Genomic DNA, 230,686 nt, shown 5'->3' on the forward strand with positions numbered 1-230,686 from the left:
GCAACGGTAGACTTTAGACCTTAAACCTTGAACTAGAATCCCCCAAAACCCGTTATTCTTCTACATTACCCGGGGGCGACTGGAATTGACAGCTTGCTGAAGGCGCGTGTAAGCATGCCGGGAGTTGACGGTATTTCCCGACCCGAACAAATCGTCAAAACAATAACTGGCGAATATAACTACGCCATGGCTGCCTAACCCGGAGGGTTAAGCAAATGCCATCGTCTCCCCACTCTCTGCGCCGCTGAGTGGATCAGGAGGCGTCGACCCGCTGCGCTGGCTTCGATAATCATTGTGACAAGAGGCGAGACAAAACAATGTACGGTGTCGGATAGGCCAGTGGTGAGCCAGTCTTCCACCCGACAATCCAAATCACCACTAAGCATGTAGAAAGCGCGACGTTTTCCTTGACTGGACCAGGGTTCAAATCCCTGCGTCTCCACCGAAAATGCGAAAAGCCGACCCCTCTCAAGGTCGGCTTTTTTAGTCGCCATAAGGGAGTGACTAGGCTTCTACAGCTTGGGCAAGTAATTCGCGAATTGTTTCTAATGAAATATGACCCTTGTCAATCTGCTTTCCCAAAAACGTGTTGAACGCCAATTTCCGTGTTGGTGCGTCTTCTACAGACTCATTTAGGTACGTGTGTAGCTGCTGCTCAAGCGTTACCAACTCCTCCCCATTAGCATGCTCAAGGCGGCGGAAGTGTGCTTCGAAATCAAACGTATTTTCCATATCTGGCTGTCGTTCTATTGGTTGTCTAATTTGTCGAGTTCTTTTTGCCACTCACTGATCAACTGTTCAAGTTGAGCGATCTTGTTGGCATCTCCGTGTTCATAAGCCTCTTTTAAAAAAACGCGGTAGGCCTGTAGCTTACCTTTAATCATGGCCCTCACAGCCTCTTTAATATGCTTCAAGGTGAATAGTAAATTAAGTGGTCGGTGGAGTACGTTGGTCTAGCTTACTATAATGAGAGGCCAATTTAGCATAACCCGCTCATGAATACACTACGCCTGCGCCAGCACTGCTCACTGCCACTGCCTACTGCCACTAAAAAAACGTACCTTCGCATATACTCTATAAACCTCCCCAATGGCTACGATCAAACTCACGATCAATAACCAGCCGCGCACCCTCGATGTGGAACCGGATATGCCCCTGTTGTGGGCCATCCGCGACGTGGTGGGCCTTACCGGCACTAAATTCGGCTGTGGCATTGCCCAGTGCGGCGCGTGTACCGTCCACCTCGACGGCTCTCCTGTTCGGTCGTGCAGTGTACCGGTGTCGGCGGTGAGCGGGCAGAAGATCACCACCATCGAAGGTCTTTCCAAAAACGCCGACCACCCCGTGCAGAAGGCTTGGATTGCGCATCAGGTGCCGCAGTGCGGCTACTGCCAGTCAGGCCAGATCATGAGCGCGGTGGCCCTGTTGAAGACCACGCCTAAGCCTACGGATAGCGATATCGACAACGCCATGCAGGGCAACATCTGCCGTTGCGGTACGTATACGCGGGTTCGGGAGGCCATTCATACGGCTTCGGCAGAGATGAACACGGCGAACAAATTACCCAAAAACGGTGCTAAAGTTGGCAAGCGATGAACACGAACGAAACCCTGTCGGCCAACCGCCGCGACTTTCTGAAACTGCTGGGCCTCACGGGCGCGGCACTCGTAGTGGGCATTTCGTCGGCCAATGCCGAGGTATTCGGCGGGCCAGTCAGCGGCCTGCTCAACATCAACGCGGACCCTGTCGGCATGGCGTTGACACCGTATATCATCATTGACAAGACGGGCAAGGTTACGCTCATGAACTCCCAACCCGACATGGGGCAGGGCACCCACCAGTCTATCCCCGCGCTCATGGCCGAGGAACTGGGGCTATCGCTCGACAAGGTGACGATCCTGCAAACCGGGGGCGAAAAAGCCTTTGGTGGCCAGGTGTCTGGGGGTAGCTCGTCGGTACGGGGCAATTACATGACCTTGCGCAAGGTGGGTGCGTCGGCGCGGGAGATGCTCGTGACCGCCGCCAGCCAGCAGTGGAACGTGCCCGCCAACGAATGCACCGTGGCCGATGCCCGTGTCCACCACAAAGCATCGAACCGCAGTATCGGCTACGGCGACCTGGTCGAAACAGCGTCGAAGTTGACCGCGCCCACAAGCCCGAAGCTGAAAGAGTCGAAAGACTTTACGATCCTGGGCAAAGCTACCATGCGGCCCGAAGTACCCGCCAAATCGTCGGGGAAGGCCGTGTTTGGTATCGACGTAAAGGTGCCGGGTATGCTGTATGCTTCAGTGGAACGTAGCCCCGTCATTGGCAGCAAGCTGGTCAGTTTCGACGACACCAAAACAAAGCAGGTGAAGGGTGTGCGGCAGGTGCTGAAAGCCAGCCGTGTGCTCGAAAAAAACCGGTACGACGGTGTGGCCGTCGTAGCCGATACGTACTGGGCCGCCCTGAAAGGTCGCCGGGCGTTGGCCGTGACGTGGGATCATCAGGGGCTGGACAAATTCAATACCCCCGCCTATGAACAACACCTGCACGAACTGGCAAAGCAGGACGGCCTAGTAGACCATAGCGCGGGTGATTTCGCCAAAGCCCTCGCCGACGCCCCCACGAAGCTGGAAGCGTTTTACGAAACGCCCATGGTGAGCCACTCACCCATGGAGCCAATGAACTGCGTAGTGCACTGGCCTACAGATACTTCCGTCGAAATATGGGCATCGTCGCAGGGAGCCACCATCATCAAAGAAAATATGGTGGCGGAGTTCAAGCTCAAAGCCGACGATGTGAAAGTGAACATCACCTTCAACGGCGGCGGCTTCGGGCGGCGGTTGTTTCAGGATTTTGTACTCGAAGCCGCCCACATCGCCAAAGCCGTAGGCAAGCCCGTAAAGGTGATCTGGACCCGCGAAGACGACACGCAGCTTGGCCCCTTCCGGCCCATGACGTTCTCGGCGTTTCGTGCAGGCCTCGGTGCCGATGGTATGCCGCTGGCGTTTCAGCACAAGGTCATTTCGCCTTCCATTGAGGCCACACTGGGTAGCCCCCATAAAACCGGCACGGTAGACAAAACCATGACCGAAGGCATCAGCGAACAGAAATACGAGATACCCAACGTCGATAACCGCTATGTGTTTGCCGAGCTACCCGTGCCCACTGGCTATTGGCGGGCCGTGACGAGCACGACGCTGGCATTTGCCCATGAGTGTTTCATCGACGAAATGGCCCACAAAGCCGGGAAAGATCCACTCGATTACCGGCTGGCTATGATGACCAAGGCATCGGATGCCAAACGGGTACTGACGAAACTCCGCGAGGTGTCGAAGTGGGACAAGCCTCTGCCCGCGGGTTGGGGTCGTGGGGTGGCGCAGTACGAGTTTTTCGCTGGCCTGGCCGGGCACGTGGTCGAGGTATCGAAGCAAAAAGACGGCTCAGTGAAAGTAGAAAAGGTGATTTGCGTTATCGACCTCGGCACGGTGGTCAACCCCGACATGGTGCGGGCACAGACCGAAGGCGCTATTGCCATGGCCATCACCGCGGCCACCAAGCCGGGTATCACCTTCGAGAACGGTGCTGCTCAGCAAGCCAATTTCGACACGAACCCGATGTTGCGGATCAACGAGATGCCCGTTGTGGAGGTGCATATTCTGGCCGAAGGCGGACCCGTCATCAAGGGCGTCGGCGAACCCGGTCTGCCCCCCGTTGCGCCCGCCCTCGCCAACGCCATTTTCATGGCCACCGGCAAGCGTGTTCGGCGACTGCCCATGGATTTGAGCAAACTGGCGTAGGGGGTTGACGGAAGTATAGCTTGGTGTGTGAGGCGTGGCGCATTAGGCCGGAACGCCCCACTTCAGTAGCAGCCTGTTGTCGCTTGGCTCCTGCCGAGTGACGAATATCGAAGGGCCTCCGGCCCGTAGTGCGACATTGAGTCATGTTGGCCTAGCCGTTTCAAAGTCTAAGTACGGGCCAGAGGCCCTTCGATAGTCGTCACTCGGCAGGAGCCAAGCGACAACGTCCCTGTTACCCTGAGCCTGTTGAAGGCGGTCCGGCCTGATGCGCGAAGCTACACCGATGCCCCAAAGCGCGTAACCCTACGCCAAACAGGGAGCTGTGTCGTTTGTAAGCTGGTGAGCGCAGAACCTTTCAACATGGCGAAGGTTAGGTTCGTAAATCTGCCAACGCTATGTCCCGTTTTCGACCTGTTTTGTATGCCCTCGGTGCTGTCCTTTTCGGGCACGCCGGAAAGGCCCAGTCAGCCTCTCCCCCACCCGTCGACCGGCTCCAGTTCAGTCAGCAACGGTACAACCATACCCGAACGCTGGGGCTTTCCTTAGGCAGCTATGCGCTTGCCAATATGGCCGTGAGCGGCATTGCGGCGGGCCAGACCACGGGTGAGGCGCACTATTTTCACCAGATGAACCTGTACTGGAATGCCGTCAATCTGGGCATAGCCGGGTTTGGTTTGCTGGGCCTCCGGAAGCAAAATCCCGAGACAGAGTCACTCGCCGACGCCGTACAAAAGCACCAGGCCATCAAGAAAACATTGCTGGTCAACGCGGGCCTCGACGTGGTCTATGTGGCGGGTGGTCTTATCCTGGCCGGACAGGCCAATGCACACCCCGACCAGGCCGACAAACTGCGCGGCTATGGAAAAGCGGTAGCGGTTCAGGGCGCATTTTTGCTGGCGTTTGATCTGGTCAACTACCTGATCTTTAAGCATCGAGGCGATCCGCAACAGATTCAACTCACCGCCCAGGCACCGCTCGGCTTGGGTGTACGCATTCCCATTCGTTAACTTCGCCAGAAAGAAAAAGGGGGTTTTTGGACAGGATTTCAGGATTTATGCAGGATTTACTGGATTTCTTTCTTTGTTTCAGAACAGCTGCTAAAGCGAAGAAAAATCCAGTAAATCCTGCATAAATCCTGAAATCCTGTCTAAAACCCGTTTCACAACAGCCAATGCCGCAACCCAAACGTGCCAGTGAATCGCACACCATCATGACCGAGATGGTGCTGCCCAACGATACCAATACGCTCAACAACCTGATGGGGGGGCGCCTGCTCCACTTCATGGATATTGCCGCCGCCATTGCCGCCCAGAAACACTCCAACCGCGTTGTCGTCACAGCCTCGGTCGATAACGTGTCGTTTGCCGAACCTATTAAGCTCGGCAACATCGTCACCATGAAAGCGCAGGTGACGCGGGCGTTCAGCTCGTCGATGGAGGTGTTTATCGAAGTGTGGGCCGAAGACATTCCGGCGGGGGTACGGGTAAGCACCAACAGCGCGTTCTACACGTTCGTGGCCGTCGACCAGAGTGGCCGCCCCATTGAGGTGCCACCCGTGATTGCCGAGACCGACGACGAGAAATCCCGGTACGAGTCAGCTCTGCGCCGCCGTCAACTCCGTCTCGTCCTGGCCGGACGCATGAAACCGCAGGAAGCTACCGAGCTACGGGCGTTGCTGGAAATGTAAGAGTACAGAGCCAAGAGGTGAGAGCCAAGAAACAAGATGGTCGTGGATAGCCTTCTTGTTTCTTGGCTCTCACCTCTTGGCTCTACACTTCTCAAAATGGTGTTTCCTGGCTGGGGTCAGCGTTGCCGAAGTTGGAGAGGTCGTTGGCGCGGCTACGGAGCGTACCACCCGTAGGCATAGTTGGGGGCAACGGTGGCATGGTGCCCGGCGCAGGGATACCGCCCGGCGAGGTGAAGCTGCCCACGCCCGATACACCTTCGGGGAAGGGTGACCCACCCGGAACGGGCGTGAAATACCCGTCGAGGTCGCAGAATTTGGTGAAGCGGTTGATAAACCGGAGTTGGATGGTATCCAGCGAGCCAGACCGGTTTTTGGCCACGATCACTTCACCCACACCCACCGTTGAATTACCGTTTTCGTCCTGCGTAATGTTGTAATACTCAGGCCGATATAGGAACATAACCACGTCGGCATCCTGCTCGATAGATCCCGATTCACGAAGATCGGAGAGCTGTGGTTTCTTGTCGCCACCCCGCGTTTCCACGGCCCGGCTTAGCTGCGACAGGGCAATAACGGGCACGTTTAGCTCTTTGGCGAGGTTTTTCAGCGCCCGCGAAATCGAGGCAATTTCCTGTTCGCGGTTGCTGCCCTTACTGTTGTCGCCGGTCATCAGCTGGAGGTAGTCAATCACCACCATCTGAATATCGTGCTGCGCTTTCAGGCGGCGGCATTTGGCCCGCAGTTCCAGAATAGACAGGGCGGGGGTGTCGTCAATGAAGATTGGCGCTTCGGTGAGGCGCTGAATTTTGTGGTGCAATTGCTGCCACTCATGCGGAGCCAGTTGCCCCTTCCTGATCTTCTCGGAATCAATCTCGGCCTCGGCAGAAATAAGCCGGTTTACCAGCTGCACCGACGACATCTCCAGGGAGAAAATCGCCACCGGTTTGCCGTGGTCCACCGCCGCGTTGCGCAACGCAGACACCACAAAAGCGGTTTTGCCCATAGCCGGCCTAGCCGCCAGGATAACTAGTTCAGTGGGTTGCCAGCCGGAAGTGAGGCGGTCTAAGGCGGTGAATCCGGAGGGTACGCCGGTGAGGCCCTCCTGATTCTTTTTGGTCTCCATCTCCTTCAACGCCTCCGACACAATAGACCGCATATCGGCCACGGTTTTGCGGATGTTCGATTCGGTCAGTTGGAAGAGGTCGCGCTCGGTGCGGTCGAGGAGGGTAAAGACGTCGGTGGTGTCTTCGTAGGCGTCTTTCAGGATCTCCGACGACATCGTGATCAGCCCGCGTTTCAGGGCCTGCTCGGTAATGATCCGGGCGTGGTATTCGATGTTGGCGGCGGAGTTAACGCGTAGGGTAAGCTCAGAGATATAGCCGCCTCCACCCACCAGTTCAATCTCGGCGGTTTTGCGCAATTGCTGCGTAACCGTCAGCAAATCAATGGGTTCTGAGTTGGAGAACAGCGTCAGGATCGCTTTATAAATCCGCTGGTGGGCCTCTTTATAAAACGTTTCGGGCTTCAGCAGATCCACTACCGCCGACAGGGCATCTTTTTCAATCATCAACGCACCCAATACCGCTTCTTCCAGATCGGTGGCTTGTGGGGGCAGTTTGCCCAAACCGGTATCAAGCCAACGATTCGCCGACGGCTGCTGCCGATTACCGGGAACAGCTCCGGCGTTTTTCCGAAAATTGTTGTTGGGGCGGGGCGCTCCGCTGTCGCGGTTATTCTCCATAGTCAGACAAAAATAGGCGTTGGCCGACGGTTAACCCAAGCTCAGCGCATAGTCTGAACGGGGGTTCCGGTAACAAGATACGGTTAACCCATTGATGCTAAATGACCTGACGTTTTGCAAAAAAATGACCAAAGGACAAAAGAATGACAAACCGGCAACGACAAGACTGACCAGAACAGAATTGGCTTTGCAGCCACCGTGCGACAATTGGGTTGGGGTTCAGCAAGATAGACAGTTCATGCCATTTTTTGCATTTTATTTTGGATTCTTTAGGGAGCGTATAGCTGCGATACACGTGAGTCAATTTTGGCCGAAATTTGTTACGTCAATAGGCTAAAACCGTATATTCAACCAGTCAACACAACATCTGGATATTGGACGCCGGACGTTGGATCACTGACGACAACTCGGCTGAGTTGGCCGTCCATTTATCCAGAATCCCGTGTCCAGCGTCTTTAATCCCTTTTTACAACTTGGTCGAAAAAATCATCACGCTCGACAATGACGTTTCCCTGATTGATTTCCTGGGCGTCGAAAACAACAACATCAAGGAAGTGGCGGCGGCCTTTCCGATGAGTAAGATCATCTCGCGCGGCAACGAAATTCGCATCAAGGGCACTACGCCTGAGATTTCGCGCATCACCGACATCCTCGAATCGCTGATGGGGCATTACCAGCGGTACGGCAAATTGACGCACGAAAACGTGCAGACGTACCTCAGCGGCGGCAACGAAGAAGACCAGAACAACGTACCGGTGTCTGACGATGAGGTGCTGGTCTATGGCAACAAAGGCATTGTGGTGCGGGCCAAAACGGCCAACATGAAAAAGCTGGTGGAGGCCGCCGAAAAGAGTGACCTCGTTTTTGCCATCGGCCCCGCCGGTACGGGTAAAACATACACTGCCGTGGCCCTAGCGGTGAGGGCATTGCGCAACAAGGAAGTCCGCAAAATCATCATTACCCGACCTGCTGTGGAAGCTGGTGAAAACCTCGGTTTTCTGCCCGGCGACCTGAAAGAGAAAATCGACCCCTACCTGCGCCCCATCTACGATGCCCTTGACGATATGATTCCAGCCGAAAAACTGAAATTCTACCTCGAAAACCGCGTCATCGAGATTGCACCACTGGCCTATATGCGGGGCCGGACGCTGAACAACGCTTTCATTCTGCTCGACGAAGCCCAGAATACCACGGCTATGCAGATGAAGATGTTTCTGACCCGGATGGGGCCAACCTCCAAAGCCATCATCACCGGCGACCGGTCGCAGATTGACTTACCCAAGCACCAGAAATCGGGACTTTCGGAGTCGATTGGTATTTTGCGCGATGTGCCGGGCATTGCCTTTGTGGAACTGGACGGTCGCGATGTGGTGCGCCACAAACTAGTGAAAGCTATTATCAGTGCTTATGAAAAAGCGGGACAGTAATTACAGTATGCACTACTACCGTATGCAGTATGCAGTATGGCGTGACAATGCCAGGAAGCATTCAATCTTTTCAGCGTCGTTACGACATACTATATACTGCATAATGTTCTTCACCGCATACTGTAGCACTGTACTGGCGCAGGTGCCGGTTGATGATACAGGAGTGCACCGGTGCGCCAACCCGGAAATTGAGGCGCAGTTGCAGCGCCGGTTCGGGGGGCGGGCGGGTGAAATGGCCCGACTAAACCAACTGGTCAGTACAGCGCAGGCCGAGCGGGCAGCCAACCCCAGTGCCCGGCTTGCCCCCGACGTGATCTATCGCATTCCGGTGGTGGTGCACGTGATCCATAATACGGCCAACGGAACCATAGGTGGGGCGGGTAACAGCAATATCTCCGACGCGCAGATACTCTCGCAGATACGGGTGCTGAACGAAGATTACCGGAAGGTGGCTGGTACGCCCGGCGGCGCGTCGACCAACCCGCTGGCAGTCGATACAGGCATTGAGTTTTTTCTGGCTACCCAGGACCCCGACGGCAAACCTACCACGGGCATCACCCGGCACTATTATCCAACCAAGAGTTCGTTTGACCTGTTCAACGACCTGTTCCAACTATCGAGTATTGTATACTGGCCTAGTAATCAGTACCTTAACATTTGGGTATGTAACATCTCGAACCGGGGGTATCTGGGTTACGGGCAGTTTCCCAGCGCGGCTGATACGCTGAAAGGCCTTGGCGAAACCGACGAGAAGATTGACGGTTTCGTGGTTGATCATCGCTACTTTGGCAGTCAGACGGGCACCGTCGTAAGCCAGTTATACTGCTGCGGGCGCACCGCTACCCACGAGATCGGCCATTGGCTGGGTTTGTTTCACCCCAACGGCGACGTGCGCTGCGGCGACGACTATGTGGCCGATACGCCTGTAATCGAAGCCCTGAACCAGACCGACCGCTGCGATCCTCTCTACTCTACCTGTGCAGGCACTACCCGAACCCGCAACCTGATCGAAGATTATATGGACTATTCGCCCGACCAGTGCATGAACGTGTTCACGGGCGGGCAACGCGACCGGATGCGGACGGTACTGCAACTCAGCCCCCGCCGCCGGCAACTTATCCAATCGACTACCGCGCTGGCTTCTACAGAAAAACTGACCATTACGACCTACCCAAACCCTGTGTTAACCAGCGCTACGGTTGATGTTCAATTCACCGGTAATCAGTCGTTTAACGTAGAACTGTACGACGCATCGGGTCGGCTGAGACAGACACAGAACTATATCAGTTCGGCCAGCCGCCGCATCACGGTCGACGCCTCAGCGTTGAGCGCGGGTGTGTATGTGCTGCGCGTTACTACGGCAGGTGAACGCGCTTCACAGCGACTCCTGGTGAAATAAAAATGGTTTAACGTTTAAGGTTTAAAGTCTAAGGTTGTCGTTGGCGTAGCTTCGCGTTCTGGGTTGCTCTCGCGCGACGCTACGCTAACGACAACCTTAGACTTTAAACCTTAAACGTTGAACTTCCCTCTATGATCGACGTATCTACTATTCACAATCCGGAAGACCTTGACCATGCCTTTGCTATCAGACGGGCCGTTTTCGTAGATGAACAATGTGTGTCGCCCGAAGACGAATATGACGAGTTTGAAGGCAGCAGCACTCATTTCCTGGCCCGCCTCAACGGGCAACCCGTTGGCACGGCCCGATGGCGGCGCACCAGCAAAGGCATCAAGTTAGAGCGGTTTGCGGTGCTGGCTCAGGCCCGCCACAACGGTGTGGGGAAAGCGCTGGTGCAGGCTGTCCTGACCGATGTGTTCAACCAGCAGCCCGAACCCATCGAGAGCATTTATCTCCACGCCCAACTAACGGCCATGCCGCTCTATACTCAGTTCGGCTTTTTGCCCGTTGGTCCGCAGTTCGATGAGTGCGGCATTCAACACACCAAGATGGTGCTGCCCAGCAAACGGATGCTGAGTGAGTCAGAAGTTCCGAAGAGATAGCGGGCCATGCGGGGCTATCCGTTTTTCCGCCACACCATTGCCCTGCTGGTTGGTATCTTTTTCGCCGAAAACTTTCCCCACTTAATCTGGTGGTCTGTAGGGCTAGGTCTGCTGAGTGCAGCGCTGTATGGGTATTTTATCTGGAAAAACGAGCGCCGCACCATCAGGCCGCTGAGCCTGTCGCAGGGGTTGCTGTTGCTGCTGATCTTTGCCGCCACGGGTAGTGTGTTGCGCTATGTCAAGGATCCGCTCCGCCACGCCGAACATATCAGTCACGCCCCCGAACCGCCCGAAGCCTACGAGGCTGTGGTGACCAACCTGCCCGAAAGCCGTGCCAAAACGTATAAGGTAGAGCTAAACATCAGGCGAGGGCGGGTTGGCGGTGCGTACCGACCCTTGAGTGGCCGCGTGATAGCCTATTTGGCTAAAGGCGATTCGGTAGACCCACCCCCCTGCCTCGCTATGGTGATGTCTGGCTGGTGCTGCGTCCGCCCCTACCCGCCGACTCCACGCTGAACCCCGCCGAGTTTGACTACCGCCGGCATCTGGCTCACCGGGGCATTACCCACCAGCAGTACATCCTGCCCTGGCAGCGGCGCGTGCTGGGGAATGAGCCGCCCAACCCCCTCACAGCCCTGGCCTACCGGGTAAATCACTGGGCCGACAGCCTGTTCACCAGCCGTATTGGCACCCGCGCTGAGTACGGCATTGTAAACGCCATGCTGCTGGGCGTGCGCGACGACCTCGACCAAAGTCAGTACGATACCTATGCCGCTGCCGGGGCCGTGCATATCCTGTCGGTGTCGGGGCTACACGTGGGTATTCTGTTTGTGTTGCTGAGTGCGCTGCTACGCTGGCTGGCACCAGACAAAACCAGAAGTTGGTGGGTGGTGTTGCTGAAGATCAGCGTGCTGTGGTTTTTCGCGCTCATGACGGGCTTCTCGGCGCCTATTCTGCGGTCGGCGCTGATGTTCTCTTTTTTGCTGGTGGCGGGCCTGATCAACCGAACGCTCAGCCTGATGAATACGCTGGCAGCCTCGGCGTTTATCATTCTATGCTATGACCCCTATGCGGCGTTCTCGCCCGGATTTCAGTTGTCGTATCTGGCCGTGTTCGGCATTGGCGCGTGGGTGCCCGACGTCATGCAGCGGTTTCGCAACAAGAGCAAGCTAACCACTATGCTGTGGGAACTGACGGTGGTGGCCCTGATGGCCCAACTGCTCACCTTTCCGCTGGGCGTCTATTATTTCCACACGTTTCCCACCTACTTTTTATTCGCCAACCCCATTGTCATGGGCCTCTCGACGGTGCTGGTACCGCTGGCCCTGGCCACGTTTATGCTGGGCTGGATTCCCTACCTCGGCGACGGGCTTGGCTGGCTTCTGCGGGGGGTGGCGTGGGCACTAAACCGGTCTGTCGAGTGGATTGCCGACTGGCCGGGTGCTGTTTGGGACGGACTTTGGCTGTCTGACACCGAGCTTGTGCTGCTGTACCTTATTCTGGCCGCGGGCAGTATGGTGGTGATGACCCGGCAACGCTTTTTCCTGCACGCTATGGCGGTACTGGCTCTTTTTCTGACTGCGCTTAACCTAGCTGAAGTAGCGCAACAGGATAAACAGCGGCGGCTGACGGTACATTTTATGCCCCGAAAAACAGCCGTCAGCCTCACGGTAGGCCACCAGACTACGGTCCTGACCGACGCAGACTGGCAGGCTGCTCCCCGGCAATATAGTTTCAACCTCAAAAACACCTTCGTCCAATGGGGCATCCGGCAGGTCAACGTGGGTGATCTCCAGGCCGACACCGTGGCCTCGCTCCCCGCCTATAAGCACAGCCCCGACATGTCGCTGGTGGTATGGCAGGGACGTAGCCTGCTGCTGGTCAATCGGTTGTCTGACTACCGCCGCTGGCAGTTGCCCGCCCTGATCGATTATGTGGTGGTGCGCCGCAATGCCCTGCGCTCGTGGGACCAGCTAGACAACCGGCTCGTGGCCCGGCAGTATATTTTCGACGATTCGAATACGCTCATCCGTACCGATAGTCTGCTGGCACAGGCAAAACGGCGGGGCATCGTATGCCATTCGGTGCGGCGGATGGGGCAGTTTCGGGCCGAGTGGTAAGGAAATAGGTTTAGGCGTATTTTTGTTATTCACTTACTCATCAACCCATGCGGATACCCGTCTACCTACTTGGGATGGCTGCACTCACGACCGGCGTTTCAACGGCTGGCCTCGCGCAACTGCCTGTTACCAAACCAAGTACTTCTAAAATCATGACCAACAATCCATTACTTCAGCCGTTTCAGACACCCCACGAAACGGCTCCGTTTCCACTGATTAAAAACGAGCACTATCTGCCTGCTATTCAGGCGGGTATCGCTGCTGGCCGGAAAGAAATTGACGCCATCGTGGCTAATCCCGACAAGCCCACCTTTGCCAACACGGTGGTTGCTCTGGAACGTACCGGCGACCTTTTGAGCCGGGCCACGTCGGTGCTGTTTAACCTGAATGCGGCCGAAACCAGCCCGGAGATGCAGAAAATTGTGAAAGAAGCGTCTCCCCTGCTTACTGAATACGGCAACGATATCACGCTGAACGACAACCTGTTTGCCCGGATCAAAACCGTGTATGAGCAGCGCAACAGCCTGAAACTGGATGCCGAAAGCGCCATGCTGCTGGAGAAAACGTACAAGCGTTTTGCCCGCAATGGTGCCAATCTGAACGCCACCGACAAAGACAAGCTCCGGGCCATCGATAAAGAACTGGCCCAGCTGTCGCTGCAATTTGGTGAGAACGTGCTTAACGAAACCAACGAGTATGTGATGTCTGTCACAAATGAGGCGGAGCTAAAAGGCCTGCCCGATTTTGTGCTGGAAGCCGCCCAAAAAACGGCCAAAGAAAAAGGGCTTACCGGCTGGGCCTTTACGTTGCAGACGCCTAGCTACAGCCCGTTTATGCAGTATGCCGAGAACCGGGGGCTGCGCGAGAAACTCTACCGGGCGTATAACGGACGGGGCTTTGGTGGCAACAAAAATGACAATCAGGCCAATATTAAGCGCATGGTGCAGTTGCGCTATGACCGGGCCAACCTGCTGGGTTACAAGACCCACGCCGATTTTGTGCTGGAAGAAAGCATGGCTGGTTCGAGCCAGAAGGTAAGCTCGTTTCTGGACGAGTTGGTGCAATATGCCCGCCCCGCTGCCGAACGGCAACTGGCCGAACTGACCACCTTTGCCAAAGCCAACGGTTTCGCCGGCGACCGGATTGAGCAGTGGGATTACAGTTACTACGCCGAAAAGCTGAAAAAGAAGCAGCTCGACCTCGACGATGAGATGCTGAAGCCCTATTTCAAGCTCGACAACGTGGTGGAGGGCGTGTTTGCCGTGGCCAACAAGCTGTATGGCATCACCATCAAAGAAAATAAGGCTATTCCGGTCTACAACCCGGAGGTGAAAGCCTACGAGGTGTTTGATCAGAACGGGCAGTTTCTGGCGGTATTCTACGGCGACTATTTCCCCCGTCCCGGCAAGCGTAGTGGTGCCTGGATGAACGACGTGCAGGGCCAGAAAATCGTAAACGGCGTGAACCTCCGTCCGCATATTGTGAACGTTTGCAACTTCACCCGCCCTACCGACACCAAGCCTTCATTACTGACGTTTTATGAAGTCACCACGCTCTTCCACGAGTTTGGCCACGCGCTGCACGGCATGCTCGCCAACGGGCAGTATGAGAGCCTGAGCGGCACCAACGTCCCCCGCGACTTTGTGGAACTGCCCTCACAGGTGATGGAAAACTGGTGCTACACGCCCGAAGCACTGAACCTGTTTGCCAAACACTACCTGACCGGCGACGTAATTCCGCAGGCATTAGTCGAGAAGATCCGGGCGAGTCAGAATTTTATGGCGGGCATTGCCAACCTGCGCCAACTGCGTTTCGGCATCACGGACATGTATTTCCACGACCGCAAGCCTACCAACGAGAGTGTAACGGAAGTAGAAAACCACGCCGACTCGCTGGTGAACCTGTTCCCACGGGTGAAGGGTACCTCGTTCAGCACGGCTTTCTCGCACATCTTCGCGGGGGGGTATTCGGCAGGGTATTATAGCTACAAATGGAGTGAGGTGCTGGATGCCGATGCGTTCGAGTTTTTTCAGGAAAACGGCGGGCTGAATGCCAAAGAAGCTGCGCAGAAATTCCGGCAGAACGTGCTCGAAAAGGGTGGCAGTGAAAAGCCCATGGAACTCTACAAGAAATTCCGGGGTCGCGAACCATCCCCCCAGGCCATGCTCCGCCGCAGTGGGCTGTCGTTATAAAGGAACTTTTCAGCTTTCATAAATCCCTATCGGCGTGTGTGACTTTGCACCACGCGCCGATAGGGATTTGCTCTTTGATGGCTCCATTTTTCAAAAGTGGCACAGGCCCCCAAAACTGGCACTATCGGTATAGGTGGAATGCGCTTACTTTTGTTTTTATGAAGAAGCTATTCCCCCTCCTATTCCTCTGCCTGCTTACCCAACTAACGGTAGCCCAGACACCGGGTATCAGCCGTGTTGACCCGACCAACTGGTGGGTAGGCATGAAAACACCTACGCTCCAGTTGATGGTCTACGGCCCCAATGCCGGCACGCTCACCTACACGATCAGTTACCCGGGTGTGAAACTGGTAAAAACGCATACCGTTGAGAACAAAAACTACGCGTTTCTGGACTTGACCCTCGCACCCGGCACCAAAGCGGGTTCGTTTGAGCTTGTGGGGCGTAACGGCAATACCGTTGTTAAACGGAGTTATGAACTGAAAGCCCGCGACAATCAGCCCAAAGGACAGGGCCTTACCACCGCCGACTTCGTGTACCTGCTCATGCCCGACCGGTTCAGCAACGCGGACCCCGGCAACGACAAATTCGCCGATATGGCCGACAAAGAATCGGACCGGAACAGCCCGTACCTGCGGCATGGTGGCGATCTGAAAGGTGTAGAAAATCATCTGGATTATCTTAAGGAGTTAGGCGTGACGGCCCTCTGGATGACACCCGTGCTGGAGAACAATCAACCTCAGACCAACGAAGGCGGAGCCATGCGGTCGGCGTATCATGGCTACGGATTTACGGACCAATATGCCGTTGACAAGCGGTTTGGAGGCAATGAGGCGTACAAGGCGCTGTCGAAAGCGGTACATGCTCAGGGTATGCGGCTGGTGCAGGATGCGGTCTACAACCACGTGGGCATCAACCACTGGATATTAAAGGATATACCCTTCAAAGACTGGCTCCACCAGTGGCCAACCTATACCAACACCTCCTACAAATACCAGCCCATCACCGATCCCCATTCAGCCGCCATTGACCGGAAAGTGACCCTCGACGGCTGGTTTGTCCCCTTCCTGCCCGACCTGAATCAGCAGAACCCCTTCGTGGCTAACTACTTGATTCAGAATGCGATCTGGAACACCGAAACCTTCGCCGTTGACGCATGGCGGATTGACACGTATATGTATAACGACCAGCCGTTTATGAATCGCTGCAACGCCGCCCTGCAAGCCGAGTACCCCAGGATGCTGACCTTCGGCGAATCGTGGGTAAACAACACCGTAGATCAGGCCTACTATACCCGCAACAAAATCAACTTCCCGTTTAAGTCGAACCAAACCGGTGGGCTGGACTTCGTGCTATATTCGGCTCTGCTCGACGGGGTGAAAGAAAGCGGCGGCTGGGACAACGGTGCCAACCGACCTTACAGTATTCTGGCCCAGGATGCCGTCTACGAAAACCCCAACACACTCGTTACTTTTTTAGAGAACCACGACACCGACCGGTTTTTTTCGGTGGTCGGCGAAGACACTGATAAGTACAAAATGGCGACCACTTGGCTGCTCACTATGCGTGGTATTCCGCACTGGTACTATGGCACCGAAATTCTGATGAAGAATTTCAAAAATCCATCGGATGCCGAAGTGCGCCGCGACTTCCCCGGTGGCTTTGCCGGTGATAAGGAAAACAAGTTCACTGCCGAAGGCCGCAGCAAAGCCGAAAACGACGCTTTTACTTTTGTGAAGACGCTGGCCAACTACCGCAAAAACACGCCGGCGCTGCATTCGGGCAAGATGATGCAGTACCTGCCTCAAAACAACACCTACGTGTACTTCCGCTATAATGACAAGGGTACGGTGATGGTGGCGACCAACCAGAACTCCACCCCCATTGCCCTCGACATGGCCCGTTTTTCGGAACGTGCGCAAGGCTTCACCAAAGCGAAAAACGCCCTGACCGGCGAGGTGATTACTGATCTGAAAACGGTTCAACTACCAGCCAAAACGGCATTGGTGCTGGAGTTGATGCGGTAAACCTATCAGGCCTCGGCGGCCCCGCCTGAAGACCTGATAGGTTAAACAGGCCATCTGACTTACGTCGGGTGGCCTGTTTTTTTGTGCCAATGACAAAAATTCGCTATTGATTCACGCTTACTCAATACGCGACCTTTGGTATAAGCTATGAACTGATAATGAGTAGCTTGCTTATATCATTGGTCCTTTTTTCATCTGTTCACACCTCCTTATGTCATGCAAACTACGTACCTCATATCGTACCTGTGCCTACTGGCTGGGTTGTTTTCAGCAAGCCAATCGCTGGCTCAACATAATCACACCAATTCATACACGAGTATCGGTTGGTGGAGAAGTAGCCGAACCGTTCAGGTGCCCGTGAAAGCGATGGACGACAACCAACTGCGGCCTCCCCTGAGTGCGTTGGCAATGGTGGGCGATGATACGGTAGCGACAGCGGCCGTTCGGAAATTTGCAGCGGTATATCCTGGTCGGGAGTCCGTCGTGTTCACCAATGAACTGCTTACCATTTTCGACGAGACGAAAGAGCAGACGGAAGGGTTCCATCTGTTTTTTGGCGTTGAAAATGGTCAGTTTATACCAATGATCGTGCACACGGACATTGACCGCAAGGCTGTAGAAAACCATAACACAGATAAGCCGGAATATTACCGGGCGGATTTTACTAAAGCCTATTTCTGGGATAACGCCGCCCGCCGCTGGCAAGTAGTTGTCGATTCTACAATAAATCTGGAAGGAACAAGTAAGACCCTTCTGAAGGTAGTAAAAATGCGTATTCTGGCAAATAGGCACCAATTTCATTATGACACAAAGGGGTATTATTTGTCGAAACATATGCTCGTAAATGCCTGGAAATCGACTGGGCGACGACCGATAACCCTGCTTTTTCAGCTTGATCGTAACCAGGTTCATTTAATTTGTCCATTCTACGGTTTGTACAAAGCAGCCGAGCCTGCAAGGAAGATGACAGGTACAGGCAATAAAGGGCATAGCTTTCCTTTGGGTGTTTATCTGCTTCACACAGGCGGACCCGGCCTTCGACGAACGGGATCTCATCATACACCCATCCGACCTTGTCCATCGTATTGCGGTGATGAAGCACTTACAACCACGAAATGACTCAGGCAATGAAGCCCTCCTACCTGCTTATAGACCTTTCCAACTACGCCGGGCTGCTACCGTGCCTAATGGCAATCTATAGCCGACGTTTTCTGAACCGCGCTCAGGTAATTTTTGGGATTGATATATGGGTAGGTACGTCTTTTGGTATTCTGTCAGTTATACTGGCCCAACAGCGCATCAATAATCTTTTCATCTACCCGATTTTGGCGGTGGTAAACAGCATAACCGTGGGCTTATTTTTCGCTGAATTAGCCAAAAGCACTTGGCTTAAATGCACTATCCGGGTGGCCTTTGTTGGGTATACTGGCATTGTGCTGCTTATGGGCTTTGGGCAGCTTGCGCTGTTTGCCAACCTGGAGTTGTTCACGTTTATTGATTTTGCCGTGACTGGTCTAGCACTATTTTTCTTGGCTAAACTCATCCGTCGAAGTCAAAAATTGGCCCAAAAGCCTCTTTTCTGGCTGTTGCTGGCACTTTTCCTCGGTTCGCTCTACGACATCGCCAGTACACAGTTGGGTACGCTGTTAGATCACTATGGAGGTGCTCGCTGGAAAGACATGCTCTGGCTACAGATCAACCCGGTGGTCACGATGATCAAGCTAGCTGTAATTACGTATGGTTTCTACCTCACTCGTTTTCAGTTGGTTAAAGCCGAAAAGTTGCCACAGTTTAGGATATGAAAATCCGCCTCGCTCTGCTGCTTGTCTTGTTGCTTCGGGGCGGCATAGCGACGGGGCGGCAACCGGCGTTCACCCGGTTTTGGACCAGCAACGGGCAGCACGATTCTACCTTCGCGCTCAACAAACCTATTCGCCTCAACTACCGGCAAACGCACATCTCCATCGCTTTCCGCGACCGGGCCGATCCCGCCACCGCCCGCTATGCCTACCGCCTCGTGGGCGACGACCCGCGCTGGTACACGACCGGGCGCGGCGAATCGGTCAGCTATGCGAACCTGTTTGGGGGTACGTACCGGTTTGAGGTGAAGAATTTAAATAAGCCTTTGCAGATCAGCTCATTGTCGTTTGAATTGGAAGAGGCATTCTGGCAACGTACCTGGTTTGTGCCCATGCTTGTGGCCTACGGATTACTCGTGTTAGGGGCCATTCTCTACGTGGTGATGCTCTACAAACTGCGTGGCAAACTCCGGCTTCAGCAACTCCGCAACGACATCGCCGCCGACCTTCACGACGACGTGGGCAGCACCCTCAGCACCATTAATTTTCTGGGCGAACTGGCCAAACGCAAGTTTCCAAATCACCCCGAAGCCAGTCTTCCACTGCTCGACAAAATGCTCGACGAAGCGGGCCAAATGGTGCAGACTATGCGGGGTATGGTCTGGACCATTAGCCCCGGCAACGACAACGCCATTGACTTCTTCGACAAAGTAAATGCATTCATGAACACGCTCCTGACCAGCCGCGACATAGGCCTCACCTTCCGGCAGGACGTACTTGGGCAGGAGACCCTGACCGTAGAACAACAGCGACATTTGTTTCTGATTGTCAAGGAAATAACTAACAATATTGCCAGACACGCCAGGGCTAAGCACGTCACATTCTACGCCCGCAAGCACCAGTATTTCCTCTGGATCGGCATCACCGACGACGGCGTTGGCTTCGATACCGATACGTTGGCCGACGGTAATGGCCTCCGCAACCTGCACAAACGAACAACTGAACTAGAAGGTAAAATCGAAATCGACTCCACCATTGGGAAAGGCACCACCATCCGGCTGATGATCCCGCTATAACCAACAGATACTATGATTCGAGTCGCTATTTTCGATGATGACAAGGTCTATGCCGACAACCTCCGGCTGCTACTGACCGACAACGACGACTACCACCTCGTGGGTACGTTCCCCAACGCGCTCCGGGCCATCGAGCGCGTGACCCAATGCCAGCCCGACGTGGTGATTATGGACATCAAAATGCCCGACATATCAGGTATTGAGGCGGCAGGGGCCATCAAAGCGGCGTTTCCGGCGGTGCAGATTCTGATGCAGACCGTTTTCGAGGATGACGACAAGGTGTTTGCCGCCATCTGCGCGGGGGCATCGGGCTACATGCTCAAGGGTACATCACCCGATAAACTGCTGGAAGCCATTGCCGACGTGTACATGGGTGGCACGCCTCTCAGCCCTGGCGTGGGCCGCAAAGTGTTCCGGTTTTTTCAGGAACAGCAAACCAGCCGCCCCGAATTTTACGACCTCTCCAAACGCGAAAAAGAAGTGCTGGCCCATCTCGTTGACGGCAACAGCTACAAAATGATTGCCGACGCCTGCGGCATCAGTTTCAACACGGTGAACGCGCACCTCCGCAAAATATATGAGAAACTGCACGTCAATTCGTCGCAGGAAGCCATCTCGAAAGCCCTCCGCCAAAAGCTAGTATAATAACGCACTTGTAAAAAGTTTGGGTGTGTTGTTATCCACTACTCGAATAGCAAGAATTCGCTATTTCGCTTCCTATCTATTTCACTGAAATTTGACTTGATCAACAAATAGTTGGTGCATTCTAAATCACAACTTAACTGATTAGTCATGATAACTCCATGGATTGGTTCGAAAAAAATTCTTGTTATTCCAGTCATCGTTACTGGAAGCGCCCAGTATCTTCCACCTCCAGCTGATTGGTTAGCACTCATCAAGCGTCGAATTTATTATGATCCTCATCCAACTTCGGGTGTTGATCGTTCTTTGAGAGGATATATTCACGCCATTTCTTGCGGCAAAGCACAATTAGTAGCCGATGTTTCTGAGCCGATACGTATTCCTGTGGCCGCTGATGGAAGTTGCCGGACTGGTGCTGCTATTCAAGCGCATCCACATGCTCATTTATATGAGTTTGCCTGCGTAATATTTACTGATGGTCCTCATAATTGTGGTGGCATGGCCGCATGGGGTGGCTTATTTACTTTTTCGCCACCACGACCTGGAAATATATTACACGGCAGAACGCGTGTAAAACTAAGCGAACAGATGGGCGTCTGGGCTATGGAGTTGTTGCATGCAGTAACTGGTTTTGGCGATTTGTATTTTACTAATCCGCATCCTGGCAGGTTCGATGAAATGGCATGTGCCTGTGGAACACATCCATCGGCGTATACGAAGATGTATATGGGCTGGATAAATGCCTCTACTATTCCTTTCGTAGAAACTGTACTACATAAAGAATATCTCTTGTATGCTGTAGGGCTGCTGCAACCGCCTCCACCTCAGTATGTTTCAGCACTAAAAATCCCTATCGGTACGCTAGGTCATTATTATATAGTGGAGTGTCGGTTGCGTGTCGATCAGTTTGAAAAACAAACAGAAGGTTGTTCCGCTGGTATACCAAGTGAAGGAGTTATCGTTAATGAAGTTGACCCCAGTGGCCCATCTCCGTTGACATTAAAAACGACTGTAGCGCTCACAACAGGACAGAATCTCACGTTGCCGGATATAGGTGCATCAATTGAGGTGAAAGAAGCTGTAAATGGTGGGTATAGAATAGCTGTCCAGCTTTCTGCAACCGTTGTGTGTGGCACGCTGAAAAATCAAATTGCCGTGTTAGAAGCCATAATTGTCCGTTCACAACAGCAGTTAGAAACTGCTGCACCTGCCCAGAAAAAGGCAATACTAAATAGGATAAATCGTGATCAGGAGAAGATCAGAATGCTAAACATTGAAATGACAGAATTAGGGTGCTCTACTGATTAGTATTTTTACTAGTTTACGTTGCCAATAAAAGGCTAATCAATTAACGCTTTATTTACTTTTTATTACAAAGAAAGTGTTAATTGATTAGCTTGCATTTAGGAGTATTATTAATAATAAGTGAAGGCAACATGGTTATTTATTTAGTATGAAGATTGTGTATGAAGAAGCTCGATTATAAAAACGTGTTGGTTACAGATGCGAACGCCAGTATTGATTTTTGGTTACGAAATACTTCTGAAACATACCGTTTAGTAGTTTCGCGGGATTATATGCTACTGAGTACTGTAATTGATATAGCTGTCCAGTGCGAAAATAGATAGTTTCGCAATTTGTGCTGTAAAGCCCAGTTTTGTACCAAGTTATTTTCCTTAACCAATCCACAACATGAAACGCTCTATAATGGCATTCCTGATAATCTGGCTGAGTGTTGGCTGTGAAGATTCGTCAGCACCGCGCAATACCGATGAGCTATACTACGCCTGGCTCTTTGGGCTTATTCCCACTCAGGATGGTGGCTACCTAACCGCCGTCACCCGCTACCACGTGGTGCATGTTTCTACAACACATCCTACTGCGCAGCATATAGATCCCTCGTCTACTTACGGGGACATGACACTGATTAAAACGGATGCTGCCGGCAACCGTCAGTGGGAAAAAGTGCTCGAAAAACCAGATGCTCAGGATGGCATAAAACTAGTACAGTTACCCAACGGCAATTACCTGTTGGCGGGTAACACCACCACACGGAATTCGCAGCCACAAACTCGCGTTGACGTTGATCTGAACGAAGTTGGGCCTAATGGACAGGAGCGAAGCAGTGCTAGGTTACCGAATCCCGGAACCGACATGCGATTGACTGATTTGCAAGTTGGGCCTTCAGGAAGTCTGTTTGCGGCTGGTGGTCAGATAAACCCAGTTATACCACAAGGTTGGCTAAGGCGAGTTGGCCAGGATGGTCATTCAACCCAATGGGAGATTTTAACGACTGGTCCACCACAAGACAGGGCGTCAGTTGAGGCGCTGGCTGTTGGCCCAGATGGCGAACTGTTTGTGGCCGGTTATGAAAGTGGGTACACATATGTCAAAAAAATAAGCGCTGATGGGGCAGTGCGCTGGACCCAATATGCCAGTGACAGCCTGAGGCTTAGTCCACGTCAGCTTTACGCCACTGCCGACGGGGGCTTTCTGCTCCAGGGCTACGCCTTTTCAACACCAGCGGCTACTAACCCGCAGGTGGTCCTGTTAAAAGCCGATGCCAGTGGTAAGACCCAGTCGATTCAGTGGTCTAATCTTGGTTCAATACAGACTTATGATGAGCACGCAGTGCTTGCTAAACGCCTGGATAGAAACTTTTTGCTGGCAACCTGGGATACGAATCGCAAGATTGATCTGACAGTGCTTGATGCCAATGGTGGATCACCTAAAACGATAACCACGGCTATTACGCTGTCTGGGTTTAAAAAACCTCTTTTTCTGCCACTTACCACGGGAGAAACGATACTGGTTGAACTCACGGGCAGCAGATCCTATGAACGGGAAATAACCATGCGCCAGATCGGCGCGGATGGCAACGAACGCTGGCAACGGGTGATTGCTACACTGTAGACTACTATGACTCAACGACTCCTTACACTCTGTCTGCTGCTCCCGCTTTGTGGGCAGGCGCAGCTCACCCAAACGCTTCGTGGCCGGGTGGTTGACAAAGAATCGAAATACCCCCTGGTGGGGGCCACGGTTCAGGTGGTCGACGCGTCGTTGGGTAATCTGACCGATACGACGGGGGCTTACCGGATCGGGAACGTACCTGTGGGGCGGCGAACGGTTCGGGTAACGCTGGTGGGTTATAAAGAGGTGCTGCTCAACAATATTATCGTGGATGCAGGCCGCGAAACGATCCTCGACGTTGACCTGGAAGAAGGTGTTCAGCAACTATCTACCCTGACGGTCAGGGCGCAGCGCACCGGCGAAGCCCGCAATGATATGGCGGTGGTATCGGCGCGGCAATTTTCGGTAGAGGAAGCTGATCGCTACGCCGGTAGCCGGGGCGAACCCGCTCGCATGGCGGCCAACTTTGCCGGGGTGCAGGGGGCCGACGATTCTCGAAACGACATCGTTATTCGGGGTAACTCGCCGCAGGGGGTGTTGTGGCGGCTGGAAGGTGTCAGTATTCCGAACCCCAACCACTTCGCCATTGCCGGTACGTCGGGTGGGCCGGTGAGTATTATCAACAACCGCTATCTGGCCAACTCTGATTTCTTTACGGGCGCTTTTCCTGCCGAATTTGGCAACACCGTTGCCGGGGTGTTTGATCTGAAACTGCGCAACGGCAACAATGAACGCCATGAAAAAACGATTCAGTTTGGCTTCCTAGGCACGGAAGCCATGGTGGAAGGGCCGCTGTCGCGCAAGACTGGGGCCTCCTACATGGTTTCGTATCGGTATGCCAACCTGGGCCTGTTCAGCAAATTAGGTCTTGACATTGGCACGCAGGCAATTCCCGCTTATCAGGACGGTTTCTTTCGGCTCAATTTTCCCCTAAAAGATCGCGCTGGTGTCTCGGTCGGCAGCATCAGCCTCTGGGCATTGGGCGGTACCAGCACGGTGGATATTCTGATTAGCCAGCAGAAAGCTGATGATCGCAATATTTTTGGCCAGAACGACCGCGACCAATACTTCACCTCGCGGATGGGCGTGGCAGGTCTGACATACATACGCCCTGTTAGCAGGCAAACGTTTTGGAAAACAACCCTCGCCGTATCGGGTAATGCACAGGCGGCGAAAGACAACTACCTCTTTTTGCGTAAAGACAAGAATGGAAATCCACTCGTACAAGACAGCCGGTTTGTCATCGACTCGCTTCGACCAACGCTGGATTATCAGTTCACAGAAATACGGTACACGCTTTCAACGCTCGTTAACCACAAGCTAAGTGCACGCAGTACGCTTAAACTGGGTATCAACGCCGACCTGTTCCAGTTTACAGCATATGATAGTGTCCGTACGCTGGAGACGGCCACCTCTACCCTGTTCACACCGTGGCGGAGTCGCTGGGCAGCCAACGAAACGTTTGCGCTTGTTCAGCCTTACGTCAGTTACCGCAACCGCCTGACGGATAACCTGACGCTCACCGCAGGCCTGAACGCACTCATCCTGACGCTAAACGCAAACAGCGTGTCGCCGCTAGAACCCCGGCTGGGGATGAGTTATGACTTACCCAACCGCCAGAAGATCAGCGTAGCCATTGGCCTGCACAGTCAGATGCAGCCAACCTATACGTATTTCTATAAAACGCCTGATTTTGCTTCTTCCCAGTACCCCAGTCCATTAGTAGAGGAAAACCGGACGGTGGGTTTAACCAAAAGCTGGCACTATGTGGCAAGCTATAACCGACTGCTTGGCCGGAACATGCGTTTGTTGGTTGAAACGTATTATCAACAATTGTTCAACGTACCTGTAGAACGCGCGCGGTCCTCGTTTTCGATGGTGAATACGGGGGCGGCTTTCTCCCGAATTTTTCCCGGTCCGCTGGTCAACACCGGTACGGGCCGTAACTACGGGGTTGAACTGACGCTGGAGAAATTTTTCAGCAACACCTATTATTTCCTTGTCACCGGTTCGCTGTTTGATGCCCGCTACCAGGGATCTGACGACGTATGGCGAAACACGGATTTCAACGGAACCTATGCGCTTAACCTGCTCGTTGCCAAAGAGATACCGTTCAGGCGGTCGAGCCTGAATATTGGGGCGAAATTCACCACAACGGGCGGACGGTGGTATGGCCCGGTGAACGAGGCGGCTTCGCGCCAGAATCAGGAAATCGTTTTTGCGAGTGCCACCCGCAACTCCCTACAGTTTGCGCCCTACCGACGCTTCGACGTCAAGATTGACTATAAAATCAACCGGAAGCGCTTAACCCACACCATCGCTTTTGATCTGGTGAATGTGCTGGGCATTCAGAACCTGCTGTCGCTCAGCTACGCCCCTCAGCCCGACGGTACGTTCGTGAAGCAGGAATACCAACTGGGCTTTCTGCCCATATTCTACTACCGGGTGAATTTCTAGCGTGCCACTTTTTATAAACACACCATACCATCATGAAACCAGTCACTTTTTTAGCCCTTACACTATGGTTTCCGTCTAACTGCCTGGCACAGGTTCAAGTGCAGGATGGGGTTGTGGACTTTACAACGCTGAAGCAATACGTGACGAACTTACGCTTGATTGGCCAGACAAAATCAGCATCGGGCATCCTGTTCAACACAACGGATTCTACCGTTGTGTTGGCCCCTATTCGTGGATTGAAATTAAAGTTGAAAGCACTTATCAGTCAGCATGGTGGAACGCTGCCACCGGTTGATTCACTGACGGAGGTGCTGTCACTACAAACAGTTCGGTACAATACTGTTCGAAGTCTGTCGCTGCATCGTCGGGGTGCCGGCGTGAAAGGTCTGTTAATGGGAACGGGTGTGGGGGCACTTGTGGGGGTTGTTCAGGGAAGTGACCCACCCGGCTGGTTCTCCTTTTCGGCAGGGGATAAAGCTGTTCTGTTCGGTATTATCGGAGGCTTGGCGGGGTTGATAAGCGGGGCACTAAGTGTTGACACTGTCAATGCCAAAAGGCAATCTGTATCGAAAGAAATGCAGGGGCGTCTACGAAAGTATGCGATCGTTGACCAGTTGAGAAAAGCCAACGTCTACACGCCATGAAAACAGGTTGTCTTACCCGGCGTGTGTACCTTTGCGGCTCACTAATTGGGGTGTAATGCAGTTTATTCGTCTTTTTCTGTTGCTCCTTGCGCTGGGCACGCCGGTCTGTACGTTTGCGCAACCGCTTAAAACACTGATCGTTACGGCCCACCCCGACGATGAGACGATGTTTCCCGTCACGGTGTTCAAGCTCGTGCGCGAACTGGGTGGGTCTGCCGATCTAGCCCTGGTGACAGACGCCTCTGGTGGTTATAACGGCATGGTGGCGTCGAAATATTACGGCATGAACCTGCTCGATTCAACTATTGGGCGGCGGGCTCTACCAGCTATCCGGAAGAAGGAATTGATGAAAGCAGGTGAGGTTATGGGCATCACCAACTTCTACTTTTTCGATCAGGTCGACGATTTCTATTCTACCGACCCCGCCGCCTACCTGGGTGGCCGTCGGTGGAATACGGAGTTGGTTGACAGACAGTTGGATGAGGTATTGGCCAAGGGCCGTTATGAACTGGTTATCTGTCTGGTACCTTCTGCTGAGCAACATGCTCACCACAAAGCCGCGACCGTACTGGCCCTGCGGGCGGTGGCACGACTTCAGGGCCGCAAACCCATCATTATCGGTGGACGTACCCTTAGCCGCACTACCACGTTCTCCTTCTCCGAATTGCCCGGTTATCCCGAAACCAAAGTATTACCCAACGCCCCCGTTTATGAAGTCGACGTGTCGCACACATTTGGTGAAGGGGGCAAGCACAGCTACCAGATCGTAGCCGACTGGGTGAAGGCCGAGCACAAATCGCAGAGCGGCGACATGAATGTGGCCATGCACCGTGGTGATGTAGAAGCCTTTTACTATTTCGCCCAAAACGGCCCCGGCGGCCTGGAAACCATTAAAAAACTGTTCACCGCGTTGAAAGCGAGTGGGTATTAAAATTAATGAGTGAATGAGCGAATGAGTGATTGAGTGAATAGGATAATGCCGAGGCACACTTGCGTCAGCCTATTCACTCAATCACTCATTCGCTCATTCACTCATTCAAATTATGATCAAAGCCTTTCTATTTGACCTTGACGGCGTGCTGGTTGATACCGCCGTATTTCATTACCAGGCCTGGCGGCGAATGGCCAATTCGCTGGGGTTTGATTTTACGCACGAGTTCAACGAAACACTCAAAGGTGTGAGCCGGATGGATTCGCTCGACCGGATTCTGGCCCTGGGCGGTGTAGCCCTGCCTGATGAGCGCAAGCTGGAACTGGCTGCGCAGAAAAACGACTGGTACCTCGAACTCGTCAACCAAATGACACCCGACGATATACTGCCTGGTGCGGAAGCGTTTGTGGAACAGGCCAAACGGGCGGGGATGAAAATTGCCCTCGGTTCGGTTTCAAAAAACGCGCCGCTGATCCTGGCACGCGTGGGCCTCACGCACGTGTTTGATGCCATCATCGACGGCTCGAAAATTACGCACAGCAAACCCGACCCGGAGGTGTTTCTGAACGGTGCCGCCGAACTAAACGTGCAGCCTGCCGAGTGTGTCGTGTTTGAAGACGCCGTGGCAGGCATCGAAGCCGCCAAACGGGGTAATATGTTTGCCCTGGGCATTGGCTCACCCGATGTGCTGACCGAAGCCGATTTAGTTGTCCCCTCCCTGGAGCACATCACTGTTGCCGAACTGCTGGCCGCCGTTGACAAAGCGCAGGGGCTGGGTTATTAAGTCTGATGTTTAAAGTCTAAAGTTTAAGGTTCAATGTCCAAAGTTGCTCCGCATTCCGGTTAACGCGGAGCAACCTTGGACATTGAACTTTAGACATTGAACTTATTTTATGAAACAGTACCTTACCAACGACCCCTGGTGTGTGGTCGAAGACGGGTTTCACCCGCAGTATAATGAAGTGACCGAGAGCCTCATGAGCCTCGGCAATGGCCGGCTGGGCGGGCGCGGTAATTTCGAAGAGAAATTCACCGGTAAAACGCTGCCCGGCAACTACGTGGCAGGCGTTTATTACCCCGACAAAACCCGCGTTGGCTGGTGGAAAAACGGCTACCCCGACTATTTCGCCAAGGTGCTCAACGCCGCCAACTGGATAGGCATCGACGTAGACGTAGAATACGAAACGCTCGACCTGAACACCTGCGAGGTGCGTGATTTCCGGCGGGTGCTCAACATGCAGGAGGGCTATCTGGAGCGCTCCTTTATCGCGGTGCTAAAAAGCGGCAAAGAAGTAAAGGTCAACGCGAAACGATTTTGCTCGATCGTCGACGATGAAGCCGGGGCGATCCGCTACAGCATCACGCCGCTGAATTTCGACGCCAAGATTACCATTACGCCCTACATCGACGGGGCGATCCGCAACAAGGACGCCAACTACGACGAGACGTTCTGGGACGAGGTGCGCAAAGAAACCGGCTATGGCGAAGCCTACATTGAATTACGGACCCGCAAAACCGGCTTCCACGTCGTGACCGGTATGTGCGTGGAAGTGGAGCAAAACGGGGTTAAACTCGACTACCAGTCGCAGCCGATCAAGTACGAAAAGTATGTAGCCAACCGCATGACTCTCGACTGTCGGCAGGGGCAGGAAACGGTCATTTTCAAGTACGCCGTGAACCTGTCGTCGCTGAACTATGACTCAGACGAACTGCTAAAATCGGCGCATCAGTATATTCAGCGCATCTCACGGAAGGGCTACGACAAAATGCTGTTTGAGCAGCAGCAAGCCTGGGCCGACAAGTGGAAGATGAACGACATCACCATCGACGGGGATTCGGACGGTCGCACCGTTGCTGCGCAGCAGGGAATTCGGTTCAACATTTTTCAGTTAAATCAAACGTATACCGGTGAAGATGAACGGCTTAACATCGGCCCCAAAGGGTTTACCGGCGAAAAATATGGCGGATCGACCTACTGGGATACGGAAGCCTACTGCCTGCCGTTTTACCTCGCCACTGCCGATCAGAAAGTAGCGCGTAACCTGCTGGTGTACCGCTACAAACAGCTGGGAAAAGCCATCGAGAACGCGCAGAAACTGGGCTTCCGGGCCGGGGCCGCGCTGTACCCGATGGTGACGATGAACGGCGAGGAATGCCATAACGAATGGGAGATCACCTTCGAAGAGATCCACCGCAACGGGGCCATTGCCTACGCCATTTACGATTATGTGCGCTACACCGGCGACGAGACGTACCTGGCCGAATATGGCCTGGAAGTACTCGTAGCCATCAGCCGCTTCTGGAGTCAGCGGGTAAACTGGTCGGAGGCTAAGCAGCAGTACGTAATGCTGGGCGTAACGGGACCGAACGAGTACGAAAACAACGTCAACAACAACTGGTACACGAACTACATCGCCGCCTGGACACTTCGCTATACCATGCAGGCCGTAGACATTGTGAAGCGCATTGACCCCGCTGCCTTCGCCGAACTAACCGACCGGATTCACTTCCGCGAGGAAAAAGAGATCGCCAAGGCAAAGGATATCGTCGAGAAAATGCATTATCCGTTTGACGAAACGCGGCAGGTGTTTTTGCAGCAAAGCGACTTTCTCGACAAAGACATTATGCCCGTCTCGGAGATTCCGAAAGGACAGCGGCCACTAAACCAAAACTGGTCGTGGGACCGAATTTTACGTTCCTGCTTCATCAAACAGGCCGACGTATTGCAGGGCCTTTATTTCTTCGAAGATGAGTTCGACACGGCAACGCTGCAACGCAACTTTGACTTCTACGAGCCCATGACCGTGCATGAGTCGTCGCTGTCGCCCTGCGTGCACAGCATACAGGCGTCGAAACTGGGCATGAAGGAGAAAGCTTATGAGATGTACCTCCGCACCGCTCGCCTCGATCTGGACGATTATAATAACGACACCGAAGACGGCTGCCACATCACGAGTATGGCCGGCACGTGGCTGGCCGTAGTGCAGGGTTTCGGGGGTATGCGTGTCACCGCCGACGGTCTTTCGCTAGCTCCCTACTGCCCTGATGGCTGGACATCCTTTTCTTTCAAAATCCGCTTCCGTGGCGCTCTTTTGCAAGTGACGACTACGCAGCAGACTGTTTCGGTTGAGAACTTCTCTCCGCAACCCATTACGCTGCACATGCACGGGCAGACCGTAACGGTAGGCGCTAATGCGAAGCAGGAAGTGCCGGTTGTGCTGGCGTAAATCGCCCGTGTTGACTTGCCCCATCGTCTGGATAACCAACTGGTTGTTCAGACGATTTTTTTTGCTGGTGAATCTGCCAAAACCTGTCCCACTAGAAAAAAATAACGCACATCCTTATATTAAACTACTTAATCTATTACATTTGTACACAATTTATAAATAATTCATCATCAACGCTTTATGAAAACTATTTTCTTTTTTGCCTGTGTGTTAGGAGGGTTACCCGCGTTAGCGCAGGTAAGCAAACCGTTTAAAGTCAACGTAGCTGCCGGCTACGGCATACAGCCCACGAGTGGCGCACGCGGCGGGGTTTTGGTGGGCATTGAACCACGCTATAGCTTGAGCAATCAGCTTGAATTGGGTATTCGGCTGGGCGGCGTTTTTCCCTCACAATCAGTACCTGCCACCGTATATCAGGCAGATCGGTACACGGCAACCCCGGTTGTGTCGACGTTGGCAACGGCTAATTTCTGGCTTTCACCGGGCCGATTCCGTCCCTATATTGGTATTGGGTTGGGTAATTACTGGGCTACCACATCTACCTATACAACCGAGGTTCGCCCCAATGGCGGTATATCAGTCAGCAGCATTGGGCGAAGTGTGAGTAAACCGGGGGGCATGGTGCGAATAGGCGCAAAAGCGGGACACGTGCACCTGGCCGCCGAGTACAACCTGGTAGGCAGCACCACGCAGCAGGATCCAGATTACCGTGATGCGGCTATTTTGGGCTACATGAATGGACAACCCCTTTATGACAACACCACAAAAGTCATTAACTGGACTACGCCCAACGCTTACTTTGGCATCCAGTTGGGCGTCGATATCGGTGGTGGCGTACGCTAACTAAGTAGCTTCAGTTGGCACCACCAGACTATATTCATTAATTTTGGCCTATGAATATTGCCGTTTGGCACAACCTTCCCAGCGGTGGAGCCAGCCGCGCCCTCAATCAGCACATTAAAGGATTGGCCGAACGGGGCCACCAGCTTACGGTCTACACTACTTCGATGGCCGACAGTGCCTACCTCGACGTAGACAAGTATGTGGTAGCTACCCACGTGGTGCCACTGGATATGACGCTCCGGTTCCGGCACATCTACCGCGACCAACTGCGTTCTATCGCCTACCTGCCCGATACGCAGATTGAACGGATGCTGGCCGCCTGCCAGCAGTTGGCCGAAAAAATCAATGCCGGGGGGCACGACCTGCTGTTTGCCAACTCCTGCCAGCAGTTTATGATGCCCTACATTGGGCGATTTGTCAACGGACCAAAGCTACTTTACCTCCAGGAGCCAAACCGAACCCTCTACGAAGCTTTCCCAAAACAGCGCTGGGCGGCGTTGCCCGCCGCCAGCGGCCGTTGGCGAGATAAAGCTTACCGAAAAGCGTTTTGGCATGACCTCTTCGAGCAACGTCAGGCCCGGGTACGGGTGCGCGAAGAACTGGCCAACTACCATACCTATGATCAGGTACTGGTCAACTCGCATTTCAGCAACGAAAGCGTGGTGAAAGCGTACGGTCATGGCGCCAGCGTATGTTACCTTGGCATCGACGCCGCGCTTTTTCCCGACCTGAATCTCCCCCGAAAGCCCTTCGTGATGGGACTGGGAGCCTTTTTCCCGCACAAACGCCCCGACACGGCCATCCATACAGTGGCGCAACTACCCGATGCCAGTCGGCCACCGTTGGTATGGGTAGGCAATATGGGCAATCAGGAATACGTGGCCGAAATGCGTCAACTGGCAACCAACCTTGGGGTTGATTTTCAGACCCGCGAACGGGTTACGCAACAGGAACTGGTCCAGTTGCTCAACACAGCATCCTGCCTGCTCTATACCTCCGAACTGGAACCGTTTGGCTATGCTCCCCTGGAGGCCAATGCGTGTGGACTACCCACTGTAGCGATTGCTGAAGGGGGCATCCGTGAAACCGTGATCGACGAGAAAAATGGCTTGTTATGCCCCCGCGATCCCGTTCAACTGGCAGCGGCTGTGGAACGTCTGCTGACCGACGAATCGCTGTTTCAACGCTTGTCGGAGCAAGGCAAAGCATGGGTAGCCGATAAGTGGATCATTGACCAGGCCGTTGATCGGGTGGAAAAAGCATTGGAAAACGTCCTTCGTCAGGCGTGACATTTAGAAGTCGTTCACGTCATATTCGTCCGAAACAACACGCTGCCAATCGGGGTGACGTTTGAGGTAAGTGGCCACGAAAGGACAGAGCGGCACAATCTTGAGTTGGTGCGCTTCCACGTAGTCGAGCACCTGTTTTACGAGATTTGAGCCGATACCCTTTCCTTCCAGGTCGGGATGTACTTCGGTATGGGTTAATGCCAGCGTGTGGTTATCAACCTGCTCAAAAACCACCATCGACAGCTTGCCATCGGTGTGTAGTTCAAAGCGGTGTTTGTCTTGGTTTAGCGTAACCGTTTGTTCAGAAATAGCCATAAAAACCTGTAGTCTGTGTGCGCCTGTTGGTAGAAATGACTAACTTCCGTACCTAAATGTTCACCGTAGACCCTAAAAACCATGACTAGTTCGCTTCGCCACTGGGCCGTTTTCGGTCTGCTGATGCTCTCCTGGGCCTGTGTGCAACACCGTCCTGCCGACGGCACGCAGCAAGCCAGCCTGTTGCCTACTATTGATACCACCGGGCATGACCTCAATCCGGCTCAGGCAAAGGAATTTATTGCTACTCACCCGGGCGTGGTTGTTCTTGATGTGCGCACCCCCGACGAATTCCAGGCCGGTCATATTAAAGAAGCCACAAACATCAACCTCTACGACTCGCACTTTGCCAAGCAGCTAGCCACGCTCGACCGGTCTAAAACGTATGTGGTGCACTGCGCCGCAGGCCTGCCCAACGGACGAAGCCGCAAAGCTATTGCCCTGATGGATAGCCTCGGTTTTAAGGAGACGCATCACATGAACGGCGGTTTCAGTGCCTGGCAGCAGGCAGGACAGCCGGTGGTGAAAAAACCGTAAGGTTTAGAGGTAGGTACCCGCCTGCAGGTAGTGCTTCACGTAGTCTTCGATACCAGCTTCGAGCGTGTAGAACGGCCGTTCGTAGCCAATAGAGCGCAGCTTGGCCATGTTGGCCTGCGTATAGTACTGGTACTTGTCGCGGATGTCGGCGGGGGTATCAATGAAGTCGATCTGGGGGGGAAGGCCCATTGCCGCAAAGGTGTTGATGGCCAGATCGAGGAAAGGGCGGGCAATGCCACTGCCCAGGTTGTAGATGCCGGAGTTGCGGCGGTGGTGCATAAGGAACAGACACACTTCGACCACATCTTTCACATACACAAAATCGCGCATTTGGCCGCCGTCGGTAAAGTTGGGATTGTGCGACCGGAACAGCTTCATGCTACCCGTTTGGCTAATCTGTCGGTGCGCGTGAAAAATGACCGATGCCATACGCCCTTTGTGGTATTCGTTGGGGCCGTAGACGTTGAAGAACTTCAATCCAGCCCAGAAAAATGGTTTCCGCTCCTGCTCCAGCGCCCAGATATCGAAATTATTTTTCGACTCGCCGTAAGGGTTCAGCGGTTTCAGTTGCGGAATCAGCGACTCGTTATCATCATAGCCTAGTTCGCCAAGACCATACGTAGCGGCCGATGAAGCGTAGACCAGAGGAATTTGGTATTCAATGCATTTCGCCCATATTTTCTGCGAATAAGCAACGTTAAGGTGCTCGAAGATAGCGTAGTCAAATTCGGTGGTATCGGTACGGGCACCGATGTGGAAGAGAAATTCAACTTCCTGATAGTTAGCGTCGAGCCAATCGAAAAACTGCTCCCGGTCTACGTATTCCTGAATGTGTTTTCCGTCGAGGTTAGGCTTTTTGTCGGGGTTCGAAAAATCGTCGACTGCGATGATATAATTGAAATTTTCCTGATTGAGCTTTTGTATTAAACAACTGCCAATGAAGCCGGCAGCCCCCGTCACAATGATCATGAGATACTTCTGTTAGACCTAAATTCGATAGATACTCGACAACGACCTACTAATCAATTAAAAAAGTGGGCATAAAGGTATCTGTTTTCATAAGACTAAACCATACCCTCGTTGTAGATTTTGTAGTACTATTCCGCTATTAGGCAGTAATTAACTCTTTCTGGTAACATCGAGCCGCTAAAATCAATAGTCTTTGCCAGCAGACCGCTGTGCTGACTACAGTTGGCGGGCTACACTTTTCCACGCCGGAAGGCAGGCTCCGGTGGGTCAGGAAGTAATTTGTACTTTCCCGATATGGGTCAATATCCGTACTTTTGTCATTTCAACCCTACGGCGTTATCTGGCAACCGCCGCTAACAAACCAGATCCATGGTATACATTAGTCGAAAAGAACATTTCAACGCCGCCCACCGGCTATTCAATCCCAACTGGTCCGACGAGCGCAATAAAGAGGTATTTGGTCCCTGCGCCAACCATAACTGGCACGGCCACAATTTCGAGCTGATCGTGACGGTAAAGGGCGAACCCGACCCGGACACTGGTTTCGTGATTGACCTGAAAGTGCTGGGCGACGTGATCAAGCGCGACATTATTGAGGCGCTCGATCACAAAAACATCAATCTTGACGTGCCGTTTATGCAGGGAAAGATGGCCAGTTGCGAAGTGCTGGTCATGGAAATCTGGAAAATCCTGAACGCCGCCCTGGAACCCCTCACCGAAGCCCGCCTGTATCAGATTCGCCTCTACGAGACCGAGCGAAATTTTGTTGATTATTACGGAGAATAAGGGAATGCACCGCAGCAGCGGACCGTAATGTATAATGAACAATGTACAATGGTTTGCTATATGGCAAATAATTGCGCAGACAAAGGCATTGTACATTGTTCATTACACATTGTACATTGAAATGAAATATTACCTCATTGCCGGTGAACGTTCGGGCGATTTGCACGGGGCCAACCTCATTGGTGGCATTCAGGCCAATGATCCTGCGGCACGTTTTCGGGCGTGGGGCGGTGAACAGATGGCCGGTGCCGGCGCCGACGTAGTGCGACACTACCGCGACCTGGCCTTTATGGGGTTCTGGGAAGTGCTGAAAAACCTGGGCACGATCCGGCGTTATCTGCACGAGTGCCAAGCCGACGTGGCTGCCTATGCACCCGACGTGCTTATTCTGATTGATTATGCCGGCTTTAACCTGCGGATGGCCAAATGGGCCAAAAAACGCGGTATTCGGGTGTTTTACTACATTTCGCCTAAAGTGTGGGCCTGGAATCAGCGGCGGGCGCTGGCCATCAAAGCCAACGTAGATCGACTGTTCGTTATTCTGCCGTTTGAAAAACCCTTCTTTGCCAAGTTCAATTACGCCGTTGATTACGTAGGCAATCCCCTCCTCGACGCCCTGGCGCAGCACCTGCCCGATGAGCGCGTTCGGTTTCGACTGGCTCAGTTTCGCGGCGCAAAGCCACTGGTGGCGCTCCTGCCCGGCAGCCGCCGACAGGAGATTCTGGCCATGTTGCCCGTGATGCTGCAAACTACCCGTCACTTCCCCGATTACCGCTTTGTGGTGGGTACCGTAGACAACCTTCCCACTGACCTTTATAACAATATCATGGCTGATTATCCGGATGTAGGCCGGGTAGCCAATGCAGCTTATGATCTGCTGGCTATGAGTACGGCAGCCCTGGTCACATCGGGTACGGCCACGCTCGAAACAGCTTTATTGCAGGTGCCGCAGGTGGTTTGTTACCGCACGTCGGCGGTGAATTATGCCATCGCTAAACGGCTCATTGCGGTGCCTTATCTGTCGTTGGTGAACTTGATTATGGATCAGCCGCTGGTAACCGAGTTGATTCAAAATACCCTGAATGTCAATCAGCTAACTGAAGAGCTGCGCGCCATTTTGCCCGGTGGCTCTCGCCGCGAAGCGGTATTGACCGGCTACAACGAACTACAACGCCGCATGGGCGAGCCGGGTGCTTCGGCTCGCGCCGGTGCCGCCATGGTTGCTGCGCTTCAGTAGGCAGGTAGCGGCGTTACCAGACAGCTGCACAAACGAAAACCAGGCACGTTTTTTACCGATGAACCCATGAAAGCCGCTGTTATCTACCATCCCGGTTTACCCGAAGCTCTTGTTCTTCAGGAACGACCTATACCTGTTCCAACGGATGGCCAGGTGTTGATTAGGGTGAAAGCTTTTGGCCTGAACCGGTCCGAACTGATGACCCGCAAGGGCCTGTCGCCCAACGTTCAGTTTCCCCGAATACTGGGCATCGAATGTGTCGGAGAAGTAGCCAGTGACCCCTCTGGGCAGTACGCCAAGGGGCAACAGGTGGCCGCGCTCATGGGCGGCATGGGACGTGACTTCGACGGCAGTTATGCCGAGTATACGGTGTTACCCAAACGTCTGCTGCATCCGTTTGAGAGCACCTTGCCCTGGGAAACGCTCGGGGCTGTTCCGGAAATGTTTCAGACTGTATATGGCTCGTTGTACCTAGCGCTGGACAGTCAGCCGGGCGAAACGCTGTTGGTCCGCGGGGGTACGTCCTCGGTGGGGATGCTGGCCGTACAACTGGCGAGCCGGGCTGGTCTGACAGTGCTGGCAACGACCCGCAATGCGCGCAAAGAGCAGGTATTGCGTGATAACGGGGCAGTGCATGTCCTGATAGACGATGGTCAGGTAAAAGAAAAAGTGCGGGCTATTTTTCCGCAGGGGATTGATAAGGTGCTGGAGTTGGTGGGTGCCAACACCCTCCACGACTCGCTGAGCTGCCTCAGGCCCGGTGGTACAGGCTGCATGAGTGGCATGTTGTCTGAAAGCTGGACAATACCTGATTTTGCGCCGATGGAGTTTATTCCGGCCACGGTTCGGCTAACCATCTATGACTCCGGCCAGATCGGCAGCCCAACAGGCGCTTTTCAGAATTTCGTCCGCCAGGTTGAAGCAGGCCAGGTAAAACTGGCTGTTAGTGGGGTATTTAACCTGGACAAGATTGTAGAGGCTCACCAGTTCATGGAACGCAATGAGGGGGCTGGTAAACTGGTCGTATTGCCCTAACTGAATACAGTCAACTCATTTATCACACGCATAGCTTGCAACATGAACCCTATCCTGCCCGGACTTATAATCAGTTTGCTGCTCGGCTCAACAAAGCTGACGGCGCAGGCGATCAGGCTGACGAAAGACAGGCTGTTGCCCAATCAGGTGTCCATGTCGTTTGGGCGAATCATGGGTAAAGAGGCCCTTCGGGTTGTTAAGGATACGACGATACAGAAGGTGGACGAGCCAACATTCGTGCGCTTAAAAGGCGTTGACTTCACCAACGGCACCATTGAAGTCAGGGTACTAAGTCGACTGCTAAAAAACGCGCCGGAGACCGCCCGTGGGTTTATTGGGATAGCTTTTCGAATCGACGAAGCCAATTCCAGCTACGAGAGTATCTATATCCGTCCCACCAACGGCCGGGCCGACGATCAGGTGCGGCGTAACCACTCCATCCAGTACTACTCGTACCCTGACTACAAATTTGATCGGCTAAGAAAGGAAGCTCCGGAACGTTACGAATCCTACGCCGACATGGCTCTAAACGAGTGGATCACTCTGAAGATCGTGGTGCGGGGGCCGGAAGCCAGGCTTTACCTGAACAATACGAAACAACCCGCCCTGCTCGTGAAGGATCTGAAACATGGCGCGGGTAAGGCTGGCGGCATTGGCCTGTGGGTCGACGTTGGCACCGAAGGCTTTTTCGCAGATTTGACCGTTACCAAACAGCCGTAAACCTCAGCGGATTAGTTGCTCCGCAACGCAGCCACTTTTAACAACAGCTACTTTCTCGGCAGACAGTTTTCGTCGGAAAGTGGGTGTGGACGGACTTCCCAGCTAATCCGGTCTTTGAGCAAATTCTTCATCTCCTGCCGTTTCAGGACGTTTACGTTGCCCAGGTCAGTGGCAAAAATCAGCTTGTGCTGCGCCAGAACGGCACCAGCCCGCCGCACTACCGACTGCGAGAGGCTGTCTTCATAAGCGGGGTTACAATGAATAAACGCCCACATATACGCGTTTAGCTGTCCCGTTTTTTCGTATGTGCGGCTGTATTGCCGGAACCGTTTCAGCGATGTTTCGTACGACTCTTTTGGATCGAGTTGCACCACATTCGATTCGGCGGGCTTGTTGGGTGCAATGGAGAAAAGGATCAATAGCCCCAGTATCAACCCGCCGCCAATCAGCAAAGGCCGGTTTTTTGACTGCCGTGCCCGGTTGACAACCTTATCAACCCGCACTCGCATCCGGTCGAGCGCGGGTGATTTAAGTGTTGTGACCCCAATCGGTGTTGAACCGGCAACTTTACTTACCAACTCGTTGTCAGCAGGTTGATCCATCGATGGTCTACCTGTTTCATTGTCGCTAACCAACGGAGCGGGCTCTTCTGCAACCGTATCAGCTACGGTTGATTCGGCAGCGATGGGTTCATTAACCGTTGTTTCCTGAACCGCTTCGTCTTCCTCGATTCCGTCGGCTGGGCGGTCGGTGGGGGGAATAACGTCTGGCTCCTGACTCAGCGGCTCGTCGAAAACGCCCGTTACCGCAGTGGGTGATGGCTCGAACAGGTCAAGCTGATTCTCGATAGGGGCTTCTTTTTCTACCGCTACGTCGCCGGTGTCGGTCGTCTGTTTCGCCGTCACCGGAGCCACTTTCGGCTTACCAAACCACGACGCAAACAAACCCGTTTTGGCTTTCTTGTCTACTACGGGCGCGGGTGCGTTGGCGGGCGTAACCTCGGTCACAAAAGGCTCTATCACGCCGACAACGGGCTTTTTTACAAACCAGTCGGCCTCATTATCAAACAGTTCCGTTTGCTGACTATCATAATCGTCAGGCACATCATCAGCATCGCCGGCGGCTGGTTCGGGCTGGCTAGCCTGGCCGTTGTGCCATGTAGTGGTTGCGGTGGGCTGGTCATCGTTGGCCGCCTGTACTGGTCCGGCAAGATCATCTTTTGGCTCCACCTGCGGCACCTGCTGCTCGGTATGGGTGAGGGCCAGTTGCAGCCGTGCCTGTTGCAGCCAGTGGGCCACGTCGGGAATGGGAATTCGGTCTATGACAGGTTCGAGCACATTGACCACGCCCGCCCAGTTCTGCTGCCGGAACGCCTGTTCGGCTTCCAACAGATCGGGTTGCCAAACCAGCAGACTCAACAACTCTTTGGCCGACTGCACCCGTTCGTCGCGGCTGATGACCAGGCATTGCCGAATGATCTGCTGGTAAGGTTGGGCAATGCGGCGCATGTCGTCGGGGAAACGGTCTTCACCGGCATTCCGCCAGAATTCATAGGCTTCTTCGCGTTGCGTTTCGGGAAACGACCGCCGGGCAATCATGTGTTTACCCGTAATCAACTCGTACAAAATGATCCCGAATGACCACAGATCGGCATTATAGTCAATGTTTTCGGTGCGCAGCTGTTCGGGGGCCATGTAGGTGACCGTGCCGATACGCATGCTGTTCTGCACAAAGGCCCGCGCCGCTTCGGGGTGATCGGTCATCATTTTGCTGATGCCAAAATCGGCAATAACAGGCCGGAAGGCGGTGCCCTCGGCATCGGTGTAGCGCACCAGCAACACGTTTTCGGGCTTGATGTCGCGGTGAACGATGTTGTGGGTGTGGAGGTGGTTTAACCCCTGCAAAAACTCGTTTACAAACCGCTGTTGCTGGGTGGTGGTCAGGCTCTGCCACGTCAGGGCCGGGCTGGTGAGGTTACCATCGCGGTAGAACCGCATGACCAGAAATTCGTAGGTGCCAAAGGGCGTAGCATAGCGGCCATAATAGAGGTAACGCACCACAAACCGGTTGGGCGGCACAGCCTGCGTATGGGCATATTCCTTTTCCAGCGTCAGCGCGTTGTCGTCGATGCTGTATAACCGGCGTTTAATGGCGACTTCCTCGTTGGTTTCCAGATCAACGCCCCGATAGATTTCGCCGTGTCCACCCCGGGCCAACGGCATACTGTAGTCACAGGCAAACTGCCGGGTGAAGTCGTCGTAGGTCAGAAATTGTTGCTTGCTGTATTCCACGGTTCAGTTACAGGTTTTGGCCGGTGTGTTTACGAGAATAAACGCCGAAACCAGTTCCGGTTTTCAGCCTGCCGCCAGCGTTCATCGGCTTCAGAATCGCCTTCGGCCAGCAGTTGAAACGAACCACCGCTGTCGTCGGTAGTGGCGTTCTCCGGGCCGTTTGTTTCTCCATTCGCAGCGGCATATTCCACTACAGGTTCGCTGGCATGGTCTACCAGTTCATGAATGTCTGACTGCACCGGCCAGGAGGTAGCAACCGGAGCCGGCGCGGCCACATCAACTGGTTCTGGCTCAACGGCCATAGTCATCGGTACTGCCACCGGCTCGGCCATGGGTTGCACCGTGGGGGCCACTACCGGGGCCACCATCGGTGCTTCATCGTCGGGGATGAGCGGCGTGGTCAGCGGTGCCACATCGGCTACGCGAATCAGGTAGCCCGAATAGTTATCGCGTGAGCCATCAGCGCAACAGGCCAGAATCGACTTTACTTTATCCTGATCCGAATGCACGGTATCAGCCAGCAGGTCAGTTAGCTGCGTCGTGTCTATGCACTCCAGCACCCCATCGGTGCAGAGAAAAAAGTAATCATCCGGAGCCACGTCCTGCGTCACGTAGACGGTGGCGGTAGTGGGGTTGGCGCTGCCCTGAATAGCCCGCGTAATCACGTTGCGGCGGGGGTGATTGGCGGCTTCTTCGAGCGTAATCTGCTTGGTACGAACCAGTTCATTCACCAGTGAGTGGTCGTCGGTTTGGTGCAACACCTGGTTGTCGCGCACGTGATACACCCGGCTGTCTCCCACGTGGGCGATAGTCACCCCCCGGTCGTGCAAACTCAGCATAGTCATCGTGGTCGACATGCCCGCCAGGTTGGCTTCGGGTTCATCGGCGATGGCGCGATCAAAGGCGGCTTCTATATACAGCAGGGCCTCGCGCACAAACGATGAGTCGACGGGAGCGTTGGGCCGTTGTTTGGCAAACCGCTGCAGCGACTCACCCGCAATGAGGCTGGCTACTTCGCCGCGCTGCGCCCCTCCTACTCCGTCGCACACGACGAAAAAACGGTCGTGGTGCGTGGCACGGCCCACTGGCGGCACAATGTAGTCTTCATTGTTGTCGCGCCGCCCCTGTTGGGTGAATCCCACCGGCGGATAGATCGATACGACTCGGTTCATCTATTTCCCGTTCAAAGCCATCAACGTACGGTCAATCTCACCAATCTTTTCGGTAGCCATCAGCTTAAATGACCGCGTGAACTTCCGGTCGGTCGACAGCTTTTCCAGTTCAGCTTTTGAGGCGGCGTAGAGCTGACGACGTTTGGTCATTTCATTGCCAAAGGCCAGCATATCGGCCTGCATTTTCTTGGAAACGGCCTCTTTGTAGTCCAGTTCGTCTTCCAGTGCTTTTACGTCGGCCTCCAGCTTCTTGCAGTCGCCACCGCCCCCACCCCCCGCGGCTATGGCCGGGGCGCGGCTGTCTTTGATGGCGTTGATAGTGGCAATCTGCGTATTCAGGTTGTCGACTTTCTCTTTCAGACCCGCGTTTTCGGCCTTCACCTTTGAAACGTCGTCGGCGTTGTTTTTAATGTCAACCAGTGCCGAGCGTTTAGCCAGGTAGTTTCGCCGTTCGATATTGATCCGATAGAGGTAGGAACAGGCATTGTCGCGCATGGTGAGCCGGGCACCGGTGAATAGGTTGTTGCGCTGAAACAGGTCCACCCGACCTTTGAAATCGCTGTTTTGCTTTTCGGCGGCCTGCAACCACATGCTCCACGTTTCGCTGGATGCCGTTTCGGCGGGACGTTGAGCGTCAATTTCTTCCATCCGCTTTACATAGGCTTGCAACGCACTCATCTCTTTAGCCAGCGTCTGCTGCTCGCTGACGGCCTTCTGGTTCAGGCTGCTCCCCCCCGATTTTTTGGCAATCTGGTAGGTAATCCCCACCGGTATGGCCGTAATAAGGGCATACACTAAGATGAAATTGAACAACGATGCACTGCGCTCGGCTCGATTAATGGGCTCCATGAAGGGTAGAAAAAGGTTAAACGTTCAATGTTCAACGTCTAAAGTTGCTCTGCGTCCGGGCTACGCCAATTAGCGAAGCAACATTAGACATTGAACTTTAGACGTTGAACTAACATCTATTGAAAACTATACCCCCCACTAAACGGGTCGTTGACGCGTTCGGTGGGGCGGTCGGCACGGTGCGTAGACCGGCGTTGCGTATCGAAATCGTAATCGGTGTTTTCCTGGCCAATGTATTCCAGTTCGGTCATACGGCGGAAGATGCTGCGGAAATACTCCCAGCAGCGGTCCAGCAGGGGCAGGTGCTCCTGCAAATGTGCATGCCGGTATCCTTTGCTAACTACTTCATTAATAGCTACTTCTACGGCGGCGGGTTCGATGTTGGTCCAGCTCTGAAAGTAAGGCAACACCAGTTCGCGGGCCAGTGAGGGCGAGTTTTTATCTTCCTCACAAAGACAGTCGAGCGTGGTTTTCAGCAGCCGGGTCATGCGCGTGATGCGCTTGATGTACTCCATCGGCGACTGTTCGCGCCCGCCAAATTGCAGGTGGTTCAAGACGTCATCGGCACCTTCGGCCACGGCCTGCGCCAGTACCCGAATCTGCTCGGCCAGTGGACCAGCCCGGTAGGCCTGCTCGGTGCGGCGTTTGCGCACTACTTTGGCCACGATCAGGTAGGCATCACGCTGCACTTCGGCAATAAGCTTGTCGAACTTATTGGCCCAGCCCAGCAACCCAACATAGCCACTGATAGCCGAGCAGGCTGGAATGAATGCCTCATCCTGAGCTACTTGCCCGTATTTTACCAACAGCTGCCCCACTACCAGATGGTACGATTCAAACGAGGCCGACGGATAGTCAGGCACGGCAGCAACGCGGGCCATACCCTCGGCTTCATACTGATAGCCCGGCACCACGTTGAGACGGTAAGTAGGCACCGAAAACGGCGGACGTGGAAACGGTTCGTTGTTGGCCGGAATACCCTCCGGCTGCCGCACAAACAAATCGACCGACAGCACCACCAGAAACTGGAGTTCGTCGGCCATTGGGATGTTGTAGTTTTCGAGCAGGGCGGTCAGGTTTGTCGACAGTTCCAGCGGCTGGTTGATCAGTTCAATCCGACAGCCGGCCCCGGTTATGGCCCGGCAGTTGTTTAGTTGAATGCGGATGTTCTGATTACGGTCGGTAATAACCTGAAGCCCGAAAGCAGGTGCATCAGAGGCCAGCAGGCCGTAGTTGTAGTTGGTCAGGCCAAGGGCCGCCGTGTCGCGCAGGTGGTCGCTGACGAAGTGTTCAAAGTCGGTGAAGTGCTTGCGGGCAATCTTCATCCCGTCTACCCAGTTTACCGGGTAATGTTCCAGTTTTGGCAGCATGAACCGTTGTGTGTGGCGAAAAACCAGGCTGATACACCGCCAAATTAAGCTGTTGGGGTCACTAGCCGCAGTTTATTTCTACTAAACGAATTACATCCATCATATAGCTATACAATATAGACAAAAAAATCACTGTTCGGCAACAGTAACAGTGGGGGCGGGAATGTCGCCTGTAGCGAGCCAGTTGAGGAGCCAGGTTTTGTGCGGACCTGAATGCTGGGCAAAAAACTGGTAGAACGGCAGCATGTCGCGCTGGAAATCGCCGGTTAGGTATATCGGATCGCTCAGCACGATCTCTTTGCGTGGGAAGCTGAAACCAGTCAGGATAAGGGGCACATTGGCCTTCAGGGCTATGTAATAAAAGCCCGTTTTCAGCTTGCTCACGTCCGACCGGGTTCCCTCAGGTGTAATACACACATGCAATCGCTCGTGCTGCGCAAACGTGTCGGCCATGGCATCGACCATATTGTTGGCCTTTTGCCGATACACGGGCGTGCCACCCAAGCCTCGAAACAACCAGCCGGAGTACCATTTGAACAGGGAGCTTTTCGCCAAAAAACCCACGTATACTTTTACCTCGTGCCGCACCCAAAGGCCAATGGGAAAGTCCCAATTGGTGGTATGCGGCGCTACAATCCAGAGTGCTTTGGGCACGGTTGGGTGCGGCCCGGTTATTCGCCAGCCCAGCGCGTGGTAAATGGATTGTAAGATGGCGCCGATCATGAGATGGGTAAGTTGCAGGTCTAAACCTTAGACTTTAGACCTGCAACTCATTAGTAGTTCCGCTCTTTGCTGACCAGCCAGCGGCCAGCGATGAAGGCAGAGATGAGCAGAACGGCATAGAAAATTAGTGTGCCGATAGTTGAATACGTGTCGTGTGTCATATGTGTTGAACCAGATTCAGGGGGCAAAGATAGAAAAAGAAGGCCCCCGTTTGAGAGCCTTCTCGCGTACCACGGGCTTTAGTCCGTAAGAAAATACATATGGACTGGGCGTCCCCGACTAAAGTCCGTGGTACGTTAGTTGATGCCTAGGTTGCTAACGTGCGCCTGGAGCAAATCGTTATATTTCTTAGCCATTGCCGGCTGGTTAGCCTCTTTGTAAGCTTCGGCAATAACCTGCAGGGCGTATAGCTCGTTGCGTGGTGAGGCCGATTCGTCATGCGTTTTTTCGTAGTAACTCAGCACCTGCTCCGCCCGCGTGCTCATCGTATCGGCAATCTGGGCCGCTTTTTTTGCGTCATTCAATTCCAAATACAGCCGCACGTAACTGGCCGACACCTGATCATACGGAATGCTGGCATCGGGCAACACCGACATGCTGTAGTCAAGGGCTTTTTTGGCCATATCGGGCTTGTTTTCGCGGATAAGCTGGTCGGCAAGGCGGAAGAAGGCGATCCGCGCCGAAATCACCGGCGACCCTTTGTAGGTGTCGTCGTAATAGGCGTTCGGATTGTTCATTTCGCGCCAGAACGTTTTGGTCATCATGTTTTTGTACATGACGTCTGAGTTCACGTAGCCGTCAGTAACCCCCGGCACGGCCACCGGCATCAGGCGGTAGGCGTAGCCTTCCAGCTGCATGTGGTCACGCAGGTTCAGGTAGCTTTCGTTGCCCAGCGTGGCCGAGAAATAAATGGGCCGTTGCCAGTTGTTCGTCGCAATCATGTCGAGCATGATCAGGTCGGGCTTGTACAGGTTGCGTTCACCGATGTTCCACGTCAGCGTATCTTTCAGGTACGGACGCAGGTTGGCCGGCACGAAGTTGGCCTTGTCAACAGCCGCTTTGTCGATGGGCAGAAACAAGGTAGCCGAGGGCAAAATGCTGGCTGTTCCACCCGATTCGAGCGGGGCACGCACGGCGGGGTTGTTTTGCTTAATCAGGCTGATATACTGCCGCAGGTCAATACCGTTCTTAACAGCGGGGTTGGCATAGAACAGCACCACGTCGTTGATGCCCTTGTTGAACTGCTCCATGTCGAGCGAAATGGGCAACGCCTGCGATTCGTAGGTCTTGCGCTTCATTTGCTGAATGTACCATTCGGTGCCCAGCAGACTGAGGTTACACACCCGCACGTCGCGGCGGAAGCCTTCTACTTCCTGCACGTACCAGAGCGGGAAGGTATCGTTATCACCGCCGGTAAACAGGATGGCGTTTTGCGCGCAGGAGTTGAGCAGGTTTTTAGCAAAATCGACCGAATGATACCGGTGCGACCGGTCGTGGTTATCCCAGCTTTTGAAGCCCATCATCACCGGCACCAGCAAGGCCAAACCAGCCACCAGACCGTTGCGGGCCACACCATTTTTGATGATCGTGTTAAGCCCTTCTGCCAGCGACATCACACCCAGGCCAATCCAGATGGCGAAGAAATAAAACGACCCCACGTAGATGTAGTCCCGTTCGCGGGGTTCGGTGGGCGGCGAGTTAAGGAATATTTGCAGGGCTATGCCGGTGAAGAAAAACAAGAGCAATACCACCAGAAAATCGCCCCGGCGCCGAAACGCCTGAAACACAATACCGAGCAGGCCCAGAATGAGGGGCAGCATGTAGAAATTGTCGCGGCCTTTGTTGTTCTTCAGTGTGTCGGGCAGGCCTTTGTCGGTCGAAAAGGGTAGCAGATAACCCGCGCCTTCAAAGTCGCTTTCCCGGCCGGCGTAGTTCCACATCAGGTAGCGCGCCCACATGTGACCAAGCTGATAGGTGAAGAAAAAGCGAAGGTTATCGCCAAACGTCGGCACCTGCCCTTCCTGTAAGCCCAGCCAGTTACGATACCGCTCTGGGTGGTCCGTCTGCGTACTCCAGATGCGCGGAAACAGCATCTCGTCGCCCTTATTGTAGATGTATTCGGGCTTATAATCGAACACCGTATAGCCCCCCGCCGATTTGGTATAGACGGGTTCGCCGTCTTCCTTGCCAACCGGGTTGCCCGCCGTATAGATCGGTCCGAACAGCAATGACCGGCTGCCGTATTGTTCGCGTTTCAGGTACGAAATGAAATTCAGCGCGTCGGCAGGGTCATTTTCGTTGATCGGCGGGTTGTAGCTCGACCGCACCAGCACCTGAATGAAGGAGGCGTAGCCGATGAGCACAAAAGCAAACGCGAGCAACCCTGTATGCAGGGCCACCATGTGTTTCCGCCGCGACCAGAGCAGGCCATATATAAGCAGGCCGAAGAACAGGATCACGAAAGCGATCATGCCTGTGTTGTAGGGCAGGCCAATGACGTTAACGGCAAAGCGTTCCAGCGCAAACGCTGAACTGGGCAGGCCTGGAATAACGCCGGCGTTGATGACCGCCAGAAACACCATGCCGATACAAAACGCCAGCGCCGTGCCCCAGAAGGTGCTTTTTTCATAGCGCACGTTCGAGACCATGTTGGTGCGAAGCAATAAATACAGCGCCCCAAACACCAGCGCCAGAAACACCGTCCGCACCAGCACATCTTCAAGCCAGACCAGCCCAAAGTAGAGCGCGATGGCCGATACCAGCATCACGGCCATGTCACGCGGTGACACGCGGTTGTAGTGTTTGTAGTAGAAAATCATGACCAGCGCAGGCAGCGTGACCAGGTTCAGCAAGTGAACGCCAATAGACAGGCCCGTGAGGTAGGCAATCAGCAGCAACCAGCGGTTGGCCGTAGCCTCGTCCTGAATGCGCTCCCACCGGAACGCCGCCCACACCACCACCGCCGTGAAAAACGACGACAGGCCATATACCTCAGCTTCGACCGCCGAAAACCAGAACGTGTCGGAAAACGTGTAGATCAGAGCACCCACCGCGCCGGAGCCAACCACCAGCAGGGTATCGGCCAGATCATAATCGGCTTCGGCTTTGTCCAGAGCCTTCTGCGCCAGCATCGTGATGGTCCAGAACAGGAACAGGATCGTGGCCGCGCTCCCCAGCACCGACACCATGTTGACCCAGTAGGCCACCTTGGTCACGTCACCACCCGACAGGAATGAAAACAACCGGCCCAGCAGCAGAAAGAACGGCGCGCCGGGCGGGTGGGGTACCTGCAGTTTATAGGCACAGGCAATGAATTCGCCGCAGTCCCAGAAGCTGGCCGTGCGCTCGACCGTAAGGGCGTAGGTAACGAACGCTACAACGAAAATGGCCCAACCTGTTACGGTATTCAGGCGTTTATAAGCAAGCATGTGTGTGTAGGATTGAACTGAACTATTGCCCAAAAATAGCGAGAAGTGCCCTTTTAAGGCTGTTAATTATTCCTAAAGCCGAGCGTGCCGGAAAAGTATAGTGTGGTGCACGGGTGTAAAATTGGCATTGGCGGGCTGGTAAATGTGCGGGCTGTTTAGTAGCTTAGTTCAAGGCTAACGGATGAAACGAATGACAATACGACAGCATGAGTAACCGGTCTCTCAACAACCTGATTGAACAGGGCGAGGGCACCCAACTCGAATTTAAACGGACTCTATCGAGTGCTACCCGCATTGCCCGTACCCTGGCGGCGTTTGCCAACACCAGCGGCGGCACCCTGCTCGTTGGTGTGGCCGATGACAAAAAGATAGTAGGCATCGCGTCTGAACTGGCCGAAGTGCAAACGCTGGAACAGGCCACCGATGAACTCATTGAACCGGCCCTTACGGTGAGTTACGAGACCCGGCGACAGGATGGCAAGACTGTGCTGCTGGTGCGCGTAGCCGAGAGTGACGACAAGCCCCACAAAGTGTTTACCGAGCAGCGGGAATGGCAGATTTACGTCCGGCAGCGTGACAAATCGGTGCCCACCACGCGGTTTATGACTGATAGCCTGGCCATCGACAAGAAATTACTACAGACACCAATGGTTAAAAGTCTGCTGCTGTACCTCCAGAAGCACGATACCATCTCGGTTGAACGCCTCGCTAAACTGGTCAACATATCCGACCACCGCGCCAAAAAACTCCTTCACGACCTCACCGCGCAGGGCCTGCTTCTTTTCGTTGACCAACCCCGACCAGGGCGGTTTTCGTTGAAAACGTGATTAGGTGTTTAGCGAATGAACTTGTATAGTTACCTTAGTGGAAAAGTGCACTGCTATGGCCCTTGCTAATCCCGTTTCGTCCTACTATGCTCAGCCGCCTAGACCCTTTAGCGAGCAGGAAATCATCGCTCGCAGTCGGCAGGGGGTTCTTCGGGCCGAAGCGGATCGGGTAGCCAGTTTGGTTGGTTTAACCGATAAAGAAATGGCCACAGCCCTGGGTTTGTCGGCTTCCTATCTTCACCGGCTCAAAACCGACCAGCGCATCAGCCAGGATGCCTCCGAGCGGTTGCTGTTGTTAGAAAATCTGCTTCAACATGCCTTGGATACTTTTGAAGGAAAAGCATCTACGGTACTAGACTGGCTACGGGGCCCCCTGCGCGAACTGGATTATCAAACCCCCTGGCAAATCCTAGACACCGTCACGGGCTACCAACTAGTCGACCGGGTACTGGGGCGCATTGATCACGGTATTTTCGGGTAAGCCATGACCCTTGTTTACCGGGCGGTACGCCAGAAATACGCCACCCATCCACTAGATACGAAAGGCACCTGGCTCAACGGAGGGCGCTGGAACCCACCAGGGGTAGGCTTGCTCTACACGGCTGAGCATGCCGCCCTGGCGCTGGTGGAGATCCTTGTACACATGCCCCAGGTGCCCTATGCCGATTTGCCTTCGTTTCGGTTGTTCACCCTGGAAATACCCGATGCGGACGTACGTGTGTTACGAGCAGACCAGTTGCCCCTTTACTGGCAGGATGACAACTACAGCCGTAGCCAAACGATTTTGACAGACTGGCTGGCACAACCAGACGTGTTGGCTTTGGGAGTTCCCTCCTCGGTGATGCCCGACGGCATCAACTACCTGCTGCATGCTGATCATCCGGCTTACGAATTAATCCGGGTCGTAGAAGAGAAAGCCTTACTCATTGATCCTCGACTGTGGTCAAAATAAAGCAGACGGAATCCCTACGCTTTTGCCATTAACTGCCGGTCTACCTGTTCAATAACAGCTTGAAGGTCAGTCGGATTAGCAGCGTAATCGAGGCTATTGACATCAATCGTAAGCAGGTCGCCGCTGGTATAATTTTGGGCGAAATCTTCGTAGAGATCGTTGAGGCTCTGGAGATAATCAGGGCTGATAGACTGCTCGAAATCACGACCGCGTTTTTTGATTTGGCTTGTTAGCTTGGGCAGGTCGGCGCGGAGGTAAATCATCAGGTCGGGCGGGCGAACCAGGCTAAGCATGCTGTCGAACAGGCTGCGGTAGGTCTGGTAATCGCGCGGGCTCATGTTGCCCGTGTCGTAGAGATTTTTGGCAAAGATGTAGGCGTCTTCGTAGATGGTCCGGTCCTGAATCACGCTCCGCCCCGACTCGCGGATTTTGCGTACCTGCTCAAACCGGCTGTTGAGGAAATAAATCTGAAGATTGAACGACCACCGGGCCATGTCGCCGTAGAAATCGGCGAGGTACGGATTGCCCTCCACGGCTTCGTAGAGAACGTCCCAATGGTAATGGTTGGCTAAAAGTTGCGCCAGCGTGGTTTTGCCCGCGCCGATGTTTCCGGTAATCGCAATGTGCATGAAATAGGGAGTTTTGATTTACGATGGACGAATGACGATGTACGATTTATGGCTTACGCCAGAGTAGGTTGAGGCGTAAGCCATAAATCGTACATCGTCATTCGTCCATCGTAAATCAAAACTCCCTATTTCGGCCCGCTTTCACAAACGGCCGGGACATATTAGGGAAAAAATAGCCTCAGCTGGCTTTCTTCACCAAACTCCGTTCCTATGCCTACGTCACGCCGCCACTTTCTCACGTCCATTGCCGCCACCTCAGCAGTAGCCACCCTGACGCAGGCCGACCTTATTGCTAGTGATTCTGCAACACAACCCACTGCCAGTCAACCCATTTCGTGCAATTCATACACCTGGAATACGTTCTATGGCCGGGCGAAAAAGCAGTGGATGGCTGACCCCGACGCGTCGCTGAAAGAGTACGTGGCTTCGGGATTTACAGCCTACGAACCGGGTGTATCCAATCTGAAAGAAGTACAGGATCTGGGGCCATTGCTAAAGAAATATAACCTCGCTATGCCTTCGCTGTACGTGAACAGCACCCTGCATAACCGCGATAAAGCCGATGCTTCGGTGGCCCTTGCGCTGGCCATTGCCGATGCGGCCAAACCCCTGGGTACACGCATCATCGTGACCAACCCCGACCCCATCAAGTGGGGGTCGCCCGACAACAAATCGGATGCCGAGTTGGAAGAACAGGTGCGCAATCTGGACCGGCTGGGGGCCGAACTACGCAAGCGCGGCATGACCCTGGCCTACCATACCCACGCCCCCGAACACCGCGCCGCCGCCCGCGAATTTCACCACATGATGGTAGCCAGCAACCCCGACCACGTCAAGCTCTGCCTCGATGCGCACTGGGTGTACCGCGGTTCCGACAACTCGCAGGTGGCCCTCTTCGACGTGGTGAAACTCTACGGCTCACGCATCGCAGAAATGCACATCCGGCAGTCGCAAAACGGTATCTGGTCGGAGACGTTTACCCCTACCGGCGACATTGACTACCCGCGACTTTTTGCGCTCGTAAAAACCAAAGCGCAACCGCTGGTCGTGATGGAACAATGCCTGGAAACCGGTTCGCCCAATACCATGGACGTTGTGGCCGCTCACAAGCAGGATTTGGCCGTAGCGAAAACAGTGTTCTAAGAGGTGAGTAAATTGCGTGATGAGGTGGTTCCTTGCTTCGCGCTGTAAGCCCTTCGACAGGCTCAGGGTGACAGGAAAGTTAAGTAAGCTTCCTAAGTTGATTCAAGGTCGTTGTCACCCTGAGCTTGTCGAAGGGCCCGACTCGCGAAGCAGGGAATAACCTCATCCCGCAATTCACTTAGCGCTGACCACAACCGTCCGTACGCAGGAAATAGGCTGGCCGGTGTCGGTGATGCCCTGGATCGTGACGCGCAACACGCGCAACGTGGGCGGAACGGCGATTGGAATCGACAGTTTTCCCTGCTGGCTGGTAGTAGCCGATGGTACCCAGGCCAGCACATCGGGTTGACTACCCGGTACGTTATCGAGTTTTGGATACGAGACAACTGCCGGATAACCCAGTACCGCCTGACGGCTGATGCCCTTCGCCTTCACGGCGTCGCGGGTAGTTTTGGTGTAGAACGCGATGACACCCCGGCTGGCCTGCGTGCCGTACATGGCCGAAATAGCTCCCGTTTTCAATACCTCTACCCGCTCGATGTTGCCCGGCGAGAACATGAGCAACTGCGTACCGTCGGCGTCGTTGACCGGAAAACCGTCGATCAAAAACAGGGGATTCTGCATGGTCGAGTTCGCGCTGGGGATGGGCGGCGGAGGCGGGGCACCCCGGCTGGTAAGCGGGGCGATAGCGGCGTTCATCACCGACGTCACGTTGCCCGAAAACTTGACCGAATACGCCACGCGCCCCTTGTCTAAGACCGTCTCCACCCGCACATTGGGCACTTTAGCCTGGATCAGCGTATACAGGTTGTCGTAGACAGGTGTCTTATCATCCAGCACAATGGTCTGGTCTACCTGGTTGTGCAGGCTACGGAGTTTAATATCGTCGGGACGTTGGTCGAGGGGTTTGGGCGCACGTATCACCACCTCGCGCAGTTGCCGACCACCGTTGTTTCGGTACAAAGCCGGTTCGGCATCCTGCCGCTGCTTCGCCGCATCGATCAGGGACTTCCAGCGGTTTAACAGTTGGCTGGCACCTGCCCAACCCGGTACGGGTCCAAAACGCGTGGCGGCTGGGTTGAAACTCACACGTGCATCAATGGGTTTACCCCGGCTGTTCGTTACCCGAACCAGCACCTGCGCCGTGTCGGCCAGGGTAAGGTTGTCAATCTGAAACCGTCCTGCAAGGTCTGTTAACGCCGCCCGGACTACCATCTCCTGACCGTCGGCAGCCATCACCACAACGTTTACCGGCAGTTTTTCGGGGGTAGTAACCTGCCCGTGCAAGGTGATATTGGGCGTATTTTTTGCCGAAGACAGCGGGTCAGATGAACCACCCAACATACTCATGTACGTGGAAAAACTGGCTACCAGCGAATCTGCAGGCACTTTATCTGCGTCTGTCACAGATGCCGATACATGCGCGTTAACGGGCCTACCCGACCCATCGAGCAGCGTTAACGACAGGGGGCGTACAGCGGCAATGGCCGTTTCAGGCTTATCCAGATGCGCGCTGACAGACAGCGGTAATGCCCGGTCCGGCACCCGAATAGCGCGTGTGGCCCATACCCGACCGGTACTGTCCAGCAGAGACAACCTGGCTATACCCGACGGCCACGTCAGCGTAGACATACGCACCGTTGTGGCCGCCCCAGCAACGCCCACCCGGGCTGATTGAATCAACCTGCCCCGGCTGTCGACAAGCGCAAATACAGCCCTGTTTCGAGAGGATACCGGTGTGTCGAGGGTCAGTAGTGCCTGACTGCTATCGGCGGTGACCGTTGCCCGAAAAGGTGCATCTGGCGCATCATCAGAGAATCGCCCCACTGCTTTTGCCTGCCCATCTCTTGAATCAATCGATTCTCTATCAGGCGTTTGTATACTGTAATTTAATAGATTATTCACCAGCCAAACAGGACGTTCGAAGGCGGGATTTTTGCGTTGACGATCGGCTTCGGTATAGGCGCGCAGCCAATAGGTGCTTGTAGCGAGGGTATCTGACAATTGGAACACCCCTTCCGCCCGTCCGTCTGTCACCGGCAAAAACTGATGCTGCACCAGCACATTAGCCGATGACCACAGTTCGACGTTCAGTGCCGGACCCACCAGGGCTGTGTCGATCTGCTGCGTCTGCGGATTCAACAGGTAGGCACTTAGCCAAAGGCGGTCGCCGGTGAGGTACAGCGGTTTGTCGATGTGCAGGTATACGGCGGGAGCCTGACCAACAGGCTGCCGTTTCCATCGTTGCACCAGTGTATCGAGCGCGGAGTCTTTACCAAATAAATAACCGGTAAGGGTTTGAGCATCAATCGCTTTACGCTGAACAGAATCACGACGCATGGCTGGGGGCGGGGCGTCATGCTGCCAGTCGTCGGGGAGGGCGTTGCCCAACCGGTCGTTGCTGAGGTAACCCACGGCGTCGAAACCGAGGGGGGCCGTGATCTCGCCCGTCACGGTAAAGCCAAGCATGTTGCGGGGCAATACCAGTTGCGAATAGGCATAGGGAGCATCGCGGTAGGGAGAATCACGCGATGGATATTTAGTATAGAAAACGGTGAACGGGCTGGCACTCCGCAGCCACCGTTCATGGGGCAACGTGCCGGCCATCAGCATCTCGGCGGGATTAAATGGCTTCAGGTGCCGCCCAACTTCACTACCCAGCAGTGGCGGAGGCACCGTCATCAACGGCTTCGTAGGGTCGGTTTGGTACACCAGAAATCCTTCCTGCTCATAGGTGCCCATTGCCAGACTAGCCAGCAGATGCCGCAACGAGCCTTTATAGGCCTCCTGCCGGTTGCGCTGCCACTGTCTGGCCTGTTTGGGTGTGGCAGGCTCAAGCTCTTCAAACAACGTAGTACCCCCAAACGTAACGCGCTCCGGCTGACTGCGAAACCCTTGCAACGTATACCGCATTCTGTACCCAAGGGCCTGATTGTCAATAACAAGCGGAGCGCGCGCATCGGCCATCAGCACCCGACCGGATTCTGTAAAGCTGAGCACGTCGGGGTTAACCAGCACGCAGGAGCCGGCAAAGTTACCCGTACCGAACAACTCCCGCTCAAACTGCCGCACCTGCCGCAGCCAGGTTTTATCTTTCTGCGCCCGCACCACCACGTCGGTCAGCTGATTGGCCAGCGGCGAGAGGGCAATGGCAACCGGGCGGGGCCTGGCATCGGTGAGGCGCATGGGTTGCCGAACCGTAGTAAAACCCGTGTACGACACCACCAGTTCAATAGAGCCAAGGGGCACGTCGGGCAGCGAAAAATGCCCTTTTTCGTCCGTGGTAGTGCCGCGTGTGCTGCCATTGAGGTACACGCTGGCAAAGGGCAGCGGCTGCCCGTCGGCGGCGTTGGTAATCGCACCGGTAAGCGTAGCCCGTGGCGCAGTCTGAGCCAGGGCGAACAGGGGCAGCAGGCAGAGCAGGTATAGGTGTTTCATTATGAGGGATCATGGAAAGAACTTATACACTTCCCTACGATGTACCACGCGGACAAATTCAACAGCATTCCCAACAATGAACACGCCAATCCGATAGTCGCCAATTCGTATTCTATAGGCGGTCTTGAAGCCTTTTAGCTTTTTCAAATTAGGTATATCCGTCAATTTATCAGCTTGCTCAACCTGCTCAATAGCCTCAGCAATACTGTCCTTGACCAACTGCATTCTTATTTTCTCTATATCCTTCTCAAACTGGCTTAGAAACGTTGCTTTCATTGCCGCCCTAGTGCCTTGAAAATAGATTCACGGCTCACCTGTTGACTCCGGTCGGCTTCCCGAATCAGTATGCCCATACCAATGTCTTCCTTGTCATCATCGGCAATAACCGTAGCAGTAACATGCATACGTTCCAGCAAAGCCGACAATAGGCTGAATTCGGCCTCGTCTTTTGGTGTAATCAATAATGATTGCATACGTGATGTTGATTGGCAATATGAATTTACACGTTTCAGCTAAAACTTGCGACTTCAGTTTACACCTCAAACGTCACCTTCGGATTTTTCAACGATTTCATGGCCTGCGTCAGTCCGCCGAGGGTGAGGGGGAACATGCGGTGACCCGACCATTCGCGGAGCAGGTTGGTGCTGTGGGTATATTGCCAATACCCTGACGGCGACGGGTTTAGCCACACCATGTGCGGGTACTGCGTTTTGAACCGATCAAGCCAGACCTGCCCGGCTTCTTCGTTATAATGCTCCACACTGCCGCGTGGTTCGGTGATCTCGTAGGGCGACATGGCCGCGTCGCCCACAAAGATGACCTTATACTCTTTGTTGTATTTATGCAGCACTTCCCAGGTCGGCAGGCGGTCTTTCCGGCGGGTGTTGTCTTTCCAGAGCGTCTCGTAGACGCAGTTGTGGAAATACAAAAACTCCATATGCTTGAACTGGTACTTGGCTGCCGAAAACAGTTGGTTGCACAAATCAATGTGTTCATCCATCGACCCGCCCACGTCGAACAGCAGCAGGACCTTTACCCGGTTTTTGCGCGTAGCCTGCAATTTTACATCCAGAATACCGCCGTTGCGGCTTGTTTCGGCAATTGTCTCGTCAATGTCGAGTTCATCTTCTGCCCCCTCACGCGTGAGCAACCTTAACCGACGCAGGGCCATTTTCATGTTGCGGGTATTCAGTTCAACGCTGTCGTCGAGGTTTTTGTAGGCCCGCTGCTCCCACACTTTCGCTGCCTTCCGCTGCCCGGCCCCATTCTCCGACTGCCCCATCTTGAATCCTTCCGGTGCGTAGCCCCCCGTACCGAAGGGCGATGTACCACCCGTACCGATCCATTTATTGCCGCCTTCATGCCGTTCCTTTTGCTCGTCCATAAGCGAACGAAGTCGGTCATAGAGTTCGTCGAGCCCCCCAGCAGCTTCTAAAGCGGCTTTTTCGTCGTCAGACAGGTTTTGCTCCAGGGCGTTTCGCAGCCAGTCGGGCAGAATGGCGGGCAGGCTATCGGCTCCGGCGGGTACCTGACCGGCGACCCATTCACCAAACAGCTTGTCGAACACATCGAGGTGCTGTTCGTGCTTGATGAGAGCCGTTTTGCTCAGGAAATAAAAGTCGTCGATCGTCACGCCCCCTACCTCGCTCCGCGCCGCGTCGAGCAGGGTCAAATACTCCGGCAACGTAACCGGCAGCGCATTCCGACGAAGAAGGAGGAAGAAGGAGAGGAACATAAATGGTTCAAGGTTTAAAGTTCAAGGTCTAAAGTTGCTCCGCCTTAGTTGAACAACTTGCCTGAGCGGAGCAACTTTAGACCTTGAACTTTAAACCTTGGACGATCTTTTCACCTCCCCTTCGCCCTTAGAGCAGCCAGGAGTTCGGAGTCTTGTTCATTTTTGAGGAGGGCACCGAGGTAGGGCGGTACTTCACGCAGGACTTCGAGGTCGGTGAGGTCGTCGTGCGTGACGCCCGCGTGCATAAGCAGTTGAATCCAGTCGATGAGTTCGCTCGTAGATGGGCGCTTCTTGAGGGCCTTCACGTCGCGGATGCCGTAGAAGACAGACAGGGCCTTGGTCATCAGTTCGCCGGGCAAATTCGGAAAGTGCACATCGACGATGCGCTGCATGGTTTCGCGCTCCGGGAACCGGATATAGTGGAAAAAGCAGCGGCGCAAAAACGCGTCGGGCAGTTCTTTTTCGTTGTTCGACGTGATAATGACGATGGGCCGGTGTTTGGCCGAAATCGTGCGCCGCAGTTCATAGCAGTAAAACTCCATCCGGTCGATTTCCTGCAGTAAATCGTTCGGAAATTCGATGTCGGCCTTGTCGATTTCGTCAATCAACAGCACTGCCGATTCGTCCGTCTCGAAGGCTTCCCAGAGCTTACCTTTTTTAATGTACCGCTCCATATCGCCCACGCCCTCATTACCCAATTGCGAGTCGCGCAACCGCGACACGGCATCATATTCATACAGCCCCTGCTGCGCCGACGTGGTCGATTTAACATGCCAGGTGTAGAGCGGTTTGTTCAGCGCTTTGGCGACCTCAAACGCCAGCAGGGTCTTGCCCGTGCCCGGCTCACCCTTGATGAGCAATGGTTTTTGCAACTGAATGGCTGCATTGACGGCCACGCTCAGTTCGCGCGTAGCCACATAGGCATCGGTACCTTGAAAATGCATAAATGCGTTTGCTTTGAGAGAATTAATGTACAATGAATAAGGCACAATGTACAATGGGCTTACGCGTCTTACTCTCGCGTGAACCCATTGTACATTGTGCCTTATTCATTGTACATTTTAGTCCTCCTCCTCATCCTCGCTGATGAACGAGTACATGGTGGGGTCGAGCTTTAGGGTACCACTGTTAAACTGTTCGATGAACGTACTGATAACCTGATCGTTAATCTCGTCTACGTTCAGATACGCGTCGAGTTCGAGGCCAATTTCGTCGGGGTCAACGTCGTCGGAAACCGTTACCTCTTCGCGCACTTTCACCGATTCAGATTCCTCCGCTTCGGCGATGATGTCGGCCAGCGTTTCTTCTACTTCCTGCTCTTTGCTGGCGTCGAACTTGTAACCGGGCTGGCGTTCTTCGGGCAGTTTATAGCCGGGGAACATCTTTTTTACTTCCTCAACGGCCTGTTCGAATACCATGCTGCCGTGGTGCAGGCGCAGGGTGCAGATCATGGCGTCGTAGATCACCTCCTTTCCGGCGGCGTCTTTGCCCACAAACATCACCTGCGCAAACTGCCGTGGCTCGTTGTCGTCCAGATCATCGTTGACAAAATCGGGGTCTTCTTCGTCTGTGTACACAAACGTCTTGCCCTGTTCGTTGCACTCAGCACGCAGTTCGGCTATAACATCGGGGTCGTACCCCTGATTTGGAAATTCTTGCATAGTCCCAAAGTTACGCATTATAGCGGCGTGGCGCACCACTGCCGCACTACCGCCTCGGCCAGATCAACGGCATCGTACATGGGTATTTCGTCAACGGCGGGTAGCGTGTCGTCGGGGCGGTGAATGCGCGGCATGGTACCGTCGGGGGCTAAGGCGCAGAGCGCCAGCGTGGGTACGCCCGCCCGCACAAACCACACGCTATCAAAGTCGGCGGTGTGCCAGCGACCAATCTGCGCCCGGTCCCGGAAGGTTGGTTTCGCCACCAGATCGCGCGCAATTTGAGTAAGCGGATTGTCGTACCGGATCATTTCCACGGTGCCGGTGCGCTCGATCACGGTTAGTTTTCCGGCTCCCAGCGTATCGAAATTGATGACGGCAGTGGTGGCCACTTCTTTAGCCAAACGGCCTTTGTTGGCCTGCCAGTAGGCATAGGCACCCAGCATACCCACCTCTTCGGCAGAGGGCAACACCACTTCCACCAGCAGGCCGGGCGGAGCATTCTGGCGCAGTCGTTTGGCCGTTTCGATGGCTGCTACCACGCCCGTGGCATTGTCGCTGGCTCCGTTGGTGTATCCCTGCTGCCAGAAACCGACCGTGCCCAAAACCGCCTGGGCTATAAGGTACAGGGCCACCAGTCCCAGCAGCCAGAAACCCCAGGTAGGCAATCCTACAGCCGTGTGCACCAGCAGTAACATGACTGTGAGTGTCATGACCCCCAGCGACAGTTGCAGCGACTTCTGAAAGTCGCGTTGCTGCTTCGGATTGTACAACGCCGAAACCGGGGCCGTGTCATAGTGCGCCATCAGAATCAGCCGCCGCGTGGGGGCTATTCTGTCGGGCGTGGGCCACTGCCCCAGCACGTTGAGGGCCGTATGCTGCACCGGCCACGTCACCACCGACGCGTGCCGCCAGTTGAAATACAGCCACGCCTGGGTGAGGGCAATGCCGCAGATGGCAAGACCCACCTGTTGCAACAAAAAGCCATTCGAGATCACCAGCACAATACTCGCCAGCAACCCACCGATGATCCAGTAGACCACCGTAGCGTAAGTTTTGGGCGTCCTGAACGGCATCAGTTTGGTAGCCGCCCCCGCCTCGGCCAGCGCGTCGACCAGTAGCTGGGCCGCTTCGCGTTCATTGGGGGTGGCCGCCCCCCGGTGCGGCAGGCGAGTTAGGAGCTGGAGAAGTGGATTGGGCATGGGGATTGTCTGATGGCTAAGTGCAACCGGCGAACCGTTTGACCGTTAAACCATAGACATTAAACTTAACATTACTTGACAAACAACATCTCGCGGTATTTCACCAGCGGCCAGTCTTCATCGTCAATGAGCAGTTCGAGCTTATCTACTTCGTACCGGATCACATCGAAATAGTCTTTCACCTCCGTAGCGTAGAGGCGGGCCATTTCGGCTGAATTGCCAATGTTGTTGGCGCGTTTGCGGGCTTCCACCATCGCCTCCACGTTTTTCTTGATCGTCATAACCCGCCCCGACAGTTCGCGGATGATGCCTTTCACGGGCTGCGCTTCGTTCACCATATCCAGGTCTACCAACGACTTGGCCGTCTGCGACAGCTGATTCATGTACTTCAACGCCGTCGACACCACGTGGTTCGTGGCCAGGTCGCCCATCACGCGCGATTCGATCTGCACATTTTTGATGTACTTCTCCAGTTCAATTTCGTAGCGCGCCTCTACCTCGGCGTGATTCATGACGCCCATTTTCTCGAACAGGGCCAGCGATTCCGGTTTCAGGTACACAGCCAGCGCGTCGGGTGTAGATTTGATGTTCGACAGGCCCCGCCGTTCGGCTTCAGCTACCCACTCGTCGGCGTAGCCGTTGCCTTCAAACAAGATTCGTTTCGAGTCGCGATAGTACTGTTTCAGCACTTCCACCACGGCCAGTTCTTTCTTCTCGCCTGCGTCGAGCCGGGCGTCCATGTCCCGCCGGAACTGGATGAGTTGATTGGCCACGATGGTGTTGAGCACAATCATGGTAGAAGCCGAATTGGCCCCACCACCCACCGCCCGGAACTCGAACTTGTTGCCGGTAAACGCAAATGGCGAGGTGCGGTTGCGGTCGGTGTTGTCGCGCATAAGGGCCGGAATCCGGTTCAGGCCCAGCTTATAATACACGTTGTCGCCTTTGTTGAGCGAAATCTCGGATTTGTTTTCCAGGTCTTCCAGCGCCTTTGTGAGCGTCTCGCCCAGGAAGATCGACATGATGGCGGGGGGAGCCTCATTGGCACCCAGCCGGTACTCGTTCCCCGCCGAGGCGATGCTGGCCCGGAGCAGGTCGGCGTGGTCATGCACGGCCTTTACTACGTTGACTACAAAGGCAATAAACCGCAACGTTTCCTTAGGTTTACTACTGGGAGCCAGCAGGTTAACACCCGTGTCGGTGCCCAGTGCCCAGTTGTTGTGCTTGCCTGAGCCGTTGATACCCGCAAACGGTTTTTCGTGGAAAAGCACCTTCAGGCTGTGGCGTTCGGCTACTTTTTCCATCAAATCCATCAGCAGCGCATTATGGTCGATAGCCAGGTTGACCTCCTCAAACGTGGGGGCTACCTCAAACTGTCCGGGGGCTACTTCGTTGTGCCGTGTCCGCACCGGAATACCCAGTTTCAGGGCCTCAAATTCGAAATCGACCATAAAGGCGTTGACCCGTGGCGGAATGGTGCCGAAGTAGTGATCTTCCAGTTGCTGCCCACGGGCGGGGGCATGACCAAACACGGTCCGGCCCGCCATAACCAGGTCGGGACGAGCCACATACAGCGCTTTGTCGACCAGAAAATATTCCTGCTCGATACCCAGCGTGGGCACCACCTTGTCGATGTTACGGTCGAAGTACTGGCAGGCGGCGGTGGCCGCTTTATCGAGCGCGGCCAGGGCTTTCAGCAGGGGCGTTTTGTAGTCCAGTGCCTCGCCGGTATAGGAAATAAAGACCGAGGGAATACAAAGGGTTTTGCCACCCGCGCCGTTGTCCATCAAAAACGCGGGTGAGCTGGGGTCCCAGCCGGTATAGCCCCGCGCCTCGAACGTATTGCGCAACCCCCCGCTCGGAAACGACGACGCGTCGGGCTCCTGCTGCACCAGGGCCGACCCCTTGAATTTTTCAATGGCCTTGCCGTCGCCCGCAATGTCGAAAAACGAGTCGTGTTTTTCGGCGGTCGAACCGGTCAGGGGCTGAAACCAGTGTGTGTAGTGGGTGGCCCCCTTGCTCACCGCCCACGACCGCAACGCGTTGGCTACCTCATCGGCAATGTCGCGGTCGATGCGCCCGCCGGTGTCGATGGCATCTGAGATACGCCCGAATGCCTCTGGCGAGAGCAGTGTGCGCATGATGTCTTTGGTGAACGTGTAGACGCCAAAATAATCGGCGATGCGCTCGGCGGGTGACGGCACAGGCAGAGCCTGACGGCTCTGTGCAATCTGGAGGGCGTTGAAACGAAGGTGGGCCATAAGGGTGGTTCAGTATCCCCAAACATACAAAAACCAGCCTTAATCTAGTTTGTACACGGCCAGTTCGTCTTTGAACTTGTCCATGTCGATTTCCAGATCCTTGACCGTACCGGTGGCGATGTCGTAGACCCAGCCGTAGATGTGGGGGTAAAAACTATTGACGCGACGGTGCTGAATAAAACTGAATTTCATAATGTTGATGCACTGCTCCTGCACGTTCAGCTCAACCAGCCGCCGAAATTGAGCTTCCTTATCCGTAATGGCGTCGAGTTCAGTCCGGTACGTCCGGTACACATCGTCGATGTTGCGAATCCAGGTGTTGAGTGCCCCTAAGTCTTTGTTGTCCAGTGCCGCTTTCACGCCCCCGCAGCCGTAGTGCCCGCACACCACAATGTGCTTGACATTCAGGTGCTCAACGGCATACTGAACCACCGACAGCGCACTCAGGTCGTTGTTGGGAACCAGATTGGCAATGTTCCGGTGCACAAACACCTCTCCCGGCGACACGCCCATAAAATCTTCGGGCTGCACCCGGCTATCGGAACAGCCGATATATAGAAATTCAGGATGCTGCCCGTCGGCCATCCGCTTAAAATAGTCAGGGTCTTGCTGCAACTGTTTGGCAACCCACTGCTGATTGTGTTCAAACACGCGTTCGTATAGCGACATAACAACGATTGGTTTCAGGCACTAACCCACAACGTAGGCAAAGTGTTGAGGTAATCAACGTGTGCGTAGCCACAAAAAAATGGCCTGCCACTACTGGCAGGCCATTTTTTTGTGGCTACGCGTTCTGCGACGCTCATCCCCCAATCTCGATTTGGCGTGGGGGCTTCACTTTGGCTTCTTCGCGCTTCGGAATTTCTATTTTTAGCACCCCATCCTCATAACTGGCCTTAATCTGGTCGGCATCTACCGATGAAGGTAGCATGAACGTACGCTGGAATGAGGTGTAGCTAAACTCACGCCGCGCGTATTTCTCCTGATTTTGGCGGTTCTGCTGGCCCTGCTGACTTTCGCCATTGGTGCCGTTCGTTGGCTGCTGTTCCTGACGCTCTTCTTTATAGGCCGAGATGGTCAGGTTGTTGTGGTTGAGGTTGAGCTTGAAGTCTTCTTTCTTCAGGCCCGGTGCTGCCACTTCGATACGGAAGCCATCATTGTGTTCGACCACGTTCACGGCGGGCACATTTTGCATGGCCGTTTGGCTGAAGAAGTCGTTCATGTCACGACTAAAGATGTTTTCGATCAACGAAGGCAGCCCCCCGTTTGAGCGCATGAGCGTATTCATAGCGTTTTTACAGGTTTACGTTAGTTGAAAAAAGAAAAGTTGCTTAGTTAAGCCGTTGTGTTGGTTGTTGCGGCGGGCGCATCGGTGTGTACCGTTGCGTTTGGTGCACTCAGGATGCGGGCCAGCCGTTCCTCGGCGTCTTTTGAGAGCGACGTCTTAATAATTTGTCCCTGAACGCCCTTTAGTTCGTCGAGCACTTTGTCTTCTACCAGTTGGCGAAGAAGGATAAACAGGGCCGACGAGCCGGGCTTAAGCTCGTTGCCTACGCGCTCAATAAACGCATCGTCAATGCCATAGTCATTCAGCGACCCGGCTATGGCACCAAAGGCGGCGGTAGTGCCACCCGCCAGCAGCATACCCAATGGACCGCCCAGGATCAGGCCAATCAAAGACCCCCACAGTCCACCCCGAACGGCCCCTTCGGCCGTGAGGTTGACAGACTGCCGAATGTTCACTTTCCCGTCGTCGTTGCGCACAACGACCACGGCGTCTTCCAGATCGATCAGGTAGTCTTCCTGAAGACTTACCAGTTTGTTAAGCACGTTAGATGCTTCGGCTTTGTTGTTGAAGCTAACGGCGATTAGCTTGTTCATAACCCTCTACAGTATATGTGCGTTGTTTTTCGTACCCCATAACACCTGTATACTAAAATGGTTTTAAAAATTAATGAACGTAAAATACCGTTGGCTACTGGCTAATCTGGTGTTTGGCTGACTCGCTGTCAGCCGGAACAGGACGAAACAAAAACCGCCGGATTACTTCAATCCATAGGGTGGTAATGAGCATAGTCAGGGCCACTACCGAGAGCGTAAGCTGGTAGATGAACTCATTGATAAGGCCAAGTTGCCGGGCCGTCAGCCCCAGCACAATGCTGAATTCGCCCAACTGCGAAAGCAGCGCCCCTGCGTAAACGCTGTCGCGCCACGAGGAACCTGCCGCCCGGAACGCCAGTGTTCCCAGCAAACTGTTGATGATCAACACCAGCAAGACTAAAATACTGACCAACAACCAGTTGGCAAGAAAGAAGTCGATTTTGATCTGAAGGCCGACAGCAACAAAAAATAGGGCCAGAAAAAACACCCGAAATGGCAGCAGGCTATGTTCCAGCCACCGGGTTGCGCTGCTACGGTTCACCAGCACACCCGCCAAAAATGCCCCCAGCGCTGCTGACAGATGAAACGCCTGCGTGAGCCAGGCCATACCGAAGCAGATCACCAAGCCCACAAACACCTGCAAATCGTGGTCGTGCAGCAACGCATCGGCAAATGGTAGTTGGATAAGCCGGGAGCGCATGGCCATCTGTAGAAACAGCAGACTGAGCACCCCACCCACCACCATAAGGGTAAGCTCAACAGCATTAAATTGCCCCTTACCGAGAAAGTTGAGCGTCAGCAGCATCGGAATGGTAGCCATATCCTGAAGCAACAGCACACCGGTCGTCAGGGTACCTAAGGGCGTATTGGTTTCGTTATGTTGCGCCAGATAAGGATGGATAATGGCCGACGAGCTGAGGCTTAGCACAAACGCAACCAGCAACATAACGGGTACGCTCCAATCCATATAAGCCCCGACCATCCAGGCTGCTAGGCCGCTTAGCGCCACTTGAAACAGCATGCCCAGCAGCGGCTTTCGTACCTGCTTGGTCAAATCGGGCAACCGAATTTCGAGACCAATAAAAAACAGGAGCAGAATAATGCCCAGCTCGCCCAGTTGAATAATCAGCTCCGGGTTTGTCAGAACCCGTAACCCGTCGGGACCGAGCACCACGCCGCTCAAGATATAGGCGATGAAATAAGGCTGATTGAGCCTGCGCAGCAACAGTACCCAAATCAATATAACCAGGGACAGAATAACCAGCCCACTCAATACAGACGGTTCGGCCTGAATGGTGAGCGGGTGTGCTTGTGCCAACAGATACCGCATCATAGAGGCAAAGGGTTTCTTTTTCGGGCCTAACCTTACCCACTAGCCAAGTGTTGAGCCATCCTGAGCTAATGACCATTATAGTAAAGTGACAAGCATAAAAAACGGCCCGCCATTGCTGACGGGCCGTTTTTCAACAAGTATGTATCGATTGCTCAGGCAGGCACCTCAGCCATTTTCACTGTTTTGATGATCTCAGCAGCCACTTTATACGGATCAGCCGCCGAGTTGGGGCGACGGTCTTCCAGCCAGCCTTTCCAGCCGCGCTGCACCGTAGCGATGGGGATACGGATCGACGCGCCCCGGTCTGAAATACCGTATGAGAACTGATCAATCGACTGCGTCTCGTGCTTACCCGTGAGGCGGAGGTGGTTGTCGGCACCGTACACGTCGATATGCGCCTTGATGCGGTCGGCGGGGGCAAACGACTGACAAATGGCGTCGTACGTTTCTTTGTTACCTGCCGTGCGGAGCACCGAGTTCGAGAAGTTGGCGTGCATGCCGGAACCGTTCCAGTCGGCGTCAACACCCAGGGGCTTGCAGTGCCAGTTGATAGCCACGTCGTAGCTCTCGCCGATGCGCTCCAGCAGGTAGCGGGCCACCCAGATCTGATCACCAGCTTCGCGGGCACCTTTAGCAAAAATCTGGAATTCCCACTGACCGGGGGCTACTTCGGCGTTGATACCTTCCACGTTCAAACCAGCGTCGAGGCACACGTCGAGGTGTTCTTCGATGATGTTCCGGCCAAAGGCGTTGTTGGCACCCACTGAGCAATAGTAGGGTCCCTGTGGAGCAGGTTCGCCCTCTTCGGGGAAGCCCAGGGGCTTGTTGGTCTGAATGTCGTAGAGGAAATACTCCTGCTCGAAGCCAAACCAGAAATCGTTATCGTCGTCTTCAATGGTGGCCCGGCCATTGGTGGCGTGGGGCGTACCATCGGCGTTGAGCACTTCGCACATCACCAGATACGCGTTTTTCCGCTGTGGATCAGGGCAAATGTATACAGGCTTCAGCAGGCAGTCTGACGAACCGCCAGCAGCCTGCTCTGTCGACGAGCCATCGAATGACCACATCGGGCAGTCGTCGAGATTACCCGAGAAATCACCTTCAATTTTTGTTTTTGACCGGAGGCTTTGGGTGGGCTTGTAACCATCGAGCCAGATGTACTCCAATTTGGACTTTGCCATGATCTGTAGCGGGCGTTTAACGGACTATATACGTGGTTTGTGTATGTCGGCATCAAATATAGACCCCCTCCAGCAAAATAAAAATAGGCTATTCGGTACGTTGGCAGGATTTTATACAGGCTTTATGCTTGTATTACAATTATTATTTGTTAAATCCTATTTTGACGAACAATTCGCTCGTTTGTGCTCCTTTTTGTATTAAACCACTCATTCAACAAAACACCCTTTTGTTTAGAAAACAAGGCAAATTCTACACACCGGTTTTGTCATGTGACCTTATTTTAACTTCGTAATAGTGAAAAAGTGAAGTTGTCCATCTTCTGTTTGGCAACGCAGAGAAAGGGTAGCCCATCGTGGCTACCCCTACTGGATTACTTACCTATTGCGGCTTCACATTCACGTACAGCGTATCGGTATTCACGCCCGTGAAAATGCCCAAGCCGTTGACAACGGTAGTGGGCGGCGTAGCAATGTTTTGTGTGCTGGTACTATTCTGCTTGTATAACGCGGCATAGTCGGGGTTGAGGTGAAAGAGCACCATCCGGTGGCGGCCATAATACTGAAAACTCTGCCCGCGCACGTCGTCGAAATCACTTTGGGTAGGCTGGTTACGGAAACGGCGATTCTGTTGCAGGGGCCGGTTGGGGTTCACGTTCTGGTTGATCAAAACCGGCGTTGCTTCAATGTTATCAATCACTACGAAATAGTAGTCGGCGGTGGGGTTTTGCCAGCTCAGGCGCACGGCCCCCTGCTGCTGTGGGCCACCACCGCCCGGTCCGCCACCGGGGCCACCCTGCACGGGAGCAGTACGGATCAGTTCGGTCACATCCTGCTGATAGCCAGCGGGTTTGGTGGGCATCTGCGTGGTGGCTGTCACGCGCTGACCAAGGTAATCGAACGCCAGGGTGTAGGTCTGCCCCAGACGCGGCATCACCTCGGCGGCGCTCTGGTAGAGGCCATCGCCAATGTACCGGAGCGCATAGGTAGCGGTGTTGCTGCTGATTTTCAGGGCCAGTCCGGCAATGGGCTGCCCCTGCCCGGTGGTGTCGGCGTTGAAGGGAATTTGTTTGGTTATGTGTACCGTCATAGGCTGCCCCGGCGCGAGGTAGGCTTCTATTACGGGCTTATCGTCGGGGGCCAGCGTGGTTACGGTCTCCTGACAACTGAGCAAGGTTATTGACCCCAAAAAGAGCGAGGCGAGAGTGCGGTATAGGTTCATCTAACGAAGGCGGTAGGAAAAGGTGAGGTTAGGCGTAAGGCCCAAATACGTGACGTCGGTGACCACAAGCTGACTGTCGCCGCCATCCTGCACGGAGGTGAATTTTTTGTACCAGACGTTCTGCCGGTTCAGCACGTTGAATACCGACACGCCGAGGCTGCCATGCCCGAAATTATACGTTGCCGAGAGATCAAGCCGCTGGTAATCAGGAAACCGGTTCGCGTTTTTGGCCGACGGGTTGGTGAACGTCTTACTTGTGCCATCCAGCAGTTTCACGCTGTATTCACCCACAATGGAGGTGTAAGGTTTACCCGTGGCGTAGATGAACGTGGCCGCCAGGTCGAGGCGTTTGTAGCGGAACGTATTGATGGATTTAAGCTCGTGGCGCACGTCCTGATTGGCATAGTACGGCTGATCGCCAAACTGCGCGATGTTGCTTTTGGCCTGCGCATAGGTGTAGCCGATCCAGCCGGTGTAGGCCCCAAATTTCTTTTGCAACAGCACGTCGACGCCCCGCACGGTGCCGGTGCCGTTGAAAAACGTCTCCTGCGGCACCAGCCCCCGGCCAATTTGCGGGGCAAACCGGAGAGTATATTCCGTTACGCCGCTCAGGTCTTTGGCGTAGGCTTCCACGTCGAAAAGGTAGCCCGCCGTTTCGTAGCTGCCCCCCGCAATGTAGTGCCATGCACTCGCCACGGGCAATGACGGCGTACCTGACAGTAGCCAGAACGTGCGGTTGCCCTGCGAAATATCTTCGCGCGTAACCTGCTTGATAAACTGGTAGTACTGCCCCACCGCTGCCTTCAACCGGACCTGGTTGTTTACTTTATACGCTGCCGACAGCCGGGGTTCGGCATAAAGTTTCCCGGTAACGCCATATTGCGTGGCGCGAAGGCCGGGCGTCACCGTTAGCCGGTTGTCGAGCAGCGAAAGCCGGTCCGACACGTAGGCGGTGAGCAGGTTGCCCCGGTCATTTTTGCCCAGCACCGTCAGCGTGTCGTTTTGTTTGTAGGCATAGTCGATGGCGAGTTTAGAGAACTGAATACCCGCCTCGATCTGCTGCGTCGCCGAGGGCTGCCAGGTTAAATCTGTTTTCACAGACTGATCGACGAGGTTGTTGTCTTCCAGCGTACCGAAATTGGCGTTGTTGCGGTTGCCATTTGGTCCGCCGCGCTGTATGGACACCTGATTCGAGATGTTGCGCTGACTATAATAGTTGGAAAAGCTCACCAGCGTGTTGGTATAGAGCCGGTCCGACCACCGCCGCGACCATTTCAGACTGGCCCCGGTGTTGCCCCAGTTCGAGAGATCGGTGTTGGTGAGCGACCCACCCGTTACGGCCGGTTGCCCACCGCCACCCCGCCCGAAGGCCGGGAGGTTAATGCTTTGCCCATTGTCGAGGTAATCCTGCCCATTATAGACGCTCAACGTGACCTGATCCAGATCGGTGGGGCGGTAGGTGACGCGCCCATTGAAATCGTAGAAATAAGACGCTACGGTTTGGGTAGTCGAGAGTAGCCCGCCCCGTCCGCGCCGCTGGGGTTGCACGGCCTGTGTGGTCTGGAACTGGTCGAACAGCTTGGTATACAGCGGCCCCTGAAACGACCGCCGCCCCGCCACCAGCACCGACACTTTATTACCAACGGGGGCTTCGGCGAAGAGATTCACACTCAGTGCACTGACGTCGCCACCCGCGTTGATGGCCTTCCGGCTGCCTTCCTTCCCTGTCATTTCGGCCACGCCCGACAGCCGCCCACCGTACTTAGCCCCGAAACCACCTTTCTGCAACTGTATGTCTTTCAGGGCGTTGTAATTAAATGCCGAGAAAAATCCGTAGAGGTGATCGACCTGATAGACCGTGAATCCGTCGAGCAGCACGAGCGTCTGGTCGGGGGTGCCGCCGCGCACGTAGAGACCCGCCGACGATTCGTTGGCCGCGCTGACGCCGGGCATCAGTTGCAGCGCGCGGAAGGGATCGCGCTCACCTACATTGGGCAGTTTGGTGAGGTTGCGGGGCGTGAGTTGAATCAGGCCGATGGTTTCGGCAGCCCGCATCACTTCGGTTTTCTGGCCGCGCACCTGCACCTCCTGTAAGTCGGTCCGGTTGGGGTCCAGCTCAATGCTCAGCCGCTTCGCCGACTCGCCCGGCACCAGCGGATAGGCCACATCTTTAAAACCGATGTAGCTGACTTCCAGCGTACAGGTGTCGCTCGGCACATTGAGCAGCGTAAAAAACCCGTCTACGTTGGTTTGGGCAATTTGCCGCGTGTTGCGCACCCGCACGTAGGCGAAAGGCAGGTTTTCGGCGGTAGCGGCATCGGTCACGCGGCCGGTTACGGTCAGGTTGCGCTGCTGCGGCACCCGTTTCGTGCGCATGGGCGGCAGGTCCTGCGCCTCGGCAAGAATGGTAGTCAACAGCAACGGTAAGACAGGTAGCAGTTTGGTCATAGAGAATACGTTTTGGGGCAAATAACGTACTTTCTGTTACGGGAAATGCCAGTTTTCTGTTGCAGGATCTACTAGTATAATAGACTTTTAATAGCAACAAAGAGTTTGACGTTTGGTGGTGGCTTGGCGCTGATTGGCTTCGCGCTACGTGCCCTTCGACAGGCTCAGGGTGACAACAAACTAGAATCATGTTCACTGAACTGCTTTAGATGGCGTGTCACCCTGAGCCGCTGTTGTCGCTTGGCTCCTGCCGAGTGACAAATATCGAAGGGCCTCCGGCCCGTAGTGCGACATTGAGTCATGTTGGCCTAACTGTTTCAAAGTCTAAGTACGGGCCGGAGGCCCTTCGATATTCGTCACTCGGCAGGAGCCAAGCGACAACAGCGATCTCCTTGAGTTGATTCTAGTTCCCTGTCACCCTAAGCCTGTTGGGGACCGCACCGGCGGACCGGCCTAGTCAAAGGCGGTCTGGCTCTTAGCGCCAAGCCACCGTCCACCTACCTAAGATGCCGTTTCTTGAACTGCAATGGGTTCTCGCCCGTGACGCGGCGGAAGATTTTGTTGAAATAAGACAGGCTCTCGAACCCGCTGGACTCGGCAGCTTCGGTGACGGTATGGTTGGACAACAATAATTTCTGCGCCTGATTGATGCGGAACTGGTTGAGCAACTGCGTAAACGTCAGGCCCGTCATGCGTTTGATATACCGGCAAAAGGCAGCTTCGGTGAGGTTGGCTACGGCAGCAATTTCAGTGAGCGCGATGGGCCGTTGGTACTGATCTTCCACAAACTGATACGTCTGCCGAAGGCGTTGTTGCTCGGCCAGATTATAGTTGCCCACCACGGGTTTTCCGTGTAGTGACGTAACCTCCGGGCTGGTGGCCAGTTGCTGAAAAATGGTCAGCAGGGCCATGACCCGCTCGAAAGGGGGCAGGTTGGGCAGCTGTTCGAGTTGCGCCCCGACGCGCTGCTTGGTTTCGCCCGAAAAGGATAACCCCGCCCGTGCCGCCTGAAATAGCCGACCAATGGCGGCAAACTCAGGTGCCCCTAAAAATTGCTGCCCCAAAAACGATTCGTCAAGTTGCACGACCACTTTCCGGTAGTCGGTTTTCACGCCATAATCGAAATTGAGGTGCGGGATGTTAGGCCCGATGAAAACCAGATCGCTGCCTTCGTAACGCGAAATATGGTCGCCCACGTGCCGGGTACCGCTGGCCCCGTCGATGAACACCAGTTCATATTCCGGGTGGTAATGCCAGAGAAAGACGTTTTCCAGATGCGGCGTCAGCAGGATGTGGAATGAGCTGTCGGCGTCGGGGCGAATTTGTTCGAGGGCTAGTTTCATGGTGTGTAGTACTGCTTGCGGGTTGCATAGGTATTCGGGGGTTTCGCGCTTCATGCCGGACCGCCTTCGACTAGGCCGGTCCGCCGGTGCGGTCCCCAACAGGCTCAGGGTGACAGGGAAGCCTTCTTTGTCATCCCGACGACAGGAGGGATCTAGTCTCTTAACACACAGGTATGAATTAGGAGACTAGATCCCTCCTGTCGTCGGGATGACAAAGAAGGCGCTGCCAAAAGGCAACAGAGCGCAAATCCACACCAAGCAACAATCTCCACATTTTTGCTCATTATACAACCAACCTGCTCCACCAACAGCAATATCGTGCAAAAACGGGCTATTTCAGTGCAACCAGCAGCACAATCCATCAGCGTAGATTTGTACTATTCAAACACGACATAATCAAATACGACTATGCAACCTACCATGACCCCTGGCCCAGTTGCCATGATTCCCGATAACGCCCACACCGACATTCCGGGCAACCCCTCTACTGCCACCAGCAGCAAACAGGCCCTGAACGACCGCAGTAATGGAGTGCCATTGCGGGTGCTTTCAGAAGAAGACTGGACGTTCTGGAAAGAGAATGGCTACGTCATCATCAAGCAGGCCGTACCACGCGAACAGGCCGACCGACTGGCCCAACTGTTGTGGGAATTTGAAGAGAAAGACCCCAACGACAAAGCCACCTGGTATGCCCCGCCCCGCGCTGAGATGCAGATGAAAGAGCTGATTGGCAGCGGTATGGTAGAGCTATATAACCATCAATACGAGTGGGACAACCGGCAGACACAACGGGTATATGATGCCTTCGTCGACATCTGGGGCACCGAAAAACTCTGGGTCACCATCGACCGTGCCAATCTGAACTTCCCTGTCTCGCCCGACCAGCCGTTCAAAGGCTTCATTCACTGGGACTATGACCCCGAAACCCGCCCCCAGAACGTGCAGGGCGTGTTGGCCCTCGCCGACCAGACCGACGAAAACATGGGCGGTTTCCAGTGCATCCCCGAACTCTACCGCAACTACGACACCTGGAAACTGACCCAGCCCGAAGACCGCAACCGCTTTCGCCCCGACACTACGGGTTTTGAGATGGTGAAGGTGAAACTGGAAGCCGGCGACCTGCTGATTTTCAACAGCACGCTGGCCCACGGTATCCGGCCCAACCTGACCGACAACAAGGTGCGCATCGCCCAATACATCTCCATGATGCCCGCCCAGCCTGAAAACGAAGCCCTGCGGCAGTGGCGCGTTAACTCGTGGCGCAACCGGCAGGCCCCCGAAGGCTACGCATTCCCCGGCGACCCCCGCAACTGGGAAAAAACCCGTTACCAAACGGCTGAACTTAGCGAACTGGGCGAAAAATTACTGGGGCTGAGAGCGTATTAGATGGTCTGTGATGAATGCAGAATGTAAAATGTAAAATGGCTTCGCGCTTTAGGCTTCGCACTCTAGGCCCTTCGACAAGCTCAGGGTGACACCAACGTTGAGTCAACTCAGTGAAATTATTCTAGTGTCCTGTCACCCTGAGCTTGTCGAAGGGCCTAGAGTGCGAAGCCTAAAGCGCGAAGCCATTTTACATTTTACATTCTGCATTTTACATTCATCACCGATAACTGTTCAGCACTCATGCGCCCTCTCCTATTCACCTTCCTCCTCCTGGCTGCTTGCCAAAGTAAGCCTAAAACCGAGGCCACCACGGCCGCCGACACCACCGCCACTGCCACGGTTGACCTGACCAAAAAAGCTGGCCCTGATGCCCCCCGAACCGCCGCCGACCGACTGGTGCGGGCGTTGTATTTTGAACATCGGGTGAAGGAAAACCCGTTTTACGAGGCCGCAGACCCCAGGTTGGCCGAGCAGTTTTTTACGAAACCCCTCGCGGCGAAAGTGCTGGCAATGGCAAAAAGGACGGGCAAAAAAGCCACGGTAAACCCGCTGTTTAACATTCCCGACAAACAGGCTGAGAAAATGTGGGTGCTGCCCGCCACCATCTCCGGCGACAAGGCCTCTGTGTTCGTGACCTATAATGACAAAGGCAAACCGCAGGAAATGCGCTGCGAGATGACCAAACACGATGGCCGGTTCCGTATCGCTGATATTGTCTACGCGGATGGAAGCCGGTTATCGGGGAAATAATTTTTGACAGGATTATCAGGATGGCAGGATTTACAATATTTCCTTTTGGTCGAAGTAAATTGACTGATTAAAAGGAAATCTTGTAAATCCTGCCATCCTGATAATCCTGTCAAAAAACCCTTTTTATCAGCAACATCACACCTGAACCCATCCGGCGCGTGTTTTGTATTTTTGCAGGACAAACACACCAAATCATGTCGGTGTGTGGTGCGCATTATGAAAAAAGTAGCTTTCTATACGCTTGGCTGTAAACTGAATTTCTCCGAAACCTCGACCCTCGCCCGCATGATGGAGCAACAGGGCTATGAGCGCGTGGAATTCAATCAGCAGCCCGATATATTCATTATCAATACCTGCTCGGTGACGGACAACGCCGACAAAAAATGCCGCAAAATCGTCCGCGAGGCGCAAAAGATTAACCCCAACGGTTTTGTGGCCATCCTGGGTTGCTACGCCCAGCTCAAACCCGTCGAGATTTCTGAAATTCCGGGCGTCGACGCCGTGCTGGGGGCCGCCGAGAAATTCCGGCTGGCCGAACTGATGCCCACGTTTACGAAAGTAGCCGCCGGACAGCCGGGCCGGGTGCTGAACTCACCCATCGAGGCCGCTATTGATTACCACGCCTCCTATTCGCTCAACGACCGGACCCGCACGTTTTTAAAAGTGCAGGACGGCTGCGACTATCCCTGTGCGTACTGCACCATCCCGTTGGCGCGGGGCAAAAGCCGGTCCGACACGGTGGCCAGTGTGGTTCGGGCCGCTCATGAAATTGCCCAGCGCGGCGTAAAGGAAATCGTGCTGACGGGCGTGAACATCGGTGATTTTGGGCTGGTGAACGGGCATAGGAACGAGACGTTTCTCCAACTGATTCAGGCGCTGGACGAGGTCACAGGCATTGACCGGTTCCGCATTTCGAGCATCGAACCGAATCTGCTCACGGACGAGATAATCCAGTTTGTGGCGCAATCGAAGCGGTTTGTACCTCATTTTCACGTGCCGCTGCAATCGGGGTCAAACACCATTTTGGGCCTGATGCGTCGCCGGTACAAGCGCGAGTTATACGCCGAGCGGGTGGCGAAAATCAAGGCCCTCATGCCCCACGCCTGCATCGGCGTCGACGTGATTGTGGGGCACCCCGGCGAGACTAACGACCTGTTTTTGGAGACCTATCAGTTTCTATCCGAGCTACCCGTTTCATACCTGCACGTCTTTACCTATTCCGAACGGCCAAACACGCTGGCGGTTGGGATTAAGCCTGTTGTGCCGGGCCACGTCCGGGCCGAGCGAAGCAAGATGCTGCATATTCTGTCGGACAAAAAGCGGCGGGCGTTTTATGAATCGCAGGTAGGGCGTGAGGCTACCGTATTGTTTGAAGACGACGTAGACGAGGCTACAGCTGGCCCCGGACGGGGGCGGATGCAGGGCTTTACTGAAAATTACGTCCGCGTGGTGGCCAACTATGACCCGCTGCGTATCAACGAACTGGTGCCGGTTCAGTTGTCAGCTATTAATTCGGAAGGGCTAATGGAGGCCAACGAAGTAGAAATGGCGTTTGAACGGCATTGATTGGTTTGTATATCCTTTGTATTTTATTGTGGCTTCGCGCTACGTGCCCTTCGACAAGCTCAGGGTGACAACGACCTTGTCTCAAGTCAAGATGATTGCTTATTAGCCTGTCACCCTGAGCTTGTCGAAGGGCACGTAGTGCGTAGCCACAATAAAATACAGAATTACGTTCGTTTTTTTACCCTCATTATGCGCTCAACGTTTCTCTTTCTTTTCTGTTGCCTGTTCTACACCATTGCGCAGGGGCAGACCGTTGACAGCACAGGCAAATCAGTTGCCTTTGCGCTTGCTCGCTACGAGGCACTTAACAACAATCCCGAACGACTCTACAACGGCGTTGAATACATCAGCTACGACCGGCGGCTGACGGGACATTCCTTTTTCGCGTCCGACAGCATGCAAAACGGCTCTATTCAGGCCAATGGGCAGGTTTTTGCGCTTCCCCTACTCTACGACATCGTACGCGATGAGGTGGTGCTGGCCCACCCAACGGGCTACCGGATGGCCCTGCTTAGTGACCGGATTCAGGGGTTTTCCGTGCAGGGGCATACGTTTATTCGTGTCGACAGCACACAACAGGGCCTGCCCACGGGCTTTTATGACCTGCTCTACAACGGCCCAACGCAACTGGTAGCCCACCACACCAAAGCAATCGTCATTAATCCGTCGGCCAACGGCACCTATGGCGTGTTCGACCCGAAAACGACTTATTATATCAAAAAATCAGGGCGTTTTTACCCGATAAAAAATAAGAAAACACTATTTGTAGTACTGGAAAATAATAAAAAACAATTGACGGCTTTTACCCGGAAGGAAAAACTAAAATTCAAGCAGGATATTGGAACAACATTCATCAAACTGGCAAAAGCAAATGATGAACTAACTCAATCGTTATGACGAAATTTTTCCGTTTAGTTGCCTTCATCAACCTTATTTTCAGTCATCTGGCGGTTGGGCAATCGACCAAACCAACCACCGTTAGTGGGCAGTTTGTCAATGCGCCATTCAGCCAGTTTGTGCAGACCATCGAAGCCCGGACGAACTACCATTTTTACTACAGCCCAGCCGATGTAGACAGCCTGCGCATAAACGCCGAAGCCACCAACGTACCCCTTGCCACGCTGCTCAACACAGCCCTGGCGGGCACCCCACTGCGCTACGCCATCGACACCCAAAACCGGGTGTTCATCACCACTGACCAGGCCATTCGGACTGAACTACCCATCGGTTTTTTCGACCGCGACGGGGCCGCCGACACGACCACCATCGACTACGGAGCCGCCCGCACCACTGCCCGCCTGACGCTGGAAACGAAGCTCTTCGAGATAGGCTCGCGCTCATTGGCGGGCCGACCGGGCAATGCCACGCTGGCCGGACGCATCAAAAGCACGACCACCGGCGAACCGGCCGTGGGGGTGACGGTGCTGATCGAAAAGCCGCGTATCGGGGCTGTCACCGACCAATACGGCTTTTACTCCATTACCCTGCCACGCGGTCGGCACGAATTGAAAATCAGAAGCCTCGGGCTGCGCGACACCAAACGCCAGATCCTGCTTTTCGGCGACGGCAAGCTCGATATGGAGATGGACGAAGAGGTCGTGCCGCTGAAAGAAGTGATTGTGGGGGCGCAGAAAGACGCCAACGTGTCGAGCACGCAGATGGGGGCCGAACGGCTCGACACCAAGACCATTAAACAGGTGCCCACGGTGCTGGGCGAAGCCGACTTGATCCGGGTAGTGTTGACTCTGCCCGGCGTGAAATCGGTGGGCGAAGGCACGGTGGGGTTCAACGTGCGGGGCGGTTCGGCGGGGCAAAACCTGATCCTCTTCAACGACGCCGTGATCTACAATCCTTCCCACCTGTTCGGCTTCTTTTCGGCGTTCAACCCCGACATTATCAAGTCGGTTGAACTCTATAAAAGTGGCATTCCGTCACGCTACGGAGGTCGGCTGTCGTCGGTGCTGGACGTGAGTACCCGCGATGGCAACAAGAAAAAGCTCACCGGCGCGGGCGGCATTGGCCTGCTCACGGGTCGGCTCACGCTCGAAGGACCACTCATCACCGACAAAACGTCTATTCTGGTGGGGGTGCGCTCTACCTACTCCGACTGGCTGCTGAAACAGTTGCCGGGCAGCTACGCCAACAGCCGTGCCTCGTTCTATGACGTGAACCTGAACCTGACCCACGAGGCCAACGACCGCAACAGTTTTTACCTGTCGGCCTACCTCAGCCACGACCAGTTTAAGCTCAACAGCGACAGCCTCTACGGCTACAGCAACCAGGTGGCCGCGCTGAAATGGAAGCACGTATTCAGCAACAAACTCTACGGCGTGTTCACGGGAACGTATAGCCGCTACCAGTATGCCGTGTCGAGTGATAAACGGCCTGCGGAGGCGTTCCGCTTTGGTTTCAACATCCAGCAGAGCGGTCTCAAAGCCGATTTCAACTACTTCCCCAACACCCGCCACACCGTCGACTTCGGTATTGGCAGTACGCGCTACGACCTCAATCCGGGCAGTTTGCAGCCGACAGGCTCCACGTCGCGCATCCGGTCTGATGTGGTGCCGACTGAACAGGGACTGGAAAGCGCGGTCTACGTTGGCGACAAGTTCGACGTCTCGCCCCGGCTGTCGGTCAACGTGGGGCTGCGGTATTCGCTGTTTATGAACTTCGGCCCTGGTCAGGTGTATACCTACACGCCCGGCCTACCCCGCGCCGAAAGTACGATTCTCGACACGCTCAATTACAGCTCGGGCAGCCTGGTCAAAACCGATCACGGCCCCGAATACCGGCTGGCCCTGCGCTACGCCATCACCGATGCTTTTTCGGTGAAGGCCAGCTACAACCGGATGCGGCAGTATCTGCACCTGATCTCGAATGCGGTGGCCGTGTCGCCGCTGGATATTTACAAGCTGAGCGATACGTATATGCGGCCACAGGTGGGCGACCAGTTTTCGCTGGGGCTGTACCAAAACCTGCGCGCCAACACCATCGAGCTATCCGCCGAAGGCTACTACCGGACGTTGCAAAACCAGCTTGACTACCGTGGCGGGGCTACGTTGCTACTCAACCATCACCTCGAAACCGACGTGGTCCGGGCCGAGGGCGTGGCCTACGGCGTGGAGCTGATGATTCGGAAAATGACCGGCAAGCTCAACGGCTGGCTCAGCTATACCTACGCCCGGTCATTGCTGCGCACCACCGGCGAGACCGGGTCGGACGTGGTAAACGGCGGCAATTTCTACCCCAGCAGCTACGACAAGCCCCACGACGTAACGCTGGTGGGCAACTACAAAATCAACCGACGGCTGAGTATCTCGTTTAATGTAACCTACAGCACAGGCCGCCCCATCACGCTGCCGCTGGCCAAATACACGCTGGCCGGTGCCGAACGGGTGTACTATTCGGAGCGCAACCAGTACCGCATTCCCGACTATTTCCGCACCGATCTGTCCATGAACATCGAGGGCAACCACAAGGTCAGGAAGCTGGCGCACAGTTCCTGGACGCTGGGCATTTACAACATTACGGGCCGCCGAAACGCGTATTCGGTTTATTTCAACTCGGTTGGGCAGGCCATCAAAGGCTACCAGCTATCCATCTTCGGCCAGCCCATTCCCACGCTGACCTACAACTTTAAATTCTGAACGTTATGCACAAACAGGCAGGGTGGCTACGGTGGTTGCAGGGCGCATTGCTGCTGACGGTGGGCAGTTGTGTCGACCCCTACCGTCCGCCCGAAATAGCCGCGCCCAATACATTCCTGGTGGTAGAAGGCAACCTGAACGCGGGCACCGGCAGCAGCACCATCAGGCTGTCGCGAACCCAAAATCTGACCAGTGCCAATAAGCCCACGCCTGAACAGAAAGCTACGATCAAAGTAGAAGGAACCACGTATTCGTTTGTTGAAACGGCTAAAGGCACCTACACCCTGGCAGCGGCCACGCTGCCCGTTGGCAGCAAGTTCCAGGTGCGGATAAAAACGGGCGACGGTAAGGAATACCTCTCCGACCCGATCACGATGAAGCAAACACCAAAGCTCGACAGCCTGACGTGGGAGGTGGTGGGCAATGGGCTTCAGGTATATGTAAACACCCACGATGCGGCGGCCAAAACGCGCTACTACCGCTGGGAGTATGAAGACACCTACGAGTTTTATACCCCTTTTGAATCGCAGTTGGAATTTGTGAATGGTCAGGTGGTACAGCGCACCGGGCCACCCATTAACCACTGCTGGCGCACCGAGTTGTCGAACAACATTTTGCTGGGGTCAACGGCCCGCCTCACCGACGATGTGCTGCAAAAAGCACCTCTGCTGTTTCTGTCGGCCAGTTCGCCCAAGCTCAACGTCAACTACAGCATTCTGGTAAGGCAGTATGCCCAATCGGCGGAGGGGTATGCGTATTGGCAGAACCTGCTCAAAACCACCGAGCAGCTAGGCGGTCTGTTCGACCCGCTGCCGTCGCAGGTGGGGGGAAATCTGCACTGCGTCACCAACCCCGCCGAGCCGGTGCTGGGCTTTCTGGATGGCTGTACCACCGAACAACTCCGGGTGTTTATCAAGCGCCCCGCCGCCCTGTCGCGCAGCCTGATCCGGACGGGCTACGAAGGTTGTTTCACCGACACGATTCCGAAGCCAAAACAGCCCCTGTCCGTTTTTCTTGGCCCCGGCGGTGGTTATAACGCCATTAGCCAAATTGAGGGCACCAGCAATTATGTGGCTGCGGGAATTGCCTGCACCGACTGCCGCAACATTGGCACTAATGTGAAACCAAGCTACTGGCCATGAACCGACATCTGCCGATTCTCTTTTTTCTGGTCAGCTTGCCTACGCTCGTGCTGGCTCAACAACCGCTGACCGCCCTTCAGCAGCGGTTTGCCAACTACCAACAGCAGCACCTGGTCGAAAAGCTGTTCGTTCATACAGATCGGTCGGTGTACACGTCGGGGGAGTCGATATGGTTCCGGCTGTTTTACATCGACGGCTCCAGCCACCGCCCACTTAACGTGAGCAAAGTGGCCTATCTGGAACTGATCGACAAGGACCAGAAGGCGGTGTTGCAGACCAAAATAGCCCTTGATTCAGGCCGGGGGGCGGGGTCACTGATAGTACCAACGGCGTTGCCGTCAGGCCATTACGTGTTGCGGACGTACACGCACTGGATGAAATCGGTTAGCCCCGATTTTCTGTCCGAAAAGCCCGTCACCATCATCAATCCCTTCCGAAAGATGGGCCTGACTACCGTGCCGGATACCGCGGGGTATGACGTTCAGTTCTTTCCCGAAGGCGGCAATCTCGTGAGCGGCCTTCCGGCCAGGGTAGCGGTGAAACTGGTGGACAAGCGCACCGGGCGGGGCGCAAACCTGGGCGGCGTGGTGCTTACCCAAAGTAACGATACCGTTTCCCGGTTTAGCTCGTTGCGGTTCGGAATGGGCATGTTCTCATTGACGCCTTCGGTCAAGAATACGTATCGGGTGGTGCTAACTGGCGCGCGTGCGAAGACACCATCGTATTCATTACCAGCTATTTATGAAACCGGCTACACCATGCATATGGTGGCGGAGGCGGGGCAATTGCGCGTAACAGTGCGTACCAACGTGCCCACGGCGGATGCCGAAACGGTGTATCTGCTGGGCCATACGCGGCAGGTACCAAATGTGTCGGAAGGTAAGTCGATGCAGGGTGGTGAAGCCGTTTTTACGTTTCCGCAACGCACGCTTGGCGAGGGCATCTCACAGCTAACGGTATTCAACAGCGCAGGACAACCCGTCTGCGAACGGCTGTGGTGTAACCGACCCCAACCGGGCCTGTTGCTGGAGGCTAAAGCGAGCCGCGATACCTACGCCCCCCGTGCCCCGGTTTCGCTCGAATTTTTGGCCAAAAACAGCACAGGAGGCCCCGCAATGGCCGATATGTCTGTATCGGTGTACCGCCTCGATTCGCTGCAAACCGAAGAAACCACGACCCTGCCCGCTTATCTCTGGCTCACCTCCGACCTGCGCGGCACCGTTGAGTCGCCGGACTACTACCTCACCCACACCGGCCCCGACGCCGATGCGGCTCTCGATAACCTGATGCTGACCCACGGCTGGCGGCGGTTTCGGTGGGAGGCCGTTCTGCAACCCAAACCCGCGCCCATCACCGCCGCACCCGAACACCGCGGGCTGGTGGTGCGGGGCCGCGTGACCCAGGCCCGCACCGGGGCACCCGCGCCCGACGTACCCGTGTACCTGAGCATTCCGGGAAAGGCCGTCCGGCTCTACAGCATCCGCTCCGACTCAGCCGGGCTGGTGCGCGTTGACCTGGCCGACCTGTACGGCACCCATGACCTTGTGCTCCAGACGGCCACCCCCGATACGACCTACCGCATCGAACTACTCAACCCCTATACCGAAACGGCCACCGCCACGCCCCTACCCCTGTTTGACCTCACATCGGCGGCAGCCACGTCGGTGCGGGAACGGAGCCTGGCCATGCAGGTACAGACCAGTTACTACAGCCGGTTCAGCAACCCGCCCACGCCCCCCAGCCGCGACAGTACCGCGTTCTACAGCACCCCCGACGAGCGCTACAACCTGGATGCCTATACCCGCTTCACGGTGATGGACGAGGTGCTGAGCGAGTACGTCCCCGGCGTGATTGTGCGAAAACAGCAGGGCCACGCCGTGCTGCGGGTGAACAACATTCCCTACCGGAAGGTCTTCGATGATGCCCCGCTGATGCTGCTCGACGGTGTACCCGTTTTCGACACGGATAAGGTAATGGCCCTTAGTCCGCTGAAAATCAAATCACTGGATGTGGTAACGCGGCGGTATTTTCTGGGCTACACCACCCTTCCGGGCATTATCAGCTTCCGCACCTACCGCGGTGACCTGGCCGGTTTCCAGCCCGACGCCCGCGCGGTGGTGCTCGAATATGACGGGCTGCAAACCCCGCGCGAGTTCTACGCTCCGCGCTACGAAACACCCGCACAGCAGACCAGCCGCCGCCCCGATTTCCGCACGTTGCTACACTGGCAACCCTACGTGCAAACCAATGCCCAGGGCAGGGCTAATCTCTCGTTCTACACGTCGGACCAGGAGGGTACTTACCGTGTTGTGGTACAGGGCGTTACCCCTGCCGGTCAGCCCGCCTTCACACAGCAAACCATTGTGGTGCAGGGTGGGTTAAAGTGAGGTAGAGACTTAGGTTATTCCAACCAAACTGGCAACGCTGGGGTCTATTCGGCAGCAAACCAATTGACCATGAACCGGATGATTTATTTCCTGCTGTTACTCGCTTTCGCCACGTCGTCCTGCACTAAAGACAGCATTCCGGCGGGTACACCCACCTGTATTCTGGACAGGATCGAGCAGATGAAAAAGAACCCCGTTGGCAACCCGCCGCAGCGTGTTTGGCAGTACACGTATAAGGGACAAGTGGTTTATTACATCCCGCCACAGTGCTGCGATATGCCCAGTGTCTTGCTCAACGCTAACTGTGAAACCATTTGCAGCCCCGACGGTGGTTTCGCAGGCAGCGGCGACGGCAAATGCGCCGATTTTTTCCAGACAAGAACCAACGAAAAGCTAATCTGGCAGGACGACCGAAAACAGTAGGCTTGCCTTTGCGGGAAGAGCTTCGCGCTGGTGGCCCTTCGACAAGCTCAGGGTGACAATGACGTTGAATCCAATCAAGATGATTACTCTAGTGGCCTGTCACCCTGAGCTTGTCGAAGGGCCACCAGCGCGAAGCTTTTCACCCAAAAGCAACACCCCAGTAAAAACAAAGCGGCCCGGTCTAACAAGACCGGGCCGCTTTGTACAAAAAACACCCTTACTGTTTATCCCACCACACGCGGGTGTCGAGGTTGTCGGGGCCCTGGCGGTCAATGGCGGCCTGCCGGCTGGCACCATTGACCGAATTCTCGAAATCAGGGTACGACAGGCGGTTGATGAAACTGCCTTTAATCTCCTTGCCGGGATACGGGTTGGGGGTCAGCTTGGGGAATCCGCTCCGCCGGAAATTAGCGAACACTTCGGGGCCATTCAGGAAGGAGGCCACCCAATACTGCGTATTAATTTGCTCTAACCCCTTTGCTGCTACATACGGATTCGCGGCCAAATAAGCCGTGATGGCCGCTGGAGCCACCGCCGCGTCGGCATTGGTGGTGCCCAGTTGCAGCATATGGGCTGTAACCCCCGCGTTGTAGTAGTCGGCGGCGTTGCCAGTGGTCCAGCCCCGTTGGGCAGCCTCGGCCAGCAGCAGTTGTGTTTGGGCGTAGGTGACCAGATACGTAGGCACGTCAAAACGGCCCAGGCGGTTACGGTCAAGCTGCGAATAGTCGTAGAAGCTGGCGAGCTTGTCGGCGAGGGCGCGGGCGGGAATCGTGCCATTATCGTAGCCAAGAGGCATGCCAATTTGCACAGCCGGGTCGCGGTTAGCTTTGGCGGCGGTCTGTTCCGGCCCGCTTTTGGCCCCTACGTAGCGTACGGCAATAGACGCCAGCCGGGGGTCGGCGGTGCTTTTGAGGTAGTCCACGAAATAGCCCGTCAGGTAGTAGTTAGCCGCCTCGGTCGAGTTGACGATGTTGCCAACCGGGTTTTTGTAGTTGGCGTCGTTGCGTACCGTCAGGTTGTCGGTGTTGGCCTGCATCACGCCCCCCGCCACGGCCTTTTGCACCGTCGATTGCGCCAGCGTGGGGTTCACCTTCGAGAGGCGCATACCCACCCGCAGCAAAATCGAGTTGCCTGCGCGTTTCCATTTGGCAATGTCGCCGCCGTACGTCACCTCCCCGGCTTCGGTTGGTTTGGTGGCATCCAGGGCGGCGGTGGCCTCGGTTAGCTCTTTGATCAGGTCGTCATAGATGCTCTGCTGCGTATCGTACTTGGGTGTTACGTTGCCTTTCAGATAACCCAGTCCCGCTTCTGAGTAAGGTATATCGCCGTAGGTGTCGGTCAGCACCATAAACGTGTAGGCTTTCCAGATGCGGGCCATGTTATAGAGGTTACTGCGCTTGGCATCGCCGCTCGTCTGGGCAATCACATCCACCAGATAGCGCACCACGTTGGGGTAATATTGCTGCCAGATCGCTGCATTCGGACCAGCGGGACCCCGGTTGTCGACGTTGAAATTTCCCCCGGCTAGTACTCCTGAGTTGGGGGAGAACATCTGCTGCACGATGGGTTCTTCAAACACCAGTGTCGAAGCCGGAAACGCCGTGTTGATCATGGCGTTGTTGAAGATAAACACGGGATTTAGGCTCGTAGCGGCCGTAGGATTCACGTTCAGGTCGTCGAACCCTTTATCACAACTGCTGATCCCCGTCAGCAGGGCAATCAGTACGGTCGAGAGAATAATCTTTTTCATGGGGCGAGTGGTGGTTAAAGCCGGACGTTTAAGTTAAAGCCAATGCTACGCGTGGTGGGTAGACCCGTCGATTCCAGCCCGACGAGGTTATCCGAGCTAAAGCCAAACTGTTCGGGGTCAATGTTGGGCACCCATTTTTTCAGAATCGCCACATTATTGGCCACCGCACTCAGGCGCACACCTTTGATAAACAGGCTCTTGGGAAGCAGTTTGGTGAAGTCGTAGCCCAGCGAAATCTGCCGCAGTTTCCACAGGCCGGCGTCGTATACTACCTGCTCACCGAGGCTCTTGGACCGGCCCACCGAATAGTAGTCCTGCACGAAGGCCCGTACACTGTTGGCTTCGCCTTTTTCGTTGACCCCTACACCCACCATTTTGTTGTCGGGATCACCACGCCCCACCAGCGTTTCCATCTGCAACCCGTGGCGGAACAGGTTCAGGTTGGTGCCCGAAATCATTTTGCCGCCCAGTTTGAAATCGATCAAAAACGACAGATTCAGACCCTTGTAGGTGAACGAGTTGGTGATACCACCCACGTATTTGGGTAGGGCCGAACCAAATGAAATCGGCGAGGCCGTCCGTACCGGCAGGCCGTCACCGCCGTGAACAATACGCCCCTGCGCGTCGCGCTGATAACCGAAGCTATACAGCTGACCCAGTTCCTGACCAACCACCTGCCGCAGGTCGCCCACGAACACGCCGTTGCCCACCACAATCTGTTCGGCTTTACCGTCTTTGTTGTAATCCTTTTCAGGCGACCCATCGTCGTCGGTTAGCAGACGGAGCAGCTTTGTTTTGTTATACGAGCCGTTAAGAGTAATGTCCCACGAAAAAGCACTGCTCCGCACCGGCGACAGGTTCAGCAACACTTCAATGCCCTGGTTGCGGCTTTGTCCGTTGTTGATCAGCGTACTCGTATAGCCCGACGCATCAGACGACTGCGCCGACACGATCTGATCGCTGGTGATTTTGTTATACACCGCCACGTCGAGGCCAACGCGGTTATTGAATAGCTTCAGTTCCAGGCCAATCTCGGCTTCGGCGGTGCGGCTGGGTTTGAGCGTAGCACTCGGCACTGTGTTTGAGGTGATGAAACCTACCGGTTGCCCCTGCCCCGACGGGTTCGGAAACAGGTTAGCCGACACCGCATAAAACAAGTTATTAGAGTACGGTGCCACGTCGCCGTCGCTGCCCACCTCGGCATAAGCCGCCCGGATTTTACCGAAATTCAGCCACGAAGGCAGTTTGTCGAACGCTTGTGAGAATACAAAGCTGCCCGTCACCGAGGGATACAAAATGCTGCGGTTGGCGGGGGCCAGGGTCGAAAACCAGTCGTTACGAACGGTACCGTTGATAAACAGGAAGTCCTTGTAGCCAAACTCCGCCGCACCATAGAGCGAGTTCACCTTTCGCTCCGAGAGGCCATAGAGCGGGTCTTTCACACGGCCGTTCTGGGGGACATACAGCCCCCGCACGATGAAGTCCGTGGCCAATACACTGTTGAGGTCACTACGGCGGTAGAGCTGGTTGCCGCCCGCCGTGAGGTCAACGCTGAAGGCACCAAATTTGCGGTTGGCGCCAATCAGGAAGTCGGCGTTGATTTCGCGGAACCGGCGCGCCTCCTGCACGTAGGAACCGTTTACGAACCCAGCCGGAGCCGCTGCCAGTGAAGCCTGCCCCGTGGGGAAGTTATAGTCCTGATCGCGCGACCAGTAGTCCTGCCCCACCCGGCCCTGCACGTAGAGCCAGTCGGTGACGTTGTACCGCGCCGAGATGTTACCAAACAGCCGGTCGCGGCGGATGTTCTCGAACTTATTGTTCAGGACGAAGTAGGGGTTAGTCCGGTTCATGAACCGCGAATACACAAACTCGTTGCCCGTGGCGGGGTTAATCTGGTTGGCCTCCAGCACGTCGAGCGGCATCGAGTTGGCCAGCGTGTAGATCACCGTAGGCGTGCTGTTGTCCTGCTGGGCAATCTGCGGCGGATTTTTGTTGTACTCGTTCGAATAGTTGAGCGTACCCGTTACGGTCAGTTGCGGCGAGAGGTTGTAGCTGAAGCCGAGGTTGATCGTTTTGCGGTTGAAGGTATTATTACGCGTGATGCCCTTATTGTCCAGGTTCGCCAGCGACAAACTGAATCCCCCCTTATCACTCCCCGACGACACCGCCACCGAGTTGGTCCAGGTAGACCCGTCGCGGTAGAAGGTGTTGATGCGGTTGCGGACGGGCTGGTACGGCACCGTCAGGCCGCCAAACAATACTTGCGTAATAGCTGGCTGCGAGCCTGTTGGGAATTTCTCCCCAAAACTCCAGACGCCTGATGTTGGGTTGGGTGCCGTAGGTCGAACGCCGTATTCGCCCTGCCCGTATTCATACTGGTAGTCGGTGTAGTCGAGTGGATGATCGGAGGTAAAGTTGGTGTTGTAGGTCACGCCGATACCCTGCCCGGTGCCTTTGGTTTTGGTGGTGATCAGGATGGCCCCGTCTTTGGCCCGCGAGCCATAAAGTGCCGCTGCCGTACCACCCTTCAGCACGGTCATACCCTCGATATCGTCCGGATTGATGGATGATAGCCCGTCGCCACCATCAGAGTAGTTCCGGTCGCGGTTACCCACCGAATTATCGCCGCCGGTGTTACCCGTGTTTTGCCCGAAATTGGTATTGTCGATGGGTACGCCGTTGATGACAATAAGTGGCGTGTTCTGCCCCGAAAACGACGACTGCCCCCGGATCCGAATCTTGCTCGTGCCCGCTGCCCCCGTGCCCAGGCTGCTGATGTTGACACCCGCAATCTTGCCTTGTAGGGCGTTGATGAAATTAACCGTCCGGTTGGTGGTGATGGCCTCTGGACTCACAATGGCCGTGGCATAGCCCAGCCGCTTGGCTTCTTTCTTAATACCCAAAGCCGTCACAACCACTTCGGTCAGTGCCTGTTCGGCCTCCTGGAGGGTGATAGTCAGTTGCGATTGATTGCCAACGGCCACTTCCTGCGCCTGGTAGCCAATGGCACTGACCACGAGCGTTGCCGTAGGGCCGGCGTTCAGCGTAAAATTGCCATCGGCGTTGGTGGTGGTGCCCTGCTGCGTGCCCTTCACCACCAGATTCACCCCCGGAATGGGTTGCTGATCTTTGCCAGAAATAATACGCCCCGTTATGCGGCGGTCCTGCGCCTGCGCCGAGAGCGTAAGCAGTATAGCCCAGAGCAACAGCCAGACCGGTTGTATTCGTGTTTGTAACGTGTGTAGCATAGCAGTCTGTAGGGTTGATTAAGGTTTTTTTTGTTCAAATAAATCAACATGATCTTAGAACATTACAATAATCGCCAAAGCTGTATGTTACCCGCTTTCTACTAGCAGCCGACTGGTTTTTGTAGGTAAATAGACGGAGGTTTTTTAGGTGAGCTAACTACCGTTGCCATACCTGCCGGTTGTCTTCGGCAAACCGGCGGAATGTACGGGGGGCATGGCCCGTGAGTGCTTGAAAAGTCGGCGTAGTTCCTGCCGCTTTACCCATTTTTGCCACCGTATACAAGGCCACCATAACCAGGACGAACGATAACGGCATTTTTTCGCGGTGCCATTTGCGCCATATGAACGCCAGCACCGACGGATCTTTGTAGGTAATCTTCCGGCCCAGTACGTCGGTCAGTATCTGAGCAATCTCGGCATAGGTGAGTGCCTCGGTGCCGGTAAGTTCGTAACCCTTGTTCAGGTACCGCCCCGAACTGTCGGCGAGCACAAGCGCGGCTACTTCACCAATATCTACCACGTCGATCAGGCTGGTGCGGCCATTACCCGCCGGGATGTAAATTTCGTTGTGGTGGGCGATTTCGGCGCGATGGGTAGTACTCAGATTCTGCATGAAAAAGCTGGGCCGCAGAAATGTGTACGGAATGCCCGCCTCCACAATCAGTTTCTCTATTTTGTGATGCGGCGTGACAGGATTGTTCTCCACACCCTGCAACGACAAAAACACCACCTGCTGCACCTCAGATCGTTTTATAGCCTCAACAAAGGGCCTGAAATACAAATTCACGTCGGCGAGTTGGGGGGGGCGTACCAGCAAAACGCGCTCTACGCCAGTCAAAGCCGAATCAAACATTTCGGGGTTGGCAAAATCGAACCGGACACACTCATCAGCGAGGGTAGTCAAGGCAGTCCGGTCTTTTTCAGATTCCCGTAAGGCAGCGATCAATCGTAGCTGAAGCCGTTCGGGACGTTTGGCTAACGCCCGGAGTGTTTCCAGCCCAACGTTGCCCAATGGGGTGGTAACGAGAATTGTGGTTTGTGGCATGGTAAATTGGCGGTATCAGCCCTTTTGTACAGTGACTTACCCGTTGGCAGTAACCCTCATTATTCTCAAACGCCCCCTTTATGGTTCGTTTTACCCGCTTTTTCTTGCTGGCCCTTTTGCTCCTGATCGCCCAACGTATCACGGCTCAAGCTACTACATCGAGGTTTAAACTACCCGATCTGTTTGCCTCGCACATGGTGCTGCAGCAACAAAAGCCCATTCCGGTCTGGGGATGGACAAAGCCCGGCGAAAAAGTGACCGTGACCATGGCCGGGCAAACCCAAACCACCAAAGCCGACAAGTTGGGCCGGTGGCAGGTGAACCTCAACCCCGTAACGGCGGGTGGCCCCTACACGTTGACCGCGTCAGGCAAATCAGGCTCGGCCACCCTCGACGACGTGCTGGTGGGCGAGGTATGGCTCTGTTCGGGGCAGTCGAATATGGAGTGGCCGCTATCAGCGGCAAAAGACGGCAAGGCCGAAGCGGCAACGGCCAATTACCCCACCATCAGGCAATTTTATGTACCCCACGTTACGGCAACGGAACCCCAAAGCGCAGTGGCGGGCCAATGGTCGGTCTGCTCACCCCAAACGGCGGGCAAGTTCACAGCGGTGGGCTACTTCTTTGCCCGCGACCTGCAAAAGACCCTCAACGTACCCATTGGGCTGGTACATAGTTCGTGGGGCGGCACCCATTCCGAAACCTGGACCAGCCGCGAAGCCATTGCGTCTGATGCTGCCCTACGCCCCAGTCTGGACGGCATTGGCAAAGACGGCGAAACAGCCGTTGAGAAAGCAAAGGCATTAACAAACCTGATTGAAAAGCTACAGGGTACCATCCCCGCTCCCGCCGAAGCCACTACTTACCGCCAAACAGTCATTGCCGACGGTGCCTGGCCAACGATGCAACTACCCGTGCTGTTCGACCCAAAACTAGGGGATATGGACGGCGTAGTCTGGTTCAGAAAAACAATTACAATCCCGGGAAACGCTGATTTAAAAGACGTTACCATCAACCTCGGTGCTATCGACGATTATGACTCTACGTTTGTAAACGGCCAGTTTGTGGGGGCGGTGCAGGCCTACAACGAACCCCGGAAGTACACCATTCCGGCGGGGGTTTTGAAGCCAGGCAGCAACGTCATTGCCATTCGGCTGGTTGATACCGGCGGTGGCGGTGGCTTTATGGCCAAAGCGGAAGAGATGATCCTAACCGGCTCGAACTGGTCGGTGCCCCTGGCGGGCGACTGGCATTATAAGGTGGCGCAGATTTTTCCTTCGTCGACCGAAAAAGGCCCTAATGCGCACCCCACGCTGCTGTTTAATGCCATGCTAAAACCGCTGGTGCCGTATGCCCTGCGCGGGGTGATCTGGTATCAGGGTGAATCGAACGCGGGGCGGGCCAAGCAGTACCGGACCTCGTTTCCGCTCATGATCACCGACTGGCGGAAGCAGTGGGGCGAAGACTTCCCGTTCCTGTTTGTCCAGTTGGCCAACTTCAACAGCGGCGGGGGCAACAGCCAGAAGGGCAGCAGTTGGGCCGAACTCCGCGAAGCCCAGACGATGGCTCTCAGCCTGCCCAACACCGGCATGGCCGTGACGTCTGACATTGGCAACCCTACCGACATTCACCCCACCAACAAGCTGGATGTGGGTAAGCGCCTCGCCGCCGAAGCCCGCCGCGTGGCCTATAAACAGGCTATTACGTCTGCAGGGCCGCAGTATAAGTCGCTAGCTGTCAATGGAAACGAAGCTATTTTAACGTTTAACAGTGTTGGTGCGGGCCTGACTACGCCAAATAAATACGGCTACCTGATGGGCTTTGAAGTGGCCGGCAACGATGGGCAATTTCACTACGCCCGCGCCGAAATCCGGGGAGACAGCGTGATCGTGAAAGCCGATTCAGTAGCCAAACCCGTGGCCGTCCGCTACGGCTGGGCCGACGACAACGGCGAGGTAAACCTTTACAACAAAGATGGTTTCCCCGCCGTACCCTTCCGCACCGATACCTGGGAAATGGTGACGGAGGGGAAAGGTTTTTTGATTCATGAATGACAAGTGGTCTGCCGGAGACGCCTAGCCTTGCAATACGGAACCCAATTATTGCTCACGCCAGCCTATTGACGCGTCAGCAATAAGCTGAAGGCATACACAGAGGAGCGTTGCCCCGGTGGACCGACAGGTCAACGACGTAACTGGGTTATTTACGTCGTTGACCTGTCGGTCCACCGGGGCAACGCTCCTCTGTATATGCCTTCGCCAAGGCTTAATAATCTTAAGAAATCAAATTTCTTCGTCCGGTCACCTATCCGGACTACAGCCAGTATAGTCTTACTAAGGCCATAGGTAAGGAAATACAGTTGCCGTTTAATAACTTACTAATTAGCCGAAAATCAGTTAGATGGCAAGTAGTATACATTCGTTGATTAACTGACTTTTCTCTGACGTTCATGAGACACCTTTCGCTCCTTGGCTGGCTATCGCTGGTCTTTGTTCTCAGCACGGCCCTGACCTGCACCGACCACCGCGATCAACCCGCACCCCGCTTCCGGCTGAAAACCGTTACATACAATCAATCCGGCCTGTCGAGTAATCCATATACATTAGTCTATAGCGAAAACAATCAGCTAATGGCATATGCATCTAGCAGTGGCCCTATTGACTTCAACAATACTAGACTAGCTAAGCAGCTCAGTTACTCGGACAATGGAGTTCGACAATTGGTTGGATTTATAGACAAAATCAATTACTATTATGTAACTTATTCTTATGACTTAATGAAGAGAGTTATCAGAATGAGTGTGTACTTAGCGGGCAGTAGGCCCACTAGACTTCTTTCGACCGAGGATTTCACCTACGATGGTAGTAGTACCATGCCCTCCTCACGACTGGCGACGACGTACTCCGCAGATGGTAACATGGCTGTTGCCAAAAGAACGGAGACATATACCTTCAGTGGCGGCAATGCCACGTCGATTGATGGCAACTCATACACCTATGATACAAGTCCTAACCCGTATAAGGGCTTGTTTGGTTTTAGTTATTTCACATACTCCTCCTATGACTCGTATACTTATTACGATAACTCAGGTGCTGGCAACGTAATAGGTTATGGAATCAATAGGCCATTTAGCGTTAGTGAGGAGTTCAGCGACTCATCAGTAAAAGTCTTTAACCAGAACAACCGTACAACGGATGCCCAACTGACCTATAACAGCGATGGGTTGGTGACTAAAATCGTTTACAAGGACGGCAAGTCGGAAGTATTCACCTACGAATCATACTAGTACTAATCACAAATGAATAATGGCTCCCCAGTATTAATGCTAGGGAGCCATTATTCATTTTACTATGTCGGCGGACCATCCATTTTTCATTCATGCTTCTTCTCTGCCTTCCGCATTGACGCGTCAGCAATAAGCTGAAGGCATGTACAGAGGAGCGTTGCTCGGTGGGCCGACAGGTCAACGACGTAAATAACCCAGTTACCATTGGCCTGCTGGCCCACCGGGGCAACGCTCCTCTGTGTATGCCTTCGCCAAGGCTTAATAATCTTAAGAAATCAAATTAATTCGTCCAGTCACCTATCTGGAGTACAGCCAGTATAGTCTTACTAATGCCATAGGTAAGGAAATACAGTTGCCGTTTAATAACTTACTAATTAGCCGAAAATCAGTTAGATGGCAAGTAGTATACATTCGTTGATTAACTGACTTTTCTCTGACGTTCATGAAACACCTTTCGCTCCTTGGCTGGCTATCGCTGGTCTTTGTTCTCAGCACGGCCCTGACCTGCACCGACCACCGGGATCAACCTGCGCCCCGCTTCCGATTGAAAACCATAACATACAATCGACCGGGTGAGTCTAATGTTCCATACGTACTCACTTATGACGATAACAATCGTCTGATATCGTTCTTTGCTGATGGAAATGTGGGATTTATGAACTCATATAGGCCTAGTCAGCACCGTTTTAAAGATAATCGGATAGACCAAGTCGTCATGTTCGACAACAGACTCCGCTACTATTATGTGCTCTATTCGTACGATTCGCAAGGGAGAACAACTAAGCTGAGTGTCTATCAAACAGACAATGGTAATGGTTACGCTAATTTACTGGTCTTAACCGAAGAGTTCACATACCAAGGCAGCAGCATATTCCCTACCTCACGACTGGCCACAAAGAATCGTTACGGTACTATTGTAGTAGAAGCTAGCAAGACTGAAACGTATGTCTTCAATGGAGGCAACGCAACCTCGATTGATGGAGTACCGTATACGTATGATTCAAATCCAAACCCCTACAGAGGCTTGTTTGGTTTTACGTCTTACTTTTATTCCTCACTTGATGCAACTGGAGTCGTCGGACTTAACAGGCCCTTCAACATCAGCGAACCGTTTAGCGATTCATCAGTAAAAGTCTTTAACCAGAACAACTGCACGACGGATGCCCAGCTGACCTATAACAGCGATGGGTTGGTGACTAAAATCGTTTACAAGGACGGCAAGTCGGAAGTATTCACCTACGAATCATACTAGTACTAATTACAAATGAATAATGGCTCCCCAGTATTAATGCTAGGGAGCCATTATTCATTTTACTATATCGGCGGACCATCCATTTTTCATTCATGCTTCTTCTCTGCCTTCCGCATTGACGCGTCAGCAATAAGCTGAAGGCATGTACGGCGGAGCGTTGCTCCGGTGGGCCGACAGGCCAATGGTAACTGGTTCTAGTTACGTCGTTGACCTGTCGGTCCACCGGGGTAACGCTCCGCCGTACATGCCTTCGCCAAGGCCTAATAATCTTAAGAAATCAAATTCCTTCGTCCAGTCACCTATCTGGAGTGCAGCCAGTATAGTCTTACTAAGGCCATAGGTAAGGAAATACAATTGCCGTTTAATAACTTACTAATTAGCCGAAAATCAGTTAGATGGCAAGTAGTATATATTCGTTGATCAACTGACTTTTCTCTGACGTTCATGAAACACCTTTCGCTCCTTGGCTGGCTATCGCTGGTCTTCGTTCTCAGCACGGCCCTGACCTGCACCGACCACCGCGATCAACCCGCACCCCGCTTCCGGCTGAAAACCGTTACGTTTAATAAACCGGGTGAATCAAATCTTCCATATGTACTCACTTATGATAGTGGCAATCGGCTGACATCATTCTTTAATAAAAATGGAGATGGAAATACGGGGTTGGGTAATTCATTTCGGCCTAGTCTGCACGCCTTTACAGGGAATCTTATACAACAAGTCGTTATGTTTGAATCAAAACTTACTTATTATTATGTACTCTATTCGTATGATTCGCAGGGTAGAACAACCAAGCTGAGAGTCTATTATACAGGCACTGGTTCTAATTTTAATTTACTGAGCCTGACCCAAGATTTCACGTACGAGGGCAACAGCACATTACCTGCCTCAAGACTGTCCACACAGTATTACATTTATGGTGATGGTAAACCAGTAGCCAGCAAAACTGAAACGTATGTCTTCAGCGGAGGTAATGCAACGTCAATTAACGGAGTGCCTTACACGTACGATTCAAATCCAAACCCTTACAAAGGCCTGTTTGGTTTTACGCCTTATTACTCTTACTCACCTGACACATACGTTTCAATCGAATACGATCCAGTTACAGGGGTCGGTAAGCCTACCAGTTACGGACTCAATAGACCCGTCAGCATCAGTGATCCATTTACCGACTCATCAGTAAAAGTCTTTAACCAGAACAACCGTACAACGGATGCCCAGCTTACCTACAACAGCGATGGGTTGGTGACTAAAATCGTTTACAAGGACGGCAAGTCGGAAGTATTCACCTACGAACCGTATTAACAAGCCAAGAGGCTACAAAGAATAATGGCTCCGCATGATGTTCGTGCGGAGCCATTATTCTTTGTACGGTATTCATTGTTTATTCGCCTTTCTTCTTCTCCGCCTTCCGCATAGGCATAGCATCAACGAGGGCAAATAACTCGTTGGTCGAAATGGGTTTGGTGAATTTGTGCTTCATCGTGCCATCTTTCCCGATCAGGTACCCTGCAAAATCATCAGAGGGGACAAAATTGAAGTGGTTGTGCATCAGGTACCACCGGTCGGGTTCAGTCATTTCGTAGTCGAGGGTCACGATCACGTCGATATCGCGCTCATCCATGCCAGACTGCGCGGCTCGGAAGATCTGTTGCTGATCAATCAGGTGCCCCTGTGCGGCTTGTCGGCCATAGAGCAATACCACACGGCGGTGGTCTTTTTTTTCGTCGAGAAGTGCTTTCAGCGACTTCTGCTGGTTGCCTACGCTTTCCATACTATTGAGTGAGATTAAGGCCAATAAGGCTACTAACCATAACCCGGCGGGGCGCATCCTGTTCATTGGTAGGGAAGAAAGAAGGAAGATAGAAGAGGTAAGAAACAAGAAGCGAGAGATGAGAAACGAGAGTTGAGAGGCACAAGAGACAAGACTGAGGCTCGTAATCTCCCGGAGGGTAGTCTTACCTCCTGCTTCTTACCTCTTGTTTCTTATCTCTTGCTTCTTTGCTAATCAATCAAACAAATTCTCGGACCGTTCAAGTAGCAAAATAGATGCCTGTGGTACAATCACGTACTGCTCATTTTCGTACTCAATCTCAATGGCATTGCGTTGCAGGTACAGCGCCATATCGCCTTCCACGGCCTGTAGAGGCATGTATTTCACTTTCTCTTCAGTTTGTTTCCAGGGCTCATCCTCTGTTGCCACCGGAATCGGATACCCCGGCCCCACCTTGATAACGGTGCCCCGCTGTACCTGTTCTTTTTCCTGCACCGTGGGCGGCAAATACAACCCCGACGAGGTACGGTCGGTGGGTGATGTAGGTTTAATCAGCACGCGGTCGCCCACCACCAGCAAGCGCGTCAGTTTGTTGTCGGGAGTGATGTTTAGCATAAAGGAAGAAGATTCAAGGTTAAACCTTGGCCATTAAACCTTGAACCCATTTTAAGGTACGGGATCATGACCGTGACCGCCCCAGGGATGGCAGCGGCTGATCCGTTTCAGACCCAGCCAGCCGCCGCGGATAGCACCGTATCTGGTCACAGCTTCGATCATATATTGCGAACAGGTGGGTGTGTATCGGCAGGCGTTGGGCAAAAACGGCGAAACAGCTCCCTGGTAAAAACGAACGAACCCGATTAGTAAATACCGCATACGATCCAGTCCATGTCTGGGAGTGAAATCTGTCTATCTTTGCCCGTGAAGCTGCCAACCAATTGGCGGTCACGTTCTTCGTACTAACAACGAATTAGTCCCAAAATTCCTCTCATCGCGCGAATGCTTGCTTACATCGTCTGGGACGCTAACCCGGTCCTTTTTTCCATCGACGCCTTCACCCTGTTTGGCTTCCAGTTTCCCCAATTTGAAATCCGCTGGTATGGGCTGCTCTTCGCCGCCGGTTTCCTGATCGGCATGCAGATCATGACCCGGATTTTCCGGAAAGAAGGCAAACCGCAGGAAGACCTCGACGCTCTACTTATCTATATGGTTATTTCGACGGTGCTGGGTGCCCGCATTGGTCATTATCTATTCTACGAACCCGAAGTGCTGTTTCGCAACCCGCTCGAAGTGATCCTCCCCCCCTACCGTGGCCTGGCCAGCCACGGAGCTACCATTGGCATTCTGACGGCCCTGTGGCTCTATTCGCGCCGCAAATCGAGTCGCCTCACAGGGCAAACCTTCCTCTGGACCACCGACCGTATCGTGATTGTGGTGGCCCTGGCGGGTGCCTGTATCCGGCTGGGTAATCTGATGAACCACGAGATAGTAGGCCTGCCTACTACGCTGCCCTGGGGTTTCATTTTTAAGTATAATAACGAATACCCAGTGGGCGTACCCCGCCATCCGGCGCAACTCTATGAATCGCTCTCCATGCTAGCCTTATTCTTTGTTCTGCTGGCTATCTGGAACCGTAGGAGAGAGCATACGCCACGTGGTCTACTCCTCGGCATCTTTCTAATCTGGTGTTTTGGACTGCGTTTCCTGTACGAATACCTCAAAGAAAACCAGGTAGCGTTTGAAAACACCCTGCCGCTGAACATGGGGCAGATTCTGAGCATTCCGGCGGTGCTGGTGGGTGTTTACTTCGTGTGGCGCAGTCGCCGTACACCAATACCAACGTCTGAACAGACAACGGCTTAGAGAATCGATACAGCAAACGGTAAACCCCGTTACTGCCTGATCTGGCGGTAACGGGGTTTACTGTTTTAGGGCTATCAGTACGTTTACTCAATTTGTGGAGGCAGCAAGTAGTCAGCCACTTACCTTCGACCATGTAAGCTGTTCGCGGCTATGCATCACTCACCCAACCAAACCCACTACTATGTCAACCTACCTTCGCATTTCCGCCCATTTACTAACGTGCTGTGTGCTTGCCTTCGTCATGCTGTCGTGTGGTGGTGGCGACAAACCCGAAAAAACAGATACCGATGAGGCGTCGATCTCGACCACCGGTACCCTTGCTGCCGTACAGGAAATGGCCAAGCAAGTGGAAGAAAACCAGAAAAACGGTCCCGTCGAAACAGTCGACTTCCGGAAGCTGAAAGATATGCTCCCCACCGAAGTAGCTAGTTTACCCCGCAAGAGCGCGTCGGGTGAGAAAAACGGCGCAGCAGGGATGACTTTCTCAACGGCTACCGCCCGCTACGAAAACGCCGACGATAGTCAGAACATCGAGCTTAGCGTGGTTGATGCAGGTGGCACCGCCATGCTCATGGGCATGGCTGCCTGGAGCATGATCGAGGTAGATAAAGAAGACGACAACGGCTATGAGCGCACCACTAAGATGGGCGACCACAAAGCCTACGAAAAATACAACAAATCCGACAAAAGCGGTGAGACAGCAGTGCTGGTTAAAAACCGGTTTATCGTTACTGCCAAAGGCCACGGTGTTGAACCCGAAGCGCTAAAAAGCGCACTCGAAGCCCTCGACCTGGATAAACTGGCTGATTTGAAATAGAGTAGCGCTGAAAGGATAGAGCTAAGAGAATAGAGCTGAGAGAATAGAATCAAGAAACAAGAGGTAATCGGTTAATACGCCGCTCTCTTGTTTCTTGATTCTATTCTCTCAGCTCTATTCTCTTAGCTCTATCCTTTTAGCGCTTACCTGTTAGCCCCTTATCGGCCACCAAGCAGGCCACCCAGCATACCACCCAAGCCACCGCCGCCGCCAGCAAGACCCATAAGGCTATTATTGTCTACGCTGCTATCATTGGGATCAGCCGCCTTATGCATTAGCCTGCTTAACACCATTGGTACTACTGCACCTGCTACCGACATGGCCACCTGAGGTGAGATACCCAATTTCTCCATCAAATTTTGTTCTACATGCTGTTGCACACCCTGCGTAACGGGGCTGCTCTGCACATTGCCACCCCCACCGGTAACCATACCGAGCAGACTACCTAAGCCGCCTCCCTGCGCCTGTTGGCCAAGACCGCTTAAAATGCTACTGGCTACCGTTTGCATGGTATTGTCGTTTTGCTCGTTCGGAATAGCCGGATTGTTTACAATTGCGCCGCCAGACTGCTCACGCACAAGGTTCATTAAGGTTTCAAACATGATTTTTGGTTGGTTAAGCGAACGCACTACCTCGTGTGTTCGGATGGGGTTTACTCGCTAAAATTAGTAACTTTTATGTCGATCAGCACATACAGCCAGCGGTTTCTACCTTACTTTGCCCTAACCTGATCAACGCCAACTATGACGCCTCAACACCCAGAACGTAACGCCGATTCCGAACAACAATCTGCCCAAAGGCCCTTTTCCGAGGCAGTGGCTCCACTGCTGAGTGACCTGCTCTATCCCAGCGAATCCGACGAGCCAATTGAGCCAGTAGAGACATACCTGAAAATGGCCGAACCGCTTACCGCCAGCCATATCAAAGACTGGCTTATGCTGCCCCCATCTACCTACGTAGAAGAGCAACCCGAAGCCGACTTCTGGGCACCTGTCACCACCATCGAAGACTGGTTTGGCGACGACGAAAAAGCCACCGCCGCTAAATTCCATATCCTGAAAACCACCCTCGAAACCACCCTCACCAACCGCCAGGTGTTCCGCGTAGGCAACACCGAAATCGACGTGTATTTACTGGGCAAACCCGCCGAAGGTGAACCACGCGTCGGGATAAAGACAAAGGTGGTGGAGACGTAAACTGTTTAGCGGAGCGGAACGCCGCCCGGCACCACTCCGCTAAACACAAAAAACCCCGGCCTTCGCAGGTCGGGGTTTTTATGTAGGCGGTTCTGTTTATTTAACCTGATCCACAACGGCTTTGAATGCCTCCGGGTGGTTCATGGCCAAATCGGCCAGTACTTTCCGGTTTAGTTCAATACCTGATTTGTTCAGCGCGCCCATCAGGACGCTGTAGGACATACCTTGCTGACGGGCACCAGCGTTGATCCGCTGAATCCACAAGCTGCGGAAATCGCGTTTCTTGGCCTTGCGGTCGCGGTAGGCATAGCCCATGGCTTTCTCAACAGCGTTTTTGGCTACTGTCCAGACATTTTTACGACGGCCATAGAAACCTTTGGCCATCTTGAGAATTTTCTTCCGGCGTGCCCTTGAGGCGACGTGATTGACGGAACGCATATTTTTTTTGCTTTTTGACTAAGGCGGGTAAAGTAATGTACAATGTGTAATGTACAATGTATAATGGCCTCTCAGCCGCACATTGTTCATTGTTCATTGTCCATTGTTCATTCCTCTTGGAAGCCCTTCGTCGGGTGAAACAATAGACCAGCTTGACTACGTTAAACGCAGCAGAGCTTTAATACGAACTTCATTCGTGGGGTGAACGGTCGAGCTATGCACAAGGTTACGCTTGCGCTTGGTCGACTTCTTCGTCAGAATGTGGGAGTGGAAGGCGTGCTTCCGTTTGATTTTCCCGGTGCCCGTCAGCGTGAAACGCTTCTTGGCTGCCGAGTTTGTTTTTTGCTTTGGCATGATTCAAAAAAGACCGTATCGCCGGACTGCGTTAAATAAACAGGCCGCAAAGGTAAGAAAAGATTTCGGATTGGGGATTTGGGATTGCGGATTGGCTGACGCAAGCACTACTAATGCGTCAGCCAATCCGCAATCCCAAATCCCCAATCCGAAATCCTTCTTATTTCTTCACTGCCACGGCTTTCGGGGCGAGGAACATGATCATGCGCTTGCCTTCTAGTTTAGGCTCCTGCTCGATCTTGCCTACATCTTCAAGACCTTTCGAGAAACGGTCCAGCAGTTGTAGGCCGCGGTCTTTAAACACGATGGAACGGCCCACGAAGTGAACATACGCTTTCACCTTTGCGCCTTCTTTGAGGAACGTGGTAGCGTGTTTCAGCTTGAACTCAAAATCGTGGTCATCCGTGTTCGGACCAAACCGAATCTCTTTGATCACCACCTTCTGGGCGTTGGCCTTTATTTCTTTCTGCTTTTTCTTTTGTTCGTACTTGAACTTCGAGTAGTCGATCACGCGGCACACGGGTGGTACGGCGTTAGGCGAAATTTCAACCAGGTCAAGGCTCTGCGCCTTGGCGATGGCTAATGCCTGTGCAATCGGAAAAATACCTTGCTCGACGTTCTCGCCGACAACCCGTACTTCGCGGGCCTGGATCCGCTCATTGATCTTGTAGGGTTCTTCAACCACGCGACGGGGTGGTCTGCGTTGGGGTAATGCCATATGGTTTGGTTAACGTGGTAACTTATTGAACTTGTAAACGTGGGGGAAATGTAAAAAGTTAAGTTTAAAGATTGAGGTTTAAAGCCTAAAGTTTAAGGTTTAAAGTTGGCTGACGCTGTTGTACGCTCGCGTCAGCCAACTTTAAACCCGCAGCGGCGGACCGCTTAAACTTTAGACTTTAAACTCACCTTACACTTTCACTTGCTCCTGAAACAACGCGGTGAACTCGGCGATGGTCATGCTGCCGAGATCGCCTTCGCCCTTGCGACGGACGGAAACGGTGCCTTCGGCGGCTTCTTTTTCACCTACAATGAGCATAAACGGTACTTTAGCCACTTCCGCATCCCGAATCTTACGCCCAATCTTCTCATCGCGCAGATCAACAAACCCACGGATGTCGGCTTCCTGAAGGGTGAAAAACAAGTCGTTGGCGTAGGTTTCGTATTTCTCCGAAATAGGCAGAATCGCAATCTGATCGGGCGAGAGCCAAAGCGGAAAATTGCCTGCTGTGTTCTCGATCAGGATGGCAATGAACCGCTCCAACGACCCAAACGGTGCCCGGTGAATCATGACGGGGCGGTGCTTTTGGTTATCAGCACCCGTGTATTCGAGTTCAAAACGTTCGGGCAGGTTGTAATCTACCTGAATCGTGCCCAACTGCCATTTTCGGCCCAGCGCATCGCGGACCATAAAATCGAGCTTAGGGCCATAGAAAGCAGCTTCGCCCTTTTCCATAACCGTCTTTAGCCCTTTTTCATTCGCCGCCTCAATAATGGCGGTTTCGGCCTTGTCCCAGTTCTCATCGGTACCAATGTACTTGGTGCCATTGTCGGGGTCACGTAGCGACACCTGCGCACTGTAATCACTGAAACCCAATGACTTAAACACGTAGAGCACTAAGTCGATTACCTTCTTGAACTCGTCGTTCACCTGATCAGGACGGCAGAAGATGTGGGCATCGTCCTGCGTGAAGCCGCGCACCCGTGTCAGCCCGTGCAACTCGCCCGACTGCTCATAGCGGTACACCGTGCCGAACTCGGCTAGCCGCAAGGGCAGGTCGCGGTAGGAACGGGGCTTTGTTTTGTAGATTTCGCAGTGGTGTGGGCAGTTCATGGGTTTCAGCATGAACTCTTCTCCTTCTTCGGGGGTGCGAATGGGCTGAAACGAATCGGCCCCGTATTTTTCCCAGTGCCCCGACGTCACATACAACTGCTTGGAGCCAATGTGTGGTGTCACTACCGGCGAATACCCCGCCCGCACCTGTGCCCGGCGCAGGAAGTTTTCGAGGCGTTCGCGCAGAAGTGCGCCCTTGGGCAACCACAGCGGCAGCCCCTGCCCTACTTTCTCCGAAAACGCGAACAGTTCCAGTTCTTTACCCAGCTTGCGGTGGTCGCGCTTTTTGGCTTCCTCCAGCAGCACCAGGTACTCGTCGAGTTCTTTTTGCTTCGGAAACGTGATGGCATAGATACGGGTGAGCATCTTGTTCTTCTCGTCGCCGCGCCAGTACGCGCCCGCCACGTTCATGAGCTTGGCCGCTTTGATGAAGCCCGTGTTGGGGATGTGCGGCCCCCGACAAAGGTCCGTAAACCCACCCTGCGTGTAGAACGTGATGCTCCCGTCGGCGAGGTTTTCCAGCAGGTCAATTTTATAGGGATCGCCTTTTTCCTCAAAGTAGGCAATGGCATCGGCCTTGCTCACGGCCTTGCGGACATACTCGTTTTTCTGCCGGGCCAGTTCCAGCATCTTATCCTCGACCTTCTTGAAATCCTCCTGCGAGAAGTGCTTTCCCTCAAAGTCGACATCATAATAAAAGCCATTCTCGATGGGCGGACCAATGGCGAACTTAATACCGGGATACAACGACTCCAGCGCTTCGGCCAGCAAGTGAGCCGATGAGTGCCAGAACGTCGATTTGCCCTCCAGGTCGTTCCAGGTCAGCAACTGCACCGTCACCGCCGAACCGTCGGCAGGCACCTCGATGGGGCGGGTGGCGTCCTGCACCTGCCCGTTTATTTTAGCGGCCAGCACATTGCGGGCCAGGCCCTCACTGATGCCCAGAGCCACGTCAAGCCCCGTCGACCCGGCGGGGTAGTCACGTATACTGCCGTCGGGCAAGGCCACGTGTAATTGTATATCCTGCGTTGTCATATCTTTTGATGAGTTCAAGGTCTAAAGTCTACTGTTGGCTGACGCCAGAGTACGCCCGCGTCAGCCAACACTAGACTTTAGACCTTGAACCTTAAACTTCTTTAATCAATTGGTCTTACCTGAAACGTTGAATCGTTCATAGAACGGACTCTGGTTCGGGGTTGAATGGGTTGTATGCGTATGCGGCTGGTGTCGAGTGTTCGTCCCCCGCCGGGGGTTCGGGTAAGCGGGGCATTGAGCAGGCCTGTTTCAGGCGACACCGGCAAGAGGTAATTATTGTAGGCGGCGCTGATCTGCTGCTGTCTTCGCTGCACCCGCCAGAGGCCGGCCTGCGCGGCAGGGTCACCGGGGTCTTTTTGGAGCGACGCGGTATACTGTGCCAGCGCCCGGTCCCACTGCGCGGTCATTTCCAATCCATGCCCCACAAAATAATCAATATGCGGGAAGGTTGGTTTCCGTTTCTGCACCTGCTCAAAATTAGCCAGCGCGGCGGTATAATTCCGGAAGCGGTCAAAGATCAGACCGGCCTGAAAATAAGCCTGCACATAGTCGGGTTGCAGGGTCACGGTCTTCTGATAGGCCATGAGTGCACTATCGGCGCGGCCCGCGTTCTGGTAAATCATACCCCGCTGAAACAACAGTTCGGCATTGATGGGAAAGTAGCGCGTGGCCCGGTCGTTATACACCAGCGCCGTGTTCAAATCACCCAGCGACCGATACACCGCCGTCAGTTGATTATAAGTAGGCAGGAAGCGCGGTTTCAGTTGTAGCGCCTCCTGAAAATGGGTCAGTGCCCCGGTAGTATCGCCGGTTTTAGCGGCGATCAATCCGTCGAAATAGTGCGCCTCACCGTCGTAGGGAGCCATTTGCAGGGCTTTGGCCAGGTAGAGCCGTGCTTTGGGGTACTGCGCCTGCTGCTGAAGGGCGTCGCTCATGAGCGTGAACAACTCCGGCGAACTGACACCCAGGATTTCAGCCCGTTGCGCGTCGGCGAAGGCTTTGTCGGCCTTGTTCTGTGCCTGCATCACCCGCGCCCGGATCAGGTAAAACGAGCCGGTGTTGTTATCCATTGAAATGGCCTCGTCAATGTCGGCCTGTGCTTCAGACAGGTGGCCCATCTGAAGGTGCAGTAGCGCCCGTTTGGCGTAGGCAGAGGCCGACGATGACTGGCTTATAGCCCGATTGAGCGCGCGAAGCGTATTTCCGGCCTGAGCACTGTCGGCCGCCTGGGGCATAGGTGGGATGCGCGAAAGCCGCCGACCGTCGTTGCCACACGAGGCCAGACCGGCTACCACCAACAGGATCAATATGTACCGCAAAATGTCCCCAAAGCGAAATGTGTTTGATTTTTAAAAGTTCAACCAAAGTCTAATGTTGCATTAGCGTAGCTTCGCGCTCGTGGCCCTTCGACAGGCTCAGGGTGACAGGAAACTAGAATCAGGTTTACTGAACTGCATCAAGATGGGCTGTCACCCTGAGCCTGTCGAAGGGCCACGAGCGCGAAGCTACGCTAATGCAACATTAGACTTTGGACTTTAAACCTTGAACTTCCCTTCACAAATTTACGGAAGAAAAACGAGAGAAAACGCCCAAAGGAAGGCGTTTCTGGCCCGAATCGGTTAGGTACAACTCGCCCGACTGGCTGTTTGGCAACGTGCCGAAGCACTGGGTGAGCAGGTTGTCGAGGATGATGTACGAAAAGCCCAGCGAGTAGGAGTTGATGACGAAAAAGAAGTCTTGCCGGTCCAGGAGCGCGGCGCAGGTTTTTAGCAAATCATTCAACTGATCTTCCAGCACCCACTTTTCGCCGTCGGGACCGCGCCCATAGGCGGGTGGGTCGAGGATGATGCCGTGGTAAGTATTACCCCGCCGTTCTTCCCGCTTCACAAATTTCATGGCATCTTCCACCAGCCACCGAACGTTGTCGAGGCTGCTCATGCTCATGTTCTCTTTCGACCACGAAATCACCTGCTTTACGGCATCCACGTGGGTTACGTCGGCACCGGCCTGTCGGGCGGCGAGGGTGGCCCCGCCGGTGTAGGCAAACAGGTTCAGCACGCGGGGGCGTTCTACGGGCAGGGCCTTCACCGCATCGTGGATGTAGGTCCAGTTCACAGCCTGTTCGGGAAAAATGCCGACGTGTTTAAACGACGTCAGAGCCAGTTTAAACGTCAAATTCAAGCCCTGTTGCCTGAAATCGACGGTCCATGGGTCTTGTATAGGCTTTAATTTTTGCCATTCACCCCGTTCCGGCGACTGCTTGTCGCGGCGGAAAGTAGCGTGGGCCAGCCGTTCCCACTCGGCTTCAGAGAGGGAGCAATCCCAGATCGCCTGCGGTTCGGGGCGGGCCAGCACATAGGGGCCAAATCGCTCCAGCTTCATAAAATCGCCGGAGTCAATCAACTCATAGTCGGGCCAGGGAGATGGGGTGAGGAGGGTCAAGGAAAAGTTTAAAGTTAAAAGTCTGATGTTTAAAACGGTCCGCCGCTGCGGTTGCTTCGCACGGCGGCAGTCCCGCATCCAGGTTACGCCGCCACGGGAAGCAACCGCAGCGCGGACCGTTTTAGACATTGAACGTTGAACATTGGACTACTTTTTCACCAGCAACACCACATTCTCCACGTGGTGTGTGTGGGGAAACATATCAACGGGCTGAACGGCGGCAACGGTATACTTTTCGTCGAGCCAGGCGATGTCGCGGGCCTGGGTGGCGGTGTTGCAGCTTACGTAGACAATCTTTTGCGGGGCGGCCAGCAGCAACTGGCGCACTACGGCCTCGTCCATACCAGCGCGGGGGGGGTCGGTGATGACCACGTCGGGGGCACCGTGCTGGGCGAAGAAGGCTTCGGTAAGCAGATTTTTCATGTCGCCGGCGTAGAATGTGGCGTTGCTGATGCCGTTTACTTCGGCGTTTACACCTGCATCGGCCACGGCAGCTTCCACATATTCTACCCCCACCACTTTTTTGGCCTGGTGCGCCACAAACAAGGCAATAGTGCCCGTACCGGTGTAGAGATCATACACGATCTCCTGCCCCGTTAGCCCGGCCATGTCGCGGGCTATTTTGTAGAGTTCAAACGCCTGTTGCGCGTTGGTCTGGTAGAACGACTTGGCGTTGACCCGGAACGTCAGCAGTTTCGGATGATCGGGCGTGCCGGCCTCCATCGTCTCTTCGATGTACGGCTTTCCGGCGTAGTTGATTACCTCCTGATCACCGTAATTGTCGTTCATCTTCCGGTTGATGATGTAGTTGAGCGACGTAATCTGCGGGAACCGTTCCTGCAAATGGTTAAGTAACGCTGCCAGCGTATCAGGATGATCCTGAGCTACCTGCATCGTCACCATTAGCTGCCCCGGCGTGGATTCGCCAGTGCTGGCAGCCGTGCGGATGATGAGCGTGCGGAGGTAGCCCTGATGCGTCTTCAGGTTATAGGCCGACAGGTTGTTGGCAAACATATAGTCGGCTACGGCCAGGCGGATGTCGTTGGAGGGGTTGGGCTGGAGGTAGCAGTGCCTGATGGGCAGCACTTTGTCGAACCGGCCGGGCACGTGAAAACCCACCGCCCGCCAGTCCATCTGCTCGCCCGACTGCACTTCGGCCTGGGTGAGCCACCGGCCATCGGCGACGGTGAATTCCAGCTTGTTGCGGTAGTACTGGGTCTGTTCGGCACGTAAAATGGGGGCAATTTCCGGCAACGAAACCTTGGCGATGCGCGTAAGATGGTCAACCACCTGCTGGTATTTAAACCGCAGTTGTTCGCCATACTGAATATGTTGCCATTTGCAGCCACCGCAGATACCGAAGTGCTCGCAAAACGGTTCCGTCCGCACGGCCGACGGCTCAATGATGCGTTCAACGGTGGCTTCGCGGTACTGTTTTTTCTGGTTGACAATCTTAATGTCGACCAGGTCACCGGCGGCGGGCATGGGGTAGCCGGGGCGACCTTCCACGAAGATCACGCCTTCGGTGGTTTTAATGATGCATTTGCCCTCGGCCGCCACGTCGTTGATACGGATGTTCGTGAGGATTTCGGGAGCTTTATTTTTGTTGCGACGCATTAATAGACTGTCCAATGTTTGATGTCTAAAGTCTATTGTCACTCGCCCTTGATTATCAAGGGTTTGCTAAAAAACCTTGGACTTTAGACCTTGGACTTTACACTCATTTTCCTGTAAAAACTGCTAAATTAAGCATCCGTTTTCGGACGGGCCGTACCCTACTCATAATTGTATGTCTCAACTATACCGTAATTCATTCATTCGATTTTTTCTTTTCGCCCTTTTTGGGCTGTTGCCGGGTCTTGCCACAGCCACGCATATCGTGGGTGGAGAGATTGAGCTTCAATACCTCGGTGCGGGCAAAGCGTATACCCACCGAATTAATCTTAACCTGTATTTCGACGACATTCTGGGCAATCCCGGTGCCAATGACCAGACAGTAGTGCTGGGCATTTTCCGTAAGCGGGACGGGGCTTTTTTGTCGGGTATCGAGTTACCCCGCGTGAGTTCAGACATCATCGACTATAGTGTACCCAGTTGTTCCGTGCCCGATCTGCGTACCCGCCTGATCCGTTATGGGCTCGACGTAACCCTGAACCCCACGGCTTTCAATGATCCGGGTGGGTACTATATCTCCTGGGAACGGTGCTGCCGCAACAGCAGCATCAGTAACATCACTGACCCTGGCGGGGCAGGATCAACGTTTTACCTCGAATTTCCAGCGATTAGCAATGGTAGTCAGACGGTTTATAACTCGTCACCAGTATTCAACCGGGCCACTGGTGATTACATCTGCCTGAATACGCCATTTGCGTTTAATTTCAGCGCCACCGACCCCGACGGCGATAGTCTGGTATACCGGTTGGTGACGCCGCTGAACGGATACAGCACCCGCGCCACGCCCAACCCCGCCCGGCCAGCCAGTGCGTTCGAAAATCCGCAGTTTTTCCCCGGCCCTTACCCGGCTATCAGCTGGGAAACGGGTTATTCTGTCAGCAACGAAATTCCCGGAGTCGCACCACTGCGCGTTAATCCGCGTACGGGTATCCTGACCGTAACAGCCAATAAGTTAGGGCTATACGTGTTTTCTGTTGAGGTAACCGAGTACCGGAAGGGGGTAGCTATTGGCCTGGTCCGGCGCGATTTCCAGCTTAAAGTAGTCGACTGCCAGAAGAATGACCCGCCCGCCATGCGGATGCGGGTAGACGGGGCCAAAGACTTCTACCGGCGTGGCTCCCTGATCACGCTGTCTGACACCACCGCCACCTGCCTGAATCTGTTTATCACCGACATCAATGCGGGACAGACAATCTCGGTCATCAATGGCAGCGGCTCCATTGCGGGGCTCACCATCACGCCCGCTACAATTACGTCTAAAACAGGTCTCGATACCCTCAAAGCAAAGGTCTGTTTCGACGCCTGCTCGTTTTCCAACAACGGCAAGCCTTTTACGCTGTTCCTGCGAGCTACCGACAACGGCTGTCCCCAGGGCCTGAGCGATACCCTCGCCGTGCAGCTACAGATTGTGGGCACGAAGGCCCTGAAGCCCGCCGCCAGCACCAACCTGTCTGGTGCACAAAGCACCCTTACGGTAGGTAGTTCGCTGACGTTCAATGGCTTTGGCCGTGACCTGCAAAATGGAGCAGTAAGCATTCAGGCCGTGGGGCGGGGGTTTTCCCTGACCAACGCGGGCATGAGCTTTGCACCTGTGTCGGGCACGGGGGTGGCGCAGGGAACGTTTGCCTGGAAAGCAGCCTGCGCCCAGGCGTCGCAGGCCGAATATCTGGTCGATTTCATAGCCATCAATAAGCGCTGCAACGTAGAACGCCGCGATACCACTACCGTGAAACTGGTGGCCAAAGGATTGCCCAGTCAGCCGCCCACGATCCGAACGTCGCTGGAAAAACGGGTGATCGAACTGGTTATCACGCCCAGCGATACCAGCAAAGGCACCGTCCGGTTTGATGTCTTCGGCAATGACCCCGACAAAACCGATTCACTCCGGCTGACGGGAACCGGACAGGGTTTTAGTTTCGCCGAAACGGGGATGCGCTGGGCCAATAAAAACGGCCGACCCGAATTACAGTCGCCGTTTTCGTGGCAAGCTACCTGCGCTACGCTGGCGGGTAAAAAAGAAGCTTTTTACACCCTCAATTTTGCCAACACCGACGGGAGTTGCCAACCCAAAAACACCGACACCACCAGCGTGGTCATCCACCTGAAAACGCCCGTTGTCAATTACAACGACGTGCGTATTCCAAACACGATCACCCCCAACGGCGACGGCAAAAACGATTTTTTCTCCGTCATCAGCCTGCCGCTAGCCAACTGCACCGAGAAATTTGAGCGCGTGGATATCTACAATCGCTGGGGAAAACTGGTTTTTGAGTCAATCAAGGCCGACTTCAAGTGGGATGCCCCTAACCTGCCCGCTGGCGTTTACTACTACACGATAGTGTTTGGCGAACAAACGTTCAAGGGTTCACTGCTGGTATTGCGGTGAAGGGGGTTTTCAGTTTGTAGTTGCTTCGCGCGCGGTGCCCGAACGCAGGAACGCCTTCGACAAGCTCAGGACCTTTTTTGTCATCGCGGCGTTTTTGTCTTTCTTCTTTTGTCATCCCGACGAAGGAGGGATCTGCTTTCCTTCAATAAGATTGAGCATTAGGAAAGCAGATCCCTCCTTCGTCGGGATGACAAAAGAAGAAAGACAAAAACGCCGCGATGACAAAGAAACCTGTTAACGGGAGACTGGTGCCAGGCAGCCACAAATAGTAAACGCTAAACTGAGCCTACGCCCCAACCGTTACGTAGGCGGTACGTACCTTTGCCCCTCACAAAATGCGTATAGAGCATGGCACAAGCACAATCGGGTGATACGGTACAGGTCCATTACAAAGGCACCCTGACCGACGGTACGGAGTTCGACTCGTCGAAAGGACGTACCCCTTTGGAATTTACGCTCGGCAGCGGCCAGGTGATCAAAGGATTCGACGATGGCATCACCGGCATGGAAGTCGGTGACAGCAAAACAATTCATATTCCGGTGGAACAGGCCTACGGACCCGCCAATGAACAGATGGTATTCAAGCTGGACCGGTCCGATATTCCCGACGAAATTCCGCTGGAAGTGGGCATGACGCTTAACATGCACGAAGACGGCAACCCCCAACCCGTGCCCGTGATCGTTCGCGCGCTCAGCGACGACTCCGTTACCCTCGACGCCAACCACCCCCTGGCCGGGCAAGACCTGGTGTTCGATATTGAACTGGTTGGGATTAAGCAAACAGGTATACCCGTTACCCCGGTGCCACCGATCTGATCAGCGGCATTGGGGCAAGCCTCAGGTTACGAAGCGCCACTTACGTTCTATCGTCTACTATGCATCCTGTTGGTCCCATTGATACACGGGCACTCTTCAGGCCTTTGCATGCGCATCTGATCAGCCTGCTGCGGAATTTGTCGGAGACAGACTGGCAACTGCCAACGGTTTGTGCGGGCTGGACGGTCAAAGACATTGGCTCGCACGTATTAGACGGTTGCCTGCGCCGGATTGCCTATTACCGCGATGGCTACAGCCCACAAGACAGTCCGGTCATTGACTCCTATCAGGCACTGGTGCGTTATTTAAACCAGTTGAATCAGGATTGGGTAGTGGCCACGCGGCGTCTGAGTCCGGCTATACTGACGGATTGGCTGGAACTGGCCGGAGCCGAGGCGGATGACCTACTGATACAATTGCCATTCGACGAACCTGCTCTGCATGCAGTGGCCTGGGCTGGCGAAGACACATCGCCCAACTGGTTTCACATTGCCCGCGAGTACACCGAATTATGGCATCATCAGCAGCAGATCAGGCTGGCTGTAGGTCAGACAGCCGCGCTCATGACCAGTGAATTGTATCATCCGCTGCTCGACACCTTTATGCGGGCACTGCCTTACAACTATCGGCAACTGGCGGCCCCAGTCAACACTCTCGTTCAGGTGAGTGTGTCGGGCGTTGGGGGTGGCGACTGGTTTCTGCACCGGCAAACAACTGACTGGCAACTGGTTATACTCGATAGAAAACAAGCTGTAGATGCGCTTATTACCATCGACGGCACAATCGCGTGGCGTTTGTTTACCAAAGGAATTACCACCGAAAATGCTCTGCCCTACATCACCATCAGCGGCGACTCGCAACTGGTAAAACCAGTACTGACAATGCTGGCCGTTATGGCTTAACGGCCTTTTGCCTATGCTTACAACAACACCTAACGCTGGCTATGCCTGCATCAACCTGACGTTGCAGGTTGATGAGAAAATTACGACCACGCGGGGGATGATCAAGAAGACGTTCACCGAAAAGGGCGTGCAATATGCGTCACAGCTGGCCCTGCAAAACGTGCAGGACCTGCTGAAGGTAGTCGACTGGAACCTGGCGCACGGCTTTCGCCTGTTTCGCATCACCTCCGACCTGTTTCCCTGGGCGTCGGAATACCGGATGGCCGAACTACCCGACTTTTTCGAGATCAGGGCCATTTTGGAAGACATTGGCGCACGGCCCATTCGGCTCACCTGCCACCCCGGCCCCTTCAACCACCTGGCCGGGCAGGGTAAAACGCTGGAAAACACCGTGAAAGATCTGGAGTACCAGTCGGAAGTGTTTGATATGATGGGCCTGTTGCCCTCGCACTGGAACAAGATCAATATTCATGCAGGCGGCACTTACGGCGACAAAACGGCCACGCTGGCCCGGTTTGCCCATAATTTTCAGACCAGGCTGTCGGAAAGCCTCCGCGCCCGCCTGACCGTAGAGAACGACGACCGGCCTAATCTCTACACCGTGCAGGACCTGCTTTACCTGCACGAGCAGATCGGTACGCCCATTGTGTTCGACTATTTTCACCACTCACTCAACCCCGGCGAACAAACTGAAGAGGAAGCGTTTATGACCGCATACGCCACCTGGGACGTGCGGCCCGTGTTTCACTTCTCCAATTCGCGGCGTGAGTACGAAGACCCCAAAGCCCGCAAAGAAGCCCACGCCGACTGGCTTTATACCCCCGCCAATACCTATGGCAAAGACGTAGATATTGTGTTTGAATCCAAAATGAAGGAGTTGTCCATCCTGCGCCTGCGGGGCGAAGAACCGGACTACTCCCCCAAAATGATTAAGCTGATTGAAGCGGCTGCCCTGGCCGCCGACGTGGCCGGCACTACTGATTGATGGCTATACGCTCTGTAAATTGCTTTTGCTCAGGCCCGTACACAAACGTGTATTGCCCGCCGGGCAGGCTCGACAGGTCGAAGCGGTGCCGGTTGCCCGACCCAAACGACTGCGTGAATACCAGATCATTGGTGCGGTTGTAGATCGACACCGTCAATTTTTCCACGCCGGGCATGGCTACTTCCACTTTGTTTTTGGCGTACACCGTCAGCGCAGGTCGAACCAGTTCGGTTACGTTGCGGGCATCGACAATGGCTTGCTGATTGCGCACGGTTACGCTCTGCGACACCCAGAAATCGTTGTTGGTAGCGGTGAGGTAGTAGCGTCCGTCGGGCAGGTTTTGCAGGTTCAGCAGTACGCCGCGTTTGTCATTGGCCTGAATCGTGCTTTGGTGTAGTATAGTACCCTGTTCATCAATCACGGCTACGTCTACGGCTGCGTTGGCAGGCGTAACAAGGCGGATGCGTTTACCACCCGATTTCAGCGCGGCAACAGTAACGGGTGAATCGGGATTTGTGTGTTGAGCTACGGCCACCGGGGCGGTGTTCAACAGCCAAGCTGCGGTGAGCATGGCAACGGTTAGTTGAATCGTTTTCATTTCGTTTGCTGGTTGTATTTCCGGGTCAAAGGTGCCCCCCAGACCATGAAATAAGCAAGCGAAACGCAGCCAGTTCACACAAGCTTAACCAACCTTCTTGATTCTGTACACCCTTGTAAATGAATAGTTTAACGAATTCAGGTTAGAGACAACAGATTCATTAAATAAGGCAATGAGCCTTAATAGGCACATACGTTTATGCAATTGCACTATTCGCTCTGTTCAGTCTAACTCACCTGGCTATCGGTATAATTTTTGCCTGACCTGCCTATATGAAATTTACTAAATACGTCGTCGTTCTCCTGCTTCCTCTTCTCTTTTCCGATTGCCAAACGTTCCGTCCCCGCGCTCGTCGCGTTACGGCTGAGGTTGTTCTCGAAGGGTGGATAGACTGCTTTGCACCAACCCTCGCCGAAGGCAAAACATGGTGCGAAGCGTCGGCTATTTTGGCCCAAAACGGCCAACTCTACCTGGCCAATGACAAAGACATGCCTGCTCCCCAGTCGGCGGTGTTTCGTTTCAACGGCTTACCTACCGATCAGGATGCCTGGCGCCGTGCGCAGCCGGTCTATAGCGAACAGTCATTGCTGCGGTCGGCCCATAAATTTGAGGAGTTTGCTGCCAGTCCCGACCAGAAATGGGTGTTTTTAACCACCGCTTTCGACCGAATAAAACCCGGCTCTGCGGAGTTTAATGGCTACAATATGCTCTTTGCCTGGCCAACGGGTCAGGAAAACAGCCCGCAGTTGCTGGGCACCAACGGCAACTCGGGGGTGTCGCTTACGCTGCGCAGTCAGTTGCAGAAAGCACTGGGTAACCCAGCCTATTTTAAAGTAGAGGGCCTGGCCGCTACCAACGACCGCCTTTGGTTTGGCGTACGTGAGCAGGGCGATACGTATGAGAAGTTCAATTACCGGATCACGATACTGTCGGCCCCCTATCATGCCGAGTCTGTTTCTGGAACTGGCCCGATTCCAAACCAAAAGCAACTCATGCTGGGCCCGGTAACGTTCATGCGCGACTTTAACGTAGCTGATGTAGATACCACGCTGTCGAAGCCACTGGCTATATCAAGCATTGAATTTGACCCCAAACGGCACTGTTTCTGGATTCTGACATCCTACGAGCAGGGCGATAAATTGGGGGCTTATCTCTGGGTGATCACCGAAAAAGCCATGCTCGATAAAGGCGACCTGCAGCTAGTTCGTAACGCCAACGGCAAGCCAATACAGTTTACGCATAAAGCCGAAGACATGACCTTCACCGACACCAATACGCTGCTGGTTATTCATGACGACGACCGCGTTCGTACCCGCATCGGTACCCAGGAACGCCAACCCAATCAGGCAGCGTACAGCGTGGTTCATATCAATGAGTGAACGAGCGAAAGGGTAAACGAGTAAGCGATGCTGACGCAGGAATACCCCTGCGTCAGCATCGCTTACTCGTTTACTAACCCCGTTCTATGCTTGAAAAAAGCAGATGGCGTAGAAAAGCCAGTAGCGCATCATCGGTGGGGTGACCACCGAAATCGGTAAGAGAAGGCAAATTTTCCATAAAAAAGGACTGGTAATGTGCCGTCTCAATCAGCGAACTGGCCCGTGACCGGGCAAACTTATACGTGGGATTGAACTCCAGAATGAGACCCGCAATACGGCCGCAGAGATCTTTGTAAGGCTTAAAGAGTTGCTCGCGGTTATCGTCGGTAACGTGGCGGGTGAGGTAAGCTTTGCTAGCCTCGCGAATCACCACACTATGCAACGCCCGCAGGTCAATATCGTCGGGGGTGGCGGGGGTGTCGGTAGTGCGCTGAAGCAGAATGGGCAATAGCCGTTCCAGTTTTTCGCGCGGACTGGCAATGTTATTTGTCTCATAGACCACCTGGTAATCAAGCCATTGCCAATACCAGGCTACCATATATACCAACAGCCGATGCTTGTTTTCGAAGTACCGGTAGATGCTGGCTTCTTTGGTGCCCAGCCGGTCGGCCAGCTTGCGAAACGTGGTTTCTTCAAACCCGATTTCGTTCATTACTAAGATTCCCTGCCGCACAATCCGGCGACCCAAATCAGATTGTTCCGGATCACGCAGGAACAACTTTTCATTCATTTGAAGGTGTACCGAATATTTCATAGGCTGGCGTTTGTTCGCGCAAGTTATGTACCATTCAACAAAACTAACTTCCGTTTATATAAGTTTTATGGTCAACATTGATAGTAATACTATCTTTGCGAATAGTACGTCAGATTAAATTTCGCTTAAATTCCAACCTGTCGTAACTTGCACCACTTATGGTACAAACGTCAAACTCAACAACCAACCCTACCCCATTTCAACGCCTGCTGCGGCTATTAAACACTGAGCGGCGCGACATTGGGTACGTCTATCTCTATGCTGTAGTAGCGGGGCTGATTGGCTTGTCGCTGCCTCTCGGAATTCAGGCGGTATTTAATCTGGTGTCGGGAGGCATGGTGTTTAGCTCGGTATATGTGCTCATCGGGCTGGTCATTGTGGGGGTCATTATTAGCGGGTTTATTCTGATCGGGCAGCAGGTACTGGTGGAAGTGCTACAGCAACGGCTGTTTGTGAAGGCTGCCTTCGAGTTCACCTATCGCCTGCCGCGTATTGAACCTGATTCCCTGAACGGTCAATATCCACCCGAGTTAATGAATCGCTTTTTCGATGTGCTCACCATTCAGAAGGGACTGCCCAAATTGCTTATCGACCTCACGGCGGCGGTCGTGCAGATTGGCTTCGGCATTATTCTGCTCTCGTTCTACCATCCCGTATTCATCGTGTTCGGCATTCTGACGGTGACAGCAGTCGTTTTAATTGTCTGGGTAAACGGACCTAAAGCACTGACAACCAGCCTCAACGAATCGAAATACAAATACAAATTAGTGGCCTGGCTGGAGGCAATGGCCGGTAATCTGCCATCGTTGCGGCAGGCAGACGATGCAACAGGCTACATGAACCAGACCGACGAGTTGGTAGCGCAGTATATCAACTACCGCAATCAGCATTTTTCGGTACTAAAACGCTTCTATTTCAGTGCGGTAGCGTTCAAAACGCTTGTGACGGGGGGCTTACTCGTCCTGGGTACCACCCTGGTTGTAGGTCGCGAAATGACGCTGGGTCAGTTCGTGGCTGCCGAACTAGTCATTGTACTCATTACCAGTTCCGTCGACAAGCTCATTATGGGCATCGATGTGGTCTACGACCTGATGACCGCCGTTGAAAAACTAGCCAACGTAACGGACTTGGACTTAGTGGAAAGTGATAAACGGTGAGTGATGAATGCCTCAACAGCTTTTTGCACTCACCGTTCATCACTTACCACTCATCACTAAATTCCCATGCTCAACATATCAAACACGCGCGTTGACGATGCCATTTTACGGCACTTTCCGCTAAAGACACTCCGGGCGTTGCCTGATTTGCAGGCGGGGCGGACAATGGGACGGTGGATGCTGCTGATCCTGTTTATTGGGCTGGCCACGCTCTTTTTACCCTGGCAACAGAACATCAATGGTGAAGGAGAAGTAACAGCCCTGACGCCACAGGATCGCCCACAGACAGTGCAGAATGCCATTGCCGGGCGTATTGAGCGCTGGGCCGTGCGCGACGGGCAGTTCGTGCGGCGGGGCGACACGCTGGTGGTGATTTCGGAAGTGAAAGACGACTATTTCGATCCTAACCTAACCACCCGGTTGGGTGAACAGCTCGACGCCAAAAAAGGCAGTCAGGATGCCACTGTAACCAAGATTTCGGCCCTCGACAATCAGATTGCGGCGCTGCAGGCGGGGCTGGTGGTGAAACTGGAATCAGCACGGAACAAGGTGAAACAAAGCCGATTTAAAGTCGTCAGCGACAGTACCGATCTGATTGCCCAACGCACCAACTACCGCATTGCCAGCGACCGCCTGGCGCGGTCGGAGAAGATGCACGCCGACGGGCTTATTTCGCTGACTGATCTGGAAAGCAGGCGATTGAAGCTACAGGAAGACTACGCCAAGCTGGTGGGTCAGGAAGCTAAACTGAACGTATCGCGGCAGGAATTGGCCAATGCCCAACTCGATCTGGCCAATATTGGGGCTGATTACCGCGAAAAAATTGCCAAAGCACAGTCCGACCGGAGTTCGGCGGTATCGTACCGGGCTGAGGCCGACGGCGAGATTTCGAAGATCAACAACAAGATCAGCAGCGTGGTGGTGCGGCAGGGACTGTACGTCATTCGCGCCCCGCAGGACGGCTACATCGTGCGGTCGTTCAAGGCGGGCATCGGCGAAAACATCAAGGAAGGCGAATCCATTGTAACGCTGCAACCGGCTAACCCGCTCATTGGGGTTGAGTTGTTTGTGCGCCCCAACGACGTGCCCCTGATTCAGCGCGGGCGCACCGTGCGGCTGGAGTTCGACGGCTGGCCCGCCATGCAGTTTTCGGGCTGGCCGAGCGTGGCCGTGGGTACGTTTGCGGGCGAGGTGGCCGTGATTGATGCCGTGAGCAGTGCCAATGGCAAATACCGGTTGCTGGTACGGCCAAAAACGGGTAAGCACGACCCAAACTGGCCCGCCCAGCTCCGCGTAGGGTCGGGTGTGTATGGCTGGGTTATGCTCGACGATGTGCCAATCTGGTACGAAATCTGGCGGCAATTAAACGGCTTTCCGCCTAGCCTGAAGGCTGAGCCAAACAGTGAAAAAGGAGTGAAAAAATGAGCGCATTTTTTTCAGCGGGCCGATGGATCGGGGGAATTGGCATTGGGCAGTCGTCCGGCGTCGTGGCGCGAGTGGCATGGCGCTGGCGGGCTTCGCGAAGCCACAAGCCAAAGCAGTACATCGCCCTGGTCGCCTTCATCTTATTATCAATCAGTTCACTAGCTCAGGACACTACCACGTTCACGGCGGCTGACTTTTTCGATGCGGTGCTTAAGTTTCACCCCATAGTGCGGCAGGCCAATCTATTTCCCGAACAGGCCCGTGCCGAAATTATGGAAGCGCGGGGGGCGTTCGACCCGAAACTTGGCTCCTATTATGACCGGAAGGAATTTGGCTCGAAGCTCTATTACGACCGCTGGCAAACGGGGCTTTCGGTACCCATTCGGGCGGCGGGGGTGGATCTGAAAGTAGAATACGACCGGGCCGTTGGGCAGGCTATCAACCCCGAAATCAGTACGCCACCAACGGGTCTGATGCTGGTGGGATTGAGCGTACCCGTCGGGCAAACGTTGCTCATCGACGGGCGGCGAACAGCCCTCCGGCAGGCACAGGCAGGTGTGGGGTTAGCCGAAGCTGACCAGCGAAAACAGATCAACAAAGCCCTTTATGATGCTGCCAAGGCCTATTGGGAGTGGTACCTGGCTTACCGCGCCTACGCCCTGGTCGACGAAGGGTTGAACCTTGCCAACGTGCGGTTTACGGGTACGCGCCAACGCGCACTCATTGGTGAAGCCGCTACGATTGACACCACCGAGGCCCTGATTACGGTGCAGGATCGGCTGGTGCAACGGCAACAGGCCGAGGTCGATCTGCAAAACGCCCGGCTGCGGCTATCTGTGTTTTTGTGGGGGCCCAACAACCAGCCCATCGACTTGCCCGCCAACGTGATACCACAACAGCCCGAGACGACCGATGTGGGCGAAACAACGGTACAGCGGCTGCTGAGCCAGGCACTCAAAGATCACCCTGAACTTGCCAAGATCGACGCCAAAACGACCCAGAATGAGTTGGAAGTGCGGTTTCGGCGGGCGCTGGTACAACCACAGATTGCCCTGAATGCCAGCCTGCTCAGCCAAACGCCCGACCTGGGACGGGGCTACGACTGGTCCAGCTATTATGCCTTTAGCCCCGGCAACCACAAGATTGGCTTAGACCTTGTCTTCCCTCTTTTCCTGCGAAAAGAGCGGGGTAAACTTCGGCAGGTACAGTTAAAAGGGCAGCAACTAACCCTGGACCGGCAACAAACCACGCGCGACATTCAGAACGACATCCTGACTGCGCGCAATGAACTGCTCACCCTGCAACAGCAAATTCGGGTGCAGGAACAGACTGTAGCCAACCAGCGTCGACTGGTTCAGGCTGAGCAACAGCGGTTTACCCTGGGCGAAAGCTCGCTGTTTCTGGTTAACGCCCGCGAAAGCAAGCTCATCGACCTGGGCGTGAAGCTGGAGGAACTGCGCACCAAATACCAAAAAGCCATTGCCGGACTGTGGTATGCCGCGGGGACGTTACCAGTGAATAATAGGTAGCTACGTATCTGTACGTTAACTCAATAGTTGCGTACAAAAAGAGGAAGTTTACTACTTTTAATCTAAAGACCATCTTGACTATCAGATGGCTCCGGTAGACATAACCCTCTTTTCGGATGTATTCTGGCATGATACGCATCCAAGACTCCCGCCTGCGTTGGTTTGGCCCTATTTGTTTGTTTCTGTTCGGGAATATCTTTTTTCGGCTCTCGTTCTGGCTAACCTCACCCCCACGGGCACTGGCTCACTCCGCGCTGGTTGGCCTTGGAGCAGGCATGCTGTTCTGGCAGTTGAACCGCTGGGTAGCCCGGCGAATTCAGCACCGCTTTCCGGGCCTGGAGCGTACTCAGCAACGGCTGCTCATGGTCCTTTTATTGGCTCCGTTGCTGGTGAACCTAGCCATCTTTTCTCGCTACACGCTGCATATACTGCTTGGGTCGCGCCCTACACTCTGGATGGGTCTGGTCGATTACGTTACCTCGTTTGGTATTCAACTCTTCTATTTCGTTGTCTATTTCAGTATCTATGAGGGCATCTATGTGCTTCAGCAATGGCGGCAGACGTACCTGGAAAAAGAAGTGCTCATTAAGCAACAATGGCAAACTCGCTTCAACTCATTGAAAAGTCAGGTAAACCCTCATTTTCTATTCAACTCGCTGAATTCTCTCTCCGCGTTGATCGACGAGTCGCCGGTTCAAGCCAGTCAGTTTGTGGATGAATTATCGACTATGTACCGGTATTTGATCCAGGCCAACGATCAGGAACTGACCCAGTTGAGTACCGAGTTGACGTTTATCGAATCGTATGCGCATCTGCTACAAACACGCCATGGCGCGGGTGTAAGGGTGAGCATTACCGTACCCGACACCTATTTAAGCTATTCGCTGCCTCCGCTGACATTGCAACTGCTGGTTGAAAACGCGGTAAAGCATAACATTGTCCTAGCCGATCAGCCCCTTGTTATTGACATCAGTACCACCGACGAAGGTCACTTACAAGTGCGTAACAATCTTCAACGCAAAACAGGGCAGGTTGCCAGCAATGGCGTGGGGCTAACCAATATTGTGGCAAAATACCAGATGCTTACCGGTACCAGTATTATTGTTCGGGAGGAAGATAACCACTTCACGGTGCTGTTGCCCCTGTTGAGTAATCCAGTGACGCAGTCTGTGTAAAGGTCTTTTTCACCGCTTATTGTCTGAGGTAGTGTGGGATCCCGCTTTTTTGGCTAGAAAGACTTGACAAGCAAAAAACAAATTTCTACTATTGTAGTGTATTAGAAATCTAATACACTACAACAATGATAAACCTAGACAATGTCACGTTCCGGTACGGGCGAAAGCAGCCGGTTTTGCAGGAGCTGAGCATTCAGCTTAAACCAGGTCATATCTACGGACTTCTTGGCTCGAACGGGGCGGGGAAGTCGAGTCTGATGCGCCTGATGGCGGGCCTCCTCTACCCCACCGATGGGCACATCCGGGTAAATGGACGCGAACCCCGTCGTCGCGAACCGGCTTTTCTGGAAGACCTGTTCTTCCTGCCCGAAGACATCGACCTACCCGCCATTACCTTTGCGCGGTACGTGGCCACGATGCGTGCATTTTACCCCCGCTTCAACGACGAGCAGTTCCGCGCTTACCTGCGGGCGTTTCAGTTACCCAGCACGATTGGCTGGCTGGACGAGCTATCATTAGGGCAACGCAAGAAGTTCATCATCAGCTTTGGGCTAGCCACCAACACAAGTGTGCTGCTTATGGACGAACCCACCAACGGCCTCGACATTCCATCAAAAGCGCAGTTTCGGAAGGTAGTGTCGGCGGCCCTTTTGCCCGACCGGCTCGTGGTCATCTCCACCCATCAGGTACGCGACCTCGACGCGCTGATCGACGCTGTGGTACTGCTCAACGACCACGAGTTGCTGCTCAACGCGCCACTGGAACAGGTAAGCCAACGCCTCCGCTTCGAGATCTCAGGCCGCGACCTCCCCGCCGACGTGCTCTATGCCGAGCCCAGCCTGCGCGGCCACGCCATCGTACGCGAAAACGTCGATGCCGCCGACGACACACCCATTGATCTAGAGCGGCTATTTAACGCCGCCATCAGCAGTCCGCAACGCATGAAAACCCTTTTTCCGGCCCAAAAACGATGAACCAGACTTTTTCTCTGACCCGCCTTGCCCGCCTCAACAGCTGGTTTTGGGCTATAAAAGGCCGCACGTATCTGGTGGCCGCCGGGGGCATTCTGATCCTGATCTGCTGTATGCTTTCCGGAGTTTTGTTCTACGGAAAAGACGTTAACCTGGACATTCAACGCAACAACGTGGTCTGGTTTAATTTTCTGGCGGTAGCCGTCGTTGCCATCATTAGCAGCGACGTGTTCAGCCCGGTGTTCCGGCAGGAGTCGGCCATTTCGTACCTGATGATACCGGCTTCGCGCACTGAGAAATATACACTCGGCGTTGGCTATTGTCTGCTGGCATTGCTGCTCCTTACGGTTGGCTACTTCAGCTACGAGGCTATTGTATTCAGCATCGCCAATAAACGATTACCCGCCAACACAACCAACCGCTATATATCCTCAATTCGCTACGCAGCTACCCGAACAGATTTTAGCCTGCTTTTGGCGATGGCCTACGCATTTCTGCTGGCAATGGCCATTGGCTTGTTAGGAAGCTTCTATTTCCGGCGGGGAGTGCTGGCCCGAAACATCGGCGTGGCGCTGGGTGTCCTGCTAGGCATCAGCTTCCTGAACTACGGTATTATCAAGCTGTTTTTCATGGATGTAGACCTGAGCGCTCCCGTACTATTTCTGCCCGCTAGTGTGTCGTGGAGTAGCGGATCGGTACAATTAACCACACCTCAATGGCTGTTCTACGGTGCTTATGGCCTGATCCTGATTGCACTTTGGCTTATCGGCCGCATCCGGTTTAATGAACTCGAACGGTAAACAACAGTATGGAATTTAACGATAAACAACCTATCTACCTGCAAATCGCCGACTATGTCTGCGAGCAGATTCTTCAGCAGGCCTGGCCCCCCGGCGAACGTATTCCGTCGGTGCGTGACCTTGGCTCGTCGCTGGAGGTAAACCCCAACACGGCCATGCGGGCCTTTGATTACCTGCAACAGCAGGGCATTTTATTTAACAAACGAGGTATGGGCTACTACGCCGCCGACGATGCCCCCGACCAGGTACGTGCCATGCGCCGCGCCCGCTTTCTGGATGTGGAACTGCCCGACGTGTTCCGCACCATGACCCTGCTGGGCATCACTATCGCTGACATCGAAACCCGCTTTACTGCTTTCACCCAAGCCACTTCCGCCGCATGAAACTCAGCCTGAAACTCCTCATCGCGCTAACCCTAACGCTCATCGTGGGCATGTTTGGCGCGGCCATCTCCATGCGCCGCCAATATGATTTGCTTGATAAATCAGACCCGTATGCCCGCTGGCAAAAAAAGTCATTGCCTGCTTTTTCGGTGGTAGAGATCACCGGACCGTCCTCGGCTATGGTACAAATTGAACCGGGCAAAACGAGCCGCCTACTGATCGATTCATCCCTGAATCATTCAGGTAAAGATGGGTACACGTACCGAGTGCAACATGACACATTATTCATGCATATGACACCCGTAACAGACTGGAATTTCCGGCCCGAGGACGATGATGATAACTGGCATGGGGTGCAGTATGTGGTGCAAGTACCTTCGCTAAAAGCTCTTTTGACGGTTAACGCATATTGTCAACTGTGTGATGTCATCACCCCTACACTTACGCTGCAACAAAGAGGCATAGGCGGGCGGTTAACCCTAAATCATGTGCAGACAAAATATCTAACTGCTTCGCTATCAGGCCGCAATCAGCTTACCTTTCAGGAATTTAACAACCAAATTGCTCAAGCCAATATCACCGTTCGCGACAGCGCTCGTCTGCATCAATACAGCAATTTTAGCAACGGTCTTACCTTGCAAGCTGACTCAACAGCCCAACTTCGGTTGACGGGCAAGGCGTTACGGCAGGCGAAGGGAGGGGTTAAGTGAAGAATGGCTTCGCGTAGTAGTGTGGCTTCGCGCTCGGTGCCCTTCGACAGGCTCAGGGTGACAGGGAAGTTGAGTGATTCCAAAGAGTTGAGTCAAGGTTGTTGTCACCCTGAGCGGAACGGTCCGCCGCTGCGGTCGAAGGGCACCACGCGCGAAGCCATTCTTTTACTTCCCTAGTCCCAACTTCCCCAACAAATCGGCTTGAGGAAGCAATTGGAGCCAGGAGCAAAGCAGCAAGATCGTCCACCAAAAGCCCAGTTGGCGACGGCTGATGACATTGGTCCAGCGGCTGAAGTATTGGGCCAGAAGCCAGAGAAACGGTAGCGTGACGGGGGCCATCAGCCGGGCGTTGGGACCGTTGAACGGACTGAACAACCGCATAGTAAACAGAATAGTGAGGTACACCCCCGCCGAGAGAAGCAGCCAGTTTAGCATGGCTTTTTCGGCGGGAAGTTCATCGGGAAGTGTGGCTCTTTTTTCCCAAACAATCCGCCAACCCCAGCTACCCAGACCGAGTTGAATGACCAGTCCCAGCCAAACCAGGCTGGTGGGTTCGCCAATGACATAATCGCGAAGCAGGAGTAATTCGTTGGGCAGAGCAATGGCAATCAGCAACAGTTTGTCCCAGATGGTTTCGGCAGTCTCGTAAAAGCGTTCGCCGCCATAGGCCGAGGGCGTAATCCGGGCGTTGAGGTAGAAGTAACCCAGCATTAACCCCACCGAAAAAGCCACATACAGTACATCAGGGCCAATTCGCTGCCTGAACACGTCGCGGCTGGCCTGCCCGTAGGCTCCACGTGTATAGGTCCACAACGCCTGTAATCCATACACGATGACCACATACCCACCCACATAGCGGAGTAAAAAAAGGCCCATTGTTACTAGCAGCAGCCGGGCGGCAGTGGCATAGGTGGGCAATGCGGTCTGGTGGCCCATAAACCACGCCCATTCAAGCAGCAGCACCAGAAAAGTCCACTCCGACCAGGTATAGGTGAGGATACGGACAAACCCACCGAGCAGCAGCACCGACCCTACCCAAACGGCCCGCCTTGCACCCAACCGTCGCCGCCAGATGAGCAAAAAAACGGCCACCAGCCCCACGTTAAGCACTTTTGAGGCCACCAGCAACGACAGCCCCGTCGCTTTGGCCAGCAGCCCAATCAACAGCGGATACCCCAGCGGAAAGGTACCGTCCCAACCCGTGCTGACGTGCCCATACCGATTACCATCCAGCCCTACAAGCCAGCCCGCAAAGGCGAGATAGTAGGTTGAATCGGGGCTGGTGAACTGGTTGGGATTAACGTAGCTCAACCCACCAATCAGCCCGGCCACTAGCAGCCAGATAGCGAGAAGCAGCAGGTCGTCTTTAGTAGGTTTGGGCATTTTTTTAGCTGGATGTAGTGGGGGTGTGGCTGTGGTGGGGTGTGGCTTCGCGTAGTAGTGTGGCTACGCGCTCTAAGCCCTTCGACAGGCTCAGGGTGACGGCGACGTTGAATTAACTCGAGAAGATTGTTCTATTGGCCTGTCACCCTGAGCCTGTCGAAGGGCCTAGAGCGCGTAGCCTAGAGCGCGAAGCCACACCCCACCACAGCCACACCCTACCACAGCCACCTCTAAGCCCCCCTACCGCGTCACCATAATGCGCCCTGTCAGGTTCGATTTGGTGCCATCAGCAAATGGCACCTGTCCGGGAATGTCGAGGCGGTAGAGGTAGATGCCGTTCGGCAGGCGACCGTCGCCGCTGGTACCATCCCAGTAAAATTCATTGGTGCCAACGACAACAGGCTGGCTAAGCGTGCGGAGTTCGCGGCCCGTGATGTCGAAGATCCGTAGCGTGGCGGGGGCTGTAGGTGCCTGGGCACCCGTCAGCGTATAGCGCAGTACCGTGCTGGTAACGAGCGGGTTAGGCGACACAGCCAAACCAGACAACGTCGACTCACCTTTCACCTGAAACCGGATGGCGTAGGGCTGGGCGCGGTTCCCGCTGAGATCGCTGCCATACACCTCCAGCGTGTACGCCCCGTCGGGCAGGGGCTGCGCGGGGCGGTAAGTAAGCGCGAATTTTCCACCCACAGCCGACCATGACGCCGTGGCCGACGAGAGGGGCAGTTTGTCGAACGGGCAGGGCTGACCCGCGCAGGGGCGTTGCAGGTACAGTTCCAGACCGCTGGGGTCGGTGCGCAGAAGCTTGGTATTTTCGTCGGCCACCAGCACCTGAATCTGGGGTTGTGGGGCCACGTAGGCTTCGTTCTGAATCCGCCGCCCGTCGAATGATACTTCTACCACCGGGGGCGTATTGTCCACGTCGAACGGCAGGTTTGCCACTTGCCCATCACTCTTGATTTGCAGCGTATTGTTGTCCACGCGCTCTTCATCCAGCTGACTGTCGGCGTTGGCGAACAAGTCGAAATAGGTGTCGGTCAGGCGGGCTACCTTCAGTTTCACGCGCAATGTATCGGCATAAGCTGAGGCATTCATGCGCTGCCTGGTTTCGAGCAAAAGCTGCCCGTTGGCGGCGTATTGGCGTATTCTGACGTCGGGGCGGATACCCGTGCCCCGGCCCAAGTTAATCGAAACAGCCTGGATCATAACCGAGTCTTTCACGGTTTTTACAGCTACGCCTTTGTCGGAAAAAGTAAGGTCGGGTTTGGCAAACGGAAACAACCGCACAGCCGGGTCGCCCTGAAGGGTGATCTCTTCGGCAGCAGCCTTATCGAACACCGACGTGTTGGCAGCCATGTACCGACCAATGGCTTCGACCTGAATTTCGCCGAAGGTTTTGGCCTGATACAGGCTGTCGGCCATCACGGCGTAGAGGTTGTCGGAGTAGGTTTTCAGGGCACTGGCAAAACCGTTGTGGGTGTGGGCCAGGCCTAAAATCGCGCCCCGGTCGGGTGTGAGCACCCAGTCGGTTACGAAGGTTTTTGGGCCAAAATAGAAGTTGCCCGACGCGCAGCCATTGGCTAACAGCAGGGGATACAGGCCTTTGTTGCGGTAGCCCAGCCGGTCGTTGCTGACGTAGCCAATGTCAATATCGGAGATGTCGAGGCTGGAGTGGCCGAACATGGAAATGATGCCCAGCCCCCGGTTCACCTGGGTCGTCACCGAAATAGCCTCGGTGGGGTCATCGGTTTGCTTCGAGACCGTTTCCACGTTGGCACAGACGTATTTAGCTGTAATGCTCCGCCCAAACTCGTCCACAAATGCCCGGAACAGGCTTAGTTCATAAGCCGATTTGCCCCCGCTGAGGTGCAACATCTGCTTCCGCCAGGCAGCGGTGGCGGGCGCGGCTTCGTGCTCTTTTACTTTGTTTAAATAGTCAAGCACTTGTCGGGGTCGCGTCACGTTGAGCCGCCCAACCGACAGGGCCGGTACGTAGGGTGCCTTGCCATTCAGTCCCGTCACCAGGGCCAGGTCAGACCCCGGCCAGCCGCCGCTGGGAATCATATCGAGGGTGTCGGCATTAGCCAGTCGGCGTACCCCCTGCGGATCGCGCGACCGGCCAACCAGCAGCAGGTGTTTAGCGTTGCCATTGCTGGTCAGATAATCGACCATGCGCCGGATGGCCAGTGGTGAGCGTTCGCCATAACCAAACTGATTGTATACCTGGTGAATGTTCAGGGTCAGGGTATCATGACTTCCGCCGGCCTTCGAAGCGCGGTAGGCGGCGTATGCCTGCACAGCATCGGGCGAGTCGGCTATGGGCGTGCGGGCCATGGGGTGGGCTACGATGATGAAGCTGGCTTTGGCGGGATTAATAGGCCGAAAAGCAACCAATCTCACGGAAGGCACGGGCAATATCACGCTGGTTAGCAGCAATTTACGCCCTATAGTAGCCTCGCGCACCACGCTCGAAAAGGTGCCGTTCACCAGCGTTCCCGACAGCAACGATGTCTGGCCGGGTGTGGTAACGTCATACACGCGGGTGTTGGCCGCCACGTTGGTCAGTCGTAGCAACGCCCGTCCACCCGGTGCCGGATTCAACCGAAACTCGCGGTACGTTTCGCCAGCCATGCTAAGGGTGTGGGGGTAAACGGCCCGCAGATACGCCATCGACACTTCGTCGTTTTCATTCTGCGGACTCAGCGCACAGACCACCCGCCCCCCATCAGCCACGTCGCTCGCCAATAGCGGCACGGTCAGGGTGTAGGGATCGTAATTCTGGCTTTGAATGGGTTCCAGAATGCGCGGACTACCGCCGGGGCCAACCTGCACGTTGACGGTATGCGCCGCGGGCGTCCGACCAATTAATTGTGTGATCAACGTGGGCTGGGCCAGTGTGGTACTCAGCACGTTGGTGAGCGTAATAGCCTGTGCGTAGCTCGTTTTAGGTCTGATGCTATTGCCCATCCAACCCTCCCCTACGTCGTAGGGCGACAGGATAGCGCCATTGCCGTACCAGGCTCCCAGCGGGTAGATATTGCCCGCCGGGTAGGAGTCGTTGAAATAGCGTAGTTCTTCCGCCCACACATACGGTTCGGGGGATAGTGCCGACGTACCCGTTCCCGCGTCCAGATCAGTATAGCGGACCATACGTTTCCCCCCCTGCGCATCGAGGCGGGTGGTTAGGAAAAAGGCGGTGCTGTCGGAATAGAGGCTGTAATAGGGGTTGGGCTGCGCCGAGGCCGGGCGGTAGAGCGTGGAGTCCTGCACACCATCATTACCCCGGCCCAGAAACTCGACATAGTCTGTGGCATCGAACTTACCGTCGGACTCACCTTCCACCCAAATAGCCTGTTCGGTGCCCCGGTGAAAGAGTTGCAGCTTTTGGGGATCGAGGTTTGTTACGGGCAGGCCGGCCTTTTGCAAATCGCTGTAAGTGAGGCGATAGAGGCCTTTTTGGGCAATGGGTATTCTGTAGTATGTCTGCTGTGGGTTGATCCATTCGTTGCCAAAGACCACCTTTTGGGCCTGGGCAACGGAACCGGATAGTAGCAGAAAGAACAGGTAAACATATAGTCTCATACGGTGGCTTTAAAAACAGCAACAAGTTACGAGTACTGATTGACGAAGCATGAATGACGACATACGATTTATTGCGGTACACCATACGTATCTCAATTCGCTCCACCAAAACGCCTACTGCAATTATGCCATTTGTATAGTGTATATTTACCATCATTAACATCAACCGACTTGCGCCATGCACGTTGTCTTACCCGTTACCAACCTAATACGGCAGGCCCGGCAGGGGGTTCTCCGCCGTCGGGTTGATGAGGTGGCCCGATTAGTTGGGCTAACCGATAAAGAAATGGCCCATATACTGAATATGTCGGTCAGGGGACTGCATGGTAAAGCAGCAACCGACTTTCTCAGCCTGGCTGCCAGCGAACGTCTGTTATTGTTGGAGCGGCTGGTGCAACATGGTTTAGCTGTCTTCGACAACCGAGCCGATCTGCTCGGTCGCTGGCTCCGCACGCCGCTGGCCGAATTGGCGTACCGCGAAGGACTTGACGAGTCAACCGATACACCCGCGCCACTATCCATTCGAGAAATGGGCAGCTTTGCCGAACCCGCTGCCCGCTATATGGTTGCCGGCGAACAAGTAAACTCCCCCTCGAAACTAGTACCGCAATCGCCTCTTGCCGTGCTGGATACCGTGTCGGGGTTTTCGCTGGCCGACGACGTGCTGGGCCGCATTGAATGGGGTATAGTCGGATAAGCCGGGATGGACGTTTATCGAATTAATAAAGAACCTTGGCACACTGACCCGTTATCTGTTGTTGGGAGTCACAAGTTTGGCGGACGCTGGAATCCTAAGGGCACAGGTATTTTATATACGAGTCGCACACCCGAACTGGCTCTGCTGGAAACCCTGGTCCACTTGCCGCCAATCACATTAGCCGAACTGCCCCAACTCTGGTTGAGTACCATTCGCCTACCTGACGATGTACCCGACGCAGTTTTCTGGCTCGACCCTACCTTGATGCCCGCACACTGGAAGTCCTCCAGTACACTAGCCGATACGCCATTCATACTGAATGAGTGGATACAGCAGCCGTTCTGCCTGGCATTGGGGGTCCCTTCCGTTATTCTAAACATGTCTTATAACCTGTTGCTGAATCCGCTTCACCCGGCTTTTGCGCATGTCAAGGTGATGAGTCAGGTGGCTATCCAGATTGATGCCCGATTATGGTGAACGGATTTATCCCCCACTCCACCCGTCATTTTTACCATTTATCCAACAAATGGACATCTTTATGTGTAGGTACCTTGCATCACAAAGTACCTTATGCTACATTTGACACATCGGTTTTGACCTATGACCCCATACGGATTATGAACATCGAAAACGCGCAGGTCCAGATGCGCAAAGGCATACTGGAATTCTGTATTTTACACATCATCTCGCGGGGTGAAATTTATGCCTCCGATATGCTCGACGAGCTAACCTCGGCCCGAATCATGGTGGTTGAAGGTACGCTCTACCCCCTGCTCACGCGGCTTAAAAACGCCGGCCTGCTCGACTACAAATGGGTAGAGTCAACGTCGGGACCGCCGCGCAAATACTACGTGCTCACCGAGTTGGGCCGCAACTCGCTCGACGCCCTCGACGAAACGTGGCAGGAACTATCTGAATCGGTCGACCAGATTGTGAGCCACACCCGCCAGAACGGCCATGCCACCAGTACCCCCGCGCAAGTGTCGGTGGTGGTGCAGCCCGCGCCCAAAGCCGAACCCGCCGCCGGGCCAACTCCCGACAAACCAGCCGATTCTTCATCCGTCGATATTGTAGTGCCTCAACCTAAGCAAGACCAATAACCTCCCCAACGATCATGAAAAAGACCATCAGCATCAACATCAGTGGGGTAATATTCCACATTGAAGAAGATGGCTACGAGAAGCTTAAGGGCTATCTGTCGTCTATTCAGCAGTATTTTTCAACCTACGAGGACAGCCAGGAAATTGTAACGGATATTGAGAACCGCATTGCCGAAAAGCTACTCAAAACCCTCAAAGGCGACGATAAAATTCCTGCCCGACAGGCCGTTACCATTGAAGATATCAACGGCCTGATTGCCCAGATGGGTACCGTAGCCGACTTTGAAGCCGTTGATAACGAAGACATTCTGGTAGCCAGCGGCAGCCGGGCTAAAACAACGACGGCCTCCTCAACCAGTCAACCCCGCATTGGCACCACCCGGGCGGGCGCGTATGGCAGCGGGCCGGGCGCGGGCCAAACCACCGATGGCAGTAGTGCCGGAAGTAGCAACGCTGATTACGACCCCAGCACGGGCAAAGCGCAGACTGCCTACGACTACAATGGCCGCAAACTAGCCCGCGATCTGCGCCACAAAACGCTGGGTGGCGTGGCAGCAGGACTGGCCCATTATTTCCGCATCGACCCCGTCTGGATGCGCGTGCTCCTGATCGGTCTGGTCATTGGTTTTCCAGCCCTGGGCGGTGCGCTGCACGGTAGCGAAGATTTCTTCGGGTCGCTCTCCGGCATCACGGTGCTTGTCTATATAATGCTCTGGATTTCCCTGCCCGGCGTGACCACGCTGGAAGAAGAAAAAGGCATTAAGAAATTCTACCGCAACCCCGACAACAAAGTACTTGGCGGGGTGGCATCCGGTCTGGCCGTTTATTTTGGTCTGGACACCGGCGTGGTGCGGTTTGCCATGGTAGCCAGTGTCTTTTTATTCGGCTTTGGTGTGCTGGCCTACATCATTGTCTGGATGGTGGCCCCGGAAGCCCGTACACTCACTCAGAAGATGGAAATGGCGGGACAACCCATCACGCTCAGCAACATCGAACATAGCGTAAAAAGTAACCTCAACATTTCGGAAACGGCCCCAGAGGGTGGTTTTACGCAGTTGCTGCTGTTTCCCTTCCGGGCCATTGCCGCCATTTTTCAGGCCATCGGCCGGCTGCTGGGCGGCACACTCAGCGGGTTGGGCAACGTGCTACGCATCCTGTTTGGGCTTACCATGCTGTGCATGGGCGTTGGTTTCATGATCACCTGTCTTGTGTTTCTGGGCTTTGGGGTAGGCATCATCAACGGGGTACATGTCGGCCCCGGCGATGATCCGGTCTGGACGTCGCTGCTACGCGAAGATGGCAATTTCATAACGTTGCTGGCGGCATTTGGGGTCGGTTTTCTGCCCAGCCTGGGCCTGGCGCTAACCGGTCTGCTGGTGATGACGCGTAAGGCATTGATCAGCAGCAGCGCAGGTCTGAGTCTGTTGGGGGCCTGGGTATTGTGCGGTGTGATCTTGGCCGTAACGGTGCCACAGGTGGTCAGTGAGTTTAGCAAGAACGGCACCGCCGAAGTAACGCAGGTGATTAACCCGACAGGTACGCCCACGTTTGTGATGGACAATGCCGATGATGACAATAATTTCCGGCCCAACATCGAGCTTCAGGGTTACACTGGCAACGAAATCAAGGTTGTCACGCTCGCTTCGGCCCGCGGAAGCAGTCGCCGGGAGGCGCAATCGCAGGCGCAACTAATTCAATATAAGCCTGTTGTTACCGACTCACTGGTGAAATTCAGCCGTGAATTTCTGCTACCCGACAACGCTAAATTCCGGGGGCAGCACGTGAACGTAACGGTCTATATTCCCTACGGACGGCCCTTCCGCCTATCAAACGATGCAGCGCATTTCATCCAGAACCGCTTCGATAACAAGGAGTTCGACAACATCGAAAACAAACGGTGGCAGTTTACGTCAACGGGTCTGGTAGGCATCGGCTTCGAGCGGACGCTGGATAAAGAAGATACTAACAACAACGAGAGCGATGAGTTGGGCGACACGGACGACGTAGACGTGAACACCGACGGCTCGGAAACGAAGACGCTGGATCTTGGACCAAACCCCAGCGACGGCATACCGCGCTCGGTGGCTATTGCAGGCAACTTCGCCGTACGTTTTCAGAGAGGCAACCAGCTCAAAGCCGTAGTCGACGGTAACAGTCAGGAAGCACTGGCCAACGTAAGCCATACCAACGAAGACGGTACACTGCGCATTGAACAACGGGGCAACGACCAGGGTCAGCGTATGGGCATCACCATTACCCTCCCCTCACTCGAAATCCTGCGGCTGTCGGGTGGTTCAGAGGCCCGAATGACCGAGTTCGACGCGCTCGATAAACTGACCATCGACCTGTCGGGCGATAGCAAGGCGCTGGTGAAGACGAACGTGAAAACGCTGGTGGCCGATCAGACCGGGGCATCACAACTTATTCTGCGCGGACAGGCCGATAAGGTAACGGCTGCTCTGTCGGGAGCCAGCAAGCTCAACGCCAGACAGATGCGCGTACAAACCGCCGACGTGTCGGCTACAGGGGCCAGCCGGGCCAGCTTCGACGACGTAAAAAACCTGACCAAAAACACCTCCGGCGCCAGCCGCGTGGACCAACGTAACCGGGAGGATTGAGTATCTTTACAGTGATCAGCGAACAGCCATCAGTGATCAATTATCTGTGTTGGCTGTTCGCTGATAATTGATCACTGATAACTGTAAAAGACCCATGCCAACTTGGTTTATCGGCAAAATACGCTACCAACAAACCGACGATTCTGTCGCCGTTGACACCCAAAAAGACGGTTCGCCGGAAGCACCCAAACAGAAAACCGTCAACGAAACGTACCTCATCGACGCTGTTTCCTATACCGACGCTGAAGCTCGCCTCTACCGCATCGTTGCCGACAACACGCCCGATTTTGAGGTTACCGCCATCCGCCCTATGCGCCTGAGCGACGTATTTCACATCGAAGGCGGCGACAACTGGTACAAGTGCAAAACATTTTACATGACCGAAGACGACAAGGGAAGGCAGAAGAAGATTGTGAGCAATATGCTTATCAACGGAGCCAACCTCCGCGAAGCCCATCAGCGCCTGACCGACAACCTGAGTCAGATGCTGGTACCCGTTGAAATCACCGATATCAACCTGACGCCCATTTTGGAAGTGGTGCCTTACGAGGCCTTGGAGCCCGAAATTCCTGCCAACCTGAAACCATTGGCACAAGTACGCGCCGAAGCCGCTGAGGCTGCTGTGTAACGGAGCTTACTGTTTTGTGTTTCTTCCTAATCCCGCAACGGCGGACCGCTCCTCTCGTCGGGATGAGGAAGAAAAATCAAAAAGGGCCACTCCTGCGCAGGAGTGGCCCTTTTTGATTTTTATAATGAATGATTAGGGTAGGAGTAGCTTCGCGCTTGTGGCCCTTCGACAGGCTCAGGGTGACAGAAAACTTGAATCAACTCAAGAATCTGTCTTATTGGCCTGTCACCCTGAGCCTGTCGAAGGGCCACAAGCGCGAAGCTACTCCTACCAAAACCCCTCACTGTTGTAGCCATGACCATTGTTCCTTCAACTCGGCAACACGGCCCGGTGGGTCCACCACGTTGTGAATTACGGTCCGGCGGCGGTAGAACAACAGCGTCGTGCCAACGGCGGGATTGATGTTGTAGAGAAATGCAGTGCTTTTGTGCGCTGGCGAAGGCACATACAGCACGGCCACGTGGCGCAGGTGATTTGCCTGGGCAAACTGCTCAAGCTGGCGCTGTACCTGGTTAGCAGGCAACTTGTCTGGATTGGTATAAATCATAAATACCCTCATTGGCTTTGCTGCAGGCCGCTCCAGCGCGGTTTCCCAGAACCGAACCAGGCGCTGCACTGTATCGGAGTGGATGGAGCGCGTCCAGATTAGTACGCCCTGCCCTTGCCCGTAGGCGCACATGGGACAGGTACGTTTGCCCCGGTCGGCACCCCAAACGTGATGAGGATCGAACGCAGGACAAGCATCCCCCACCAATAATCCTGACTGCCTGCCCGCCCGGTCATACTGCGGCAACAGCCTGATTATCCGTCCACCAACCAGTGTGTTGCCCCGTTTGGCCAGTTTAACGCCATCGTAGCGCAGAAACCCCTCCTGCTCTTCGACGTTGCTCCAATAGGATTCCGTGAGCAGCGGGTCGTCGGCAAAGACAAAATCGTTGAGGTAATAACAGGTCCGCTGGGAAGGAGCTTTCACCCAAAAATGAATATGCGCGGGGATGCGCTTGTCAGGATAGGCACCGGGCCGGATGGTATTGATCTGGTAACGTCCCTGCTGATCGGTTTTGAGCCACCCCCGGCAGTAACCATGCCACCAGGCGTGCGATGTTCGCGGTTCGGTGCCCAGTTTGGCGTACCGCCCCGACGCGTTGGTGTGGTAAAAATACATCAGCACATTACGGGCCGGGGTACGTCCGTCTGATTCGTAGACAACACCAGACAGTTGCAGCCGCTGACCGGTAGCGGTATCCGGAGCAACTCGCGTTTGCCAATGGGTAGGTCGTTGTTCGTCAAACACGCAACAGTCGCATGTAGGCGGCTCGGCAACGGTGCTGGCGGCGGCTTGCTGCGCCATTAAGGGGGCTGGAATAACCAGCCAACACCACATAGTAGTCAGGAGAAGACGCATAGCCGCATTGTTTTTTTGGCAAAGCAATGCGGCTATATCGCTGCACCCAAAAACAGTAGACCAACGCCCAATAAAGTAGATAAGGCCCATACGTGTAGTTGGTCTATCTTATTGGCCGTTGGTCTAAAATAGCAGGGGGCCACCTCAGCAATGGTTAGTTTTATACTGATTTTCTATATCCGCCATGCCTTTTTTCAGTAGCCACTCCACTCGCGTTAACCAGTTCACGGGCCTGTTCTGGACGGCCATTACGCTTATCTTTCTCTATGAACGCACATACCTGATTCAGAAAGCCGGGCTACCTCACTTCATCGAATGCGCGATTATTCGGGTTGGGTTATTGTTGCTTCTCTGCCAGTTTCATCTCAAAGTACTGCGTCCCCGATTTTATCAGAAAAAAAGATACTGGCTCTACGTCGGGCTGCTCGGCGTGTCGGTAATAGGCTACCTGATAGCGCAGGGGCTATATGATCACTACCTGTTTGGCTACGTCATTGGCGATCAATACCGACGCGGCTTGTTGCAGAACCTGCCCTACAACCTGCTGACTACTGCCTGGTACCTGTTGCTTACAACGCTGATTGCCCGTGCTTCTGCTGTCGGGCAACCGGCAGTGGCACCTGACAGCCAAACGGCAACCTCACCGACCCAGACTGTACTCATTAAATCGGGAACGCAGTGGATTCACCTGCCCATCAACGGTATCTACTACGCGCAGGGGCTTAAAGACTACACCGTCCTGTACACCGACACCGGCAGGCATATCGTGAAGGGTTCGGTGGGGAAATTGACCGGGCAGTTCCCACCCGATCAATTCGTCCGTATTCATAAATCGTATTGGGTAGCGTGGCAGCACGTTTGTTCGGTGTCAGCATCGGGCATTACCCTGCCGACGCAAACGTTGCCTCTGGGCCGTACCTACGCGAGCACCATACTGAGCCGGTGGCGGCAGCAGGCTACTTCAGTTCGTGAAAAACCAGTACTGGTACCTGCGCCGATGACAGCAGTTTTTCCGTAGGATCGGTGCCCATGAGGCCACCCAGAAAGCCCGTTTCTTTGCGTTGGACCACAAACAGATCAGGATGCGTTTCGTCGATCTGTTCGGGCGTAATCACAGTCAGGTGCGCATCAAACGCGTCGATGATGGGTTTGGTCTGGTCCGTCACGATTTGCTGGGTGATACCTTGCTGCAACACATAGGCCACGGTTCCGATATGCGCCGACCCTCGCTCTTCTTTCTGTCCAATAAACAATACCGGGCATGATGCCTGACGGGCCACGTCGGTGGCCGCACTACCTACCAACCGGTCGAAAAAGCCGGTAGCGGGGGTGCGATGCGTGATCAGCAAATCAGGGTTATATAGTTTGGCGGCGTCTACAATCTCGTCTTCGATAGACCCCACGCGCCATTCACCCACGGCGTCGAGGCCCTGCGCCCGGAGTTGTTCAACCATATCGGTGAGGTGCTGCTGGCTGATGGTTTCGAGGTCCATAGCCGCTACCGTGCCAACGCCGGGGTCGTTGAACGTGGGCAGCGTGGCGTCGGCCACCACGGGCTGATACACGTGCAGGACAATAATTTTAGCGTCATAGGCCTTGGCCATCATCCGCAGGTAGTCGGCGGTGAGGGGCGATTGGGCCAGAAAATCGGTCGGAAAGAGAATCGTTTTCATGTAGTGCTACGGCCCGGAAAAGGGCGGTTTATGACCAAGTTAAGCCATTAGGGCTCTACTACCAAACTCCCTAAACGCCCCGATGGTTACGAAGGCCCCTCACCTATATACGCGCTGCTGGCTGGCACGTAAGTTGATGTAACTCGCCCAATAACCCATCACTCCATGCATTCTCGCTTCATCACCTTTGGCTTGGCGGCCTTGGCCGTGCTCATCACGGGTCTGGTGTTCATCAACGCCGTCCACAACGGTATCACCAACTGGGACGACCCCGATTACCTGACGAATAACCCCCTGCTCGACTGGCGCAAAACGCCGTTGCGCGCCTATTTCACTACCGTCATTTCGGGCAACCGCCACCCGCTCACCATGCTCTCGCTCAGCCTCGACCATGCGCTGGGCGACACCTCGCTGGGGCAGTATCACCAAACGAATCTGCTGTTGCACCTGCTTAATGTGGGGCTGGTGTTTGGCCTGTGCTGGCAATGGTCGGGCGGGAGCCGGCTGGTGGCTTTTTTGGTGGCCTTGTGGTTCGGCATTCACCCCATGCATGTGGAATCGGTGGCGTGGATTTCGGCGCGGAAAGACGTGCTCTATACCGCTTTTTTCCTGCTGTCGCTCATCAGCTACTGGCGGTTTCTGGACCATAAAGCGTGGAGTTATCTGGTGCTGAGCCTGCTGGCGGGTGTGCTGGCTAATCTGGCTAAACCCGCCGCCGTTATCCTGCCCGTGGTGCTTGTTCTGATCACTTTTTGGCACGATAACAAGCTCACCGTCAAGGCTATGCTGCCTACCATTCCGTTTTTTATGGTGTCGGTCATCGTGGGCTGGCTTACGCTAGCGTCGCAGGCATCGGCGGCGGCTATCAACGAGCATTACAGCGGTTGGGAACGCATTCAACTGGGTGGCTACGCGCTGGTTAACTACGTAGCCAAGGCAGTTTGGCCGGTTGGTTTGTCGGCGCTCTACGGCCGTCCGGGGGCGGGCGCGGCGTTCCCGTGGTTCTTTCTGGCAGCAACGGTTGTTAGTGTGGTGGGGCTGACTCTGCTAGGCTGGCTGTATGGTCGGCAGGTACGGCTAGCACCAAAAAGTGATGCCGCATGCTGGTTTTTTGGCGGGGCCTTTTTCGTCGTAAACCTGGCCCTGACGTTGCAGCTCATCAAGGCGGTGGGCAGTGCCGCCTATGCTGACCGCTACACTTACGTGGCCTACATCGGGCTGTTTTTTGCCGTGGCCATGACCATTCAACGGCTGCGACGCCCGTCTCTCCGCCTGGCCGCAGTGAGCATGGCAGCAGTGTTTTCAGTAACCTTTGCCGGCCTGAGTTTCACCCGCGTGGGCATCTGGAAAAATGCCGAAACGCTCTGGACCGACGTGCTAAAAACGGGGCCGTTTTCAGCCACGGCCTACAGCAATCGCGGCCTGTTTTACGAACAAAATGACCGTCTGGAAGACGCCCTGGCCGATTACAGCATGGCCGTTGCCAACGACCCACGCATAGTGTTCCGCGCCAACCGGGCCTATTTGCTCTCGAAACTGAACCGCCCCGACGAAGCCGTCGCCGACGCTGATTTTCTCCTCCGCGAAAACCCCGACAATGCGTTGGCACTCACCATCAAAGGCACCGCGCTAGTGGGTAAAAACCAGCCTGCCGCCGCTATCCCGCTACTAACCCGTTCGCTCAAAATCGACTCGACCTACCTCAACACGTGGGTCAATCTGGGCTCGGCTTATTTCACCAACAAACAGTATCCCGAAGCCATCCGGCACTACCAGAAAGCGGGCCTGCTCGACGGTCAGAACCCGGTTTTGTGGACGAATTTGGGCGCGGCGTTTCTGCAAAACAAACAATATACCGATGCCATTGCCGCCTGCCAGCGGGCTATTTCGCTGAATCCCGCCAACGGTCAGGCGCAGTTGTATGCCTGCTATGCCTATCAGAAAACGGGCAACATAGCAGAGGCCAAAGCCAGTGCTCAACAGGCGCAGAAGCTGGGGCAGGTGGTGGATGCGGGCATGCTGCAGGCTATGGGTCTGTAAAAGAAGGTGTGAAGGGTCGGCTTGTCGTGCTGGTTGGCGCCAGGTTGGCTACGCGCGGGTTGGCTTCGCGCGGGTTGCCCTTCGACAAGCTCAGGGTGACAGCCCATCTAATGCAGTTCAGGTAAATTGATTCTAGTTTCCTGTCACCCTGAGCTTGTCGAAGGGCCTAGAGCGCGAAGCCAACCCGCGCGAAGCCTATCAGCGCGTAGCCTATCAGCGCGTAGCCAATCCCTTGACACCTTACCGCTGCCTGCTGGCCTCAGACAGGGCTTTTCTCAGCGTCTCCTTATTCAAAAAAATCTGGCTTAGGCCTGTCGGTAAGCGGGTGTTGCCAACCAGGTTAACCGATTGCAGGTTGGGGGCAGCTAGAAGGGCATCTGGCACCGTGCGGAGGTTATTTTCCTCCAGATACAAGCTACTGAACAGCACCGTTTCCCAGTCAATATCGGCCAGTTGATCGATGCCGCAACGGACCATGCTCAGCCGATTGAGCTTGGGTAGCCGGGCGGTTTTACGGATGGCATCGGTACCATCGAACGCCTGCTGATTCTCGATGCGTATGTCCGTCAGCCCGGTGCAGAAGCCGATGCTGTCGGGAAGCAGTTCCATAGCGCCAAACGGCTGACTAGCCTCCGGGGCCATTTCGCCGTCAATATGCAGTTTGGTCAGTCGGTTAAGTCGACCGAGGCTGTTGGGTAAGCCAAGCAATTTCCGGCTGCGGACCGTCAGTTCGCGGAGGTTGGTCAGCTTACCCAGCTCGTTGGGCAACACCAGCAATTGAGGCATCTGAATCGTTAGCTCGCTCAGGTTGGCAAGGTGCGTAATATCATCGGGCAGCACCCGCAGCTGGGGCAATGTCAGGCTAAGTACCGTGAGCTTTTTCAACGAAGCCAGGCTAGCTGGCAACACCGTCAGCGAACTATCCTTGAGCACCAGCCGGTCTAGCTTTTGGCAGTTACCCAGTTCATTGGGCAACGATGTCAGCCGCCCGCCGGAAACGGTCAGTGTACGCAGGTTGGTCAACTGCCCAACAGAAGCGGGCAAGGCCCGCAGCCGGGTGTCGGTGAGGGTAAGGGTCTGGAGCGAATCCAGCTTGCCAATGGTTTCGGGCAGGGTTGACAGCGGATTGTTGTCTACCACCAGCGACAGTAGTTTTCGGCACTGACCAAGTTCATCGGGCAGAATCGACAGCTGGTTGTTCGACAAAAACAGGTGCCGTAACCGAAGCAGTTGGCCAATGCCAGCGGGCAGGCTATTCAGTTGGTTGTCATACAGCGCCAGACTTTCCAGCGACGGCAGATGCAGCAACGCGTCGGGTAAGGCAGCAAGCTGATTGTTACCCAAATTCAGCCGTTTCAGCGCCTTGAGCCTCCCCAGTTCAGCCGGTAACGTGCGCAATTTGTTGTGGTACAGATTCAATGCCGTGAGCGACGTCATGGCTCCGATGCTGGCCGGCAACGTAGTCAGTTGCGCATCGGGGATGCTCAATTCACGCAGGTTGGGCAGCGTGGTAAATTGTTCGGGAAACACCCCCAGCGAATCAGACTGGTCGACCGAAATGGTTTCGAGTTGGGTGAGCGCCGCCAACGACCGGCGCGAGGGCGGAAACCGACAGCCCGTTAGCTCCAGCGCCCGAAGACTGGGGTTATCGGCCATCCAGTCGAGGGTGGAGAGCAGGCCGTTTTCCAGAATTACCGCCTTTAACGACGATACCCCCGCCAGCACCGAGTCGATGGGAAAACGCGTACCAATAATGAAATGCAGGTCCAGCGTATCGAGCTGGCGAAGGTTGCCCAGCGCCAGCCCACCCAGCGCTGCATCGGTGATGCCGAAGCGCAGTTCGAGCTTGCGCAGGTTGGGCAACCGGTTCAGTGCTTTCGTCAGTATAGGACCGTCGCCGGTGTTGGTCATGTAGAGCGACGTAAGCTGCGAAAGGCCCGCAAACGCGCTGTCGAGGTTCGATACGCCACTGCCGTTGCTCAGGTGCAAGGTCTGTAGCTGGGTGAGTTGAGCCAGTTGGGCAGGCAACGGCAGCGGCTTTTGCGCGTTAACCATCCCATTGATCGTCAATTGCCTCAGCGAAGGGCAATGCACCAAAAGGTTGATACATTCCGCCAGTTCGTCGCCCGTGCCGAAGAAGGTTGCCGACCGCACTGTACTCAACTTAACCTCACTGCGCGTTGCGGTTCTGCCGGGCGTAGGCCGATTTTTAGCTTGACTATTCCGATCCGATCCAATGTTAATGTGGACCAGTTCGGGCCAGTTAGCCAGGGCGTGAAGCAGCGAGTCGAGGGCAGCAGGCGAGAAGCGGTTAGGCAATGACAAATTCAGTGAATGCACATGTTGTACGCGCCGTAGCACGGCCCAGTCGGTAGGTAGCTGACCAGCGGTGTCGAGTACTAGTTGCAGGAAAATGGGGTGTTTCGTTGTGTAGCTCCGTTCGGCCAGATCGGCCCAGGAGGTGTACTGCTTGAAAAACTCGTCATCACCAGCCCGAAAATAGTTGATGGAGCCGGCGGGCCCCAACTGCGGAAAAAAGTGCACTAGCTGCGGCTGATTATCGCGTACCACAGCCCGGCGTTGGCTAACCCCATAAAGCGACAGCAGGCAAAACAGGAGTATGAACAGACGAGGCATAGCGCACCGATGATGTTGTATTTTTGACCGAAAATTTCCGTGGCCCATGCCGCAATATATCTCCGATTACGCACAATGAGTAACCTTCTGGACGAAACCCCCACCCCCGCCCAACAGGGGTTTTTCTTTCCTGCCGAATGGCATCCCCACGCCGCCACCTGGCTCACCTGGCCCCATACCGAAGCGTCGTGGAGCCGGGAGCGCCTTGAACTAATGATGCCCGCTTATCTGGATTTCATAAAAGCCATCGCCGATAGTGAACCCGTCTGCATCAACGCCCATAACGAACTGGTTATGCAACAGGCCCGGATGCGGCTGCTCATGGCCGGGGCCAACATGGACCGCATTAAGCTCCTCCCCTTCCCTTCCAACGACTCATGGTGTCGCGACCACGGCCCGGCGTTCTTGATTAATCCCGCCAAAAAGGAGCGTATGATTGTCAACTGGGGCTATAACGCCTGGGGGGGCAAATACCCGCCCTACGACAAAGACAACCTGATTCCGACCGCCATTGCGCACTACCGGCACCTGGACTACGTGACGCCGGGTATCATTATGGAAGGCGGGTCGGTGGAGTTCAACGGGGCTGGAACGTTGCTCACCAGCCGCGCTTGTTTGCTCAACAAAAACCGCAACCCCAACCTCACCCAGGCGCAGATCGAGCAGTACCTCCGCGACTACTACGGTGTGCAGCAAATTCTGTGGGTAGAAGACGGCATCGTAGGCGACGACACCGACGGCCATATCGACGATACGGTCCGTTTTGTGAATGAAGACACGGTCCTGGCCGCGATTGAACACAACCCCGCCGACGCTAATTACGCGCCCTTGCAGGAGATCCACCACGAGCTTCGGCAAATGACCCTGCTCAACGGCAAGCCGCTCAACATCATCGAGCTACCCATGCCCGACCCCGTAGTGAGCGACGGGCAGCGGCTACCCGCTTCTTACGCTAACTTTTTGATTACCAACAAATCGGTGATTGTACCTACGTTCCGTTGCGCTAAAGACCAACCAGCCCTCGACATCATCGAGGGCTGCTTCCCCGGCCGCCAGATCATCGGCATCGACTCCACCGAAATCGTCTGGGGACTGGGCAGTTTCCATTGCCTGAGCCAGCAGGAACCGGGGGTTTAGTTGTCAGTTTTTTGTTGCTTTGTCGGCGTACCCCCCTTTAGGGCGGGGGGTACGCCGACAAAGCAACAAAAAACTCCAAATTAAAAACTCAAAGCGGTCCCGTTACCAGTTCGCCTTCGCTGGGGACGGGCTTTTTGTTGTCAGTGAAAAAGAACACGAACAGCAGCAGCACCACCCCGGCAATAACGGCGGGCACGGTCCAGAATTTGAGGTAGTCGATGCCGGTAGCCGTTTTGGCCCAGTCCTTCACCGCACCCGACAGATACGAGCCAATGCTCATGCCGATACCGTAGGTAGCCAACGTGATCAGCCCCTGGGCCGACGACCGGATATCGTCTCCCGCCTTATTATCGGTGTAGATCTGGCCCGTGACAAAGAAGAAATCGTAACACACGCCGTGCAGGATGATAGCCAGGTAAAACATCCAGACGCCCGCCTCGGCATTACCAAAGCCAAAAAAGAGGAAGCGCGCGATCCAGGCAATCAGCCCTACAATCAGCATTTTCTTTACGCCCAGCCGCATGAACGCCAGCGGAATCAGCAGCATGAAGCCCACCTCCGACACCTGCCCCAGCGACATTACGTTTTCTACATTTTTCAGGCCCGAATCTGTCAGCGCGGGGTTAGCCATCGCATAGTAGAATGACAGCGGAATACAGATCAGCACCGACGAGATAAAGAAAATCGTAAACGACCGGTCTTTGAACAGCTTAAAGGCATTGAGACCCAGAATTTGCCCCAGCGACGTGCTTTGGGTGGCCTTGGGTGGGGTGTTGGGCAGGAAAAATGAGAAAATGCCGAACGCCAGCGACGTATACATCGACAGCTTAAAAATCTCGACCTTATCGCCAAGACCGTAGTAACCGATGATGTTGGTCACGGCAATCCAGGCCAGCGTGCCCAGCACCCGAATGCCCGGAAACTGCTTTTCGGGGCTGCTCATCTGCTGCATGGCAATAGACGACGTCAGGGCCAGCGTGGGGGCGAAAGTGAGGCAGTAGACCAATAAAATCCAGAAAAACTGGTCGGCATCGTGCACGTCGATGAGGAAATAGAGTACGGCAGCTCCCAGCAAATTCAGTATGCCAAGTACGCGCTGAGCCGCAAAATACCGGTCGGCAATCATGCCCACGAAGAAGGGCGCGGCCAGCATGGCGAGCGAAAACGTGGCGAAGGCGGCACCCTGCTGTACGCCGGTGGCGCCCATCGTTTTCTCCATGTATTTGGTAACTTGTCCGTACCAGGCTCCCCACATAAAAAACTGGAGAAACATCATGGCCGACAATTGAAGGCGGGTCGTGATCGACATGCGTAGGAAGGTTGCGTTGAACGTTTGAGAGATTTGGCAATCGCGAATGTAGCATGACGAACGCAACAATGCTCACCAGCCGACACTACAAGTAGGATAGAATAATAACCTCCAGCCTTAAAACGGACTAACCCGGCCCCGGAAGTATGCTTCCTGAGCCGGGTTAGAAAAACGTACCGGAAACTGAAAACTACTAAGATGCCCGGCTGGTGCTTCCCTTTATAAGTGCGGCAATACCCAAAATAGCTATGGCACCCACGAATGAGGTCAGAATAGCGTCCAAAAGGCTGGTCGATTTGCCGAACACGAAACCACCGACAATACCACCGGCAATGCCAAGCAGGATTTCGACCAGGAGTGAGAATGAGAACCGCTTGAAAACCAGGTCAGCTAACCAGCCTGCAACGGCGCCTACGAGGATTGATGTTAAGATACCCATGACAGTTTTTCGTTTATGTTGAGTTGTTATTAAAAACAAGTTAACAACTGCCAATAAACGGGTTTGTTTATGACTCGAACGTTGAGCTTGGGCGTTACGTTAGTACTACCAACGGTAAATAAGTAATCTACCAGTCGTGTAGTTGATTGGTCTAAAATTGGACTATTACGCGCCGACGGCAGTTAATTTTAACGTTGATTAAAGCCTGATTCACTCGATTTTGTATCACATTTGTACTGCTGGAACGATCTCGTCTAATCAAATTCGCATTCAATCCCGGAATGAGTCTATTCGTAAAAAAGAGTTTGGCCGAACCAAATTCTTGTACTTAATTTAGACCTTGAACCGAGAGCTAAAAGCCACTTCGTACAACTTTTGCTGACTTGTCATCAATATGAAAAAATTGCAATGCCCCCGTTTTGAGTTGGGCGAAACCCTCACCCACGAGCAGAAAGCATTCTTTGATAAGCATGGTATTATCGTTTTCCCCAATTTCATAAAGCGCGACACCGTTACGCTTTTTCTTAGTGAACTAGCCCGGATTGAGCAGGAATGGATTGCTGAAGGGCGCGATAAGGTAAACGGCGTTCCCCTCAAATTCGGACGCGACGAAAATAATAACAAGGTTATTCAGCGTTCATGCTTCCTGTCGCACTACAGCGACGTGTTGCACGAATTCTTACAAGACCCTCGCCTACAGGTTATTACCGATCTGTTGCAGCCCTACGAAGGCCGCATGGGCGAAAACGAAAAAGACGGGCTGGTGTTGAACAATTACGTGCGCACCCCGTCGAGCCAGTACTCGCAAATGGGCTGGCATACGGATAGCCCCCGCGACATTTTCCTGGGTCAGCGGATCATGCCGATGCTCAACGTGGGTATCCACCTCGACGATTGCCCCATGGAAAACGGTGGCCTGCGCGTATTGCCCGGCACCCACAAGCAGAGTACGTTCCGCATGCTGTTTGGCAAGAAATACTTTGTTGACAATAACCCCGATCCGCGCGAAGTAGGCCTCGACATTCAGGCCGGTGATCTGACCGTGCACGATGGCCGCATTTGGCACCGCGTACAGCAGTCACCACACCTGGGCGAAGCCAGCCGCCGCCGCGTGATGTACGTGCCGGTGGTAACGGGTAAATACAAGCCTAAGAACGAGTTCAGCAAAACCCCGTTCTACCACCGCTTCATTCAGAAAGTAAATATCTAATTCCGTTTCAAGTTCAAGCGTCTAAGGTCTAAAGTTCCGTCGTCGAAGAAGCCTGTCTATTGGCAGTGCAACGTTAGACTGCCAAACTTTAGACCTTAGACTTTTTTTATGACCTACGCACTCATCACTGGTGCCAGCCGCGGTATTGGCCAGGCTATCGCCACCGAACTCGCCAGCCGGAAATACAACCTGTTACTGGTAGCCCGCTCGGGTTCGGCACTTGAAACGATTGCCGCTGATCTTAGCCGGAAACAGGGCGTTTCGGTGCAGACGCTGGCCATAGATCTGGCCACTCCCGATGCCCCGCAGCAGGTGTTCGACTGGTGCCAAACCAATGGGTATGCCGTGTCTATCCTGGTCAATAATGCCGGCTATGGCCTTAGCGGCCAGTTCGAGCAGTATTTGCTGGCCGAAAATCTGGCGATGATGCAGGTGAACATGACTACGCTGGTAGCCCTGACCCAGTTGTTTTTACCCCAACTTCGGCAGCAGTCGAAAGCGTATATTTTGAATATTGCCTCGTCTACAGCCTACCAGGCTTTGCCGGGCATGAGCCTCTACGCGGCTACTAAAGTGTTTGTGCTCAATTTCAGTCGGGGCCTCCACCACGAACTGGCCGGTTCGGGGGTGAGCGTGACCTGCGTGAGTCCTGGTGCCACCGATACGGGTTTCAACGACCGGGCGCAGATCAACCAGAAAGCCCGCGACGCCGCCAAAAAAATCACGATGACACCCGAATCCGTTGCGAAACAGTCGGTAGCTGGTATGTTTGCCGGTAAAGCTGAAATCATCACCGGGGCAATCAACAAAGTGGGTGCCTTTGCCGCGTGGTTGTTGCCCAAGGGTATCGTTGAAAAAACGGCCTACAAAATTTATAAAGAGTAGCCTCACCTGCCTTACCACAACTTCCTGAATCCATGAAAAGAGCAGTACTACTTTTTCTCCTGCTGCCTGCCCTGTGCCGGGCACAGCCCTTCACGCTGAGTGAAGCAACGCCTGCTTCGGTGAACGTCAGTGCCGACCGCCTCACCCGCATCGACCGGGTGTTGCAGGAGTACGTCGACCAGGGCAAACAGGCGGGTATCATTGCGCTGGTGGCCCGCAACGGCAAAATCGTGTACCACAAAGCGTTCGGCATGGATAACCCGGCTACCAAAATGCCACTGAAACGCGACGCTATCTTCCGGATTGCCTCGCAGACAAAAGCCATTACCACCGTGGCCGCCATGATGCTGTTTGAAGAAGGCCGCATCCTGCTCGACGAGCCCGTTTCCAAATACATTCCGGCGTTTAAAAACCCCACGGTGATCGACAAATTCAACGAGACCGATTCGAGCTACACCACCAAACCCGCCACCCGTGAGATCACGATTCGGCAGTTGATGACCCATACGTCGGGCATTAGCTACACGAGCATCGGTACCAAAGAGGCCAACGCGATTTATGCTAAAGCGGGTATTCCCAGTGGTATTGGCACACCCATGAACAGCCTGTCGGTGAGTATTCCGGCCTTGGCGAAACTGCCCCTGATGCATAACCCCGGCGAAAAGTGGACATACAGCCTGAGTACCGACGTGCTGGGCTACCTGGTGGAAGTGGTGTCGGGCCAACCACTCGACCAGTTTTTCCGCACCCGTATTTTCGAGCCGCTGGGTATGAACGACACCTATTTCTATCTGCCCGCCGCCAAGCAAAACCGGCTGGCCACGCTCTTCACCGAAAACAAAACCAAAGAAGTAATCCCCATGCCTATGCAGGGCGGCATCTCGCCCGACTACCCCAAGCAGGCGGGTACCTATTACTCAGGTGGGGCGGGACTGTCATCAACCGCCGTTGATTACGCCGTTTTCCTGCAAATGATGCTCAACAACGGCAGCTACAACGGCAGGCAAATTCTGGGACCAGCCACCGTGCGGCTGATGCTGCAAAATCAGATTGGCGCGCTCAACGTGGGTGACAACAAGTTCGGGCTGGGCTTTGCCATTGCATCGCCCGCCGGAGCAGCCAAGCTGCCCGTTTCGGTAGGGTCATTCAGTTGGGGCGGGTTCTTTGGCACCGACTACTGGGCCGACCCACAGCAGGGCGTTATTGGTCTGATCATCACCCAGAAAGTGCCCAACTCCTACGGCGACCTCAACGACCGGTTTAAAGTGCTGGTTTATCAGGCCCTGACAGCGTTGAAGTAACCGATGTCTAACGGAGCAAATCGCTCCGTTAGACATCGGCGTTAATTTTTCCTAATTCACCAGACGGTTGCCCGGTGAAAACCGTTTGGTTTACAGAGAAGGTTTATTTTTGTTCAATGGCGCGTAAAAAGAAGAATGTAGGAGCCTACCCCACCGGGCGGATCTTGTTTAGCCTGACCCTGGCGTTGTTGCTGATCGGGGCATGTGGACTGCTGGCCGTGCAGTCGAAACGGCTGGTGACACAGGTACGTGAAAGCAATGAGGTGCGGGCGTTTCTAGACAATGACCTTGACTCAACAAGTCGACTGGCTCTGGCCGACAAGATTGCCCAGGAGCCATTTGTCCTGGCCGACAAGGCCACTTCAGTACGGTACGTGTCGAAGGAAGCCGCCGCAAAAGAGTTCATTGCCGAAACGAAAGAAGATTTCACCCGTTTCCTGAACGATAATCCGCTGCACGCCAGCTACCGTATTCGTCTGCGCGAAACGTATTTCGCCGAAGACAAATTGAAAGAAGTAAAAGCCGCCCTGGAGAAGATGGATGGCGTTTTTGAGGTGGTCTACCCCGAAAACATGGTGGATAACATCAACCGTAATATCACAAAAATATACGCCGTGATGGCCGGTTTTGCGCTGGTATTGTTAATTATCATTATCGTGTTGATGAACAACACCATCCGGCTCGCGCTGTATTCGCAGCGGCTGCTCATTCGGAGTATGCAGTTGGTGGGGGCCACCAACGGGTTCATCACCAAACCCTTTTTGGTGCGGGGCCTCACCCAGGGCCTTGTGGCGGGGTTGATTGCCGCGACGGTACTGTGCATAGGCTGGTATGCAGCCCTGTTTAGCCTGCCTGAGCTGACGGTCCTGACCGATCCGTTACAGTTGCTGATGTTGGCAGGAGGGTTAATAGTGCTGGGTATGCTGATTGGATTATTGAGTACGTTTCAGGCCGTAAACCGCTACTTGGGCCTGACCCTGAACGAATTATACTGACACAAAAGACAACCATTATGGAAACGATGCGCGTAAGCCCGCCCAAGCGTGGAGCGGCAAAACCCGAGTTTCAAACAACGTTCGCCAAGCCCGCTACACCTGCTGTACCCACGGCGATGATGCCCTTCGGCAAAGTAAACTACCAGCTTATGGTGGCTGGCATTGTGGTACTGCTGCTTGGCTTTTTCATTATGAGCCTCGACAAAGAAGAGTTCGGTTTTGGCTTCCTTGGCCTCACGCTGGGGCCTATTGTGGTCATGACCGGCTTCATCATTGAGTTGTTTGCCATTCTGAAAAAACCAGCCCGTACCGAAGCCTAGCGGGACGGGTTAACCTATTGATCGCCACACGGTCTGAACGAAGCGTTGACGCTGGTTCGGGCCGTGTGGCGATTTTTTATAGGTAGCCGTGTCGCTGCATTGTAGCTTTGCGGCCTGTTTCAACGCTTCACTGCCGCTGCTCCTATGAGTTTGTTTCATGCCATTATGCTGGCCATCATCGAAGGCCTGACTGAGTTTCTGCCCGTTTCGTCTACCGGCCACATGATTATCTACTCGTCGCTGGCGGGCATCAGTGGCAACGAATTTACCAAGCTCTACACCGTCGACATTCAATTTGGCTGTATCCTTTCCGTGCTGGTGCTCTACTACCGCCGCTTTCTGCGCGACACCCGCACCCGCGAAGACATGGCCTGGTATAACGCCCTGCCACAGGGGCTACAAAATATGATTGGTCCTGTGTCGGGACAGCTCGACTTTTACCTGAAACTACTCGTGGCCTTTCTGCCCGCTGCTATTATTGGCTTCCTGCTCAACGACTTCATCGACAGTTTACTGGAAAGCGTAACAACGGTAGCCGTTTCGCTCGTGCTGGGTGGTATCGTGCTCGTCTTCATTGATCGCCTGCTCGATCAGAACGTGAAACGCGACTATGATATCACGTTCCCCGAAGCCCTGAAAGTAGGCTTCTTCCAGTGTATCGCCATGATTCCCGGCGTGTCGCGGTCAGCAGCTACCATCATTGGTGGTATGACCCAGGGACTCACGCGTCAGCAGGCGGCCGAGTTTTCGTTTTTCCTGGCCGTACCCACCATGGCTGCCGCGTCGGGCTACAAACTTCTGAAGACCTACAAGCTGCTGCAACCAACCGATTATCAGACCCTGATTATTGGCAATGCCATTGCCTTCGTGGTGGGACTGCTGGCTATCCGGGCCTTTGTCGGCTTTCTAAATCAGTACGGCTTTAAAGTATTTGGCTATTACCGCATTGTGGTCGGGTTAGCCATTCTGGGGCTTCTGGCGGCGGGAGTGAAGATTGACATTTTGTAGAAGAACGCATGGACCCCAACCAGCCCGCCCCTGAGCCTGGCCAATTAATTCTGATTGACAAGCCCCGCGAATGGACCTCCTTTGATGTGGTCAATAAAATTCGCCGGGCCTGCAAAATCAAAAAAATTGGCCATGCCGGTACGCTCGACCCCCTGGCTACGGGACTGCTGATCCTGTGTACGGGTAAAATGACCAAGCAGATAGACAGCTACCAGGCACAGGAAAAAGAGTATACCGGCACGCTTGTTTTGGGCAAAACAACTCCCTCCGTTGATCTCGAAACTGACTTCGACGGGGAGTTTGACGTGACGGGCATCACGCCCGAGATGATCCGCGATGCCGCTGCGCAACTTACCGGCGAAATCCAGCAGATTCCGCCCATCTATTCGGCCATCAGGGTCAACGGCGAACGGCTCTACGAACGGGCACGGCGCGGCGAAACCGCCGATCAGGTTGATGGGGGTATTAAAAGCCGCACCGTCACGGTCTCCGAATTCAACGTGATGACCAACGATTTCCCGACTATCGACTTTCGCATTGTCTGTTCCAAAGGCACATACATTCGCAGTTTGGTGCGTGATTTGGGCCTTTTACTCAACAATGGCGCCTACATGTCGGCCCTGCGTCGCACCCGCATTGGTGAGTTTGAGGTAAAAGACGCTCAGACAGTAGACGGGTTTATTGACCAGTATTTAAATCGGTCTGGACAGTCGTAGGGAGGAGTCCTGTTAGTCTGGAAAGTCATTTCTTTTAACTGACTTTCCAGACTAACAGGACTCCTCCCTACGACTGTCCAGACTATTCTTTCTATGATCGTCCATCGTGGTATCGATAGCCTGACACCCCTCCCCTACGCCGTTGTGACCAGCGGCACGTTCGATGGTGTGCATTTGGGCCATCAGAAAATTTTGCAACGTCTCAATGAAGTAGCCCGCAACCAGGCTGGTGGGCAATCGGTGGTGATGACCTATTGGCCCCACCCCCGAACGGTGGTGTCTAACGACAGTCAGGATTTACGCTTGCTATCTACGCTAGACGAGAAGATCGCGTTGCTCGAAGAGGCCGGTGTTGACCACCTCGTCGTCATTCCGTTCACGCGGTCATTTTCGCAGCTCACGTCGGAAGAGTTTATCCGCCAAATCCTGATCGACGCCCTGGGTACCAAAAAGCTGGTCATTGGCTACGATCACCGTTTTGGCCGTGACCGCGAGGGGGGGTTCGACTATATTCAGGCGCATCAGGCCGAATACGGATTCGAAGTAGAAGAAATCCCCCGGCAGGATCTGGAGGCGGTGGCTATCAGTTCATCGAAGATCCGCACGGCACTGTCGGAGGGAAATATTGAGGCTGCCACTCGCTTTCTGGGCCGTGAATATTCCTTAACGGGCACCATTGTGAAAGGTCGCCAACTGGGCCGCACCATTGGTTTCCCTACGGCGAATATGCAGGTAGATGATGCCGTGAAGCTGATTCCGGCCAATGGCGTCTATGCCGTAGACGTAGAGCAGGGCGGGCAGACCTATGGCGGCATGCTCAACATCGGGTTTCGGCCTACCGTGGCGGGTGAACACCAGACCATCGAAACATACGTGTTCGACTTCGACAAAGACATCTACGGCGAACACATGACATTACGTTTTCGGGCATTTTTACGTCCCGAACAAAAATTCAACGGACTGCCCGCGCTGATGGAACAACTGCATCAGGACGAACAACAGGCAAGGGCGGTACTGAGCCTTTAATACAGAGTATGGCCATAGCAAAAAAGCCTCTTCCTGCGCAGGAAGAGGCTTTTTTTTGCTCGGCTATGGTCATGCTTAGCTAATACGATTAGACATCCGGCTTCAGTTTGCCGGCCATCGCCTTACGCATCTTGGCTACTTTGGGTAGCGATACATGCTGAATATAATCCTGATTAGGATGCAGTTTGCAGTAGTTCTGGTGGTAGCCTTCGGCGGGATAAAAGACCGAGAACGGCACCACTTCTGTCACTACCGGGCCTGCATAATGCTTCGACGCGTTCACCGTTTTAATGGCCTGCTCAATAGCTGCTTTCTCGGCAGGCGTCCGGTAAAATACCATAGAACGGTAATCCCGACCTACATCTGGCCCTTGCCGGTTAGGCGTGGTGGGGTCATGTGCGGCGAAAAAGCCAACCAGCAGGTCGTTGTAGGAAATCACTTTGGGGTCGTAATACACCTGAACCGCTTCAGCGTGACCGGTTTCGTCGGTGCCCACTTCGCGGTAGGTCGGGTTTTTCGTATGTCCACCCGAATAGCCGGAGACGACTTCCCGAACGCCCTTGAGTTGGTCAAAAGCTTCTTCCTGTGCCCAGAAACAGCCGCCGGCAAACGTGGCGACGGCCTCGCCGGGCTTTGGCGTGGGTAATTTGGCCGGTGCCATGTCCTGCGCCATCGCATAGCCGGTTAGCAGCGATAAACTCAGCGTAATAAACTGACTGATTTTCATGTGATGGATGATCCGTGGTTATACTGGTTTATTAACAAATTTTGGTACTACTCCATTCCCTTGAAAGTGGGGGTCACACAATCAGCCTAAAGGCCCAGGTAATAGTCATAACCCCGTTCGGCCCAATAATCGCGTGGGCGGTCGTCGGCGAAGGTGATCATGCTGATGCGTTTCATGTTTTTCACACCATATTTCACCGGAACGATCAATCGCAACGGCGCACCATGGGGAGCGGTGAGTGCTTCGCCGTTCATTTCGTAGGCCAGTAGCGTTTGCGGATGCAGGGCGCTGGCTATATCGAGGCCCACGTAGTAGCCTTTGTCGGGGGTTTCCATGCCCACGTGTTTAAAGAAATCAGCCTCACCGGTCGGTTGTTGCCCGGTACGGGTGCCTACCTGGTACTTCGCCACCAGATCGGCCAGGCGGGCACCAGCCCAGTGCTGCACCTGACTCCAGCCTTCAACACACTTGAAGTCGAACACCAGGTCATATTTCGGCAGGGCTTTAATCTCGTCCAGACTGAGCGTCAGCGCCTTACCCGGCTGGCTGATGGCCAGCTGCCAGGTGGCAGGGTCGAATTTGCCACCCAACCCGGCGGCGCCGTTGACGCGTACCTGCTTGGCTGCTTCTGAAACGGCAAACGTGGGTGCGAGGTGCTGATTGCTGAAATAGGTGCTGGCTATAGTCTCATTGACATCCAGAATAGACCGCAGGGCCGTTGGCACACCGCCTTCCAGGGGTTTGGCCGTCAGGGCTTTCCAGATGCCAACGGGCAACAGACTGGCCAGACCAAACCAGGCAAAAGCGTTCAGTGTACGGCGACGAATCTGCTGTTCAGTAGTGAGCTTTTCGCGCTCCGGCATGTGGGGTATTTGTTCCTTTTCCATATGTATCAAGCCTGTTCATCAACCACGTCGAAACCGGCAATCATGCTTCTGAAATTAGTCCAGCCCGCTTTTACGACTTGTGCTACGTGGATCACGAAAAACAAAACGTAGCCAATGGTGAGCGCAAAATGAATGAGCCGGGCTGTTTCGTAGCCGCCCATCAGTGTAGTGAGCCACCAGAACTGAGTAGGCTTGTATATAGCCAGCCCGGTAAGCAGTGATCCCAGTCCCATCACGATGATGCTGGTGTAGGCGATGCGTTGCGCCGCATTGTATTTCTCAACGGGCAGTGGCTCTTTGCGGATACCGAGGTCATGCAACACCACCTGCCAGGCTTCGCGGACTGAGTTGCGCTTAGGCAGCAGGTATCGCCACTCGCCCGATATAAACGTGTAGACCACATACAGGATACCGTTGAGCGTGAAAAGCCACATCAGCGCAAAGTGCCACGACATGCCCTCGGCCAGCCGGAAGGGCACATTCAACGCTTTGAAAAAACCGCTGGGAAAGAACGTGACCAGCGTGTAGCCTGCCACCTGAATCTTGTAGGGATGGTAGGCCCAGTAAATCAGCAGGCCACTCCAGATCATGAGCGCCAGAACGGGGAAGTTCACCCAATGAAACCAGCGAATGGCCAGCGGATGCTTATTTTCGACAATCCGTTTCATGTGTTCTGCTATGGTCTAAACTAGTGTATGATATCATATACGTAAAATAGCGGGGTGGCAGGTTTGAGAAGATGAAAACCTGCCACTGCAAGCTATGAATCAGGCGGTTATAAAGAAAGGCTGAGCCTGAGTACCGGTCTGTTGGCACTCAAACTCAGCCTTTATTACGCACTACCGTTACTAGTAAGTTGAGTCCAGCCTTCAGCCAGGGTTGATTCGCGCACAACTCATGAGAACGCGCAGCAACGTTAGGTCTGCGGCGGAGCACCGCTTAAACGTTGACCGTTGAACTCAGATTGACAATAAAACTGCCGGAGGAATATTGAGGTGTTTGCTTATATCACGAACCATTTTCAGCGTTAGTCCCCGCTTACCATTCAGCACTTCAGACACCCGATTCTTTCCCCCAAAATACGGGGCCACGTCCTGCTGGCTCAATCCCCTTTCTTCCATCTGGTATTTAATCGCTTCCACCGGCGATAGAGGCAAGATGGGGTGATGCTTGTTCTCGTAATCGTCTATGAGTAAGACAAGGACCTCTTTCAGATCACCTTCGGGGGTATGCATTTTAGCCTCCCACACTTTATCTAACTCAACTAATGCCTCGTCATATTCGGCTTCTGTCCTGATTGGTTTCTGAATAGTTATCATAAGTTGACTGTTTTAACGTCTACCTTATCATAGCTTTATGAGTGCCGACAAATTTTACCCAACAAACCTGGAATTCATAGTCAATAGCAGCCACCAACCGATACTTGTTGCCCGCAATGTTGAACACAATTCGACCATTGCCCACCGTGTCAGCACCATTGAATGCACTAATGACCTCGTTTGGCGTATGCCAGTTTTGCTTACTAATCTGTTCGAACCAATGCCGCAGACCTGCTTCTGCATCTGGATGATTCTCCCAAAACTCACGCAAGGTACGTTTCGCAATAATTCTCATCTATAAACCATTTTAGCCTCGCAAAGTTCCCATCATGGGAACTTTGCGAGGCTAAAACAAGCAATTTTACTCAAGCATACACGCGCTCGTAATACTCCCGTGCCATACGGTCGGCGGTGAAGAAGGCCAGCACGTCGGTCATGCTGTTAATAACGGTGCCCTGCCATTCGGTAGGCTGGTCGTAGTACATGGGCAGAATGTGCTGCTCCAGCAGGTCGAACAGGTGGTTGCAGTCGGCGGCGTCGCGCACGTCGGCGGTGGCTTGCGGGTCGGCTTCGGGCACGATGAAGCTGTTCACGTTCGGCTTGGCAAACTCGCAAATCCAGCCGTCGTTGGTCGACAGGTTGATAGCCCCGTTCATGGCGGCCGTCATGCCGCTTGTGCCCGATGCTTCGCGCGGCACAATGGGCGTGTTGAGCCAGACGTCGGCCCCATCTTTCAGCACCTTCGACAACCCCAGTTCGTAACCCGTCAGCACGGCCATGTTCGGGTGTAGGTGGCTCCGGTAGAACAGCCTGTTGAACAACTGCTTTGCCCCTTCATCAAACGGATACGGCTTTCCGGCCCAGACAAGCTGCACGGGATATTTGGCATTGGTCAGCAGTTGCGTGAACCGCGCCTCGTTATACAGCAGTAAATCGGGACGTTTGTAGGCGGCAAAACGGCGTGCCCACACCAGCGTTAACACATTGGGATCGAACAGTTTACCCGCCTGATCGGCCACTACGCTGAGCAACGGCTGTTTCATTGCCCGTTTCCGCGCTGATAACGCCGTACCCTCTTTCTGCCTGTAGGCATCGGCCAGTTGTTCATCGGCCCAGTAGCGGTAGTTCTGCGCATTGGTCACGTGCGTAATCTCGCAGATGCCAGGGTAGTGCCCCCACATCTTCCGGGCCACTTCGCCATGCAGTTTCGAAACCCCATTGGCTCGCCGCGCCATCCGCAACGCCGCCAGCGAATGATTGAACACATCTTCCTGGATGCCCGTCAACTGCTGCACATCGGCCAGCGACAATCCGCCAAAAAAGCCCAGGTTATCCAGAAAATGAATGTTGTGTTTTTCATTACCGGCCTCTTCAGGTGTATGCGTGGTAAAGATCAACCGCTCACGCAGCGCCTCTTTTGATCCCAGTTTTTGGTACAGATGAAACGCTGCCGACACGCCATGAGCCTCGTTGAGGTGGTATACTTGCGGCTGGTAATCGATTTCATCGAGGAACTTGGCCCCACCCAGGCCCAGCACCATACACTGGGCCACCTTCAGCGTGGGATCGTTGTCGTAGAGCCGGTATGAAATGGTACGGGCCTGTTCGTCATTACCATCCACGTCGGTGGTTAGAAAGAACATGGGCACCGTGTTAAAGTGCCTGGGATCAAGATAATACGCTTTCACCCAGATGGGCCGGTTAAACACGTTGATCGTAAACCGGGCGCCGGTATCCTGCAAAAACGAGTACATCTTTTCGCGGAAAAGCACACCCATCGAGTTGTCGGGCAGGCGCACCTGATCGTAGTATCCCTGCTTCCAGAGCATGCCGATACCAATCAGGTTCTGCTTCAGGTCAAACGCGCTTTTCATGTGCGAGCCGGCCAAAAAGCCAAGTCCACCAGAATAGGTTTTCAGGGCCTGGTCAACGGCAAATTCCATGGAGAAGTAAGCCACAGACTTACTAAAAGCAGGATCAAAAGCGTAGGGATGCCGGAACGCGGCGGGTAATTGTGATGACATAAGGCTAGTACATGAACGGTAGTTAAGCTCAAATATAGAAAAAGCCCCAACGCATCACTGCGTTGGGGCTTTGGGCGATACTACTCAGCCAGTGCCGCCTGTCGGTGTCTCGTTGCCAGGAAAATTCCTGAAACAGCCACGGCGGCCAGCCCAAGCCCAACGGCCCAGATGGTTGGGCGTTGCTCCCTTACTTTTTGGGCAATTTCATGTTTTGGCGTCAGCGTATACCGCATCATACCAGCCATTGTTTCCTGCGGAGCTACGTAAGCCATAACCTCGTAGGCCTTGTTAACCAGCCCACCCGGCACCACCTTAGGTTTACCACTCATCAGGGCTTCATAACCATCTTTAGCTACCATCACGGGGTCGTCTACCATATCGGTGGCCACCACGTCGGCCGCACCGGCTTTATTAAAAAAGTCGGTGTCGGTAGCATTAGGCATGAGCGCCGTAACGGTCACGTTGGTGCCTTTCAATTCGTTAACCAGCGACTGCGTCAGGCTGTTGACGTAGGCTTTGGTGGCCGCATAAACAGCCATCAACGGAAACGGCGTGATGGATACCAACGAGGCCAGGTTCAGCACTCTTCCCTCATTTCGGGCCACCATGTCGCGCAGATAAAGCTTTGTCAATAAGGTAGTTGTGAGGACGTTAAGGTTCACCATCGACTTTTCGGCCTCCCAATCGGTTTCGGTGGCGAACTTACCATGCAGCCCCACACCGGCATCGTTTACGAGCACATCCACGGTGATGCCTTTCGCCTGTACCTGCTCATATACGTCCCGGGCGGCATCTTCTTCCGACAGGTCTTTTTCAATGACCGTTACCTGCTCCGTGCCATAGTTGAGTTCAAACACCTCGGCCAGCCGGTGCAAGGTCTCTACGCTCCGCGCCACCAACACCAGGTTGTAGCCATCCTGCGCAAACAGTTTAGCTAATTCCTGCCCAATACCACTCGACGCCCCCGTAATGAGGGCCGTTTTTCCTGTACCTTTTCTGTTTTCCATAAGCGAGATGTTTGACATCAGACGTTGGATTTTAGACGTGGGTCATTGTGTTTGGTCCAATATCCAGCGTCTAAAATCTCCTGTCTTTTACCGATTTGGCCGACCGAAGAAATAGTTGACACCAAAGCGGAATCGTCCACCCTTGTTGCGACCGGCCAGCGGGTCAGACTGGTCATAATAGTTATTTTCCAGGGCCAACTCAGCACCGAAGTTGGGCCGTACCCAAAACATGGTGCCGATTTCGAGATTCACGCTGTTGTAACGGGCTTTTTGGTCGGCTCCGATATTGCTTGAGTATTCACGCCCGATGTTGTAGCCAAATCCGCCAAAGCCACTGATGCGAGTACGGAAGGGATAGTAGCGCAGAAAAACACCCGTCTGATTTGCGTGGTAGCTGGTGCTGAGCCGCCGGTCGAAGCCAAGGCGGATACCACCCATCAGGCCCGGCTGAAAGAAATAGCCAACCTGTGGACGAAGAGACAGGTAGGTACCGCTTCCTGCGCCCGTGCCAACGCCAAGGTTAATACTAGCCATGTAGCTACCCTTGTCGAACCAGGCCAGCGCGTTGCGCTGCTGATAGGAGCGGCTCACTTCATATTCTTCCTGTACTTTCTCTTTGGCTTTGTCGGCCGCCTGATTTACGTCCTGCTTCACCTCGCCCGCTTTCTCTTTCACATCCTGCTTAATCTCGCGGGATTTCTCTTTTACCTCCTGCTTCACTTCGTTCGCCTTTTCCCGCACGTTTTCTTTTGTTCGCTCATTAATCAGCGGACGGGTGGTGTCGGCGGGTGACGTGGAGGAGGGTGTGGTGTTTTGGGCAACAGCCGTTGCCGAACAGGCTGCTACGAAAGCAGCAGTGTAGATTATCTTTTTCATCGTTGAGTTGGACTATACTAAACTTCCCTATTAACCGTATAGAGTACGTTTAGTTTGGCGTGAAGGAAGGATGAGAAATGCACACTGGATAATGTACAATGAACAATGCATAATGTACAATGGCTCCGCACACTACTGATCAGAGTGCAGAGCCATTGTACATTATGCATTGTTCATTGTACATTATCCAGTGTACAGTGCTTTCACCCTCCTACTCGTTCAGCTTACTCAGCAATGCCCCTACCTGATCGGCGGTGGTGGCGGGGAAGTTGGCAATACGAATCTGGCTGTCTTTGAAAGTACCGTAGCCGCTGCCCACGATCATACCGGCTGTCTTAACGGCGGCAATCACTTCGGCGGCGGGGCGGGCATTTGTCTGCGCCACAATCACCGTCTGTGATCGGTGCCGCTCTTCTGCCACGAAAGGCGTGTAGGCGCTGTTCGTTTCCAGAAAACGATAGATCTGCCGGGCTTTGTCTTCCGTCTGCCGCCGAATAGTACCCACGCCAATCTTGTTAAAATCGGCAGCGATCTTTCCTAACAGGTAGATATAGAGTACGTTAGGCGTGGCGGGGGTTTCCCACGTTTTGTAATGCTTATGCAACACGGGCAGCGTATGGTGCGCCCCAATGGTCATAGACTCGTATTGCTGTAATCGTTCGGCTTGCTCCAGACACCGGTCATTGGCAATCCAGACGCCCAGTCCGGCGGGCATACCAAAGGCTTTCTGAACCGAAAAGAAGGCCGAATCTACCAACGAGAAATCCAGATCAGGGTAGGGTGCCGACGATACCATGTCTACGCAAAACAACTTCCTGCTGTACTTCCGCTTCAGCTTATGAATTTCTGTTGGTCGCAATTGTACACCCGATGATGTTTCGTTATGCGTCAGCGCCACAAGCTCAGCATATTCCGGCACCTCCAGGTCGGCCGCGTCGAATCCCTCGCCAAAGGGCTTTTCGGCCATATGGGCAAACTTGTGCAGGCTTTGGGCGTAATCGAAAAACTTGCGCGAGAAAGACCCGTTCACTGCATGAAAGCTCTCATGCTCCACGCAATTGAGCAGGATCCGCTCCCACACCTCCGAAGCCGACCCCGTGAAATAGATACCGTGCGAAGCCGGAATGCTCAACAGCTCCCGCAGTTGCTCATCGGTATACCGGTATATATCGCGAAAGCGCTGGCTTCGGTGCGAAATAGACCCAATCTGCTCATCCATTGCCGTTTGCAGATGCTTCGTAAACGTTGGATACAGTTCGGCGGGGCCAGGCGTGAAGTAGGTGTTTTTCATAAGGAGAGGCGATCAATGAGGTTTTTTACATCATCAAAACTATTGCATAAAGCTACCAGGTCCAGTTTAGGTAGAAGTTCAACTGCATGCTTCACCTTATGGTATGTTTTCTTTTTGGTGTTTTTAGTAAGGCGTTGCAATTCACTGCAAGGGTCAGCAATGGTATGCGCTGGCCGTCTGATTTTGCTAGTGAACTCGATACCATAATACTGTTCAAGAACAGTAGGCTGCGACAGAAACCAAGCCTCCATCTCCTGTATCATGAAAAATACAGTCTTGTCATAGCTTATTAAATCATACTCTTCAAGAATACGCTCTCGTTCCGTATCGTCTGCGTCCAAATCTATAAGTAGCGTTTTCTCTCTATCCTTTGGCTGATGTAAAAATTTATCCACTGACTGATTTTTGCCATCCCCCATAATGATTCGGGGCATCTTTCGTTTGAGCTTCTGTTCAAGGAGTCGTCCGATAGCTCCTTTCAAATCTCCGTTTGTATCATCAGACGTACCTTCGATAATTAGAACTTTGTCCATTATGTTTTGCTACTTATATTCAAGTTTAATAACGATTACCACCAATATCCCCCGCTCGCCACATTTTACCAACCAATTGGTAGTTCTCATACCAACCAGCAAAATCATCCGCAGAATACTGCTTTACAACAGTACCATTATTCTCATCCTTCTCAACTACTCGAATCTGCTCAATATCAAACCGATTCAGCAAATGCTCCGAATGCGTTGCAACGAATAGTTGTGATTGTGTACTAGCTTTCTGGATAGCTTCAGCTATGTGCTGAACCATATCAGGATGTAAACCCAGCTCTGGTTCATCAATACATACCAAGCGGCCTCTTTTGGGGTTCAACAGCACCGCCAATAAGCACATGAACCGGAGAGTGCCGTCCGAAATATGAGATACATGTATTGACTTACCTAAATTCTGCTCTTGTAGCATTAATTCGATATTACCACCAATGAAATTAAAGTTATAATCTTCGAACTGAGAATTAATTTGGCTCAAAAGCTCTCTAATAGCGATATCTGTCTTCCTATCTTGAATTTTGAATGTATTGAGCACTTGGGCTAAATTACTCCCGTCACCTAACAATCTGGGAGTAGACGTAGGTAGAACTGGGCGACGAATCCTACTTGCAGATGTTGTATCGAAATGATTATAAATGGCAATATCACTTAACATCCTCCGAATTGAACTGACAGCCAAATACCTATCTGTATCAAATACCTTATTCAAGGCTAGCTCTTGCGGATCGTAGTCTTCATAACGAATAAGGCGCATCTTAGCTTTAGAATTTTCATCTTCGGGGTCAACTCGCTCATTAATTTGTCCCTTTCCATCAGTAAAGTTCAAAAATATAAAATCAGATCTGTTAACTTTTGGCTGGTATAGTTTTTCCTTAATAAAATAGTTGTTCGTGGATGCGGATTTCTGAATTATTATATCATAGTAAGTTTCATCTGTAAAATGAAATCCATAATGATTAGCTACATTATTATTTATTCTAAAAGATAGTACAATTTTATTTTTATCATTTATAATTTCTTCATTACCACAATAAACCATATTATCAAACCCACCCCATTCATCTAAAATCAGCTTGGCTAATCCAGTTCCTCCTATACCTTCTTTTAGAAGGCGAATTGCTTTTATTAAGTTTGACTTTCCCGATCCGTTGATGCCAACAAGTATATTGACGCCCGATTCTAACATAATCGTCGTATCAGAGAAACTAAAGAAATTGACTAGCCGTATGCTGTTAAACATAACTGTGATTTTTTTGGGCAAGCATACATGGGAAGAATAAGTAATTACCTATTCTTCCTTTTCTCATTTCAATAAAGAAGTCTAAACCGAATCGTGTTGTCGATGTCTTTCAACTCCTGCACCACCTCGTCGGCATATTCTTTGGCGATGTCGGTGATCACGTAGCCAATGGTCTCATTTGTCTTCAGGTATTGGCCCTGAATGTTGATATGGTACTTGGCGAAAATGTTATTGATTTTGGCCAGAATGCCCGGTACATTGGCGTGGATGTGCAACAGCCGGTGCGAATCGTGTAGCAGGGGCAGTTGCAACTCAGGGAAGTTGACGCTGCCGTAGGTGCTGCCGTTGTTCATGTAGCCCAGTAGCTTACCCGGCACAAACTGCCCAATATTGGCCTGTGCTTCTTCGGTGCTGCCGCCCACGTGCGGGGTCAGGATCACGTTGGGCAGACCGCGCAGCTCGTTCATAAATTCCTCGTTGTTGGTCTTCGGTTCGTAGGGAAACACGTCGATCCCCGCCCCGGCCACCTTACCCGATTTGATCGCTTCGACCAGGGCCGGAATATCCACAATGTGCCCCCGCGAGAGGTTCATGAAAATGACGCCCTGTTTCATCAGGCCAAATTCGCGGGCACCAATCAGGTTTTTGTTGTCTTTCCGCCCGTCGGTATGCAGGCTGATCACGTCCGAAACGGCCAGTAGCTCATCCAGCGACTGGCATTTGCGGGCGTTACCCAGCGACAGTTTGTCGACCACATCGTAGAAGTAGACATCCATACCCAGCGCCTCGGCCACGACGGATAATTGCGTACCAATATTGCCGTAGCCTACCAGACCCAGCTTTTTGCCACGCACCTCGAAACTGTTTGTCGCCGATTTGTCCCAGACGCCTTCGTGCATCTTGTTACTCTTCGGCACAATATTTCGAATGAGCATAATCATCTCGCCCACAGCCAGTTCGACTACCGAGCGCGTATTACTATAGGGGGCGTTGAACACGGCGATACCTTTTTCGGTGGCAGCAGTTAAGTCAATTTGGTTGGTGCCAATACAAAACGCACCGATGGTCATCAGCTTAGGCGCATTGTCGAGCACGCGGCGAGTTACGTTTGTTTTCGAGCGTATACCCAGGATGTGCACCCCCTGCAACGCCTCGATCAGTTCATCCTCGTCCAGGGCACCCTTGCGCACGTCGAGGCTAAAGCCTTCTTTTTCAAGCAACGCCACCGCAATGGGATGGACATTTTCGAGCAGCAGCACCTTGATACGGCTCTTGGGATACGACTGGCTGCGGCTCAATTTATTATCGAATAAAAACTCATCCAGCGAAGCCGCTACATGGTCGGCTTTGGCAATGACCGTGGGACGTACCACGTTTTCGGTGAAGGCATAAAATTTGTTGGCCAGTCCCGACTCGCGGATCTCGTAGTCGGTGTAGCCGTCGCCGATGACAAATACGTCGCCATCAAAGTTCAGCTCGCGCATCAGCTTCACCTTACCCCTATCTTTCGACAGCGGGTTTTCTTCGTCGCAGCCCACAATATTGCCTGACTCGTCATACTCGAATGTGTTGGCGTAGACGTTTTCGGCCTTAATACCCAGCGCCGTCACGATGGGCACGATAAATTCCCGGAACCCGCTTGAGACAATGAAAATCTGGTCGGCATGTTCGGTCAGAAACCCCCTATTCCGTTGAAACGAGTCCGAGACCATGGTCGACAGCCGCTCGACCAGGGCGGGTAACTGATCGCGGTGGGCGTTGAGCAGTTTCAGCCGCAGTTGAATCGACTGCGCCAGCGAGAGTTCGCCCGCCATACCCCGGTCAGTGATGGTTTTAATCTGGTTCAGCACATCGTCGCGGTCATTACGGCCCGACAGCGATATTTCGCCCAGAATATCAAGCGCCTCTACTTTGGTAAACGTGCTGTCGAAATCAATAATGTAGTAGGTCTGGTCGGTCGGTACAAGGGGCGTCATAGAGGAGATGGTTGTATAGCTGTCAGGAAGGCCAGTGCGCGTTCTTCGGCATAATTAGGGGCTTGTAGCCCCTTTTTTGTTGTGAACCCGCAATGACCGCCCTGTTTAGGGAACTCCATCCAGACAAGGCTGAGTTCCTTGGCGAGGGCATCGGGTAGGCATTGCCGCGACAAAAATGGGTCATTCCGGGCATTCAGAACCAGCGTCGGCACGGTTATTTTCGACAAAAACGGCAGCGAACTGTTTACACGGTAATAATTTTCGACATTGCCAAAACCGTGCAGTGGGGCCGTAATGAGGTCATCGAACTCCCGCAGCGACCGAATCCTGCTCATGTCGACTGTCCGGATCGCTTCAGGCAGCAGCGGAGATTTAACCCTGATTTTTTCTTTGAGTGTATTTTGGAAGCGAATGTTGTAGAGCATGCTGTCCCAGGCCTCCAGCCGGTCGGCGGTGGTCATCAGATCAAGCGGTACCGAAACGGCTACGGCTTTTTTTATGGCTGGGTGGAGGCCCTGCTCACCGCGCTCGCCAAGGTACTTAAGCGAAATATTCCCTCCCGCGCTGAAGCCAACGAGGCTTATTTCTGCGTAGCCTTTACCCAGCGCATACTGCACAACGGCCTCTAGATCGTCGGTTTCGCCGATGTGGTAAAACCGCGCCAGCTTATTCATCTCACCCGAACAAGACCGGTAATTCCAGGCCAGGCAATCGAACCCATGGGCAGTCAGTTGCCGCACCATCCCCGCCAGGTATTGCCGTGTGGAGTCTCCTTCCAGCCCGTGCGACAGAATTACCAGTGGTCGCTGACCCAAACCGCCCGCAGGGGTTGCGGCTGACGACAAACACCAGTCAACGTCCAGAAAATCATCGTCAGGAGTAGTGATGCGCTCACGGCGGTAGGCGACCGGGATTTTGCGAAATACCGACGGAATTATGGTCTGCAAATGACCATTCCAGAGGTAAGCAGGCGGGCTATACGATGCGTTGGTGATCAGCGGCATGAGGCAAAAATAAGTTCAATGTGTAAAGTCCACTGTGTAAAGTTGCTTCGCGCTCGAACTCAGTGGTGCGCGAAGCAATTTTACACAGTGGACTTTAGACGTTAAACCTATTTCGCCGCCAGCATTTTCCCTACGCGGCGGATACCCATGAACCGGTTGCGGTAATAATCGGCGTGGAGGTAGTCGAAACGAATGCCACCGCCCCAGGCCGAATGGATGAATTTAATCTGGTTGCCAACCACTTCCGTGATCATGCCCACGTGGCCGATGCTTGATCCGCTGGATGAATGACCTTTGAAGAAAATAAGGTCGCCCGGCATGGCCGATTCCTTTTCTACTTTAAGACCCACGTTACCCTGTGCGGCGCTGGAATGAGGCAGATTGATGCCAAAGTGGCTATAGCAAAAACGGGTGAAGCCTGAACAGTCGAACCCGCTGGGCGTGGTACCGCCAGAGCGATACCGGATGGCAAGGTGCTTTTTGGCAAAGCTGATCAGGTTGCTTACACCGGGAATCCGGTCGTAGAATGCAGCGTTGGACTGACTTGAAACAGAGGCTTCATGATCTGTGTCGACGGGTTTCATGTCTACCGCGATGACCGCCAGATTGTCGTGAGACTGGGCTTGGGTGATGCCAAACGAGACGGCGAAAACAGCCGTCAGGAGCACTTTCTTCAGCATGCAGAAGTATGGTTAAGTATAGGTTACAGCAGCTAAACTATGCCCATATGCCTGTGATGCCAAATTAAAATTGGTATTTATCGTCTATTTTAATCCACAACTTTGTGGAATTATCGCCACAACCCTACTTAACCTACTGACTGCTAGCTGATAGCAATTTTCTTACTCCTGCCCCGACAAAAGCTCGCGTTCATGCTTCGAAAGGCTATCGTAACCCCGCTCATTGATCTTATCCAGGATACGGTCTATCTCTTGCTGCCGCCTGAACTTGTGCCCATTATATCGCTCGTCGACGGTTTCTTTTTCACGTGTGTCCAGTGAAAAGCTGCGAACATAAAGCCAGTCGGGGCGGCGGGCAATAACCAGCAGAAACACCAGCGTGGGCAGCGTTAGCAATAGCACAATGGGCCAGTTGTAGGTGAACACGTCGGGTTCGAGAAGACAGATCGTGAGCACACCAATTACCCCACCGCCTAGGTGCGCATCGTGACCAATATTATCTCGTGCCGACTTGATGCCGTAGATGGAATAAAGACTGTAGGCCAAGCCGAACAGCCAGGCGGGCAGGCTAAACGGCATAAACAAGGGGCGGATGTTGCTGCCGGGATAGAGTGCAATCATCGCGAAAATAAGCCCGCTCACCGCACCAGAGGCACCCAGCGCCCGGTAGCCGTCGTCGTTTCGGTGAATGAACAGAGCCAGTAAATTACCACCCACCAAACTAGCCATATACAGCAGCAGCAGTTGCAAAGGCCCCGTTACCCGCTCTACCGACCCGGCAAACGAGTACAGGGCATACATGTTGAAAAGCAAATGCCGCCAGTCGGCATGAATAAATCCCGATGACACCAGCCGGTAGTACTCGCCGTATTTACGGATGCCATCAACGGCAAACAGGTAGCGGCTCATCAGGCTTTCGCGGGAAAAAGCCCGGTAAGAAATAACAATTGTCAAGATGACCAGCAGCAGGCCAACGCCTCCAGAGTAGCCCATTTGTTAAGCAGATTTTATACGCCTAGATAACAAAAAAGCGGTGCATTTCAATCAACAATCGTTGGTCAGACGGTGATTGGGCCGTATCATTGCACCGCAAGTCAAGCAGGTGCCGCCCGTTTTGGGCCCAACAACACCCATTGATTTATACAGATGAGGGGAGAGACCAGGCTCTTTGAACCTCAGGCAACCTACCACCCGGCAAGGTGCTAATTCCTGCCCACAGCATGGTGCTCGTGGGAGATATAAACGATCTGACTGTATGCCAATACATCCCGACCGACGCTGTATGCCCCCACGGGCAGCAAACTAACCGTCATCCTATCCGGCTGGCTGTTCGTCTATGAACAGCCGCCTACATGTCTATGCCCCGGCCAGGATCAGCGGTTGGCTCATGCGACATTCGTTACTTCACAGTGTTTATTCTACATCCCTTATGGCTCACCAACCCCATTTCGAAACGCTCCAGCTACACGCGGGGCAGGAAATAGACCCCACGACCAAATCGCGGGCAGTACCACTCTACCAGACAACGGCCTACCAGTTCGACGACTCAGCGCAGGGGGCACGCCTGTTTGCGCTACAGGAGTTTGGCAACATCTACACCCGCATCATGAACCCCACCACCGACGTGTTCGAGAAGCGGATGGCGGCTTTGGAAGGTGGCGTGGCAGCACTGGCAACGGCGTCGGGCCACTCGGCGCAGTTTCTGGCCATTAACAACATCACTACCGTCGGCGACAATTTCGTGACGACATCCTTTCTCTACGGTGGTTCGTATAACCAGTTTAAGAATTCATTTAAGGGCATCGGCGTAGAAGCCCGCTTTGCCGACGGTGATGACCCGGCCAGTTTTGAAGCCCTGATCGACGATAAGACGAAAGCGATTTACCTCGAAACCATTGGCAACCCCAGCTTCAGCATTCCCGATTTTGAGGCGTTTGCCGCCCTGGCCAAAAAGCACGATTTGCCCATCATCGTCGATAACACGTTTGGCGCAGGCGGGGCTATTTGTGCTCCCCTAAAACACGGCGCACACATTTTGGTCGAATCGGCCACGAAATGGATCGGTGGGCACGGCACCACCATGGGCGGCGTCATTGTCGATGCGGGTACGTATAACTGGGGCAACGGCAAATACCCACAGTTCACCCAGCCGTCACCCAGTTATCACGGCCTGGTCATGAATGATGTATTTGGCATGGGGGGGGCGTTTGGCAACATCCAGTTCATTATTCGTGCCCGCGTTGAGGGGTTGCGCGACTGGGGCCCGTCGCAGAGTCCGTTCAACAGCTGGATGCTGATTCAGGGGCTGGAAACGCTATCCCTACGCGCCGAACGTACTTGCGAAAATGCGCAGGCCCTGGCCGAATGGCTGCAACAGCACCCCGCCGTGGAGTATGTGCGCTACCCCGGTCTGGCCGACAGCCCTTACCATGCCCTTGCCAAAAAATACCTGACGCGCGGAGCGGGTGGTGTGCTGTCATTTAAACTTAAAAACGGCCGCGAATCGGGCGACGACGTAGTGAACTCGCTGAAACTGGTGAGCCACCTCGCCAACGTGGGTGATGCCAAAACGCTGATCATTCATCCTGCCAGTACCACCCACTCACAGTTGTCTGACATTGAACAGCAAGCCGCCGGTGTTGAGCCGGGTCTGTTGCGCGTATCGCTGGGCATTGAACACATCGACGATATCAAAGCCGACTTCGAGCAGGCGTTTGCGGCGATTAAAGAGGCTGTATCTGTGTAGGTTAAGGTCTAAAGTCCAAGGTCTAATGTCCAAAGTTGAGTTGGCGTAGCTTCGCGCATCGTGCTCTTCGCCTATACTGAAGCTACGCCAACTCAACTTTGGACATTAGACCTGACACATTAAACATAATTTTCCCCTTGCCCTACTTCGACCATAAATTCTCTTTCCCGCTTGAATTAGGGGATGAATTGTCCGGTTTCCGGCTGGCCTATACCACACAGGGAACCCTCAATGAGACTGGCAGTAATGTGATCTGGATTTGCCACGCCCTCACCGGCAACGCCGACCCCAGCGACTGGTGGAGCGGGCTGGTTGGCCCCGGTAAACTTTACGACCCAGCCCACTATTTTATCGTTTGTGCCAACGTGCTGGGTGGTTGCTACGGCTCTACCGGACCGCTTTCCAACGACCCAGCTACGGGAAAACCCTACTTTCACTCGTTTCCCACGCTCACCATCCGCGACATGGTTGGGGCGTTAGACCTGCTGCGCCAGGAGTTGGGTATTGAACAGATTCACACCTGCGTGGGTGGCTCGGTAGGCGGACAGCAAGCTGTAGAATGGGCCATTTCACAGCCGAAACTCATCAAACGACTTATCCTGATTGCTACCAATGCCGTCTTTTCGCCCTGGGGCATTGCTTTCAACGAAGCACAGCGCATGGCCTTGCAGGCCGACCCTACCTGGGTTGAAAACCGCCCCGATGCGGGACAGAACGGGCTAAAAGCAGCGCGGTCTATCGCGCTTCTCTCCTACCGTAACTACGAAACCTACGCCTTCACCCAGGCCCTCGACAACAACGAACAGACCGATAATTATAAGGCCGCTGGTTACCAGAACTATCAGGGCGAAAAGCTGGTGGGCCGGTTTAATGCGTTTACCTACTGGCTGTTAACCAAAGCCATGGACTCGCACAACGTGGGTCGCAACCGGGGCAGTATCCTCAACGCGCTGAGTTTGATTGAAGCTAAAACGCTGGTTGTTGGCATCCACTCCGACGTACTGTTTCCCCCTTCTGAACAGCAATTTCTGGCCCGCCACATCCCGGATGCCGTCTACGAAGAACTCGAATCGCTCTACGGCCACGACGGCTTTCTGATCGAGTTTAAACCCCTTACGCAAATTATCCGGAAGTGGGTGGGGGAAAAAGGGTTTAAGGTTTAAGGTTGCTTCGCGCTCGCAAGGGTTGAGCGCGAAGCAACCTTAAACCTTAAACTTAAAAAAACTACCTCGTCTTCTCGGCGTTATCACCAATGGTGCGCTCGCGGCGGAGCACTTCGTCGATGAGGCCGTATTCTTTGGCTTCTTCGGCGCGGAGCCACTTATCACGGTCCGAATCTTTCTCGATTTCTTCGATGCTCTTGCCTGAATGGTCGGCCAGAATCTGGTACAGCTCTTCGCGAAGCTTCACGATCTCACGGGCAGTAATTTCGATGTCAACCGATTGCCCCTGTGCACCACCCGATGGCTGGTGGATCATAACCCGCGCGTGGGGCAGTGCCGAACGCTTACCAGCTGCGCCACCCGCCAGCAACACCGCGCCCATTGAGGCGGCCAGGCTGGTGCAGACCGTAGCCACATCGGGGCGTACATACTGCATGGTGTCGTAGATACCCAAACCGGCGTATACCGAGCCGCCAGGACTGTTGATATACATCAGAATATCTTTCCGGGGGTCGGCTGATTCCAAAAACAGCATCTGTGCCACTACAATGTTGGCAATGTTGTCATCAACGGGCAGGCCCATAAAGATGATGCGGTCGGCCATCAGGCGCGAGAAAACGTCTACCTCCCGGAAGTTCATAGGCCGCTCTTCGATCACCGAGCGGGTCATGTTCTCAACCTGGTGGTTGTTAACGGTGTGCTTAACATATCCGTCGACCGTGAGGCCATTGAGGCCCATGTGGTGGACGGCAAACTTGCGAAATTCGTCTCCGTAATGCATTGTGGTTGATTAAAGGAAATGAGGTTCAATGTTTAAGGTTTAAAGTTGCTTCGCGCTTTGACACTTAGAACGCGAAGCAACCGCGACGGCGGACCGTTTAGACTTTAAACCTTAAACATTGAACTCGTTTAAAAATTAACGAACGTGTCAGGTGGTAAGTTTCAAAACTTATCAGTCACAAAATTGCGTTGTTGCGGCAAGAATCCCTGCCAGAATCACTTGAGATTTCCTCGTTATTGCTTGATATGAAGCTGCTCAACACCCCCAACCATGCCGGTGAACGCATCCGTATAGCCCGCCTGCAACGCGGTCTGTCACAGGAAAACATGGCCGATTTACTAGGCCTGTCAACAACAGCTTATGGTGACATTGAGCGGGGAAAAACAGAACTGACCGTCAGTCGGTTAACGCAAATTGCAGGTCTGCTCGACACCACCGTTATCCGGCTCCTAAGCGACGAAACAGCCCCGGTTGAGCCTACCATTCGTCAACCCGACGAGGTAGAACGGCTGCGCGAAACGATAGATACACAGCAACTCCAGATCGATAAGCTTCGCCTGGAGGTAGATTATTATAAACGCCGCTACGACGAGCGCATCGCCATGGAAATGGCCCGCGCCATGGGCCAGAAACAGGAGCGGTCGCCGATTGGGTTTTAGGGGAATCGAACCCTAGCGGCGGTGGCCGCTGAGCCTGGGCCTACTCAACTTCTGATGCACAAAAAAAGGCCCTGTGAACGTTCACAGGGCCTTTTTCACTATGTTGCAATCGCTTACCGCGTTGCAGCGGCCCGTTCGCGGAATTGCTCCATTGAAATCGGTTGCGTCTCAATCGTCACCTTCGACTTCACGTAGTTCATCACTTTGTCGTCATACACCCGGTTGAACGTGGCCGTGTAATTCTGGCCGTTGTTCTTCTCGTCCATCAGGTAGTTGCGGGCAATTTTGTCGATGGTTTCGGTCATGCCATCTTCACCAGCACCGGCGGCGAAACCGAACTGGTCACGCACCATCTGGCGGGTAGCTTCCATCACTTCTTCGAAGTCTACGTTAATGTCGGCTTTCTCAGCAATCTTGTTTTTGATGAGCTGTAACTTGGCCGACTTGGCGAAGTCGTCGTACTGCTCGTCTACCTGCTCCGGCGTAAATTTGCCTTCATTGATGGTCAGCAGCCAGTCTTTCAAAAACTCATCGGGCAGGCTAATCAGCGTATTGTCAAGCAGGGCCTTTTCAATATCGAAACGGAGCAGATTATCCGACTCGCGACCATAGTTCTGGGTGATGATCTCCTGTACTTTCGTGCGGAACGTAGCTTCGTCTTCAGCAGCACCTACGCCCAGCACCTTATCGAAAAACGCCTGGTTTAGTTCGGCTGGCGCGTGGCGCGTCACGTCTTCAATGGTAAACGAGAAATCACCTACCAGGTTGGCGGCCTCTTCTTTTTTGGCACCCGTTGCCAGGGCGCGGTCTTTCTCATTTGGAAAAGCCGCCGCCATGTCGAACGTTATGGTCTCGCCTTTTTTCTTGCCGATAAATGCGCCCAGAGCCTCCGGAGCCACTTTATCTAGTGGTAGCGCTGTCTTGGTCTCAAATTTGGTGGCGTTTTCGTCGGCACCGGTCAGCTGCACCAGTTCACCGTAGATAGTATCACCTTCGGCGGCTTCGTCAGCGTGCTGATGCTCGTGGAAACGCTGCTGCAAGTCGGCAATCGTGCTGTTTACCTCTTCTTCGCCAGCTTCGATTTCGTAGCGGGAAACGGTACCCAGCGCTGCCAGATCAACGTCGAAATCAGAAGCCAGACCCAGTTGGTAGCTGAACGTGAATTCGTCCTGGGCATCCCAGTCAATGGCATCGGCTTGTGTGCGATCGGGAACGGGGTCGCCTACGACCTGTAGCTTGTTTTCGCGGATATAATCGCTAACCGACTTGCTGAGTTTGGCGTTGATTTCTTCCACCAAAATTCCTTTGCCGTACATTTTCTGCACTACAGCAGCAGGCACGTGTCCGGGACGGAATCCCTTGAGTTGCACTTGTTTACCGTATTGCTTCAACTTCTTGTCGACTTCCGATTTGTAGTCTTCAGGTTTCAGCGTAATCACAAGCGACGCGTTGGTGTCGCTGGCTTTTTCAAGGGCTATATCCACTGATTGATTTGGTTTAAAATGAGTGAATGAGCGAATTAGTGATTGAGTGAATACAGCCGAAGCCTAAAAAATTCACTCATTCACTCATTCGCTCATTCGCAATTGTTTCAGTACGGGCGGAGGGACTCGAACCCCCATGCCTTGCGGCACCAGATCCTAAGTCTGGCACGTCTACCAATTTCGCCACGCCCGCAGGTGGTCAACAATGTATCAAAAACCGACTTGCGCTGGTCTTTGTTCACTGTTTCGGCCCGCAAAGGTACGCATGAACTTGGAGAAGGCAACAGGGTCGTTGAATTTTTCCGTAATCACCGGTAGGCAGACTGTTATCGACGTTTGCTTGCCCGGTAGGCTGTCAAACAGACCAAAATCACTTATTTCCGATCCATACCGGCGGAAATTTTGTTTTTAAGGTGTACCTTGAGAATACGAGTACAACCTACAGAAACACACGCAGGGTAACGACACCTACCTATGAATGCAGCCCTAGAACCAGTTATTGATTTAGCGCAGGAACGGGAAGAGATCCTGAAACGATACCGACGCCTCTTGCGCGCCGCCAAGCCGTATTTGAAAGAAAATGACGCCAAGCTGATTAAAAAAGCCTTTAACACCTCGGCTGAAGCGCATAAAGAGATGCGTCGGCGGTCAGGCGAACCCTACATCTACCATCCCCTGGCCGTAGCGCAGATTGCCGTAGAAGAAATTGGCCTCGGTACCACCTCTATTGTGGCCGCGCTGTTGCACGATGTGGTGGAAGATACCGACACGACGATTGCTGACATTGAGCGCGCTTTTGGCAAAAAGGTGGCGCAGATCATCGACGGGCTGACCAAAATTTCGGGCATTTTTGAGTACGGTACCTCGCAGCAGGCCGAGAACTTCCGCAAGATGCTGCTTACGCTGTCTGACGACGTGCGGGTGATCCTGATTAAGCTCGCCGACCGGCTTCATAACATGCGGACGCTGGATTCGATGCCCCGCGACAAGCAGTTGAAAATTGCGTCGGAGACAATTTACATCTACGCTCCCCTTGCCCACCGGCTGGGGCTGAACGCGGTAAAGACGGAACTGGAAGACCTGTACCTGAAATATGTGGAGCCAGAAGCCTACAAAGATGTAGCCCGCAAGCTCCGCGAATCGAAAACCTCGCGCGACCGGTTCATCAACACGTTTATCAAACCCATTGAAGATGATCTTGTGGCGTCGGGTTACCCATATGTGATCAAAGGGCGGCCTAAATCAATTTATTCCATTTGGAACAAGCTGAGCAAATCGAAAAAGCCGTTTGAAGAAATCTATGATCTGTTTGCTGTCCGGATTATCCTGAAAGTACCCCTGGAGCAGGAAAAAGCGGCCTGCTGGCGGGCCTATTCTATCGTGACGGACCACTATAAGCCCAACCCCGACCGGCTGAAAGACTGGATCAGCACCCCTCGCGCCAACGGCTACGAGTCGTTGCACACCACCGTCATGAGCCGTTCGGGACAGTGGGTAGAGGTACAGATCAGGACCGACCGGATGAACGAGATCGCCGAAAAAGGCTACGCAGCTCACTGGAAATATAAAGGTAATGACACCCGCACCGGGGCCGGAATCGACTCGTGGATTGGGCAGGTGCGCGAGATGCTGGAAATGGCCGATCAGGGTGATAAAACCGCCGCTGTGGAATTCCTCGACGATTTCAGGAGCAATCTGTATAGTGAAGAGGTCTTTGTCTTTACACCAAAAGGTGAACTTAAAGTGCTGCAACGCGGGGCCACGGCGCTCGATTTTGCGTTCGACATTCACACCCAGATTGGGGCTAAATGCATGGCCGCCAAGGTCAATAATGTATTGGTGCCGCTCAGTCACGTGTTGCACAATGGCGATCAGGTAGAGGTAATTACCTCAAACAAGCAGAAGCCCAACGAAGACTGGCTGCGGTTTGTGGTAACCTCCAAAGCCAAGACCAAGATCAAGGACCTCATCAAAGAGGACAACAAGCATTACATTACCGACGGCAAAGAGCTGGTTGCCAAGCGGTTGAAGCTGTTGCGCATGGAAATGACCAACGAGCTGATCAATCAGCTTCGGGCGTATTTCGGCTCAAAAACGACCAGCGATTTCTACTACCGCGTGGGCAAAGCCCACATCGACGTTAAGGAGCTTAACAAGTTCAAAGCCGAAAAAGAAGCCAAAGAAAACCGGGCCCTGAAACTCAACACCGACACTCTGCAAGACGCTAAGGCAGTGGGTAAAGAGTTGAAAAAAATGCACGGCGAGCGTACCGACGCCGACATGCTCCTCATTGGCGAGGACATGGACAAGATCGACTACACGCTGGCCCGCTGCTGCAACCCTATCGCCGGCGATGATGTGTTTGGGTTTGTGACGGTGATGGAAGGCATTAAGATTCATCGGGTTAGCTGTCCCAACGCCGTAGAGTTGATGTCTAATCATGGTAACCGGATCATAAAGGCCAAGTGGACATCGCAGAAGGAACTGGCCTTTTTGGCGGGGTTGCGCATTACGGGCACCGACCGCATTGGTCTTATTAACGATGTGACGCGGGTAATCAGCAACGAGTTGCACATCAACATGCGCTCGGTCACGATTGACTCGACAGACGGCGTTTTTGAGGGCATGATCAAATTGTACGTAAACAACACGAGCCACCTCGATACCCTGATGCGGAAGCTGGAAAGCGTCGACGGCGTTTTCGACGTGGTAAGGTTTGATTGAGAGCTAGTCTAAAGTCCAATGTCCAATGTCTAAAGTCTAAAGTTGCTTCGCGCTCTATGGGCTGACGCGAAGCAACTTTAGACTTTAGACCTTAGACATTGGACTTTAGACGTTGAACGATTTCGTATTTTTGCCCTATGGCAGCACCCAACCAAGCCAATATCGAGTCGGCGAAGACCATTTTGAGGGCGTATCTGGAGAATAAAGGCCTGCGCAAAACGCCCGAACGGTTCGCCATTCTGGAAGAGATATACAACCGTCAGGACCACTTCGACGTAGACGAACTGTATATCTCGATGAAGAATAAAAATTACCGCGTGAGCCGCGCCACGGTCTACAATACCCTCGACGTGCTGGTAGACTGTGACTTGGTGACAAAGCATCAGTTCGGTAAGAACCTGGCGCAATATGAGAAGTCGTATGGCTACCGGCAGCACGATCATCTCATCTGTACCGACTGCCATAAGGTGATGGAGTTTTGCGACCCACGGGTGCAGAACATTCAGAACATGGTGGGCGACATGCTGAAGTTTAACGTGATGCACCACTCGCTGATTTTCTACGGATCCTGCCAGCGCGACCCCTGCGAAAACCGCAACGAAGCCGCCCGCAACAAAGACCGGCAGGGCGAAACAGCCGTAGAAGCTTGATTTAATAGTCTAAGATTATCGTCGTTACCAGCTTTCTTATGAACGTCTACGCTGATTTAATCGACCTTATTGCTCCGGGTGTGACGCCGGAACAGATTATTAATTTTAAGCCGTCAACCGAAGCTCAAGACCGGCTAAGTGAACTGCTGTACAAAAACAGAACAACACGGCTCACGGCAGAGGAAGAACGTGAACTCGACCGTTTCAGAGATGTGGAACACATCATTCGTATGGCAAAAGCCCGCGCCCGTAAGTATGTCGAGAAGCGGTGACTATATTTCTGCCGCAGTCAGCAGACAGGTTGGCGAACGAGCTAGTTTTCGATGCGGATACTGTCTTATTGCTGAACGTGATATGGGATTTAGTGCTGAGATAGATCATATAATTGCGCTGAAACACCGTGGTTCGGGTGAAGTATCAAATCTGGCTTTCTCTTGCAGCATTTGCAATGGCAACAAGGGCAGCGATATAGCTTCCTTCACCAGATCGAATGAGTTGAGTCGCTTCTACAATCCTCGAACCGACGTTTGGTCAGAGCATTTTCGCCTGGACAACTTCCGCATTGAGCCGCTAACACCTATTGGCGAAGCAACCGAATTTATTTTCCGCTTTAACGATGACGACCGTATTGAAGAACGGTTCGTTTTATTTTGATTTCTAATGGTAGACGTATTATTGGGCCTCCAGTGGGGTGACGAGGGTAAGGGTAAAATTGTTGACGTGTTAGCGCCTCAATATCAAGTGGTTGCCCGGTTTCAGGGTGGACCAAACGCCGGGCATACGCTCGAGTTTGACGGCATTAAACATGTGCTGCACCAGATTCCGTCGGGCATATTTCGGCCCGACGCGCTGAATATTATTGGCAATGGCGTAGTGCTCGACCCCATCGTGTTTCGGCGGGAAATCGATGCGCTGGGCAAGTTCAACCTGGATCTGCACAAGAATCTGATCATTTCAAAAAAAGCTGCGCTGATTGTGCCCACGCACAGCCTGCTGGATGCCGCCTACGAGCAGGCCAAAGGAGCCGCCAAAATTGGGTCGACCCTGCGCGGTATCGGGCCAACGTATCAGGACAAGGTAGCCCGGCAGGGCCTGCGCGTGGGCGATGTGCTGTCGCCAAATTTTCAGAAAAAGTACGAGACGCTGCTCAACGCTCACAAGGTCATCCTGGACCGGCATAACTTCGATTACACGTCGGTACTACCCGAATCGGAGGCGAAATTCTTTGAGGCAGTGGAATTTCTGAAAACGTTTACGCTGACCGACAGTGAGTATGACGTGAATAATGCACTACAAGCCGGGAAACGCGTATTGGCTGAGGGAGCGCAGGGGTCACTGCTCGACATTGATTTTGGCTCGTATCCGTTCGTAACCTCTTCCACCACCATGACAGCCGGCGCCTGTACGGGCCTGGGTATTGCTCCCCGGCAGATTGGCGAAGTGTATGGCATCTTCAAAGCGTACTGTACCCGGGTGGGCAGTGGGCCTTTCCCTACGGAACTGCTGGAAGAAACGGGCGAACGAATGCGGCAGGAAGGTCGTGAGTTTGGCTCAACAACGGGTCGTCCACGGCGGTGCGGCTGGCTCGATTTACCCGCCCTGAAATACGCCATCATGCTCAACGGCGTGACCCAACTGGTAATGATGAAGGTGGATGTGCTCAATATTTTCGACACCATCCGCGTCTGCACGCATTATCAGATGCCCGACGGCAGCGTGACCGAACAGCTCCCCTATGATCTTTGTGATACGGATGTCATACCGGTTTATAAAGATTTCGCCGGTTGGAAAACGTCTCTCGACGGGGTGCATACGTTCGACAAAATGCCCGCCGAACTGGCTGTTTATGTCCAGTATCTGGAAGCAGAGCTAAACCTGCCCATCACGTTTGTGTCTACCGGTCCTGATCGTGAGGCCTTAGTACATCGGGAAGAAGTGAGCGTTTAGTCTATGTTTGACGGAGCGTTGCTCTGCCAGAATGCAAAAGCGACCCCATCACTGGGGTCGCTTTTTTTATAGAGGAAGATTCCGAAAGGGCGTCTATATACCTAACGTACCACCCGACGTGGCATTGCCCGACGAACTCTCACGGCCCGGCGAATAGCCTGACCGCTCAATCGGTTCACGGTCTGTTGAGCCGCTGTTACCGTAGCTCGTTGTCTCGCCCACAGCTGAACCACTCTGGTAGTTAGCTCCCGACGCATAGCCCGACTGACTACCGCTGGTGCTGCCTGTGCCCATCATGGCCCCACTATTATCAATTGCACTACCCGTGTTATCATTATCGTCGTAATAGTTACGGCGGTTAGGGCTTGAGTAAGTCTGATCGTTTTTGCCTTCAGACTTGGCTCGTTCGTTGACGAATGACTCCGCCAGTTGGGTTAGCTTTTTATCCGTATTTTTTTCTTCCTGCAATGATTGCTCAATCAACTGCGCCGCTTCGGTGTAGCCCAGCAGTTGAGCCAGCGCGTGCAACGAACCATAGGCGGCTATTTCATGATGCTCTACTTTCTGAGCAGCAATGATCAGCCCCGCATCACGAGTCAACGAACCCGATTCCGTCATACTAATCATGTCGTCGGCATCATCAGCAAGGCCATCAATAGCGTTGCACGTTTTATCATCGGCCGATACGCCAATGCTGTCGAAAATGCGCTCCAGGCGAGTTACCTGACCACGGGTTTCTTCAAGGTGATGCTGAAACGCCTGACGTACCTCATCGGTGGTAGCAGCATCAGCCATGTTAGGCATGTTATCTACCAGCGCTTTCTCGGCATAATACATCCCCTGTAGTTCAGACACGAACAGACCACGCAGGCCTTCGTCATTATCGGTAGTTGATCCACCCGAGAAAAAGTCGGCAATTTGTTTTCCAATGTTAGCCATGATGTTATAAGATTTGGGTTGTCAGATTAGTAGACTACCAATCTTGTAGGCAATATGTGTACCAGTTGCTGATTATGTGTGTGTTAGCTCTCCGGCGAGACAGCAAGTGTGCAAATAATTCTACGTGAACAGTAGACGGCCTTTCCACTTTATGCCTGCTGGCAACTGGTAAATAGGTCTGCCAACAATCTATTACTTCGTTGGGATAAGTTCGGATCACGTCGAGAATGGCTATTTTTGACCAAACTGAAATCAAACCATGTTTACCCGTAACGCTCTACTCCTTGCTGCCTTAGTTGCTGCCCTGACGACAGGCTGCGACAGCAAAAAAACCGGCGAAAGCCAAACCACGGCAACGACCGCCTCCGCTACCACCGAAACGGCCTCCACACCCACAACCGACGGAGCTGATACCAGTGCCACTGCCACGTCAACGCCAATTCCAGCTGGCAAAATTGCCGACGCGCCCACCATCATTGCCCGCAAGCAGGTGCCCATCCTGTGTTACCATCAGATTCGTGAGTGGCGCAGCACCGATTCGAAAGGTGCCAAAGATTACATCTGCCCCACCAGCGTTTTCGTGCAACAGATGCAGATGTTGAAAGACAGCGGGTACCACGCTATCACCGCCGACCAGCTCTATGCTTACCTGACCACAGGAGCCAGCCTGCCTACCAAACCCGTGTTTCTCACCTTCGACGATGGCGACGAAGATCAGTACACCAATGCGTTGCCGATTTTGAACAAGCACGGTTTCAAAGCCATGTTTGGTATCATGACGGTGGCCATTGGCCGGCATGGCAAACAGCCCTACATGAGCAAAGCACAGATCAAAGATCTGGCCGACAAAGGCCATGAGGTATGCTGCCACACCTGGGATCACCACAACGCCAAGAAGTACACCGCTGCCGACTGGAAGACCCAAGCCGAAGAGCCCAGAAAGTTGCTGGAAGAAATCACCGGCAAGCCAGTGAAGTATTTTGTGTATCCGTTTGGCCTCTGGAACCACGAAGCCGCCGTTGAATTACAGAAAATGAAGTACCTGGCTGCTTTCCAGCTTGCCGACAAGAAGCGCGACGAGCAGTATCCGCTCCAGAGTATCCGCCGCATCATCGCCAGCGGCTACTGGTCAGCCAAAACTCTGCACAATAACATGTTGGGCAGTTTCAAGGGGTAATTCTCACTGGATGCTTCATTTTGCATCCAATAAGCTGTGCTTGATCTCGCGAATCCGATCATTGAACGGCATGGTGTGGATGTCGTCGCCGGGTAGTTTAATGGCACCCAACAGATCCATCACAGCGGGGTGGTGCGGAATACGCTTGCCCGTTTCCACACTGATGTATTTAGACGTGACCCAAAGCACATTTTTAAGCTGTTCCTTGCGGTCGTCGGTCATGTAATATTCGGTGATGGTGGTGTCGGTATCGAAGTAGACTAACCGCGACATAATGCGGATCCATTCGCTTACCAGCGCGGGCCGCACATAGGCTATCTGGTGCTGATACACAACCCAGCTTGTTTTCAGTTCGCGAAATAGCTGTGCCGGGGCGAAGCCATACAGTTTGGCTACCTGATCTTCGCGCGCATTGAAATAATAGTCAAAGTATTTGGCGTTGTTGAGGTGCTGAAGTGGGTCGCAATCCTGAAACCGGATGATCGTCCGCGACTCCGTCTCAACCGGATACGTCCGGGTCGGGTCAAGTTGAAACATAAAAGCTTTCGTCGTTTTTTGTCTGACGGCTACTGTCTAACGTTTAGGTGACCCCATCTGGACGTTGGACAGTAGCCGTTAGACTGTACTTACAATTTCTCTAGAATTCGCTCCATCGATACTTCGTGCCCAATACGGGCTTTGAGCTCGCTTATGGGCACACGGATTTGCTCGGTGGTGTCGCGGTAGCGAATCGTGACGGTATCATCTTCCAGTGTCTGGTAGTCAACCGCGATGCAGAAGGGTGTTCCGATCAGGTCCTGCCGGGTATATCGTTTACCAATGGCGTCGCGCTCCTCGGTGATTACGCGAAACTCAGACCGGAGCGACTTCATAATCTGCTCGGCTTTTTCGGGCAAACCATCTTTTCGTACCAGCGGGAAAATCGCAGCTTTAATGGGAGCCAGCGCCGGATGCAGCTTCAGGTACGTCCGCTCCTTTTGAGTGTCGCCTTCGCCAACAGTTTCCCTAGTAAATGCATTGCAGAGCGTGGCCAAAAATAGCCGGTCGGCCCCGACTGATGTTTCCACTACGTAGGGGATGTAGTTGCCATAGGGCTTACCGGTGGCGGGGTCTACGTCGTTATCGAAGTATTGCTGCTTCTTTTTGCTCAATTCCTGGTGTGCTTTCAGGTCGAAATCGGTACGGGAGTGGATACCCTCCATTTCGCGGAAGCCGAACGGAAATTTGTACTCAATATCGACGGCTGCGTTGGCGTAGTGTGCCAGTTTCTCGTGGTCGTGGAATTTCAGGCGCTCAGCAGGGAGGCCAATGGCCTGATGAAACGCCATGCGGCTGGCTTTCCATTTATTATACCAGTCCATTTCGGTGCCGGGCCGCACAAAATACTGCATTTCCATCTGCTCGAATTCGCGCATCCGGAACGTGAACTGCCGCGCAACAATCTCGTTACGGAAGGCCTTGCCAATCTGGGCAATACCAAACGGCACCCGCATCCGACCCGTTTTCTGCACGTTCAGGAAATTCACAAAAATACCCTGTGCAGTCTCCGGACGTAAATAGATGGTGCTGGCATCGTCGGCCAGTGACCCTACCTGCGTTGAGAACATCAGGTTAAACTGCCGTACCTCGGTCCAGTTGGCATTGCCCGACACCGGGTCTTTAATACCCTCGGCGATGATCAGGTTCCGAACACCCTCAAGGTCTTCGGCACCCAACAACCGGCCCATCTCGGTGAGCAGCGCCTGCGACCGGGCCTCATCACCCGCGTTGGCATACTCTTCGGCTTTGGCTTCCAGCAATTGGTCGGCCCGGTACCGCTTCTTCGAGTCACGGTTGTCGATCATTGGGTCGTTGAAAGAATCCACGTGGCCCGACGCCTTCCAGGTAAGCGGATGCATAAAGATGGACGCGTCGATGCCCACCACCTCGTCGTGAAGTTGGGTCATGGCCTTCCACCACACTGATTTAAGGTTATTCTTTAGTTCCACGCCGTTCTGACCATAGTCATACACGGCCTGAAGCCCGTCATAGATTTCGGAAGAAGGAAACACAAACCCATACTCTTTGGCATGGGCAATGATGTCCTGAAGCGTAGTAGCCGGTGCGGCAGAAGCCGAATGATCGGTCGGGGTATTGCTCGTCATAATGGCCGCAAAGATAGGTTTTGCCCGCATTACGGAACGCGGCTTGGGCAGATTAGGCAGATTAACGGCCATAAGCTATCCGACATAAACAGTGCTATAGTAATAAAAGAACCGTAACGTAAGCCTATTTATGGTTTGCCCACGTGGCAGAATCTAGCAATACTGCTTAGCTTGCGGCACCACCGTATCTAAACCATAACTCCTTTGTGCTGAAACGACTACGCGCTTACATCATTGATTTTTTTGCCATTGGGCACAACGAAGCCAAGGGCGTCATTCTTCTTATTCTGCTCACTTTGCTGTTTCTGATTTCGCCCTGGCTTTACCGCTGGCTCCGCCCCGATGTGATCAGCCACACCGATGCCGCCGACCAACGAAAACTCGACAGCCTGGTGGCTCTCATGCGCGTAGATGGCGAACGGGATGAACAGGAACGGTTTGGTAACCGGCACAATTATAACTCGGGCGGGAGCGGGTCGCGGGGGCAAGATCAGCACTTGTCTGAGCAATACCATGAAGCGAAGCCATTTCCCTTTGATCCCAACACCGTGAGTGTGGCGGGTTGGCAGCAGTTGGGCTTGCCCCGTTGGCTGGCCGAACGTATCGACAAATACAGAACTAAGGGCGGGCAGTTCCGCAGGAAAGAAGACCTGCTCCGTATTTATGATTTCCCACCCGAGGCCTACGAGCAACTGGAGCCCTATATCCAACTGGCAACAGCCGGAAAGCCTACCGCTAATGACTATACGCCCCGGTCGACAGACAGGACTGAAGAAACCGGGGCAACACAGCCTGCAGGTACCGCTCCTACCCGCGAACGGTTTGTGAAGTACCCAATCCAGCCGTTTGATATTAACACAGCAGATACTACGCAACTGATTGCGCTCAAAGGCATTGGTTCGAAAATGGCCAGCCGTATCATTAGTCACCGCGATGGATTGGGTGGATTCGTGTCGTCAGAGCAGTTCAAAGACATTTACGGCATGGACTCTATTAATCTGGCCGAACTGACGTTGTACGGGCAGATAAAATCGCAGGTACGGAAGATCCCGGTCAATACTGCATCGGCAGCTGACCTCGACCGGTTTCCGTTTTTGTCGCGGCGGCAGGCAGAGGTTATTGTAAATTACCGTACGCAACACGGCGCTTTTACGTCGATAGAATCGCTAAAAGCCGTGCGGGTGCTGGATACCAAAACGATTAACAAGCTAACCCCATACCTGGCTTTCCAGCCTTAAGGCATCTAAAACAAAAAACCCCGCCGGTGGAGCAGGGTTTCTCAAGTCTCAAGTTACGATAGGTCAGGTAAGCTTATCAACAGGGTGTTACTCTTTAATTGGCCAGGCTACGGATTGGTAAGCTACTCATTCAGTCACGGAGGCATCGGAATCCATTAAATGAAACGGGGCACTACTTTTTTGTGTGCCCAAAAGGTGGGCAGGCCGCTAGTCATATAAGCACCAATGGGCTTATTGGCTAACAATTGAAATAATTTTTCATCAGTCACCGGCACATAACCCGCCGTTGATTTTGCAGAGCCTTTATACAGTTCATCGCCCATGAGCGATGAAAGCAGGACAAATTGATCAAGATTCATAGGTGGTTCTCAGTAGGTTTTGTAAGTACTAGCAAAGGTCTATAGGCGTTATTGGCTTTGCAACTTTTGTGGGGAAAATCTTCCACAGTTATCAGCCAGATTTACTTAAATCTATTTAACGGGAAAATTAAGTATTTATCTTATCTGAACAAGCGTCTATTCAATCAGACGAGCCCTTTAGCACTAAGTAACAGGCCTTATTGAATTTTAATTCGCCCCTTCGTTGGCGGCTCGTTGGGCCGGAAACCAGGAAGTCAAAACCGTGACCACAATAACTATGCCTCCCGTGATAATAATGTCATTTGTCTGCACAGAAACTGGATATGCGTTAACCAAACCGGCAGAGGTGCCTAGCTCAACCAAGCCAAAGCGCTGTTGCAGATAGCAAAGAAACAGGCCAAGCAACAGGCCAACACCGGCACCCGTCAGCGCAATGATGGTGCCTTCGGTCATAAAGATGCGCCGAATCAGCGCGGGTGTGGCCCCCATAGACCGCATGACTCCTATGTCGGCCTTTTTCTCTAGCACCAGCATAGACAACGAGAAAAAGATGTTGATGCTGGCCACCAGAATGATAAAGGCCAGGGTGATGGTTACAAACAGTTTTTCGATCCGGATAGCCCGGTACAGCCCCCGGTTTATTTCGTCGCGGGTCTGTACCTGCCAGTTAGCACCGGCTTGCTGCTGAAGGGCAGTCTGCACCTCATGCTCGTCGCTACCTGGCTTTAATTTGACCTCAAGGCTGGCATAATCATCCGGCCCATAGCCCAATAGCTCGCTGGCTATGTTGAACGGCACAATAACCAGATCAGTATAATTTGGAGAAGGGACAAAAAAGACCCCTGACACACTAACCTGCTGCTGGCGGAATGATTCGGGCGTGAGTGATGACAGTCGGCGGTTTCGTTCGGGAAACAGTAATTCGAGTGTCGTCAGGGGGTCTTCGGGTGAGATACCCAGGCTATTGCGGACCCCGTCGGCTACCAGGGCGTAGTTGACTCCGTTACGTTGTAAAATTTGCCGCCCCTCAACCATGGCCGTATCGAGCCGGTGCTGTTGCTGAAACGTGCTGTCTACACCTTTCACCCGCACTACGGTTTGTCCATCGACATAGCGGGCCAGCGCATTGTCGGTGGCCACGGCCGTAATCACCTGAACGTCGGCCAGCTGGCGCAATTTAGTCAGCAACGCCGGGGTCATAGTCTGCCGTTTTCCCTGCACTGGCGACAAAGTCAAATCGGCATCGACCGATTTGAAAAGCTGCCGGTTTAGCTCTTCCATGCCGTTGAACACCGACAGCACTACCACCAGGGCCATTGTGCCAACACCCACTCCCAGCATGGAGAGCACAGACAGGTAACTGATAAAGCTGCGTTTTTTTCGGGAAAAGAAATACCGGCGGGCAATGAAAGCGGAGAGGTTCATGGGTGATTGAGTGATTAAGCCAATAGGTGAACAGGCGTACGTTGGTATCAGCCTGTTCACTTATTGGCTTAATCACTAATTTTCTTCTTCTTCTGTAGCAGGCGGGATAACGATACCCGCGAAGAGCTTATCCATCTTCTCGGCGTATTCGGCGGTGTCATCGAGGAAAAACTGAAGGTCTGGTACAATGCGCAGCTGATGCCGAACGCGTTCGCCAAGCAGTTGACGGATGGTGCGGCTCTTTTCCTGAATGGCTTCCATCAGCATGGCTCTGTTTTTGGCATTCAACAGGCTCAGATATACCCGCGCGATACCCAGGTCGGGCGATACACGCACGTTGGTGACGGTGATGAAGACTGCCCCGCCACTCAGGCCATTGAAGGCATGCGTCAGGTCGCGCTGGAAGATCTCGCCGAGATCTTTCTGTAGCTGGCGCGCTACCTTTTGTTGTCGTTTTGATTCCATAAAACAAATATCCTGAACTTCACGGGTGTTTAAGCACCCGCAGATAGGTTACAGGCTGATTGGAGCTAACAGGGATGGAGGCGTTTTGGTGCCGGAAGTAGATGGCTGTGCCGAAAAGGGCGTATTTTTGTCAATTAACAGGTTTTCAATCGCCAACCGCCCTCCTTTCCTTGCTCAGTTTTTTTCGCTCATTCGCCCCCTATCAATACGTCAGTTTACTGGTGCTATTGTTACTGTTGCGGTTGCCTCTGCTCATCAAGCCATTCCCACTGCTGGTTCCTGAACTGAACTGGATGCTCGTTGGCGAACAGATGCGGCACGGACATACCCTCTACCGCGACATTTGGGATAACCTGAGTCCTCTTTCGGCGGGTGTGTACTGGCTTATCGATCTGGCCGTTGGGCGGTCGCAGGTAGTGTATTGGGCAGTAGCTACGGTGGTTTCGGTGTGGCAACTGATCTATTTCAACTACGTCATGAACGCACGGGAGATTTTCCCGGATCGTACGTTCTGGCCGGGTCTGTTTTACACGTTGTTTCTTAACCTGTCTTTCGACTGTACTACCCTGTCGCCCACACTGCTCTCTACAACGTTCCTGTTGTTGGCCTTTGGGGCTATCGTTAAGCAGCTCACCCAGCGGCAGGGCGCCACCGACGAGGTATTTGAAGTAGGGGTGTATGTGGGTATTGCGGCCCTGTTTTATCTGCCCTCGGCCCTGTTTATTGTCTGGGCATCGTTGTCGCTGCTGCTGTTTACTGGGGCTACGGTGCGGCAGCACTCACTAGCCCTTTTTGGCTTTGCCTTCCCCGTGCTGCTGGTTGTGCTCTATTATTATTTTACCAATTCGCTTGACGGCTTCAATCGTAACCTGCTCACATCAGTGTTTCGGGTGCGGCAGTATGACCTCAGCGATTTGAAGACCCTGGCCCTGTCACTCGTAGTACCCCTCACGGTGGGCGTGTTGGGCGTTTTAAGCCTGTTCAACAGTGCAAGCCGGTTTGTCAATTTTCAGCAACGGTGCCAGCAAATTATGCTGTTGTGGGCGTTTACGGCCCTACTTACTATTCCGTTGATGCCTTTTCTGGCCCCCATGCTCTTTATCAGCTTTGTACCGCCAATGGCTTTTTTCGCGGTGCTGTACTTCAGCAGCATCCGGCGCGTATGGCTGCGCGAACTGCTCTTTCTGGGGGTACTGCTGTTCATGGCCGGTGTGCTGTATCAGGGTGCACTTGCCCTGTTTCCCACCGACGTTGGGCAACTGACTAATCTGCGCGTGAAACGGTCTGAATTGCCCGAGACGGTGCGCAACCGGTCACTGCTGGTCATTGGTGATGACCTGAGCGCCTATCGTTATAACCGTCCGGCTACACCCTACCTGAACTGGGATTTGGCCAAATATGACCTGAGGAATTTAGACAACTATGAAGCCGTTATCCAGGTGTATGACCACTTCCGGCAAGATCCTCCCGACTATATTGTTGATCGGCAACAAGTAGTACCCAAGTTGTTTGCCCGGGTGCCGGCACTGGCTGTGCAGTACCGGGCTACTGGTACCGCCGGTTTATACGAGCGCATAAAGCCAGGGCGGTGACCAAAGAATTAGTCGTCTTTTTGAACAGAATGCCCCCTGCCTGCGGTTATTAATTTCCCCCGACACCTGCTGTGTGGCGGAAAAGACCGCTGCCAGATGGCTACCAGGCTTACAAAACAAAACCATGGAAACAGTAAATCAGGCGGATGCTGCTCAGGCAGCCCCGACCGCAATGCCCGCGCCGGCACCGGCTCAGGGATCAAAAGAGAACGTACAACGTTCTGAAACACAGACTACTCAGCAGATAAATAAAGATCTTCATAAGCGTGATGAGTTGCTGCTTACTCCCGACGAAATGCGGATTAAAGAGGCATTTCAGGACCGCAACTGGAACGAAGTAAAGACCGCCGATTCCTGGGTTATCTTCAAAGTAATGGCTGAGTTTGTGGAAGGCTTCGACAAGCTGGCTCAGATTGGCCCCTGCGTGTCTATCTTCGGGTCGGCGCGTACCAAATCGGAAAATCCATATTATAAGATGGCCGAAGAGATTGCCGCTAAACTGGTTCGCCACGGTTATGGCGTGATCACGGGCGGGGGTCCGGGTATAATGGAAGCCGGCAACAAAGGTGCCTATGAACAGGGTGGCAAATCGGTGGGGTTGAACATTAAACTGCCTTTTGAGCAACACAGCAACGTGTATATCGACCCCGACAAGAACATCAACTTCGACTTTTTCTTTGTGCGGAAAGTGATGTTTGTCAAATATGCGCAGGGGTTTGTAGTTATGCCCGGCGGCATGGGTACGCTCGATGAGTTGTTTGAAGCACTCACGCTGATCCAGACCAAAAAAATTGCCCGGTTCCCCATCGTACTTGTGGGAAAAGCGTACTGGAAAGGGCTGCTCGACTGGATTGTAAACACCATGCTCAACGAAGAGCATAACATCAACCCCGAAGACATGAAGCTCATTAGCCTTGTCGATACCCCAACCGAAGCCGTCAAAGTAATTGACGACTTCTACGACAAATATCTGATGAAGCCCAACTTCTAGTTGAAGCATAACGAGTAAACGAGCGAAGGGCTTATGCATGGGAACATCCTCACGCATAAGCCCTTCGCTCGTTTATTGGTTATGTCTGTCGCTTTCTAATTGAAAAACGGAAAGGCTACGGCCAGATAGGGCATGCCACCGGTGCGGTTACGGAAACGGCGATTGTCGTCGGCAGCGTTGCGAATAGTTGTCGTGTATTCGGTGGTGATCCACTGGTAGCCAAGCTTGACGCCCACCCGTTGGTTGATCAGTATTTTAGCATATACCTCCGTTGCCAGTGTACCTATGCTGTTATCGCCCAGCAGTTGCAGGTTCGCCACAGTGGGTTTAGCAGACTGCCTGGTGGCATCGACACCATTGGCTCCCTTCGTGAAAAAAGCCGTTGAATCACGGCCGGTAGAGGCTTTGACCGTGTAATAACCGTTTTGCGATATATATTGCCCCACCCTTGTCAGACCCAGCGTTAGGCCAAGAATGTCGGCACTGGCACCCAGTTCAAGCGGGCCAAAGCGCAGTTGCAGCCGGGCACCAAAATTAAGGGAGGTGCCTGAGGCACTACTCATCCGAAGTGTATCCAGGTTGGCAGCCACGATGGGTGCGCCCAGCGCATAGAAACCTGTTTTGCCACCCCGCGACAGGTAAGCCGGGGCGGTGGTATAATCCAGATTATCGGCGTAGAATGTGCGGAACGTGCTGGTCCAGCCAATAGACAGCATTTTATTCTGCGTCAGGTTCAGCAACTGATAGTATGTGGCCGATGGGCTAAGCACGTTTGATTTGAACGAGGCACCCACTTCTATACCCGAGCTAAGACGGCTTGAAACGGGGGCTTGGGCAACGGCACAAAAGGGCAGACAGGTGAGCAGCAGGAACTTTAGTTTATGCATAGTCGAAAAAAAGTCAGAGACCGTTATGGTCTCTGACTACGTTGGAACTGATGGCAAATATAACCGAGACCACCGAAGAAACGCCCTTGTTGCTACTATGCGGCTTCGAAATGCGATGCCTGCTTTAGCGTACGTTCGTTACCATTTTCGGGGTCATTATAGGTGTAATCGCCTACTTCGACCGACAGCTTTTTGCCTATTAACTGGTTGGTGTCCAACTTTTTATCTGCCTTTATTTCAAGTCCTACTGCCCGGAAAAGGTCCATAATAATGGGCATACCGGCGGCCGATGTATAAAAGCGCTGGCTCACAAACCCGTCTTCATTTTCCATACGGCAGGCAAAGAAGGGCACTCCCTTGTATTCGCTCTTACCCTCGTCGACGTGCGTAATTTCGACTTCATGGCGCCCATCTGGCAGGAATGGCTTGTCGAGCCCTTCTTCTACGTTAATTTTCATAAGCTTGTTGAGTTTTGCATTGTACTTTAGTAACACATTCTGGTGGGGCAGTGTTAGCACGTAGCGGTAAATTAAGCCTGTTTTTAGCCCTTAAAGAACCCGCCCTGTCATCCATTTTCAGCAGTCAAATGCGTAACTATCTGTTGCTCGGGCTTTTGTTGTTTGTTGCCGCTGCCAGTTCGGCGCAGCAAAAAACAACCGGGCCGACTTACCGATTCGTGGTTACGGATTATCCACCCAATACACCACACGACGCTCAGCTCTTTATCACGGGTACATTTAACAAATGGAATCCGGGCAATCCTGCCTACCAGCTCAAGCATCAGTCAGATGGCACCTACACGGTGTCGATACAGAGCAATCTGGACAAACTGGAATATAAGTTTACCCGCGGCGACTGGTCGTCTGTGGAAGGGCGTGACAGTGGAAAAGCGCGCGTAAATCGGGTTGTGTACCGGGCAGCAACCGGCGTAGATCAGGAGGTTGATATTACCATTCAGTCGTGGGAAGATTTGTCGGGTACGTTTCATTTCTATTCGCTTTACGACCTGCTGATGCTCTTTGCCGCCTTCCAGGGGCTACTGTTGCTGATTGCTATTCCGGGCATTCAGAATAATAACCAGACAGCCAACCGGTGGCTGAGTTTGCTGCTTGGCCTTACATCGGTGCTTATTTTGGTGCGGACCGTGGCGGCTTACCGTGATGTGGCACAGGCCTATACCAAGTTGCTGCTGCTACCCGACCTGCTGCTGTTTCTGTATGGGCCGTTGCTCTACATATACCTGCGCAAGCTGCTCTTCAACACGGCGCGGCCCGCATCGGGCTGGTGGCGGCATTTTGTTCCGGCTATCATCCAGGTGTTGGTGTATATGCCTTTTCTGTTAACCGACAACAAGGAACTCCAGCTTAAAATAGTAAATCGTGACCCGTGGCTACAGGGCGTTTTTCTGACGGTGGGCGTATTGGCCCTGGTTTATAACTGCTTTTATTGGCGGCTGTGCTGGCGGGCTCTTCGCACCTACCGAAATCAGCACGACCTTAGCCAGTCAACTGAGCCACAGGTGCACTACCTCAATACAGTATTGGGTATTCTGGCCGTGTGTCTTGGTTTGTGGGCGTTCTTTTTTGTGTTAATCGGCACCAGTAGTCTGGCTTCATTCGACACGATAGCCATTGCCGAACGCTACGTTGATTTCATCTGGCTCACGCTGTCGAGTATTGTTTACCTGCTGGGCTATTATGCTATTCATCAACCTGAACTGTTCAAGCTGCCCGACACGGAACACCTACCGCTGCTGGAAACAGCCCCCCTTTACACAGCCGGACAGGAATTGAACGTCCTGACAAAACCACTCGACGCTGGTGTCAATGCTTCTGTCCCACTGTCTATAGAAAGCCAGGCATCTGTTGCAGACGACTCTCCCCGAACCACCGATGAGATCGAGGCTACAAAGCGGCAAATTGATATTTACATGTTGCGTTACAAGCCTTTTACCAACCCAAATCTTACGCTGGCCGAACTGGCTGCCAAGTTGAAAATGCCTCCGCATGTGCTGTCGAAGGTACTGAACGAGGGCTATGACAAAAACTTTTTTGACTTCATCAACACCCACCGCATCAACGAACTGAAGGTGCGTTTGCACAACCCGCAATTTCGGTCTTATACGCTGCTGAGCATGGCTCTTGAGGTAGGTTTTAATTCAAAAACAGCCTTCAACAGGTCGTTTAAGAAATTGACAAACCAGACACCCAGCGAGTACTTAAATACTCACACGGAATTGATAAAGCTGGCCGACTAAACCTGGTTTGGTTAATTTATTTCCTATTCGTCGTGCCATATTCATAAAACGGCACGTATCTCATTAACGCAAGCATCTCGTTATCAGGACATTAGTCAATATTTTGACTGCTGTTCACTATAGTTATACATAACTATAAACTGGAACGACAGACAGCATATATGAATGGTAGTTTTGTAAGATAAAGTTGTCTCAGTGTAAGGACCTGAACCAACTGTTTGTCTCATTCAACCAATCAAAGTTTTAGCAAATGAAGAACCTCTCTGTCAGAAGGTTTTTGGGGACGCTGTCGATAAACGTTAGCTCGTTGACGGTGTTCCTCCTGCTTATCGTACTTGGCACTGGCCGGGCGATGGCGCAGGACCAGACAATCACCGGTGTTGTTACCGAAACAGACGGTAGCCCACTACCCGGTGTAACGGTGGCACTCAAGGGAACATCACGCGGGGCCAATACCGACGCTACCGGCAACTACCGCATTCTGGCACCCGCCAATGGTATCCTGGTATTTAGCTTCGTCGGCAAAACGCCACAGGAAGCTGCCGTTGGGGGTAAGTCAGTTATCAACATCACCCTGGCCGACGATTCCAAGAATCTTCAGGAGGTAGTGGTAACAGGTTATGGCACGCAGCGTCGGAAAGACCTGACCGGCTCTATTGCGGCTATTTCATCGGAAGAGTTCCAGAAGGGTAACATTGTGGTTCCCGAACAACTCATTGCCGGTAAACTGGCGGGGGTGTCTATCACACCACCCAGCGGTCAGCCGGGGGGTGGCAGCCAAATCCGGATCCGGGGGGGGTCGTCGCTCAACGCCAGCAACGACCCACTGGTGGTGATTGACAACGTAGCCGTCGACAATTCGAACGTATCGGGTGCATCAAACGCGCTAAGCCTGATCAACCCCAATGATATTGAGACTTTTACCGTATTGAAAGATGCCTCAGCGGCGGCTATCTACGGTGCCCGTGCTGCCAACGGCGTTATCCTGATTACCACCAAGCGTGGTGCGTCGGGTGCTCCGCGTGTTAGTTTCAGCACGCTGGGGTCGGTGTCGATGATTACCAAAAAGCTGCCTGTTTTCACGGGTGATGCCTACCGGGCACTTATCAACGACACGTCGCCGGAAGCCAATTTTGCCAACGCCGACCAGCGGAAGCTATTGGGTACGGCCAATACCGACTGGCAGGACCAGATTTACCATACAGGCATTAGCAACGATAACAACATCAGCGTAGCGGGTTCAATGAACAACATCCCCTACCGGTTGTCATACGGCTACACGACCCAGAACGGTATCCTGAAAACGTCGAATTTCCAGCGTAACTCGGTAGCTCTTAACCTGTCGCCAAAGTTCCTGAATAACAACCTGCGCGTTGACATCAGTGCCAAGGGGTCGATTATTAACAACCGCTTCGCCGACCAGGGTGCTATTGGTGCGGCTGCTTCGTTCGACCCCACCCAACCGGTGTATAGTGGCAACGAAAAATTCGGCGGTTTCTACGAATGGCTCGACCCTGCTACGGGTCGTCCCAATGCACTTTCCACCCGCAACCCGCTGGGTCTGCTCTATAACAAGGAAGACCGCAGCCAGGTAAACCGGTTCATTGGTAATGTTCAGCTCGATTACAAACTGCCGTTTCTGACTGGTCTGCGTGCCAACCTGAACGTAGGTCTGGATGTGTCATCGTCGAAAGGCACCATTTTCATCCCAGCCTATGCCGCAGCTGGCTTTGCGCGTGGTTTCAACCGCCCCGGCATCACGGGTGATTTGGGCGCCACGGGCGGCACCAACAACCAGTATTCGCAAACGCGGAACAACAAAACGCTGGAGTTTTACCTGAACTACGCTAAGGATCTTAAGTCGATCAATAGCCGCGTTGACGTAACAGGCGGTTATTCATACCAGGATTTTATCCGCGACGAGCCCACCTATGCTGATAACCTGGCCGATGGTCGGCAACTGAACCCGGCGGGTATACCGTTCAACACGCGGTACACATTGCTGGCATTCTTTGGCCGGGCCAACTACACGTTCAACGAACGCTATACCCTGACTGCCACCATTCGTCGTGACGGCACGTCGCGCTTTGGGCCAACCGCCCGTTGGGGCTGGTTCCCATCGGTAGGGGCTGCCTGGAGCATTAAGGATGAGGCGTTCCTGAAAAACTCGACAACGATTTCGGCCCTGAAACTGCGGGTAGGTTATGGTGTAACGGGTCAGCAGGATCTCTCGGGCACGGGCGCCAGCAACTACGCGTACCTGCCTCGCTACAGTATTTCTGACCCTACGGCACAGTATCAGTTTGGCAACACATTCTACCCCACGCTCCGGGCCGAAGGTTATGACGCCAACCTGAAATGGGAACAAACCGAGTCGATCAACGCCGCTATTGATTACGCACTGTTTAACGGACGTATTTCGGGTAGCCTGGACTTCTACGACAAGAAGACCAAAGATTTGTTGGCCACTATTCCTGTGGCCGCTGGCTCGAACCTGACCAACCAGATTCTGACCAACGTGGGCAACCTGCAAAACCGGGGTGTTGAATTTACGATCAACACAACGCCCATTCAGAAAGAAGGCCTGAGCTTCGACGTAGGTTTCAACGTGACGTATAACGAAAACAAGATCACCAACCTCTCGAAAGTACCCGATCCAAACAACATTGGTATTTTGGTCGGCACGATCAACGGCGGTACGGGCAACACCATTCAGATTCAGTCGGTGGGGTATCCAACGAATTCGTTTTTCGTGAATCAGCAGGTATATGGTGCCAATGGGCGTCCGCTGGAAGGAGTATACGTTGACCGCGCCGCCGATGGTGCCATCAACATCAACGACCGCTACCGGTACCAGACGGCTAACCCGAAGGTGCTGCTGGGCTTCACGTCGCAGCTGACAGCGGGCAAATTCAACGCCGGTTTTGTGTTGCGGGGTAACTTCGGCAACTACGTATACAACAACGTTCGGTCAAACACAGGCACTTACCAGAGCCTGGTTAACTCGCTTGGCTTCCTTTCAAACGGGTCTACCAACGTGCTCGATACGCGTTTCCGCAACCAGCAGTTCTTCTCAGACTATTACGTAGAAAACGCTGCGTTTTTGCGCATGGACAACCTGAACCTGGGCTACAACTTCGGTCGTGTGTTTGGGGGCCGGTCGAACCTGCGGGCATCGGCTACGCTGCAGAACGCCTTCGTGATCACGAAGTACAAAGGCCTTGACCCCGAAATTGCCGGTGGCATCGACAACAACTTCTACCCTCGTCCGCGCACGATCTCGGTAGGTCTCAATCTTGATTTATAATCAGCCAACAAACCATGTTCAAATTCACCATAAAAGTGGGCGTGCTGGCCATGTTGCTGGCATCTGTTACGGCCTGTGTCAATGACCTCGACCGGGTGCCCAAGTACGACGTAACGTCGGCATCAGTCTATGCGGACCCGGCCAATTATAAAAGCGTACTGGCCAAGCTCTACGCCATCCTGTCGGTAAGCGGGCAGCAGGGACCTGCTGGCAAACCCGACATTTCGGGTATCGACGAGGGTACGTCTAACTACATGCGCTTGCTGTGGAAGTTGCAGGAACTGCCCACCGACGAGGCCAAGATTGCCTGGAACGATGCTACCATCCAGGACATCAACAAGATCACCTGGTCGTCGAGCGATGGCTTCATTACGGCCATGTACAACCGGATTTTCTATATGGTGTCGTTATCGAATGAGTTCATTCGCGAAACAACGGATGGCAAACTTAGCGAGCGGGGTGTTAGTGGTCAGGCGGCTACCGACGCCAAAGCCTACCGTGCCGAAGCCCGTTTCCTGCGTGCTCTGGCCTATTACCATGCCATCGACATGTTTGGGGCGGTGCCTTTTGTGACCGAAGCCGACGCGCCGGGTTCATTCCTGCCCAAGCAGATCAGCCGGGCCGAGTTGTTCAACTACGTAGAAAGCGAACTAAAGGCCATCGAGACAGAACTGGCTGCGCCCAAGGCAGGTGAGTATGGCCGGGCCGATCGCGCTGCCGCACAGGCCCTGCTGGCCCGGATGTACCTCAACGCGCAGGTGTACACGGGTACGGCACGCTACAACGACGCGGTGACATATGCCAAAAAGGTGATCGATGCTAACGCCTACAAGCTGGACGCTAACTACGCCAACCTGTTTTTGGCTGACAATAACACCTCGCCGGAGATTATCTTCCCGATTACCTTCGACGGTACGCGTACGCAGACTTTTGGCGGTATGACGTTTCTGGTTCACGCGGCCGTGGGTGGCAGCATGTCAGCGTCCAATTTTGGGGTTAACGGCGGCTGGAGTGGCATTCGTTCTACTAAAAATCTGACTGACCAATTTCCTGACGTAACGGCTACTGCTGACAAGCGGAGCCTCTTTTTCACCGACGGTCAAGAGCAGGACATTACCAACCTGGGCGATTTTACCAAGGGCATTCCGTCAACGAAATACAAGAACGTGACGTCGGCGGGTAAGCCCGGCTCATCAGATACGTTTGTGGATACGGACTTTCCGCTGATGCGTCTGGCCGACATGTACCTGACTTATGCCGAAGCCGTTGTACGCGGAGGCACAGGCGGCGATCTGGCTACGGCCATCAGCTATGTGAACCTGTTGCGCACCCGCGCTAAGGCAGCCCCCGTCACCTCGATCAACCTGGATCAGTTGTTACAGGAGCGCGCCCGTGAATTGTACTGGGAAGGTTACCGTCGTACGGACCTGATTCGGTATGACCGTTTTGCCGGTGGCACGTATCTGTGGCCCTGGAAGGGTGGCGTGAAAGAAGGCCGCGCTATCGACGCGAAGTTCAACCTCTACCCTATTCCCGCCTCTGATCTGGTGGCGAATCCTTCCCTAAAACAGAACACTGGCTACTAATCAACTAGCTATTTACTGTGCTGGTATTCGGTTGTTATATATTGCTTTTAGTAGATAACGACCGAATACCAGCACAGTAAATGACCAACAACCAACAAACCAATGTTTAAACACCTACAAAAACTGGCCCTGTTTGGCGTAGCCCTGGGGCTACTGGCTTCCTGCGAAAAGGAAGGTGTAAATCCTGTTCTGGACACGGCGGCGGTACCCGTCGTAACAGTATCGGCACCAACGGTAGTATTGACAAAAGATAACGGTGATAAAGGCGCTGATGCTCTGACGGTAAACTGGTCGAAACCCAACTACGGCTTCGATGCGCCAGCCAACTACACCCTGATGGTCGACAAAAAAGGGGGAGATTTTTCCAAGGCGGTGTCTATTAACGTAGGTACAGGCCTGACCAAGACGTTTAAAACGGCTGAACTGAACAAGTTGATCCTGGGTCTGGGTATTGCCCCTGCTGCCACTGCCGACCTGGATATGAAAGTGATGTCGGCACTCGGTGGCAGCACGGTGTTGTCTTCGGCATTAGCTTCGGTAAAGGCCACGACCTACCTCGATAAGCTCGACCTGAGCACAATTTGGGGGGTGGTTGGCGATGCTACTGCCAACGGCTGGGATGGTCCTGACCAACCCTTTTACAAAACGGCGAATCCAAACGAAATCGTTGCCTATGTAGGATTGAAAGATGGCGACATAAAGTTTCGGCAGAACAATAAATGGGACGTAAATCTGGGCGGCACACCGGCTAAGCTCTCCCAGGGTGGTGACAATATCAAAGTAAAAGCAGGCACTTACAAAATCACGCTCAACCCCACAGCCCTGACCTACAAGATTGAGCCATTTACCTGGGGTGTGGTTGGTGCTGCTACGGCCAACGGCTGGAACGGTCCTGACCAACCTTTTATGTATGATGCCTCAACGGATCAGTGGCGGGCTATCGTGAGCCTGAAAGCTGACGAGTTCAAGTTTCGTCAGAACAACGACTGGGCTGTTAACTTCGGTACTGGTGGCCCAAACAATACCCTGAAGGCAGGTGGTGACAACCTCAAAGTAGCCACTGCCGGTCTATATCTGATCACCGCCGACTTCAACAAGTTGACCTACAAAGTGGAACCCTACAACAGTTGGGGTATCGTAGGTAGCGCCACTCCTAAAGGCTGGGACGGTCCCGATGTGAACCTCATGCCCGACTTTGCCAACGAAGGCGTGTACTATGCCAACGGCGTTAAACTAACGGACGGCGAAATCAAGTTCCGCCAGAACAACAAGTGGGACGTCGAATACGGTGGAACCAACAACGCGTTAGTAGCCAAAGGCGCCAACATCGTTGTAAAAGCTGGCACCTATGACGTGAAGATTGACCTGAGCAGCAACAAATATTCGCTACTAAAGAAGTAAACCGAAGTAGTGATAAAAGAAAAAGCCCGTCTGTAACCAGACGGGCTTTTTTGTTGGAAAACTCAAGAGCTTACCGGATATCCATTTCAAACGGCATCCGGGCTTGTACGCCGTTTTGCAGCGTTTGCAGTTTCTTGATCTGCTTGATGTAAGGGGCCAGCGGACCCAGCGCGGCTTGCACTCGGCTGTTATTTTCGTCGTCGCCACCACCGAAATATTTCATGATCTTCCGGAATGAATCCTCCTGTGTAGGCAGGTAGCGGAGGCGATAGTCGCCATCTTTTAGTTTGGCTTCGTTGGCGGCTACTTTCACGGCCTCATCCAGCCCGCCAAGTTGATCAACCAGACCGATGGCTTTTCCCTGCGCACCCGTCCAGACACGCCCTCCGGCAATGGCCCGAACGCTGTCGATGGGCAGCTTGCGACCGTTGGCTACCTTTTGAGTGAAAGCCGCATAGATACGCTCTACCCCGCTTTGCAGCACTTTTTTGTCGAAATCCGTGAGCGGATGGGTGCCGCTGGGGAAATCGGCATGAGGGTTGGTCAGCACCCGATCGAAGGTGATGCCGAGTTTGTCTTTGAATAGATCCTGGGTATTAAACAGCAGCGCAAACACACCGATAGACCCCGTAATGGTGTTAGGCTGTGCCACAATCTTGTTGCAGCCCATGGCCATGTAGTAGCCACCAGAGGCGGCATAGTCGGAGAATGATGCCACAATGGGTTTCACCTTCCGGGTAAGCTGCACCTCGCGCCACATCACATCCGACGCCAGGGCGCTACCCCCGCCAGAATTGATGCGCAACACAATGGCTTTGATGTTGTCGTTCAGCCGCGCCTTCCTGATCTCGCCCGCAATCTTGTCTGAGCCAATGCTGTTATCGTCGCCGTCGCCGGTGTTGATATCGCCCGACGCAATGATCACGGCAACGCGGTTGCTGCTTAGCACCTTGTCTTCATCGTCACCCTCCTTGTCTTCCTCGCTGTCTGATTTGGCATTCTTGTATTTCGACAAACCCACGAAATTGACTTTCTTCTTATCGCCCAGCCCAAGCTGTTTTTTCATTTCGCCATCTATTTCGTCGTAGTAGCCCATGTTGGTCACCAGCTTCGTGCGCAGGGCGTCGGCGGGGCGTTGAATGGTCAGGTTATCGGCGAAGCGGCGAAGCGAGTCGACGGAGATGCCCCGACTTTTCGAGACACCCGCCAGAAAATGGTTGTTGATTGAATTCAGGAATGAACTGGTCTGTAGCCGGTTCGGCTCACTGATGTTCTCGCGCAGAAAAGGCTCCACAGCACTTTTAAACTCGCCTACACGAAAGATTTCGGGCTTCAGACCCAATTTATCCAGCGTGCCTTTGAAAAACGTCAGTTCAGCATTGATGCCGTTCCACTCCATGTCGCCGGCGGGGTTGAGGTAGATTTTGTCGGCCACCGAAGCAATGTAATAAGCCTTTTCAGTCATAGCCTCGGAGTAGGCATACACAAACTTTTTCGACGATTTGAAGTCAATCAGGGCATTACGCACTTCTTCCAGCGTGGCCCAACCCGCCTGCGGGCCTTTGGCTTCGATATAAATACCCTTGATGTTATCGTCGGTTTTGGCTTTTTTCAGTGCCTCCTTGATATCGACCAAACCAATGGCGCTCTCAGGACCGCTTCCTCCACCAAAGCGGGCGAATGGGTTTTCGGTACTGCGTTCCTGAATGGGTTCATTCAACTCTAGTTTCAGCACCGATTTACGCTCAATCTTGGTCTCCCCTTTCGACGAAGACGCCGCGCTGATAATGCCGGCAAAGATGATGACACTGAGCAGACTGAAAATAAAGAGACCAACCAGCACTGCTAATAAGAATTTCAAAAACTGTCGCATAACTCGATTGCGTAGGATATGTAGTTACTCAAAAATAATGGCCTACCCGCTGAGGTAAGCCATTTATTGGTTGAATGCGCGATATAGGGGATGAATGGGAGAAGGGTAGTTTAAAGTCTAAAGTTCAAGGTTCAACGTTGGCTGACGCGAGAATTGCTAACGCGTCAGCCAACGTTGAACCTTGAACTTTAGACTTTAAACTTGCTCACAACGCCTTATAATCTTCCATCGACGTGCGGATGACTTCGAATGCCTCCTCACGGCCGTAGATGCTGGCCAATTCCATCACCGAGGGTTGGTCGGGCAGGTTTTTGTAAGTCAGGAAGTAGTGTTGCAGGCGATCAACTACGCTTTCGGGGAGTTGGTCAAGATCTGTGTAGGCCTCGTACATGGCGTCGCCTTTCAAGACAGCAATGATTTTGTCGTCGGCTTCTCCCCTGTCAATCAGGCGAAAACCGCCAATGGGCCGGGCCTGCAACAGAATATCGCCGTGAGTAATGGTGTGTTCGCTGAGAACGCAGATATCGAGTGGATCGCCGTCGCCTTCGGCAATGTGCCGACCTGTTTTGTCGGTTGCCAACTGCGCCACCCCGTCGCCGCAATAGGTCTGCGGAATAAACCCGTACAGCGCCGGAACGAAGTTAGAGTACTTCTGGGGGCGGTCGATTTTGAGGTAGCCCGTTTGTTTGTCGATCTCATACTTCACCGTGTCGGATGGTACGATTTCAATGAAGGCCGTGAGCAGTTCAGGAGCGGCATCGCCGGGGGTAATACCGTGCCAGGGATGCGCTTTAAACTGGGCTTTAACGGTGGTTTCAATTTCTTTGGTTGAAAATTCAGCCTGCATAATTCGAGTTTGATAAAATTGTATTTTTCGTCGAAACACACATTCGCTTAAAAACGACATATCCCGGCTTTCAACAACGGATCGTGGGTGATAATCAACGCCAAACGATGCCATCGGAAAGGCCGGGATAACCGGGTCGGTGTGCCTACTGACTTTATAACACAAAGATAACCGGTTAGTTAGATCAAACCGTCACTGCATCCTGAAAACCTATCTTTCGGGCAATTTGGTATTCAGCGGTCTTCCCCGACGCCTGCCGAATGTATAGCTCGGCTAGGAACCCCGCCAGAAATAATTGCACCCCCAGGATGATGGCTACCAGCGCAAAATAAAACAGCGGATTATCGGTCGCATTCCGATAGCGTAATCCCTGGTAAATATTGTACAATTTCTGGCCAACGATAGTCAGCGCCATCATCGTTCCGATGAAAAACGACAGCGTACCCAGCCCGCCGAAGAAGTGCATGGGCCGCTTGCTGAACTTATGCACGAAGGCAATCACGAGCATGTCGAGAAAGCCATTAATGAACCGTTCCAGCCCAAATTTGGTAGTGCCGTACTTCCGGGCACGGTGCTGCACTACTTTCTCGCCAATGCGGGTGTAGCCATTCCAGTTGGCCACAATCGGGATGTTGCGGTGCATATCGCCATAGAGGTTCAGCGACCTCACCACTTCCTGCCGGTACGCCTTCAGGCCGCAGTTGAAATCGTGGAGCTTCACACCCGAAATCCAGCGGGCTACACCGTTGAAAAGCTTTGTAGGCAGGGTCTTGGTGATCGGATCGTAGCGTTTCTGCTTCCAGCCCGACACCAGGTCGTAGCCGTCTTCGGTAATCATTTTGTACAGGCCCGGAATCTCGTCGGGGCTATCCTGCAAGTCGGCATCCATTGTGATCACCACGTCGCCACGAGCAGCCTGAAAACCTGTTTGCAGGGCGGCAGTCTTCCCTGAATTTCGCGCAAACCGAATGCCCCGAACGTGCGGGTTGATGGCCGCCAGATGTTCAATCACCGACCACGACCGGTCGGTACTGCCATCATCAACAAAGAGCAGTTCGTAGGTATAGTTCTGTTCCGTCACCACGCGGACAATCCAGTCGTGCAGTTCGGGCAGCGACTCGTCTTCGTTATAGAGCGGTATGAGGAGGGTCAGTTGCATTGCGCTTCACTTTAATGTACAATGAACGATGTACAATGTACAATGGTGCTTTATGAGCTAAGTAAGCAAACGCGAAGCTACTCCAAAGAGGTACCATTGTGCATTGTACATCGTTCATTGTACATTTTTTTCCACTGGAAGATTTCAGAAGATCAGGTAGTAATGTTGTAGCAGGTCGCGGAAGTTGGCCGTGTAGGTTTGACCATCGTTTTCGCGAATAGACAGCTCCTCCATTTCGGGATTGGTGGTTGCTGCAAAACGGAACCCGGTGAGATGCCGGAAGACAGATTTCTGAGGCTGATGACGAAGATGTAGCTGCCTTACAGGCCGTAAACCAGCCTTTTCGGCCAATGCTGTCAGCCGATCCGATTCGGGCGGGGGTAGCAGCACCCACCAGGAGCCGTCTGGTTTTAGCACCCGCGCAACGGCTTCGATCAGGTCAGAAAAAGGTAGATCGTCGGTATGTAGGGCGCGGCTCACAGCAGCATCCGGTGAACGCAGCGAATTGGTATAAAACGGCGGATTGGTGAGAATATGGTCGTAGAACGAGCCAGGCACTGTAACGGCAAATGCCTGAATCCGGGCCTGTGCAACAACGATTCGTTTGGCAAACGGACTGTCCATCACGTTTTCGCGGGCTTGCCCGGCAGCATCAGCATCCAGTTCAACGGCGTCAATGCGGGCAGTGGGGTTTCGTTGCGCGGCCATCAACGCGAGCAATCCCGTTCCGGTGCCAATATCGAGGATACGCGCGCCCGTGGTCACGTCGGCCCAGGCACCCAATACGCAGGCATCGGTACAGACCTTCATAGCCGTGCGATCCTGCTGAATGGTAAATTGCTTGAAGCGAAACATGACAGGGGTATTTTGTAGTTTTCTGAGGCGATTGTTACTATCGGCGTATCCTCGTTGGTGGCCCCTTCAATAAGCTCAGGACCTTCTTTGTCATCCCAACGCCAGGAGGGATCTACTTTCCTGCGAGTAGACTAAGCATAGAAAAAGTAGATCCCTCCTGGCGTCGGGATGACAAAGAAATCCCTGAGTGGAATCGAAGCCTCTACAGTGCGAAGCTATACCGATGACAACGACTATTCCAGCAAACTAGAGTTTTCCCTTCTTTTGCCGGTGCTTTTTGCGCCAGTAGGCGATATCGGCGGTGAGGTTTTCGAGATAGAATGACGGGCCGATGGATATATAAAAACCACTGTAGTTTACCTGACTTTCGGGTACGTCTTTTTTCAGAATGAACCGGTAGCCCCCCAGGATGTTAAAGCCCGTCCAGTGAAGCGGGCGAAACCAGCGCAGAGCCGGAAACTGGTATGACAATGAAAGGCCCGCTCCTGCCGGGATAAAAACACCGCGAGCCTCTTCACCCTCCCGCGTTTGGTCGCTTACCCGATTATACCGCGAATGACCATAGCCGATCTCCAGCGGCACGCTCACTTCAATGGCCTTTTTGCGGTACAGGTAAGGCTCGAAGAATAACGTGGCAATACGTAGGTGCCTGGTTATAGCCTCCGATGTATTGGGCAGCAAGCCGGGTCGGTTCAGTGTCTGGTTTACGAAGTAAAAACCGGCACCCGCTTTGAAGGCCGCCCGCATACCACCCGGCTCCTGCCGTTCGGGATGCCGCACCGGAAACAAGAACCCCGCCCGTAGGCCGTAGACGCTCACGGGTACCCGTTTTCCGTTGTCGTTGCGGGTGTCGTTGAAAAAGAAAAATCGCTGATCGGTAGAGGCTGTAAACGTAAGTGCATGGGGGTTGCTTACCTGTGCTTTAGTCGAATCGGGCGACGTTCCTGCCACGGCAGAAAGCTTTGTAGGCTTATCAACGTCAATTTTGGCCTGCGCCCATCCATCCACTCCGGTCAATACCCATATCAATAGTAAAACCAAACACCATAACCGGCTCATATTGTCTGTTAACGTTAGTGGCAATATAACCGGGTTGGGCAGGAATGGTTAAGAGCGGGCCAGTTGGCCCAAGCAAAAGTGGACCTGCACATAGCTAGTGCAGGTCCACTTTTGCTTGATCTATCAATTCTTGCTTCTTGTTTCTCCTTTGTTACACCACCAGCGCCAGATCGTCGACGTCTTTCTCTACACGGAGGTTATCGATGATAAAGCGTTGGCGGTCGGGTGTGTTTTTGCCCATGTAGTAGCTAAGCAGTTTGGGCACCGACGCATCCTTTTCCATGATAACCGGTTCCAGGTGCATGTCTTCGCCAATGAACAGGCCGAACTCTTCAGGCGATATTTCTCCCAGTCCCTTGAAGCGCGTGATCTCGGCCTTTCGACCACCCTTCACCAGTTTATCGGTAGCCTTTTGTTTCTCCGCTTCCGAATAGCAATAGGTTGTCTCTTTGTGGTTTTTGGGATTACGTACCCGAAACAACGGCGTCTCTAATATATACAGGTGCCCGTTGCGGACCAGGTCGGGGAAAAATTGCAGGAAAAACGTCAGCATCAGCAACCGGATGTGCATCCCGTCGACGTCGGCGTCGGTGGCAATCACGATGCGGTTGTAGCGGAGCGTATCGAGGCCATCTTCAATATCGAGGGCATGTTGCAGCAGATTAAACTCCTCGTTTTCGTACACCACTTTTTTGGTCAGGCCAAAGCAGTTTAACGGCTTACCCCGTAGGCTAAAAACGGCTTGGGTCTGCACATTGCGACTTTTGGTGATCGACCCACTCGCCGAGTCGCCCTCGGTAATAAACAGAGTCGTGTTGAGTCGGTCGTCCGATTTCGGGTCGGGTAGGTGAATACGGCAGTCGCGGAGTTTCTTGTTGTGGAGGTTTGCTTTTTTGGCGCGTTCGTTGGCCAGTTTCTTAATACCGGCCAACTCTTTCCGTTCCCGTTCCGACTGTTCGATCCGCCGTTTAATGGCGTCGCGCACGGCGGGGTTCATGTGCAAATAATTGTCGAGGCGTTCTTTGAAAAAATCCAGCACGAACGACCGCACCGACGGGGCGCTTTCGTCGGGAGCCATGTTAGCCGAACCAAGTTTTGTCTTTGTCTGCGACTCGAACACAGGTTCCTGTACCCGGATACTGATGGCCGCTACAATACTGGCCCGAATGTCGGACGCGTCGTAATCTTTGCCGAAATGTTCGCGGATAGTTTTTACAATGGCCTCTTTCAGCGCATTTTGGTGCGTACCACCCTGCGTCGTGTACTGGCCATTCACAAATGAATGGTATTCCTCACCATACTGGTTACCGTGGCTGAGAGCCACTTCAATATCGCTGCCTTTCAGGTGAATGATGGGGTAGCGGAGATCTTCTTCTTTATGCTTCGAGCGCAGCAGGTCGAGCAGGCCATTTTGCGAGACAAATTTCTGGCCGTTGAAATTCATGACCAGCCCTGCATTGAGGTAGCAATAATTCCAGAGCATGTCAGACACGAACTGACCGCGGTAGTGAAAATTCTTGAAAACGGTGTCATCAGGCTCGAAAACCGAGAGCGTGCCGTTGCGTTGATTTGTCTCTTCTTCACCCTGTTTGGTCAGCACGCCCCGGTCAAATTCGGCCCAGACAGTGCGGCCATCGCGGAACGACTGGATGCGGAAATAGCTCGACAGGGCGTTAACCGCTTTAGTACCTACGCCGTTGAGTCCCACCGATTTCTGGAACGCGCCGGAGTCATATTTGCCCCCTGTGTTGATCTTGGAGACGACCTCTACTACCTTTCCCAGGGGGATCCCCCGGCCGTAGTCACGGACCTCAATGCGGTGATCGGTTACCTTGATATCGATCACTTTACCGTTGCCCATCACGTGTTCGTCGATAGAATTGTCGATGGTTTCTTTGAGCAATACGTACACGCCATCATCGGCGGCGGCACCGTCGCCCAGTTTGCCGATATACATACCGGGGCGGAGGCGAATGTGCTCGCGCCAGTCGAGCGAGCGGATACTGTCTTCGTTGTATTGTACAGACGATTGTGGGCTGTCAGCCATGTACGAGGGGAATGGTTTATGGTTGTTTACTGACTAAAAAGAGCGGTGAAAGTTTCTGCCGACATTGGAAAAATCATACAGCCGGTGTGGCCGGGCAGGACCAGTCCAATAAATAGAAAACTATTTAGAATGCGGCAAAAGTTCGTTTACTTTGGGCGCTGATTGTGCTGAAATATCATAAAAACAAGAAAGAACGTTTACTCATTAGTACTAAGCAAGACCCGCTATGTTAGGGTTGACATCTTAAAAATATGCAAAATTTGCCCCATTTCCAACACTCCAGGGTTTCTTCTTTTGTCAGCTTCGTAGACCAGACCGCAACACTCACCACACGTACTATTGCCCTTGCCGGTTTGCTTCTGAGCACCCTCAGCACCTACGCTCAAATCGCGCCCTCATCGGGCGGCGCACCCGCTTCGGGAGGTACCACAATCCAGGTACCACAAGGTGTTCAGATTCCCAAAGGTGTAACGCTACCCCCAGGCGTTCAGATCAATCAGGGGCCTGCCAACGGACGCAATACCCCAACGGGCCGTACCAATCAGCAGGGAGCCAACACCACGCCGGGCCGTAATAACGCGGCCACGCCTACCAACGGACAAGCTACTCAAGGCAACGGTACTGGCCGGCAGCAGGTGGGCGCTAATGGTCAGGCAACCCAAAACGGGCAGAATGGTCAGGCCAATCAAAACGGCCAGCGTGGCCAGAATGGTCAGGCAGTACCCGGCACAGTCAACGCCGACGGCACCGTAAACCCCGATGTACCACTCAATGCATCGGAAGAAGGCACCGACGATGGTTTGAAAGATAATGGCCAGGACGAAGCCGAGGCTACCAAAGCCCGCGAACGAGCTGCGATTCGGCGGAAATTGTTCGGTTTTGAACTGTTTAATAACCCCGCGTTAGCTACTACCTTCCAGCCAAATATCAATATTGCCACGCCTGTCAACTACGTACTGGGTACCAACGACCAGTTGAACATGAGTATGTATGGCGTTACTGACGAAACGCTCACGCAGACCGTAACTCCAGAGGGCAACATTTATCTGCCTCGTGGCATAGGCCCGGTGCACGTGGCCGGCCTTACGGTCGAAGCCGCCAAAACCCGGATCACCGAGCGGCTTTCCAAGATATATGTGGGTTTGAAAAACAGCTCTTACGGACCTAAAAATACCTATCTGGAAATTACGCTGGGCAACATCCGCACCATCCGGGTGTCGGTGCTGGGTGAGGCCATCAAGCCGGGTACGTACTCGATCTCATCGCTGTCATCGGCAATGAACGTAATTTATGCATCGGGCGGCCCCAGCGAACTGGGTTCATTCCGCAATATCCAGGTGATCCGCAACAGCCGCGTCATTGCCACGATCGACCTGTATGATCTGCTACTGACTGGTGTCTTGCGCAATAACATTCGCTTGCAGGACAACGACAACATTCGCATTCCAGGCTATATTTCGCACGTTGAGCTGACAGGCACGACCCGCCGCAACAATATCTTCGAGCTAATGCCCAGCGAGACGTTGGAACGGTTACTGTTTTACGGCGGCGGTTTCTCGGCTAATGCCTACAAAAACCGGATCAAAGTAACCCGGCTCACCAACCGTGAGATCAAAGTAATCGACGTGCTGGCCGATCAGTACCGTACTTTCACCTTGCAGGATGGCGACGTAGTTGGCGTGGAGCAGGTGCTTAACCGTTATGAAAACCAGGTAACTATCAACGGCGCAGTGTATCGCCCTGGTGTTTTTTCACTTGATCAAAATAAGACGTTAAAAGAACTTGTTGCCAGCGCCGAAGGTCCCAAAGGTGATGCGCTGATGGGTCGGGTAAACATCAGCCGTACGCGTGAAGACCTCACGATGGAGAACATAACGATCGATCTGGCTAAAGTATTAGCCGGTGTTGAACCGGATGTAACCCTGCAGCGCGAGGATGTGGTGACGGTGAACTCGAAATTTGATCTGGCCGAATATGGCGATATATCCATTCAGGGCGAAGTAAACAAACCGGGTCCAGTGCAGTACATCTCGAACCTCACACTTGAAGACGCCTTTGTTCGTGTAGGTGGCTTGAAGGAGTCAGCAGCAACAGGCATGATTGAGATTGTTCGCCGGAAAAAAGATGTCGACCCTAATTCACTCAACGCGCAGACAGCCGAGGTATTCCGTTTTAGCGTAGACCGGAACCTGGACCTGAGCAATGAGAGCAAGTTTTTCCTGCAACCCTTCGATCAGGTGATTGTGCGCCGTTCGCCAAACTACCAGGTACAAACGTTCGCCGAAGTTGAGGGGGAAGTAATCATTCCGGGTCAATACCCTATCAAGTCGAAAGACATGAAAGTATCGGACCTGGTAGCGGGGTCAGGTGGGTTAACGCCGCAGGCGTACGTAGATGGTGCCACGCTGGTACGGCGGGTACGGCTTAGCCCCGAGGAATTAGAGCAGCGCAACCGTTCGGTTACCGAACTATCCGATGATGCCCGTAAATCGGCGGTGGATATTGACGCGGTGGTACCCGATAAGCAGGAAGCTATCGGCATCAGTCTGCGCCGCATTCTGGCCCGTCCCGGCTCATCAGAAGACATTCTGTTGCAGGAAGGCGATGTACTACGCATTCCCAAACGGCTGGAAACCGTTCGTATTCAGGGTGAAGTGTTGTTACCCACTACGGTAAAATATCGGGGTGGACAAACCTTCCAGGACTACATCTCGCAGGCGGGTGGTTTCACCGACAAGTCGCAACGGCATCGGTCGTTTGTGGTGTATGCCAACGGTTCGGTAGACCGTACCCGCAAGTTTATGTTCTTCAACCTATATCCGCGTATTGAGCCGGGTGCTGAGGTTATTGTGCCACAGTCGCGCCGCGTACCACTCACGCCACAACAAATTCTTGGCCAGGCTGCCGGCACGGTTGGATCGCTTATCAGCCTGATTACTACGGTTCTTCTTCTGTCGCGTATCAACTAGTCAACGTATGACACCAACGACACAAACCGGCAATAACGCGATGGGTAAGACCCTGCCGCCGGATCAGATTTCGCCCAAAGCCGTTGTGGCAAGGGCCGCCAAAATTCGGCAGGTAATACGTCGCAACTGGTACATCTTAATAGCTGCCATTGCGCTAGGTCTTGTAATTGGCTACATTATTGACGCTACGTCCACCAAAAAGACAACCTACTCGGCTAAAATCGTCTTCAATCTGGGGGGCGGTGGTGGTGGTGGTGGCTTAGGCAGTATGGGTGACATAGGTGCACTCGCTAGCGCGTTTGGCGTGGGGCAAGCCGCACCCGATGCCAACATCTTTTCGGGCGAAAACTTCATTCAGTACGCCAAGTCACGGCCTGTGGTCGAGAAAACACTGATGAAGACCGTGAAGATTAATGGGCAGGATACCTTACTGGTAAACTACTATATCGCGCACAGCGGCATTAGAGAAAAGGAGTGGGAAAAAAGTAAGGAATTCGAGAATTATCATTTTCCCCGCGCCAAAACCCGCGACGAGTATACCAAAGATGACAACACGGCCATGGCTATCATTTATGAGCGGCTATTGGGCGAACTGAGCATCAAAGGCGTTGACCGCAAATCATCGTTTATGGCCCTGGGTGCCACTACCGAACACGAGTTGCTCTCAAAAGCATTGGTGGAAAACCATATTGAAACCATTGAAGCAGACTACCGGAAAAAACAAACCAAGAAAACCCGCGAAATGCTTACTATGCTCAGCGATCGCGTTGACTCACTGGGCCGGGTCATGACGGGTACAGAAAACAAGCTGGCACGGTATATGAACGAAAACCAGCAGGTGATTGTAGCCCAAAACCAAATCAATGAGGGTCGGTTACAGCGCAATTCATCATTTCTGACATCTCAATATTATGGTGCGCTTACCCAACTCGACAATATGAAGCTATCATTGATCCGGGAACAGCCCCTGTTTACGATTATTGAAGATGTGTATCTGCCCCTTTACAAGGAAGTGCCCGGAAAAATAGGCACACAGGCAGGCGTTGCGATTGGATTGGTACTGGGCGTAGTTGCCATTTTCCTGCGGGAGACCCTCAGCAAAGTGGGGAAAGAGTAATTCATGAAAACCCAGGAAGTTATCATACAAGCGGGGCGCCCCGAACGCTACTACTGGCGCGACCTTTGGCGCAGCCGCGAATTGCTACTCATTTTGTCCATGCGCGACATTTCGGTGCGGTACAAACAAACCGCACTGGGCGCGTCGTGGAGCCTGATTCGGCCACTGGCCACCATGCTGGTGATGGTATTCGTCTTCAGTATGGTGGCCAAACTCCGCGCCGACCCGGGCGTACCATATCCACTGATGGTACTGAGTGGCATTACGATCTGGACATTTTTTTCCAACGCCTTTACCCAGATCAGTTCCAGCGTAACCACCAATGCCAACCTGGTCAGCAAAGTTTATTTTCCACGACTGCTGATGCCCCTTAGCGCCGTGGCGGTGAGCCTGATCGATTTCCTGATTACGATGGTACTATTTATCATCGTAGCCATCTGGTATGCCTACGTGCCTGACTGGCATCTGATCTATATGCCGTTATTTGTCATCCTGGCCATGTTGACAGCGTTTGCATTCGGGCTGTTTTTCTCAGCCGTCAATGTCCGGTTTCGCGACGTGGGGCAGTTGATTCCGTTTCTGGTACAGATCGGTTTCTACGCCTGTCCCATTGCCTACAGTAGCCGGGAAGTGGCGGGCAAATGGTTCGAGAAATACTACATCATGAACCCCTTGGTGGGCATTATCGAAGGCTTTCGGTGGTCATTACTGGGAGGTAAAACACATCTGAACCCGCAGAGTTTAGTATATTCGGTTGGCATCACGTTTGTTTGTTTGAGTCTTTCGCTCTACTTTTTTCGCAAACGGGAAAATTCCTTCGTCGACGATATTTAACGGTCCTACCTCACTATGTCCGTCATCACGGTTGAAAACATTAGTAAACACTACATCATTGACCACAAGCGGGGCAAAGGCAGCAGCAGTATTCGCGATGCCATTACCCACACGGTTAAAGGCTGGTTTGCCGGGCCAAAAGAAGATACCGATGAGCTGACACACGAAGAGTTCTGGGCCTTGCGCGACGTGAACTTTTCTGTTGAACAGGGTGATCGCGTGGGCATTGTGGGCCATAATGGCGCGGGTAAATCGACGTTACTGAAGATTCTGAGTAAGATCATTGAGCCTACCAGTGGATCAGTCAAAATTCGGGGGCGGGTGGCTAGCTTGCTCGAGGTTGGTACCGGTTTTCATCCAGAACTGACCGGTCGTGAGAACATCTTTCTGAACGGTTCGCTGCTGGGCATGCGCAAAGACGAGATCAAACAGTCGTTCGATGAGATCGTGGCTTTCGCGGGCGTTGAACGGTTTCTGGACACGCCCGTAAAGCGCTATTCGTCAGGCATGTACGTGCGGCTGGGCTTTGCCATTTCAGCTCACCTCAACCCCGAAATCATGATCGTTGATGAGGTATTAGCCGTGGGTGATGCCGAATTTCAGAAGAAGAGTCTCGGCAAAATGCGTGACAATTCGGCCAGTGGGCGTACCATCCTGTTTGTAAGTCACAACCTGACTGCCGTACAGGCCCTGTGCAACAAAACGTTGTATTTTGAACGAGGTCAGCTTATTGAGCAGGGTGAGACCAACCAGGTGATTGCTTCTTACCTGAGCAAAGTGGCCCGGACTCGGCTTCGCAGGCAGTGGGACACCCCCGAAGAAGCACCCGGCAATGATCTTGTGCGCGTGCACCGGATCGAGCTGGTACCCGAATACCCCGATAATCTAACGCACATTGATGTGCGGACACCGATGCGTATTCAGTTCGAGTTCTGGAACATGATGGACCGTGCCAACCTGAACCTGAGCCTGCACCTCTACTCGCTCACGGGCGAATGTATCTTCAACGTGGGTAGCCAGTCGCAGCCGTATGGTAAGGGCCTTATTCAGGGGGAGTGCGTTATTCCGGGCTATTTTTTGAACGACGGTACGTATACTATCTCGGTGATGATTGTGAAGGACACCGTAACGCCGCTGTATAATATGGAAGAAGGCATTACCTTCGATGTGGAGGATTACCGCGAAGGGGTGGCTTGGTACGGTAAGTGGCCGGGCTACGTGCGGCCCCAGTTCCCGTTCCGCGTAGAAGCTCTTGAACCCATCATTCCATGATAAACGTTACGAAATCCTATCTGCCTGATCTTGACGAGTACACTAAACTCCTGAAAGGTGTGTGGGAACGGGTTCACTTGACCAACGATGGCCCACTGGTGCGCGATCTGGAGGAGCAGATGAAAGCGTACCTGGGTGTGAAAAACCTACGCTTTTGTACCAATGGCACCGTGGTAATGCAACTGGCACTAAAGGCCATGGGTATTACGAAAGAGGTTATCACCACGCCCTTTTCGTATGTAGCTACCACCAATGTACTGCTTTGGGAAGGCTGTACGCCCGTCTTTGCCGACATTCGTACCGACGATTTTACCATCGACGCCGACCTGATTGAGCCACTAATCACTGAAAACACCCAGGCGATTCTGGCTACGCACGTTTATGGCAACGCCTGTCAGATTGAGGCTATTCAGGCCCTGGCTGACCGCTATAAGCTGAAAGTGATCTACGACGGTGCCCATGCCTTTGGGGCTGAATACAATAACCGGTCACTGCTGGACTACGGCGACGCAAGCACGTGCAGTTTCCACGCTACCAAAGTATTTCATACTGTAGAGGGCGGCTGCATCATCACCCCCGACGATGCCCTGGCCACCACGATTCAGCATTACCGCACTTTTGGGCACCGCAACGACGACTATTTCAGCATGGGCATTAATGCCAAAAACTCCGAGTTTCATGCGGCAATGGGCTTGTGCGTACTACCCAAAGTGCCCGAACTGATCGAAGCCCGGAAAGCCATTTTTGCCCAGTATGACGCTCAGCTTGATTTCAGCAAGTTGCAACGCCCCACACTGGCACCCGGTATGACGCAGTACAACTACGCCTACTACCCCGTGGTGCTGGAATCAGAACAGGCCCTGTTGCGTACGGTTGAGGTGTTGAAAGGTGACGACATTACCCCCCGCCGCTATTTCTATCCGTCGCTCAATACGCTGCCGTTCGTCAAAAACGCCCAGTCTTGTCCTGTCTCGGAAGATATTGCCCGCCGGGTGCTGTGCCTGCCACTGTATCCGGGCCTGGCCGAAGCCGACGTGGAGCGGGTATGCCGACTGGTGAATGAAGCCGTGGCTGAGGCGATTGTTTAACCCGCCTGCCACCTCTGCATGGTTATCTTTCTACTACTTTTTATTGGTTTCACGGGCTGGTTTGCTGCCCGCATTGCCCGCCCGTCGCTGACAGAATGGCTGCTGACCGCCTTCTTGCTAAGCGTTGGATCGGTTATTATCACAGGGTTTATTTTGTCGGGTCTGTACCTCACGGCACAGGTATGGGCCTGGGCTGCTGGCGTGTTTATCGCGGCCACTATCATTGGTTCAGCGCTGCGCTGGCTGGCTGGCAACCCGGCTTCGTTTTCTGCCAAAGAGCTGATAAGTAACAGGTGGCAACTGGCAAAAAACAGTTTTGATGCCCTGCCACTGTATTTTAAACTACTTTTTGGAGGGCTGCTGGGTACACTGCTGGTCATCGGCGTGACCAACCTGCTGCTGGTGCTCTTTACCCCACCCAATGAATGGGACAGCATGACGGGCCACCTGAACCGGGTCATGCAGTACATACAGCGCGGGTCGATGCGGCACTTTGGCGGCACCAACTGGAATATCGACACCTACCCCAAGAGCGTCTGTACCCTTCAGATTTACGGCTACTTAATTACGGGCCGGTTCGAGAATGGGTTCAAACTGATACACCACACCGCCTATTGGATTACTCTGGTGGCCGTTTTCGGCATTGTGCAGCGCATGGGTCAGCTCCGGCAGGCCATCACTCCCACCCCGGTTCTTAGCCGACTGTCGGCCAGCCTGCTTAGTGCGCTGGGCATGGGTTTTTTGCTTGACTTTCTGGCGCAGGCCATCACCACTGAAACCGACAGTGTTCTAACTGCTTATCTGAGCGTTCTGCTTTATATGCTCTTTGCCTACCGCGCCAGCGAGACCGCGTCGGGTCGTGACAATCGGTATTTGTACATGGCTGGTATGGCCTTTAGCATTGCCTGGGGGCACAAAGTGACGTTTACGCTGCTGCTGCCGTCGGTGTTTGTGGTGATGATCTACACCGTTTTCCTGACCAATCGCTTTCCTGTGTTCGTTGCCCGCACAGCACGGCTGGCGGGGGCTATTGTGGTGGGCATTGGCCTTTGGATGCTGCCTACAGGCTACCTGAAAAACATCGAAGTGTTTGGCCATCCCATTGGACCACCCACGGCTCTCCGTCACCAATCTATCGAACGGGCGGGGTCGCTGAGGAATCTGTTCGAGCAGGGGTCGCGGAACGTGGTGCGGTACACGTACGACCACGTGAACCTCGACGGGTTGCGCAACACAGCCACTGGTAACGAACTGAACCGGGCTATGCGCAAGCCACTGGTGGTGGCCGAAGACAAACTGCACCTGCGCCTCGACGAAGAGACCGACTTCTCCATCATTCCGTTCACCTTCGAGCGGCGGTTTATTTTTTACAACGCAAACCCATATTGGGGCGTGATTGGATTTGGTCTGCTAATCCCCCTGTTGGTGCTAACGCTCTTGTTTGTGTTACGCTCCCCGCCGCACGTTTACCTCGGCATAGCGGTGATGCTGCACGTGGCGGCCCTCTCCTATTCGGCCCCGTACGATCCGTTCAAAGGCCGCTATTTCACCGAAACGGGCCTGTTTGCCATTCTGTTTCTGGCTCTTCTCTACTTGCACCCCCGGCTCGACCTGAACCGGCCCAGGCGGGTTTTGCTCAAAAGTTACGTGGCCTTAATCATGACTCTGGGAGCCGTATCGGCCCTTTGCTGCGTGTTTCTGAATGTCCGTGCGCTGCCCTTCGCCTGGACCACCCCCGACGGCGTGGCCTACCCATCGGCCTTCACTGCCGACCGCACGAAGCTCCTTACCATTGGTCGCCCCGATGCTTACGTACCCTACAAACGCTTCGAGGAAATCGTACCGGATACGGCCACCGTGGCGCTGGGCACCATCAACGATGATTACGAGTATCCGCTTTATGGCCCGCACCTCTCGCGACGGCTGATTACGATCAACCCGTTCGAGCAGGGCGTGCAACCTATTCCGAAGCGGGCATCATACCTGTTCTTCTCGAAAAACGTCATTAAACCCCGCCCCGGCGACATTCGCCTGGGCACCGATACTGCTGCTGCGCACAGCCCATACATAGCCGCACCGGCAGAGGACTATTATCTTCGCAAACTGCATTGATTTACGAATTACAATGGACGACTTACGATTTTTGCTGACGCGAGTGAGCTTAGGCGTAAGCAACAAATCGTAACCGAGGCGGCGGACAGCTCGTAAATCCCAAATCGCAAATCCAATGACCCTCGCCATCATGCAACCGTATTTCCTGCCCTACATCGGCTACATGCAGTTGCTGAATGCAGTAGATACGTTCGTGTTTTACGACGACGTGGCGTTTATCAACCGGGGGTGGGTGAATCGTAACCGCCTGCTGGCCAATGGACGCGAGTTGCTGTTTACTATACCACTAAAAGACGCCAGCCAAAATCGGCTCATCAACGAGATTGCCCTTTCCGACGAGCCTAAATGGCGCGACAAACTACTGCGTACTATTGAGCAGAGTTACCGGAAAGCACCCCAATATGCTGAGGTGATGCCCATGGCTGAACGTATCATTCGGTTCCAGGCTTCAAATCAGTCTAACGTTTCAATCGCCGAGTATTGTTACCACAGCTTCAGCGAACTGACGGCTTATCTGGGCATTACAACGCGGCTGGTGGCGTCATCGTCGATTTACGAAAACAGTCACCTGAAGGCGCAGGAACGTATTTTGGATATCTGCCGACAGGAAGGGGCCGAGCGATACATCAATCCTATTGGTGGAGTAGAGCTATATAAACCAGAGCCTTTTGCTCAACTTGGCTGCGAACTTCGGTTTATCCAATCCAAGTCTGTGCCTTACCCACAGCTGGGCACAACAGAATTCGTGCCCTGGCTCTCCATCCTGGATATACTCATGAACAACGCCCCCGCCGCTACGCTGGAGCTTTTACAACAGTTTGACTTAGTATAATGAATGAGTAAATAGCGTGAAGCGCTCTGCGCATAAGCTTTCACAGGCGCAAAGCGCTTCACGCTATTCACTCATTCACTCATTCTTCTATGGCTAAAATCATCCTTTTCGGGGTTCTCGACACGGCAGAACTGGCTCATTTTTACCTAACCCACGACTCAGAACACGAGGTAGCGGCATTTACCGTCAACCGCGAATACCTCAAAGACGAGTCATTCAAAGGGCTGCCCGTGGTGGCGTTTGAAGATGTCGAAACGTTGTTTCCCCCGTCAGACTACCAGTTTTTCGCGCCCATGACGGGCCGCAACATGAACCGCAACCGCGAGAAAGTGTACCTCGACGCCAAGGCCAAAGGCTACACGTTCATCTCGTACATCAGTTCAAAAGCGACGCATTTCGGCAACGAGATCGGCGAGAACTGCTTCATTCTGGAAGACAATACGATTCAGCCGTTTACCACCATCGGCAACAATGTGGTGCTCTGGAGCGGTAACCACATAGGGCACCACGGCCGCATCGACGACCATGTGTTTTTCACCTCGCATGTGGTCATGTCGGGGCACTGCCACATTGGCTCCTACAGTTTTTTCGGCGTCAACAGCACCATCCGCGATTACCTGACCGTGGCCGAAGGTACCCTGCTGGGGATGGCCTCAGCCCTCTACAAAGATTCTGATCCCTGGGGTGTATACATCGGCAACCCTCCCAAAAAGCTGGGAAAACCGAGTTATGAAACGTATTAAACGATTTGGGATTGTGGATTTGGGATTGCGGATTTAGCTGGCGCGCGTACATGCTTGCGCCAGCTAAATCCGCAATCCCAAATCCACAATCCCAAATCCCTCCCATGACTCTCCTTCTCATCGGCCATGATGCAAACCGGGCAGGCGCTCAACTGGTGCTGCTGCATATGATGCGGTTGCTGGAGGAGCGCGGCGTGGCTATGCAGTTGTTGCTGGGCGGTGGCGGGTCACTTTTAGGCGATTACAGGGCCATTTGCCCGGTCACGATCTGGCCCGCCGACGAGCCGTACCTGGTTGGGCCGACAGCCGACAAAGTACTGGGTAAGCTAAACCTGTGGCAGCAACGGGCCGACCGGCAGGCGCGGGAGCGGCGCGAAGCCATTTATCAGACACTGGGGGTAGACAAGGTGGACGCCGTACTGGTCAATACGGTATCAGGAGCGCGCTGGCTGCGGTTGTTAGACTTGCCCGCCCAGGTGCCGGTGGTGGCTTATCTGCACGAACTGCCTATGTCGGTAGAGTTATACAGCCGGCCCGACGAACTGGCTTATCTGTTGAACCGCTGCCAGCATTTGCTCACGGTATCGCGGGCTACCATGCAGTTCTATCAGACTGCTTACAACGTACCTGAAGCTAAGATGAGCCTATTCACCCTCATCGACGTGACCACGATTCAGGAGCGGGTAGCGGCAGCACAAACCGGCGAAAACAAGCCTCCACTGCCTCATTTAGCCCATTTGCCCGCCAACGCGGTGGTGGTGGGTGGCTGCGGTAATGCCGAATGGCGGAAAGGAAACGACCTTTTCGTTACCTTGGCCCGGATGGTCAATCAGCCCGATGCAACACCCGTCTACTTCGTTTGGGTGGGTATGCCAAAGCCAGTTCACAATGGGCAGGCAGGTACACCAACGCTCTACGACGAACTCTGGCTCGACGTACAGAAAGCGGGGCTAGCCGACCGGGTCTACTTCATCGAACCGACACCCGACGTGCTGCGCTACATGGCCCGGTTCAATATTTTTTTGCTCTGCTCACGCGAGGATCCCTATCCGCTGGTGGTGCTTGAGGCCGGACTGACCAACCTACCCGTCGTGTGCTTCGATGGGGCCGGTGGTGCTCCGGAACTGGTTGAAACCGACGGCGGGGCGGTGGTGCCCTACCTCGACCTGACCGCCATGAGCAAGGCCATTCGCCAACTGGCCAATGATGGTGAACTCCGCCGGAAGCAGGGGCAGCGGCTAGCCGAAAAAATCATTGAACGCCACCAATCCGGACGCAGCATGGACCAGTTGATGACCCTGCTGACTACTTTAGCTGCATGATTCTTGCCTTCACTATTTGCTCGGTCAATTACCTCGCTCAGGCCCGCACACTGGGCGATTCGCTGCGGCAAACCAACCCCGACTGGCAGTTTATCATTGGGTTGGTCGATGACCTGGCAACGGCCAATCTGCCTGCCGAACTCGTGCCCGCCTACCCCATGATTGAGGTAGCCTCACTGGGTATTCCGGACTTTGCGGGTATGTGCGACCGTTACGATATCACGGAATTAAACACCGCCGTAAAGCCGTTTTTTATCGAGTTTCTTTTCGATGGCAGGCACGCTCCAGGTCAGCCCAAGCCCGATTCTGTCATCTATTTCGACCCAGATATCATTGTTTTTCAGCCACTTAACCAGTTAGCCGCGTCGCTCAAGAACTATAGCCTGGTAGTGACACCGCATACCGTGGAGCCAACCCCCGACTGGGAAACGCCCAACGAACAGCACCACCTGAACACCGGCATTTTCAACCTTGGTTTCATTGGCCTGCGCAACGACGACATCGCCCGAAGCTTTGTGCACTGGTGGCAGCAGCGCCTTACCTATGAGTGCCGGATTGACCTCTGTGCGGGCCTGTTTGTCGACCAGCAATGGGTCAACTTCGCGCCGATTTATTATCCCGGTGTGCTGGTCGAAAAACACCGGGGTTATAACGTGGCCTACTGGAATGTGCATGAGCGAATACTGTCGGAAGCGAACGGCACCTGGCTCGTGACGGGGGTCCGGACGGGATCGGTCGAACCGCTTCAGTTTTTTCATTACAGCGGCTACGGCGTTCAGAAGCCCGATGCCATATCGAAGTACCAGACGCGCTACACCTTTGCACAGCGGCCCGACCTCGTGCCGCTTTTCCGGCTTTATCACGACCGGCTAATCGAGAATGGCAACGACGCCTACCGGGTCTACCCCTGTGTGTACATCAAACCGCAACCCGTTCTCTATTACACCAGCATTCGGCGGTTGCTCAATGCACCGGTGCAGCGACTGAGGCAATGGATTGGCTGATGGGGCATGGTGTTTGTACCTTTGTGGTACTTACTCAAAGACTCTGTGCGCGTTTGTATTGTCATTCCAGTCTATAAGGCCACCGTTACACCCCACGAACGTGTGTCGCTAACGCAATGCCTGCGGGTGCTGGGGCACTACCCCATCTGTTTCGTCAAACCCCAGTCGCTCGATCTGTCGCCGCTGCTATCCGACCTGCCCGAAACAGTGCAGACGCTGTCATTCGCCGATGATTTTTTTCGCAGCGTACGCGACTATAACCGGCTGATGCTGTTTCCCGGCTTTTACGCTGCTTTTGCGGAGTATGACTACATCCTGATTCACCAACTGGACGCGTTTGTTTTTCGCGATGAGCTAACTGACTGGTGCCAGCGAGGCTACGACTACGTCGGTGCGCCCTGGCTGCGTGATCGTGATTTCAACAGCCGTTGGGATGAATACTGGTTTAACGCCAAAAAACGCGTTGCCCACCTGCTTGGCCTGCGCAAGGCCGATGGTATTACCCCGCGCGAGATCATCACCATCAATGGCGTGGGCAACGGCGGGCTATCGCTACGGCATGTGGCGCATTCATTGCGGGCCTTGAAGCAGCACCGGGGCAGGCTGGCACAGTATGAAGCCGCACCCATGCATCAATATAACGAAGACGTTTTCTGGGGCATCGAAACAACGCGTTTCTGGCCCCGCCTGCGTGTTCCCGATTTCCGGACGGCCCTGCATTTTGCCGTTGAGTTTCACCCCGAACGAGCCATTTCGGTTTACAACGACGGTCAGTTACCCTTTGGCTGCCATGCCTGGGATATCCACGGCACCCGTTTTTGGCAGCCTATCTTTGCCCAATATGGCTACGACATCTAACCCCCGCCCCCGCCTGTCGGTTGCGCTTTGCACCTACAACGGGGCCGCACACCTGCGCGAGCAGTGGGATAGCCTGCTGGCTCAGGAGTGGCTGCCCGACGAGCTTGTTGTTAGTGACGATGCCTCGACAGACAACACGGTGGCATTGTTACAGGAACTGGCCCAGACCGCTCCGTTCGCTGTCGTGGTGCGCCAAAACGAGCAGGCCCTAGGGTCGAATAAGAATTTCGGCATAGCGCTGGCCGCCTGCACCGGCGACCTCATTTTTATTTGTGATCAGGACGACGTTTGGTTTCCGGCCAAGATGCGGCTGATGACCGAATATTTTATGCAGAACCCCGCCGTGAACGTCGTTTTTGCTGATGCCGAACTGGCCGACGAGCAGTTGCAGCCCCTTGGCGGTACGTTCTGGGAGAAAGTGCGGTTTACGGCTTCTGAGCGTAAAGACTGGCAGCGGGGGCAGGCCATGCATGTGTTGCTCAACGGCAACCGGGTCATGGGCTGTGCTATGGCCCTACGCGCTACTTTCCGACGGCAGGCACTGCCCATTCCAGACCCCATTCCGGGCGGCTATATCTATGATGGCTGGCTGGCACTGGTGGCGGCAGCCACTCAAAGCATCCGCTTTATCGAACAGCCTCTTCAGCGCTACCGTACGCATGGTGGTCAACAGATGGGCATACGCCCGCCTGAAGCACCGCCCACGGTGGCCCTGCGCGACCGGTTTGGGCGCGACCGGGATGTTAAGCTAGCCCCGTTCAGGCAGCAGGAGACTGAGCTAAAAACGCTGCTCGACTTATTTTCACAACGGGTGGGTAGTAGAGCAGCGGGGCTCTCGCCGTTGCAGCATCGACTGGCCCATTTTCACATGCGGGCCAGTTTACCAACCAACCGGCTGTTGCGGCTATGGCCCGTGGCCGAAGCCCTTTTTTCGGGCAAATACCAGCGCTACGCTGATCTTGAAGCCAACTTTGTCGCTCCATATGTGGCCGCCCTGGGCGACCTTCTCGAATAATGATGTTAACTGTTTGTACGCGGGCTCAACTCGCAGGGGCACTAGCACTGGGCGCTTCTGTTCGGCAACATCACCCTGAGCAACGCTTCATTATCGGTCTGGCCGATGAGCCGGCAGACTTGCCTGCCGTTGGCCCATGTACGCTGCTGACCCTTACCGATACGGGGTTGACCTCCGGTCAATTAACCTTATTGTCAGCGCGATACACCCCCACCGAATTCAGTGCAGCCGTTAAGCCGGGGTTTATCCGGACAGCCTTCGAGCGGTTTTCCGACGAAACCACGCTGATTTACCTTAGCCCGACGAGTCTGCTGTATGGGCCACTTACGCCGGTTTTCAACGCGTTAGTGACCCACAACGTCCTGCTAAACCCACATTGGCTGGTGCCACCGGCGGATGGGTTGGCGCCAGACGAAAAGCATTTACAAAACGTGGGTCTTTACAGCGGTGGTTGCCTTGGGTTTTGGCGTGATGCCGAAACAGAGCGGATGCTGGCCTGGTGGGAAATGCGTTGTCATGAGCATGCCGCGGTTAATTTCTGTCTCGGCAGTTGCCTCGATGGGCTTTGGCTCATGCACGTACCCACGTTGTTTGCAGGCGTTGGCGTGCTGAAAAATACCGGCTTGCAGGCAGCTTTATGGAACCTGCCGCAACGTTTGCTGGTCAGGCAGCCAGACGGCTGGCAGGTTGGTCTGGGCGACGCACAAACACCATTGCTATCCGTTGATTTTCTGGGCCTTACTGTCAAAAATGAAGGTCTTTTTCAGCACCAGAACCGGCTGCGGCTGGCTAGTCGCTCTGACGTGCGTCAGTTGCTGACCGACTACCGCGCTGCTCTTACTTCTTTTTCATACAATGCTCCGCATCCGGCTTATGGCGAGCAGCCCGAACCCGTTATCCGCACCGGCTGGCGACGAACTGCCCACACCCGCCTGACGCAGTTGAGCCGCTGGATTGCCACCGTTCCGGTGAAACCACTACACCGGTAAGCTTACAGGCCACTAGCTTGATTTCTTGAAAAAAGCTGGCGTTTTTGGCTATTTTGCGCGCGTTTTCTACGAAAAATACAAACAGTTGTCGGCAGTTTATGAAGGTATTGTATGACCATCAGTCGTTCACGGGAATGGCCTACGGGGGGGTAACCCGCTATTTCTACGAACTGATGCGGGCGTTCGCCGACCGGCCCGACGTTGATTTTGAGTTGTCGCTCCAGTTCTCCAACAACGAATACCTCGACCGGGCCTCGTTTAGCAAGCACCGCCGTTTTGGGCTATCGCACTGGCGCAATGTGAGTCGGCTGGCCTCGGCGGTAAACCGGCTGTATAGCATTCAGCGGGTGCGGGCGCACGACTTTTCGGTGTTTCACCCTACCTACTACCATAACTATTTCCTGCGCTATCTGGGCAATAAACCGCTGGTAATCACCTTCCACGATGCCACAAGCGAGCGCTATGGCAAGCAGTACCCGGAGGTAGGTGAACATCTGTACGAAGCCAAAAAAATACAGATGCAACGGGCCGACCGCATCATTGCGGTGTCTGAGTTTTCGAAACAGGAGATCCTCCGGTTCTTTCCCATTGCTCCCGAAAAGATAGACGTTGTTCACCTCGGAACAGCCTTTAGCCGGCAGCGAAGCCCTATTCCGTCGGTGCCGGGCACGCACCGGTATCTGCTGTATGTGGGTAAACGTGGCCTGTATAAAAACTTTGCCCGTTTCTTCCAGGCAGTCCGGCCGATCTTGCAGCGCCACCCCGATCTGCACCTATACTGCGCTGGGGGCGGGTCTTTTACCGCTACCGAACTAGCCCAGTTTCAGGCTGCCGGACTGGGTCAGCGGGTGCATTTCCGGGCTATAACCGACTCGGCCCTGTATGCGCTCTACCATCATGCCGAGGCGTTTGTGTTTCCGTCGCTCAACGAAGGTTTCGGTCTTCCGGTGCTGGAGGCATTCAGCGCGGGTTGCCCGGTGGTGCTCAGCAACCGCAGTTCATTACCCGAAGTAGGAGCCGACGCTGCCCTGTATTTCGACCCCGAGCAGGTTGATTCCATGACCGAATCCATTGAAAAGGTGCTGACCGATTCGGCGCTTCGGCAGCAGCTCCGACAGCGTGGTGCCGAACGGCTTACCCATTTCTCCTGCGAAAAGACAGCTGAAAAAACCCTGGCCATCTATCAGCAATTAGCGGGTTAACCCACCTCACCAGCCAACGTTACGCTTACATCCGTTCGTTACATGACCACCGCCACTTCACTTCAATCATTTGTTAACCAACCCGTTACCACACGCGCAAATGTGCGTGAAGCGGCGGGGTGGCCTAAACTGACGGTCGTGACGCCCTCCTACAACCAGGCGGCTTTTTTGGAACGCACCATCCTGAGCGTGCTCAACCAGCAGTATCCCAACCTGGAATATATCATCATGGATGGAGGTTCGACAGACGGGTCGCTGGACATCATTAAAAAATACGAGTCGTACCTGAGTTATTGGGTGAGTGAGCCGGACCAGGGCCAGACCGACGCTATCAACAAAGGCTTCCGCCGCGCCACCGGCGACTACGTAGCCTACCAGAACTCCGACGATGTATTTGCACCGGGGGCACTAGGGGCGGTGGCTCGGGCCTGGCAAGAAAACCCCGAAACGGACGTTTTCTTCGGAAACATGTATATCATCGACGAGCAGGATCGCGTGCTGGAAGAAATGCGCGTACCCAGTTTCAGCGCCGGCTGCCAGGTATACGAGGGCATGCAGGTATTCAACCAGTCGTTGTTTATCCGGCGCACGCTCCTGGCCGAAACGGGCTGGCTCGACGAGTCGTTGCGGTTTGTGATGGATTATGAAGTAGTGACCCGGCTGGGACTGATGCCCAACGTTAAGTTCCGGCGCATAGCTGATTTCTGGGGCGGTTTTCGCGTACAGCCCGACGCCAAGTCGTCGCAGATTGCCGCCACGGTGGGCCGCACCGAACACCAGCAGGTAAGCGAGCGGTACAGACCTCGTCTGGACAGCCCGTTGGGCAGTGCTTTTTGGCGGCGTTATAGCCGTATTCGTAAATTCGTCTGGTTTCTGGCCCGCGGTCAGTTCCGGTATATGTATCACCGTTTATCACTCCGGTAGCTCATGAAAGCCTTTTTCCACAACGCAGCCCTCATGCGGTTTTGCCTCGGTATTTTCATCGTTGTCGATGGATACCCGCTGTCGTTTTTTATGAAGGAAACGCTGCAGCTGGCCCCTATGAGCACCAACTTCACAGCGGGTTTTCTGCTGCTGGGTATTTTGCTGATGACGCCCAGTACGATTATTAAAAAGTTTTACCAGCCCAACGTGCCCGTTATGGGTGCATTGATGGGCTTTCTGGGATTCTGTCTGCTCTATGCGTTTTTGTATAACACCGTGGCTATCGGCGACGTCAACAAAGACCTGATCTACTACGCCTTTGTGGTATTGTTTGTCTTTATGTTGATCAGCATTCCCGACGAGATATCGAAGCAGGTTGTGTTTGTGGGCGTCATGTTCACCCTTGCGTCAAATATTGGCCTGGTGCTTTCGCTACTAACTGACCCCGAATGGACGTTGGGGCAACGGGCTTCTATTCAATATGGCCCTCCCGGCGCCCGGTCAGGCAACCCACACGTATTCGCCCACAACGCACAGATTGGCCTGGTGTTGAGCCTGGTTTGGGCACGGCGACCTAAAGTCAATTTTCTGATCAAATTCTTTGCCCTGTCGATGGTGATCTTCAATATCATCATCCTGATGCTAACATTCAGTAAATCAGCGATTCTTTCTACTACGCTGACAGGCCTTACCTACCTGTTCGTCAACATCCGGAAGGTGTCTCCGCAACGCATTATCAAAGCTGTAACCAGTCCTATTTCGTTAATCATTCTAGCCCTGCCTTTTGTCGCTTTTATTGGCTTGATCATCGTTAAACCCGAAATCTGGGAAATCATTACTATCTACGGGGAAATGATTGGCGGTCGGTTTGGCGAAAACATCCTTGCCCTGTTGGGTAAAGACACGGCGGAAGGAGCAGAAGCTCAGCTGGATGGTTCATCGGCCAACCGGGTGCTGAGCTTTACGTACATGTCTTATGCAGTGATGGGCAATTTTCTTCAACTGATTCCCGGTTACGGCTACAAATTTTTCTACCTCGACGTACCCATCCTGGAAGCCTTACTGTGCCAGGGCGTGGCTGGATTTACGGTGCTGATGTATGCCTTCTACCACATCACCCGCGAATCGCTGCGGGTGGTTTATCGTGGGGGCCGTAACGACATCGAAACGTTTGTGGCCTACTTGTTTCTCTTTCACGTGGTTGGGTATTTCACGGGGGGCCGACCGTATGATATGGCCTTCCTACACCCTTTATGCCTGTTTGCCCGGTTCCTGGGTATCAATTACGACCCGGCCCTCTCTCATGGATACGTAGACCAGCCCCCGGCGCAGGAACCAGTCCTCGACGAACCCATGCTCCAGCCCACCTAACCGGACAATGCGACTACTGATTGTCCACAACACCCTCTGGGCACACTACAAATCACTGCTGTTTAGTCAGTTAGCGAACCAGGTTACCCCGCCAGACTCCATGCTGGTGCTCCAGATTGCCCTCACCGAAGGCAACCGGCACGGCCTTGGCGTACCCGATCCAGCCACGGTAGGATATCCGTTTCAACTACTGCACCCCGGTACCCTGGAGAGCCTGTCGACGGCTCAGCGGATTAGCCGGGTGGTGCGGGCGGGCCTAGCCTATAAACCCGACGTCGTGCTGCTAACCGGCTATTACGACCCCGCTCAGCTGCTGCTAGGGCTCCTACTAAAGCTACGAGGCTGCCGGGTTGTGCTGCAAAGTGAATCGACCGCTCTCGACAACCCACGAATGGGATGGCGAGAAGGACTCAAAAAAACCTTTGTGGGCCTCTGCGACGCCTTTTTCTGCTTCGGCTCCCGCGCCGCCGACTACCTTGTTCAGCTTGGTGCCAACCCCGTCCGTATTCGGGTACGCAACAACGCCGTGGTGGATAATGACCTGCTGAAACGAATTTATGACCAGGCATTGCCCAAGAGGCTATCCCGACAGGGCGACTTGGGGTTACAGCCCAAAAATCTGATTTACGTGGGGCGACTGGCCGAAGAAAAAAATCTGATCCAACTGGTGAACAGCTTTGCCCAAGCTAAACACAACGCCGGAGACACAACCTGGGGGCTGCTTCTTTTGGGCGAAGGTCCCCAGAAAGCCGCCCTGCAGGCCGAAGTGGCCCGCCTCAATCTGAACGGGTCCGTTCACTTTTTACCCGGCTGCGACTGGACCGACGTGCCAACCTACCTGGCCCTGGCCGATACGCTGGTCCTGCCCAGTTTGTCGGAACCCTGGGGACTGGTTGTCAACGAAGCCATGGCCTGTGGCTTACCCGTACTGGTGTCGGACCGCTGTGGTTGCGCCGTTGATCTGGTGGAACAGGGCCAGAATGGCTATACCTTTTCACCCGATAATCCGGCCATGCTTACCCGACAGGTAAGCCAACTTATGGGCTTGTCGGATAAGGCGTTGCAGCAGATGGGCGAGGCATCACTTGCCCGCATTGCACACTGGGCACCGGAACCCGTAGGCCGAGCCATGTATCTAGAAATGAAACGGTTAACTAACCCAACCGGGTTAGCTACGGTACCACAACCCCACCAGACAGACCTATGAACATCCTGAATATCTGCGCCTACACCTGGGACATTGGTGGCCCTGCCCGCATCATCTACGACCACGCAGGCGTAGCCATTGAACGCGGTCACAAAGTCACGATCCTCAGCCCAATGTCGCCCAACGACCGGCTGTATCCGGCCCCGGCGGGGGTAACGCTCGTGCCGGTGCTGCGTACGCCACCCATCAGCCGGGTGTTCCGCGAATATTCGGCCCCGCTGTATGCCTGGCTGAAAGCCCACATCCACGAGTTCGACATTGTGCATTGCCACGGCATCTGGCACTTTGGTAGCCTGGCCCCGTTTTTGCTCGACCAGAAGGTGCGCAAAGTGGTTACGATTCACGGGCTGCTGGACAAATGGGCCATTCGGCATCACTACTGGAAAAAGAAGCTGCTCTCGGTCGTGCTGCAAAAACGGCTGCTGAACCGGGCCGACCTCATTCAGATCAACAACACCGACGAAGAGGGCGATTTGCTCCGCTACCTTGGCCACCGTCACCCCAACGTGGCCATCATTCCCAACGGCATACCCATGGCTGAGTTCGATGTGCTACCACCAAAAGGACAGTTCAGGGCACAGCACGGCATCCCCGCCGAGCAGCCTATGATCTTGTTTATGAGCCGGTTAAACATCAAAAAAGGCCTCGATCTCCTTCTGCCCGCCTTCCGCGACTACGTGGCCCGTCACCCCAATGCCCGGCTCGTATTGGCAGGGCCTGATGACGGCTATCAGGACACGACTGAGGCCTTCATCCGCGACCATAACCTGCACGATTCCGTCACCCTTGTGGGTATGATCACCGGCGACGACAAGAAAGCCGCCCTCGCCGACGCCGACGTGTTTGTGCTCCCCTCCTATTCCGAGGGTTTCTCGATGGCCGTGCTCGAAGCCATGGCCGCGGGCACACCCGCCATTGTCTCAGACCGGGTAGGCTTCGGGGAAGTGATCCGCGAAACGGGGGCCGCCTGCCTCACCGACCTGACCCCCGACAGTGTGGCGGACAGCCTGGAACGGGTATTGAACAATGACGCTTACCAGGCGCAGATTCGGCAGACGGGGCAGAAGCTGGTGCGCGAACGGTACGATATCCATGTTGTGGCCGATCAGTTGCTGGCTCAGTATCAACGCCTGCTCACCCGCGCCTAGTCATGCAACTCAACCAACTGACCTTTACCCGGTTTGTGGCGGCAACGGTCGTGCTCATCTTCCACGGTGCCCGTAGTTCGTTCCCCTTCACGGAATATCCGGCCAGTTTAGTGGCGCAGTATGGCAACCTGGCGGTCAACTATTTCTTTGTGCTGTCGGGCTTTATCATGGCTATTGCCTATGGTCCGGTTTGGGCCAAAGGGCAGTTCAGCAAACGGGCCTACTGGCTGGCGCGGGTATCGCGCATTTATCCGCTCTACCTCACGGCCCTGCTGCTGGTGGTGTTTGTGAATGCCTTTGTGCGGGTCAACCCCATTGGCTGGGCACCACTCATAAGTGGCCTGTTGCTGGTGCAGGCGTGGTTTCCGTCGCTGGCGGGGACATTGAACGGGCCGGGCTGGTCGCTATCGGTCGAAGCTTTTTTCTACGCCGTTTTTCCGTTTGTGCTGCCGCGTTTGTGGTCGCTGTCGAGCCGGGCACTGGGTGGATGGCTGGCCGGAAGCTGGCTGGTGGGCACGCTGGGCTACCTGCTGCTGGTATGGCCCTACGCCAGCAAACCCATCCCCGACGCCTACCACGCGGCCATCAGCTACGGCCCCTACATGCACCTGCCTACGTTTTTGGTGGGCCTCTGCGGCGGACTGCTCTACCTGCGCCACGCTCCCAAAACGGGTAACAATCGGGCGGGGTCTTATTTTCTGGGTGGTGGACTGCTCTTACTCTTCGCCATTGCCCATGTGCGGGCCGTCATGCAGTTTGCCCCCACCACCCTGCTGACACCCTTGTTTCTGGCCATCATCGTTGGCGTGGCTCTGTTAAACCGGGGCTGGCTCTACAATGGGCTTGTGCAACCTCAGATGATTTACCTAGGCGAAATCAGCTACGGCATCTACATCCTGCAGCAACCTGTAGTAGCCCTGTTGCAGGAATTAGACCCCCTCCACATGGGCGACACCCTGGGCCGCGACCTCGTCACCTTCGGCGGACTATTCCTTATCTCAGCCCTCGGCTTCCAACTCATCGAAATGCCCGCAAAAGCCCTGATCAGGCGATACATGCCCGCCCGGCAGCGGTGAAACCAGCGGCAAGCGCCAGTCTAACCATGACCGGCGTTCAGATTGACCAACAAGAAGTTTTGTTCTCATTCGTGTCGTATAACCCTTGCAGGCCAATCAAACGTTGCTAGTACCTGCCTTTTCATCAACCACCGGTGTGCGGATGCTGAAAAGCGGTGTTCAAGTGCCAGGGAACGGGTGTATGATATTGGAGGAAGGGTTGTCACACAGAGCTACACAGAGGACGCACGGAGTTACACAGAGTTTTTTTGACTGAGTTAAGAAAAGCTCTGTGTAACTCCGTGCGTCCTCTGTGTAGCTCTGTGTGACAACCCTTCCTCCTTTCCTCCCCTTTCTCCTTATCTTTGCCAAATCTTCTGCCTGAACGCGCCCTATGCCGCAACTCAGTACGCGCCACCTCCTGGGTATCAACACCCTCACCGTCAACGACATCCAACTAATTCTGGAGACCGCTACCCAATTTAAAGAGGTCATCAATCGCCCCATCAAGAAGGTACCCTCGCTACGCGACATCACCATTGCCAACGTTTTTTTCGAGAACTCAACCCGCACTCGGCTGTCGTTTGAACTGGCTGAAAAGCGGCTGTCGGCCGACGTAGTCAACTTCTCGGCGTCGGGGAGTTCGGTGAAAAAAGGCGAAACGCTGCTCGACACGGTCAACAATATTCTGGCCATGAAGGTTGACATGATTGTGATGCGGCATAGCAGTCCCGGCGCACCCCACTACCTCGCCAGCCGCATTCCGGCCAACGTGATCAACGCGGGCGACGGCACCCACGAACACCCCACCCAGGCTCTGCTCGACTCGTTTTCGATGCGCGAAAAACTGGGCGACCTGGCCGGCAAGCGCATCGCCATCATCGGCGACATTACCCACTCGCGGGTGGCGCTGTCGAATATCTATTGCCTGCAAAAACAAGGTGCCGATGTCATGGTTTGCGGACCTACTACACTCATTCCCAAGCATATGGCTTCGCTGGGGGTACGTATTGGTCACGACGTCCGTGAAGCGCTGGCGTGGTGCGACGTAGCCAACGTGCTGCGCATCCAGTTAGAACGGCAGCAGATCAAATACTTCCCCAGCCTGCGCGAATACAGTCTTTACTACGGCATCAGCCGCCAGATGCTCGACGAGCTTGACCGGCCCATTGTGCTCATGCATCCTGGCCCCATCAACCGCGGCGTAGAACTCACCTCCGACGCCGCCGATTCTCCCCATAGTATCATCCTCGACCAGGTCGAAAACGGTGTTGCCGTCCGCATGGCGGTGCTGTATCTGCTGGCGCAGGAAAGGTAGTCTTACAGTTGACATTCTTCATCTTACATTAAAACGGCTCCGTCATGTCCGAATTTCGGATCAGGATGATGTACTGCACGTAGTCGGTCATGGGGCGTTTGGGGTCGAAGGTGAGGCGTTGGTCGGCGGGCATGAAGGGGGAGTAGGTGGCCGTGATGGGGGCTTTTCCCGCTTCGGTACCGGCTAGTTTGAACAGTGTTACGGTGTTGGGCTGGCTTTGGGCAATGAAGTTTTGGATGCCGTCGATGGTCATCATCGGACCGTTGTCGTTGAACTTGTCAAGGCGGGTATAAGGTTTGCCCTTATCCTGCCAGAATGGGGGCAGATAGGCCGTGGGTGTCATCATATACGAATCGACATAGCGGCACAGCAGCGACACTGTCTTTCCCCGCATGGGCAGGTCCGACGCCTGAATCTGCGCGGCAAAGGCCTTGTTGCCATCGCTTATGGGGGCCTGACTGATGTGGAAAGCCCCCCAGAAACCATACAGTTTTTCGCCTTGAAGTCCCAGCCGCATAAGGGCATCGCGGAAGTTGGCAAAGAGGGTGGCCTCGCGGCGTTTGATCGTCTTGCGGTACACCAGCGTAGTGAGCGTGGCCTGCAATTCGGTCAGCTTATCAGGCTTAACGGACTTATAATCAACCGGTTTCTCCGTTAGCAGCGTTAACCATTGCTGCGCAAAAGGAGCCAATAGGCTATCCGGTCGTTTAGGCTTCATCGTCAGCAAATGAATCAGTGAATCGCGGAGGGCAAGGTCGCGGGCGGGCCAACTGGCAGCGGTCAGTTCGACCAGTTGGCAGGCAACCAGCGGGCAATCCTGCACAGCGTCGATCCCCACAAAACGGATGCGCTTTTTGGCTGGCAGTGTCTGGTTATACGCCCGGATAGCCTGAATTTTTCGGAAGAAATCCCCGTTGGCCCACTGCGCCGTTTCGGCAATCCACGACCGGAACACCAGCCGCAGCGTGCTATCCTGTCCCGTTTGCAGGTATTGGTTCAGGTAATAGGCCTTGGTCGGGTCTACTTCGGCAATGTAGTGCCGCACACCTGCCCGTTGATTGAGGTGTTTCAGCAGGGCCAGATCCACCGCCTGCGCCTTCTTAAACCCGTGCGATTCGCCCAGCAGAAACAGTTGATTGTCATAAAATGCCTTGTCGAACAGCGGGAAACCGGCGTTGCCCGACAGGTCGATTCCCTGGTGTGGAATAGACTGAATTTGCGCCCGCGTGATACGGAATGAACACAAAAACGAGACAATAGCGGCGAAAATAAAGACGAAACGAGGCATAATGTTGCTGTTGATTAGTCATAAACAGCAGCAAACCTAAACCCGCCTGTTGCCGCGTTCAAGCAGGTGGGATAACGGAGCCGCCTACGGGACAAAATGCCGTTTTTGGGGTAAAATGGCCTATTCTGTGACAGGCCGGAAGCTATACCAACTGGCTCATGCGGGCATCAAAGGCCGCTATGTAGTTGCGCGAAACGGGTATTTCGCGGTTTGAGCCGCTCATGGTGAGCTGGTAGCCGCGGGCGTTGCCGGTGGTGTGGCTTACAGCGCGGAGGTTGACAATGAAGGCCCGGTGGCAGCGGAAACATTGCGGGTGCTCGCTGAGGGCGGCCTCCACGTCTTTCAATGTACTGCGCAATACGGTCTTTTGTGGAAACATAAAGTTGAGCCAGTGCACCTCCACATAATTCCCTACCGACTCAACATAAATCAACTGATTGGGCAACAGGCTCAGGCGTTCTTTACCGCTTTCGCCGGTGAGCAAAATGCCCTTCGGCAACGTGGGTTGAGTCGGTGACAGTGCCGTCGGTTCAGGTTTGTGCAGTTGATTTAGCTGCGCATTAAGCTGCTGGGCATGGGCTAAGTTGCGTTTCAGCCGTCGCCGTTCGGCTAGCATCACGCCCACGAAAACAGGCACAAAACCAACAACTGTTACCATTGCGTACATCTGCAAAAACGACGGCATCGACAGGTGTAACACACTCAATATTGCTTGATTGCCAGCAGCAACAAATAACAATACAACCAAAATATGCAGCACATGACGGCCCACCGTCCAGCGGTCTTCGTCGTACCAGCCGGGCAAAAGCCGGGGC

197 protein-coding genes, 1 tRNA gene, 1 other RNA gene and 1 riboswitch (1 of these 200 cut by a window edge) are annotated in these 230,686 nt (G+C 53.8%); of the genes, 114 read left to right on the plus strand and 85 right to left on the minus strand.

Translation table 11 applies throughout. The features are described 5' to 3' along the window. Positions 1–71: 71 nt before the first annotated feature. Positions 72–445, plus strand: a transfer-messenger RNA (tmRNA) gene (ssrA, locus tag J2I47_RS09340). A 59-nt stretch (positions 446–504) separates the two neighbouring features. On the opposite strand, the gene J2I47_RS09345 is transcribed toward ssrA, so the two are convergent. Both J2I47_RS09345 and J2I47_RS09350 read right to left on the minus strand, forming a co-directional pair. Beyond that, the gene (locus J2I47_RS09345) at positions 505–732 is read right to left on the minus strand and encodes an amino acid kinase family protein (protein ID WP_207364310.1); all 228 of its coding nucleotides are present in this window, start codon (positions 730–732) and stop codon (positions 505–507) included. Between the two features lie 14 nt (positions 733–746). Continuing rightward, positions 747–914: a hypothetical protein gene (locus J2I47_RS09350; protein ID WP_207364311.1), complete on the minus strand. Its 168-nt coding sequence runs from the start codon at positions 912–914 to the stop codon at positions 747–749. 175 nt (positions 915–1,089) lie between these two features. Here J2I47_RS09350 and J2I47_RS09355 point away from each other — a divergent pair, with 175 nt between their 5' ends. From J2I47_RS09355 to J2I47_RS09370, 4 genes are all read left to right on the plus strand, one after another. Further along, positions 1,090–1,596 carry a (2Fe-2S)-binding protein gene (locus J2I47_RS09355; RefSeq protein WP_207364312.1) on the plus strand — a complete coding sequence of 169 codons (507 nt, stop codon included), beginning with the start codon at positions 1,090–1,092 and terminating at the stop codon, positions 1,594–1,596. Further along, on the plus strand, positions 1,593–3,782 hold the full coding sequence (locus J2I47_RS09360; RefSeq protein WP_207364313.1) for a xanthine dehydrogenase family protein molybdopterin-binding subunit: 2,190 nt from the start codon (positions 1,593–1,595) through the stop codon (positions 3,780–3,782). Before J2I47_RS09355 ends, J2I47_RS09360 begins: the two co-directional genes overlap by 4 nt. Positions 3,783–4,177: 395 nt before the next feature. Then, on the plus strand, positions 4,178–4,789 hold the full coding sequence (locus tag J2I47_RS09365) for a DUF6992 family protein (RefSeq protein WP_207364314.1): 612 nt from the start codon (positions 4,178–4,180) through the stop codon (positions 4,787–4,789). Between the two features lie 164 nt (positions 4,790–4,953). After that, positions 4,954–5,469, plus strand: a complete 516-nt coding sequence (locus tag J2I47_RS09370; protein ID WP_207364315.1) for an acyl-CoA thioesterase — start codon at positions 4,954–4,956, stop codon at positions 5,467–5,469. 91 nt (positions 5,470–5,560) lie between these two features. Here the strand turns inward: J2I47_RS09370 and dnaB are convergent, their stop codons facing one another. Then, the gene (gene dnaB / locus J2I47_RS09375; protein WP_207364316.1) at positions 5,561–7,210 is read right to left on the minus strand and encodes a replicative DNA helicase; all 1,650 of its coding nucleotides are present in this window, start codon (positions 7,208–7,210) and stop codon (positions 5,561–5,563) included. A 473-nt stretch (positions 7,211–7,683) separates the two neighbouring features. Between dnaB and J2I47_RS09380 the strand changes: the two genes are divergently transcribed. The 20 genes from J2I47_RS09380 to J2I47_RS09470 all read left to right on the plus strand — a co-directional run bounded on the left by J2I47_RS09380 (position 7,684) and on the right by J2I47_RS09470 (position 32,798). Next, a complete protein-coding gene (locus J2I47_RS09380) occupies positions 7,684–8,637 on the plus strand; it encodes a PhoH family protein (RefSeq protein ID WP_207364317.1) in 954 nt (317 codons plus the stop codon). Between the two features lie 103 nt (positions 8,638–8,740). Continuing rightward, positions 8,741–10,036, plus strand: a complete 1,296-nt coding sequence (locus tag J2I47_RS09385; RefSeq protein WP_207364318.1) for a T9SS type A sorting domain-containing protein — start codon at positions 8,741–8,743, stop codon at positions 10,034–10,036. Between the two features lie 131 nt (positions 10,037–10,167). Next, on the plus strand, positions 10,168–10,638 hold the full coding sequence (locus J2I47_RS09390) for a GNAT family N-acetyltransferase (protein ID WP_207364319.1): 471 nt from the start codon (positions 10,168–10,170) through the stop codon (positions 10,636–10,638). A 6-nt stretch (positions 10,639–10,644) separates the two neighbouring features. Further along, on the plus strand, positions 10,645–11,154 hold the full coding sequence (locus tag J2I47_RS26540; RefSeq protein WP_229374470.1) for a DUF4131 domain-containing protein: 510 nt from the start codon (positions 10,645–10,647) through the stop codon (positions 11,152–11,154). Then, entirely contained in the window at positions 11,118–12,758 is a 1,641-nt protein-coding gene (locus J2I47_RS09395) for a ComEC/Rec2 family competence protein (RefSeq protein WP_310587650.1), read from the plus strand. The genes J2I47_RS26540 and J2I47_RS09395 overlap by 37 nt, the downstream gene beginning before the upstream one ends. Positions 12,759–12,910: 152 nt before the next feature. Then, positions 12,911–14,950 carry a M3 family metallopeptidase gene (locus J2I47_RS09400; RefSeq protein WP_207364638.1) on the plus strand — a complete coding sequence of 680 codons (2,040 nt, stop codon included), beginning with the start codon at positions 12,911–12,913 and terminating at the stop codon, positions 14,948–14,950. A 158-nt stretch (positions 14,951–15,108) separates the two neighbouring features. Beyond that, complete coding sequence (locus J2I47_RS09405) at positions 15,109–16,977, plus strand: glycoside hydrolase family 13 protein (protein WP_207364320.1); 1,869 nt, start codon at positions 15,109–15,111, stop codon at positions 16,975–16,977. A gap of 357 nt (positions 16,978–17,334) precedes the next feature. Continuing rightward, positions 17,335–18,096, plus strand: a complete 762-nt coding sequence (locus tag J2I47_RS09410; protein ID WP_207364321.1) for a hypothetical protein — start codon at positions 17,335–17,337, stop codon at positions 18,094–18,096. After that, the gene (locus tag J2I47_RS09415) at positions 18,093–18,779 is read left to right on the plus strand and encodes a hypothetical protein (RefSeq protein ID WP_207364322.1); all 687 of its coding nucleotides are present in this window, start codon (positions 18,093–18,095) and stop codon (positions 18,777–18,779) included. Before J2I47_RS09410 ends, J2I47_RS09415 begins: the two co-directional genes overlap by 4 nt. Then, positions 18,776–19,852 (plus strand): ATP-binding protein, encoded by a 1,077-nt coding sequence (locus tag J2I47_RS09420; protein ID WP_207364323.1) that lies wholly within the window; start codon positions 18,776–18,778, stop codon positions 19,850–19,852. The genes J2I47_RS09415 and J2I47_RS09420 overlap by 4 nt, the downstream gene beginning before the upstream one ends. 12 nt (positions 19,853–19,864) lie before the next feature. Further along, a complete protein-coding gene (locus J2I47_RS09425) occupies positions 19,865–20,497 on the plus strand; it encodes a response regulator transcription factor (protein ID WP_207364324.1) in 633 nt (210 codons plus the stop codon). 147 nt (positions 20,498–20,644) lie between these two features. After that, positions 20,645–21,802 carry a hypothetical protein gene (locus tag J2I47_RS09430; RefSeq protein WP_207364325.1) on the plus strand — a complete coding sequence of 386 codons (1,158 nt, stop codon included), beginning with the start codon at positions 20,645–20,647 and terminating at the stop codon, positions 21,800–21,802. A gap of 384 nt (positions 21,803–22,186) precedes the next feature. Continuing rightward, positions 22,187–23,407 carry an NHL repeat-containing protein gene (locus J2I47_RS09435; protein WP_207364326.1) on the plus strand — a complete coding sequence of 407 codons (1,221 nt, stop codon included), beginning with the start codon at positions 22,187–22,189 and terminating at the stop codon, positions 23,405–23,407. Positions 23,408–23,413: 6 nt separating this feature from the next. Next, complete coding sequence (locus J2I47_RS09440; protein WP_207364327.1) at positions 23,414–25,864, plus strand: TonB-dependent receptor; 2,451 nt, start codon at positions 23,414–23,416, stop codon at positions 25,862–25,864. 32 nt (positions 25,865–25,896) lie between these two features. Next, positions 25,897–26,508: a hypothetical protein gene (locus tag J2I47_RS09445; RefSeq protein WP_207364328.1), complete on the plus strand. Its 612-nt coding sequence runs from the start codon at positions 25,897–25,899 to the stop codon at positions 26,506–26,508. A gap of 55 nt (positions 26,509–26,563) precedes the next feature. After that, complete coding sequence (locus tag J2I47_RS09450) at positions 26,564–27,439, plus strand: PIG-L family deacetylase (RefSeq protein ID WP_207364329.1); 876 nt, start codon at positions 26,564–26,566, stop codon at positions 27,437–27,439. 112 nt (positions 27,440–27,551) lie between these two features. After that, positions 27,552–28,223, plus strand: a complete 672-nt coding sequence (gene pgmB, locus J2I47_RS09455; RefSeq protein WP_207364330.1) for a beta-phosphoglucomutase — start codon at positions 27,552–27,554, stop codon at positions 28,221–28,223. A 109-nt stretch (positions 28,224–28,332) separates the two neighbouring features. Then, positions 28,333–30,666, plus strand: a complete 2,334-nt coding sequence (locus J2I47_RS09460; protein ID WP_207364331.1) for a glycoside hydrolase family 65 protein — start codon at positions 28,333–28,335, stop codon at positions 30,664–30,666. Between the two features lie 180 nt (positions 30,667–30,846). After that, positions 30,847–31,509, plus strand: a complete 663-nt coding sequence (locus J2I47_RS09465) for an outer membrane beta-barrel protein (RefSeq protein ID WP_207364332.1) — start codon at positions 30,847–30,849, stop codon at positions 31,507–31,509. Positions 31,510–31,559: 50 nt separating this feature from the next. After that, complete coding sequence (locus tag J2I47_RS09470) at positions 31,560–32,798, plus strand: glycosyltransferase family 4 protein (protein ID WP_207364333.1); 1,239 nt, start codon at positions 31,560–31,562, stop codon at positions 32,796–32,798. Positions 32,799–32,801: 3 nt separating this feature from the next. Here J2I47_RS09470 and J2I47_RS09475 read toward each other — a convergent pair whose 3' ends face one another. Continuing rightward, complete coding sequence (locus J2I47_RS09475; RefSeq protein WP_207364334.1) at positions 32,802–33,113, minus strand: GNAT family N-acetyltransferase; 312 nt, start codon at positions 33,111–33,113, stop codon at positions 32,802–32,804. Between the two features lie 81 nt (positions 33,114–33,194). On the opposite strand from J2I47_RS09475, the gene J2I47_RS09480 reads away from it, so the two are divergent. Further along, the gene (locus tag J2I47_RS09480) at positions 33,195–33,650 is read left to right on the plus strand and encodes a rhodanese-like domain-containing protein (RefSeq protein ID WP_207364335.1); all 456 of its coding nucleotides are present in this window, start codon (positions 33,195–33,197) and stop codon (positions 33,648–33,650) included. A 3-nt stretch (positions 33,651–33,653) separates the two neighbouring features. Here J2I47_RS09480 and rfaD read toward each other — a convergent pair whose 3' ends face one another. Continuing rightward, positions 33,654–34,619 (minus strand): ADP-glyceromanno-heptose 6-epimerase, encoded by a 966-nt coding sequence (rfaD, locus tag J2I47_RS09485; protein ID WP_207364336.1) that lies wholly within the window; start codon positions 34,617–34,619, stop codon positions 33,654–33,656. A gap of 369 nt (positions 34,620–34,988) precedes the next feature. On the opposite strand from rfaD, the gene J2I47_RS09490 reads away from it, so the two are divergent. The 4 genes from J2I47_RS09490 (at position 34,989) to J2I47_RS09505 (ending at position 38,397) form a co-directional block, all read left to right on the plus strand. Further along, entirely contained in the window at positions 34,989–35,405 is a 417-nt protein-coding gene (locus tag J2I47_RS09490; RefSeq protein WP_207364337.1) for a 6-pyruvoyl trahydropterin synthase family protein, read from the plus strand. Positions 35,406–35,526: 121 nt separating this feature from the next. After that, positions 35,527–36,642 carry a lipid-A-disaccharide synthase gene (gene lpxB, locus J2I47_RS09495; protein ID WP_207364338.1) on the plus strand — a complete coding sequence of 372 codons (1,116 nt, stop codon included), beginning with the start codon at positions 35,527–35,529 and terminating at the stop codon, positions 36,640–36,642. A 66-nt stretch (positions 36,643–36,708) separates the two neighbouring features. Then, the gene (locus J2I47_RS09500) at positions 36,709–37,677 is read left to right on the plus strand and encodes a zinc-binding alcohol dehydrogenase family protein (protein WP_207364339.1); all 969 of its coding nucleotides are present in this window, start codon (positions 36,709–36,711) and stop codon (positions 37,675–37,677) included. 42 nt (positions 37,678–37,719) lie between these two features. Further along, a complete protein-coding gene (locus J2I47_RS09505) occupies positions 37,720–38,397 on the plus strand; it encodes a hypothetical protein (RefSeq protein ID WP_207364340.1) in 678 nt (225 codons plus the stop codon). 47 nt (positions 38,398–38,444) lie between these two features. Here J2I47_RS09505 and J2I47_RS09510 read toward each other — a convergent pair whose 3' ends face one another. The 6 genes from J2I47_RS09510 to J2I47_RS09535 form a co-directional block, all read right to left on the minus strand. Beyond that, positions 38,445–40,688, minus strand: coding sequence for a serine/threonine-protein kinase (locus tag J2I47_RS09510; protein ID WP_207364341.1), 2,244 nt, complete (start codon positions 40,686–40,688; stop codon positions 38,445–38,447). Between the two features lie 29 nt (positions 40,689–40,717). Further along, complete coding sequence (locus tag J2I47_RS09515) at positions 40,718–41,860, minus strand: PP2C family protein-serine/threonine phosphatase (protein ID WP_207364342.1); 1,143 nt, start codon at positions 41,858–41,860, stop codon at positions 40,718–40,720. After that, a complete protein-coding gene (locus J2I47_RS09520) occupies positions 41,861–42,709 on the minus strand; it encodes a hypothetical protein (RefSeq protein WP_207364343.1) in 849 nt (282 codons plus the stop codon). A 116-nt stretch (positions 42,710–42,825) separates the two neighbouring features. Further along, on the minus strand, positions 42,826–44,079 hold the full coding sequence (locus J2I47_RS09525) for a hypothetical protein (protein ID WP_207364344.1): 1,254 nt from the start codon (positions 44,077–44,079) through the stop codon (positions 42,826–42,828). A gap of 129 nt (positions 44,080–44,208) precedes the next feature. Continuing rightward, positions 44,209–44,802, minus strand: coding sequence for a 1-acyl-sn-glycerol-3-phosphate acyltransferase (locus J2I47_RS09530; protein ID WP_207364345.1), 594 nt, complete (start codon positions 44,800–44,802; stop codon positions 44,209–44,211). Between the two features lie 296 nt (positions 44,803–45,098). Next, positions 45,099–48,230: a glycosyltransferase family 117 protein gene (locus tag J2I47_RS09535; protein ID WP_207364346.1), complete on the minus strand. Its 3,132-nt coding sequence runs from the start codon at positions 48,228–48,230 to the stop codon at positions 45,099–45,101. Positions 48,231–48,436: 206 nt separating this feature from the next. Between J2I47_RS09535 and J2I47_RS09540 the strand changes: the two genes are divergently transcribed. Genes J2I47_RS09540 through J2I47_RS09550 form a run of 3 tightly spaced genes read left to right on the plus strand, consistent with a single transcriptional unit; the run spans position 48,437 to position 50,009 of the window. Further along, positions 48,437–49,057: an ATP-binding protein gene (locus J2I47_RS09540; protein WP_207364347.1), complete on the plus strand. Its 621-nt coding sequence runs from the start codon at positions 48,437–48,439 to the stop codon at positions 49,055–49,057. A gap of 55 nt (positions 49,058–49,112) precedes the next feature. Further along, on the plus strand, positions 49,113–49,538 hold the full coding sequence (locus tag J2I47_RS09545; protein WP_207364348.1) for an Xre family toxin-antitoxin system antitoxin: 426 nt from the start codon (positions 49,113–49,115) through the stop codon (positions 49,536–49,538). Positions 49,539–49,541: 3 nt separating this feature from the next. Then, on the plus strand, positions 49,542–50,009 hold the full coding sequence (locus J2I47_RS09550; protein ID WP_207364349.1) for an RES family NAD+ phosphorylase: 468 nt from the start codon (positions 49,542–49,544) through the stop codon (positions 50,007–50,009). Between the two features lie 14 nt (positions 50,010–50,023). Here J2I47_RS09550 and J2I47_RS09555 read toward each other — a convergent pair whose 3' ends face one another. Further along, positions 50,024–50,638, minus strand: a complete 615-nt coding sequence (locus J2I47_RS09555) for a deoxynucleoside kinase (protein ID WP_207364350.1) — start codon at positions 50,636–50,638, stop codon at positions 50,024–50,026. Positions 50,639–50,848: 210 nt separating this feature from the next. On the opposite strand from J2I47_RS09555, the gene J2I47_RS09560 reads away from it, so the two are divergent. Further along, the gene (locus J2I47_RS09560) at positions 50,849–51,781 is read left to right on the plus strand and encodes a sugar phosphate isomerase/epimerase family protein (RefSeq protein WP_207364351.1); all 933 of its coding nucleotides are present in this window, start codon (positions 50,849–50,851) and stop codon (positions 51,779–51,781) included. A 174-nt stretch (positions 51,782–51,955) separates the two neighbouring features. Here J2I47_RS09560 and J2I47_RS09565 read toward each other — a convergent pair whose 3' ends face one another. The 16 genes from J2I47_RS09565 to J2I47_RS09640 all read right to left on the minus strand — a co-directional run bounded on the left by J2I47_RS09565 (position 51,956) and on the right by J2I47_RS09640 (position 71,480). Beyond that, a complete protein-coding gene (locus tag J2I47_RS09565) occupies positions 51,956–55,219 on the minus strand; it encodes a TonB-dependent receptor (RefSeq protein ID WP_207364352.1) in 3,264 nt (1,087 codons plus the stop codon). A gap of 9 nt (positions 55,220–55,228) precedes the next feature. Continuing rightward, entirely contained in the window at positions 55,229–55,495 is a 267-nt protein-coding gene (locus J2I47_RS09570) for a type II toxin-antitoxin system RelE family toxin (protein WP_207364353.1), read from the minus strand. After that, the gene (locus J2I47_RS09575; RefSeq protein ID WP_207364354.1) at positions 55,492–55,692 is read right to left on the minus strand and encodes a hypothetical protein; all 201 of its coding nucleotides are present in this window, start codon (positions 55,690–55,692) and stop codon (positions 55,492–55,494) included. Before J2I47_RS09575 ends, J2I47_RS09570 begins: the two co-directional genes overlap by 4 nt. A gap of 59 nt (positions 55,693–55,751) precedes the next feature. Further along, positions 55,752–56,954 carry a vWA domain-containing protein gene (locus J2I47_RS09580; protein ID WP_207364355.1) on the minus strand — a complete coding sequence of 401 codons (1,203 nt, stop codon included), beginning with the start codon at positions 56,952–56,954 and terminating at the stop codon, positions 55,752–55,754. Between the two features lie 110 nt (positions 56,955–57,064). Then, on the minus strand, positions 57,065–57,898 hold the full coding sequence (locus J2I47_RS09585) for an AAA family ATPase (RefSeq protein ID WP_207364356.1): 834 nt from the start codon (positions 57,896–57,898) through the stop codon (positions 57,065–57,067). A gap of 117 nt (positions 57,899–58,015) precedes the next feature. Next, on the minus strand, positions 58,016–58,615 hold the full coding sequence (locus J2I47_RS09590; RefSeq protein ID WP_207364357.1) for a hypothetical protein: 600 nt from the start codon (positions 58,613–58,615) through the stop codon (positions 58,016–58,018). A gap of 17 nt (positions 58,616–58,632) precedes the next feature. Continuing rightward, positions 58,633–59,814: a M28 family metallopeptidase gene (locus tag J2I47_RS09595; protein WP_207364358.1), complete on the minus strand. Its 1,182-nt coding sequence runs from the start codon at positions 59,812–59,814 to the stop codon at positions 58,633–58,635. A gap of 71 nt (positions 59,815–59,885) precedes the next feature. After that, positions 59,886–62,075, minus strand: a complete 2,190-nt coding sequence (locus tag J2I47_RS09600; protein WP_207364359.1) for a glutamine synthetase III family protein — start codon at positions 62,073–62,075, stop codon at positions 59,886–59,888. Between the two features lie 39 nt (positions 62,076–62,114). Next, positions 62,115–62,744: a carbonic anhydrase gene (locus J2I47_RS09605; protein ID WP_207364360.1), complete on the minus strand. Its 630-nt coding sequence runs from the start codon at positions 62,742–62,744 to the stop codon at positions 62,115–62,117. A gap of 133 nt (positions 62,745–62,877) precedes the next feature. Continuing rightward, the gene (locus J2I47_RS09610) at positions 62,878–63,363 is read right to left on the minus strand and encodes an Hsp20/alpha crystallin family protein (RefSeq protein ID WP_207364361.1); all 486 of its coding nucleotides are present in this window, start codon (positions 63,361–63,363) and stop codon (positions 62,878–62,880) included. A 47-nt stretch (positions 63,364–63,410) separates the two neighbouring features. Continuing rightward, positions 63,411–63,956: a DUF1269 domain-containing protein gene (locus J2I47_RS09615; RefSeq protein WP_207364362.1), complete on the minus strand. Its 546-nt coding sequence runs from the start codon at positions 63,954–63,956 to the stop codon at positions 63,411–63,413. A 94-nt stretch (positions 63,957–64,050) separates the two neighbouring features. Next, positions 64,051–65,289 carry a cation:proton antiporter domain-containing protein gene (locus tag J2I47_RS09620; protein ID WP_207364363.1) on the minus strand — a complete coding sequence of 413 codons (1,239 nt, stop codon included), beginning with the start codon at positions 65,287–65,289 and terminating at the stop codon, positions 64,051–64,053. Between the two features lie 152 nt (positions 65,290–65,441). Further along, positions 65,442–66,470: a glutamine synthetase beta-grasp domain-containing protein gene (locus J2I47_RS09625; protein ID WP_207364364.1), complete on the minus strand. Its 1,029-nt coding sequence runs from the start codon at positions 66,468–66,470 to the stop codon at positions 65,442–65,444. A 379-nt stretch (positions 66,471–66,849) separates the two neighbouring features. Beyond that, positions 66,850–67,689: a DUF4249 family protein gene (locus J2I47_RS09630; RefSeq protein WP_207364365.1), complete on the minus strand. Its 840-nt coding sequence runs from the start codon at positions 67,687–67,689 to the stop codon at positions 66,850–66,852. Then, positions 67,690–70,137: a TonB-dependent receptor gene (locus J2I47_RS09635; protein ID WP_207364366.1), complete on the minus strand. Its 2,448-nt coding sequence runs from the start codon at positions 70,135–70,137 to the stop codon at positions 67,690–67,692. A 497-nt stretch (positions 70,138–70,634) separates the two neighbouring features. Next, on the minus strand, positions 70,635–71,480 hold the full coding sequence (locus tag J2I47_RS09640; RefSeq protein WP_207364367.1) for an AraC family transcriptional regulator: 846 nt from the start codon (positions 71,478–71,480) through the stop codon (positions 70,635–70,637). Positions 71,481–71,888: 408 nt separating this feature from the next. Between J2I47_RS09640 and J2I47_RS09645 the strand changes: the two genes are divergently transcribed. From J2I47_RS09645 to J2I47_RS09680, 8 genes are all read left to right on the plus strand, one after another. Then, complete coding sequence (locus tag J2I47_RS09645; RefSeq protein ID WP_207364368.1) at positions 71,889–72,866, plus strand: phytanoyl-CoA dioxygenase family protein; 978 nt, start codon at positions 71,889–71,891, stop codon at positions 72,864–72,866. Positions 72,867–73,106: 240 nt separating this feature from the next. After that, complete coding sequence (locus J2I47_RS09650) at positions 73,107–73,616, plus strand: hypothetical protein (RefSeq protein WP_207364369.1); 510 nt, start codon at positions 73,107–73,109, stop codon at positions 73,614–73,616. Positions 73,617–73,832: 216 nt separating this feature from the next. Next, a complete protein-coding gene (mtaB, locus tag J2I47_RS09655) occupies positions 73,833–75,182 on the plus strand; it encodes a tRNA (N(6)-L-threonylcarbamoyladenosine(37)-C(2))-methylthiotransferase MtaB (protein WP_207364370.1) in 1,350 nt (449 codons plus the stop codon). A 189-nt stretch (positions 75,183–75,371) separates the two neighbouring features. After that, positions 75,372–76,079, plus strand: a complete 708-nt coding sequence (locus J2I47_RS09660) for a hypothetical protein (protein WP_207364371.1) — start codon at positions 75,372–75,374, stop codon at positions 76,077–76,079. Beyond that, entirely contained in the window at positions 76,076–78,829 is a 2,754-nt protein-coding gene (locus J2I47_RS09665; protein WP_207364372.1) for a TonB-dependent receptor, read from the plus strand. Before J2I47_RS09660 ends, J2I47_RS09665 begins: the two co-directional genes overlap by 4 nt. Positions 78,830–78,834: 5 nt before the next feature. Further along, complete coding sequence (locus J2I47_RS09670; protein ID WP_207364373.1) at positions 78,835–79,971, plus strand: DUF4249 domain-containing protein; 1,137 nt, start codon at positions 78,835–78,837, stop codon at positions 79,969–79,971. Beyond that, entirely contained in the window at positions 79,968–82,358 is a 2,391-nt protein-coding gene (locus tag J2I47_RS09675; protein WP_207364374.1) for a hypothetical protein, read from the plus strand. The genes J2I47_RS09670 and J2I47_RS09675 overlap by 4 nt, the downstream gene beginning before the upstream one ends. Positions 82,359–82,427: 69 nt before the next feature. Further along, positions 82,428–82,781 carry a DUF6970 domain-containing protein gene (locus J2I47_RS09680; RefSeq protein ID WP_229374472.1) on the plus strand — a complete coding sequence of 118 codons (354 nt, stop codon included), beginning with the start codon at positions 82,428–82,430 and terminating at the stop codon, positions 82,779–82,781. A gap of 217 nt (positions 82,782–82,998) precedes the next feature. On the opposite strand, the gene J2I47_RS09685 is transcribed toward J2I47_RS09680, so the two are convergent. From J2I47_RS09685 to J2I47_RS09695, 3 genes are all read right to left on the minus strand, one after another. Next, a complete protein-coding gene (locus J2I47_RS09685) occupies positions 82,999–84,531 on the minus strand; it encodes a SusD/RagB family nutrient-binding outer membrane lipoprotein (protein WP_207364375.1) in 1,533 nt (510 codons plus the stop codon). Between the two features lie 14 nt (positions 84,532–84,545). Further along, positions 84,546–87,779 (minus strand): SusC/RagA family TonB-linked outer membrane protein, encoded by a 3,234-nt coding sequence (locus J2I47_RS09690; RefSeq protein WP_207364376.1) that lies wholly within the window; start codon positions 87,777–87,779, stop codon positions 84,546–84,548. Positions 87,780–87,936: 157 nt separating this feature from the next. Continuing rightward, positions 87,937–88,824, minus strand: coding sequence for an SDR family oxidoreductase (locus J2I47_RS09695; protein ID WP_207364377.1), 888 nt, complete (start codon positions 88,822–88,824; stop codon positions 87,937–87,939). A gap of 80 nt (positions 88,825–88,904) precedes the next feature. Between J2I47_RS09695 and J2I47_RS09700 the strand changes: the two genes are divergently transcribed. From J2I47_RS09700 to J2I47_RS09715, 4 genes are all read left to right on the plus strand, one after another. Beyond that, positions 88,905–90,878: a sialate O-acetylesterase gene (locus J2I47_RS09700; RefSeq protein ID WP_207364378.1), complete on the plus strand. Its 1,974-nt coding sequence runs from the start codon at positions 88,905–88,907 to the stop codon at positions 90,876–90,878. Positions 90,879–91,273: 395 nt separating this feature from the next. Next, positions 91,274–92,110, plus strand: a complete 837-nt coding sequence (locus J2I47_RS09705) for a hypothetical protein (protein ID WP_207364379.1) — start codon at positions 91,274–91,276, stop codon at positions 92,108–92,110. Positions 92,111–92,552: 442 nt separating this feature from the next. After that, the gene (locus tag J2I47_RS09710) at positions 92,553–93,362 is read left to right on the plus strand and encodes a hypothetical protein (RefSeq protein ID WP_207364380.1); all 810 of its coding nucleotides are present in this window, start codon (positions 92,553–92,555) and stop codon (positions 93,360–93,362) included. Between the two features lie 444 nt (positions 93,363–93,806). Further along, on the plus strand, positions 93,807–94,667 hold the full coding sequence (locus J2I47_RS09715) for a hypothetical protein (protein ID WP_207364381.1): 861 nt from the start codon (positions 93,807–93,809) through the stop codon (positions 94,665–94,667). Positions 94,668–94,746: 79 nt separating this feature from the next. Here J2I47_RS09715 and J2I47_RS09720 read toward each other — a convergent pair whose 3' ends face one another. From J2I47_RS09720 to yidD, 3 genes are all read right to left on the minus strand, one after another. Next, on the minus strand, positions 94,747–95,136 hold the full coding sequence (locus J2I47_RS09720) for a DUF4174 domain-containing protein (protein ID WP_229374474.1): 390 nt from the start codon (positions 95,134–95,136) through the stop codon (positions 94,747–94,749). A 234-nt stretch (positions 95,137–95,370) separates the two neighbouring features. Continuing rightward, positions 95,371–95,751 carry a co-chaperone GroES gene (locus J2I47_RS09725; protein WP_207364382.1) on the minus strand — a complete coding sequence of 127 codons (381 nt, stop codon included), beginning with the start codon at positions 95,749–95,751 and terminating at the stop codon, positions 95,371–95,373. Between the two features lie 51 nt (positions 95,752–95,802). Beyond that, the gene (gene yidD, locus J2I47_RS09730; RefSeq protein ID WP_207364383.1) at positions 95,803–96,012 is read right to left on the minus strand and encodes a membrane protein insertion efficiency factor YidD; all 210 of its coding nucleotides are present in this window, start codon (positions 96,010–96,012) and stop codon (positions 95,803–95,805) included. Positions 96,013–96,135: 123 nt separating this feature from the next. Here yidD and lgt point away from each other — a divergent pair, with 123 nt between their 5' ends. Both lgt and J2I47_RS09740 read left to right on the plus strand, forming a co-directional pair. Beyond that, complete coding sequence (gene lgt, locus J2I47_RS09735) at positions 96,136–96,999, plus strand: prolipoprotein diacylglyceryl transferase (protein ID WP_207364384.1); 864 nt, start codon at positions 96,136–96,138, stop codon at positions 96,997–96,999. Between the two features lie 181 nt (positions 97,000–97,180). Continuing rightward, entirely contained in the window at positions 97,181–97,816 is a 636-nt protein-coding gene (locus J2I47_RS09740; protein ID WP_207364385.1) for a transposase, read from the plus strand. 158 nt (positions 97,817–97,974) lie between these two features. On the opposite strand, the gene J2I47_RS09745 is transcribed toward J2I47_RS09740, so the two are convergent. Beyond that, positions 97,975–98,418: a hypothetical protein gene (locus J2I47_RS09745; RefSeq protein ID WP_207364386.1), complete on the minus strand. Its 444-nt coding sequence runs from the start codon at positions 98,416–98,418 to the stop codon at positions 97,975–97,977. Between the two features lie 141 nt (positions 98,419–98,559). Here J2I47_RS09745 and J2I47_RS09750 point away from each other — a divergent pair, with 141 nt between their 5' ends. Beyond that, positions 98,560–99,012: a nuclease A inhibitor family protein gene (locus J2I47_RS09750; RefSeq protein ID WP_207364387.1), complete on the plus strand. Its 453-nt coding sequence runs from the start codon at positions 98,560–98,562 to the stop codon at positions 99,010–99,012. A 96-nt stretch (positions 99,013–99,108) separates the two neighbouring features. Here J2I47_RS09750 and rplT read toward each other — a convergent pair whose 3' ends face one another. From rplT to rlmD, 7 genes are all read right to left on the minus strand, one after another. Then, the gene (gene rplT, locus J2I47_RS09755; RefSeq protein ID WP_207364388.1) at positions 99,109–99,450 is read right to left on the minus strand and encodes a 50S ribosomal protein L20; all 342 of its coding nucleotides are present in this window, start codon (positions 99,448–99,450) and stop codon (positions 99,109–99,111) included. Positions 99,451–99,606: 156 nt separating this feature from the next. Further along, complete coding sequence (gene rpmI / locus J2I47_RS09760) at positions 99,607–99,804, minus strand: 50S ribosomal protein L35 (protein ID WP_207364389.1); 198 nt, start codon at positions 99,802–99,804, stop codon at positions 99,607–99,609. Positions 99,805–99,964: 160 nt separating this feature from the next. Continuing rightward, positions 99,965–100,522: a translation initiation factor IF-3 gene (gene infC, locus J2I47_RS09765; RefSeq protein ID WP_207338794.1), complete on the minus strand. Its 558-nt coding sequence runs from the start codon at positions 100,520–100,522 to the stop codon at positions 99,965–99,967. 189 nt (positions 100,523–100,711) lie between these two features. Continuing rightward, a complete protein-coding gene (thrS, locus tag J2I47_RS09770; RefSeq protein WP_207364390.1) occupies positions 100,712–102,670 on the minus strand; it encodes a threonine--tRNA ligase in 1,959 nt (652 codons plus the stop codon). A gap of 101 nt (positions 102,671–102,771) precedes the next feature. Further along, positions 102,772–103,989 (minus strand): tetratricopeptide repeat protein, encoded by a 1,218-nt coding sequence (locus J2I47_RS09775; protein WP_229374476.1) that lies wholly within the window; start codon positions 103,987–103,989, stop codon positions 102,772–102,774. Positions 103,990–104,224: 235 nt separating this feature from the next. Further along, a complete protein-coding gene (locus J2I47_RS09780; RefSeq protein WP_229374478.1) occupies positions 104,225–105,112 on the minus strand; it encodes a class I SAM-dependent methyltransferase in 888 nt (295 codons plus the stop codon). 147 nt (positions 105,113–105,259) lie between these two features. Beyond that, positions 105,260–106,729, minus strand: a complete 1,470-nt coding sequence (gene rlmD, locus J2I47_RS09785) for a 23S rRNA (uracil(1939)-C(5))-methyltransferase RlmD (protein ID WP_207364391.1) — start codon at positions 106,727–106,729, stop codon at positions 105,260–105,262. A gap of 172 nt (positions 106,730–106,901) precedes the next feature. Here rlmD and J2I47_RS09790 point away from each other — a divergent pair, with 172 nt between their 5' ends. From J2I47_RS09790 to uvsE, 4 genes are all read left to right on the plus strand, one after another. After that, the gene (locus tag J2I47_RS09790) at positions 106,902–109,172 is read left to right on the plus strand and encodes a T9SS type B sorting domain-containing protein (RefSeq protein ID WP_207364392.1); all 2,271 of its coding nucleotides are present in this window, start codon (positions 106,902–106,904) and stop codon (positions 109,170–109,172) included. 348 nt (positions 109,173–109,520) lie between these two features. Continuing rightward, the gene (locus tag J2I47_RS09795; RefSeq protein WP_207364393.1) at positions 109,521–109,988 is read left to right on the plus strand and encodes an FKBP-type peptidyl-prolyl cis-trans isomerase; all 468 of its coding nucleotides are present in this window, start codon (positions 109,521–109,523) and stop codon (positions 109,986–109,988) included. A gap of 59 nt (positions 109,989–110,047) precedes the next feature. After that, a complete protein-coding gene (locus tag J2I47_RS09800; protein WP_207364394.1) occupies positions 110,048–110,890 on the plus strand; it encodes a maleylpyruvate isomerase N-terminal domain-containing protein in 843 nt (280 codons plus the stop codon). A gap of 13 nt (positions 110,891–110,903) precedes the next feature. Beyond that, a complete protein-coding gene (gene uvsE, locus J2I47_RS09805; RefSeq protein WP_207364395.1) occupies positions 110,904–111,875 on the plus strand; it encodes a UV DNA damage repair endonuclease UvsE in 972 nt (323 codons plus the stop codon). On the opposite strand, the gene J2I47_RS09810 is transcribed toward uvsE, so the two are convergent. Next, positions 111,865–112,473, minus strand: coding sequence for a T9SS type A sorting domain-containing protein (locus J2I47_RS09810; RefSeq protein WP_207364396.1), 609 nt, complete (start codon positions 112,471–112,473; stop codon positions 111,865–111,867). The genes uvsE and J2I47_RS09810 overlap by 11 nt on opposite strands. Positions 112,474–112,745: 272 nt before the next feature. Between J2I47_RS09810 and J2I47_RS09815 the strand changes: the two genes are divergently transcribed. Then, the gene (locus J2I47_RS09815; protein ID WP_207364397.1) at positions 112,746–113,852 is read left to right on the plus strand and encodes a hypothetical protein; all 1,107 of its coding nucleotides are present in this window, start codon (positions 112,746–112,748) and stop codon (positions 113,850–113,852) included. A gap of 73 nt (positions 113,853–113,925) precedes the next feature. On the opposite strand, the gene J2I47_RS09820 is transcribed toward J2I47_RS09815, so the two are convergent. Continuing rightward, positions 113,926–114,582 (minus strand): TetR/AcrR family transcriptional regulator, encoded by a 657-nt coding sequence (locus tag J2I47_RS09820; protein WP_229374480.1) that lies wholly within the window; start codon positions 114,580–114,582, stop codon positions 113,926–113,928. A 182-nt stretch (positions 114,583–114,764) separates the two neighbouring features. On the opposite strand from J2I47_RS09820, the gene J2I47_RS09825 reads away from it, so the two are divergent. The 8 genes from J2I47_RS09825 to J2I47_RS09860 all read left to right on the plus strand — a co-directional run bounded on the left by J2I47_RS09825 (position 114,765) and on the right by J2I47_RS09860 (position 122,756). After that, complete coding sequence (locus J2I47_RS09825) at positions 114,765–115,763, plus strand: ABC transporter transmembrane domain-containing protein (RefSeq protein WP_207364399.1); 999 nt, start codon at positions 114,765–114,767, stop codon at positions 115,761–115,763. A 66-nt stretch (positions 115,764–115,829) separates the two neighbouring features. Further along, entirely contained in the window at positions 115,830–117,188 is a 1,359-nt protein-coding gene (locus tag J2I47_RS09830; protein ID WP_207364400.1) for an HlyD family secretion protein, read from the plus strand. Then, on the plus strand, positions 117,185–118,717 hold the full coding sequence (locus tag J2I47_RS09835) for a TolC family protein (protein WP_207364401.1): 1,533 nt from the start codon (positions 117,185–117,187) through the stop codon (positions 118,715–118,717). The genes J2I47_RS09830 and J2I47_RS09835 overlap by 4 nt, the downstream gene beginning before the upstream one ends. A 128-nt stretch (positions 118,718–118,845) precedes the next feature. After that, positions 118,846–119,892: a sensor histidine kinase gene (locus J2I47_RS09840; RefSeq protein WP_207364402.1), complete on the plus strand. Its 1,047-nt coding sequence runs from the start codon at positions 118,846–118,848 to the stop codon at positions 119,890–119,892. A 125-nt stretch (positions 119,893–120,017) separates the two neighbouring features. Continuing rightward, complete coding sequence (locus J2I47_RS09845) at positions 120,018–120,866, plus strand: ABC transporter ATP-binding protein (RefSeq protein WP_207364403.1); 849 nt, start codon at positions 120,018–120,020, stop codon at positions 120,864–120,866. After that, positions 120,863–121,663: a hypothetical protein gene (locus J2I47_RS09850; RefSeq protein ID WP_207364404.1), complete on the plus strand. Its 801-nt coding sequence runs from the start codon at positions 120,863–120,865 to the stop codon at positions 121,661–121,663. The genes J2I47_RS09845 and J2I47_RS09850 overlap by 4 nt, the downstream gene beginning before the upstream one ends. A gap of 8 nt (positions 121,664–121,671) precedes the next feature. Next, complete coding sequence (locus J2I47_RS09855; RefSeq protein ID WP_207364405.1) at positions 121,672–122,046, plus strand: GntR family transcriptional regulator; 375 nt, start codon at positions 121,672–121,674, stop codon at positions 122,044–122,046. Then, positions 122,043–122,756: a hypothetical protein gene (locus tag J2I47_RS09860; RefSeq protein WP_207364406.1), complete on the plus strand. Its 714-nt coding sequence runs from the start codon at positions 122,043–122,045 to the stop codon at positions 122,754–122,756. Before J2I47_RS09855 ends, J2I47_RS09860 begins: the two co-directional genes overlap by 4 nt. 165 nt (positions 122,757–122,921) lie before the next feature. On the opposite strand, the gene J2I47_RS09865 is transcribed toward J2I47_RS09860, so the two are convergent. Both J2I47_RS09865 and porU2 read right to left on the minus strand, forming a co-directional pair. After that, a complete protein-coding gene (locus J2I47_RS09865) occupies positions 122,922–124,139 on the minus strand; it encodes a hypothetical protein (RefSeq protein ID WP_207364407.1) in 1,218 nt (405 codons plus the stop codon). Between the two features lie 240 nt (positions 124,140–124,379). After that, positions 124,380–127,721, minus strand: coding sequence for a putative type IX secretion system sortase PorU2 (gene porU2, locus J2I47_RS09870; RefSeq protein WP_207364408.1), 3,342 nt, complete (start codon positions 127,719–127,721; stop codon positions 124,380–124,382). A gap of 178 nt (positions 127,722–127,899) precedes the next feature. Here porU2 and J2I47_RS09875 point away from each other — a divergent pair, with 178 nt between their 5' ends. From J2I47_RS09875 to J2I47_RS09895, 5 genes are all read left to right on the plus strand, one after another. Continuing rightward, entirely contained in the window at positions 127,900–128,418 is a 519-nt protein-coding gene (locus tag J2I47_RS09875; protein ID WP_207364409.1) for an antitoxin Xre-like helix-turn-helix domain-containing protein, read from the plus strand. Between the two features lie 6 nt (positions 128,419–128,424). After that, positions 128,425–128,895, plus strand: a complete 471-nt coding sequence (locus J2I47_RS09880) for an RES family NAD+ phosphorylase (RefSeq protein WP_207364410.1) — start codon at positions 128,425–128,427, stop codon at positions 128,893–128,895. 140 nt (positions 128,896–129,035) lie between these two features. Beyond that, on the plus strand, positions 129,036–129,518 hold the full coding sequence (locus J2I47_RS09885) for a PadR family transcriptional regulator (RefSeq protein WP_207364411.1): 483 nt from the start codon (positions 129,036–129,038) through the stop codon (positions 129,516–129,518). 14 nt (positions 129,519–129,532) lie between these two features. Beyond that, entirely contained in the window at positions 129,533–132,136 is a 2,604-nt protein-coding gene (locus J2I47_RS09890) for a PspC domain-containing protein (RefSeq protein ID WP_207364412.1), read from the plus strand. 94 nt (positions 132,137–132,230) lie between these two features. Then, on the plus strand, positions 132,231–132,764 hold the full coding sequence (locus J2I47_RS09895; protein ID WP_207364413.1) for a DUF4494 domain-containing protein: 534 nt from the start codon (positions 132,231–132,233) through the stop codon (positions 132,762–132,764). A gap of 280 nt (positions 132,765–133,044) precedes the next feature. On the opposite strand, the gene J2I47_RS09900 is transcribed toward J2I47_RS09895, so the two are convergent. Further along, positions 133,045–134,169 carry a dioxygenase family protein gene (locus J2I47_RS09900; RefSeq protein WP_207364414.1) on the minus strand — a complete coding sequence of 375 codons (1,125 nt, stop codon included), beginning with the start codon at positions 134,167–134,169 and terminating at the stop codon, positions 133,045–133,047. A gap of 184 nt (positions 134,170–134,353) precedes the next feature. Here J2I47_RS09900 and J2I47_RS09905 point away from each other — a divergent pair, with 184 nt between their 5' ends. Next, the gene (locus J2I47_RS09905) at positions 134,354–135,187 is read left to right on the plus strand and encodes a LytR/AlgR family response regulator transcription factor (protein ID WP_207364415.1); all 834 of its coding nucleotides are present in this window, start codon (positions 134,354–134,356) and stop codon (positions 135,185–135,187) included. Here J2I47_RS09905 and J2I47_RS09910 read toward each other — a convergent pair. Next, positions 135,126–135,842: a universal stress protein gene (locus J2I47_RS09910; RefSeq protein ID WP_207364416.1), complete on the minus strand. Its 717-nt coding sequence runs from the start codon at positions 135,840–135,842 to the stop codon at positions 135,126–135,128. The two genes, J2I47_RS09905 and J2I47_RS09910, sit on opposite strands and share 62 nt — an antisense overlap. Positions 135,843–136,007: 165 nt before the next feature. Here J2I47_RS09910 and J2I47_RS09915 point away from each other — a divergent pair, with 165 nt between their 5' ends. Continuing rightward, entirely contained in the window at positions 136,008–137,882 is a 1,875-nt protein-coding gene (locus tag J2I47_RS09915) for a tetratricopeptide repeat protein (RefSeq protein ID WP_207364417.1), read from the plus strand. Between the two features lie 240 nt (positions 137,883–138,122). On the opposite strand, the gene J2I47_RS09920 is transcribed toward J2I47_RS09915, so the two are convergent. Further along, complete coding sequence (locus J2I47_RS09920) at positions 138,123–140,519, minus strand: leucine-rich repeat domain-containing protein (RefSeq protein ID WP_207364418.1); 2,397 nt, start codon at positions 140,517–140,519, stop codon at positions 138,123–138,125. A 75-nt stretch (positions 140,520–140,594) separates the two neighbouring features. On the opposite strand from J2I47_RS09920, the gene J2I47_RS09925 reads away from it, so the two are divergent. After that, positions 140,595–141,656 carry an agmatine deiminase family protein gene (locus tag J2I47_RS09925; RefSeq protein WP_207364419.1) on the plus strand — a complete coding sequence of 354 codons (1,062 nt, stop codon included), beginning with the start codon at positions 140,595–140,597 and terminating at the stop codon, positions 141,654–141,656. An 88-nt stretch (positions 141,657–141,744) separates the two neighbouring features. Here the strand turns inward: J2I47_RS09925 and J2I47_RS09930 are convergent, their stop codons facing one another. Both J2I47_RS09930 and J2I47_RS09935 read right to left on the minus strand, forming a co-directional pair. Further along, positions 141,745–142,965, minus strand: a complete 1,221-nt coding sequence (locus J2I47_RS09930; protein ID WP_207364420.1) for an MFS transporter — start codon at positions 142,963–142,965, stop codon at positions 141,745–141,747. A 193-nt stretch (positions 142,966–143,158) separates the two neighbouring features. Beyond that, positions 143,159–143,404, minus strand: a complete 246-nt coding sequence (locus J2I47_RS09935; protein WP_207364421.1) for a GlsB/YeaQ/YmgE family stress response membrane protein — start codon at positions 143,402–143,404, stop codon at positions 143,159–143,161. Positions 143,405–143,798: 394 nt separating this feature from the next. Here J2I47_RS09935 and J2I47_RS09940 point away from each other — a divergent pair, with 394 nt between their 5' ends. The 8 genes from J2I47_RS09940 (at position 143,799) to J2I47_RS09975 (ending at position 150,865) form a co-directional block, all read left to right on the plus strand. After that, entirely contained in the window at positions 143,799–144,614 is an 816-nt protein-coding gene (locus J2I47_RS09940; RefSeq protein ID WP_207364422.1) for a phytanoyl-CoA dioxygenase family protein, read from the plus strand. A gap of 108 nt (positions 144,615–144,722) precedes the next feature. Further along, the gene (locus J2I47_RS09945; RefSeq protein WP_207364423.1) at positions 144,723–145,499 is read left to right on the plus strand and encodes an SDR family NAD(P)-dependent oxidoreductase; all 777 of its coding nucleotides are present in this window, start codon (positions 144,723–144,725) and stop codon (positions 145,497–145,499) included. Positions 145,500–145,531: 32 nt separating this feature from the next. Beyond that, positions 145,532–146,800 (plus strand): serine hydrolase domain-containing protein, encoded by a 1,269-nt coding sequence (locus J2I47_RS09950; protein ID WP_207364424.1) that lies wholly within the window; start codon positions 145,532–145,534, stop codon positions 146,798–146,800. Positions 146,801–146,916: 116 nt separating this feature from the next. Beyond that, entirely contained in the window at positions 146,917–147,795 is an 879-nt protein-coding gene (locus J2I47_RS09955) for a cell division protein FtsX (RefSeq protein WP_207364425.1), read from the plus strand. Positions 147,796–147,812: 17 nt separating this feature from the next. Beyond that, positions 147,813–148,115 carry a DUF3098 domain-containing protein gene (locus J2I47_RS09960; RefSeq protein ID WP_207364426.1) on the plus strand — a complete coding sequence of 101 codons (303 nt, stop codon included), beginning with the start codon at positions 147,813–147,815 and terminating at the stop codon, positions 148,113–148,115. 144 nt (positions 148,116–148,259) lie between these two features. After that, positions 148,260–149,123 (plus strand): undecaprenyl-diphosphate phosphatase, encoded by an 864-nt coding sequence (locus J2I47_RS09965; RefSeq protein ID WP_207364427.1) that lies wholly within the window; start codon positions 148,260–148,262, stop codon positions 149,121–149,123. A gap of 8 nt (positions 149,124–149,131) precedes the next feature. Continuing rightward, positions 149,132–149,839 carry a tRNA pseudouridine(55) synthase TruB gene (gene truB, locus J2I47_RS09970; protein WP_207364428.1) on the plus strand — a complete coding sequence of 236 codons (708 nt, stop codon included), beginning with the start codon at positions 149,132–149,134 and terminating at the stop codon, positions 149,837–149,839. Positions 149,840–149,932: 93 nt separating this feature from the next. Then, entirely contained in the window at positions 149,933–150,865 is a 933-nt protein-coding gene (locus J2I47_RS09975; protein ID WP_207364429.1) for a bifunctional riboflavin kinase/FAD synthetase, read from the plus strand. 88 nt (positions 150,866–150,953) lie between these two features. Here J2I47_RS09975 and msrA read toward each other — a convergent pair whose 3' ends face one another. From msrA to J2I47_RS10050, 15 genes are all read right to left on the minus strand, one after another. Continuing rightward, complete coding sequence (gene msrA, locus J2I47_RS09980; RefSeq protein WP_207364430.1) at positions 150,954–151,592, minus strand: peptide-methionine (S)-S-oxide reductase MsrA; 639 nt, start codon at positions 151,590–151,592, stop codon at positions 150,954–150,956. An 86-nt stretch (positions 151,593–151,678) separates the two neighbouring features. Continuing rightward, positions 151,679–152,479: a molybdopterin-dependent oxidoreductase gene (locus J2I47_RS09985; protein WP_207364431.1), complete on the minus strand. Its 801-nt coding sequence runs from the start codon at positions 152,477–152,479 to the stop codon at positions 151,679–151,681. 5 nt (positions 152,480–152,484) lie between these two features. After that, on the minus strand, positions 152,485–153,147 hold the full coding sequence (locus J2I47_RS09990) for a cytochrome b/b6 domain-containing protein (protein ID WP_207364432.1): 663 nt from the start codon (positions 153,145–153,147) through the stop codon (positions 152,485–152,487). A gap of 291 nt (positions 153,148–153,438) precedes the next feature. Continuing rightward, positions 153,439–153,798, minus strand: coding sequence for a helix-turn-helix domain-containing protein (locus tag J2I47_RS09995; RefSeq protein ID WP_207364433.1), 360 nt, complete (start codon positions 153,796–153,798; stop codon positions 153,439–153,441). Between the two features lie 19 nt (positions 153,799–153,817). Continuing rightward, positions 153,818–154,093 (minus strand): type II toxin-antitoxin system HigB family toxin, encoded by a 276-nt coding sequence (locus J2I47_RS10000; protein WP_207364434.1) that lies wholly within the window; start codon positions 154,091–154,093, stop codon positions 153,818–153,820. A gap of 70 nt (positions 154,094–154,163) precedes the next feature. Next, a complete protein-coding gene (gene glgP, locus J2I47_RS10005; RefSeq protein WP_207364435.1) occupies positions 154,164–155,822 on the minus strand; it encodes an alpha-glucan family phosphorylase in 1,659 nt (552 codons plus the stop codon). Between the two features lie 80 nt (positions 155,823–155,902). Continuing rightward, complete coding sequence (locus J2I47_RS10010; RefSeq protein WP_207364436.1) at positions 155,903–156,829, minus strand: SDR family NAD(P)-dependent oxidoreductase; 927 nt, start codon at positions 156,827–156,829, stop codon at positions 155,903–155,905. 87 nt (positions 156,830–156,916) lie between these two features. Further along, positions 156,917–157,705 carry a YtxH domain-containing protein gene (locus J2I47_RS10015; protein WP_207364437.1) on the minus strand — a complete coding sequence of 263 codons (789 nt, stop codon included), beginning with the start codon at positions 157,703–157,705 and terminating at the stop codon, positions 156,917–156,919. A 211-nt stretch (positions 157,706–157,916) separates the two neighbouring features. After that, positions 157,917–158,996: an aminotransferase class V-fold PLP-dependent enzyme gene (locus J2I47_RS10020; protein WP_207364438.1), complete on the minus strand. Its 1,080-nt coding sequence runs from the start codon at positions 158,994–158,996 to the stop codon at positions 157,917–157,919. Next, the gene (locus J2I47_RS10025) at positions 158,993–159,529 is read right to left on the minus strand and encodes a DUF4276 family protein (protein ID WP_207364439.1); all 537 of its coding nucleotides are present in this window, start codon (positions 159,527–159,529) and stop codon (positions 158,993–158,995) included. Before J2I47_RS10025 ends, J2I47_RS10020 begins: the two co-directional genes overlap by 4 nt. 25 nt (positions 159,530–159,554) lie before the next feature. Next, positions 159,555–160,781 carry an AAA family ATPase gene (locus J2I47_RS10030; RefSeq protein ID WP_207364440.1) on the minus strand — a complete coding sequence of 409 codons (1,227 nt, stop codon included), beginning with the start codon at positions 160,779–160,781 and terminating at the stop codon, positions 159,555–159,557. Positions 160,782–160,849: 68 nt separating this feature from the next. Next, positions 160,850–162,757 (minus strand): phosphoglycerate dehydrogenase, encoded by a 1,908-nt coding sequence (gene serA, locus J2I47_RS10035; protein WP_207364441.1) that lies wholly within the window; start codon positions 162,755–162,757, stop codon positions 160,850–160,852. Beyond that, the gene (locus J2I47_RS10040) at positions 162,754–163,761 is read right to left on the minus strand and encodes a YheT family hydrolase (RefSeq protein ID WP_207364442.1); all 1,008 of its coding nucleotides are present in this window, start codon (positions 163,759–163,761) and stop codon (positions 162,754–162,756) included. Before J2I47_RS10040 ends, serA begins: the two co-directional genes overlap by 4 nt. A gap of 107 nt (positions 163,762–163,868) precedes the next feature. Next, positions 163,869–164,438, minus strand: a complete 570-nt coding sequence (locus J2I47_RS10045; protein WP_374759903.1) for a C40 family peptidase — start codon at positions 164,436–164,438, stop codon at positions 163,869–163,871. Between the two features lie 165 nt (positions 164,439–164,603). Further along, the gene (locus J2I47_RS10050) at positions 164,604–165,434 is read right to left on the minus strand and encodes a rhomboid family intramembrane serine protease (RefSeq protein ID WP_207364444.1); all 831 of its coding nucleotides are present in this window, start codon (positions 165,432–165,434) and stop codon (positions 164,604–164,606) included. A 142-nt stretch (positions 165,435–165,576) separates the two neighbouring features. Next, a riboswitch (SAM riboswitch) is annotated at positions 165,577–165,686 on the plus strand. A 184-nt stretch (positions 165,687–165,870) separates the two neighbouring features. On the opposite strand from J2I47_RS10050, the gene J2I47_RS10055 reads away from it, so the two are divergent. Together J2I47_RS10055 and J2I47_RS10060 are read left to right on the plus strand one after the other, a co-directional pair. Further along, the gene (locus J2I47_RS10055; RefSeq protein WP_207364445.1) at positions 165,871–167,187 is read left to right on the plus strand and encodes an O-acetylhomoserine aminocarboxypropyltransferase/cysteine synthase family protein; all 1,317 of its coding nucleotides are present in this window, start codon (positions 165,871–165,873) and stop codon (positions 167,185–167,187) included. Between the two features lie 137 nt (positions 167,188–167,324). Then, entirely contained in the window at positions 167,325–168,350 is a 1,026-nt protein-coding gene (locus tag J2I47_RS10060) for a homoserine O-acetyltransferase family protein (RefSeq protein WP_207364446.1), read from the plus strand. Between the two features lie 61 nt (positions 168,351–168,411). On the opposite strand, the gene J2I47_RS10065 is transcribed toward J2I47_RS10060, so the two are convergent. Continuing rightward, complete coding sequence (locus tag J2I47_RS10065; protein ID WP_229374482.1) at positions 168,412–169,131, minus strand: ClpP family protease; 720 nt, start codon at positions 169,129–169,131, stop codon at positions 168,412–168,414. Between the two features lie 245 nt (positions 169,132–169,376). Here J2I47_RS10065 and J2I47_RS10070 point away from each other — a divergent pair, with 245 nt between their 5' ends. Further along, entirely contained in the window at positions 169,377–169,790 is a 414-nt protein-coding gene (locus J2I47_RS10070; protein ID WP_207364447.1) for a helix-turn-helix domain-containing protein, read from the plus strand. A gap of 113 nt (positions 169,791–169,903) precedes the next feature. Here J2I47_RS10070 and tig read toward each other — a convergent pair whose 3' ends face one another. Both tig and J2I47_RS10080 read right to left on the minus strand, forming a co-directional pair. Further along, positions 169,904–171,274, minus strand: coding sequence for a trigger factor (gene tig / locus J2I47_RS10075; RefSeq protein WP_207364448.1), 1,371 nt, complete (start codon positions 171,272–171,274; stop codon positions 169,904–169,906). 111 nt (positions 171,275–171,385) lie between these two features. Next, positions 171,386–171,467 (minus strand) — tRNA-Leu (locus J2I47_RS10080). A gap of 281 nt (positions 171,468–171,748) precedes the next feature. Between J2I47_RS10080 and J2I47_RS10085 the strand changes: the two genes are divergently transcribed. From J2I47_RS10085 to J2I47_RS10105, 5 genes are all read left to right on the plus strand, one after another. Further along, entirely contained in the window at positions 171,749–173,998 is a 2,250-nt protein-coding gene (locus J2I47_RS10085; protein WP_207364449.1) for a RelA/SpoT family protein, read from the plus strand. Positions 173,999–174,135: 137 nt separating this feature from the next. Continuing rightward, positions 174,136–174,648, plus strand: coding sequence for a Fur family transcriptional regulator (locus tag J2I47_RS10090; protein ID WP_207364450.1), 513 nt, complete (start codon positions 174,136–174,138; stop codon positions 174,646–174,648). A gap of 38 nt (positions 174,649–174,686) precedes the next feature. Further along, entirely contained in the window at positions 174,687–174,920 is a 234-nt protein-coding gene (locus J2I47_RS10095) for a hypothetical protein (RefSeq protein ID WP_207364451.1), read from the plus strand. After that, a complete protein-coding gene (locus tag J2I47_RS10100) occupies positions 174,904–175,302 on the plus strand; it encodes an HNH endonuclease (RefSeq protein ID WP_207364452.1) in 399 nt (132 codons plus the stop codon). The genes J2I47_RS10095 and J2I47_RS10100 overlap by 17 nt, the downstream gene beginning before the upstream one ends. A 6-nt stretch (positions 175,303–175,308) precedes the next feature. Further along, the gene (locus J2I47_RS10105; protein WP_207364453.1) at positions 175,309–176,595 is read left to right on the plus strand and encodes an adenylosuccinate synthase; all 1,287 of its coding nucleotides are present in this window, start codon (positions 175,309–175,311) and stop codon (positions 176,593–176,595) included. 93 nt (positions 176,596–176,688) lie between these two features. On the opposite strand, the gene J2I47_RS10110 is transcribed toward J2I47_RS10105, so the two are convergent. Next, the gene (locus tag J2I47_RS10110; RefSeq protein ID WP_207364454.1) at positions 176,689–177,534 is read right to left on the minus strand and encodes a YciE/YciF ferroxidase family protein; all 846 of its coding nucleotides are present in this window, start codon (positions 177,532–177,534) and stop codon (positions 176,689–176,691) included. Between the two features lie 259 nt (positions 177,535–177,793). On the opposite strand from J2I47_RS10110, the gene J2I47_RS10115 reads away from it, so the two are divergent. Further along, positions 177,794–178,711, plus strand: a complete 918-nt coding sequence (locus tag J2I47_RS10115) for a polysaccharide deacetylase family protein (RefSeq protein ID WP_207364455.1) — start codon at positions 177,794–177,796, stop codon at positions 178,709–178,711. 15 nt (positions 178,712–178,726) lie between these two features. Here the strand turns inward: J2I47_RS10115 and J2I47_RS10120 are convergent, their stop codons facing one another. Together J2I47_RS10120 and J2I47_RS10125 are read right to left on the minus strand one after the other, a co-directional pair. Beyond that, entirely contained in the window at positions 178,727–179,248 is a 522-nt protein-coding gene (locus J2I47_RS10120) for an acyl-CoA thioesterase (RefSeq protein ID WP_207364456.1), read from the minus strand. An 89-nt stretch (positions 179,249–179,337) separates the two neighbouring features. Then, positions 179,338–180,855: a glycine--tRNA ligase gene (locus tag J2I47_RS10125; protein ID WP_207364457.1), complete on the minus strand. Its 1,518-nt coding sequence runs from the start codon at positions 180,853–180,855 to the stop codon at positions 179,338–179,340. Positions 180,856–181,061: 206 nt separating this feature from the next. Here J2I47_RS10125 and J2I47_RS10130 point away from each other — a divergent pair, with 206 nt between their 5' ends. Continuing rightward, positions 181,062–182,093 (plus strand): ComEA family DNA-binding protein, encoded by a 1,032-nt coding sequence (locus J2I47_RS10130; RefSeq protein WP_207364458.1) that lies wholly within the window; start codon positions 181,062–181,064, stop codon positions 182,091–182,093. Between the two features lie 155 nt (positions 182,094–182,248). Here the strand turns inward: J2I47_RS10130 and J2I47_RS10135 are convergent, their stop codons facing one another. The 3 genes from J2I47_RS10135 to rbfA all read right to left on the minus strand — a co-directional run bounded on the left by J2I47_RS10135 (position 182,249) and on the right by rbfA (position 184,342). Continuing rightward, on the minus strand, positions 182,249–182,452 hold the full coding sequence (locus J2I47_RS10135; protein ID WP_207364459.1) for a hypothetical protein: 204 nt from the start codon (positions 182,450–182,452) through the stop codon (positions 182,249–182,251). Positions 182,453–182,659: 207 nt separating this feature from the next. Continuing rightward, the gene (locus J2I47_RS10140) at positions 182,660–183,877 is read right to left on the minus strand and encodes an FtsX-like permease family protein (RefSeq protein ID WP_207364460.1); all 1,218 of its coding nucleotides are present in this window, start codon (positions 183,875–183,877) and stop codon (positions 182,660–182,662) included. Between the two features lie 75 nt (positions 183,878–183,952). After that, positions 183,953–184,342, minus strand: a complete 390-nt coding sequence (gene rbfA / locus J2I47_RS10145; protein WP_207364461.1) for a 30S ribosome-binding factor RbfA — start codon at positions 184,340–184,342, stop codon at positions 183,953–183,955. Positions 184,343–184,512: 170 nt separating this feature from the next. On the opposite strand from rbfA, the gene J2I47_RS10150 reads away from it, so the two are divergent. Next, entirely contained in the window at positions 184,513–185,934 is a 1,422-nt protein-coding gene (locus tag J2I47_RS10150) for a hypothetical protein (protein WP_207364462.1), read from the plus strand. Between the two features lie 172 nt (positions 185,935–186,106). After that, positions 186,107–186,925: an LOG family protein gene (locus J2I47_RS10155; RefSeq protein WP_207364644.1), complete on the plus strand. Its 819-nt coding sequence runs from the start codon at positions 186,107–186,109 to the stop codon at positions 186,923–186,925. Between the two features lie 95 nt (positions 186,926–187,020). On the opposite strand, the gene J2I47_RS10160 is transcribed toward J2I47_RS10155, so the two are convergent. Continuing rightward, positions 187,021–187,812 (minus strand): hypothetical protein, encoded by a 792-nt coding sequence (locus J2I47_RS10160; protein ID WP_207364463.1) that lies wholly within the window; start codon positions 187,810–187,812, stop codon positions 187,021–187,023. Between the two features lie 95 nt (positions 187,813–187,907). Beyond that, positions 187,908–188,270, minus strand: coding sequence for a hypothetical protein (locus tag J2I47_RS10165; RefSeq protein WP_207364464.1), 363 nt, complete (start codon positions 188,268–188,270; stop codon positions 187,908–187,910). A 128-nt stretch (positions 188,271–188,398) separates the two neighbouring features. On the opposite strand from J2I47_RS10165, the gene J2I47_RS10170 reads away from it, so the two are divergent. The 4 genes from J2I47_RS10170 (at position 188,399) to J2I47_RS10185 (ending at position 196,363) form a co-directional block, all read left to right on the plus strand. Then, positions 188,399–190,069 (plus strand): helix-turn-helix domain-containing protein, encoded by a 1,671-nt coding sequence (locus tag J2I47_RS10170; RefSeq protein WP_207364465.1) that lies wholly within the window; start codon positions 188,399–188,401, stop codon positions 190,067–190,069. Positions 190,070–190,319: 250 nt separating this feature from the next. Next, positions 190,320–193,376: a SusC/RagA family TonB-linked outer membrane protein gene (locus tag J2I47_RS10175; protein WP_207364466.1), complete on the plus strand. Its 3,057-nt coding sequence runs from the start codon at positions 190,320–190,322 to the stop codon at positions 193,374–193,376. Positions 193,377–193,390: 14 nt separating this feature from the next. Beyond that, entirely contained in the window at positions 193,391–194,962 is a 1,572-nt protein-coding gene (locus J2I47_RS10180) for a RagB/SusD family nutrient uptake outer membrane protein (protein ID WP_207364467.1), read from the plus strand. 102 nt (positions 194,963–195,064) lie between these two features. Next, positions 195,065–196,363 (plus strand): SusE domain-containing protein, encoded by a 1,299-nt coding sequence (locus tag J2I47_RS10185; protein WP_207364468.1) that lies wholly within the window; start codon positions 195,065–195,067, stop codon positions 196,361–196,363. A 70-nt stretch (positions 196,364–196,433) separates the two neighbouring features. On the opposite strand, the gene sppA is transcribed toward J2I47_RS10185, so the two are convergent. From sppA to J2I47_RS10215, 6 genes are all read right to left on the minus strand, one after another. After that, the gene (sppA, locus tag J2I47_RS10190) at positions 196,434–198,236 is read right to left on the minus strand and encodes a signal peptide peptidase SppA (RefSeq protein ID WP_207364469.1); all 1,803 of its coding nucleotides are present in this window, start codon (positions 198,234–198,236) and stop codon (positions 196,434–196,436) included. A 205-nt stretch (positions 198,237–198,441) separates the two neighbouring features. Further along, entirely contained in the window at positions 198,442–199,083 is a 642-nt protein-coding gene (locus tag J2I47_RS10195) for an inorganic pyrophosphatase (RefSeq protein WP_207364470.1), read from the minus strand. Between the two features lie 184 nt (positions 199,084–199,267). Then, the gene (locus J2I47_RS10200; RefSeq protein ID WP_207364471.1) at positions 199,268–200,242 is read right to left on the minus strand and encodes a glycosyltransferase family 2 protein; all 975 of its coding nucleotides are present in this window, start codon (positions 200,240–200,242) and stop codon (positions 199,268–199,270) included. A gap of 144 nt (positions 200,243–200,386) precedes the next feature. Then, the gene (locus tag J2I47_RS10205) at positions 200,387–201,097 is read right to left on the minus strand and encodes a tRNA1(Val) (adenine(37)-N6)-methyltransferase (protein ID WP_207364472.1); all 711 of its coding nucleotides are present in this window, start codon (positions 201,095–201,097) and stop codon (positions 200,387–200,389) included. A 246-nt stretch (positions 201,098–201,343) separates the two neighbouring features. Next, positions 201,344–202,156: a hypothetical protein gene (locus tag J2I47_RS10210; protein ID WP_207364473.1), complete on the minus strand. Its 813-nt coding sequence runs from the start codon at positions 202,154–202,156 to the stop codon at positions 201,344–201,346. Between the two features lie 151 nt (positions 202,157–202,307). Further along, positions 202,308–204,203 (minus strand): DNA topoisomerase IV subunit B, encoded by a 1,896-nt coding sequence (locus J2I47_RS10215; RefSeq protein ID WP_207364474.1) that lies wholly within the window; start codon positions 204,201–204,203, stop codon positions 202,308–202,310. 251 nt (positions 204,204–204,454) lie between these two features. Here J2I47_RS10215 and J2I47_RS10220 point away from each other — a divergent pair, with 251 nt between their 5' ends. The 20 genes from J2I47_RS10220 to J2I47_RS10315 all read left to right on the plus strand — a co-directional run bounded on the left by J2I47_RS10220 (position 204,455) and on the right by J2I47_RS10315 (position 228,583). Then, the gene (locus J2I47_RS10220) at positions 204,455–207,172 is read left to right on the plus strand and encodes an SLBB domain-containing protein (RefSeq protein ID WP_207364475.1); all 2,718 of its coding nucleotides are present in this window, start codon (positions 204,455–204,457) and stop codon (positions 207,170–207,172) included. A gap of 7 nt (positions 207,173–207,179) precedes the next feature. Then, the gene (locus J2I47_RS10225; protein ID WP_207364476.1) at positions 207,180–208,289 is read left to right on the plus strand and encodes a GumC domain-containing protein; all 1,110 of its coding nucleotides are present in this window, start codon (positions 207,180–207,182) and stop codon (positions 208,287–208,289) included. 3 nt (positions 208,290–208,292) lie between these two features. After that, on the plus strand, positions 208,293–209,123 hold the full coding sequence (locus J2I47_RS10230) for an ABC transporter permease (protein ID WP_207364477.1): 831 nt from the start codon (positions 208,293–208,295) through the stop codon (positions 209,121–209,123). Between the two features lie 15 nt (positions 209,124–209,138). Further along, complete coding sequence (locus J2I47_RS10235) at positions 209,139–210,395, plus strand: ABC transporter ATP-binding protein (RefSeq protein WP_207364478.1); 1,257 nt, start codon at positions 209,139–209,141, stop codon at positions 210,393–210,395. Then, positions 210,392–211,483, plus strand: coding sequence for a DegT/DnrJ/EryC1/StrS family aminotransferase (locus tag J2I47_RS10240; RefSeq protein ID WP_207364479.1), 1,092 nt, complete (start codon positions 210,392–210,394; stop codon positions 211,481–211,483). Before J2I47_RS10235 ends, J2I47_RS10240 begins: the two co-directional genes overlap by 4 nt. Positions 211,484–211,501: 18 nt before the next feature. Further along, positions 211,502–213,595 carry a hypothetical protein gene (locus J2I47_RS10245; RefSeq protein WP_207364480.1) on the plus strand — a complete coding sequence of 698 codons (2,094 nt, stop codon included), beginning with the start codon at positions 211,502–211,504 and terminating at the stop codon, positions 213,593–213,595. Positions 213,596–213,710: 115 nt separating this feature from the next. Continuing rightward, the gene (locus J2I47_RS10250) at positions 213,711–214,427 is read left to right on the plus strand and encodes a WbqC family protein (protein ID WP_207364481.1); all 717 of its coding nucleotides are present in this window, start codon (positions 213,711–213,713) and stop codon (positions 214,425–214,427) included. 89 nt (positions 214,428–214,516) lie between these two features. After that, positions 214,517–215,170 carry an acetyltransferase gene (locus J2I47_RS10255; protein ID WP_207364482.1) on the plus strand — a complete coding sequence of 218 codons (654 nt, stop codon included), beginning with the start codon at positions 214,517–214,519 and terminating at the stop codon, positions 215,168–215,170. A gap of 104 nt (positions 215,171–215,274) precedes the next feature. Next, positions 215,275–216,492: a glycosyltransferase family 4 protein gene (locus J2I47_RS10260; protein ID WP_207364483.1), complete on the plus strand. Its 1,218-nt coding sequence runs from the start codon at positions 215,275–215,277 to the stop codon at positions 216,490–216,492. Further along, entirely contained in the window at positions 216,489–217,496 is a 1,008-nt protein-coding gene (locus J2I47_RS10265; RefSeq protein WP_207364484.1) for a glycosyl transferase, read from the plus strand. The genes J2I47_RS10260 and J2I47_RS10265 overlap by 4 nt, the downstream gene beginning before the upstream one ends. A gap of 45 nt (positions 217,497–217,541) precedes the next feature. Continuing rightward, complete coding sequence (locus tag J2I47_RS10270) at positions 217,542–218,354, plus strand: DUF5672 family protein (protein ID WP_310587652.1); 813 nt, start codon at positions 217,542–217,544, stop codon at positions 218,352–218,354. Then, positions 218,338–219,369, plus strand: coding sequence for a glycosyltransferase family 2 protein (locus tag J2I47_RS10275; RefSeq protein ID WP_207364486.1), 1,032 nt, complete (start codon positions 218,338–218,340; stop codon positions 219,367–219,369). The genes J2I47_RS10270 and J2I47_RS10275 overlap by 17 nt, the downstream gene beginning before the upstream one ends. After that, the gene (locus J2I47_RS10280) at positions 219,369–220,358 is read left to right on the plus strand and encodes a hypothetical protein (RefSeq protein WP_207364487.1); all 990 of its coding nucleotides are present in this window, start codon (positions 219,369–219,371) and stop codon (positions 220,356–220,358) included. Before J2I47_RS10275 ends, J2I47_RS10280 begins: the two co-directional genes overlap by 1 nt. A gap of 98 nt (positions 220,359–220,456) precedes the next feature. Beyond that, a complete protein-coding gene (locus J2I47_RS10285; protein WP_207364488.1) occupies positions 220,457–221,560 on the plus strand; it encodes a glycosyltransferase family 4 protein in 1,104 nt (367 codons plus the stop codon). Positions 221,561–221,602: 42 nt separating this feature from the next. Continuing rightward, positions 221,603–222,484: a glycosyltransferase family 2 protein gene (locus J2I47_RS10290; RefSeq protein WP_207364489.1), complete on the plus strand. Its 882-nt coding sequence runs from the start codon at positions 221,603–221,605 to the stop codon at positions 222,482–222,484. A gap of 3 nt (positions 222,485–222,487) precedes the next feature. Further along, positions 222,488–223,855: a hypothetical protein gene (locus J2I47_RS10295; RefSeq protein WP_207364490.1), complete on the plus strand. Its 1,368-nt coding sequence runs from the start codon at positions 222,488–222,490 to the stop codon at positions 223,853–223,855. A gap of 7 nt (positions 223,856–223,862) precedes the next feature. Next, the gene (locus J2I47_RS10300) at positions 223,863–225,062 is read left to right on the plus strand and encodes a glycosyltransferase family 4 protein (protein ID WP_207364491.1); all 1,200 of its coding nucleotides are present in this window, start codon (positions 223,863–223,865) and stop codon (positions 225,060–225,062) included. Continuing rightward, positions 225,059–226,210 (plus strand): glycosyltransferase, encoded by a 1,152-nt coding sequence (locus J2I47_RS10305; RefSeq protein WP_207364492.1) that lies wholly within the window; start codon positions 225,059–225,061, stop codon positions 226,208–226,210. Before J2I47_RS10300 ends, J2I47_RS10305 begins: the two co-directional genes overlap by 4 nt. A gap of 2 nt (positions 226,211–226,212) precedes the next feature. Beyond that, the gene (locus J2I47_RS10310; RefSeq protein WP_207364493.1) at positions 226,213–227,286 is read left to right on the plus strand and encodes an acyltransferase family protein; all 1,074 of its coding nucleotides are present in this window, start codon (positions 226,213–226,215) and stop codon (positions 227,284–227,286) included. 373 nt (positions 227,287–227,659) lie between these two features. After that, positions 227,660–228,583 carry an aspartate carbamoyltransferase catalytic subunit gene (locus J2I47_RS10315; RefSeq protein WP_207364494.1) on the plus strand — a complete coding sequence of 308 codons (924 nt, stop codon included), beginning with the start codon at positions 227,660–227,662 and terminating at the stop codon, positions 228,581–228,583. Positions 228,584–228,611: 28 nt separating this feature from the next. Here the strand turns inward: J2I47_RS10315 and J2I47_RS10320 are convergent, their stop codons facing one another. Together J2I47_RS10320 and J2I47_RS10325 are read right to left on the minus strand one after the other, a co-directional pair. Then, complete coding sequence (locus tag J2I47_RS10320) at positions 228,612–229,871, minus strand: TraB/GumN family protein (protein ID WP_207364495.1); 1,260 nt, start codon at positions 229,869–229,871, stop codon at positions 228,612–228,614. Positions 229,872–230,013: 142 nt separating this feature from the next. Continuing rightward, a protein-coding gene (locus J2I47_RS10325) for a LytR/AlgR family response regulator transcription factor (protein ID WP_207364496.1) crosses the window boundary here: on the minus strand, positions 230,014–230,686 show its 3' portion. Its footprint extends 215 nt past the window's final position; the window shows 673 of its 888 coding nt (coding positions 216–888); its start codon lies beyond the right edge, outside the window — the gene reads right to left on this strand; its stop codon occupies positions 230,014–230,016.

Origin of the sequence: Fibrella rubiginis (genome assembly GCF_017353185.1) — a bacterium.
Taxonomy (GTDB): domain Bacteria; phylum Bacteroidota; class Bacteroidia; order Cytophagales; family Spirosomataceae; genus Fibrella; species Fibrella rubiginis.

Excerpts from the sequence above, each read along its gene's own strand:
- J2I47_RS09345 (WP_207364310.1), bottom strand. The coding sequence starts at position 732 with ATGGAAAATACGTTTGATTTCGAAGCACACTTCCGCCGCCTTGAGCAT.
- J2I47_RS09355 (WP_207364312.1), top strand. The coding sequence starts at position 1,090 with ATGGCTACGATCAAACTCACGATCAATAACCAGCCGCGCACCCTCGAT.
- J2I47_RS09360 (WP_207364313.1), top strand. The coding sequence starts at position 1,593 with ATGAACACGAACGAAACCCTGTCGGCCAACCGCCGCGACTTTCTGAAA.
- J2I47_RS09365 (WP_207364314.1), top strand. The coding sequence starts at position 4,178 with ATGTCCCGTTTTCGACCTGTTTTGTATGCCCTCGGTGCTGTCCTTTTC.
- J2I47_RS09370 (WP_207364315.1), top strand. The coding sequence starts at position 4,954 with ATGCCGCAACCCAAACGTGCCAGTGAATCGCACACCATCATGACCGAG.
- dnaB (WP_207364316.1), bottom strand. The coding sequence starts at position 7,210 with ATGGAGAATAACCGCGACAGCGGAGCGCCCCGCCCCAACAACAATTTT.
- J2I47_RS09385 (WP_207364318.1), top strand. The coding sequence starts at position 8,741 with ATGTTCTTCACCGCATACTGTAGCACTGTACTGGCGCAGGTGCCGGTT.
- J2I47_RS09390 (WP_207364319.1), top strand. The coding sequence starts at position 10,168 with ATGATCGACGTATCTACTATTCACAATCCGGAAGACCTTGACCATGCC.
- J2I47_RS26540 (WP_229374470.1), top strand. The coding sequence starts at position 10,645 with ATGCGGGGCTATCCGTTTTTCCGCCACACCATTGCCCTGCTGGTTGGT.
- J2I47_RS09400 (WP_207364638.1), top strand. The coding sequence starts at position 12,911 with ATGACCAACAATCCATTACTTCAGCCGTTTCAGACACCCCACGAAACG.
- J2I47_RS09405 (WP_207364320.1), top strand. The coding sequence starts at position 15,109 with ATGAAGAAGCTATTCCCCCTCCTATTCCTCTGCCTGCTTACCCAACTA.
- J2I47_RS09415 (WP_207364322.1), top strand. The coding sequence starts at position 18,093 with ATGACTCAGGCAATGAAGCCCTCCTACCTGCTTATAGACCTTTCCAAC.
- J2I47_RS09420 (WP_207364323.1), top strand. The coding sequence starts at position 18,776 with ATGAAAATCCGCCTCGCTCTGCTGCTTGTCTTGTTGCTTCGGGGCGGC.
- J2I47_RS09425 (WP_207364324.1), top strand. The coding sequence starts at position 19,865 with ATGATTCGAGTCGCTATTTTCGATGATGACAAGGTCTATGCCGACAAC.
- J2I47_RS09430 (WP_207364325.1), top strand. The coding sequence starts at position 20,645 with ATGATAACTCCATGGATTGGTTCGAAAAAAATTCTTGTTATTCCAGTC.
- J2I47_RS09435 (WP_207364326.1), top strand. The coding sequence starts at position 22,187 with ATGAAACGCTCTATAATGGCATTCCTGATAATCTGGCTGAGTGTTGGC.
- J2I47_RS09440 (WP_207364327.1), top strand. The coding sequence starts at position 23,414 with ATGACTCAACGACTCCTTACACTCTGTCTGCTGCTCCCGCTTTGTGGG.
- J2I47_RS09445 (WP_207364328.1), top strand. The coding sequence starts at position 25,897 with ATGAAACCAGTCACTTTTTTAGCCCTTACACTATGGTTTCCGTCTAAC.
- J2I47_RS09450 (WP_207364329.1), top strand. The coding sequence starts at position 26,564 with ATGCAGTTTATTCGTCTTTTTCTGTTGCTCCTTGCGCTGGGCACGCCG.
- pgmB (WP_207364330.1), top strand. The coding sequence starts at position 27,552 with ATGATCAAAGCCTTTCTATTTGACCTTGACGGCGTGCTGGTTGATACC.
- J2I47_RS09460 (WP_207364331.1), top strand. The coding sequence starts at position 28,333 with ATGAAACAGTACCTTACCAACGACCCCTGGTGTGTGGTCGAAGACGGG.
- J2I47_RS09465 (WP_207364332.1), top strand. The coding sequence starts at position 30,847 with ATGAAAACTATTTTCTTTTTTGCCTGTGTGTTAGGAGGGTTACCCGCG.
- J2I47_RS09470 (WP_207364333.1), top strand. The coding sequence starts at position 31,560 with ATGAATATTGCCGTTTGGCACAACCTTCCCAGCGGTGGAGCCAGCCGC.
- J2I47_RS09475 (WP_207364334.1), bottom strand. The coding sequence starts at position 33,113 with ATGGCTATTTCTGAACAAACGGTTACGCTAAACCAAGACAAACACCGC.
- J2I47_RS09480 (WP_207364335.1), top strand. The coding sequence starts at position 33,195 with ATGACTAGTTCGCTTCGCCACTGGGCCGTTTTCGGTCTGCTGATGCTC.
- rfaD (WP_207364336.1), bottom strand. The coding sequence starts at position 34,619 with ATGATCATTGTGACGGGGGCTGCCGGCTTCATTGGCAGTTGTTTAATA.
- J2I47_RS09490 (WP_207364337.1), top strand. The coding sequence starts at position 34,989 with ATGGTATACATTAGTCGAAAAGAACATTTCAACGCCGCCCACCGGCTA.
- lpxB (WP_207364338.1), top strand. The coding sequence starts at position 35,527 with ATGAAATATTACCTCATTGCCGGTGAACGTTCGGGCGATTTGCACGGG.
- J2I47_RS09500 (WP_207364339.1), top strand. The coding sequence starts at position 36,709 with ATGAAAGCCGCTGTTATCTACCATCCCGGTTTACCCGAAGCTCTTGTT.
- J2I47_RS09505 (WP_207364340.1), top strand. The coding sequence starts at position 37,720 with ATGAACCCTATCCTGCCCGGACTTATAATCAGTTTGCTGCTCGGCTCA.
- J2I47_RS09515 (WP_207364342.1), bottom strand. The coding sequence starts at position 41,860 with ATGAACCGAGTCGTATCGATCTATCCGCCGGTGGGATTCACCCAACAG.
- J2I47_RS09520 (WP_207364343.1), bottom strand. The coding sequence starts at position 42,709 with ATGGAGCCCATTAATCGAGCCGAGCGCAGTGCATCGTTGTTCAATTTC.
- J2I47_RS09525 (WP_207364344.1), bottom strand. The coding sequence starts at position 44,079 with ATGCTGCCAAAACTGGAACATTACCCGGTAAACTGGGTAGACGGGATG.
- J2I47_RS09530 (WP_207364345.1), bottom strand. The coding sequence starts at position 44,802 with ATGATCGGCGCCATCTTACAATCCATTTACCACGCGCTGGGCTGGCGA.
- J2I47_RS09535 (WP_207364346.1), bottom strand. The coding sequence starts at position 48,230 with ATGCTTGCTTATAAACGCCTGAATACCGTAACAGGTTGGGCCATTTTC.
- J2I47_RS09540 (WP_207364347.1), top strand. The coding sequence starts at position 48,437 with ATGAGTAACCGGTCTCTCAACAACCTGATTGAACAGGGCGAGGGCACC.
- J2I47_RS09545 (WP_207364348.1), top strand. The coding sequence starts at position 49,113 with ATGGCCCTTGCTAATCCCGTTTCGTCCTACTATGCTCAGCCGCCTAGA.
- J2I47_RS09550 (WP_207364349.1), top strand. The coding sequence starts at position 49,542 with ATGACCCTTGTTTACCGGGCGGTACGCCAGAAATACGCCACCCATCCA.
- J2I47_RS09555 (WP_207364350.1), bottom strand. The coding sequence starts at position 50,638 with ATGCACATTGCGATTACCGGAAACATCGGCGCGGGCAAAACCACGCTG.
- J2I47_RS09560 (WP_207364351.1), top strand. The coding sequence starts at position 50,849 with ATGCCTACGTCACGCCGCCACTTTCTCACGTCCATTGCCGCCACCTCA.
- J2I47_RS09565 (WP_207364352.1), bottom strand. The coding sequence starts at position 55,219 with ATGAAACACCTATACCTGCTCTGCCTGCTGCCCCTGTTCGCCCTGGCT.
- J2I47_RS09570 (WP_207364353.1), bottom strand. The coding sequence starts at position 55,495 with ATGAAAGCAACGTTTCTAAGCCAGTTTGAGAAGGATATAGAGAAAATA.
- J2I47_RS09575 (WP_207364354.1), bottom strand. The coding sequence starts at position 55,692 with ATGCAATCATTATTGATTACACCAAAAGACGAGGCCGAATTCAGCCTA.
- J2I47_RS09580 (WP_207364355.1), bottom strand. The coding sequence starts at position 56,954 with ATGTTCCTCTCCTTCTTCCTCCTTCTTCGTCGGAATGCGCTGCCGGTT.
- J2I47_RS09585 (WP_207364356.1), bottom strand. The coding sequence starts at position 57,898 with ATGCATTTTCAAGGTACCGATGCCTATGTGGCTACGCGCGAACTGAGC.
- J2I47_RS09590 (WP_207364357.1), bottom strand. The coding sequence starts at position 58,615 with ATGCAAGAATTTCCAAATCAGGGGTACGACCCCGATGTTATAGCCGAA.
- J2I47_RS09595 (WP_207364358.1), bottom strand. The coding sequence starts at position 59,814 with ATGCCCAATCCACTTCTCCAGCTCCTAACTCGCCTGCCGCACCGGGGG.
- J2I47_RS09600 (WP_207364359.1), bottom strand. The coding sequence starts at position 62,075 with ATGGCCCACCTTCGTTTCAACGCCCTCCAGATTGCACAGAGCCGTCAG.
- J2I47_RS09605 (WP_207364360.1), bottom strand. The coding sequence starts at position 62,744 with ATGTCGCTATACGAACGCGTGTTTGAACACAATCAGCAGTGGGTTGCC.
- J2I47_RS09610 (WP_207364361.1), bottom strand. The coding sequence starts at position 63,363 with ATGAATACGCTCATGCGCTCAAACGGGGGGCTGCCTTCGTTGATCGAA.
- J2I47_RS09615 (WP_207364362.1), bottom strand. The coding sequence starts at position 63,956 with ATGAACAAGCTAATCGCCGTTAGCTTCAACAACAAAGCCGAAGCATCT.
- J2I47_RS09620 (WP_207364363.1), bottom strand. The coding sequence starts at position 65,289 with ATGATGCGGTATCTGTTGGCACAAGCACACCCGCTCACCATTCAGGCC.
- J2I47_RS09625 (WP_207364364.1), bottom strand. The coding sequence starts at position 66,470 with ATGGCAAAGTCCAAATTGGAGTACATCTGGCTCGATGGTTACAAGCCC.
- J2I47_RS09630 (WP_207364365.1), bottom strand. The coding sequence starts at position 67,689 with ATGAACCTATACCGCACTCTCGCCTCGCTCTTTTTGGGGTCAATAACC.
- J2I47_RS09635 (WP_207364366.1), bottom strand. The coding sequence starts at position 70,137 with ATGACCAAACTGCTACCTGTCTTACCGTTGCTGTTGACTACCATTCTT.
- J2I47_RS09640 (WP_207364367.1), bottom strand. The coding sequence starts at position 71,480 with ATGAAACTAGCCCTCGAACAAATTCGCCCCGACGCCGACAGCTCATTC.
- J2I47_RS09645 (WP_207364368.1), top strand. The coding sequence starts at position 71,889 with ATGCAACCTACCATGACCCCTGGCCCAGTTGCCATGATTCCCGATAAC.
- J2I47_RS09650 (WP_207364369.1), top strand. The coding sequence starts at position 73,107 with ATGCGCCCTCTCCTATTCACCTTCCTCCTCCTGGCTGCTTGCCAAAGT.
- mtaB (WP_207364370.1), top strand. The coding sequence starts at position 73,833 with ATGAAAAAAGTAGCTTTCTATACGCTTGGCTGTAAACTGAATTTCTCC.
- J2I47_RS09660 (WP_207364371.1), top strand. The coding sequence starts at position 75,372 with ATGCGCTCAACGTTTCTCTTTCTTTTCTGTTGCCTGTTCTACACCATT.
- J2I47_RS09665 (WP_207364372.1), top strand. The coding sequence starts at position 76,076 with ATGACGAAATTTTTCCGTTTAGTTGCCTTCATCAACCTTATTTTCAGT.
- J2I47_RS09670 (WP_207364373.1), top strand. The coding sequence starts at position 78,835 with ATGCACAAACAGGCAGGGTGGCTACGGTGGTTGCAGGGCGCATTGCTG.
- J2I47_RS09675 (WP_207364374.1), top strand. The coding sequence starts at position 79,968 with ATGAACCGACATCTGCCGATTCTCTTTTTTCTGGTCAGCTTGCCTACG.
- J2I47_RS09680 (WP_229374472.1), top strand. The coding sequence starts at position 82,428 with ATGAACCGGATGATTTATTTCCTGCTGTTACTCGCTTTCGCCACGTCG.
- J2I47_RS09685 (WP_207364375.1), bottom strand. The coding sequence starts at position 84,531 with ATGAAAAAGATTATTCTCTCGACCGTACTGATTGCCCTGCTGACGGGG.
- J2I47_RS09690 (WP_207364376.1), bottom strand. The coding sequence starts at position 87,779 with ATGCTACACACGTTACAAACACGAATACAACCGGTCTGGCTGTTGCTC.
- J2I47_RS09695 (WP_207364377.1), bottom strand. The coding sequence starts at position 88,824 with ATGCCACAAACCACAATTCTCGTTACCACCCCATTGGGCAACGTTGGG.
- J2I47_RS09700 (WP_207364378.1), top strand. The coding sequence starts at position 88,905 with ATGGTTCGTTTTACCCGCTTTTTCTTGCTGGCCCTTTTGCTCCTGATC.
- J2I47_RS09705 (WP_207364379.1), top strand. The coding sequence starts at position 91,274 with ATGAGACACCTTTCGCTCCTTGGCTGGCTATCGCTGGTCTTTGTTCTC.
- J2I47_RS09710 (WP_207364380.1), top strand. The coding sequence starts at position 92,553 with ATGAAACACCTTTCGCTCCTTGGCTGGCTATCGCTGGTCTTTGTTCTC.
- J2I47_RS09715 (WP_207364381.1), top strand. The coding sequence starts at position 93,807 with ATGAAACACCTTTCGCTCCTTGGCTGGCTATCGCTGGTCTTCGTTCTC.
- J2I47_RS09720 (WP_229374474.1), bottom strand. The coding sequence starts at position 95,136 with ATGGAAAGCGTAGGCAACCAGCAGAAGTCGCTGAAAGCACTTCTCGAC.
- J2I47_RS09725 (WP_207364382.1), bottom strand. The coding sequence starts at position 95,751 with ATGCTAAACATCACTCCCGACAACAAACTGACGCGCTTGCTGGTGGTG.
- yidD (WP_207364383.1), bottom strand. The coding sequence starts at position 96,012 with ATGCGGTATTTACTAATCGGGTTCGTTCGTTTTTACCAGGGAGCTGTT.
- lgt (WP_207364384.1), top strand. The coding sequence starts at position 96,136 with ATGCTTGCTTACATCGTCTGGGACGCTAACCCGGTCCTTTTTTCCATC.
- J2I47_RS09740 (WP_207364385.1), top strand. The coding sequence starts at position 97,181 with ATGTCAACCTACCTTCGCATTTCCGCCCATTTACTAACGTGCTGTGTG.
- J2I47_RS09745 (WP_207364386.1), bottom strand. The coding sequence starts at position 98,418 with ATGTTTGAAACCTTAATGAACCTTGTGCGTGAGCAGTCTGGCGGCGCA.
- J2I47_RS09750 (WP_207364387.1), top strand. The coding sequence starts at position 98,560 with ATGACGCCTCAACACCCAGAACGTAACGCCGATTCCGAACAACAATCT.
- rplT (WP_207364388.1), bottom strand. The coding sequence starts at position 99,450 with ATGCGTTCCGTCAATCACGTCGCCTCAAGGGCACGCCGGAAGAAAATT.
- rpmI (WP_207364389.1), bottom strand. The coding sequence starts at position 99,804 with ATGCCAAAGCAAAAAACAAACTCGGCAGCCAAGAAGCGTTTCACGCTG.
- infC (WP_207338794.1), bottom strand. The coding sequence starts at position 100,522 with ATGGCATTACCCCAACGCAGACCACCCCGTCGCGTGGTTGAAGAACCC.
- thrS (WP_207364390.1), bottom strand. The coding sequence starts at position 102,670 with ATGACAACGCAGGATATACAATTACACGTGGCCTTGCCCGACGGCAGT.
- rlmD (WP_207364391.1), bottom strand. The coding sequence starts at position 106,729 with ATGCGTCGCAACAAAAATAAAGCTCCCGAAATCCTCACGAACATCCGT.
- J2I47_RS09790 (WP_207364392.1), top strand. The coding sequence starts at position 106,902 with ATGTCTCAACTATACCGTAATTCATTCATTCGATTTTTTCTTTTCGCC.
- J2I47_RS09795 (WP_207364393.1), top strand. The coding sequence starts at position 109,521 with ATGGCACAAGCACAATCGGGTGATACGGTACAGGTCCATTACAAAGGC.
- J2I47_RS09800 (WP_207364394.1), top strand. The coding sequence starts at position 110,048 with ATGCATCCTGTTGGTCCCATTGATACACGGGCACTCTTCAGGCCTTTG.
- uvsE (WP_207364395.1), top strand. The coding sequence starts at position 110,904 with ATGCTTACAACAACACCTAACGCTGGCTATGCCTGCATCAACCTGACG.
- J2I47_RS09810 (WP_207364396.1), bottom strand. The coding sequence starts at position 112,473 with ATGAAAACGATTCAACTAACCGTTGCCATGCTCACCGCAGCTTGGCTG.
- J2I47_RS09815 (WP_207364397.1), top strand. The coding sequence starts at position 112,746 with ATGAAATTTACTAAATACGTCGTCGTTCTCCTGCTTCCTCTTCTCTTT.
- J2I47_RS09820 (WP_229374480.1), bottom strand. The coding sequence starts at position 114,582 with ATGAATGAAAAGTTGTTCCTGCGTGATCCGGAACAATCTGATTTGGGT.
- J2I47_RS09825 (WP_207364399.1), top strand. The coding sequence starts at position 114,765 with ATGGTACAAACGTCAAACTCAACAACCAACCCTACCCCATTTCAACGC.
- J2I47_RS09830 (WP_207364400.1), top strand. The coding sequence starts at position 115,830 with ATGCTCAACATATCAAACACGCGCGTTGACGATGCCATTTTACGGCAC.
- J2I47_RS09835 (WP_207364401.1), top strand. The coding sequence starts at position 117,185 with ATGAGCGCATTTTTTTCAGCGGGCCGATGGATCGGGGGAATTGGCATT.
- J2I47_RS09840 (WP_207364402.1), top strand. The coding sequence starts at position 118,846 with ATGATACGCATCCAAGACTCCCGCCTGCGTTGGTTTGGCCCTATTTGT.
- J2I47_RS09845 (WP_207364403.1), top strand. The coding sequence starts at position 120,018 with ATGATAAACCTAGACAATGTCACGTTCCGGTACGGGCGAAAGCAGCCG.
- J2I47_RS09850 (WP_207364404.1), top strand. The coding sequence starts at position 120,863 with ATGAACCAGACTTTTTCTCTGACCCGCCTTGCCCGCCTCAACAGCTGG.
- J2I47_RS09855 (WP_207364405.1), top strand. The coding sequence starts at position 121,672 with ATGGAATTTAACGATAAACAACCTATCTACCTGCAAATCGCCGACTAT.
- J2I47_RS09860 (WP_207364406.1), top strand. The coding sequence starts at position 122,043 with ATGAAACTCAGCCTGAAACTCCTCATCGCGCTAACCCTAACGCTCATC.
- J2I47_RS09865 (WP_207364407.1), bottom strand. The coding sequence starts at position 124,139 with ATGCCCAAACCTACTAAAGACGACCTGCTGCTTCTCGCTATCTGGCTG.
- porU2 (WP_207364408.1), bottom strand. The coding sequence starts at position 127,721 with ATGAGACTATATGTTTACCTGTTCTTTCTGCTACTATCCGGTTCCGTT.
- J2I47_RS09875 (WP_207364409.1), top strand. The coding sequence starts at position 127,900 with ATGCACGTTGTCTTACCCGTTACCAACCTAATACGGCAGGCCCGGCAG.
- J2I47_RS09880 (WP_207364410.1), top strand. The coding sequence starts at position 128,425 with ATGGACGTTTATCGAATTAATAAAGAACCTTGGCACACTGACCCGTTA.
- J2I47_RS09885 (WP_207364411.1), top strand. The coding sequence starts at position 129,036 with ATGAACATCGAAAACGCGCAGGTCCAGATGCGCAAAGGCATACTGGAA.
- J2I47_RS09890 (WP_207364412.1), top strand. The coding sequence starts at position 129,533 with ATGAAAAAGACCATCAGCATCAACATCAGTGGGGTAATATTCCACATT.
- J2I47_RS09895 (WP_207364413.1), top strand. The coding sequence starts at position 132,231 with ATGCCAACTTGGTTTATCGGCAAAATACGCTACCAACAAACCGACGAT.
- J2I47_RS09900 (WP_207364414.1), bottom strand. The coding sequence starts at position 134,169 with ATGCGTCTTCTCCTGACTACTATGTGGTGTTGGCTGGTTATTCCAGCC.
- J2I47_RS09905 (WP_207364415.1), top strand. The coding sequence starts at position 134,354 with ATGCCTTTTTTCAGTAGCCACTCCACTCGCGTTAACCAGTTCACGGGC.
- J2I47_RS09910 (WP_207364416.1), bottom strand. The coding sequence starts at position 135,842 with ATGAAAACGATTCTCTTTCCGACCGATTTTCTGGCCCAATCGCCCCTC.
- J2I47_RS09915 (WP_207364417.1), top strand. The coding sequence starts at position 136,008 with ATGCATTCTCGCTTCATCACCTTTGGCTTGGCGGCCTTGGCCGTGCTC.
- J2I47_RS09920 (WP_207364418.1), bottom strand. The coding sequence starts at position 140,519 with ATGCCTCGTCTGTTCATACTCCTGTTTTGCCTGCTGTCGCTTTATGGG.
- J2I47_RS09925 (WP_207364419.1), top strand. The coding sequence starts at position 140,595 with ATGAGTAACCTTCTGGACGAAACCCCCACCCCCGCCCAACAGGGGTTT.
- J2I47_RS09930 (WP_207364420.1), bottom strand. The coding sequence starts at position 142,965 with ATGTCGATCACGACCCGCCTTCAATTGTCGGCCATGATGTTTCTCCAG.
- J2I47_RS09935 (WP_207364421.1), bottom strand. The coding sequence starts at position 143,404 with ATGGGTATCTTAACATCAATCCTCGTAGGCGCCGTTGCAGGCTGGTTA.
- J2I47_RS09940 (WP_207364422.1), top strand. The coding sequence starts at position 143,799 with ATGAAAAAATTGCAATGCCCCCGTTTTGAGTTGGGCGAAACCCTCACC.
- J2I47_RS09945 (WP_207364423.1), top strand. The coding sequence starts at position 144,723 with ATGACCTACGCACTCATCACTGGTGCCAGCCGCGGTATTGGCCAGGCT.
- J2I47_RS09950 (WP_207364424.1), top strand. The coding sequence starts at position 145,532 with ATGAAAAGAGCAGTACTACTTTTTCTCCTGCTGCCTGCCCTGTGCCGG.
- J2I47_RS09955 (WP_207364425.1), top strand. The coding sequence starts at position 146,917 with ATGGCGCGTAAAAAGAAGAATGTAGGAGCCTACCCCACCGGGCGGATC.
- J2I47_RS09960 (WP_207364426.1), top strand. The coding sequence starts at position 147,813 with ATGGAAACGATGCGCGTAAGCCCGCCCAAGCGTGGAGCGGCAAAACCC.
- J2I47_RS09965 (WP_207364427.1), top strand. The coding sequence starts at position 148,260 with ATGAGTTTGTTTCATGCCATTATGCTGGCCATCATCGAAGGCCTGACT.
- truB (WP_207364428.1), top strand. The coding sequence starts at position 149,132 with ATGGACCCCAACCAGCCCGCCCCTGAGCCTGGCCAATTAATTCTGATT.
- J2I47_RS09975 (WP_207364429.1), top strand. The coding sequence starts at position 149,933 with ATGATCGTCCATCGTGGTATCGATAGCCTGACACCCCTCCCCTACGCC.
- msrA (WP_207364430.1), bottom strand. The coding sequence starts at position 151,592 with ATGAAAATCAGTCAGTTTATTACGCTGAGTTTATCGCTGCTAACCGGC.
- J2I47_RS09985 (WP_207364431.1), bottom strand. The coding sequence starts at position 152,479 with ATGGAAAAGGAACAAATACCCCACATGCCGGAGCGCGAAAAGCTCACT.
- J2I47_RS09990 (WP_207364432.1), bottom strand. The coding sequence starts at position 153,147 with ATGAAACGGATTGTCGAAAATAAGCATCCGCTGGCCATTCGCTGGTTT.
- J2I47_RS09995 (WP_207364433.1), bottom strand. The coding sequence starts at position 153,798 with ATGATAACTATTCAGAAACCAATCAGGACAGAAGCCGAATATGACGAG.
- J2I47_RS10000 (WP_207364434.1), bottom strand. The coding sequence starts at position 154,093 with ATGAGAATTATTGCGAAACGTACCTTGCGTGAGTTTTGGGAGAATCAT.
- glgP (WP_207364435.1), bottom strand. The coding sequence starts at position 155,822 with ATGTCATCACAATTACCCGCCGCGTTCCGGCATCCCTACGCTTTTGAT.
- J2I47_RS10010 (WP_207364436.1), bottom strand. The coding sequence starts at position 156,829 with ATGGAAAACAGAAAAGGTACAGGAAAAACGGCCCTCATTACGGGGGCG.
- J2I47_RS10015 (WP_207364437.1), bottom strand. The coding sequence starts at position 157,705 with ATGAAAAAGATAATCTACACTGCTGCTTTCGTAGCAGCCTGTTCGGCA.
- J2I47_RS10020 (WP_207364438.1), bottom strand. The coding sequence starts at position 158,996 with ATGAAAAACACCTACTTCACGCCTGGCCCCGCCGAACTGTATCCAACG.
- J2I47_RS10025 (WP_207364439.1), bottom strand. The coding sequence starts at position 159,529 with ATGGACAAAGTTCTAATTATCGAAGGTACGTCTGATGATACAAACGGA.
- J2I47_RS10030 (WP_207364440.1), bottom strand. The coding sequence starts at position 160,781 with ATGTTTAACAGCATACGGCTAGTCAATTTCTTTAGTTTCTCTGATACG.
- serA (WP_207364441.1), bottom strand. The coding sequence starts at position 162,757 with ATGACGCCCCTTGTACCGACCGACCAGACCTACTACATTATTGATTTC.
- J2I47_RS10040 (WP_207364442.1), bottom strand. The coding sequence starts at position 163,761 with ATGCCGCTGATCACCAACGCATCGTATAGCCCGCCTGCTTACCTCTGG.
- J2I47_RS10050 (WP_207364444.1), bottom strand. The coding sequence starts at position 165,434 with ATGGGCTACTCTGGAGGCGTTGGCCTGCTGCTGGTCATCTTGACAATT.
- J2I47_RS10055 (WP_207364445.1), top strand. The coding sequence starts at position 165,871 with ATGGCTCACCAACCCCATTTCGAAACGCTCCAGCTACACGCGGGGCAG.
- J2I47_RS10065 (WP_229374482.1), bottom strand. The coding sequence starts at position 169,131 with ATGCATTACGGAGACGAATTTCGCAAGTTTGCCGTCCACCACATGGGC.
- J2I47_RS10070 (WP_207364447.1), top strand. The coding sequence starts at position 169,377 with ATGAAGCTGCTCAACACCCCCAACCATGCCGGTGAACGCATCCGTATA.
- J2I47_RS10085 (WP_207364449.1), top strand. The coding sequence starts at position 171,749 with ATGAATGCAGCCCTAGAACCAGTTATTGATTTAGCGCAGGAACGGGAA.
- J2I47_RS10090 (WP_207364450.1), top strand. The coding sequence starts at position 174,136 with ATGGCAGCACCCAACCAAGCCAATATCGAGTCGGCGAAGACCATTTTG.
- J2I47_RS10095 (WP_207364451.1), top strand. The coding sequence starts at position 174,687 with ATGAACGTCTACGCTGATTTAATCGACCTTATTGCTCCGGGTGTGACG.
- J2I47_RS10100 (WP_207364452.1), top strand. The coding sequence starts at position 174,904 with ATGTCGAGAAGCGGTGACTATATTTCTGCCGCAGTCAGCAGACAGGTT.
- J2I47_RS10105 (WP_207364453.1), top strand. The coding sequence starts at position 175,309 with ATGGTAGACGTATTATTGGGCCTCCAGTGGGGTGACGAGGGTAAGGGT.
- J2I47_RS10110 (WP_207364454.1), bottom strand. The coding sequence starts at position 177,534 with ATGGCTAACATTGGAAAACAAATTGCCGACTTTTTCTCGGGTGGATCA.
- J2I47_RS10115 (WP_207364455.1), top strand. The coding sequence starts at position 177,794 with ATGTTTACCCGTAACGCTCTACTCCTTGCTGCCTTAGTTGCTGCCCTG.
- J2I47_RS10120 (WP_207364456.1), bottom strand. The coding sequence starts at position 179,248 with ATGTTTCAACTTGACCCGACCCGGACGTATCCGGTTGAGACGGAGTCG.
- J2I47_RS10125 (WP_207364457.1), bottom strand. The coding sequence starts at position 180,855 with ATGACGAGCAATACCCCGACCGATCATTCGGCTTCTGCCGCACCGGCT.
- J2I47_RS10135 (WP_207364459.1), bottom strand. The coding sequence starts at position 182,452 with ATGAATCTTGATCAATTTGTCCTGCTTTCATCGCTCATGGGCGATGAA.
- J2I47_RS10140 (WP_207364460.1), bottom strand. The coding sequence starts at position 183,877 with ATGAACCTCTCCGCTTTCATTGCCCGCCGGTATTTCTTTTCCCGAAAA.
- rbfA (WP_207364461.1), bottom strand. The coding sequence starts at position 184,342 with ATGGAATCAAAACGACAACAAAAGGTAGCGCGCCAGCTACAGAAAGAT.
- J2I47_RS10155 (WP_207364644.1), top strand. The coding sequence starts at position 186,107 with ATGCCCGCGCCGGCACCGGCTCAGGGATCAAAAGAGAACGTACAACGT.
- J2I47_RS10160 (WP_207364463.1), bottom strand. The coding sequence starts at position 187,812 with ATGCATAAACTAAAGTTCCTGCTGCTCACCTGTCTGCCCTTTTGTGCC.
- J2I47_RS10165 (WP_207364464.1), bottom strand. The coding sequence starts at position 188,270 with ATGAAAATTAACGTAGAAGAAGGGCTCGACAAGCCATTCCTGCCAGAT.
- J2I47_RS10170 (WP_207364465.1), top strand. The coding sequence starts at position 188,399 with ATGCGTAACTATCTGTTGCTCGGGCTTTTGTTGTTTGTTGCCGCTGCC.
- J2I47_RS10175 (WP_207364466.1), top strand. The coding sequence starts at position 190,320 with ATGAAGAACCTCTCTGTCAGAAGGTTTTTGGGGACGCTGTCGATAAAC.
- J2I47_RS10180 (WP_207364467.1), top strand. The coding sequence starts at position 193,391 with ATGTTCAAATTCACCATAAAAGTGGGCGTGCTGGCCATGTTGCTGGCA.
- J2I47_RS10185 (WP_207364468.1), top strand. The coding sequence starts at position 195,065 with ATGTTTAAACACCTACAAAAACTGGCCCTGTTTGGCGTAGCCCTGGGG.
- sppA (WP_207364469.1), bottom strand. The coding sequence starts at position 198,236 with ATGCGACAGTTTTTGAAATTCTTATTAGCAGTGCTGGTTGGTCTCTTT.
- J2I47_RS10195 (WP_207364470.1), bottom strand. The coding sequence starts at position 199,083 with ATGCAGGCTGAATTTTCAACCAAAGAAATTGAAACCACCGTTAAAGCC.
- J2I47_RS10200 (WP_207364471.1), bottom strand. The coding sequence starts at position 200,242 with ATGCAACTGACCCTCCTCATACCGCTCTATAACGAAGACGAGTCGCTG.
- J2I47_RS10205 (WP_207364472.1), bottom strand. The coding sequence starts at position 201,097 with ATGTTTCGCTTCAAGCAATTTACCATTCAGCAGGATCGCACGGCTATG.
- J2I47_RS10210 (WP_207364473.1), bottom strand. The coding sequence starts at position 202,156 with ATGAGCCGGTTATGGTGTTTGGTTTTACTATTGATATGGGTATTGACC.
- J2I47_RS10215 (WP_207364474.1), bottom strand. The coding sequence starts at position 204,203 with ATGGCTGACAGCCCACAATCGTCTGTACAATACAACGAAGACAGTATC.
- J2I47_RS10220 (WP_207364475.1), top strand. The coding sequence starts at position 204,455 with ATGCAAAATTTGCCCCATTTCCAACACTCCAGGGTTTCTTCTTTTGTC.
- J2I47_RS10225 (WP_207364476.1), top strand. The coding sequence starts at position 207,180 with ATGACACCAACGACACAAACCGGCAATAACGCGATGGGTAAGACCCTG.
- J2I47_RS10230 (WP_207364477.1), top strand. The coding sequence starts at position 208,293 with ATGAAAACCCAGGAAGTTATCATACAAGCGGGGCGCCCCGAACGCTAC.
- J2I47_RS10235 (WP_207364478.1), top strand. The coding sequence starts at position 209,139 with ATGTCCGTCATCACGGTTGAAAACATTAGTAAACACTACATCATTGAC.
- J2I47_RS10240 (WP_207364479.1), top strand. The coding sequence starts at position 210,392 with ATGATAAACGTTACGAAATCCTATCTGCCTGATCTTGACGAGTACACT.
- J2I47_RS10245 (WP_207364480.1), top strand. The coding sequence starts at position 211,502 with ATGGTTATCTTTCTACTACTTTTTATTGGTTTCACGGGCTGGTTTGCT.
- J2I47_RS10250 (WP_207364481.1), top strand. The coding sequence starts at position 213,711 with ATGACCCTCGCCATCATGCAACCGTATTTCCTGCCCTACATCGGCTAC.
- J2I47_RS10255 (WP_207364482.1), top strand. The coding sequence starts at position 214,517 with ATGGCTAAAATCATCCTTTTCGGGGTTCTCGACACGGCAGAACTGGCT.
- J2I47_RS10260 (WP_207364483.1), top strand. The coding sequence starts at position 215,275 with ATGACTCTCCTTCTCATCGGCCATGATGCAAACCGGGCAGGCGCTCAA.
- J2I47_RS10265 (WP_207364484.1), top strand. The coding sequence starts at position 216,489 with ATGATTCTTGCCTTCACTATTTGCTCGGTCAATTACCTCGCTCAGGCC.
- J2I47_RS10275 (WP_207364486.1), top strand. The coding sequence starts at position 218,338 with ATGGCTACGACATCTAACCCCCGCCCCCGCCTGTCGGTTGCGCTTTGC.
- J2I47_RS10280 (WP_207364487.1), top strand. The coding sequence starts at position 219,369 with ATGATGTTAACTGTTTGTACGCGGGCTCAACTCGCAGGGGCACTAGCA.
- J2I47_RS10285 (WP_207364488.1), top strand. The coding sequence starts at position 220,457 with ATGAAGGTATTGTATGACCATCAGTCGTTCACGGGAATGGCCTACGGG.
- J2I47_RS10290 (WP_207364489.1), top strand. The coding sequence starts at position 221,603 with ATGACCACCGCCACTTCACTTCAATCATTTGTTAACCAACCCGTTACC.
- J2I47_RS10295 (WP_207364490.1), top strand. The coding sequence starts at position 222,488 with ATGAAAGCCTTTTTCCACAACGCAGCCCTCATGCGGTTTTGCCTCGGT.
- J2I47_RS10300 (WP_207364491.1), top strand. The coding sequence starts at position 223,863 with ATGCGACTACTGATTGTCCACAACACCCTCTGGGCACACTACAAATCA.
- J2I47_RS10305 (WP_207364492.1), top strand. The coding sequence starts at position 225,059 with ATGAACATCCTGAATATCTGCGCCTACACCTGGGACATTGGTGGCCCT.
- J2I47_RS10310 (WP_207364493.1), top strand. The coding sequence starts at position 226,213 with ATGCAACTCAACCAACTGACCTTTACCCGGTTTGTGGCGGCAACGGTC.
- J2I47_RS10315 (WP_207364494.1), top strand. The coding sequence starts at position 227,660 with ATGCCGCAACTCAGTACGCGCCACCTCCTGGGTATCAACACCCTCACC.
- J2I47_RS10320 (WP_207364495.1), bottom strand. The coding sequence starts at position 229,871 with ATGCCTCGTTTCGTCTTTATTTTCGCCGCTATTGTCTCGTTTTTGTGT.